This is a genomic window from Streptomyces sp. NBC_01750, from assembly GCF_035918095.1.
GTDB lineage: Bacteria > Actinomycetota > Actinomycetes > Streptomycetales > Streptomycetaceae > Streptomyces.
In genome coordinates this window covers 4,066,901-4,296,800 of record NZ_CP109137.1, presented here as the reverse complement: position 1 = coordinate 4,296,800, position 229,900 = coordinate 4,066,901, and the positions used below count along the sequence as shown (strand labels likewise).

Here is a 229,900-nt window from a genome sequence, read left to right as displayed (position 1 = left end):
GTCCGGAACTGTCGTCTCGCTGTCCCTGCCGCACCAGCGCCGCCAGATCTTCCGTCTGATGGAGGACGCGGGCGTCGACGCCTCGCGCCACATCGTGGCCGGAGCCGGCGTGTTCGACCCGGAGGTCGCCGAGATCACCGGCGCCCGTTCGCTGACCGAGGTCCAGGCCGACTCCGCGAACAACGCCGCCAAGCAGGCGGAGCGCGAGGTCGTCGACCTGACCAAGCAGCTGGAGCGCATCCAGCGCCGTGCTGTCGAACTCCGCGAGGAGGCCGACCGCCTGGTGGCGCGCGCGGCGCGCGAGCGGGGCGACGACCCGGAGACGGCGGTCGCCGAGGTGACCGAGGCCGCCGAGGCGGAGGTCGAGGCCGCGGTTGCGGCGGCGGCCGTGCCGGAGCCGGTGGAGCGTCGTGACGACCGGGGCAACTTCGACCGCCGTGGCGGCGACCGTGGCGGCTTCCGCCGTGACGACCGCCGGGACAACGACCGTCCGTCGGGTGGCTTCCGTTCCGGTGGCGGGGACCGTCGTGACGACCGTGGTGGCCGTTCGTTCGAACGTCGCGATGACCGTCCGTCGGGTGGTTTCCGCCGCGATGACCGTCCGTCCGGTGGTTTCCGCCGGGACAACGACCGTCCGTCGGGTGGCTTCCGTTCCGGTGGCGGGGACCGTCGTGACGACCGTGGTGGCCGTTCGTTCGAGCGTCGTGACGACCGTCCGTCGGGTGGTTTCCGCCGCGATGACCGTCCGTCCGGTGGTTTCCGCCGGGACAACGACCGTCCGTCGGGTGGCTTCCGCTCCGGTGGCGGCGAGCGCCGTGACGACCGTGGTGGCTTCAACCGTGACGACCGCCCCTCGGGTGGCTTCCGTCGCGATGACCGCCCCACCGGCGGCCACCGTGGCAGCGACCGCCCGTTCAACCGCGACCGCCGCGACGACCGCCCCTCGGGCGGCTTCCGTTCCGGTGGCAGCACCGACCGCCCGCAGGGCCGTCGTGACGACCACCGTGGCGGCACCACCGGCACCGGCACGAACACCGGCTCCTTCGGGCGCCGTGACGACAAGCCGCGCTGGAAGCGCAACGGCTGATCGCAGCTGACCGGCTGACGGCTCACTGAGCCCGACCCGCTGACAGGGCCCGCACGACACTTCGGTGTTGTGCGGGCCCTGTCGCTTTGAACCGGCCCGAGCCGGTGTCAACTCCCCTCCGCGGCGGGCCATCGCAACAGCGGAGACGGCAACCCCATCGACCCGAACGTGCCGCACCATCTGATGGGCAAGCGCTGGAACGGATTTGACGCCTTCGCCGCCTCCGGCTACCTCACCGGGGACGGCCGCCCCGATCTGCTCGTACGTCAGGCCTCCACGGGCTTCCTCTTCCTCTACCGGGGCAGTACGAACGCCGGCTTCGAGCCTGCCGTGAAGGTCGGTTCCGGCTGGAAGGGCTGGACGATCATCGGCGCGGAGGATCTGACCGGGGACGGGCACGGCGATCTGCTCGCGCGGGATCCGGGCGGTGAGGTGTGGCGCTACGACGGTACGGGGGCGGGCAGGTTCAAGCCGCGGAAGCTGGTCTTCAGTGACTGGAGTGCCGGCCGCAAGGAGATCATGGCCGTCGGTGATGTCACGGGCGACAGCCTCTGCGACCTCATCTCCCGTGACACGAACGGCAAGTTGCTGCGCAATCAGGGCGACGGAAAGGGTTCGTTCGGGGCCACGGTCACGATCGGCACGGGCTGGCAGAACTACCGGGCGCTGTTTCAGGCCACGGGTGGCGCATGTGGTGTCCCCGGCAAGGGAATTGCTGGGGGCATGACAGATAACCCCACTGTGGGGGATCCTCCCCCGCAACCAGCCTCCGTTCCCGACGCGGCACCCACGGCTGTCTCCGGCTCCCAGCCGGGCGCCGTACCGACCGTCATCCCCGACTCCGCACCGGCCTCCGCGGGCTCTTCCGCACCGGCTGCCGCGACCGTCATCCCCGACTCCGCACCGGCCTCCGCGGCTTCTTCCGCACCGGCCTCCTCACCGGTCTCCGTCGGTTCTTCCGCACCCGCCGTCGTCGCCGACCCCGCACCGCCCTCCGCGGGCTCCGACGAGGAGCGCCTGGCCCAGCTCGGCTACACCCAGGTCCTCGCCCGCCGGATGTCGGCGTTCTCCAACTACGCCGTCTCCTTCACCATCATCTCGGTCCTCTCCGGCTGTCTCACCCTCTACCTCTTCGGCATGAACACCGGCGGCCCGGCCGTGATCACCTGGGGCTGGGTCGCCGTCGGCCTGATGACCCTGTTCGTCGGCCTGGCGATGGCCGAGATCTGCTCGGCGTACCCGACCTCCGCGGGCCTGTACTTCTGGGCCCACCGACTGGCACCGCCGCGCAGCGCGGCCGCCTGGGCATGGTTCACGGGCTGGTTCAACGTCCTCGGCCAGGTCGCTGTCACGGCGGGCATCGACTTCGGCGCGGCGTCCTTCCTCGGCGCGTACCTCAATCTCCAGTTCGGCTTCGAGGTCACGCCGGGCCGGACGATCCTGCTGTTCGCCGCGATCCTGGTGCTGCACGGCCTCCTCAACACCTTCGGCGTACGCATCGTCGCGATCCTCAACAACGTCAGCGTCTGGTGGCATGTGCTGGGCGTCGCGGTGATCGTCGGCGCGCTCACCTTCGCACCCGACTCCCACCAGTCGGCGTCCTTCGTGTTCACGAAGTTCGTGAACAACACCGGCTGGGACAGCGGCCTCTATGTCGTCCTCATCGGACTGCTGATGGCCCAGTACACCTTCACCGGCTACGACGCCTCGGCCCATATGACCGAGGAGACCCACGACGCCGCGACCGCCGGCCCGCGCGGCATCGTCCAGTCCATCTGGACCTCGTGGATCGCGGGCTTTGTCCTGCTGCTCGGGTTCACCTTCGCCATCCAGTCGTACGAAGGAGCCCTGGCCTCGCCGACAGGAGCGCCGCCGGCCCAGATCCTGCTGGACGCGCTCGGTGCGACCGCCGGGAAGCTCCTGCTCCTGGTCGTCGTCGGCGCCCAGCTCTTCTGCGGTATGGCGTCGGTCACTGCGAACAGCCGCATGATCTACGCCTTCTCCAGGGACGGTGCCCTGCCGTTCTCGAGGGTCTGGCACACGGTCAGCCCCCGTACCCGTACGCCCGTCGCCGCGGTCTGGCTCGCGGCCCTCGGCGCGCTCGTCCTCGGTCTGCCGTATCTGATCAATGTCACCGCGTACGCCGCTGTGACCTCGATCGCGGTCATCGGCCTCTACATCGCGTACGTCATCCCCACCCTGCTGCGGCTGTTCCGCGGCGACAGCTTCGAACGCGGCCCCTGGCACCTGGGCCGCTGGTCCCGCCCGATCGGCATCGTGGCGGTGATCTGGGTCGCGGTGATCACCGTGCTCTTCATGCTTCCGCAGGTCTCCCCGGTCACCTGGGAGACGTTCAACTACGCCCCGGTCGCGGTCCTGGTCGTCCTGGGCTTCGCCGCGGCCTGGTGGCTGGCCTCGGCCCGCCACTGGTTCCTGAACCGCAATCACCCCCGGACGATCGCCCGCGAGACGTCGCGTCGGTGACCTGCGGCGGGGTCTCGACGGGGCCGGTGAACCGATACCCGATCGGCTCACCGGTCCTGTCCGGCTATGCTCGGGGATGCATTGCCGAGGGCCGTTAGCTCAATTGGCAGAGCAGCGGACTTTTAATCCGTTGGTTGTGGGTTCGAGTCCCACACGGCCTACCGCTAAGCCCCAGGTCAGAGCACATCTGATCTGGGGCTGACTGCGTTTCAGGGGCGGTTCGGGGGGCGGTTGCTCAGCCAACGGTCAGACGAAGCGCTAACGATCACGGCACGCAAGAGCCCCGGCCTGTCCGCGACGGGGGACGCGTACAGACCGGGGCGGCGGTGGGGCGGGACTACGCGGTGGCCGGCGCGCTCTGCTCGAGACGCCCCTTCCGGGTAGCGCCTCCGCACTTCTCGCAGGAGACGATGACCACGCCCTGACAGATCAGCGGGACGGTCTGCCGACTCCGGCATTCCCGACACGGGGTGTGGCGGAACTGCTCGATGCTTGCGAACGCCTGTCCTGCCTGCTTCGCGTCCATGGTCAGACGGCCGCGGCCGCGGCCTGCTCCATCTCCTCGTCGGTGGCCATGAGGTCGTCGAACTCGCCGTCCTTCGCGCCTTCGATGAACTTCCGGATCTCGGCGCGGCTGAAGTACAGGACGGGGCTGTCCGGGTCCTTGTCGTCGGAGAGGGCGACCATGCGGGTGCCGTCCGGGATGCTGTAGTGCGGATGGTCCTTGGCGTCCGGCGCCTCGGCGACGATGACGCAGTCCTTCAGGATCGGGTCAAGGTCGGTCCTGCTCGCCTTACGCCAGTCCAGCCCCGGGGCGTGCGAGTTCTCGAACGAGACCGTGCCGCGACCATTGCTGAGTGTGCCCATGAGTGGTGTCCTCTCTCTCGTGCATGTGCTCGGTCCTGCACTCCGCTCCGGCCGGGATTCCTGGCGAGGTGCTCCGGTCGGGGCGGGGATCACTGGGGTGTACGTAGTCGCCCGCGCGCCTTCTCAGCGGGGTTGTCGTTCTCACCCTCGGCCGTCACGCAGTAACCGCCGGCCTGCCCGACGCGGTACCGCATGACTGAGCTCTGCGAGGACGTCCCGGGTGAGCCGGTCCCCAGCCGCGGGACTCGGTAGGCGCGGTACCGGTCGAGGCGGGTGTCGAGGATGACGGTCGAAGTGGTGGCGTGCCGGTCGTAGATGATCGGGCGGCCGCTCCTCGGCCATGGCCTCCTCGCCGTCAGTCGAAGGGGCGGATCCTGTCGCGACACCTCAGACTGGGCGCGTGAGCCGCAACGACGCATTGAGAGCGGCCCTGTTACGGAAGGGCCGGCGCACCGTCGAGGCCGCCGCGGCCTACAGGAGCACGGACAACAACTCTTCGACAACTGCCGGTTCACCGTGTCCGCGCGGACGTGGCGCCGGTGGGAGGGCGGCCGCCCCGGCCGGCCGGCTGAGGAAACCGCGATTGTGCTGCACGACGCGCTCGGCGGCCGGCGACGCACCGTCAGCCGCGGATGTCAGGACCGGAACAGCTGCGGTTGGGGGCAGTTCTCCAGAGGGTCGTCCGGACGGTCCGCCCACTTCCACCAGACGTGTCGGCCGAGGCACCGCCACAGCATGCGGCAGGCTCGCGCACCATCGACTTCTCTGCTGGAGAGGACGAAGCCGCCGGACTTCAATGGCTGATCGCACTCGGGACACGCGGGCGGAGCATCGGGCATGGTGCGCAACATACCTTGGCGCCGGGTGGCAACAACATGAGCTGGGAATCACTGACCGTTTCGACGGCGAATCTAGCCTGACCTGGGCATACATCGATTGGCTGAGGATCAGAATCCGGACGGGCCCGGCCACTTATGACCGTGGTTTCGTCACTTCCTCCGGTGGAGTTCCTGAGGCGATGATCTGTCCGCCAGCATCGGCTTGCGCCTCCAGAACGACGAGGCTTTGGCGCCATCCAAGGAGACCGCGCCCGTTCAGGGCGTGGTTGAGCCCGGGCCCCGTCACACCCAGGTCGAGCAGCGTCACATCGTCGAGCAGCAGCACATCGTGGAGGTCCGCGCCTTCCCAGGTGCGGACCTCGCCGACCTTGCTGTGCCCCCACGAGCGGTACGCGACCTGCACCGCCTTGCCGTTCGGGGGGACGTGAACGGAAGCGCCGTCACCCCGTCATGTCGTCATGCCGGACCACGCACAGCGCCCAGATGATGAACGCGTACAGCGCGATCGCGATGATCGACCAGAACGGGTAGTACGGCAGGGACAGGAAGTTGGTGATGATGAGCAGTGCCGCAATGGCGATGCCGATGATCCGCGCCCAGAGCGGGGCCTTGAACAGGCTGATGCCCACGATGATGGCCACCACTCCGAGGATCAGATGGAGCCAGCCCCACCCGGTCAGATCGAATCTGAAGACGTAGCGCGGTGTCGTGACGAAGATGTCGTCGTTGGCGATGGCCATGATGCCTCGGAAGACGTCGAGGACACCGCCGATGATCAGCATTACTGCGGCGAACACCACGAGCCCGCCGGCAGTCGCCAGGGATGCCTCGGAGCGTTCGGGGGTTGACCGCGGATGAGTTGTCTGCGACATGGTGTTTCCTCTACTCCCTGTTGTTCTCCGTTCGAGCCATCGACGGCCGTTCTGGACGGGAACAGGCGGATGAGGATCGCGCAGGCGATGGCGTTGGCCGGCCGTCTGTGCGCATTCACCCACTCCCGCACCTCCCGGTGCGGCGGCTTCGGATTCCGGCGGGTCGGCCGTTTCACGTCCGACCCGGTTCTTCACGATCCCCGCGCTGCCGGCAGGGCGACCCGCCGGGAATCCCACGGCACCGAGTGCGGTGCCCGGGCTCAGTGCAGGAGCTTTTCCTTGGCCTGCTGGAATTCCGCCTCGGATATGTCGCCCTTGGCCTTGAGCTCGGAGAGTTTGGCCAGCTGGTCCACCCCGCTGCCGGCTCCGCCGGCCGTCTCCCGGATGTAGGAGTCCATGGCAGATCGCTGCTCCTGTGCGTGATGGAGTTCACGGGTGCCCATTTCCTTGCCCCGGACGATCACGTACACCAGGACCCCGAGGAAGGGGATGATGAGGACGAAGATCAGCCATGCCGTCTTCGCCCATCCACTCATCTCGTGGTCACGGAAGATGTCGATGATGATCCGGAAGAGCAGCATCAGCCACATGATCCAGAGGAAAATCCACATCACCGTCCAGAAGGCGCCCAGCACGGGATAGTCGTACGCCAGGACCAGATCGCCATCCATCGCTCTCCTCCTGCCACTCACCGTCGGACTCCGGGGTCCGCTCCCTTCCAGCCTCCTCGTTTCCCGGCAGGCGGCCTCACCCGTCACGGGTGAATCGTGTGATCGGCCCCCCCGGGTCGCCGTCAGACAGTCTCGGCAGTGACCCGTCCAGCGCGCGCGGCGTCGGTGAGGGCCTGGAAGTCGCGCTCGTTCTGGTCGGCGTAGAGCTCGGCGAACTCCGCGAGCGCCCGGTCGAAGCTGTCGTTGCTGCCGAGGTACGAGGCGATGGCGATCCGGTCGCCCGAGCGGGCGTGGGCGCGGGCCAGTGTGGTGCCGCACACACGGCCGAAGTACTCCAGCTGGTCCGGAGGCATGAGATGCGGTACCGCGATGCCCTTCCAGTCGCGCAGCTGGCGGACGTAGAAGTCGCGCTGCCGGCCGTCGATGCCCGTGACCCGCTCCCAGCCGAGGAAGATGTCACCGGCCGCCTGCATGAGCCGCTGCCCGGATACGACACGCTGCCCCTGGTTCTCGTACTCGCCGGCACCGGCGTACGGGGCGAGTACGGACTGGTCGGCTTCTTTGGCCTGCAGCAGCAGCGGGTCCTCGTCGTCCTTGCCGAGCATGAGCAGCACCCAGCAGCGGGTGCCGACGCTGCCGACGCCGACCACTTTGCGCGCGGCGTCGACCAGCCGGAACTGTTCCAGCAGATGACGCCGGTCGGACGGGAGGCTGCGGCCGTATCCCTTGATGAGTGTCCGGAGCTGCTGCTCGAGATCATGGCGCTCGACGTCGGGGAGCAGGTCGCCCAGCGGGACGATCAACGGAGGGTCGGCCGCGATCCGCCGTTCGCCGTGGATGACCTTCGTGAGCTTTTTGTACACCTGCAGGTTGTCGCGGGTGCGTGCGGCGGACAGCGCGTGGGAGACCCGTTCGCGGGCGCCCTTGCCCAGCTCCTTCGGCAGGAGTTCACGGATCTGGTCGGCGTCGGCCTGGGTGTACCAGACAGCCAGGTTGGTCATTCCGGCGAAGCCGCGCATCGCGTCCCGGTAGGCCCCGACGGCGCCCCGTACGACGGTTTCGCGCTGCTTCCGCGAGAAATCGTTTTCGCGGCCGGCGATCGCAAGGCTTGCCGAAAGCCTTTTGACGTCCCACTCCCACGGGCCGGGCAGGGTTTCGTCGAAGTCGTTGATGTCGAAGACCAGATTCCGTTCGGCGGAGGCCAGCAGCCGGAAGTTCAGCAGGTGGGCGTCTCCGCAGAGCTGCGCGACGATTCCGGTGTGAGGCGCGGCGCCCAGGTCGGAGGCCATGATCGCGGCCGCGCCCCGGTAGAACCGGAATGGTGATTCCAGCATCCGGCCGTACCGGATGGGTACGAGTTCCGGCACGCGAGCGGCGGACTGGCGCTCGACGATCTCGACAGGGCCGGTCCGGTTCGCGGGCGGTTCGAACAGGGCATGGCTGGAGCGTGGCACCCGGTCGCGGGCCGCCTTGCCGCGGGCAGCCCGCTCGTGCGGGGTCAGATGTGCGTCCGGGGTCGTCGCTCTCATCGAGGCCTCCTTGCCTCTCCGGACCGGTCAGTCCGGCAGCCGGCGCATCTCGACCACGCGCAGGCCCATGTCCTGGAAGCGCATGAGCAGTCCGTACAGATGCGCCTCGTCGGTGACGGGGCCGAAGAGCAGTGTCTGCTGTGGGGCGGGCACTTCCGCCAGCTCGGGGAAGGCCTCTGCGACCGGCGTGGACAGGCGGCCGGTGACGCGGAACTCGTAACGCATGGCCCGCACTTCCCATGGTCCTGGAGAATCGTCTCCTTTGCATGCTGGCCGATGTGCGGCCGGTGCGGCATCACCCGGATGAGGTGAGCCCGCGTCCCGGGCCTGCGCCCCGGGCCCGCATGCCGAGCATGCATCCCGACGCCGGGTGCCGCTGTCAGAGCAGGTGGAACTGCCTCGCCCGACGGACCGCATCGCTTCGCCGGGAAACGGCAAGCTTGCGGTAGATGCTCCTCAGATGCGTCTTCACCGTATTGACGGACACATACAGCTCCGCGGCGATCTCCTCGGTCGACATCATCTCCGCGGCAAGCCGCAGTACGTCGCGTTCGCGGTCGCTGAGCGACTCGACGAGAACGACGTCCGCCGGGCCGCCCTCCAGGGCCGGCGTGCTGTCGGCGGATGCCGCGCGCTCGGTGACCCACGGTTGGGCGCTGGTGAGTTCCGGCCGCTGTTCGAGCAGATGGCGCAGCCAGGGGGCGGCTCCCGGGAGGTCGGCCGGCATGCCGGCGAAGAGCCGCTCCAGCCGGTGTGTGTCCGGGCCGGTGAGTGAGCCGCCGAGGGCCAGGTGATCGACGATCAGGGCGGCGGCGTACTCCCAGTCCCCTGCCGCGGCCGCGTGTTCCATGGCTTCCGAGACCAGGCCGGCGTCGGCGAACCAGCGTGCCGCGCGGCGATGCAGCTGCGGTTCGAGGCCGGGCTGGTGGCTGCGCAGATAGGCGTGGAGAACCTCGGTGAACAGCGGGTGGAAGCGGCACCAGGGCGTGTCACCGATGGGTTCGACGAACGTGTTGTCGCGGGTGAGCCCGGCCAGGATCCCCTCGGCGTCCTCGCGTCCGGTCAGCAGATTCGCCAGCTGCGGGTGCACCCGGTTCAGGATGCTCGTACGCACCAGCAGGTCCCGGGTGTCAGCGGGCTGGGCCTCGACGACTTCGGCAAGCAGATAGTCGGCGACGGCACTCTGCGAAAGGGCGAACGACCGGGCGAAGCCGGTCGGGTCGTCGGTCCGCTGCATGGCCAGGGCACACAGTCGCAGTCCGGCGGCCCAGCCCTCGCTGCGCCGGGTGAGGGCCTCGACGGTCTCCGCCGGCGAGGCCAGGCCGTGCCGCCGCAGCAGCGTCGCGGTCTCGTGCCGGGTGAACGCCAGGTCGGCGCTGCGGATCTCACAGATGCTGTCCTCGGCGCGGTAGCGGTGCAGAGGGAGCAGCGGATCGACCCGGCTGATCAGCACCAGACGCAGCTGCGGTCCCGCGTGGCTCAGGATGAATGTCAGGCCAGAGGCCACCTCGCGGTCGGGCACCCGGTCGAGGCCGTCGAGTACGAGAACCACCGGTTGGTCCAGCCCGGCCAGCGCGGAAGCCAGCCTGACCAGCAGGGAACGGTCGACGGTGTCGGCGCGCGTGGGGGCGCCGACGGTGTCAGGCAGCGTCACGCGGTGGTGACGGAAGGCTTCGAGGACGTACGTCCAGAACACGCCCGGCGGGCTGTCGTCGTCCTCGAGAGTCAGCCACACGACCGGGTGGGGTGCCGTCGCACGGGCCGTCCACGAGGCGGCGAGAATGGTCTTTCCGGCGCCGGCCGGGCCCGTGATCAGAGTCAGTGGTCCCGCCGTTCCGTCGGCGAGGCGGTCCAGCAGGCGCCTGCGGCGCACGAAGGACTCCGGAACGGAGGGCACGGAGAACTTCGCGGCCAGCAGCGGGTCGCCGGTCGGATCCGGATGCGGCTCCGTGGTACGGAGTCCGGCCGTGTGTACTGCGGGTGTCCGGGCGATACGGGGGGCTCCGCCGCTGTCCGGCGCTGCGGAGGTTGTGCTCCGGGGCATGCGACCACCATCTGGCTGTCGGCTGCCTTGTCCTGCCAACCGTATGTACCGTGCCGACCTGTTCAGTCGCCACGTGTGCCGACGGCACTTGGACCGACCCGTCAATCTTCACCGCGCATGTTCATGATCGCCAGGCGGGCGGGCCGGGCGCCGGTGAGCGGAGTCGGGTCGGGCGATCGGTCAGCGGTCCCGTTCGGGTACTGGTGGTTCCCCCTGAGCGGGTGAGTGGACATCACCCGGAACGGGTGAGAAAGCCGCCTCCGGTGATCCGGCGTTCACCCGTCGAAGGCAATGCTCCGGCCGGCCCCACGTCACTCGCCGCGGGTGGCCGTGAGGGTTCCTGCCGCGGTAGCCGCGAGCTGTTCACGGGGCGGTTCCGACGGGCTGCTCATCCTGCGTCGGTGCGGCGGCGGCCCTGGGCTGCCGCCTTCTGATCCCTTTCCGCTCCCGGCCCCGGCGAGGGATACCTCCGGCCGGGCCGAATGGGCGGATCGCGGGATTTCTCCCACGGGCCGGACCACTGGGACACCCCGGAGGATGTTCCCGCTGAGTGGTCCTGACGGGTTGTTCCGGAAATTTTCTGCGCGAGGTGTCGAGAATCCGTCATCGGCCGCGACGTCCCCTGTGAGAGTTGCCCACAAGGGGCGGCAACGCATCCGAGGGAGTGAAACCATGAAGTATCTGGTGATGGTCCAGGGCTCGCAGGCCGACTACGAGGCCATGCGCGGCCAGGCTTCGGAGCACAGCCCGGCCTGGAGCGAGAAGGAACTGCAGGCGATGTTCGCCTTCATGGGCGAGGTCAACAACGACCTCTCCGAGTCCGGTGAGTTTGTCGACGGCCACGGCCTGGCCGAGCCCGCGCAGACCCGCTTCGTCAGTGCCGGCAAGGACGGGCGGCCCGTGATCACGGACGGTCCGTACGGGGAGACCAAGGAGCTGCTCGCCGGGTACTGGGTTCTCGACTGCGAGAGCCTGGAGCGGGTCACCGAGATCGCCGCGCGCATCGCGACCTGCCCGGGGCCCGAGGGGGCTCCCCCCTATCCGGTGGTCATCCGGCCCATCCAGGACGGCGGAGGCGATGTGTGAGACGTACGACCGGCATCGAGGACCTGCTGCGCCTGCACGCGCCGCAGGTTCTCGGTGCGCTGGTGCGCCGGTACGGGCATTTCGATCTGGCCGAGGAGTCCGTACAGGAGGCGCTGCTCGCGGCCGCGCAGCAGTGGCCCGCGGCCGGGCGGCCCGACAATCCGCGAGGCTGGCTGATCAAGGTCGCTTCGCGCCGGCTCACGGAAGCGCTGCGCAGCGACGAGGCGCGGCGCCGACGTGAGGAGACGGCCGCGGCGCTCACGCCACGAGACGCCTTCACGGCGCCCGCCCCCGGAGAGAGCCGCGCACCGTCCGACGACGACACCCTCACCCTGCTCTTCCTGTGCTGTCACCCCGAACTCACGCCGGCCGCGCAGGTCGCGCTCACCCTGCGTGCCGTCGGCGGTCTGACCACGGCCGAGATCGCCCGTGCGCATCTCGTCCCGGAGGAGACCATGGCGCAGCGCATCAGCCGGGCCAAGCAGAAGGTGAAGGGAGTGCCGTTTCGGCAGCCGGGGCCCGAGGACCGCGATCAGCGGCTCGAGGCTGTGCTGCAGGTGCTTTACCTGATCTTCAACGAGGGCTATACGGCGACCTCCGGCAGCGATCTGCACCGCGCCGATCTCGCCGCCGAAGCGATCCGGCTGACCCGGGCCGTACGCCGGCTCCTGCCGCAGGAGGGTGCGGTGACCGGGCTGCTGGCGCTGATGCTCCTCACCGACGCGCGCAGCGCGGCCCGCACCGGACCGCACGGCGAGCTCGTTCCGCTCGACGAGCAGGACCGCAGCCGCTGGGACCGGGAGGCGATCACCCAGGGCAGCGCACTGGTGGAGGAGGCCCTGTCCGAGGGGCCGGCCGGGGCCTACCAGCTGCAGGCGGCGATCGCGGCGCTGCACGACGAGGCCGCTCGTGCCGAGGACACCGACTGGCCGCAGATTCTCGCTCTGTACGACCTCCTCGTACTCCCCCATGGCCTTCGGCACGGGAGGTCCCACGCGCCCGCGCCCATGGCCGAGTTGGGCCGTGCCGTGGCCGTCGCCATGGTGCACGGACCCGAGGCCGGGCTGGCCGAAGTCGCCGAGCTGGAGGACCGGTTGGCGGGCCACCACCGGCTCGACGCCGTACGCGCGCACCTGCTGGAGAAGGCTGGGGACATCGAAGGCGCCCGAGCCGCCTACCAGCTGGCGGCCCAGCGCACGCTCAGCGTTCCGGAGACGCGCTACCTCCAGATGCGTGCGGCCCGGCTGCTGCCCCCCGCTTGACCGGACCCGACGACTGGATCACCACCCTTGTCCCGCTCGCCGCCGCCCACGCCACCCCGGTGGACTCAGGCAAGCCGCTCACCTTCGCGTCCGCGTCGGGCGTCCGTCGCGGGACGGCGAAGGCGCTGCGCAAGCCTGGGCCGCGGCCGTCCGGGGGCTCCGGAGAGGCTTCGGAGCAGGCGGACCCGGAAAATGGAGTTGATCTTGCTCCGGATGGCGTAAGGTTGTGTTCACCGACGCGGGGTGGAGCAGCTCGGTAGCTCGCTGGGCTCATAACCCAGAGGTCGCAGGTTCAAATCCTGTCCCCGCTACTGCAGCCAGTGGCCCGGCACTCGATCAGAGTGCCGGGCCACTGTCGTACCCGGCATCAGAGCGCCGGGCCACTTGTCTTCGTACCCGGCCGATCGCCGCCGCCGTCGCCCGGTTGGCGGACGGAGAGTCGCAGCACGGCGCGGCTGCGGCCAGCCTGGGAAGAGCGCGGTACCGTCCGCAGCCGTGGATGGACTGGTCAAGGAGATCACTGGTGGGGCAGCGAGAGCAGGACGGCGGCACCAGCGCTCATCGCCTTGTCCTCGCACTGCCCTCGCTGATGATCATCGGCGGTCTGGTCTTCGATCTCCTCACCCCGTCCGAGTTCACCGCATCCCCGCTCTTCGCCGCCGCTCCGCTGATCGCCGCACCGTTCTTCTCCTGGCTCGCCACTCTGCTGACCGGCATGGCCGCCGTCGCCGGTGTGGTGGGTCTGCACATCTACAACGGGACTCTGAGCCAGACCTCGGCGAACACCGAGCTGTTCACCGTGATCACCGTCGCCGGCCTGGCGCTCTTCATCAACCGGGTCGTACGGCTCAGCGGGCAGCGACTCGCCTCCGCCCGCGTCATCGCGGAAAACGCGCAGCGCGCCGTGCTGCCCACCCCACTCGACCGGATCGGCGGGCTGCGGATCGCCGCCCGGTACGAGGCGGCGCAGAAGGACGCGCTCGTCGGCGGCGACCTCTTCGCCGTACAGGACACTCCGCACGGTGTACGGCTGGTCGTGGGCGACGTCCGGGGCAAGGGGATGGAGGCGGTCGAGGCCGTGGCCGTGGTCATCGGGGCGTTCCGGGAGGCGGCCGAGCAGGAGAGATCACTCGAGGGTGTCGCCGCACGCCTGGAGCGGGCGCTCACTCGCGAGGGCACGCGGCGGGACAGTCTGGACGTGTTCGAGGGATTCACCACCGCCGTACTCGCCGAGGTTCCGCGCGGCGCGGCCGGGGTGCGGGTGGTCAACCGTGGCCATCCGGAGCCGCTGGTGCTGTACCCCGACGGCGATGTGGACAGGCTGCGCCCGACCGAGCACGCCCTGCCGCTGGGGATGGGCGATCTGGGGAGCTTGCCGGATCTGGCGGATGAGTATCCGTTCCCGGCCGGTGCCACGCTGCTCCTCTACACCGACGGGCTGTCCGAGGCGCGTAACGCGGACGATGTCTTCTACGACCCCGGCGAGCGGCTCGGCGGTCGGCATTTTCCCGGGCCCGAGGAGCTGCTGGACGCGCTCCTCGACGATGTACGCCGGTACACGGGCGGCGGCACCAACGACGACATGGCGCTGCTGGCGGTCGGCCGTCCGGCCAACGGGCGGCCGGAGCGTGGAGGGACCGTACCTGTGGTCAAGGAGGAGCGGGAGGAGTCGGGCCGCGACCGTGTGTAGTCGAAGGACACCCCTCCGCATAACATTTGAAGCACCGTCAGAAGTGCGGTGTGGTCCGCTCATCGGCCAAGTCGCCCGATTCCGGCCGCTTGTGTCCAGGTAAGTCCTGGCCGATGAAGTTAATGATCAGTCGGAACAGCTTGGAATCGGGCCCTGGTGTCTATTAACGTTCGATAACGCAGCGCGGTTGTCCCAGTCGTCGCAAGAGACGGCACCGTGCGCACGCGCCGAATCCCGCAAGGGAACCGGGGAACCACCAATTGGGGTGAATCGGGCACATTTTGCCGCTCTGTTCGCGGTCGAAGCGCTCGTAGGAGACCTTCCTGCTCCGAACCCGTCAGCTAACCCGGTAGGCGAGAAGGAAGGAAAGGAGCACGCCTCCGTGGCGTCCAACAAACCTGCCCCTGCCCCCGAAACCCCCTTTCAATCCGACTTCTTCGGCGAAGAGGTAGCGGAGCGGGCATGGGAGGAATGGAACCCCACCGAGGACTCCGTCCGTCCGGTGCGCGGCCGGCACCGTGTCATGAAGCAGCGCGGCGGACTCGCCCGCAGCTCCACGGTGCTCGGCGTCGGTGTGATCGCGGCGGTCGGCGCGGGCGGCATGGCCAGTGCGCAGGACAAGCCTCCGGTCTCCATATCGCTGCCGGACCTTCCCGACTCGATCGCGGACAAACTGCCCGACGCCAAGTCACTGCCGGGCGTGGGCTCCTTCATGTCCGACGACTCCGACGCGCAGTCGGGGAACGTGAACGCCTCGCCGCTCACGACGATGACCCTCGCCGCGGACGACGGCGCCGACGCGGAAACGGGCGTGGGGGGCGCGGGTGAGGCCCTGCGCGCCCGCATCCTCCAGCAGGCCGAGCAGCAGCAGGCCGACGCGGACGCCGAGGCGAAGTCGGCCGCGGAGAAGCTCGCCGCCGAGAAGGCCGCGACGGAGGCGACGCAGCAGCAGACGGCGGCGGAGGCGAAGGCCGAGGCCGCCAAGCGGAAGGCCGAGGAGGCCGCCAAGGCCAAGGCGGAGGAGGAGCGGCTCGCCAACCTGGCCAAGAGCTTCGCGCTGCCCACCTCCGCGTACACGATCACCTCCACCTTCGGCGAGGCCGGCTCCATGTGGTCCTCGGGCTACCACACCGGCCTGGACTTCGCCGCCCCTACGGGCACGCCGGTCAAGGCGGTGCACGGCGGCACCGTCAAGTCTGCGGGCTGGTCCGGCTCGTACGGCTACCGCACGGTCCTGGAGCTCGACGACGGTACGGAGGTCTGGTACTGCCACCAGTCGTCGATGTCCGTCAGCGCGGGCCAGAAGGTGACGACGGGCGAGACGATCGGCCGCGTGGGCGCGACCGGCAATGTCACGGGCCCGCATCTGCACCTCGAGGTCCACACCCCGGGCGGCTCGGGCATCGACCCGATGGCCTGGCTCCAGGGCAAGGGCCTCACCGTCTGATCCCGCGCCGCGGTTCCCGGCAGCCCTGGCACCCACCCCCCGGCGCCAGGGCTGCCGGTCCGTGCGGCCGCGTTTCCACGTAGCGGGGTTCCGGGGTCCGGTGTTCCGGGTTCCGGGTTTCGGTACCCCGGAATAGCGCGGCGCGGTCCGGCTGTTGATCAACGTATGACTTCTCTCCGTACCCTCGGCTCCTCGGGCCTGGCTGTCTTTCCGCTCTCCCTCGGCGGCAATGTCTTCGGCTGGACCGCCGACGAGACGCAGTCCTTCGCCGTGCTCGACGCGTACGCCGCCGCGGGCGGCAACTTCATCGACACCGCCGACTCCTACTCCGCATGGGTGCCGGGCAACGAGGGCGGCGAGTCCGAGACCGTCATCGGCAACTGGCTCGCCGCGCGCGGCAACCGCTCCGAGATCGTCGTCGCCACCAAGGTCGGCGCGCACCCCCGGTACAGGGGCCTCTCCGGCACCACGATCAAGGCCGCGGCCGAGGAGTCGCTGCGTCGGCTGCGCACCGACTACATCGACCTGTACTACACGCACTTCGACGACCCGGCCGTCCCCGTCGAGGAGATCATCACCGCCCTCGACGAGCTGGTGAAGGAGGGCAAGGTCCGCGCCATCGGCACCTCCAACCTCAGCGTCGAACGGCTCCAGGCGTCCCTGGACTTCTCGGAGCGCGAGGGCCTGTCCCGCTATTCCGTGCTGCAGCCGCACTACAACCTCGTCTCGCGTGAAACGTACGAGGGCGAGCGCCAGGAGACGGCCGCCCGCGCCGGTCTCGCCGCCGTCCCGTACTACGCGCTCGCGTCCGGCTTCCTCACCGGCAAGTACCGGCCGGATGCGACGGTGCTCAGCCCCAGGGCCGAGGGAGCGGCCAAGCATCTGAAGACCGACCGGGGTGTGGCCGTGCTCGCCGCGCTGGACAAGGTCGCCGAGGCGCGCGGCGCCGAGATCGCGACCGTCGCGCTCGCCTGGCTGGCCGCGCAGCCGACCGTCGCCGCGCCGATCGCGTCGGCCCGAACGGTCGAGCAGCTGCCCGCCCTGCTGGCGGTCGCCGACCTGGAGCTGACGGCCGAGGAGCTGGCCGAGCTGACGGCGGCGTCCGCCTAGGGCTGCCCTAGGAGCGGTACGGGTTGTAGCCGCCGTAGTCGCGGTACGGCGGCGGCACCCACGCCCGGCCCGTCGCCCGTGCCGCGTACGTCAGCGCGGGCGCGGCCAGATCCTTGCGCTGCCACAGGTGGTGCAGCAGCTCCTGCTCGCGCGCCACGAAGTCCGGGCCCACCGCGCCGCGGTGGGCCCGGTGGCGCAGAAAGGCCAGGGACGTCGCGAACGTCTCGTACTCGGATACGGCGTGCGCCGCGGCCGGTCCGTGCATCCGCCGCGCGACGTCGCGCGCCATCGTGCGTGCCCGCATCGAGGAGAGTGCGTGCGGTTCGTCCGCCGCCAGCCAGCCGGCCGCGGCGTACGCGGGCAGCTCGGCGGATATCGTGCGCAGCTCACGCTGCCGCGTCCAGATCGTCAGCCAGGTCAGCAGGCCGAAGGCGGGCACCATGAAGGCCCCGTACACGCCGTAGAAGCCCAGCGGGCCGAACAGTGACGACGAGCCGTTCCACAGGGCGTGCATGGCCATGGCGAGGACGAGACCGAGCAGCGGCAGCGCGACGCGGCGGATCCTCTGGCGCTGCGCCGCGAGCGCGGCGATCCCGAAGCCGATGCCGGTCAGCACGGTGAAGAGCGGATGCGCGAACGGCGACATCACGACGCGTACGAAGAAGGTCGCCGCGGTCATCGAGGAGAGGCCCGAGGTGCCTATCTCCTGGTCCTCGCCGAAGGCGCTGCCCAGATAGAGGATGTTCTCGGTGAAGGCGAAGCCGGTCGCGGTGAAGCCGGCCACGACGACGCCGTCGACTATTCCGGTGAAGTCCCGTCTGCGGAAGATGAAGATGAGCAGGACGGCGGCGGCTTTCGCGCTCTCCTCGACGATCGGGGCTATCACCGTCGCGCCGAGGGTGTCGGCGCTCGCCGGATCCGCGGTGGCGGTGGCTATCCAGCGGGTCGCGAAGGAGTTCGCGATGATCGCGACGAGGGCGGCCGCGAAGGCGCCCCAGGCGAAGGCGAAGAGCAGATTCTTCCAGGGGCCCGGTTCGACGCGGTCCAGCCAGCGGAAGGCCGCCATCAGGAGCGGGACGGGCAGGGTGGCGAGGCCCAGGCCGACGAGGAAGCCCTCGGTTCCGGTCTGTTCGCGTACGAGCGCGAGGATCACCAGGCCGGAGAGGGCGAGGAGCGTGATCAGCACTCCGGCCCTGACCGCCTTGCTGTGCCAGAGCCGGGAGACGCGGCGCGGCTTGTAGCGCCACCGGGAACGCTCCGGCACGGCGTCGAACAGCGGCTGCTGATCGAACGCCGGGACCGCCGGATGCGGTGGGAAGTGCTGCGGCGACGACTCGGACACCCATCGACCCTAACGAGAGAGACTGACACTCGCGATGGTGCCCGGGGTACTACTGAGGGTTACGCGTCCCGCAATGCGCTGCCCACGCGGCGGAACAGCAGGTCGTGCACCATGTGCCCCTTGTCCAGGCCCTGTCCCTCGAAGCGGGTCAGCGGGCGGAACGAGGGGCGGGGGGCGTAGCCGCCGTCCTTCTGGGTGTTCTCGAAGTCCGGGTGGGCGGAGAGCACCTCGAGCATCTGCTCGGCGTACGGCTCCCAGTCGGTCGCGCAGTGGAGAACCGCGCCGGGCTTCAGGCACCGCGCGGCGAGGGTGAGGAATTCGGGCTGGATCAGCCGCCGCTTGTGGTGGCGCTTCTTGGGCCAGGGGTCGGGGAAGTAGACGCGCAGCCCGTCGAGCGAGCGGGGCGCGAGCATCTCCCGGAGCAGGATGATCGCGTCACCGTTGGCGACCCGGATGTTGGACAGTCCGTGCCGCTCCGCGAGACCGAGCAGATTGCCCTGCCCGGGGGTGTGCACATCCACGGCGAGAATTCCGGTGCCGGGGTCCTCGGCGGCCATCAGCGCGGTGGCCTCGCCCATCCCGAACCCGATCTCGAGGACGACGGGCAGATGGCCGAACATGTCGTCGAGGTCGAGGACGCGCAGCCCGTCGATGTCCATGCCCCAGACCGGCCACAGCCTTTCCAGCGCATCGGCCTGCCCGACGGTGACGCGGCTGCGGCGCGGCTGGAAACTGCGAATGCGCCGCTCATGATGCGACCCGGCGGGATCGGCAGCGGGCCCACCGGGGAAGCGGGGCTCGCCCTTGGCACGGATGGGGGGCCGGGGGGCGTCGTCGGGAGCGCGGTTCGGGAACTCAGACACAATGGCCTGATTCTACGGCGGGGGTGGGGGTGACCTTCGCCGGGAGCCGAGCCCGGGCCCGAGCCCGGGGCTGGGCCCTGACGCGGGCCCTCCGTCCCGTGCGGGCGGGACCGGCGTCCCCGTCACCTCCCCGATCCGACCAGTCGGCCGTCCGCCAACGCCGTCAGGGCCCTGCGTGCCACCTCTCTGCCGATGGGCAGGGAGGCCGTCGCCGCCGGGGACGGCGCGTTCAGCACATGCACCGTCCGTGGTGCCTCGCGGATCAGGAAGTCGTCGGCCAGCGTCCCGTCCCGCAGGACCGCCTGCGCCCGTACGCCCGACGCGGCCGGACGCAGATCGTCCTCCGTCACCGCCGGCAGCAGCCGTCGTACCGCCGTCGCGAACGCGCGCTTCGACAGCGAGCGGTGCAGCTCACCCGCGCCGTACCGCCAGTGCCTGCGGGCTATCCGCCACGAACCGGGCCAGCCGAGCGTCCCCGCCAGTTCCAGCGGGCGTACCGCCGACCAGCTGTAGCCCTCGCGGGCCAGCGCCGGTACCGCGTTCGGTCCGACATGGACGCCGCCTTCGATGCCGCGGGTCAGATGGACCCCGAGGAAGGGGAACGCCGGGTCCGGCACCGGGTAGATCAGTCCGCGTACGAGATCGGGGCGGGCCAGCTCGTAGTACTCACCCCGGAAGGGGACGATCCGCATGCCCGGCTCGTCGCCCGCGAGCAGTGCGATCCGGTCGCAGTGCAGCCCCGCGCAGTTCACCAGCACCCTCGCCCGGACCACTGTCCCCGATGCCGTGCGCACCGCGACGCCCCAGGCGCGGCGGTCGACGGCGATGACCTGCTCGTCGTACCGGATGTCCGCGTTGGACGCCGCTGCGAGCTGCGCCGCCACCGCCCCGAAATCGCAGATCCCGGTCGTCCCGACATGGATCGCCGCGAGGCCGCGCGCCTCGGGCTCGTACTCCGTGATCTGCGCCGGGCCCAGCTCCCGTACCGGAATGCCGTTCTCGCGGCCGCGCTGGACCAGGGCGTGCAGCCGCGGCAGTTCGTCCCGCCCCGTCGCGACGATCAGCTTTCCGGTGACCTTGTGCTCGATGCCGTACTCCGCGCAGAACTTCACCATCTCCGCCGCGCCGCGCACCGCGAACCGCGCCTTCAGTGACCCCGGCCGGTAGTAGACCCCGCTGTGGATCACCCCGCTGTTCCGCCCGGTCTGGTGCCTGGCCGGGCCCGGTTCCTTCTCCAGGACCGTGACCCGGGTCCCGGGAGCCGCGCGCGTCAGCGCATACGCCGTCGACAGGCCGACGATCCCGCCGCCGATCACCAGCACGTCACAGTCGAAGCCCTGCCCGTGGACCTGTCCGTGATCATGCCCGAAGCCCTGCCCGGACGCCGTCACCGCGTCACCTCCCACCCCGATAGTGCACTGGCCCACTGACAGTCGCCTTAAACCAGCTGAACCCCGGGGTTTGTGCCCTACGCCGGAGCGACCAGCAGCGGCCTGGCCCGCTCCCGCAGCTCCACGACCCGCGGCTCGTCGCCGTACGGCTCGAGACGGTGCAGCAGATCGCGTACGTACTCCGTGGTCCGCGCCGAGGAGATCCGCCCCGCGACCTCCACCGCGCGCGTGCCCGCCGCACACGCCGCGTCCAGATTCCCGGACTCCAGCTCGGCCACCGCCGACACCACGAGCCGCAGCCCGTGGGACCGTACGAACTCCTCCGTCGGCCGCGACAGCGCCTGCTCGGTGAAGCGGCGCACCTGGCGCGGCGCCTTCAGATCGCGGTAGCACTCCGCGGCGTCCGCGGCGAACCGGTCGTACGAGTAGAAGCCCAGCCACGTCGGGTCGGCATCGCCCGCCCGTGAGCGCTCCAGCCAGCCTTCTGCCGCCTTCAGCGCACCTCCCGCCGCCACCGCGTCGCTCGCCTTCGCGTGCGCCCGCGCCTCCACCAGCCGGAAGAAGCTCATCGTGCGGGCGGTGGCGAGGCCGCGATTGCGCTCGAGCGCCGCCTGTGCGAGATCCACACCTTCGTCCGCGAATCCCCGGTACGTCGCCTGCAGAGACATCGAAGCCAGCACGTAGCCGCCCAACGGAACATCCGCGGCCGCGCGGGCCAGTCGCAGCGCCTGGATGTAGTACCGCTGCGCCGCCTCCTGCTGCCCGGTGTCGAAGGCCATCCACCCGGCCAGCCGGGTCAGCTCGGCGGCCGCGCCGAACAGCGCCCGGCCCACTTCGTCCGAATACGAGCCAAGGAGCAACGGAGCCGCGTCCACCCGCAGACACTCCGGCACCATCGACGAACGCCAGTCCCCGCCGCCGTACTTGGAGTCCCAGCGCCGCGCGTCCTCCGCCGCCTCCCGCAGCTTGGCCACATCGCTGTGACCCACGCGGGCGGGAGTGTCTTCGGCGGTGTCCACCGATACGGACCGTTCCACCGAGGAGTCCGCGGGCGTTATCAGCCAGCGGGACGCGGGCGTCGCGTAAGCGCTCACTGCGAAAGAACCGGCCAGCGACTGCCAGATGCCGCCGCTGCCTGCCCGCCGGCCCGCCAGATCGAGGCGGTAGAGCTCGGTGGCTGATTTCACCGCCTCGCCCACATCCCGCGGGAAGGCCAGCCCGACCTCGGGGGCCGGATCGGCGTCCGCCAGACCGATCTCGTGCAGCGGCACCGGACGCCCGAGCTTGGCGCCGATGGCGGCTGCGATGAGGTGGGGCGCGGCACCCTGCGGCACCATGCCCTTCGACACCCACCTCGCCACGGACGTCTTGTCGTAGCGAAGGGTCAGACCGCGCTGCGCGCCAAGGTCGTTGACCCGCCGGGCGAGGCCGGCGTTGCTGATTCCCGCGAGGGCGAGAACGGTGCCGAGTTTGTCGTTCGGCCCGCGTTGCTCCCTGGACATGCGCCACCCCTCGACACACAGACGGCCGCCGCGTCGCTGCCTGGGCGCACGGCATTCGTGCTGTGTCCTCCCCTGGTGAGCAGCTCCCGACAGCTCTGGGATACCGGCTGCAAAAGCTCCTGGCCGAACCCCTCGGAATATGCGCCCCTGGGGAGAACATCAGTAAACACAGCGTAGTTCGCCGCATCCCGACCGTTAAGGGGCGGTCTTCCGTATGGCGAGATTGTTGTGCGTTGGAGCAGACGATCGGCGGATGGCGCCTCGTCGTCGTGCTCCGGGCGTGTGGCTGTGCGCCCGTCCGTGCGCTCTGGCCCCGCTGGTGGGGGAGCGCTTCCATGAGTGCTGCGTGGGTCGGCCCACTGCGTATCGGAACCAGTGGGCTGGGGGACACCGCCGCCTCAATCCCCGCGGGCGGCGGACGGGTCCGGGGGGCGAACAGCGCCTCCCGGACTGTCGTATGCACGGGTGGGGCACACATGTGCGGCACGGAGAATGGCTGAATGCAGTCGGTCCCGCTTGCCTGTTTTGTCCCCATCTGAGCATTGGCCGCTCGCCCCTTCCCTTCCCGACCGTCGTCAAATCGCCAATGCCAGGGGCGCGTTCACTTTTTGCGCGCGCTACCCGGAGCCCCTCCTGTGCGCCGCCTTCGTGGCAGCATGTTCCCGAACGGCTGAGGCCCGAGCGGTTAAGGCCCGGTGGTCCGACGTCCGGTGGGTCTGGGTTTGTCCACAGCCTGTGGAGGCGGCATGCGGTGGTTGGTGGGCTGGAGCAGTATTGCCGCAAACTTCGGTACGGCCGGGGCCGTCGGCACGTCCGACGACAGCCGTACCGTCCACCCCGTCGGTGCCCAACTTCTGTGGGGAGACCCGGATCCGCTCTGGGCGGTCGGTGACTGGCGACCCGACGAGGTGCGCGTCGTCACCGTCGACTCCTTCACCAAGCTCGCCGTCCTCGGCTGCTGCGCGGCCAGTAACGAGGAGCTGAAGGTCGGTCTCTTCGCGGCGCGCGGCGGGGCACTGCGGCATCTGACCGCCTGGGCCGGCAGCTACACCGCCGTCGTACAGGTCGGCCGCCGGATCACGATCGCCGGAGACCTGGCCGGGGCGAGACCCGTCTTCTATACGCCGTGGGCGAGCGGCACCGCGTATGCCACCGCCGCGCTCCCGCTCGCCGATCTCATCGAAGCACAGCTGGACATCGGGCACTTGGCGGCGCTGCTCGCCTGTCCGGAGACACCGGAGGCGCTGCGCGACTCGACTCCGTACGACGGGGTGAAGCGCATCCCGCCGGGCCACGCGCTGATTCTGCGCGAGGGCTCGCGCGAGATCACCGGGTACGAGCCGGTGGCGTCCCTCGCCGTCGCCGGGCCGCAGATCGAGGCGGAGCGCGCCATCGACGGCGTACGCGAGGCACTGATCGAGGCGGTACGGGCCAGACTCACCGCGCCACGGCACGCGCCCGAGACGCTGCCGCCGGATCCCGGCCCGGTGCCGGGGATGGGCCCGGCGGAGCGGCGGGCCGCGCGGAGCGGCCGGTCCGGGCCGGCGCCGGGGATCGGCGCGGACCTGTCGGGCGGCAGCGCGTCCGGCACGCTGGCGCTGCTGGCCGCGGGGCTGCCCGGCGTACCGGGCACGGTCCTCGGCCATGGGACGGGCGCGGGCGAGCGGCTGCTGGCGGTCACCTTCAACGACCTGGCCACCGGCGGGCGCGAGGAAGAACTGGAACGGGCGCGGGCAATCGCCTCCAACCCACGGCTGCACCATGTGGTGGTCGCGGCGGAGGAGGAGGGGCTGCCGTACGCAGGCCTGGACGCCGGGCCCTTGACGGACGAGCCGGCTCCGTCGCTGATCACCGCGGAACGCCACCGCGGCCGGCTGTCCGCGGGCAGCGCGGACCACTTCACGGGGGCCGGCGCGCGGCAGGTGCTGGACGCTCATCCGGCGCGCCTCGCGGACCTGCTGCTGGACCGGCGGCGGCGTCATCTGGTGCGTCCGGTCACGGCGTTGGCGCGGGCCGAGGGGCCTTCGCCGCAGTCGCTGTTCATCCCGCTGACGGTGTACCGGGCGGCGCGGCGTCTCGCCCGTACGCCCTACCGCACGGGCCTGGAGACGGCGGCGGACCGGCTGCTGGAGGCGAACCGTGCCGGCCGCGCCCCCTCGAACGGTCCGCTGGGCGCGTCCCTCGCCGCCCTGACCTGGTCGAGGCCGGGTCCTGCGGCGCGCTGGCTGACGGGCGAGGCGCTTGCCGAAGTATCGGTTCGTCTGATGGAGGGGGCGACGCGGCCGACGTCCGTGCAGCGCCCCGGGGAGGCGCGGGCACGTGCGGCGCTGACCCGCCACGCGTCGGACCAGCGGATCCTGGAGCAGGCGGCGGAGATCCGCAGTCAGCGGCTGCACGCCCCGTTCCTCGACAATCAGGTCGTACGGGCCTGCCGTGACCTCCCGGAATCGCTGCGGGTCCGGCCGGGCGCCCGCGCGGCGATCCTCCGCGCGGTGCTGGCGGGCGCGGGCATCCACGAGCTGCCGGCGGGCTGGGGCGCGACGACACATGCCTCGTCGACGGCGGCGGCACGGAAGGGCCTGCGGGTGTCCCTCCCGCACCTGATCTCCCTGTTCGACGCGCCATTGCTGGCGGACGCGGGTCTGGTCGAGGCCCGGGTGGTCCGCAAGGCCCTGCGCGCGGCGTCGGAGGGCGAATCCGTGCCGCTGGACGGGCTGGCGGAGCTGATCTCGACGGAGCTGTGGCTGCGGAGGCTGCTCTCGCGGAGGGGCACGTGCTGGACAGGCGCCGCGGCGCCACGCCAGAGGGCGGTGGCGGGAGGGGTCCCGCCGAGGCCGACGCTGCGGTCGTAGAGGACGGGGCGCCGAGGCGGGCGGAGCGGATTCGGGGTGCCTGGTCTTGTGTTGGGTGGTCGCTTCGGATGAGCGTCTGGGAGTGGGTGTTTCGGCGTGCCCGGTCCTGTTCGGCCGGCGGCGCTCGGGGTCCTCGCCCGGGGGTCCGGTCGTGCCGGGGTGACCGTTCGGGGCCGGGGGAGCCTGAGGGAGCCGCACAGCGGGGGGAGCCGGAATCGGTCAGCGGCAGCTGATCTGCGCGCGGGCCCAGTCCCCGAGCGCCACAGAGTCCAACGGCGTGTGCGGATGCACGACCAGCCGGATCGTTCTCTGCCCGGTGATCGGCACATGCACCGGTACGGCCGCGTCTCCGCCGCGCATCACCGGGGACTGCCACAGCCGCCCGCCGTCGCCGTACACCGAGAAGCGCACCGCCCCCCGGCCCAGGGTCAGATCGTCGATGCCGACCATCGCGTCATAGACGCTGCACCGGCGGTTGAGGTCGATGGTGACCGAGGACTCGGCATGCACGGTCACCCCGTGTCCGTAACGCGTTCCGCCGATCGACATGCCCCACCGCTGCCAGAGCCAGCTGCTCTCGCCGAGCCGCACCTCGGGCGCGGCGTGGTCGCCGAATACGCCGTACTCCAGCTGATTGACCTGGTACACCCGCGGGGGCGGGGGCGGCGGAGTGGGCTTGGGCCTCGGTGCGGGCGTGGGAGCGGGCGGGTCCGGGTCCTTGGGCTCGGAAGGCATCGGCGGCAGCTTCGGGTTCGGCCTCGCCGTGGACTTCGTCGTGGGCAAGGGAGGTGCCGGGTTCGGGGACGGCCTGTCCGGCGGCGCGGACTCCTCGGCCACGGCCGGGGCCGGAGGTTTCCGCTTCGGTGACGGGGTGGGCTTCAGCGGTACGACGGGCTCCGCGGCCGGAGGCTTCGCCTCGGGCTTCGGACCACCGGCAAGGGCCAACACCAGTCCGGTGACCGCCGCTACGGCCACCGTCGCCGCGATACCCGCCTTCACCGGGGCGCCGAGCCCTTCCGACGCCGCGGCCCCACCACCCGCGCCCGCGGAGGCACCGGCACCGCTCGAGGCACCCGAGGCACCCGAGGCACCGGCACCGCTCGAGGCACCCGAGGCACCCGAGGCACCGGCACCGCTCGAGGCACCCGAGGCACCCGAGGCACCGGCACCGCTCGAGGCACCCGAGGCACCCGAGGCACCGGCACCGCTCGAGGCACCCGCACCGCCCGTGCCGGCGGTGGCAGCTCCCGCCCCCGCCGCGGCACCGCCGGCCACGATCCCGGCGGCCTTGAGCGAGTACCCGGCGGCGAACCAGCCGATGACCGCGACCGGAAGAAGCGCCGGAATACCGGCGTTGACATGCGCCAGCTCGCCCGCCGCGAGCCGGCATTTGGCGCACTCTTCCAAGTGCTTGCGCAGTCCGAGCTGGGCCCGAGTCCGCAGACCTCCGCGGGAGTACGCCCCCAGCCGGTCGGCGTACCGGGCGCAGTCGCCGCCCGAGGTGAGAGCGGAACTCACATGGGCCTGCAGATACGCCTGCTTGAGACCTTCGCGTGCCCGGCCTGCCAGTACCGCCGTGGCATTGGCGGTCAGCCCGAAGAGCGGCGCGACCGCACTCGGCGACTCCTCCTCGACGGTGGTGTGCCAGAGCACCGCCTGCCAGCGCTCGGGCAGCGAGCGGAAGGCCTGCAGGGCCAGCGACTGCTCGGCCTCGTGCATCGCCCGCACATCGGCGCCGGGATCGAGGGTGCCGTCGCTCAGCGCGGCGGAGCCGCTGGCAGCCTCCGAGGCGAACACCGCGAAGTCATCGACCAGTTGCTCCCGGCGTGCCGTTTTCGTCCAGGCCGCGGCCACCCGCCGGACCGTCGTGAGCAGATACGCCCGTACCGCCTGCTCGGGCCCCGCACCTGCGCGCACCGCCTGCAGCGTCCGCGCGAACACCTCGGCCGTCAGATCGTCGGCGGTGTGCGCGTCCCGGCAGCAGGTGCGCGCATACCGGCGGACGGCGGTGGAGTGGCGGTGGAACAGTTCCGCATAGGCGCTGTCGTCGCCCTCCCGCATGCGCCGGATCAACTCGGCGTCGGACGAAGGCAGTTCGCCGGGAGGCCGCAGTACGGATTCGAGCCCGGCGCCCTCGCGCTGCGCAGGTACGGTGCACTCCTGCGGGCCACCCGCGGCAACGCCGGGCGGTCCGGCGGAACCGGCAGGCCTTCCGGTCCCGGCAGGCCTGCCAGGACCGGGCGCCCCCGAAGAACCACCGGGCCCGGCCTGGCTCGGCACTTGTCGAGAGGGCAGACCGGTCGAATCCGAACCGCCCGTACCGCCGCGTGACTCGTCCCGACCGTCACCGCTCATCGCGGAAGCCCCCATAAGCACCCTCGGACCCCAAACACCGGGCAAGAGTGCCACAGGGCGGCCGTTCATCGAACCCTTATGTCCGGCAACCACTCATCCGGGGAACTTCCCGAATCCGGGCACCGTCCATCACTCGTTCGATGAAGGCTCAACCGACAGAACACGGGAGTCAGTTGATGACGTCGGCCGAAGCCGATCGGCGCCGATCAGACCGACCGCGACCGCAAGCCCTCCAGCAGAATGTCCAGCAGCCGGGCCGAGGCCGCCGCCTGCTGCGCCGCGTCCGGCAGCGCCGGAGCGGCCGTGGCTATCACGAGCAGGACGTCCGCCACGGTCACATCGCCGCGCAGCTCACCCGCCGCCCGCGCCCGGTCGACCAGTTGCCCCACGACATCCAGCAGTTCCGTGGCGGCCGTGTCGTCATGCTCCTCGGCCGGCACCGGAGGCGGCCCGACCACCCGCAGTTCGGCCTGTGCGCCGACCCGCTGGTGCGGTACCCGTGCCTCGCCCGTTGCGACGACCATCGGCTCCTCGGCGTCCACGCCCACCCGCAGCACCTGCGGCGGCAGCAGCCGGCCCGCACCTGATGCCACCGATGTACGCAGGAACCGGGAGAGCGCGGACCACGGCTCCTCCTCCTGTCCCAGAGCCGTACGCGCCTGCTCGGTCAGCCGGGAGGTCTCCTCCTCGGCTATCCGGCGCACCAGAACGTCCTTGCTCGGGAAGCGCCGGTACACAGTCCCGACTCCGACTCTGGCCCGGCGCGCCACGTCCTCCATCGGCGCCCCGTAGCCCAGCTCGCCGAACACCTCGCGAGCCGCCCGCAGTACATGCTCGAGATTGCGCTGTGCGTCCACACGAAGCGGCGCCGAGCGGCTGGCCCCGCCCGATCCCACTCGTGTCATACCGCCGTCGCCACTGTGCCCGTCAGCGACCGAAGCCGGTGAGACAGCAGCCTGCCAATGCGAATCTTGAATGGTCATACACGTTCCCCCGGTCATGGTGTCTCCCCCCGGAGACTTCCCCGCCCTGTCTGCCGGGCGTGCCACGACCGGACACCCCGACGAGGTATGAACATAGTTGAGCCAGGGTCAATTCAGAAGGGGGTAGTTCCGCACGGAGCGCCCCCCGATCGGAGCAAGGGCCGGAAGATTCCCTATTACGCCCCCCTGCGCCACCCCCCTTGCAGCCCCTGACCTGCGAACCTTCCCCAACATCCGGAGGTTGGCCCCCGCCGGGCCGCCGAAGGCTTCCGGTCACACAATCTGCCGGTGCTGTGGACAAACGCCTGAGGCCGTTGCGTCATGGGATGGTGAAGGCTGCTAATTTCCGGGGGACGACCCCCGGCCCCCCGCCGGGCACGCGCATTCTCGTCATCGGCGGCGGCTACGTCGGGTTGTACACAGCGCTGCGCCTCCAGAAGAAACTCAAGCAGGAGCTGGAGCGTGGCGAGGCGGAGATCGTGGTGGTCGCGCCCGACCCCTATATGACGTATCAGCCCTTCCTCCCGGAAGCGGCCGCCGGTTCCATCTCCCCACGCCATGTGGTGGTCCCTCTCCGCCTCGTGCTCGGCAGATGCAGGATCCTCATCGGTGAGGCCAAGGCCGTCGACCACGCCAAGCGCACCGCGACCGTCACCACTCTCGCCACCGCCGAAGAGGGCACGGGCCCCGTGCAGATCGCGTACGACGAACTCGTCCTCGCACCCGGCTCCATCTCCCGGACCCTCCCGATCCCCGGTCTCGCCGACTACGGCATCGGCTTCAAGACCGTCGAGGAAGCCATCGGCCTGCGCAACCACGTCATCGAGCAGATGGACATCGCCTCCTCCACCCGCGATCCGGCGATCCGCGATGCCGCCCTCACCTTTGTCTTCGTCGGCGGCGGCTATGCCGGCGTCGAAGCTCTCGGCGAGCTGGAGGACATGGCCCGGTACGCCACACGCTACTACCACAACGTCAAGCCCGAGGACCTGAGATGGATCCTCGTCGAGGCCAGCGACCGCATCCTCCCCGAGGTCGGCGAGGCGATGGGCAAGTACGCCATCCGCGAGCTGCGCGCCCGCAATATCGACGTACGCCTCGAGACCCGGCTGGACTCCTGCGAGGACCGCGTGGCCGTCCTCAGCGACGGCAGCCGTTTCCCGACGCGCACCGTGGTGTGGACAGCGGGCGTCAAGCCGGCGCCCGTCCTCGCCGCCACCGACCTGCCGCTCAATGAGCACGGCCGCCTCAACTGCACCGCCCGGCTCTCCGTCGCCGGTGTCGAGCACGCCTGGTCGGCCGGTGACGCCGCGGCCGTCCCCGACCTCACTTCCGACGAGCCCGGCAAGGAGTGCGCGCCCAACGCCCAGCACGCGGTGCGCCAGACCACGGTCCTCGCCGAGAACATCGTCGCGTCGCTGCGCGGCGAACCCCTCAAGGAATACGTACACAAGTACGTCGGATCCGTCGCCTCCCTCGGCCTCCACAGGGGCGTCGCCCATGTCTACGGCCGTAAGCTCAAGGGCTATCCCGCCTGGCTGATGCACCGCGCGTACCACCTCAGCCGGGTTCCCACCCTCAACCGCAAGGCTCGCGTGCTCGCCGAGTGGACCCTCTCCGGGCTCTTCAAGCGCGAGATCGTCTCCCTCGGCTCGCTGGAACACCCGCGTGCCGAATTCGAACTCGCCGCGGGCGGCAGACGCCCGGGGCACGGCCCCCATGGCGCACCGAAGAACGGGCCGCACAGCGGCCCCGGAGGGACCTAGCCGAGGCTGGGACAGCGACGGCTGTCAGTCCGGTCGGTCACACTGGACGTGTGACCATAGGTGGGCTCACACCTGCACAGAGTGACCCTTGGCGACAACCATTGAGGCTAGAAAGTCAGTGAACTTCACGCGTTGGAGCCAGCGGCTCCCCGGTACGCAGCGTCGCGCCGAAGCGCGGGGGACCGACCGTACGGTCTCCCCGGCACAGCGAGGGGAAGGCTCGGTTCCTGCGGCCCGCGGTGAGTACGAGCAGCAGCCGGAGCCCCTGCCCGACGTCCCCGCCCTCGAGGACTTCTCCGTCCAGGAGATCCTTGGCCGTCTTCCCGCCCTGGTCGTCCTCGTGTACGGACCCGAGCACCGCATCGCGTACGTCAACGACGCCTACGCCGCGGCCTTCGGCCCCCGCCCGGTCGGCGCGACCGCCGCCGACACCTGCCCCGAGCTCACCGAACTGGGCCTGCTCCCGCTCATGGACCAGGTGCTGCGCAGCGGCACGCCCCGTACGGTCAAGTCCCGCAAGGTCCGCGGCCAAGGCTCGTACACCGTCAGCTGCCTGCCCGCCGAGAACCTCAAGGACGGCGGGGGAGTTCTCGTCTTCGCCGCCGACGTCACCGACCACGCGGAAGCCGCCGAACGGCTGCGCGCCAGCGAGCGGCGCCACCGCGAGACCGCGGTCACCCTCCAGCGGTCCCTGCTCCCGCAGGAGCTGGAACAGCCCGACGATCTGTGCATCGCCGCCACATACCAGCCGGGCGGTACGGACGCCGCGGTCGGCGGCGACTGGTACGACGTGATCACCCTCGGGGCCGGCCGCACCGCGCTCGTCATCGGGGACGTCATGGGCCGCGGTGTGCGCGCGGCCGCCGTGATGGGCCAGCTCCGCACCGCCGTACGGGCGTACGCGCGCCTCGACCTGCCTCCGCACGAGGTGCTCCAGCTGCTCGACGGCCTCGCCGCCGAGATCGACGCCAGCCAGATCGCCACCTGCGTCTACGCCGTCCACGACCCCAACGAAGGACGGCTCGTCTATGCCTCGGCGGGCCACCTCCCGGTCATGGTCCGCGACGAGGACGGCACGGTGCGCCGCGCCGAGGATCCGACAGGCCCCCCGCTCGGCACCGGCGGCTGGCTGCACACCTCGGGCACCATCGCCCTCCCGCCCGGCTCCAGCGCTGTCCTCTATACGGACGGTCTGATCGAGCGGCGCGGCGAGGACATCGACGAGGGCGTCGCCGCGCTCGAGCGCGCACTCTCGGGGGCGACCGGCACTCCGCAGGTCGTCTGCGACCGGCTGATCCGCTCCCTGGGAGTCACCGCCGAACACGACGACGACGTGGCCGTACTGGTCGTCCAGCACCCCACGCGTACGGGCCCGGCTGCCGAGCTCTTCCACAACGCCGCCCTCGAACTGCTCGGCGGCGTCGAGGCGGCCCCGCGCGCCCGCGCCTTCGCCTCCGGAGTGCTGGCCTCCTGGCGTTTCTCGTCCGAGCTCCATGACCTGGGCGTACTGGCCGCCAGCGAACTGGTGGCCAACTCCCTCCAGCACGGCACCCCGCCCATGCGTCTCAGACTCCGCCGCACCGACCGCCGCCTGATCATCGAGGTGACGGACGGCGATGACCATCTGCCGCGCCGCCGCCGCGCGGAAACAGAGGACGAGGCGGGCCGCGGGATTTCCATCGTCGCGACGATCGCCTCGTCGTGGGGAAGCCGCCGCACTCCGGGCGGCGGCAAAGCGGTCTGGTGCGAGTTCGCCCTGCCCGCCTAGCCGGTGGACGGCGTGGGCGGACCCGGCCGGCTAGGCGGCCGCCTCCAGCTGCTCGGACGGCTTGTGCTGAGCCACCACACGCGACTTCGACCCGAGATGGGGCCGGTTCTGTACGGGCGTGAGCTGCTTGCCCAGCCGCAGTGCCAGCACGGTGATGCCGAGTGAGAAGAGCACGAAGGTCACGATGTACGGCCCGTGCAGCGCGGCTCCCATCGGCCCGCCCACGGCCGGACCCACCGCCAGCGCGAGCTGCTTGACCAGCGCGAAAGCGGCGTTGTACTGCCCGACCATCGACTCCGGCGCCAGATCGGCGACCAGCGGCGCGACCGTCGGCGACAGCATCGCCTCACCGAGCCCGAACAGGCCGTACGCGGAGATGAACGCGGCTGTCGCCACCGCCTGGCTGCTCTGGCCGAGCCCCGCGTATCCCGCCGCGATCCAGGCGATGGCCCAGATCAGTCCGACGGCAGCGATCACCAGGCTGCGCCTGCGCCGCTCAACGAACTTCAGCACCACGAACTGCGCGACCACGATCACCGCGGTGTTGGCGGCCAGCGCCGTACCGAGGGTCGCGGGCTCGATCCCGGCAGCCTCGGTGCCGTACGCGGCGAGGCCCGATTCGAACTGTCCGTAGCAGGCGAAGAAGAGGACAAACCCGAGCACGCACAGCTGCACCATGGCATGGTGACCGAGCAGCGCCCGTATCCCGCCCCTGGCCTTGGCCTCGGTGTTCTCGGGCCGCGGCTCCTGGATCGAGAACGAACGCGGCAGCCGCACACTGAGCACGATCCCCGCGAGCACCAGGAACATCACGGCCTCGATGCCGAACAGCAGGGTGAAGCTGCCCGGCCGGCTCTCGTCGACGATGTGTCCGCCGATCAGACCGCCGATGCCGAGCCCCAGGTTCTGCAGGAAGAACTGCATGGCGAAGGCGCGCGTACGGGTCGAGGGGTTCGAGCACCACACGATCATCGTCGCCAGCGCCGGCTGCATCACGGCCGTACCGGCGCCCAGCAGCGCGGCGGAGAGCACGACGGTCGGGGCGCTGTTCGCCAGCCCCATGCTCGCCGCGCCGGCGGAGGCGAGCAGCGCGGCCCCCATCAGTACGGGCAGTGGTCCGCGCCGGTCGATGATCCGCCCGGTGAAGGGCAGGGCGACGAGCGCGGCCATCGCGAAGACCGCGAGGACGGCACCGGCCGTCGCCGCGCCCAGATCCCGCACCTGAGCCACATAGACGTACAGATACGGAACCGTGAAGCCGAGTCCGAACGCGCTCAGCGCGTTCCCCGCCTGAATCCGGCGCATCGCTGCGCCCGCCGCCCTGGTCACACTCACCCACTCATGGTCTCGAAGGACTGAAGCCTGAAGACTTCAATACTAAAGTTAGAACGTCAACAATACACATTGAAGGACTTCAACGCCAACGGCCCCCATGCGATACTTCGGCCCATGCCTACCGCGACCCCTGAGGGCCCCGAGTCGTCCGGCTCCGATCTCCAGGAGCCCAGCCTCGACGAGCAGATCGCCGCCTACCAGCGAGAGTTCGGCGACCTGGATCCCCAGGTCGAGAAGGTCGTCTCGGCACTCGGCCGGCTCAACCGCCGGATGAACGTGGCGTACGGCCGCCAGGTCGCCACCCTCGGCATCAGCAACGCCGAGTGGGAGGTCCTGAAAACCCTGGTGCTCGCGGGCTCTCCGTACCGGATGGGCCCGGGCGAGCTCGCCAAGCGGCTCGGCCTCACTCCGGCCGCGATGACCCACCGCATCGACCGCATGGCGGCCGACGGCCTGGTCACGCGCGACCGCGACGAGAACAACCGGGTGCGGGTCATCGTGGAACTGACGGACGAGGGCCGTACGAAGTGGCTCGAGGCGATGCGCATGGCGACGCACTTCGAGGAGGACCTGCTCCAGGACCTCTCGGCGGACGAGCGGGGTGTGCTCGGCGAGCTCCTGATCCGTGTCCTGCGCCGCGTGGAGCATGCCCAGCCGGACGCCGGCGGCCGCCTCACCGACCTGGACTAGGACCGGGGGTGAACGGCGGGTGGGTCGGAGTTGACGCACCCTTCACCGGCGCGTAAAGTTCTTCGAGTTGTCACGGAGCCGGAACGGTTCTGCGGCAGCCACTCCCGCCGCGACTGCGGCAACCAAACTCAGCACGATCTCCCGCCGGGAATGGATTTTGGCATGCCGAAATTCATTTCGAAGACTCGATTATGAGTCGCCTGAGGAATCCGCTAGAGTTTGGGCGTCGGAACGGCCCAACAGCCGGAAAGACAAATCCCGCTGACTGGGAATCAGGTCCGAAAGGATCTGATAGAGTCGGAACCGCCGGAAAGCCGAAAGGCTGGAAAGCGAAACCTCGCTCCGACGGGGAATCGGACACGAAAGAGTCTGATAGAGTCGGAAACGCAAGACCGAAGGGAAGCGCCCGGAGGAAAGCCTCGGACAGTGTTCTGCGGGTGAGTACAAAGGAAGCGTCCGTTCCTTGAGAACTCAACAGCGTGCCAAAAGTCAACGCCAGATATGTTGATACCCCGGCCTGTTTCGGCAGGTTCGAGGTTCCTTTGAAAGTCCTGTCCCTGCTCATTGCAGCGGGGCAGGCAATGACACAGCGAGGACGCTGTGAACAGTCGGTCTTATTCCGACCGGCTGTTCCGCTCTTGTGGTGTTGATCCCGATTACGGGAGAACATTCATGGAGAGTTTGATCCTGGCTCAGGACGAACGCTGGCGGCGTGCTTAACACATGCAAGTCGAACGATGAAGCCCTTCGGGGTGGATTAGTGGCGAACGGGTGAGTAACACGTGGGCAATCTGCCCTTCACTCTGGGACAAGCCCTGGAAACGGGGTCTAATACCGGATAACACTCCTTCCTGCATGGGGAGGGGTTGAAAGCTCCGGCGGTGAAGGATGAGCCCGCGGCCTATCAGCTTGTTGGTGGGGTGATGGCCTACCAAGGCGACGACGGGTAGCCGGCCTGAGAGGGCGACCGGCCACACTGGGACTGAGACACGGCCCAGACTCCTACGGGAGGCAGCAGTGGGGAATATTGCACAATGGGCGAAAGCCTGATGCAGCGACGCCGCGTGAGGGATGACGGCCTTCGGGTTGTAAACCTCTTTCAGCAGGGAAGAAGCGAAAGTGACGGTACCTGCAGAAGAAGCGCCGGCTAACTACGTGCCAGCAGCCGCGGTAATACGTAGGGCGCAAGCGTTGTCCGGAATTATTGGGCGTAAAGAGCTCGTAGGCGGCTTGTCACGTCGGATGTGAAAGCCCGGGGCTTAACCCCGGGTCTGCATTCGATACGGGCTAGCTAGAGTGTGGTAGGGGAGATCGGAATTCCTGGTGTAGCGGTGAAATGCGCAGATATCAGGAGGAACACCGGTGGCGAAGGCGGATCTCTGGGCCATTACTGACGCTGAGGAGCGAAAGCGTGGGGAGCGAACAGGATTAGATACCCTGGTAGTCCACGCCGTAAACGTTGGGAACTAGGTGTTGGCGACATTCCACGTCGTCGGTGCCGCAGCTAACGCATTAAGTTCCCCGCCTGGGGAGTACGGCCGCAAGGCTAAAACTCAAAGGAATTGACGGGGGCCCGCACAAGCAGCGGAGCATGTGGCTTAATTCGACGCAACGCGAAGAACCTTACCAAGGCTTGACATATACCGGAAAGCATCAGAGATGGTGCCCCCCTTGTGGTCGGTATACAGGTGGTGCATGGCTGTCGTCAGCTCGTGTCGTGAGATGTTGGGTTAAGTCCCGCAACGAGCGCAACCCTTGTTCTGTGTTGCCAGCATGCCCTTCGGGGTGATGGGGACTCACAGGAGACTGCCGGGGTCAACTCGGAGGAAGGTGGGGACGACGTCAAGTCATCATGCCCCTTATGTCTTGGGCTGCACACGTGCTACAATGGCCGGTACAATGAGCTGCGATGCCGCGAGGCGGAGCGAATCTCAAAAAGCCGGTCTCAGTTCGGATTGGGGTCTGCAACTCGACCCCATGAAGTCGGAGTTGCTAGTAATCGCAGATCAGCATTGCTGCGGTGAATACGTTCCCGGGCCTTGTACACACCGCCCGTCACGTCACGAAAGTCGGTAACACCCGAAGCCGGTGGCCCAACCCCTTGTGGGAGGGAGCTGTCGAAGGTGGGACTGGCGATTGGGACGAAGTCGTAACAAGGTAGCCGTACCGGAAGGTGCGGCTGGATCACCTCCTTTCTAAGGAGCACTTCTTACCGGGCTTGCCCGGTCAGAGGCCAGAACACCGGCGAATGTCCGGTGCTGGTTGCTCATGGGTGGAACGTTGACTATTCGGCACGATCGGTTTGGGACTGTCAGTACTGCTTCGGCGTGGAACACAGGATCTGGACCGGACGTGCCGGGCGCGCTGTTGGGTATCTGAGGGTGCGAGCGTGAGCTCGCCCTTCGCGATGCCGGCCCCGGTGAACTCGCTCGTGAGAGCGGGGTGGTGGGTGGCTGGTCGTTGTTTGAGAACTGCACAGTGGACGCGAGCATCTGTGGCCAAGTTTTTAAGGGCGCACGGTGGATGCCTTGGCACCAGGAACCGATGAAGGACGTGGGAGGCCACGATAGTCCCCGGGGAGCCGTCAACCAGGCTTTGATCCGGGGGTTTCCGAATGGGGAAACCCGGCAGTCGTCATGGGCTGTCACCCGCTGCTGAACACATAGGCAGTGTGGAGGGAACGAGGGGAAGTGAAACATCTCAGTACCCTCAGGAAGAGAAAACAACCGTGATTCCGGGAGTAGTGGCGAGCGAAACCGGATGAGGCCAAACCGTATGCGTGTGATACCCGGCAGGGGTTGCGCATACGGGGTTGTGGGATCGCACTTCAACAGTCTGCCGGCTGTTGGGCGAGTCAGAAACCGTTGATGTAGGCGAAGGACATGCGAAAGGTCCGGCGTAGAGGGTAAGACCCCCGTAGCTGAAACATCAACGGCTTGCTTGTGCGACACCCAAGTAGCACGGGGCCCGAGAAATCCCGTGTGAATCTGGCGGGACCACCCGCTAAGCCTAAATATTCCCTGGTGACCGATAGCGGATAGTACCGTGAGGGAATGGTGAAAAGTACCGCGGGAGCGGAGTGAAATAGTACCTGAAACCGTGTGCCTACAAGCCGTGGGAGCGTCGCTGGCAGCACTTGTGCTGTCAGTCGTGACTGCGTGCCTTTTGAAGAATGAGCCTGCGAGTTTGCGGTGTGTTGCGAGGTTAACCCGTGTGGGGAAGCCGTAGCGAAAGCGAGTCCGAACAGGGCGATTCAGTAGCGCGCTCAAGACCCGAAGCGGAGTGATCTAGCCATGGGCAGGTTGAAGCGGAGGTAAGACTTCGTGGAGGACCGAACCCACCAGGGTTGAAAACCTGGGGGATGACCTGTGGTTAGGGGTGAAAGGCCAATCAAACTCCGTGATAGCTGGTTCTCCCCGAAATGCATTTAGGTGCAGCGTCGTGTGTTTCTTGCCGGAGGTAGAGCACTGGATAGGCGATGGGCCCTACCGGGTTACTGACCTTAGCCAAACTCCGAATGCCGGTAAGTGAGAGCGCGGCAGTGAGACTGTGGGGGATAAGCTCCATGGTCGAGAGGGAAACAGCCCAGAGCATCGACTAAGGCCCCTAAGCGTACGCTAAGTGGGAAAGGATGTGGAGTCGCAGAGACAACCAGGAGGTTGGCTTAGAAGCAGCCACCCTTGAAAGAGTGCGTAATAGCTCACTGGTCAAGTGATTCCGCGCCGACAATGTAGCGGGGCTCAAGCGTACCGCCGAAGTCGTGTCATTCGTACACATATCCCCAACGGGAGTACGGATGGGTAGGGGAGCGTCGTGTGCCGGGTGAAGCCGCCGCGGAAGCGAGTGGTGGACGGTTCACGAGTGAGAATGCAGGCATGAGTAGCGATACACACGTGAGAAACGTGTGCGCCGATTGACTAAGGGTTCCTGGGTCAAGCTGATCTGCCCAGGGTAAGTCGGGACCTAAGGCGAGGCCGACAGGCGTAGTCGATGGACAACCGGTTGATATTCCGGTACCCGCTTTGAAACGCCCAGTATCGAGCCCATTAATGCTAAGGCCGTGAAGCCGCCCTGATCTCTTCGGAGTTGAGGGGAGTGGTGGAGCCGCCGGCCCAAGATGGTAGTAGGTAAGCGATGGGGTGACGCAGGAAGGTAGTCCAGCCCGGGCGGTGGTTGTCCCGGGGTAAGGGTGTAGGCCGTGTGATAGGCAAATCCGTCACACATCAAGGCTGAGACCTGATGCCGAGCCGATTGTGGTGAAGTGGATGATCCTATGCTGTCGAGAAAAGCCTCTAGCGAGTTTCATGGCGGCCCGTACCCTAAACCGACTCAGGTGGTCAGGTAGAGAATACCGAGGCGTTCGGGTGAACTATGGTTAAGGAACTCGGCAAAATGCCCCCGTAACTTCGGGAGAAGGGGGGCCATCACCGGTGACGGCATTTACTGCCAGAGCTGGGGGTGGCCGCAGAGACCAGCGAGAAGCGACTGTTTACTAAAAACACAGGTCCGTGCGAAGCCGTAAGGCGATGTATACGGACTGACGCCTGCCCGGTGCTGGAACGTTAAGGGGACCGGTTAGTCACATTTCGGTGTGGCGAAGCTGAGAACTTAAGCGCCAGTAAACGGCGGTGGTAACTATAACCATCCTAAGGTAGCGAAATTCCTTGTCGGGTAAGTTCCGACCTGCACGAATGGCGTAACGACTTCTCGACTGTCTCAACCATAGGCCCGGTGAAATTGCACTACGAGTAAAGATGCTCGTTTCGCGCAGCAGGACGGAAAGACCCCGGGACCTTTACTACAGTTTGATATTGGTGTTCGGTTCGGCTTGTGTAGGATAGGTGGGAGACTTTGAAGCGGCCACGCCAGTGGTTGTGGAGTCGCCGTTGAAATACCACTCTGGTCGTGCTGGATGTCTAACCTGGGTCCGTGATCCGGATCAGGGACAGTGTCTGATGGGTAGTTTAACTGGGGCGGTTGCCTCCTAAAGAGTAACGGAGGCGCCCAAAGGTTCCCTCAGCCTGGTTGGCAATCAGGTGTTGAGTGTAAGTGCACAAGGGAGCTTGACTGTGAGACCGACGGGTCGAGCAGGGACGAAAGTCGGGACTAGTGATCCGGCGGTGGCTTGTGGAAGCGCCGTCGCTCAACGGATAAAAGGTACCCCGGGGATAACAGGCTGATCTTCCCCAAGAGTCCATATCGACGGGATGGTTTGGCACCTCGATGTCGGCTCGTCGCATCCTGGGGCTGGAGTCGGTCCCAAGGGTTGGGCTGTTCGCCCATTAAAGCGGTACGCGAGCTGGGTTTAGAACGTCGTGAGACAGTTCGGTCCCTATCCGCTGCGCGCGCAGGAGTCTTGAGAAGGGCTGTCCCTAGTACGAGAGGACCGGGACGGACGAACCTCTGGTGTGCCAGTTGTCCTGCCAAGGGCATGGCTGGTTGGCTACGTTCGGAAAGGATAACCGCTGAAAGCATCTAAGCGGGAAGCCTGCTTCGAGATGAGGACTCCCACCCCCTTGAGGGGTTAAGGCTCCCAGTAGACGACTGGGTTGATAGGCCAGATGTGGAAGCCGGGCAACCGGTGAAGCTGACTGGTACTAATAGGCCGAGGGCTTGTCCTCAGTTGCTCGCGTCCACTGTGTTAGTTCTGAAGCAACGAACTGTCGAGTCCCCCTGTGCGGGGATTCCGGGTCGTACATCTTCATAGAGTTTCGGTGGTCATAGCGTTAGGGAAACGCCCGGTTACATTCCGAACCCGGAAGCTAAGCCTTTCAGCGCCGATGGTACTGCAGGGGGGACCCTGTGGGAGAGTAGGACACCGCCGAACAATCATTGTGGGAAAGCCCCGCACCGTTATGGTGCGGGGCTTTTCTGCGTTCAGAACCTATGGCGCGACGCTACGGAGCGGGGGGCGGGGCCACGCGGTGCGGAGTACCGGAGTACGACGGTGAAACCCCGTTGCTCAGAGGCACAGGCCCGGTCAGTATCGGCAGATGGATCAGAACGACTATGTCATCCGCGCGGTGCGCGCCGAGGAGTGGGCGAAGGCCAGGGAGCTCCGGCTCGCCGCTCTGCAGGACCCCGCCGCACCCCTCGCCTTCCTGGAGACGTACGAGCAGGCCGTGGAGCGGCCGGACGGCTTCTGGCAGGACCGGGCCTCCGCAGCGGCGGAGGGGATCGTCGCACGCCAGTTCATCGCGGAGCACGCGGACGGGCGGTGGGTCGGCACACTCACGGTCCTCGTCGAGCGGCCGGCCGGAGAGGTGCGGTTCGGGGAGGCGGCAAAGACCGACCAGACGCATGTGGTCGGGGTGTTCGTGCGGCCCGAGGTGCGCGGTGCGGGTCTTGGGGAGGCGCTGTTCGAGGCGGCGGTGGAGTGGTCCTGGTCGCTGGCGGGGCCGCCTGTGGAGCGGGTGCGGCTGTATGTGGACGAGCGCAACGCGCGTGCCGAGGCGTTCTACCGGCGCATCGGGTTTGTGCCGAGCGGGGACTCCGTACCCGCGCCCGGGGATTCCACGGCACGCGAGGTGGAGCTCGAGGTCAAGCGGTAGCTCCCGCAGTCAGCAGTTCACTCCTTGGCCGGTGCTGGGCTATTGGGGGAGCGGCTCGGGCCAGCGGGCTCGCGCCTGTTCGACGGAACGGAGCAGGACCAGGGTCGGCAGGCCCTGGTCCTGACCGGTTGCCAGCAGCTCCGGAAGGCTGGGAAGGGGAGCCACGGCCGCGACGTCGTCCAGGACGAGCGTCATTGGTGGGTCGAGCCGACCGTCGGATGACCGTGCGGCCATGCGGCGGCCGTGCTCGACCACGTCTGCGGCGAGTGCGGTGAGCAGAGGCATCGCGCCGGGGTGGGTTCTGGGGTCCTCGATCTGTTCACCCACCACATAAAGGGTTCCCCCTTCGTTTATGAATGATTCCAAGGTGAGGGAATCCGTTCGGTTTGGGGTGCAAGCCTCACGAATGTGGATCGAGGAGAGCGCGGAGAGCGCGCGTACCACCAACTGCTGGGCGATCTCCCGGCGTTCGGGATGCCCGGTGAGGGCGGACTCGAGCAGCCCGGCGAGTCCGGCGGTGGCCTTGGGGTGCGTACGGAGGATGCGTACCGCGTCATGGGCGTTGCCGCCCTGTGCCCAGCGGTGGAGCTGCTTGAACGGGCGTCCGTCCACAGCGGCGGCATGCAGCCAGCAGCGCACGAGCGTTTCCGCGGTGTCGGCCATGGCCGCGTCGAGGAGAGCGCGGGGTCTTATGGGCGCGAGCAGTGCGGCGGCGCGTGCGGCGGCGGTGTCGGCGTTCTCGCAGTGCGCGGTGGGCGACCAGTGGAGGCGGGCGGGCGTGTCGCAGAGATGCCCGGGATCGTAGACGAGAACGGGACCGAGCTTGGCCCGCGCGTCCTTGGTCCCGGCCCACACGGTGGGATCGGAAGTGACGACGAGCGCCGGCCCTTCGGCGTCGAGGACGGCCTGAACGGTGACCGGGCGACGGGTGGCGGGGTTGCCGTAGAGGATCCGGGTGGTGCGGGGGACAGGGACGAGGTGCGTCTCCCGCCCGGCCGCGCCGTGCGCCGTGAAGGGGTTGGGGCCCGCGGGCCCGGTGTGCGGGCTCGCGGCTGCGCCGTCACCCGCCGTGGCATGGGCCGGGTGGGGGCTCGCCACTGCGCTGTCGCCGGGCGCGGATGGTGGGGTGCCGGGCTGGTGCCCGGTTCCCGGGTAGGCGTGCGCGTCTTGGCTCGCGACTGGGGCGTACGGGCCCGTGGACGCTTCCGGTGAGGGGGTGACGGGGCCGGAGCCGGAGCCGGCTCGGGGGTCCCAGCCGTTCCCTCCCTGGTCGGCAGCCCGCGGCTGCCCGCGGCGGCTGTCAGCCGGCTTCGCCGGGTCCGGGCCTCCCGTGGGCGCGTCCGCGGCCGAGGAGCCCGCCGGGTCCCAGCCCTCCGTCTTCGCGACGCCGGCGAACCGATGTGAGGGCGAACCGGAGACGCGGCCCGCGCGGACCGCGCGCCAGCGGGCGAGCGTGCCGAGGACGAACACCGTCAGTACCACCAGCACCATCAACTCACCTATGGCCAGGCCCCAGAACAGCCCGTACCCCGACAGCTCCGCCGGCGGAGTGTCCGGCCATGCGGCCGGGAGGTCGTGCGGCTTGGACGCCAGCGCCCGCATGGCCAGCGGCGTGCGGGTGAAGGTGACGCCCGCCGGCCACGAGCCGTGCGTCATCAGAGCCGCCAGCCCCGTGGCAGTCCAGACCAGCAGGGTCAGCCCGAGCAGGAAACCGAGCAGGCCCACCAGCAGGCCGTCGGGGATACCGCGCTCGTCCCGGTCCTCGGCGTGTTGGTAGTGACGGCGGTCGCGCATGTCATGCCACCGTTGACTCGGAGGACTCGTCCAGCTGCTGCCGCTCGACCAGGGCCGCGCGCTGCTCCGCCTCCCACTCCGCGGCGGCCACGTCCTCGGGCAGCGCAGGCCCCGAGGATTCCGTCATCGCCCGGTCCGTGAAGACCAGTGGTCTCTCCGCCTCCGTCACCAGGTGTTTGACCACCTGGACGTTGCCGTTGACGTCCCAGACCGCGATGCCGGGAGTGAGCGTCGGAATGATTTCCACCGCCCATCGCGGCAGGCCGAGCACACGGCCCGTCGCCCGTGCCTCGTCCGCCTTCTGTGCGTAGATCGTTCTCGTCGACGCCATCTTCAGGATCGCCGCCGCCTCCCGTGCCGCAGCCCCGTCGACCACGTCCGAGAGATGGTGGACGACGGCCACGAAGGACAGGCCCAGCCGGCGGCCGAACTTCAGCAGGCGCTGGAAGAGCTGCGCCACAAAGGGCGAGTTGATGATGTGCCACGCCTCCTCCACCAGGAAGATGCGTTTCTTGCGGTCCGGGCGGATCCAGGTGTGCTCCAGCCACACCCCCACGATCGCCATCAGGATCGGCATGGCGATCGAGTTCCGGTCGATGTGCGAGAGGTCGAAGACGATCAGCGGCGCGTCCAGGTCGATCCCCACCGTCGTGGGTCCGTCGAACATGCCGCGCAGGTCACCGTCGACCAGTCGGTCCAGGACGAGCGCGACATCCAGGCCCCACGCGCGTACGTCGTCTATGTCGACGTTCATGGACTCGGCGGACTCCGCCTCCGGGTGCCGCAGCTGGTCCACGATGTCGGTCAGCACCGGCTGCCGGTCGAGGATCGTCTCGTTGACGTACGCGTGCGCCACCTTCAGCGCGAAGCCCGAGCGCTCGTCGAGTCCGTGCCCCATGGCGACCTCGATGATCGTACGGAGCAGGGCGAGCTGTCCCGTCGTCGTGATCGCGGGGTCGAGCGGATTGAGCCGGATACCGCCGTCCAGTGCCGTCATCGGGTCCAGCCGGATGGGAGTTATCCCCAGCTCCTGGGCGACGAGGTTCCACTCGCCCACTCCGTCCTCGCCCTGCGCGTCCAGCACCACCACCTGGCGGTCGCGGAAGCGCAACTGCCGGAGTACGTAAGTCTTCTCGAGCGCGGACTTGCCGTTGCCGGACTCGCCGAGCACCAGCCAGTGGGGGGCCGGCAGCTGCTGGCCGTACAGCTGGAAGGGGTCGTAGATATAGCCCTTGCCGCTGTACACCTCGCGGCCGATGATCACGCCGGAGTCACCGAGGCCGGGCGCGGCGGTGGGGAGGTAGACGGCCTGCGCCTGCCCCGTCGACGTACGGACAGGCAGGCGGGTCGTCTCCACCTTCCCGAACAGGAAGGAGATGAAGGCATCCGTGAAGACGGACAGCGGATCTCGCATGGCGGACTGCCCTCTCGTTCAGCGTCGGATGCCGGTCGCGAACGGCAAGGTGTTCACAAAGGCCCGGTGGTGCTCGCGGTCGCACCACTCCAGCTTCAGGTACGACTTGCCGGCCGAGGCCCTGATCGTGCGTTTGTCCCGGGCCAGGGCCTCGGGCGAACGCGATGACACAGTGATGTACCCGACGAGGTTGACCCCGGCCGCACCGCTGGCCAGATCTTCACCCCGCTGGTCGAGCCGTCCGTGGGCGGCGATGTCGCGGGGGTCGACGGTCCGGTTCATCTTGGCGGCGCGGCTCGCGTCCGCCTCGTCGTTCGTCTTCTCGGTGAGCATCCGCTCGATGGCGACCTCGGTGGGCTCCAGGTCCATGCAGACCGCGACCGTGCGGATCACATCGGGCGTGTGGACGAGCAGCGGCGCCAGGAAGTTGACGCCGACCGGTGTCATCGGCCACTCCTTCACCCAGGCGGTGGAGTGACACCAGGGTGCGCGGGTGGACGACTCACGGGTCTTCGCCTGCAGATACGTCGGCTGCATGGCGTCCAGCTCGGCCGGCCAGGCGTTCCGTTTCGTCATCGCCTGGATGTGGTCGATGGGGTGGTCGGGGTCGTACATCGAGTGGACGAGAGAGGCAAGACGGCCCTGGCCGAGCGGCTGGCGGACCCGGATGTCCGCCTCGGCGAGACGGGCACAGATGTCGGTGAGCTCGCGGGCCATGACGACGGCGAGGCCCGCGTCCTTGTCGAGCTTGCGGCCGGACTGCGGACGGGCGGCACGGGCCATCGCGTGGGCCTCGGCGGCCAGTTCACGGGTGTAGTGCATGCACGCGACGAGGTACGCGCGGTGCTGCTCGCTGGAGGTGGAGACCATCGACTGGAGCTGGTCGTACGAGTCCCGCAGCCACATCGGCGTCTGCTGGTCGCCGCGCTGGGCAACGTCCTTGGCGTGCGCGTCGGGGTCGGCGGGGAGCGTACGGGCGAGCATCTGAAGGCGCGTCACAAAGCCGTCGCCGTTGGCCACATGCTTCAGCAGCGTGCCGAAGCGGTCGACGAGGGCTTCCTGGTCCTCGCTGTCGCGCAGTCCGACGCCGGGGCCCTCGATCTCGATGGCGGCGGTGACGGTACGGCGGTCGGCGTGCAGCAGTACGGCGATCTCGTCCGGACCGAAGGGTGCGGCGAGCCAGTTGATCCTGCCGATGCCCGGGGGCGGGCCGACCTCGATCTCACGGCCGTCGAGGTGGATACCGGCCTCGGCGGCTGAGGAGCGGTAGAGGGTGCCGCCGCGCAGGGTGCGCTTGTAACTGCGGTTGATCTCGAACCACTTGTAGAAGGTGCGGTGCTTGAACGGGACGTACACGGCGGCGAGAGCGAGGAGCGGGAAGCCCATCAGCAGCACGATCCGCAGGGACAGGACGGGGACCAGCAGCCCGCTCATCATGCCGAGGAACGCGCCGGCGATGATCAGCGCGATCTCGCCGGTCTCGCGGTTCTTGCCGACGATCGCGTTCGGCCGGGCACGGCCGATGAGATACGTACGGCGGGGCGTGATCGCTTGGGACTGGGTGGTCAACGCCCTCCACCTCCTGTGCTCTTGCGGTTGCTGTGCGGGGTGCTGGTGCCGGGACTGCTACGGGGCGGGGGCGCGGCGGGGGCGGATCCGCCTCCTCCGGCGCTGCCGCCGGGGTTGCGGCTGCTGTGCGCGGCGACGCCTCCGCTGATGGGGTTGGCGGGGCGCGGGGCGCTGCCGTTGTTGCTGTCGCCGCCGCCCTGGTTGCCGCGGCTGCTGTGGGTCTTGATGCCCTGCGAGACGAGGGCGGCGGGGGAGCTGATGACGGCGGCCGCGGCGTTCTCGGCGCCGTTCTGCAGGCGGTTGTTGCGGGAGGCGGCGATCTCGTCGCCGAAACCGGGGACGAAGCGGTAGATCATCGCTGAGGCGAAGATGGCGAGCAGGATGATCGCGAGGCCGGAGACGACGGCGGAGAAGGACTCGGGCCCCTTGTCGGCGGCGAGGGCGCCCGCGAGTCCGAGAACGATGGCGATCACGGGCTTGACCAAGATGATCGCGATCATGATGCCGGCCCAGCGGCGGACGTGCCCCCACATGTTCTTGTCGACTAGTCCGGCGTAGACGACGACGCCGAGAAGGGCACCGATGTAGAGCAGCACGGCGCGGATGAACAGCTCGAGATAGAGCACACCCGCGGCGAGAACGGTGACGAGCGAGACGACGATCAGCATGATCGGCCCGCCGCCGATGTCGGTGCCCTTCTTCAGGGCGCCGGCGAAGTTCCCGAAGAACTGGTCGGTCTGGCCGCTGGTGCCGCCGGCGATGACCTCGGTGACACCGTCGGTCGCGGAGACGAGGGTGTAGAGGATCAGCGGGGTGAAGGCGGACGCGAGGACGGTCAGCCAGAGGAAGCCGACGGCCTCGGAAATGGCGGTGGTGAGGGGGACGCCGCGGATGGCGCGCTTGGCGACGGCGAGGAGCCAGAGGACGAGCGTGAGGATGGTGGCGGCGGCGAAGACGACGGCGTACTGGGAGAGGAATGCGGTGTTGGTGAAGTCGACGGTGGCGGTGGACTTCACGGCTTTGGAGAGGGTGTCGACGGTCCACACGGCGGCGTCGGCGCAGCCGCGGGCGAGGGAGGAGAGGGGGTCGAGGGCGTCGGCGGGGTCGGGAGGGGTGGAGCGGGGGGCGCCGCCGGGGGCGCCGTTGTCGCAGTAGTCACGTGCGGGGCCCGCGATGAGCCCGCACGGGTTGTCGCTCTTGCTCGGCGTGGGCGTCGGCGTAGGGGCAGCGGTGGCTCGGGCCGCGAACAGGAACGCCGCCGTGTGGACGGCCGTCACGACGGTCAGGATGGAGCGCGTCCGAGGGTGAGGGTTAACGGGCATACGTGAACCCTCCGAATTCCTTGACCGCGCCGGCGATTTCGTCGGACCCGGACACGGGATTGTCACCGGTGACCGGTGTGGGTCCAGTCTTCTGGCTGGTCTCCAGGATCTTCCAGTCGGACCCGTTCCACTTCAGCTTGACGTTTACCGTGAACCAGCCGCTCGTCACCGGCTTGGTGGACTTCTCGCCCGTCAGCCCGAACAGGCCCATGCACCAGACGTCGACGGCAGCCGTCTCGCCCGCGAAGTCCAGGACTTTGGTGCCCGCGGGCAGTGTGCGATTGACGAACGTCGACCCCGCTGGGGCGGCGCCATCGGCACTCAGGCCGATCTGCGCGAGGAACGCAGTGGAGTAGTCGGCGTCGAACCCCGACTGGAGGTTGTTCAGCGTGCTGGCGTCGGCGACGGACTTTACGATGTCGTGACGACGCGGCTGGTTGAACATGCCGTCAGAACCCAGCGCCACCGCATAGTTCGCCGCCGCGCTCTGCGCCCCCTGCTCGTCCTTCGCGTACCCCGAAGGAATCCCCCCGGCCTTCTCCTCCACCGGCTTCACCCCTGTCGCCGCCGTCGGCTGTGCCGCCGCCTCCTTGCCCCTGCCTTCCGACGGGTCGGCCTCGCCCCCGCCGCCGCCCTGGTTCGCGAACGCGATAGCCGCGATCAGCAGCACCACCACGCCCACCACTGTGATGAGGGAGCGTGAGCTCCGTACGGGTCTGCGCGCGCCGCCGTAGACGTCGGTTTCGCCGCCGCCCGGCAGGCGCGTACGGGTCTGACCCGAGCCGCCGAACCCCTCCGCCGTACGGCCGCCCGACTCGCCGCCGTAGCCGTGCTCGTCACCGAGGCTCATCTCGGGTAGTCCCCCTCAACCGTTCGCAGTTCCGCGTAGTACGACGCGCATTCCGACACGTAGTACGACGGTAGTCGTGCTGCTTCCCTTGCGGGCGTGGTGTGGTGACTCGACATCAGGGAGACGCAACCTCAAAGGGTGGGCCGGGCACGCCCGGAGAGGACCGGCGGGGGATCAGACAGCCATCCCGTACACGATGGTGAACAGGGTCCCCAGCGACCCGATGATGAAGACGCCGGTCAGACCGGCGACGATCAGGCCCTTTCCCTGTTCGGCGCTGAAAGTGTCGCGCAGTGCCGTCGCTCCGATGCGCTGTTTGGCCGCGCCCCAGATCGCGATGCCGAGGCACAGGAGGATGGCCACGGCCATCACGACCTCGATCATCACTCTGGCCTCGTTCCCCAGGCTCCCGAAAGGCCCCCAGTTCGGAGCGATTCCGCCGATGATGGTGGTGATGTCGCCCTTTTCGGCTGCCAGGATCATGTAACTCACCGCCCCTGTTGGGTTGTTCAGTGCCCTTGCCGCTCGGCATGGGTCGTCGTTCTATCTTCGCTGATGAAACCGCCCCCGTAAGCCGACTTGGAGGGTCTCTTTACCCGATCTCCGCACGTTTGACCGATCCAGCCTCCCTGACCTGCGGTGGCATCGACCGGAGAAGGCGCGAGGAGTACGTATGGTAACTCTGTGTATCACGGAGGGTGACTCCGGGCAATTACTGTCGTTGTTACACGTTTGGGCGCTGCGGACGTCCATCGCCCGCGGTCGTCGATACGACGAGGCCCCCCGTATCTCGTAGGAGGACCGCGGTCCTCCCTCCTGCTCAGTCCTGCTCAGTCGCCGATCTTGTAGGCCGGGTCGACGTAGCAGGGGGAGGTGAGCGAGACCGAGAGGCTGTCGCGGGACTCCTTCTCCCACTTGGAGGCGTCTTTGTACGTCGAGGGGAGCAGCAGCTCGATCCTGGCGGTGTGGTGGTCCTTCTCGTGTTCGACGTCGAGCTGGAGCTGCTTGGCCTCGGACTTCGCGGGCTCGAAGCGGACGACCTTCCACCCCTTGGTGGGCAGGTCCGTGTGGAGCGTGTCCATCGCCCGCTTCAGGGTGCCGGCGTCGGGGGCGTACATCGACCAGAAGTGGCGGACCCGGAAGCCGTTGTCCACGCCGTCGCAGGGGGCGGCGTCGGGGGCTCCGTTGTTGGCCTCGCGCAGGCCGGACGCGTCGTAGATCGCGCTGGATCTGCTGCGGGTCAGGTCCTTGGCCGCGGCGACTTTCATCTGCTGCGGTTCGTAGCCCGGACCGCCTTCGTCTTTGGTCATGGTGGTGCATCCCGTCGCGAGGAGAAGGGCGGCGGCGAGGGCGCCGCCGAGTCGTGCGGTCGTACGGCGGCTCATTGCGAAGTCACTTCCTGGTACCGGCCCGTGACGACGCGGGCCTGGTTGTTGAGGCTTTCCGTGCCGTTGTCCCAGTAGCCACTGTGGCCGCGGGAGCCGTCCGTCGCCACGATGTGCGCACCGAAGTCCGGGTTGGTCGGGGTCAGCGGCTTGACGACGCTGGTGCCGTCCCCGTCCATCCACGAGGGAAGGATGTCGATGTCGAGCTTCTTCGGCGCGTGGCCCCAGCCGCCGAGATCGGGGACGGGGTCGCTCGTGACGAAGGGGATGTTGATGCCGCCGTGCTTGTCATCTCCGACGTACGGGATGGGAACGCCCTTGAGGAATGGGTCGCTGTCGGCCTCCGCGGCGTAGACATGCCCCTTGGGTACGTCCAGGTCCGCGGCGTTGCCGACCTGCATACCAGGGCTGCCGGCGACGAAGATGTCGTCGGCGTCCAGGTGGCCCTGGCGGGCGGCGGAGCCGACAACCGTACTGCCGTAGCTGTGACCGGTCACGGTCAGATGGTCCCGCTCGCCCTCGTGCGAGGCGCGCAGTCCGTCGACGAAGCTGTTCAGCTTGGGGGCACCGTCGTCTGCGTAGTGGCTGAAAGGCGCGTCCTTGACGATGTCCTGGGGCGCGTCGTAGCCGAGCCAGGTGATCGTGGACACGCTCTGCCCGTTCGCCAGGTTGTCGCTGGCGCGCCAGAGGGTCTCCATGCGCTTGATGTCGCCGCCGATGCCCTCCAGGTTCGACGTGGTGCCCGGCACGTACATCGCGGTGTGGGTCGCGGTGTCAGGGTTGCCGTTGGCGACGATCGCGTGGCCGTTGCCCTTGGTGTCGAAGCCGAGGAGGTAAGCCTCGGGCAGCGGGCGCTCGCCGGGCCGCTCGGCCCTGCCGGTGCGGTCGAAGCGGTCCTGGATGGCGTTCATGCCCTTCAGGTCCTTCTCCAGCTGCTCCTTGCGGTCCTCGTACTTCTTCTCCCACTCCCGGTAGGCCTCGTTCTTGATGACGGCCGGGTACTGCCCGTTGGGGTTGGGTACGTACTCCTGCGGCGCTTTGGGGATGGCGTTCAGATCCAGCTGGGCCTGGGCGCGTGTCTCGGCGAGGACCATGCGGTTGGCGTCGTCGCGCACGGCTGACGGAATGCCGTCCAGGGCGCCGACGGAGGCCGGGTAGAGCGTGGCGTACTCGTCACGCTTCTCCGGCTCCAGTTTGTTCCACCACGCGGCGTTCTCGGCGGCGGACATGCCCTTGGGGATCTTCGACTCGTCGGCGTACTTGCCGGCCGCTTTCTGCAGATCCCGGGTGTCGTTGGCGGCGTCGGCGAACATCGCGTCGGTGATGTCGAGTCCCTTGACGCCGTCCGGGATCTTGAGCTTGCGCAAGACGCCCGCGTAGCGGCCGTCGATCTCGTTGGCTTCCCGGAGCGCGGTGGCGATGTCCTCGGCGATCTGCTCGGCCAGGGCCTTGTTGGCGTCGCTGCCCCCTTCGGCCCTGCCCGGCAGAAGCGGGATCGGGGCACCGGGGGTTGCGGTGCCCGTCCCGGCGGCGGGCACGAGGGGCGAGGAGACGGGGTACTCGACAGAGCCGTCGGGCTTCACCGTGAACGTCTTGGGGGCATCCGCCAGGGCCCGCTTCAGCTTCCCCTGGGGCCCTGCCAGTTCGGCGGCCAGTCCGTTCAGTGCCGTGCGTATCAGTCCGCACTCGGTGTGTATGTACTGGTAGTTGCGGCTGAGCCGGGTCAGATCGCCGATGGCGGCGTCGGCCGTCCGGCCCTTCTGGGTCTCGCGGAGTCTGGCGAGCATCTCGTTGTCGACCCGGTCCTTGGCGGAGTTGGCGCGGCTGGAGACCTTGCCCCAGCCGACTGCGGCGTCCCGGTACTCGTCGAGATCGAGTTTCTCCAGCTGCTGCCAGGTGATCACTTCGGGCCACCGGCCTTGCCCTCGAACTTCTGCCTGGTCGCGATCTCTCGCTCGCCGAACTCCTTGCCCGCGGTCCTGAGATTGCCCTGGAGCCGGAGGCATTCGTCGCGGACGGCCGTGAGGCGCCCCTTCCAGGAGGTCAGGACCTCGCCCATCGCGGCGGTACTGTCGAGGCCTTCGGTGTTCTTCGCCTCGACCTTGGCAGCGGTCTCCAGATCGGTCAGCGCGGATGCTGAATCGGTGTGCAGAGCGTCCGCGACCCCGGACGCGGTGGTCCAGGGGCCCTGTCCGGCCTTGAGGTCGGTACTGCCGCTGTCGCCCCCGCCACCGGGCGCGTCGACCGAGGCCAGTTTCATCCCGGTGCCGGTGCCGGTGCCGGTGCCGGTGCTGTCGCTGCCGAACAGCTCGCCCCATTTCGCATTGAGCGCCATGCGCCCTCCCCCGTGTCGAGCGGACCAATTTTTTCCGTGAACCCAACGGAAGGTACCGCCTCCGTCGAAACACAACGGAGGCCACACCTGTGGCTGGTGGGGACGATGCGGTGGCGCGATCGGTTCCGGAGAGCGGAGAAATGGGGGAGCGCTCACCCGTCCGGCAGCAGCCGCGGCAGGGAGCCTCGCAGCGGGACAGCCGCGGCAGGACCGCCGGACTGAATGCCCTTCGCCTCAACATCGGTCTTGCCGCGCCGAGTTGGCTATCTTGGACCGTGTGACCGATAACGCGCACTTACTCGCAAGGATCGACACCACGCGCCCCCACACCGCCCGGATCTGGAACTACTGGACCGGTGGCAAGGACAACTACACCGTCGACCGAGAAGCCGGTGACCAGATCCGCGCGCTCCACCCCGGGATCGGCGACTACGCCCTCGCCGACCGGCTGTTCCTGGGGCGGGCCGTGCACCATCTCGCCGCCGAGGTGGGGATCCGGCAGTTCCTCGACATCGGGACCGGGTTGCCCAGCGCCGACAACACCCACGAGGTGGCCCAGCGCGCCGAGCCCGGGGCGCGCACCGTGTATGTGGACAACGATCCCCTCGTCCTCGCGCACGCCCGCGCCCTGCTCACCAGTACGCCCGAGGGCCGCACCGACTATCTCGACGCAGATCTGCGCGACGTCGACACGATTCTGGAGCGCGCCGGCCGGACGCTCGACCTCAGCCGGCCGGTCGCGCTGATGCTGCTCGGCGTCGTGATCTTCATCGAGGACGACGAGGAGTCGTACGACATCGTCCACCGCCTCATGGACGCGCTGCCCGCCGGAAGTCATCTTGTCCTGTCCCACACCATCACCAGCCCGGCGATGCCGGATGTGGATGCCGCCGTCGCGTTCTGGAACGAGCACGGCACGCCCCGGCTCACCCAGCGCACCCCGCGGCAGCTCACCCGGTACTTCGACGGCCTCGAAATGCTGGAGCCCGGCGTGGTTTCGTGTTCCCAATGGCGGCCCGAGGTGACTGCGGATGAGGTTGCCATGTTCGGTGGCGTGGGACGCAAACCCTAGGCGCGCGGGCGGAGACGGGCAGGAACGCGGCTTGGATGGGGGAGGGTTGAGGGCGTGCGAAAAGTCTGGATGGCCGGTGGAGTCGGGATCGGGCTGTGCCTGAGCTTCGTCGCGCTGCTCGTCGTCGGGACCTACTCCGCCGCTGCCGGGCTCATGGGCGGTGTGAACGGCGGCGGTCGTGCCGTCGGGCTGGCCAAGGGTGCAGTGCCCGCGCTCTATCAGCCGCTCGTACAGAAGTGGGGCAACCTCTGCCCGGCCATCAACCCCGCTCTGCTCGCCGCCCAGCTCTATCAGGAGAGCGGCTGGAACCCCAAGGCGCAGAGCCCCGCCGCGGCACAGGGCATCGCGCAGTTCATCCCCGGCACCTGGGCCGCGCACAGCGTCGACGGCGACAAGGACGGCGACCGGGACGTCTGGGATCCGGCCGACGCGATTCCGTCCGCCGCCTCGTACGACTGTGAACTGGCCGGATATGTAAAGAAAGTGCCCGGCAACGCGACCGACAACATGCTCGCCGCGTACAACGCCGGCGCCTACGCCGTCATCAAGTACCAAGGCGTACCGCCGTACCGCGAGACACAGAACTATGTGAAGGTCATCCGCACCCTGGAGAAGAGCTTCGCCAGGCCCGTCGGACGGGTCGAGCCGTCGCGGCAGGCGGCCGGGGCGATCTACTTCGCACAGCAGAAGCTCGGTACGAAGTATCTGTGGGGTGGCAACGGCACGCCCGAACAGGGCGGACGTTTCGACTGTTCCGGGCTGACCCAGGCCGCGTACCGGACCGTCGGGATCGAGCTGCCGCGCGTCGCGAACGACCAGTACAACGCCGGCGAGCATCCGTCACGGGACGAGTTGCTCCCCGGCGATCTGGTCTTCTTCTCCGACGACCTCACCAACTCGCGGGCGATCCGGCATGTCGGGCTCTATGTCGGCGGCGGGTACATGATCGACGCTCCGTACACCGGCGCCGTGATCCGCTTCGACAAGATCGACACTCCGGACTACTTCGGTGCGACCAGGGTCACCAAGGACGGTGCGAAGGCGCTGCCGACGCCGTTGCCGGAAGCCTGACGAGCCGTCCGGAGTGGCTGGAACTCTCTGCTGCGCCACGTCTCTGAGCTGCAACGATGTGTCACTCTTCGATAACGTCATGGTGATCGTTCGGTGGAGAGTGGAACGTATACAGGGAACGGGGCGTTCCCTGGACTGGGACAGCCGCACTGACCATGCAGCAGACACCGCACTGACCACGGGGGTTGGCACAGGCGACGCACTTGGAGGTGCGTCGCGGCAGGCGACAAGGCAAGGGGCCGCAGCAGATGGCTGGACTCGCATTGGGGTTCCCCCTGACGGAGTCAAGGGGCGGGTCCGATCCCGATCTCAGCCTGCTCTACGACATCAACGGCCTGGCCAAGGACGCCCCCTCGTGGCTCGATCGCACCATGGAATTCATCGGCGAGTACGGAATCATGCTCGCGATGGTGCTCGTGGTGCTCTGGTGCTGGTGGAGCGTGCGCCGGCGCGGTACCACCGAGGACTCGGTCTCCGCGGTCGCCGGGCTGGTCTGGGCGCCGCTCGCCGCCGGACTCGCGCTGCTGGTCAACATCCCCATCCGCGGGTTCGTCGAACGGCCGCGGCCGTTCCTGGACCACCAGGGCATTGAAGTCCTGGTGGCCGGAAAGACCGACTACTCCTTCGTGAGCGACCACGCGACGATGGCGATGGCCCTCGGCGCCGGACTCTTCCTCGCGCACCGGAAGTTCGGGCTCGCCGCGATCGGTCTCGCGCTGGCCGAAGGCTTCTGCCGCGTCTACATGGGTGTGCACTATCCGACCGATGTGGTCGGCGGATTCGCGCTCGGGACGGCGGTGACGCTGCTGCTCGCTCCGCTCGCGCTGGCGCTGCTGACACCGCTGATGTCGGCGGTCGCCGGGTCGGGGCGGGTGGCGTGGCTCGTACGGTCGAAGCGGGCGGGGTCGGCGGACCGGCCGGAGACGGTCGGCATTCCGGAGCCGAGGACCGAGGGGACCGGAGCCGGGGACAAAGACCTGGCGGCCTGACGCCCGGCGGCCCGTACCGGCGGGCTGAGGACCGGCCCGCACCTGGCGGGCTGACGCTGGGCCGCCCGCACCTGGCGCCCCTGGGCCGGGTCCGTACGTCGCGGCCTGCGCCCGGCCCCGTAGCCCGGCCGCCCGCCTCCCCGTACGTACTACAGCGCCTGCGGGAAATTGAAGACCCTGTCGGGGTCGTACTGCTTCTTCAGCCGGGTGAGGCGGTCCGCGGCAGGCCCGTAGTACGCCCGGCGCCAGTCGGTCAGCGTCGGATCTATGTAGTTCTGGTACGCGGCTCCCGACGCATACCGGCGCATCGACGCGTGGGCGTTTTTCAGCCAGGCCTGCTGGGCGGTGCCCGAGGTGCCAGGACGCCAGGAGCCGATGTACTGCGCGAGCATCCGGGACCGCCGGTGGACGAACGACGTCGCCAGCGGGTCCACACGGTTGACCGCTCCGCCGAGCGCGGTGAGTGCGATGGAGCCGCCGCCCCCGCCCTGGCCGGGCGTGATCCTCGTGAACGCCTCCGTCGCGGAGATCAGGGCGCGCACTCCGGCCGCGGAGAGGTTGCGGTCGAAGAAGTCGGAGGCCGCGGCGTAGGTCTCGCGCTGCAGCGCGCCCTGAGGCGTACGGCCCGGAGTGGTGCCCGGCAGATGGCACTGCGCCTGGGTGATCGTCGTGCAGTTCGCGTAGCCGAGCATCGCCTCCCGGTAGCTGCGGCGGCGCACCGAGACCGAGCGGGCGGGCGAGCCGGCCTTGTCGGCGAGGCGGTCGAGCGCGTTCTTGAGGTCTCCCTCGCTGCCGAGGGAGAACGCGGCGATGGAGAGGGTCGGCGTGCCGCCGGGCCCGGCGGCGAGATGCGCGGACGACCAGATCTCGTCCGGCTGGTCCGGTCCCCACTGCTGCCAGGCGCCGAGGACGGCCGCGGCTTTCGCCCAGGGCCAGGTGAGATAGGCGGTGACGGTGGGCGGCGTGGGACGTGTACGGAAGTGGAGCCGGGTCACGACGCCGAAGTTGCCGTTGCCGGCACCGCGCAGCGCCCAGAAGAGGTCCTTGTTCTCGGTGGCGCTCGCGGTCAGCTGCTTGCCGTCGGCCGTGACGATGGTCGCGGCGGTGAGGCTGTCGCAGGTCAGGCCGTAGGCGCGTGAGGTGACGCCATGCCCCCCGCCGAGAGTGAGACCGGACACACCGACGGAGGGGCACGAGCCCGCGGGGATGGTGCGGTTGTGGCGGGCGAGGCCGTCGTAGACGTCGATGAGCTTGGCCCCGGCGCCGACGGAGCCGTCCTGGCCGACGCGGTTCAGCGAGGACACATCGATGACGAGGCGGCCGTTGCCCGATGACCACCCGGCATAGGAATGGCCGCCGTTGCGGATGGAGACGGGGACGCGGTGGGCTCTGGCGTAGGCCAGGCACTCCTTGACGTCGTCCTCACCTGCGACATAGGCGACGGCGGCGGGCTTCAGCGAGTCGAAGCGGGTGTTGTAGAGCTGCCGGGCGGAGCGGTACGCGGCGTCGCCGGGGCGTACGAGTTTCCCGTCGAGGCCGCGCGCGAGCGCGGTCCAGTCGGCCGCGGCGGAGGTGGTGATGGTGCTGTCGGCCGCGGGTCTGCCCGGTGAGCGGCTGCCGCCGGGCGTGCCGGTGGGAGCTGCGGCAGCGCCGTTGCCGTTCTTGCCTGTGCAGGCGGCAGCGGTGATGACTACAGCGGTGGTGAGCAGTGCGCGCCGGTCCATGGGGCCTCCTGGGGAACGAGACGGTTCCGGCGGGTGCGGGGTTCCCCCGGGGCGGGTGGTTTTCCCTGTACCGCAGGGGCAAAGGGCCGCGTCAGCGCTCCGTCGCAGGCGTCGCCGTGTGCAACTCGGCGTCCGAACGTGCCCTTTCGCGGGAACGCCGGGCAGGCCCGATCCACCCACAGGTACAGCGGGCGATGGCGAATGAGCCGCGGTCGGCCGCGGTGGCTCGGTGCGGCGGGGTGTCGCCGGTGGGGTCTTGCGGAGGCACCGCTCCACGGTACTGGGGCAGCGCCGAGGACGGACCCCCGCGTGACGAGGGGCCAGGGCGGTCGTTATGCGGGACGGGTGGGGTCCAGTACAAGCAGCGGTCCCGTGTTGGGGGTTGGCAGGCGATGGTGGTGCAGCAGCACAGGCGCAGAGGCGGGGCGTTCGCCGTCGCGGCCGTCGTACTGGGGGCGGTGGCGACGAGCGGGTGTTCCGTCGGCGGCGGTGCCGCGGCGGACGACCGGTGGGGCGGCGGCGGTGCCGGCGACGTACGGAAGGCCGCCGACGTACTGGCAGGGGCCGGCAGCTCCAAGGCCCGTACATCCATGGAGATGGCGACCGGCGGGACCCGGGTGACCATCCGTGGCGAGGGCGGCTACGACTTCAGGCGGCGGACCGGTCGGCTCAGGATCGTACTGCCCAAGGATCCGGCGGGCGCCGACGAGCACCGTCCGATCACCGAGCTGCTGACGCCCGGGGCGCTGTACATGAAGAACCGGGGCGCCGGAGTGCCGGCCGACAAGTGGGTCCGGGTCGACACGACCACGCTCGAGGACGGCAACCTGGTCACCGGCGGCGCGACCGATCCGCTCGCCGCCGCCGAACTGCTGCGCAGCGCGCGGGACGTGACGTACGTCGGCGAGGAAGCGCTGGCCGGGACGAGGGTGCGTCACTACCGGGGTACCACCGACATCGCGCAGGCGGCGCGGGTGGCCGAACCTCATGCGCGGGCCTCGCTGGCCGCCGCGGCGAAAGGGTTCGCCAAGGACATCGTGCCTTTCGACGTGTACCTCGACGACGACGGCCGGCTGCGCAAGGTGCGCCACCGGTTCAGTTTCACCAATCACGGCCGCCCGGTCGCCGTCACCTCGACCACTCTGCTGTACGACTTCGGGGCGCCGGTTGCCGTACGTCTCCCAGACCAACGGGACATTTACGCCGGGAAGATCAGGGCCTAAATGGTCCGGACGTGCCATGCGCGGTCCGTGCATCACTCCCTACGCTAGGAAGTCGGCACCGGCAGGAAGAGGTGAATGCACGTGGCTCCGCCCAGTACTGCGACCGTCCAGGACCACGTGGCCCTCGCTGAGATCGAGCTGTGTGGCGAGTTGATCATCGCGGCGTCGGCCGCGGACGAGGAACGGCTCAGCCCGGACCGTATCGACGAGGTGCTGAAGGTGGTGGCCGAGCGGCCTGCGCTATCGGGCTCGTCGCGGCAGGAGTGACCAGAAACACCGGGCAACCGATCCGATCGAGCCACCGGCCGATTGATCGTCGGGCAGCCGGGGCGCGGCCGGGACGCCGCGGCCGCGCCCCGCTCATGTACTAGGTGCGCAGAAGACGCGCGATCGCCTTCGTGGCCTCCTCGACCTTCGCGTCGATCTCCTCCCCGCCCTTCACCGCGCCCTGAGCGGAGCTCTCGATGGCTGCGGTGGCGACGCAGTGCCGCAGATGCTCCTCCAGCAGCTGGAGCGCGAAGGACTGCAGGGCCTTGGTGGACGCGGAGACCTGGGTGAGTATGTCGATGCAGTAGACGTCCTCGTCGACCATCCGCTGCAGGCCGCGGATCTGGCCCTCGATCCGGCGCAGCCGCTTGAGGTGCTCGTCCTTCTGCTTGTGGTAGCCGTGCACACCGTGGTCGTGGTCGGTGACCGGGGGGCCGGCCGCCTCGGTGGTCGTCATCGCGTCCTCCCGTTGTCCGTCTGTCCTTGTCGCCTGTGCTCTCGGACTGTCCTGTCCGACTCCGCTGTGCGACTGTGCTGTGCGACGGTGCTTGTCCAGAAAGGGACTACATACCCCTCGTGGGTATATGGTAACGAATCGCGTGAGATCGGGGGCGGGGGGCCCGTGCGGACCACTGTGCCTGATGGGCGACACTGAACAACGCCGGTTAGCCGTGGCCGGATGATGCGCCTAGCATCAGCCTGGCCGAATCCAAAGCATCCCGAGGAACCCACGTGCGATTTCGTCTGACCCCCAGGGAGACGAGCTTCTACGACATGTTTGCCGCCTCCGCGGACAACATCGTCACGGGCTCGAAGCTCCTGATGGAACTGCTCGGTGCGGATGCCTCCGCCCGGGCCGAGATCGCGGAGCGCATGCGGGCAGCGGAGCACGCGGGGGACGACGCCACCCACGCGATCTTCCACCAGCTGAACTCCTCGTTCATCACGCCGTTCGATCGCGAGGACATCTACAAACTCGCCTCGTCGCTCGACGACATCATGGACTTCATGGAGGAGGCCGTCGACCTGGTCGTGCTCTACCAGGTCGAGGAGCTGCCCAAGGGTGTCGAGCAGCAGATCGAGGTACTGGCGCGAGCGGCGGAGCTGACCGCCGAGGCCATGCCGCATCTGCGGACCATGGAGAACCTCACCGAGTACTGGATCGAGGTCAACCGCCTCGAGAACCAGGCCGACCAGATCCACCGTAAGCTCCTTGCGACGCTCTTCAACGGTAAGTACGACGCCATCGAGGTGCTCAAGCTCAAGCAGATCGTGGATGTGCTGGAAGAGGCCGCGGACGCCTTCGAGCATGTCGCGAACACCGTGGAGACCATCGCGGTCAAGGAGTCCTGAACCTCGTGGACACCTTTGCGCTGATCGTGACCATTGGTGTCGCGCTCGGATTCACGTACACCAATGGCTTTCACGACTCGGCGAACGCGATCGCGACCTCGGTCTCCACGCGGGCGCTGACGCCGCGCGCGGCGCTGGCGATGGCCGCCGTGATGAACCTCGCCGGTGCGTTCCTCGGCCAGGGCGTCGCCAAGACCGTCAGCGAGGGGCTCATCGAGACGCCCCAGGGCTCGCGCGGCATGGGCATTCTGTTCGCGGCGCTGCTCGGCGCGATCGTCTGGAACCTGGTCACCTGGTACTTCGGTCTGCCGTCGTCCTCCTCCCATGCGCTGTTCGGCGGCATGGTGGGGGCGGCGCTGGCCGGCGGGACCGAGGTGATCTGGAGCGGCGTGCTCGAGAAGGTCGTCATCCCGATGCTCGTCTCGCCCGTCGTCGGTCTGGTCGTCGGCTATCTGGTGATGGTCGCGATCATGTGGATGTTCCGTAACTCCAACCCGCACAAGGCCAAGCGCGGTTTCCGGATAGCGCAGACGGTCTCGGCGGCCGGCATGGCCCTCGGCCACGGTCTGCAGGACGCACAGAAGACGATGGGCATCGTGGTGATGGCGCTGGTCATCGCCGACGTGGAGGACCAGGGCGACGCGATCCCGGTCTGGGTGAAGATCGCCTGCGCGATGATGCTGTCGCTCGGTACGTACGCGGGTGGCTGGCGCATCATGCGGACGCTCGGCCGCAAGATCATCGAGCTGGACCCGCCGCAGGGCTTCGCGGCCGAGACGACCGGTGCGTCGATCATGTTCGGCTCGGCATTCCTCTTCCAGGCACCGATCTCGACCACGCATGTGATCACCTCGGCGATCATGGGTGTGGGTGCGACAAAGCGGGTCAACGCGGTCCGCTGGGGGGTCGCCAAGAACATCGTTCTCGGCTGGTTCATCACGATGCCGGCGGCGGCGGCGGTTGCCGCGTTGAGCTACGGCGTCGTCTACCTGATCTTCGGCTGACCGCCGGCGGCCGTGCCGCCGCCGCGCTGGAACGCTTGTGGGCCCGCCCCCTGGGAGAGGGGGCGGGCCCTTCGCCTTGCGGTGGCACCGCCATGCAGCACCGCGAGACGTGTTAGGGGGTCATGACCGGGCGATCACCGGGGAGTCCCAGCGGTCTGCCCGCTTGCCCCTGTCCGGTACGCCGCAGGAGTACGGCGGTCCGCCCGCGAGCCCGTGGCCGGTACGCCGGAGGAGTGCGGCGGTCCGCCCGCGAGCCCGTGGCCGGTACGCCGGAGGAGTGCGGCGGTTAGCCGTTGGAAACCACCCACCGGAGAGCAACCACCAACGCCCCCGGCCCACGGCCACCACATGACCGGGTGACTGCGCCACCGGCCCACGCTCACCACATGACCGGGTGATCACCCGAAGCGGCCGGAGATGTAGTCCTCCGTGGCCTGCACGGACGGGTTCGCGAAGATCCGCTCGGTCTCGTCGATCTCTATGAGCTTGCCGGGCTGGCCGACCGCCGACAGGTTGAAGAACGCCGTACGGTCCGAGACCCGCGCCGCCTGCTGCATGTTGTGCGTCACGATGACGATCGTGAAGCGCTCCTTCAGCTCGCCGATCAGGTCCTCGATCGCCAGGGTCGATATCGGGTCGAGCGCCGAGCATGGCTCGTCCATCAGCAGCACATCCGGCTCGACCGCTATCGCGCGGGCGATGCACAGACGCTGCTGCTGGCCGCCGGAGAGGCCGGAGCCGGGCTTGTTCAGCCGGTCCTTGACCTCATTCCAGAGGTTCGCGGCCTTCAGGGACTTCTCGACGACGTCCGCCAGCTGGTTCTTCTTGTACGAACCGTTCAGGCGCAGGCCCGCCGCGACATTGTCGAAGATCGACATCGTCGGGAAGGGGTTCGGCCGCTGGAAGACCATGCCGACCGTGCGGCGCACGGCGACCGGGTCGACGCTCGAGCCGTACAGGTTCTCGTCGTCCAGCAGCACCTTCCCCTCGACGCGGCCACCGGGAGTGACCTCGTGCATGCGGTTCAGGGTGCGCAGGAAGGTGGACTTGCCGCAGCCGGACGGGCCGATGAAGGCCGTCACGGAGCGGGGCTCCACGGTCATCGAGATGTCCTCGATCGCCTTGTGGGAGCCGTAGAAGGCAGAGAGGCCGCTGACGTCGATGCGCTTGGCCATGTGAATCACTTCGCTTTCACGTGGTCGCGTCAGCGACCGGTCTTCGGGGCCTTCCAGCGGGCGATGCCGCGGGCCACCAGATTGAGGATCATGACGAAGGCGATCAGGACCAGGGCGGCGGCCCAGGCGCGGTCGTACGACGCCTCGCTGCCGACCCGGTACTGCTCCCAGACGTAGAAGGGGAGCGAGGACTGGGCGCCTTCGAACGGGTTCGTATTGATCAGCTGGCTGCCGAAGACCAGGAGCATGATCGGCGCGGTCTCACCGGCGATACGCGCGATGGCGAGCATCACACCCGTGGTGATACCGCCGAGCGCGGTCGGAATAACCACCTTGAGGATTGTGCGGTACTTCGGTACGCCCAGGGCCAGCGACGCTTCGCGCAGCTCGTTGGGCACGAGCTTGAGCATCTCCTCGGTGGAGCGCACCACGACCGGGATCATCAGGATCGCCAGTGCCAGCGCGCCCATCAGGCCGGACGGCTGCAGCTCGAGGATGAGCATGATCGAGAGGATGAACAGACCCGCGACGATCGAAGGGATACCCGTCATGACGTCGACGAAGAAGGTGACGGCCTTGGCCAGCGCGCCCTTGCCGTACTCGACCAGGTAGACCGCGGTCAGCAGACCGATCGGCACCGAGATCGCGGTGGCGAGGCCGACCTGCTCCAGCGTGCCGATGATGGCGTGGTAGACGCCGCCGCCCGGCTCGAAGCCGGGGACGCCGGCCATGGAGTGGCTGAGGAAGTAGCCGTTGAGCACCTTTATGCCGCGGCTGACGGTCACCCAGATCAGCGAGAACAGCGGGATCACGGCGAGGATGAAGCACACCCAGACCAGGCTGGTGGCGAGACGGTCCTTGGCCTGGCGCTTGTTCTCGACGGCGGTGGTCACCACGTAGGAGATGGTCACGAAGAGGAGGGCCGAGATCAGGCCCCACTGAACGCGGCTCTCCCAGCCGGCCGCCGAACCGATGCCGACGCCGAGCGCGATGGAGACGACCGCGAATCCTGCGGGTGCCCAGCGGGGGAGCGACCGGCCGCTGAGGCTTCCCCTGCGGGAGGGCGGCGTCGGCGTGGGCCTGTCCTTGATGGCTGCCTGGCTCATGCGTTGGCCCCCGAGTACTCCTTGCGGCGCGCGATGATCAGGCGGGCCGCGCCGTTGACCAGCAGTGTGAGGATGAAGAGGACCAGGCCGGAAGCGATCAGGGCGTCGCGCCCGAGCTCATTGGCCTCGTCGAACTTCGCTGCGATGTTCTGGGCGAAGGTTCCGCCGCCCGGATTGAGCAGATGGAGAGAGATCAGGAAGCTTGGGGAGAGGACCGTGGCGACGGCCATCGTCTCGCCGAGCGCGCGGCCCAGGCCCAGCATCGAGGCGGAGATCACGCCCGAGCGGCCGAAGGGAAGGACCGAAAGCCGGATGACCTCCCAGCGGGTGGCGCCGAGGGCCAGGGCTGCCTCTTCGTTCATCCGCGGGACCTGCAGGAAGACCTCGCGGCTGACGCTGGTCACGATCGGCAGGATCATGATCGCCAGCAGCACACCCACGGTGAACAGTGAGCGGGCGACACCGACCTCGGTCTTCTCGAAGATGTACGTCCAGCCGAAGAACTCGTCCAGCCAGAGGTTGAGGCCCTCCATGTACGGGACGAGGAAGAGGGCGCCCCAGATGCCGTAGATGATCGACGGCACGGCGGCCAGCAGATCCACGACGTAGGCGAGGGGGGCGGCGAGGCGCCGCGGCGCGTAGTGCGAGATGAACAGCGCGATGCCGACGGCGATCGGTACGGCGATGGCCATCGCGATGATCGAGCTGACGACCGTACCGAAGAGCAGCACCGCAATGCCGAAGACCGGCGGGTTGCCCGCCGGGTTCCAGTCGAAGGTGGTGAGGAAGTTGCCCTCGTCCTTCGAGAGGGCAAGCGTCGCGCGGTAGGTGAGGAACGCGGCGATCGACGCCATGATCACCAGGAGCAGGATGCCCGAGCCGCGGGACAGGCCGAGGAAGACCTTGTCGCCGGCGCGGCCGGTGGACTTTCCGCGCTTCCTGTGGACCGGCGGAGCCGGCGTTGGAGGAGGAGAATCTATCGGTGTTGTAGAAGCCATGATCTTTCCGGTCTGTGGTGGGGAGTGATCGGACTCCCCTGGCGGCGGTGCACCGGATGGGTGGCCGGCGGGGGCGCAGGGCCCCCGCCGGCCGGTTTCGTTACTTCAGACCCGCGATGGTTTCGCGGACCTTGGCGTTGATCTCGGCCGGGATCGGGGCGTAGCCGGCGCCGGAGAGGAGCTTCTGGCCCTCGTCGCTGGCGGTGTAGGTCAGGAAGGACTTGACCGTGCCCAGGGTGTCGGCCTTGTTGCCGTTGTCGCAGACGACCTCGTAGGTCACCAGGACGATCGGGTAGGCGCCGTCGGCCTTGGTGGTGTAGTCGAGACCGAGCGCCAGGTCCTTGCCGGTGCCCTTGATCTTGGCGGCGGCGATCGCCTTGGAGGCGTTCTCGGAGCTGGCCTCGACCGGGGCGGCAGCACCCGTGTTGATCTTGACGGTCGGGATGGACTGCGAGGTCGCGTACGAGAGCTCGAAGTAACCGATCGAGCCCTCGGCCTGCTTGACCTGCGCGGCGACACCGGCGGAGCCGGAGGCGGCCTGGCCACCCGGGGCCGGCCACTTCTTCTCGGCCTCGTAGGGCCAGTCGGCCTTGGCGGTGGCGCCGAGGTACTTGCCGAGGTTCGCCGTGGTGCCGGAGTCCTCGGAGCGGTGGAAGGCCTGGATCGCCTTGTCGGGGAGCTTGGCGCCCTTGTTCAGGGCGGCGATCGCCGGGTCGTTCCAGTTCTTGATCTTGCCGTTGAAGATCTTGGCGAGGGTTGGGGCGTCCAGGGTCAGGTTGTCGACGCCCGGCACGTTGTAGCCGATGGCGATCGGACCGCCGACCATGGGGAGGTTGATCCCCTGGCCGCCCTTGCAGATCTTCTTGGAGTCGGTGACCTCTTCGGGCTTGAGCGCCGAGTCGGAGCCGGCGAAGCCGACGGTGCCCTGGTTGAAGGCGATGATGCCCTCACCGGACGAGGAGGCCTTGTAGTTGATCTCCACGCCCTTGCAGCCGGCCATGTAGTTCTTGACCCACAGGTCCATGGCGTTCTTCTGCGCGCTGGAACCGGACGCAAGGAGCTTGCCCTTGGCGTCGTCGCACTTGATGTTCGACGCCGCGCTGGTCTGCTCGCCCGTGCCGCCGGTGCCGCCCGCATTGTCGTCCGAGCCACACGCCGTGAGAACCAGGGCGCCGGTCACGGCGAGGGCACCGAGCGCGGTGGCGCGAAGCCCGTTCGTGCGCTGAAGCTTCACTTGGGGTGTTTCCTTCCAGGAGCCGCCGGACGCTGACCGGGAGTCGTTGGCGTTCTGTGGCGGCGTGGTTCGGGGTGGGGGGACCGGCACGTGCCGGTCACCGTGTAAGGCCGAAATTAGGCAGATCAGGTGAAGCGGCCAACGGGAGAGAGTGAACGGAAGGTGAACCGTGTCGGGCGGCCTGGTGCCTGCCGCCGAGTCGCCGCGCGCCGTGCCCGTCCATATGCCCTTCACGCCGAGTGGAGGGCCGCGAGCAGCGCGTCCAGAAGGCTGCGATCGCGCGGCTGGGTGAGGCGGTTGCGGGCCGCCGTCGGGGAGAGCCAGAGGATGCGGTCGACCTCCTCGCTCGGGGTGAAGGTGCCCGTGGTCGCCTCGGCGGCCCAGTAGCTGACCTGCTTGGGGCGTCCATTCGCAATGTAGTGGGCGGTGGGCAGGCGGGCACCGGGGACGCACTGGTGCCCGGTCTCCTCGAGCACCTCGCGCAGCGCGCCGAAGAGCGGGTCCTCGCCGCGCTTCAGCTTGCCCTTCGGGTGCGACCAGTCGTCGTACTTGGGACGGTGTACGAGGCAGATCTCGATGCCGTCGTCCCCGTACGGGGAACGCCGCCACAGCACACAGCCTGCGGCCGGCACAACGTCGTCCCCCAGGCGACGATTCACGACGCCGCCCTCACGGTGCGGTCACCGCCGCGGCCCGCTGCCACACCTGCTGGAAGGCGAAACGGGCGGCTTCGACCTCGTGCCGCTGATCGGCGTGCAGCACACCCAGGGCGTACGCGGTGGCCGGGGCGATCCGTGGTGTGCGGGCCGCGGCGGCGGCCGCCGCCGCGGCTTCCGCCGCGTCGCGGTGGCGGTCGAGGACCAGCCCCGCACGGCACAGCACCGGGTCCGCCTTCGGGTGCCGCACCTCCTGTGCGTACCGGTGCAGTCTCAGCAGCAACCGCACCTGGTGCCAGGGGGCGTCCTGCGCCTCTCCGGCCGACGCGGCGGCGAGGCCGTGCACCAGGGCCTCCGCGTTGTACGGATGCGCCGCGCGGGTCAGCGGCAGCGCGGCCACCGCCTCCTGGAACCTTCGCTCGGCGAGCTCCGCGGGCAGCGCCAGGGCCTCGGCGGCCCGGGCGTCGGCCGCCGGGACGAGCGGCAGCTCGGAGGCGAGTACCGCGACGGCGTCGGCGACCGCGTGGAAGCGCGAGGAGCCGAGCGCCTGCAGCGCGGCGGAGTGGGCGCGGGTCCGGGCGAGGGTGAGCTGCCGCTCCAGCAGCGCCCCGGCCCGCGCGGCCCCGACCGTGAGGGTGCCGGTACTGCGGGGCGTCTCGGCGCCGGGCCCGGTCATGGCGGTCTCGAGCGCGCCGGGCTCCCCCCTCGCGGGCGGCAGCGGCGTGGCGCCCGAGAGCCGGGCCAGCGCCTCCAGCAGCCGGCCGAGCCGTGAGGTGCAGGCGTGCTCCTGGGCCAGCGTGGCGGACAGCCAGGCCAGTTCGGTGCGCAGACCGTCCGCCCAGGTGGGGTCGAGCAGCGGCCGGAAGGTGTGCAGCGTTCCGCTGATCCGCCGGGCCGCCTGGCGCAGCGCGCGGGCTGCCGCCGCCACGCCCGCCGTGTCCGCGCCGCTCTCGCTGTGCAGCCGCAGACTGCGCAGGAAGTCGCCCGCCTGCGCATGGAGATACCGGGCAAGGGCCTCGCCCGCCGTGACCGTGGCCGGGAGTCCGGCCGGGACGGCGGCAGTGTCCTGCCGGGAGATATCAGGGCTGTGCACGCCGGCGCCTCCGGGCGTCTATGAGCATCTCCTGTACATTCCGCAGCGGCTGGCCGTCCGAGTCCGTCGGATGCCGGATCCACGAGCCGTCCGGGCCGAGGTGCCAGGAGGACGTCTTGTCGGACATGCCGTTCTCCAGCAACCGGGTGAGGGCCGCGCGGTGGGCCGGGTCGGTGACCCGTACCAGTGCCTCGATACGGCGGTCGAGGTTGCGGTGCATCATGTCGGCGCTGCCGAACCACACCTCGGGCTCGCCGCCGTTGCCGAAGGCGAAGATCCGGGAGTGTTCCAGGAAGCGGCCGAGGATCGAGCGCACCCGGATGTTCTCCGAGAGGCCGGGGACGCCGGGGCGTATCGCGCAGATCCCGCGGACCCAGATGTCCACCGGCACGCCTGCCATCGCCGCCCGGTAGCAGGCGTCGATGATCGCCTCGTCCACCATCGAGTTGACCTTGATGCGTACGGAGGCGGGCCGCCCGGCGCGGTGGTGCGCGGCTTCCTTGTTTATTCGCGCGATCAAACCGTCGCGCAGGGACTTGGGCGCGACCAGCAGACGGCGGTACGTCTCGCGGCGCGAGTATCCGGAGAGCCGGTTGAAGAGGTCCGAGAGGTCCGCGCCGACCTGCGGGTCCGCGGTCAGCAGCCCCAGGTCCTCGTACAGCCGGGCCGTCTTGGGGTGGTAGTTGCCGGTACCCACGTGCGAGTAGCGGCGCAGCGTCTCGCCCTCCTGGCGGACCACCAGCGACAGCTTGCAGTGGGTCTTCAGGCCGACCAGTCCGTAGACGACATGGCAGCCGGCCTCCTCCAGCTTGCGCGCCCACTTGATGTTGGCCTGCTCGTCGAAGCGGGCCTTGATCTCCACGAGCACCAGGACCTGCTTGCCCGATTCGGCGGCGTCGATCAGCGCGTCGACGATCGGGGAGTCGCCGGAGGTGCGGTACAGCGTCTGCTTGATGGCGAGTACGTCCGGGTCGCCCGCGGCCTGCTCCAGGAAGGCCTGCACGGACGTCGAGAACGAGTCGTACGGGTGGTGCAGCAGTACGTCACGCTCGCGCAGCGCCATGAAGATGTCCGGCGCGGAGGCCGACTCGACCTCGGCGAGATCCCGGTGGGTGCCCGCGATGAACTTCGGGTACTTCAGCTCGGGCCGATCCAGCGCCGCGATGCCGAAGAGGCCCGTCAGGTCCAGCGGCCCCGGCAGCGGATAGACCTCGGCGTCGGACACCTTCAGTTCGCGGACCAGCAGATCGAGCACATACGGATCGATGGACTCCTCGACCTCGAGCCGCACCGGCGGGCCGAAGCGGCGCCGCATGAGCTCCTTCTCGAGAGCCTGCAGAAGGTTCTCCGCGTCGTCCTCCTCCACCTCCAGGTCCTCGTTCCTGGTCACCCGGAACATGTGGTGCGCGAGCACCTCCATACCGGGGAACAGCTCCTCCAGATGCGCGGCGATGACGTCCTCGAGGGGGACGTAGCGCTGCGGGGAGGCCTCCAGGAAGCGGGACAGCAGCGGCGGGACCTTCACCCGGGCGAAGTGGCGGTGGCCGCTGACGGGGTTCCGCACGACCACCGCGAGGTTCAGCGAGAGACCGGAGATGTACGGGAAGGGGTGCGCCGGGTCCACGGCCAGCGGGGTCAGGACCGGGAAGATCTGCTGCCGGAAGAGCGTGAAGAGGCGGGCCTGCTCCTTCTCGGTGAGGTCGGGCCAGCGGATGAGGTGGATGGACTCCTCGGCGAGCGCCGGGGCGACGTCCTGCTGGTAGCAGGCGGCGTGCCGGGCCATGAGCTCGCGGGAGCGGTTCCAGATCAGGTCCAGGACTTCGCGGGGCTGCAGACCGGACGCGGAGCGGGTGGCGACGCCGGTCGCGATACGGCGCTTCAGGCCGGCCACCCGGACCATGAAGAACTCGTCCAGGTTGGACGCGAAGATCGCGAGGAAGTTCGCCCTTTCGAGGAGCGGGGTGGCGGGATCCTCGGCGAGCTCCAGGACGCGCTCGTTGAACGCGAGCCAGCTGCGTTCGCGGTCCAGGAACCGGCCCTGGGGAAGTTCGGCGCCGTCGCCCTCGTAGCCCTCCTCGTACGCGTCGAGGTCGGCATCGATGTCAGGCTCGAGATCGGACACCGTGGCCGCGACGGTGTGCGGCCGGTGCGCGGCGATGGAACCGACGGACGGCTGGGGATGCTGGACCGGTACCTCGGCGGGCTGCTGGCTCATAAACCCATTGTTCCGCGTGGAGAGGGAAACGGGCGCGTCGGAGCCGGTCGGGGCGAGGGGGATATTGCCGTTGGGGGATGCGGGCACAGCGGGCTGCATTGAGAGAGGGTCGCAAGGGTGTCTGAATACGCGGTAACGACGACATGACATGCAGGCGCGGTCGTGGTGAGCGGCGGTCGGCCGGGGGATTTACGGGACCCCGGCCGGGGACCCTCCCATGCGTGGAGACCCCCGTCCACCACGCATGGGAGGACGGCTCAGGCGTGACGGCGGCGCAGGATGAGGAACGCCGCAGCCGTTGCCGCTGCCGTGAGGGCCAGGACGATGCCCGTCTCGACCAGTTGGAGCGGCCAGAAGTGCGAGGCCGGGTGGAAGACGGCGTACGCGTCGGTGATGGTGGCCCCGGACCGGCACTGTGCGAGCGCGGCGCCGTACTCGTCCCCGCACAGACGGTCCCGGATGAGCCTGCTGGTGCTGGTGATCACGCCGACGCGTTCGCCGGAGGCGGTCACCACGCCGTTGCCGAGTTGCCAGAAGCTGTCGGGCATTTCACCGGGGGTGGCGGTGACGCGGTCCACGGGCGGCCAGAGCCGGTCCCGGTAGCGTTCGGCGGCCATCATCAGGAACCCGGTGACGACGAGGGCGAGCCCGGCAGCGGGCAGGGCGCGACGGAGCAGCAGGCCGGACAGCGCGCCGATGGCAAGGCCGCAGAGCGCGTACGCGACGTCGACGGGACCCAGGGCGGCGAAGACGTCTTCGTAGTACCACTGGTCGCCGAGCGTAGATCCCGAGATGCCGACGACTCGCGCCCACCGGTACGTCAGCGACAGCACGGCGAAGCCCGCGGCGATCAGCAGGGCCGGGAGGGTCAGCTTGGCGGCGAGCCAGCGGGACGGCGTGACGGACTGGGTCCAGGACAGGGCGGCCGTGCCGCGCTCCAGCTCGCGGCCGGTCAGGACACCGCCGGCGTAGACGGCGACGGCGAGCGGCAGCCACGCGATCACGGTGGAGGCGAGGCTCATATTGCCGCTGTACTCGTGCGCCGGGGACGAGGTGAAGTCCTCGAGGCAGAGGGGCAGTCCCGAGTCGGGGGAGCCGCAGGGGCCGCTGCCCCGCGCAGCTTCGAGCCCGATCGTGCGGACCCAGGCCAGGGCTGCCACCGAGGCGGCGAGGAACGCGGCGGTGACCAACAGCGCGCTGCGGTGCAGCCGGAGGACCGACCAGGTCAGCCCCTTGGGGGCGAGTGCGCTCATGCCGCCGCCACCTCCGCGCTCGGCGTGAGCAGCGCCGGGGCGCCTGGGCTGCGGAGATGGGCCATGAGCAGTTCCTCCAGGGACGGTTCCGCCGTCTGCCAGGTGTTGTCGAGCGCGCCGTCCCGCCTTATCAGCGCGGTGAGCTGACGCCCCGTCGTACGGGACTCGACGACCGTGTGCGGCATGAGGTCCGCGACCGGGCCCGTCAGCAGGGTGTGCGCGGCGAGCAGGTCCTCTGTCTCGCCGCCGAGGCGGATCCGGCCGCCGTCGAGGAGCAGGACGTAGTCGCAGGTGGTCTCCAGCTCGGAGAGGATGTGCGAGGAGATCACGACGGTGGTGCCGTGTTCGGCGGCCTCGGCCATCACGGCGCCCATCAACTGATGGCGGGCGAGCGGGTCGAGGTCGGCCATCGGCTCGTCGAGAAGCAACAGCTCGGGGCGCTTGCCCAGCGCGAGGGCGAGGGCGACGCGGGTGCGCTGGCCGCCGGAGAGGGTGCGGACGCGGACGTGGGGGTCGAGGGCCCCGTCCCGTACGACCTGATCGGCGATCTTGGCGTCCCAGCGGCCCGGGTTCAGTTCGCGGCCGAGGCGCAGGGTGTCGCTAACGGTCAGTTGAGGGTAGAGGGGCTTGTCCTGGGCGACGTACGCGAATTTCTCGCGGGCTGACGCGGGGTCGGTGCCGAGGACGCGCAGGCTTCCCTCGCTGGGGCGCAGCAGTCCCGCCGCCTGGGCGAGCAGGGTCGACTTGCCGGAGCCGTTGGGCCCCACGAGCGCGCAGACGCGCCCGGTGGGCACCCGGAACGAGCAGCCGCGCAAGGCCCAGCCGCGCCGCCTCCCGTATGTCTTGCCCAGGCCGCCGGCCTCGAGCGCTGCCGCTGTCATGCGCCGTCCCCCTTGTTGTTCTGCGTGTCGTGCCTGCCCTGCTCGTCCAGTACGGAAGTGAAGAGCGCGGTCATGTCGTCCTTCTCCAGACCGGCTTTACGGGCGCGGGCCGCCCAGTCGGCGAGCTCGGCGCGCAGGGGCGTGTCGGCCGCCTGGCCGCCGAGCGTGCGCCGGACGAAGGTGCCGAGCCCGCGGCGCGCCTCGACCAGGCCTTCCCGCTCGAGTTCGCGGTACGCCTTGAGCACGGTGTTCGGGTTGATCGCCGTGGCCTCCACCACCTCGCGTGCGGTGGGCAGCCGGTCGCCGGGTTCCAGCAGACCGAGACGGAGCGCCTGTTTGGTCTGCTGGACGATCTGGAGATAGGTGGCGACGCCACTGCGCCGGTCGATACGGAACTCGACCACGTTTCCCTGCACCACCCTTTAACTAATTGAGTAGTGAAATGGTGCTGCAAGGAAAGGGCCGGCGTCAACTGCCACCGGCCCCTTGCCTTTGCGGTCGCTCAGGACTCCGCTGTCGGGACCGCGGTCAGGACTCGGTCCGGTACATGAGATCCACCTCGTGGGTGACGAAGCCGAGCCGCTCGTACACCGTCAGCGCCGCCGTGTTGTCCGCGTCGACGTAGAGCATCGCGGTCGGCAGCCCCTCGGCGGCGAGATGACGCAGTCCGATGGTGGTGAGGGCCTTGCCGAGGCCGCCGCCCTGTGCGTCGGGCCGGATGCCGACGACGTACACCTCGCCGAGGTGCTCCGCGGCGTGCACCTTCGTCCAGTGGAAGCCGATGAGCTGCCCGTCGCGTTCGGCGAGGAAGAAACCCTTGGGGTCGAACCACGGCTCGGCCTTGCGGTCGTCGAGGTCCCGCTGTGTCAGTGAACCCTGCTCGGGATGGTGGGCAAAGGCGGCGGCGTTCACGGCGAGCCAGGCGGCGTCGTCCTGCCCGGGCACAAAGGTGCGTACGGTCACGCCGGGCGGGAACACCGGCTCGGGGATGTTCAGCGGGCTCAACGGGCGCCGCAGCTGCCGCAGTTCACGGAAGAGGGTCAGCCCGAGGACCTGGGCCAGATGCCGCGCGGCGGACTTCCCGCCGTGCGCCCACACCCGCAGTCGCTTGCCGGAGGCTCCCAGCAACGCGGTCCCCAGCGCCCGCCCGTGACCGCGCCCACGGTGCGAGGGATGCACGACCAGCTCGGCGGCCGGGGCCTCGACAGGGTCCGTGTCCTCCAGCTGTGCGTACCCGACGAGCTGGTCGGCGACGGTGAGGAGGAGATGCCGAACGCCCTCCCGCTTCCCACCGCGCAGCTGCAGCCGCCCCTGCTCGGAGACGGCCTGCATCCCGTCGGACCGGGCGGCGTCACCGAGCATGCCGAGCACGGCCTGGGCCTGCTCGGGGCTGAGCTCCTCGAGGGTCTGAATCTGCCGGCCGGGCTCGAGTGCGGCTGCTGCGTCTGTCATGGGTCGAGGGTACGGCGGGGGGGCGGGGGGTGCGGGATCCGCGCGGCCCGGCATTTGTCCGCCGGCCCACCGCCGGAGGCTGTTCGGACACCCGAACCGGGACGGGGGCTTCGCCGCAACCACGTTCTCCATGCCGTACGCACGTGCGGCGCCCGCCCATGCGGTGGCGCTTCTGCTCGTAAATGCCCGCCGCGCGGGTGATACGCGAAGAAACACCCGTTGACGAACGATGGCAACCAGGTCGTAACCCGCTAGCCCCTGTCGTGCTACGCGCGTTGACTCTAGGCTGCCGCTCGCAGCCCTCACACCACGCTGAACTGACAAGGGGACAGATGTCAGCGACACAACAGAAGAACCGCGCGGCCCGGCGGACCCGGCGGATACTCGCCACCGCCGCGGGACTGGCCACCGTCGGCGCGCTCGTCGCCGCGATGCCGGCCGGTGCCACCACCAGCAGCGACCACCACGCCGACCGTCACCACAAGCCCGCGCGCACCGTCGATGTACAGCTGCTCTCTTTCAATGACCTGCACGGGAACCTGGAGCCGCCCGCCGGCTCGGCCGGGTCGGTCAGTGAGAAGCAGGCCGACGGCACCGTCAAGACGATCCCGGCCGGTGGCGCCGAGTATCTGGCGACCTCACTGCGCGGTGCGCGCAAGGGGCACCCGTACTCCATCACCGCCGCCGGCGGCGACATGGTCGGTGCAAGCCCGCTGCTCTCCGGGCTCTTCCACGACGAGCCGACCATCGAGGCGCTCAACAAGATCGATCTCGATGTGACGGCCGTGGGCAACCACGAGTTCGACGAGGGCGCGGTCGAGCTCGCCCGGCTCCAGAACGGCGGCTGTCACCCGGTCGAGGGCTGCTACGAGGCGGGGAAGAAGTTCAGGGGCGCGGACTTCCCCTACCTCGCGGCCAACGTCACCAAGGAGAAGACCGGCAGGCCGATCCTCAAGCCGTACACGGTCTGGAAGAAGAACGGCGTCAAGATCGGCTTCATCGGTGTGACCCTCGAGGGCACGCCGGACATCGTCAACGCCAATGGCATCAAGGGCCTCAAGTTCAACGACGAGGTCGAGACGATCAACAAGTACGCCCGTGAGCTCGACCGCCAGGGTGTGAAGTCGATCGTCGCGCTGATCCACGAGGGCGGCTCGCCGGCTTCCTCCTCGTACAACTACGACTGCGACTCGCCGGGCGCGGGGGACGGTATCTCCGGCCCGATCGTCGACATCGCCAAGAACATCACGCCCAAGGTGGACGCGCTGGTCACCGGCCACACCCACCAGGCGTACGTGTGCACGGTCCCGGACCCGGCCGGCAATCCGCGCATGGTCACTTCGGCGGCCTCGTACGGCAAGCTCTACACGGACACCACGCTCACGTACGACCGTCGCACCAAGGACATCGTCCGTACGTCGGTGACGTCGGCGAACCACATCGTCAGCCGTGACCAGGCCAAGGCCGAGGACATGACGGCGCTCATCGCGCGCTGGAACAAGATGGCCGCGCCGGTCGCGAACCGCCCGCAGGGCTGGATCTCGGCCGACATCAACGGCCGCGGCTCGACGGCGCCCGAGAAGCCGCTCGGCGACCTGATCGCGGACGCGCAGTTCGAGGGTCTGGCCCCGGCGGACAAGGGCGGGGCGCAGCTCGCGCTGATGAACCCGGGCGGGATCAGGTCCGACCTGGTCTTCAAGGCCTCGGGCAGCGAGGGCGACGGCGTGGTGACGTACGGCGAGTCGTTCACCGTGCAGCCGTTCACCAACATGATGAACGTCGTCGACCTGACCGGCGCCCAGCTGATCACCGCGCTCCAGCAGCAGGTCAGCGGCCCGAACGAGGCCTCTCCGAAGATCCTTCAGGTCTCGAAGGGCTTCACCTACACGCTGGACCTGAAGAAGACGGGTGCGGCCAGGATCGATGTGGCCTCGGTGAAGCTGAACGGCGTCGCGCTCGACCCGGCGAAGACCTACCGGGTCGCGCTGAACGAGTTCCTGGCGGGCGGCGGTGACGGCTTCCCGGTGCTGAAGGAGCACAAGAACAAGCTGGTGGGCGCGTCCGACCTGGATGTCTTCAACGCCTACCTGGCGGCGAACTCGACGGCGGCCAAGCCGATCACGCCGCCGGCCGCCGACCGGATCACGGTCGTGCAGTAACGGAACCGGTGGACCGACGGTGGGGCGGTGGGCCAAGTGCCTGCCGCCCCACCGGCGTTGTGGGGGCGGGGCGGGGCGGGACGCCACGAGCCCCCGCCCGCCGGCTCGACCTGAGGCACCGGCCGGCAGAGGCTGGATCCGGCCACTTCTGACTGGCGGGTAATGACCCTGTCCATTCTTGACGTGACCCCGCCATAATGCCGGACCATGGACCGACGGAGCTTTCTCGCGGGTGCGGCAGCAGTCTCCGCGACCGCCCTCATCGGCGCACCGGCGTTCGCCGCACCGCGACGCACCCTGTCCGCACAGGACTGGATGGCGGGTACCGGCGACTCGACCGCCCTGGCGCAGCTGACGATCCCCGGCACCCATGACTCGGGCGCGCGTTTCGGCGGCCTCTGGACGGAGTGCCAGAACACCACCATCGCAGACCAGTTGAACAGCGGCATCCGCTTCCTGGACGTACGGTGCCGCATCACGGGCGACTCCTACGCCATCCACCACGGGGCGTTCTACCAGAACCTGATGTTCGGTGATGTGCTCATCGCCTGCCGGGACTTCCTCGCCGCCCACCCTTCCGAGACGGTCCTGATGCGCGTCAAACAGGAGTACTCGCAGGAGAGCGACGCCGCTTTCCGCCGTGTCTTCGACATCTACCTCGACAACAAGGGCTGGCGCTCGCTGTTCCGCATCGGCGACGGGCTGCCGACACTGGGCCAGGCGCGCGGCAAGGTCGTGCTGCTCGGCGACAACGGCGGACTGCCCGGCGTCCGCTACGGCGACGGGAACCTCTTCGACATCCAGGACGACTGGAACGCCGCGCCGAACGCCAAGTACCCCAGGATCGAGTCCCACTTCCGCAAGGCGGCCCAGCAGCCCGGCAAGCTGTACATCAACTTTGTCAGCACATCTGCCTATCTGCCGCCGCGCTGGAACTCCGACAACCTCAATCCGCGGGTCCACTCGTTCATCGGCGGCTCCGAGGCGAGCGGGTGGAAGGGGCTCGGCATCGTGCCGCTCGATTTCCCCAACACCCGCTCGGGTCTGGTCGATTCACTCATCCGGCACAACTGACCGGACGGGCGGCGGGGTCGCCGCCCCCGGCAGCCGTATCACCGCGCGTGTGCCGCCGCCCGCCGCCGGAACGAGCACGATCTCGCCGCCCGACTGCTGGACCGTACGGGCCACGATCGACAGCCCGAGCCCCGACCCCGGCAGAGCGCGCGCGGACGGCGAGCGCCAGAACCGCTCGAAGACATGAGGGAGTTCATCGGCGGGGATACCGGGGCCGTGGTCCCGTACCGTCAGCTCGCCGCCTCTCAGAGCCACCTCGACCGTCCCGCCCGGCGGCGAGAACTTCACCGCGTTGTCCAGGACATTGACCACCGCCCGCTGCAGCGCGGCCGGCTCCGCGCGGACGTACCAGGGCGCCAGGTCCGCGGTGAAGGCCAGCTCGGGGCCGCGCAGCCGGGCCCGCTCCAGCGCGGCCTCGGCGATCTCGTGCATCGCGACGACCTTCAGGGGCTCGGGGTGGACGGCGTCAGGCCGGGACAGCTCCTGCAGGTCACCGATGAGCGCGGCCAGTTCGGTCATCTGCGCCGTGACAGAGGCCATCAGCGCCGTACGGTCCGCGGGCGGGATCGCCCGGCCGGTCTCCTCGCTGCGTGCCAGCAGCTCGATATTCGTACGCAGCGAGGTCAGTGGCGTACGCAGCTCGTGCCCGGCGTCCGCGATCAGCTGCGCCTGCCGGTCCCGCGAGGATGCGAGCGCGGCGGTCATGGAGTTGAACGACCGGGACAGCCGGGCGATCTCGTCCTCGCCCTCGACCGGAATGCGCACGGTCAGATCCTCGGTACGGGCGACATGCTCGACAGTCCCGGTGAGCTGGTCGACGGGCTTGAGACCGGTCCGCGCGACCCATAGACCGGCGGCGCCCGCGCCCAGCACGCCGATGCCCGCGAGGGCGGTGAGCAGCAGCGCGAGCCGGTTCAGCGACGCCTCGATCTCCGCCAGCGGACGCGAGACGGAGACGGCGACCGTGCCCCACTGCGGGCCGAGCGGGACCAGAGTGGTGCGGACGCGTACTGCCGCACCCTTGTCGGTGACGCTGTCGTGCAGTGTGTCGCGCCGGGTGGCCGCCGCCACGGCGACGTCCGACGCCTGGACCTTCACCGGCTGCGAGTCCGGCGCGACGCAGCGTTCCCCGCGCGCCCCGACGATCTGGATGTACGCGAACCCCGAGGCGGGCGCGTCGGCAGTCTCGCTCCGCGGGGCGCGACAGGCGATCAGGGCCTGCTGCACCGTGCCTTCCGGGGCACCGGTGTTCCGCAGGGAGGTGTCGAGTTCGCCGCGCAGCTGGGAGCCGGTCAGCAGCCAGCAGGCGACGGACACCGCCGCGACCGCCACCGCCACCGCCAGGGCCACCAGCAGCGCCAGCCGGGACCGCAGAGGCAGCGTACGGAACCTTCTGATCACTCCGCGCCGCCCGACCGCAGCGCGTAGCCGACGCCGCGCACCGTGTGGACGAGGCGCGGCTCGCCGGCCGCCTCCGTCTTGCGCCGCAGATACATCACGTACACGTCCAGCGAATTCGAACTGGGTTCGAAGTCGAAGCCCCACACGGCCTTGAGGATCTGTTCCCGGGTGAGCACCTGACGCGGGTGCGCGAGGAACATCTCCAGGAGCGTGAACTCCGTACGCGTCAGCTCCACCCGGCGCGTGCCACGCATGACCTCGCGGGTCACCAGGTCCATCCGCAGATCGGCGAAGGCCAGCACGTCGTCGTCGGTGGCGGCGCTCGCGGCCGTCGCGTACGAACTGCGCCGCAGCAGCGCCCGCACCCGGGCGAACAGCTCGTCCAGCTCGAACGGCTTGACCAGGTAGTCGTCCGCTCCCGCGTCGAGCCCCGTCACCCGGTCGCCGACCGTGTCCCGCGCGGTCAGCATCAGGATGGGCGTCGTCGATCCGGCGGCGCGCAGCCTGCGGGCCGCGGTCAGGCCGTCCATCCGGGGCATCTGGATGTCGAGCACGATCAGATCGGGCGAGTACGCCTCCGCCCGGGCGAGGGCGTCGACACCGTCGACGGCGACCTCGGTCCCGTACCCCTCGAAGGTGAGAGAGCGCTGGAGCGCCTCACGGACGGCGGGTTCGTCGTCGACGATGAGGATGCGGTCGCCTTCATCACGGGGGGTCGTCATGGCATCAGCCTCGCACGCACTCAGCTGCCGCCGCCGGAGCGCAGGTCGTCCAGGTCGGCCTTGACCGTGTCGACGGGGATGGCGAAGCCGAGGCCGACGCTGCCCGCGGTGGAGCCGGTGGCCGAACTGGGCGAGTACATCGCGGAGTTGATGCCGATGATCTCGCCGTTCATGTTGATGAGGGCGCCGCCTGAGTTGCCGGGGTTGAGGGAGGCGTCGGTCTGGAGGGCCTTGTACGTCGTCTTCGACGAGCCCGTTTCGCCGTTGAACTGCTGTCCGCCGAACTCGAAGGGCCAGCTGCCGCCCTGCTGTTGCTGCTGCTGCCCTTGGTCCTGCTCCTTCGCGACGGTGACATCGCGGTTCAGCGCGGAGACAATTCCGCTGGTCACGGTCCCGGTCAGGCCCTCGGGCGAGCCGATGGCGACGACCTCGTCACCGACCTTGACCTTGCTGGAGTCGCCGAGCGCCGCCGGCTTCAGACCTCCCCCGGAGCCTTCGGCCCGGGAGGTACCCCCAGCACCCTCCAGCTTGATCAGGGCCAGATCCTTGCCCGGGTCGGTGCCGACGACCTTGGCGGTGTACGTCTTGCCGTTGCTCAGCTTCACCTTGACGGAGTCGGCCCCGGAGACGACGTGGTTGTTGGTGATGATCTCGCCGTCCGAGGTGATGATCACGCCGGAACCGGTGGACTGCCCGGCGGAGGAGGTCGCACCGATCTCGACGATGCTCGGCGACACGGCCTGTGCGACGCCGGCGACGGTGCCGGTGCTGCTCCGCGACACATTGGTGCCGGCCACGCCATTTCCACTGCCGCTGGTGCCGGTGTCGGTGAGCCGCTGAGCCAGTACGGACGCGCCGCCGCCGACGACCGCGGCGACGATGGCGACCGCGGCGATGAGTGCGACGGGCCGCTTGGCCCTGGCCCGGTGCGCGGCCCCCCCGACGGGACCGGCCTGCACAACCCCGCCCGGCGGCTGATACCCGGCGCCGCCGTCTCCGGGCCATACGGTGACCGGCGGGGCGGGCCGATGCGGCGGGGGCGGGGGGTATCCGCCGGTGGTGTACGGCTGCTGCTGGTAGCCCTCGTCGCCGCTTCGGCGGTAGTAGTCCGTCATGGCAATGACTGTCGGGCGCTTGGATGAGAGCGGGCTGAGGAGGCCCTGAGAAGCGTGACAGAACCGGTTGCCCGGTCATGTGGTCGAGGTGGTCCGGGGCGGGCCACAAGACCCCGCAGCCCGCCGGAGGCTATCCGCAGCCGCAGGATCGGCGGATCACCAAGCCCGACGGGAACTGCTTCACCCGTTCCCGGCGTGAACCCGCCACCCGCAACCCGTCGTCCAGCACCAGATCCACCGCCGCCCGCGCCATCGCCGGGCGGTCCGAGGAGATCGTTGTCAGCGGCGGGTCCGTCAGCGCCGCCTCCTTGACGTCGTCGAAGCCCGCGACCGCCAGCTCGCCCGGCACATCTATCCGCAGCTCCCGTGCCGCCCGCAGTACACCGAACGCCTGGTCGTCCGTCGAGCAGAAGATCGCCGGCGGCCTCTCCGGGCCCGCGAGCAGCTTCAACGCCACCTGATACGCGTCGTAGCGGTTGTACGGCGCCTGGAACAGCCGTCCCTCCACCGAACGGCCCGACTCCAGCATGGCCCGGCGCCAGCCCTCGACATGGTCCGCAACAGGGTCGCCGACGGACGGGGTCGACTCGACGCCGCCGAGGCAGGCGACATACGGGTGCCCGTGCTCCAGCAGATGCCGCGTCGCCAGCTGCGCGCCGCCGACGTCGTCCGTGACGACGGCCACGTCGTCGATGGCCTCCGGGCGCTCGTGCAGCAGCACCACCCGCGCGTCCCACGCCTCGATCTCCGCGGCCGCCCGCTCGCTCGGGCCCTGGCTGACCAGGATCAGGCCGGAGACGCGCATCCCGAGGAAGGCCCGCAGATAGTGGACCTCGCGCTCGTCGCGGTAGTCGGAGTTCCCGACGAGAACCATTTTTCCGCGTTCCGCCGCGGCCTGTTCGACCGCGTGTGCCATCTCCGCGAAGAACGGCTGCCGTGCGTCCGGCACGATCATGCCTATGAGGTCGGTCCGCCGCGAGGCCATCGCCTGGGCAACCCGGTCGGGCCGGTACCCCAGCTCCTTGATCGCTGCGAGTACCCGCTCGCGCGTGGCCGGGGCGACCGGCCGGGGTCCGTTGTTGATGACGTAGCTGACGACCGCGGTCGAAGTCCCCGCCAGTCGTGCTACATCGTCCCGCGTCACCTTGGCCACGCGCGGCAGTCTACGCGGGGTGACCTACCTCTGGGCAGGGCGTACGCCCGCTTCCTGCGGCGTGGTCGTGTCCTCCGTACGAGGGACCGACTCGGCGACCCGGGCCGCGGACTCCGCGGCGGTCTTCGCCGCCGCCTTCGCCTTCGCCTCCTCGGCCGCGCGTTCGACCTTCTCCGGCGTGACGAAGCGGTAGCCGACGTTGCGCACGGTCCCGATCAGCGACTCGTGCTCCGGACCGAGCTTCGCGCGCAGCCGCCGTACGTGGACGTCGACCGTCCGCGTACCGCCGAAGTAGTCGTAGCCCCAGACCTCCTGGAGCAGCTGGGCCCGGGTGAAGACCCGGCCCGGGTGCTGCGCGAGGTACTTGAGCAGCTCGAACTCCTTGAAGGTCAGGTCCAGGACCCGCCCCTTCAGCTTCGCGCTGTACGTCGCCTCGTCGACCGACAGATCACCGTTGCGGATCTCCATCGGGCTGTCGTCCGTGGTGATCTGCTGACGGCCCATCGCCAGCCGCAGCCGGGCCTCGACCTCGGCCGGACCCGCCGTGTCCAGCAGTACGTCGTCGATGCCCCAGTCCGCGGTGACGGCCGCGAGACCGCCCTCCGTCACGACGAGGATCAGCGGGCAGCCGGGTCCGGTGGACCGCAGCAGCTGGCACAGCGACCGGACCTGCGGCAGGTCTCGGCGGCCGTCGACCAGGATGACGTCGGCACCCGGGGTGTCGACGAGGGCCGGGCCTTCGGCGGGGGCGACCCGCACGTTGTGCAGCAGAAGTCCGAGAGCGGGGAGCACCTCCGTCGACGGCTGGAGGGCATTGGTCAGGAGCAGCAGTGAGCTCATCGGGCCCCACCTGCCCTGATCGTCCTACGGTCGTGCACGGTTCGCTGGCCCATAACGTCGGTTCCTCCTCGGTCCCTGCGAGGACGTTGCGGCACTGTTTCGTACGTGGCGGTCCCGCGCCCTTGGGGCCGCCGTTCACCTGCCTGTAACAACGGGCAGGAAACACAAAAGGACCCGGGGGCTTCGTTGCCCGGATCCTCTTCCCAGCAGAATAGCCCACATGAGCTCCGAGTCAGAGGGTCCTTTCCGCAGATCAATTGTTTCCTCGCTCACGCACCCACCCCTCAGGACGATGCTCCGTACGGACGACGGGGTCCGTATCGAGGCGGTGTACGAGTCGTGTACGGCCGGTTCCGCCGGCACCGCGATTGTCATCGCACACGGCTTCACGGGGTCCGTGGACCGGCCCGCCGTGCGGCGCGCGGCGCGGGCGTTCGCGCAGCACGCGGCCGTGGTGACCTTCTCCTTTCGCGGGCACGGCGGCTCGGGCGGCCGCTCCACGGTCGGCGACCGCGAGGTGCTGGATCTCGCGGCGGCGGTCGAGTGGGCACGTTCTCTCGGCCACACCCGCGTGGTGACCGTCGGCTTCTCCATGGGCGGCTCGGTGGTGCTCCGGCACGCGGCGATGCACGGGGGGCGCAAAGAAGCTCACACCGACGCGGTCGCCGCCGTCAGCGCCCCCGCCCGCTGGTACTACCGCGGTACGGCCCCTATGCGGCGGCTGCACTGGGTGATCAGCCGTCCGCTGGGACGTGTCGTCGGCCGCTTCGGACTCGGCACCCGTATCCATCCCGAGGAGTGGAATCCCGTCCCGCTCTCGCCGGTCGAGTCCGTGCCGCTGATCGCCCCTACGCCGCTGCTGATCGTGCACGGCGACCGCGACCCCTACTTTCCGCTGGATCATCCGCGCATGCTCGCCGCCGCGGCCCGCGAAGGACAGGCCGAGCTGTGGCTGGAGCCGGGCATGGGCCACGCCGAGAACGCCGCGGACGACGTGCTGCTCGGCCGCCTCGCGGTCTGGCTGCTCGGCGAGTAGCCCATCATGGAAGCCGATGAAAGGAGTGCCGACATGGCAGCGGGAATCATCCGCTACTGGGCCGCGGCCAAGGCGGCGGCCGGCCTCGCGGAGGAGCCGTACGCGGCGGGAACGCTCGCGGAGGCGCTCGACGCGGTGCGCGAACGGCACCCCGGTGAGCTGACGCGTGTACTGCAACGGTGTTCGTTCCTCGTCGACGGTGCCCCCGTCGGGACCCGCGGCCATGAGACCGTACGGCTTGCCGAGGGCGGCACGGTCGAGGTGCTCCCGCCGTTCGCAGGAGGGTGAACCGCACAACATGAGCAGCGATCAGCAGTATCCGTACGAACCGCAGCAGCCGTACCAGGAGCCGTACCAGCAGTCCTATCAGCAGCCGCTGCACGACTCCGGCGCGACGCAGACGTGGGAGGCCGAGACCTGGGACACGCAGTACCAGCCGGTCGTGCGGCCCGCGCAGTCCGCCGCCGACTCCTCGTATCTGCCGCCGCAGGGCGCGTACCCGCTGCCGCCCGAGGCACCTGCCCCGGCCCCCGCCGCGCACGAGCCGCCGGCCGCGGCCGACGGTTCGGCCGCACCGGGAACCGCCGGGTACAGCGCCCCGACCACCGTCGGGAACGCCCGGATCACCGACGCCCAGCGCGCCCGCGCCGAGGGCCGCTCGCCGATCATCGCGCCGGGTATGCAGCCCGCCGGGCTGACCGCCGTCCTCGGACTGCTGCTGGCCGGCGGCGCGGCCATCGGCTCGTACGCCCTGCTCGTACCGCTCGTGCTGCTGCAGGCCGTCACCGCGGCCGGATGGTTCCGGCTCAACGGCATGTGGCCCGCCCGGCAGGGCATCGCGCTCGCCTTCGCGGGCGGCCTCGCCGCCGACGCCGTACTGCTCGGCATCGGCCGGGAGAACGCGCCCGCCGCGATCATCGGCACGCTCGGTGTCTGGGTGCTGCTCACCCTCGTGCTCCAGCTGCGCAGTCACGCGGATGCCGACGAGCGGATGTCCGGACTGATGGCGACCGTCGCATCCGCCGCGCTCACGATCCTCGCGGCCGGGCATCTCGCGGCCGCGGACGACGCCGTGGTGGTGGGCGGGATCGCGGTCGCCGTGGCCGTTCTGCTCCGCGCGCTGCCGCTGCCCGGCGTCGCCTCCGTCGTCCTGTCTATGCTGGCCGCGACCGGTGCGGGCATCACGGCGGGCGGTCCGACCGACATCGGCTCCAATGGTGCGCTGCTGGGTCTCGCCGCGGGTGTCTGCGCGCTGGTCGGCCTGCGGGTGGCGAGCTACGACTACCCGTCCCGCTTTGTCCACATGACGGCGGGCGTGGCCCTGCCGCTGACCGCCGCTGCCCCCGCGGTCTATCTGATCGGCCGCGCTCTCGGGTGATCGCGCAGGAACCAAAAACGGGCGTCAGTCGTCGATCAATGAACAGAGGTCGTCGTCCGGACTCGTTTAGGCTCGCGGGCGTCAGGGGGGCCGGACAGACCAGGGTGGGGGACACCGAGCAATGCGCGCACTGCGAATACTGTTGATCATCACTGTGATCCTCGGCGGCATCTTCGTCGCCGCGGACCGGATCGCGGTGAACCTGGCCGAGTCGGAGGCGGCCGACAAGATCAAGAGCAGCCAGGGGCTGAGCTCGACGCCGGAGATCTCCATCAAGGGTTTCCCTTTCCTCACTCAGGTGGTGGGCAAGGAACTCGAAGAGGTCGACGTCAGCCTCGCCGGTATCACCGCCACCGCGGGCGGCCACTCGGTCAACGTCACCGAGGTCAAGGCCGAGCTGCGCAACGTGAAGATCGACAGCACCTTCTCCTCCGCCGTCGCGGACCGGGCCGACGGTTCCGCCCGGATCTCCTACGCCGATCTGACGAAGGCCGCGCCGAAGGGCGCCACCGTCAGCTACGCGGGCGCCGAGCGGGCCGCAAAGGGCCAGGTCAAGGTCACGGGACCGCTCACCGACCTGCTCGACGGCGCGGGCATCCAGGTGCCGGGCGCTTTCAAGGGCCTGCTCGCGGGCCGCACGGTCAGCACGTACAGCACGGTCGCGCTCAAGGGCGGCAGCACGGTCCAGCTGCGGGCCGAGTCGCTGCCGACGCTGCCGGTGCCGGGCTTCGACGAGAAGCTGCGCAAGGTCATCGACTACGACCTGAAGATTGACGGGATGCCGTCGAGCATCAAGCTGGACAAGGTCCAGGCGGCGGACGGCGGACTGCGGTTCTCGGGCACGGGGACGAACGTCTCGCTGGCGGGCTGACGGGCCGGCCGGAACTGGCCGGCCGGACTGGCGGGCCGGACTGGCGGGCCGGCCCGACCGGCGGTCCTCGGGCGGCCAATGGTGCCAGGGCAAGGAGACGGTCCGGATGGCCTTGTGCCCGACTTCTTGCCGCCTCCGTGTCGCCTTCTTTGCCGCCCTCCGACCGCATGGTGAGTCGCTTCTTTGCCGCCTCTGGCCGCATGGTGAGACGGCCGTGTCCGCTGGGTAGAAGGCATAAAGCCGCGCAGGGCCATGAGGGCGGGCGCGGGGCGGGTCCGGGTGGCTCGCGTCCCGCATAGTGGATGATCGCGTCTCATCATCCGACACGCCGGTGACATGGCAGCCGAATCGTCCCTACGATCGGACACATGAAGCGACAGGCGGATCTCACGAAGCGGCGGGCAGTAGACCTGTGCCGCGTCGCCGCCATGCTCTGTCGCACTTTCTGAGCGGGAGCCCGACTCCCGTATCCCCCGGGCCCTTCGACCGTTGTCAGGGCCACCCACCGTGCCGGTAGGCCGCGCGCTGCGCGTACCCGCACACCCCTCTTCGTACCACCCGCCGCACACTGCCCCGGAGGAGAAAGAGCATGAGCCGCAGCGACGTCCTGGTAGACGCCGACTGGGTCGAGGCCCACATCGAGGACCCGAAGGTCGTCATCGTCGAGGTCGACGAGGACACTTCCGCGTACGACAAGAACCACATCAAGAACGCCGTCCGGATCGACTGGAAGAGCGACCTCCAGGACCCGGTCCGCCGTGACTTCGTCGACCAGGAGGGCTTCGAGAAGCTCCTCTCGGCGAAGGGCATCGCCAACGACGACACCGTCGTTCTCTACGGCGGCAACAACAACTGGTTCGCCTCGTACGCCTACTGGTACTTCAAGCTCTACGGCCACGACAGCGTCAAGCTCCTCGACGGTGGCCGCAAGAAGTGGGAGCTCGACTCCCGCGACCTGGTCGACGGCTCCGAGGTCCCGAACCGCCCGGCCACCGAGTACAAGGCCAAGCCCCAGGACACCTCGATCCGCGCCTTCCGCGACGAGGTCATCGCCTCGATCGGCAAGCTGAACCTGGTCGACGTCCGTTCGCCCGACGAGTTCTCGGGCAAGCTCCTCGCCCCGGCCCACCTCCCGCAGGAGCAGTCGCAGAAGGCGGGCCACATCCCGACCTCCCGCAACATTCCGTGGTCGAAGAACGCCAACGACGACGGCACCTTCAAGTCCGACGACGAGCTCAAGGCGCTCTACGAGGACGAGGACGTCGACCTCGCGAAGGACACCATCGCCCTGTGCCGCATCGGTGAGCGTTCCTCGCTCACCTGGTTCGTGCTGCACGAGCTGCTCGAGCAGCCCAACGTCAAGAACTACGACGGCTCGTGGACCGAGTACGGCTCCTTGGTCGGCGTGCCGATCGAGCTCGGCTCCGGCAAGTAAACCCCTCCTCCCGACCCCCGAAGGACGACCCTATGTGTGGAGCAAAGGCCGGCGGCCCCGACGCTTCGACGATCAAGCCCGGTGAGACGACCATCCAGGGCAGCGTGACCCGTGACGGCGAGCCCGTCACCGGCTATGTGCGCCTGCTGGACTCGACCGGCGAGTTCACCGCCGAGGTCCCGACCTCGGCGACCGGACAGTTCCGCTTCTACGCGGCCGAGGGCACGTGGACGGTGCGCGCGCTCGTTCCGGGTGGCACGGCGGACCGTACGGTCGTCGCGCAGACCGGTGGCCTCGCCGAGGTCGCGATCGCGGTCTGATTCATCACGTACTGGCCGAAGGGCCGCACCCCAGGGGGTTGGACGCTTCCTGATCGGGGTGCGGCCCTTCGGTCGTCCGCGTCGCCGGCCGTACGCTGGAGGTATGTACGCGCGACGCCGGCGTGGTTACTTCCTGCTGATGGGCGGATGCGTCTTCCTTTTCGTGTCCGCGTGGGCCGTCGTGCGCCTCTGGTCGATCCCCGTCGCCGTCGGCATGTGCGTCGTCGCCATGGTCATCCCGCCGGTCGCCGCGATGTTCGCCAACGCGCGCGGCCCCGAGGACCGCTGGTGGGACGACCCGTCGGGGGACCCGAAATCCGACGAGTGGTGGGACGAACTGGACGGCAAGAAGCGCCGGTCCCAGTAGCCCGATGGTGGACAAGCCGGTTTGGTGGTGGACGAACCGGTCCGGTGGCCGGCTGACGGACGAGTCCGCTAGTAGACGAGCGCCTGGACGCCGTCCGGCATGATCTCGCTGACGAAGACCTGCGCGCCCGCGATCCGTACGCCCTCGAGCACGTCCTTCTCCGTGATGTCCCGACGGACCGCGCACTGCGTGCAGAGCGTGATCTGCCCGGTCGCCTGGATCGTCTCGATGAGATCCGGCAGCGGCGCGGCATGCGGCAGTTCGAACTCGGCCGCGCGGCCCGGCAACGCGAACCACGCGGACTCACCGGTCAGCCACAGCGAGACCTCCACACCGCTGGCCGCGGCGACGGCCGCCACCGTGAAGGCCTGCGAGCAGCGCTCGGGCGCATCGGCCCCGGCGGTCACCTTGATCACGAGCTTCTTCGCCATGCTCCGAACTGTAATGCGCGGGGGACAGAGCCCCGTGCGCCGCCCGCGCGTCCGCTGCTCGCGGGTCCGCCGCATCGCCGCGGGCGACACCGAAGCGGCGAATCTTCCCGTCGAGTAAGGGCGGGACCCGGCCGTCCCCATCCAGTCGGATGGTGCCCCACGGGACCAACTGCCGGGGCAGACCCCGCGTGCCGCCACCTCGCGGAGATCTCCGTGGCCCCACCCATTAGGCTGGGACCCGGCCCTTACCGCCCACACCGCACATCCGAGGAGCACCCCGTGCTTGAGGCATTCTTCGAAGCCCTGCTGGTCCTGGTCTGCGTCGGCGTCGCCGCCTTCGCCGGTCTGACCGTGAAGAAGCTCTACCAGGGCCAGCGTTAGTCAGCGCCGCTCCGCGCTCGTCACCCCGTATCTCTACAGATCGCCAGAGCTCTCATGATCGAGATTCCGTCCGACCTGAACCCGGGCCTCGTCCCCCTCGCCTTCCTCCTCGGTACCTGGGAGGGTGTGGGCGTTTCCGACTTCCCCGGCGCCGAGAAGTGCAACTTCGGCCAGGAAGTCACCTTCAGCCACGACGGCCGGGACTTCGTCGAGTACGTCTCGCACACCTGGGTCCTCGACGCCGAGGGCAAGAAGGTCCGTCCGCTGGAGTCCGAGACCGGCTACTGGCGTATCGACCCCGACCGCAAGGTCGAGGTCGTCATGGCCCGTGACCAGGGCATCGTCGAGATCTGGTACGGCGACCTCGCCGACCAGAAGCCGCAGATCGACCTGGTGACGGACGCGGTCGCGCGCACCGGGGCCTCGGGGCCGTACAACGGTGGCAAGCGGCTCTACGGCTATGTGAAGGGCGACCTGATGTGGGTGGGCGAGAAGTCCACTCCGGAGGTCCCGCTGCGCCCGTACATGTCGGCGCATCTGAAGAAGGTCGTCTCGCCGGAGCAGGTCGAGGAGTGGGCCAAGGACCTCGGCGATCTCCCGGACGACGGCATCGCCTTCTTCAAGTAGCCCGCCGGGCCTGGTTCGAGACCATGTGCGGCCGCTGATCACCGGCGCCGCGGCGACGGGTCCGGTGCTCGCGGCGGCGGACCGCCGTTCGCCGCGCGCCGCCCCGCCGCGGGATCAAGGCCGACAACCGCTCCCCGCGGCCGAAGCGCCTGCCTACACTGGGTGCGTGGTGAGCACCGACTGGAAAAGCGATCTGCGGCAGCGCGGCTACCGGCTGACGCCGCAGCGCCAGCTTGTCCTCGAAGCCGTCGACACGCTCGAGCACGCGACGCCCGACGAGATCCTCTCCGAGGTGCGCAAGACCGCCTCAGGCGTGAACATCTCCACCGTCTACCGGACCCTGGAGCTCCTCGAGGAGCTCGGCCTGGTCTCCCACGCCCACCTCGGCCACGGTGCCCCGACGTACCACCTCGCCGACCGGCACCACCACATCCACCTGGTCTGCCGGGACTGTACGAATGTGATCGAGGCGGATGTCACCGTCGCCGCCGAGTTCACTTCCAAGCTTCGCGAGACCTTCGGTTTCGAGACGGATATGAAGCACTTCGCGATCTTCGGCCGCTGCAAGAAGTGCACTGCTGAGGCCTCGACCACCGAGTCGTAGGCTTAGCGCATGAAGAGCCCTCTGCTGTCCCTGCCCGGTGCGGTCGCCGCCGAAGGCCATGACGAAGGCGTCGCCGCGCACTACGGCGATCTGTTCCGCGAGCAGCGCGCCCTCGCGGGCGGCACCGGCCTCGTCGATCTCTCGCACCGCGGCGTCGTCACCGTCACCGGCGACGACCGCCTGAGCTGGCTGCATCTGCTGCTCACCCAGCATGTGAGCGAGCTCCCGGTCGGCCAGGCGACCGAGGCGCTGATCCTCTCCGCGCACGGCCATATCGAGCACGCCCTGTATCTCGTCGACGACGGCGAGACGGTCTGGGCGCATGTCGAGCCGGGCACGCAGCAGGAACTCATCGCGTACCTGGAGTCGATGAAGTTCTTCTACCGGGTCGAAGTCGCCGACCGCACCGAGGAGTTCGCGGTCGTCCACCTTCCCGCGGGCTCCATCGCCGAAGTGCCCGATGGCGTTGTCGTACGGGAGACCCCACACGGTCGCGACCTGTTCCTGCCGCGCTCCGGCCTCGAGGCGTACGCCGCCGCGAACGGCCCGGTCGCCGGGATCCTGGCGTACGAGGCACTGCGCGTCGAGACCCACCGCCCGCGCCTCGGCTTCGAGACCGACCACCGCACCATCCCGCACGAGCTGGGCTGGATCGGCAGCGCGGTCCACCTGGAGAAGGGCTGCTACCGCGGCCAGGAGACCGTCGCGCGTGTCCACAACCTGGGGAAGCCGCCGCGCAGGCTGGTCTTCCTGCACCTCGACGGCAGTGAGGTGCACCTGCCGGGCCACGGCACTCCGGTGCGGCTCGCTGCGGACGGGGAGGAGGGCCGCCAGCTGGGCTTCATCACCACGTCCGCCCGCCATCACGAGCTCGGTCCGATCGCGCTCGCTCTGGTCAAGCGCAATGTGCCGGTGGAAGCGGAGCTGCTGGCGGGCGACACGGCGGCCTCGCAGGAGCTCGTGGTCGAGCCGTAGCTCCGCGGGCTTCGGCGAGTACCCGGACCTCGGCGCGTGCCCGGACCTCGGCGAGTGCCGAGGCCTTGATCGGACCCGGACCGCGCTCCGTACTCAGACCTCGATCAGTACGGTGAACGGGCCGTGATTGGTGAGCGAGACGCGCATGTCCGCCCCGAACCGGCCCGTCTCCACCCGCGCCCCCAGCGCCCGCAGCTGCGCCACCACCTCGTCGACCAGCGGTTCGGCCACATCGCCGGGGGCAGCTGCGTTCCAGGTGGGGCGGCGGCCCTTGCGGGCGTCCCCGTAGAGAGTGAACTGCGAAATCACCAGCAAGGGCGCGTTCACGTCGGAGCAGGACTTCTCGGCCTCCAGAATCCGGACCGACCAGAGCTTGCGGGCCAGCTGCGCCGCCTTCTCCCCGGTGTCCTCGTGGGTCACTCCCACCAGCACACACAGCCCTTCGCCGACGATCTCGCCGACCGTCTCGCCCGCCACGACGACGCTCGCGCCGTCGACCCTCTGCACCACTGCACGCATACAGACCAACCTATCTGGGGCTGAACGGGTGCAGAGCACCTGCGTCGGGACCTTCCGGAGTGGCACCATGCACGGAGGCGGTGCAGCCGCACCGGTCGAGGGGACGGACATACGCACATGAGCACATCTGGCGCCGGACAGCCGTCCGGTCCCGTATCGCTTCCCACACCGCTGCCTGCAGCGCATCCACCGCCGCTTTCCGTTCCGACCTGTGCCGGCCGCTCACGTGCCGCGCGACCGCCCCAGCAGCGTTCCGGGGATGCCGTGCCTGAGTCCCAGCAGCGTTCCGGGGATGCCGTGCCTGAGTCCCAGCAGCGTTCCGGGGACGTCGTGCCTGAGCCCCCGCAGCACGATCTCGCGGCACTGCTCCTGCCTGAGCTGCGGATTCTCCGCCGCGACTCGCATCGCGACGAGGCGGACCTCAGCTATGTGCGGCGGCTGCTCCAGGGCCGCATCGACATCCTGCGGGCCGAGCTGGCGCGGCGTACGGACCCTCAGACGCCGGTCGTCCCGGAGACCACCGTCGTGGACCGGCTGTCGAAGATCCTGGCCGACGCCCCCTCGCGGCACCGCTCGTCGGCACGGCACGTGACGCTCTCCACACCGCACAGCGAGGAGTACCGTCGGCTGGCCGCCGACATGCTCTCCGAGGTCGAGCTCTCCGACCTCGACGCCCGTACGGACGAGGAGCTGCACGCGGCCATGGGCAGGCTGATCCGCTACGAGCAGCAGGTCTCACGCAGCCGTCAGCTGCTGCAGCGCACGGCGGACGATTGCAGTGCCGAGATCGCCCGCAGGTACCGTGAAGGCGAAGCACAAGTAGACGACCTGCTCACCTGAAGCGATCCTTCCGGGAGCGGGCTCACGCCCCGGAAGGCCCACGATGCGCACCTCCACCACTGCCATACCCCCGGTCCTCGCCGAAGTCGTTCGTTCCGGCTTTGTCGAGGGCCATCACAGGGGGTCGCTCGTCGTCCTGGCGGCGGACGGCAGTGTGGAATTCGCGCTCGGGGACCCGTCAGTACCGGTCTTCCCGCGCTCCAGCAACAAGCCGATGCAGGCCGCGGCGGTCCTGCGCGCCGGGCTCGACATCTCAGGGGAGCGGCTGGCGCTGGCTGCCGCGAGCCACTCGGGAGAGGGCTTTCACCTCGATCTCGTACGGAAGATGCTCGCCGAGCACACGCTGGCGGCCGATGAGCTGCAGACGCCGCCGGACCTGCCGCTGGACCCGGCCGAGGCCGAGGCGTATCTCGCGACGGGCCAGGTCCGTGACAAGGTCACGATGAACTGCTCCGGCAAGCACGCGGCGATGCTGGCGGCCTGCGCGCTGAACGGCTGGGACAGGACGAACTACCTGGACCCCGGGCATCCGCTGCAGCAGCTGGTCCACGACGTGGTCGAGGACGTGTCCGGTGAGCGGGTCACGGCGGTCGGCACGGACGGCTGCGGCGCTCCGCTGATGGCGATCAGCCTGACCGGACTGGCCCGCGCTTTCCGCCACTTCGTACTCGCCGAGCAGGGTTCGGCCGAGCGCCGGGTCGCGGACGCGATGCGCGCCCACCCCGAGTACGTCGCCGGTACGCGCCGCCCCGACACCTGGCTGATGCGCGAGGTGCCGGGCACGCTGTCGAAGATGGGCGCGGAGGCGGTCCAGGCGGTGGCGCTTGCGGACGGCCGCGCGCTGGCCTTCAAGGTGGACGACGGCTCGACGCGGGCGCTGGGCCCGGTGCTGGCCCGTGGCCTCGAGCTGCTGGGTGTGGACGCCGGAGTGGTGGCGCGGATCGGGCACACGCCGCTGCTGGGCGGCGGCATGGAGGTCGGCGAGATCCGGTCGGCGTTCTGAGTCGCCCGGGGCTGCCGGAAACCCGGATGCGAGCAGCTCGGCGTTCGGCCTAGCGTGAGACACATGAGTGTCGAAACCCGCACTGTCACCGAGTCAGAATTCGCCGACTGGCTACGGGCGTTGTCGACCGGATTCCTGAGGCCACCGGTGTTCTCCGAGGGGGAGATCGCCGAACGCCTGGCGCACACCGATCTCTCGCGGGTCCGCGGTGTCTTCGACAACGGCCGCTGCGTGGCGACGTTCCGCTCCTTCGCCCAGCAGCTCACCGCGGTGGGCGGCGCCGCCCTTCCGGCGAGCGCGGTCTCCAATGTCACCGTCTCGCCCACACACCGCCGGCGCGGCCTGCTCAGCGGGATGATGACCGCGGACCTGGCGGAGGCCAAGGAGCGGGGGGACGTCGTATCCACGCTGATCGCCGCGGAGTACCCGATCTACGGCCGGTACGGCTACGGTCCGGCCACCTGGATCACCGAGTGGGTGGTCGACGTCCCGCGCACCGGCCTGGACCCGCGCTGGTCGGGCCCGGACGACGGCGGCCGGATCGACCTGGTCGACGGTACGGACGTACGCAAGCTCGGCCCGGAACTGCACGCACGGCTCGCGGCCCGGCAGCCGGGCGCGGTGAACCGCGACGAGCGCTGGTGGCAGGTCAACACGGGCCAGGCGGCGCTGACGGGCGACCCCTGGACGGAGCGGTTCTACGCGGTCTACCGCTCGTCGGCCGGCGAGGTCGAGGGCCTGCTCGCTTACCGGGCGGACGACAAGTGGGGCGACGCCAAGCAGCCGCTGAACACGGCGACGGTCCGGGACATGATCGCGCTGACGCCGTCGGCGGAGCGTGCGCTGTGGCACTTCGTGTGCTCGGTGGACTGGATCACCACGGTCAAGTCGGGCTACCGCGCCCCGGACGACCTGCTCCCGCTGCTGCTCCCGGATCCGCGCGCGGCGAGGATCCTGACGCAGGCGGACTTCTTGTGGGTGCGGATCCTGGATGTCGTGCGGGCCCTGGAGGCGCGTACGTACGGGACGGCCGCGACCCTGGTCCTGGACATCCGCGACACGGCGGGCCTGGCGGCCGGCCGCTTCCGCCTGGACGCGTCGCCGGAGGGGGCAGTGTGTGTTCCGTCGAGGGAGTCGCCCGATCTGGCGCTGGATGTACGGGAGTTGGGCGCGCTGTACCTGGGTGACGAGTCGGCGGTACGGCTGGCGGCGCTGGGCCTGGTGGAGGAGGGGCCGCCGCGGGCGGCGGGGACGGTTGACGCGCTGTTCCGGACGTCGAGGCGGCCTTGGTGCCCGGACATCTTCTGACTCCTGCGCTGTGATGCCCGGGCGGGCGGCCGAGGCTCGGCGGCCTGTCAGGTGCCGGCGGTCATGGCCGGAGCCACCAGCAGGATGCCGCCGATGCCTGCGCAGGTGGGGTTCTCGGCTTTCACTCCGATGGTCAGGAGGGTGAGTCCCAGCGCGGCCATGAAGCCGAACCGCCACTGCACGTACTGCTCGAAGACAAGGGTGAAGAGGGGCATTGGTGGTCACTCCTTCAGGGGAGGGGCGCCGGTGCCCGCACACCGTTGTGCGGCTGGGACGAGATGCAGCCTTGTTCTGAGCTCCAACTGCCATACAAATTCAACCGGTTGACCTGATTGATTAATGCCCTCCTGGGGTATGTCCGCAAACTTGTATGGTCATTCGGTTGTCTCGCTGAGTCCGGGATCCTAGTTGTTCGGTTGTGTGGGGCATCTCTGCTTTGCCGTAGGGGAGTTGTAAGGTTGTGGGGTGACGAGCCATGGGTCTGCCCCGAGAGAGACCACGTACAGGTACAGGTGGGTCGCGGACGAGCTGCGCAAGGAGATCAACGACGGGACTCGTAGGCCGGGGGAGCGCCTGCCCACGCAGGGTGAACTGGCCACGCAGTACCAGGTCTCCCGTGCCACCGTGATTCAGGCGCTGGACCTGCTGCGGGAAATGGGGCTGATCGTCACCCGCCAGGGCAGTGGGACGTTTGTGAACGCCGAGCGGGGTGCGCCGGTGGTGACAGCCGACGGTGGCGGCCATATTGACGACGACGGTGAGGATGCCTGGCCCGTCGCCTCGGAGCGCGTGCCTCCGGCACGCGTTGCCGTGCCCTCGTCCGAAGCGGTTCCGGCCACCGGCGAGCCCCAGCAGACCGCCGCCACGCTCGGGACCCGCGTCATGGAGGCGTTCGAAGCGCCCCATGTCCGTATCGATGCGATCTGTCTGACGTCGGAGTCCCTCAACCTGGCACTCGCCGAGCCGTTGCAGGCCATTCGCTCGGATCAGATCAGGCCCGAGACGGTGAAGGTCCGGGTGATGGTGCCCTCCCGGGACCTGGAGCTCGCTTTTCCCCGGCCGACCGAGGAGGAATCCGGCGACGGGCGGCTGGTGCACGAGCACTGGCTGTCGTTGCGCAACAGCCACGGCGCCGTCCTGCGGCAGAGCCTGCGCGCCCTGCGCAGCACCCGCGGCATCGACGTCGAGGTGACGCTGAAGGCTTTGCCTTTCACTCCGCCCGTGAAGCTCTATCTGCTGAACGGATGCAAGGCATTCTTCGCGTTCTATCAGATCAAGAAGCGTGAAGAGCAGATCGACGACACACCCATGGAGATCTACGACGCGCTCGGCAGCGATTCGATGCTTTTCCCCTTCGAACGCGGCGAAGGGACGTGGGACGAGGCGTTTGTGACCCAGGCGCAGGAGTGGTTCGACGGTCTGTGGGGCACGCTCGCCAAGGGGATCACCCTCGGGAGCTGACCAGCCACCAGTTCCGGAGGAGGAGCACCAGGAGGATCGAGGCGCCGCACAGCGTGCCGGTCCGCCGAGGTTCCCGGCGGTCCGCCGCAAACGGAGCCAGGGTTCTCAGTCGCGCCGACATGGCCGCACCTCCCCAACCACGCAACCGGCCAAGGCTGTTGCGGGCAAGATGGCATGTGAAGGCACCGGAACCGTGTTCTCGGCCCCGATGGACGGAGCGATGTGACTGAACCGCGCGCGACCGATCTGCGCGACCTCCTCGCCGCCGTCAAGTGCGTGCTCCTCGACTTCGACGGCCCCGTGTGCCAGCTCTTCGCCAGGCACACGGCCCCTGCGGTGGCCGCCGAACTCAGGGACTGGATCCAGCAGCGCTTCCACGACGAGGTGCCGGTGCCCGAGGGTTCCGTCGACGATCCGCATGCCATCCTGAGCGCGGCCGACGACAGACACCGGGGCAGCGAACTGGTGGGGCACCTGGAGGAGCTGCTCACCGCCGAGGAGCTTCGTGCCTCGGTGACAGCGCACCCGACCAAGGATGCGAACAGGCTGATACGCCGGCTCAGCGCGGTGGGTTTCCGGCTGGCCATAACGACGAACAACTCTGCGAGGGCCGTACGGAGCTATCTCGACCGTGAGGGGCTCACGGACTTCTTCGGTGAGCATGTGCACGGCCGTATGCCCGACCCGCGACTGCTCAAGCCGAATCCGGACTGCCTGAGGCGGGCTCTGGAGACCACGGGCTCGACAGCGGAGGAATCCCTGATGATCGGGGATTCGCCCGCGGACTACGAGGCAGCCAAGGAGCTCGGGGTTCGCTTTCTCGGTTACGCGCGTAACCAGGCGAAGCGGCGACGGCTGGAGGCTGTCGGGGAAATGCTGAAAGTGTCCTCGCTCGGGCAGCTGCTCGACGCCGTCGAGCCGGGCCTCAGGGTGGAGTAACGGGCGAGGTGTGCCTGTCGCGTGGGAATCGGATCACCGGCGCGATGGACCTTGCTGGTGATCTTTCCCCGGAATCTCCCGCCTCCGCCCCGGCGGGAGCGGTAACTTCCTCAGTCAGTTGCTGATCCGGGCGGACTACCGAGGGCACGCGTACATGACAGTCGAGGCGGCATCCGAGGCTCGCCGGCAAGCAGCCGGGCTGAGCCGGGACGATCGGTTCGTGGAGGGGCCCCTCAAGGGCTACCACCATGAGACGTACGCCTTCCCGCTGCCCGCCGAGAATCCGCTGGCCACAAGGTTCGAGCGGGGCAAGCTGCGGTCGCCGCGCGAGGAACTGCTCTGGTTCGACCGTCGGTGTTTCGCCTCGGAGGACCGGCTCCTCATCGCGCTGCGCGGCCGGATCGCCCGTATTCCGGAGTGCTTCGAGGTCGCGGAGAACGTCTGTCTGCAGGGGTTCATCGAAGGGCGGACGCTTTCCAGAAGGCCGCTCTCGGACCGTCATCTCCATCAACTCGGCCGGCTGTTTGAAGAGCTGGTGGGGGTCAAGGCGGATGAACTCGACATACGACGGAACGCCGCCGTCGCCGATCGGCCGACCGACACCGACACCGATACCGAGACCGAGACGGACACCGACGCCGACTCGGGCGCTTTCCTGCGCGGGCTCATCCGCTTCACTGAAGAGCAGGTGTACGGCGAGAACGCCGGCCGGTTCGGGACGCTCTTCGATGAACTCGGCGTCCCTGAAAACCCGTTGGAGGAGCTGAAGAGAGCGACGGTGAGACTTGCATCGCGCCCCTTCGCTCTCATCCATGGCGACCTCCACCGGGAGAACTTCATCGTCGATCCCGCGGGCGACCTGTGGACGATCGACTGGGAGCTCGCCGCGATCGGTGATCCGCTCTACGACCTGGCGACGCACCTCCATCTGATGCGCTACTCGCAGAAGGAGGAAGAGCGGGTCAAGGAAGTGTGGCGGGCGGCTGTGGAGGGCGTGCGGCCCGGCAGTTCCGACGGATGGGAGCAGGACCTTCAGGTGCTGCTCTCCTACAAGCGGGCGCAGTCCGTCTACACGGATGTGATCCGTACGGCTGTGGCCCTGGGTTCCGGCCCGAAGCCGAACTGGCAGTTGCTGCCCCGGGCCGCCTGGCGGATCCATCTCGTTCTCAAGGCGGCTGCCGAGCCGCTGGGTCTGTCCGAAGTGCCGACACTCCGGCAGGTCATGGCCGCGTATATGCGGTGGCTCCGTGCGTACCCAGGCCGTACGGACCCTTGACAGCACCCCCGACAGCGCGAGCGCCACCGCCGGAATCCCCTCGCGCCACAACAGCGCCGTCCACGGCTCCGCCTCACCTCGCCCCCCGAGCCCACCGCGCTCACATCGTCAGCAGCACCTTCCCCCGCAGCGTCCGTGCCTCGATCGCCGCATGCGCCTCCGCCGCGCGCGTCAGCGGGAACGTGCCGCCGATCACCGGTCGCAGCCGGCCCGCGGCCGCCTCTTCCAGGGCCTTCGCCGCCAGGCGCACGTACTCCTCGTCCGAGAGCTGTACGTCCCCGATGCCGAGCAGCTTGATCGCACGGCGCTCCGCCTCCGCCGCATCCACCGGAGCGAAGCCGCCCGTCGGCGCCCCGTGCGCCGAGAAGATCCCGCCGTCCGCCGTCAGCGCGAAGGCAGCCAGGCCCGGAGCGCCGCCGACCCCGTCGAGCACCACGTCCGCGCCGGCCGGGCCCAGCGCCGCGCGGGTCTGTGCGACCCAGTCGTCCCGGGTCGCGTCCACGACCACGTTCGCACCCAACTCCCGCACCAGGGACGTCTTCCGCTCACCCCGGGCCACCCCGGTCACTTCCGCCCCGGCGGCCTTCGCCAGCTGTACAAGCAGAGTGCCCATGCCGCCCGATGCGCCCAGGATCAGCACCCGCTCGCCCGCGCCGAGGCCGGTGGACTCCAAAAGCGCGCAGGCCGTGACGCCGTCGTGGACCAGGGCGGCGGCCTCCTGCAGTCCGAGACCGTCTGGGACAGGGACCAGCTTGGCCACGGGGGCCACGGCCTGCTCGGCGTAGCCGCCGGTGAAGCCGAGGGCGGTGATGACCCGGCGGCCGATCCACGCCTTGTCCACCCCCTGGCCGACCGCGCGCACCGTACCCGCGATGCCGCCGCCCGGCACATACGGTGGTTGGACCGCGAAGTGCTCGCCGAACGCGCCGGACCGCACCTGCGTCTCCACGAAGATCGTGTCCACCGCGGAGACAGCCACGACCGCCTCGCCCGGACCCGCCAGTGGATCCGGGACCTCCGCCGTGACCAGAACCTCAGGGCCGCCGAATTCCTTCACCTGTGCTACGCGCATGCCGTCCACTCCCCAATTCGATAACTTGCGAGAAGTCTGGAACCTCAACTGCGATTGAGGTCAACTCCGACTTCGTACGCTGCGGAGTTGGCGGTGAGATGGGCCTGGGGAGTGCCGCCCCTCGTCCGCTGCCGCCGGAGCTCGAACGCGTCAGGACACCGTAGGAACTAGGCACCCACCGTGCCGTCGATCCCCTCGCGGAGGAAGTCGGCGTGGCCGTTGTGCCGGGCGTACTCATGGATCATGTGCAGCATCACCAGCCGGAGTGACACGTCCTCACCCCACTTGGTCTGGTAGCCGGTCACATCGAGGGACTCGGCCTGCTCCTCGATCCGGCGTGAGTGCTCGATCTCCGTCTGCCAGGCCTCGAAAGCCTCCGAGCGCGTGGACTCGCTCGCGTCGTACGCCTCCTGGAAGTCGCCCTTGTCCGACCAGACGTACGGGATGTCCTCCCCGTTGATCACCCGGCGGAACCAGGCGCGCTCCACCTCGGCCATGTGCCGTACCAGGCCGAGCAGGGAGAGCGTCGAGGGTGGCATGGACTGGCGGCGCAGGTCCTCGTCGGAGAGGCCGTCGGCCTTCATGGCGAGGGTGGCGCGGTGGTAGTCGAGGAAGGCGCGCAGCGTTTCGCGTTCGCCTCCGGTCAGGGGCGGGCCTATGCGTTCGACGGTCACTGTGCATTCCTCTCGGCGCTGCTGCGGTGCGATGGTGCTGCGGTCCTGCGGTGCTGCGGTGCTGCGGTGCTGCGGTGCTGCGGTGCTGCGGTGCTGCGGTGCTGCGGTGCTGCGGTCCTGATCTGATCCTCTCGCATACTCCGCGATCCGCACGACGGCCCTGCACGCCCTCGCCACCACCGCGACCACCGCGACCACCAAGTGATCGTCTACTCCGCTGGGTCGAGTGACTGCCCGTAGACGGCGGTGAGTTCGGCCGCCAGTTGCGCGAGCCGCTCCCTGGCCTCCGGTGGGTCCAGGACCTCGACGCGTGCTCCCAGCCCCGCCAGCTGCGCCGCCACGATCTCCGGTGACGGGCCGTCGATCTCGATCTCCAGCCGGCCGTCGGCAAGGGGCGACCCGGCGATCCGCAGCCGCCCGCCGAACAGCCCCTGCAGGACCGGCTCGGCGCCCCTCTCCGCCCGGGCGCGTACCGTCGCCGCGAGCATGCGGTCCTCCATTCCCGAGGCGAGGGAACGCCAGGCCGTTGGCAGGTCGAAGCCGTCCGGTCGGACGACCGGATCGCCGGTCGGGGTGACCGAGATGACGCGGCTGAGGCGGAAGGTCCGCAGGCCTTGGGCCGTGCCCGCGACGAGATAGCGGACGCCCGCCTTGGACGCGAGGCCGAGCGGATGGACCGTACGCTCGCCCGCGGGTCTGCCGGGGCGCGCGTATCCGAGGCGGATCTGCGTGCCTTCCACCACCGCCCTCTGGAGCGCGTCGAGATGGGGTGCCGAGGCGGTGACGGGGGAGCGCGACCAGTCCGTGTCGTCGGTGACACCGGCGTTCGCGGCGGCCTCCGCACCGGACCGCAGTGTCGACGGCAGCGCCCGTACCAGCTTGCGCAGAGCCGTCCGCAGTTCGGGCGTGGCGGACGACGGTCCCGCGAGCAGGAACAGTGCCCGGATCTCGTCGGCGGTCAGCCCGGTGAGGTCGGTCCGTGCCCCGCCGACCAGTGACCAGCCGCCGCCGCGGCCGCGCTGCGAGTACACGGGAATGCCGGAGGTCGCGAGCGCCTCAAGGTCGCGCCGGGCGGTGCGTTCGGACACTTCCAGCTCCGCGGCCACCTCGGCCACGGTCACCCGTCCCCGCGTCTGCAGGAACAGCAGGGTCGCCACCAGACGATCAGCTCTCACAGCAGATCATTCTTCCTCGGAAACCGGTCAGGATATGGCCAGTTCGGTCTCCGTGAATGTCGGACGGGCCGCTGGCGCAGGCAGGCCCTCGCCACCGCCCGCGAGCAGTTGACGGCCGTCTCACGGCGGCCTTCGGAGGCTGGAGCCGAGCCGTACCGAGGCGCGGGTGCAGATGGTGCGGATCGAGCCGGAAGCCCGTAGTGGACGGCGCCGTCACCATCCTGGGCGAGCCGACGGCTGCGTAGCGGCGGGGCTCCTACCGGCCGATGGAGTCGAGCTGCGCTACCGCATCGGCCGGGAGTTCGAGGCTCGCTGCGGCGATGTTCTCGCGAAGGTGGGCCACGGACGAAGTGCCCGGGATGAGGACAGTCGTCGCGGATCGCTGAAGCAGCCAGGCAAGAGCGACCTGCTGCGGCGAGGCTTCGAGGCGGGCGGCGACGCCGGTGAGGGTCTCGGACTGGAGCGGGCTGAAGCCGCCTAGCGGGAAGAACGCGGCGAAGGCGATGTTCTCCGCCTCGCACCGGTCGACGAGGTCGTCGTCCTTCCGTGCGGCGAGGTTGTAGAGGTTCTGCACGGTGACGACGGGCGCGATGGTCTGCGCCTCGGTCAGTTGCGCCGAGGAGATGCCGCTGAGCCCGAGATGACGGATGAGCCCTTGGTGCTGGAGCACTGCCAGAGCACCGAACTGCTCCGCGATGGACTCATCGGAGCCGCCCTCGAAGGAGCCGAGGCGGAGGTTGACGACGTCGAGAGCGTCGAGGCCGAGGTGCCGCAGGTTCTCGCGAACCTGGGCTTTGAGATCGTCGGGCTCCAGCGACGGGTTCCAGGAGCCGTCGTCGCCGCGGCGGGCGCCGACCTTGGTGACGATGCGGAGGTCCGCGGGGTAGGGGTGCAGGGCTTCTTTGATGATCTCGTTCACGACGACGGGGCCGTAGTAGTCGCTGGTGTCGATGTGGGTGACGCCGAGGTCGACCGCCTCGCGGAGCACCGCGACGGCCTGGTCACGGTCCTTGGGCGGACCGAGGACGCCGGGGCCGGCCAGCTGCATGGCGCCGTAGCCCATGCGGCTGATGGTGAGGTCGTCCGCGAGCGTGAGGGCGCCGCCGGGGGCAGAGCTGGTCATTTTCTCCCTTTCGTCACTGATCGGGCGCGTGACGTTGTCCCGGTCTGCCCGATGGGTAGTCGCAATGTTGCGTGGAACACTATTGCAAGCATGTGCTTGCAATAGTTAGCACCGACAGTGCAGTATCGGGGCATGGCATCACTCAACGTCGGCAATCTCGGTGAGTATCTGCGTGAGCAGCGGCGCACAGCGCAGCTCTCGCTGCGGCAGCTCGCCGACGCCGCCGGGGTGTCCAATCCGTATCTGAGTCAGATCGAGCGCGGCCTGCGCAAGCCGAGTGCGGAAGTTCTGCAGCAGGTTGCCAAGGCGCTGCGGATCTCCGCCGAGACGCTGTACGTGCGGGCCGGGATCCTTGACGAGCGGGAGCGGGAGGAGCTGGAGACGCGTGCCGTCATCCTCGCCGACCCCTCGATCAACGAGCGGCAGAAGCAGGTGCTGCTGCAGATCTACGAGTCCTTCCGCAAGGAGAACGGGTTCGAGAACACCGACTCCACGGACATCATGGACTCCACGGACACCATGGACACCGCCGCTGAAGGCCCCCGCACGGCCGACGGCAGTGATGCCGACCAACCCTCAAACTGATCTGCGATCCGGGAGGACCACAGTCATGGCCATCACCGATGACCTGCGTAAGACCCTCACCGACCCGACTCCCCTCTACTTCGCGGCCGGAACCGCCGACCTCGCCGTCCAGCAGGCGAAGAAGGTTCCCGCGCTGATCGAGCAGCTCAAGGCCGAGGCCCCGAGCCGTATCGATGCCGTGCGCAACGCCGACCCCAAGGCCGTTCAGGAGAAGGTGACCAGCCAGGCCAAGGAGGCCCAGGCCACCGTGCAGGCCAAGGTCACCGAGGTGCTCGAGAGCCTGGACACCGATCTGAAGAAGTTCGGCGAGACCGCTCAGGACCTGGCGCTGCGTGGTGTCGGTGTGGCTGCCGAGTACGCGGTCAAGGCCCGTGAGACGTACGAGAAGGTCGCCGAGCAGGGCGAGCAGGTCGTGAAGTCGTGGCGCGGCGAGGCGGCCGAGGAGATCGCCGAGATCGCCGTCGCCGTCGAGCCGAACGCCGACAAGCCCGCGGCCCAGGCCACCGGGAAGACCGAGGTGAAGGCCGAGGCCAAGAAGCCCGCTCCGGCGGCCGCCCGCAAGGTCCCGGCGCGCAAGACGACGGCGACGAAGAAGCCCTCGCCGCAGTCCGCCAAGTAACACCTGGTAAGGCGTACGAGAGGACGGGCCGGGCACCATTGGGGTGTCCGGCTCGTTCTCCCGGTACCTCGCTCCCGGTACCTCGCTCCCGGTACCTTGGCCGCGAGGCGCTACAAATCACTGATGAGGCGGTGCTCAGCATGTTGCGTGCGGGATTCGACTTCGGGCTCTGGCTCGTGCTCGACCTTGTCTTCCTCGGCACGTCGGTGACCGCGCTGATCATGGCGGCCATGGCCCGCGACGACGCCTACCGCGCCGCCGACAAGCAGAAGAAGTCCTTCTGGCTGATCATCCTCGGCATCACGGTCGCGGTGAACCTCTTCGTCTCCGTGCTGTTCCTGTCGATCGCCGGACTGATCGCTTCCATCGTCTTCTTCGTGGACGTGCGGCCCGCCCTCAAGCAGGTCTCCGGCAGGGGTGGCCGCCGCGGTGGCGGCTCCAGCAGCGACGGCCCGTACGGGCCGTACAACGGCGGACGGTAGACCCCGGTAGCCCGCCGGCCCGCCCGCGGGCTACCTGCGGGCCCCGTGCCTGCTCAGCAGCAGCACCGCCACATCGTCGGTCAGCTCCCCGCCGTTCAGATCGCGCACCTCCGAGACCGCCGCCTCGAGCAGCGACTCGCCCTCAAGGCCCGCCGCCAGCTGCCGGTTGATCATCTCGACCATCCCGTCCTGGCCCAGTCGCTGCTTCGCGTCCGGTCCCCGGCGGCCCTCGATCAGCCCGTCCGTGTACATCATCAGGCTCCACGCGGCGCCCAGCTCCACCTGGCGGCGCGGCCAGCGGGCGCGCGGCAGCAGGCCGAGCGCCGGGCCGTTGTCGTCGTACGGAAGCAGCTGCGCCGGCCGCCCGTGCCGGGCGATCAGCGGCGCCGGGTGGCCCGCCAGGCAGAGTCCGGCCCGCCGGCCGTCCGGCGCGATGTCGACCGTGCAGAGCGTCGCGAAGATCTCCTCGCTCTCCCGCTCGTGCTCCAGCACCTGCTGCAGCGTGGAGAGCAGCTCGTCCCCGCACAGGCCCGCGAAGGTCAGCGCCCGCCAGGCGATGCGCAGCTCGACGCCGAGCGCCGCCTCGTCCGGGCCGTGGCCGCAGACGTCACCGATCATCGCGTGGACCGTGCCGTCCGCGGTGCGGACCGTGTCGTAGAAGTCTCCACCGAGCAGCGCCCGCGAGCGTCCGGGCCGGTAGCGCGCGGCGAACCGCAGATCCGAGCCCTGGAGCAGGGGAGTGGGCAGCAGACCGCGCTCCAGCCGGGCGTTCTCCTGGGCGCGGAGCCTCGACTCGGCCAGCTTCACTTGGGCCGTGTCGGCGCGTTTGCGCTCGACGGCGTACCGGATGGCACGGCTCAGCAGCCGTCCGTCGAGCTCGTCGCGGAAGAGATGATCCTGTGCCCCCACCCGTACCGCCTCCGCCGCGCGCTCCGCGTCGCCCGAGGTGGTCAGGGCGAGGACGGCGTGGCGCGGCGCGAGGCGCAGGACGTGCTTGAGCGGGGCGAGCTCCTCCTCGCCGGGTCCGGGCAGGGCGAGGTCGACGAGGATGCAGTGGACGTCGTCCGTGAGCAGCCGCTCCGCCTCCGTCAGGTTGCGGGCGGTGCGGATCCGGACCCGGGTGCCGGCAGCGTCGAGCAGCTCGGGGACGGTGAAGGTACCCGCCGGGTCGTCCTCGATCACCAGAAGCGTGAGGTCGCCGCCGCTGGAGCTGCCGGCGGCGCAGGCGCTCCCACGGTCGGTCTCCGCGACGGGGACACCCCTCTGTCGCGGTACGGGTACGGGCATCGTTCCTGGTTTCCTTCCCTCCCCCCGAGGGCGCGGTGCAGCGACGATCGACGCCTCACCAGACCGGGACCATAGCGGTACCGGGTGTCGGAGCGGAATGGTGAAGTGTGAAGAGCCACTGTCATATGCCGCGCATGGGGAGGTACTTGCTCAAGAGGCCATGACGAACATCACGCGTTCGTCACCCCTCTGACGCATTTCTTCACGCGTCACTCATCCGAGTTACTCATGTGTGTCACTTGTCCGGGCGTACAACTCCGAGGATCACCATCGAACCAGCGCCCGTAATCGTCACATTCCTCCCGGGTCGCGGCGCATGTACGATCGCTCCGTCACCGATGTACATCCCCACATGGCTCGCGTCCGCGTGGTAGATGATCAGGTCGCCGGGCCGCAAGTCCTTGATCTCGATCCGCGGCAGCAGCCGCCACTGCTCCTGCGAGGTGCGCGGGATGCCCTTCCCCGCCGCCGACCACGCCTGTGACGTCAGCCCCGAGCAGTCGTACGACCCCGGGCCCTCCGCTCCCCACACATACGGCTTGCCGATCTGCGCCGTCGCGAACTGGACCGCCTTCTTGCCCTGCGGGCTCGCGCTGCGGCTGATCTCCTTCAGTACGCCCGAACTCAGCCAGGCCGTCTGTGCCTTGTACTCGGCGTTCCGCTCCAACTGGAGGAGCCGCTCCCGCTGCTCCTTCTCCAGCTTGTCCTCTATCTTCTTGGCCGCGGCGATCTGGGAGTTGATCTCCTTCTTGGCCTTGGCCTGCTTGACGCGGTTGGCCTCGAGCTTCCGCCACTGGGCGCTCGCGTCCTTGGTGTACGCCGCCAAGTCGGCCTGTGTCCTGGTCAGTTCGCCGAGGAGGTCCCTGGTGGCCTTCTGGCCCTGCTGGATCCGGCCCGCCCCGTCCAGGAACAGCTGCGGATCGTCGGTGAGCACCAGCCGCGCCTCGGGCGGCAGTCCGCCGTCGCGGTACTGGGCGCGGGCGGCGGCGCCCGCGCGGTTCTTGAGGTCGTCGATCCGGGCCTGTCCCTTGACGATCTCCCGCGCGAGTTTGACGATCTCGGCCGACTGCTTGTCGGCCTGCTCCTCGGCGAGGTTGTACGCGTCGGTCGCGGACGCGGCCTTGCGGTAGAGGGCTTCGATCTCCTGGCGCACTTCCTCCAGCGACTTCTTGGGTGCGTCCTCGGCGGCGCCCGCCCTGCTTGGCGGCGGCGGCTCGGGGGCCGCGAAAGCCTGGCCGGTTGACGCCAGCACGGTCAGTGCGCAGACCAGAGTGATCGCGGCAGTGGCACAGCGACGTCGGTTCACGACTCCCCCTTCAGACTCCGGGCGAACGTCAGTACACCTGAATATGATTTACCGTCAGTAACTTACGGGCGACGTCGCGATGGTGCCACGACGTCCGCAAAAGCGACAGGGACGACGGGTGCCGATCTGCCGACTGGTGGATCAATCCCACTCGTCAGGGACGAACAACGGGCCCTCCGCGTTCCCTCGTTCGCGCCTGTTCATACGGAATTGGGGGCGAGTGCCGCCCAGTTCACCGTGACTTCCCCTTGCCGCCACCGTCGCGGGCCGTCCGCCAGCGGCCAGTCGACCGCCATGTCCCGTACGGCTCTGATCCAGCGCTGCCGGGCGCCCAGCGAGGCGTACGGAGCGGCCGCCGCCCACGCCCGGTCGAAGTCCCGCAGGAAGGCGTGCACCGGCTCGCCCGGCACATTGCGGTGGATCAACGCCTTCGGCAGCCGTTCCGCCAGATCGGACGGACGCTGCAGGGAGCCGAGCCGGGTCGCGAAGGTGAGCGTGCGCGGGCCTTCCGGGCCGAGCGCGACCCAGACGTGCCGCCGCCCGATCTCGTCGCAGGTGCCCTCGACCAGCAGCCCGTCGGGCGCGAGGCGCGCGCGGAGCCGCGCCCAGACCGCGGCGACCTCGCCCTCGTCGTACTGGCGCAGCACATTCGCCGCCCGGATGAGCGCGGGCCGCCGCTCCAGCGGGACCTCGAAGCCGCCGTGCCGGAAGCTGAGTCCCTCGCGTTCGTACGGCTTCGCAGCGGCCACCCGTGCCGGGTCGATCTCGATCCCGACGACCTGGCAGCGGGGCTCGGCCTTGCGCAGCCGCTGCATCAGCTCCAGCGCGGTCCAGGGGGCGGCGCCGTACCCGAGATCGACGGCGACGGGCGCGTCGCCGCGGCGCAGCGCCGGTCCGTGCGTCGCGGCGATCCAGCGGTCCATACGCCGCAGCCGGTTGGGGTTGGTCGTCCCGCGGGTCGCGGTGCCGACGGGACGAGTCATGAAAGTGAGGGTATGCGGTCGTGACACGGCTTCCGGACGGTAATGATTTGGCAAAGCGAAGGGGGGCTGGAAATGGAAGACGGGAGTCCGCTGTTGTGAGGCTTTGGTGGCTGCTAACGCCCCGCAGCCTGCCGTGCCCGCAGCGAGGAGGAACGCCGACGTGAGCCAGTACGTCTCCCGCCTCGGCGGCAGCCTGGTGGCACCGCGGATCCGGTTCCCCGGCGGTCATCGCAAGCCGCGCAGGGTCGCCATGCTCAGCGTCCACACGTCCCCGCTGCACCAGCCGGGGACGGGCGACGCCGGCGGCATGAATGTGTACATCGTCGAACTCGCCAAACGGCTCGCCGCCATCAATATCGAGGTCGAGATCTTCACCCGGGCGACCGCGGGCGGGCTGCCTCCGGTCGTGGAACTGGCTCCCGGCGTGCTCGTACGGCATGTCGACGCAGGGCCCTACGAGGGCCTCGCCAAGGAAGACCTCCCGGCCCAGCTGTGTGCCTTCACGCACGGCGTGATGCAGGCCTGGGCCGGCCACCGCCCGGGCCACTACGACCTCGTCCACTCCCACTACTGGCTCTCCGGCCATGTCGGATGGCTCGCCGCCGAGCGGTGGGGCGTCCCGCTCGTCCACGCCATGCACACCATGGCCAAGGTCAAGAACGCCGCGCTCGCCGATGGCGACACCCCCGAGCCGCCGTCCCGAGTCATCGGGGAGACCCAGATAGTGCGCGCCGCGGACCGGCTGATCGCCAACACCGCGGAGGAGGCCGACGAACTCGTCCGCTTCTACGACGCCGATCCGGCGAAGGTCGCCGTCGTCCACCCCGGCGTGAACCTGGAACGCTTCCGGCCCGCGGACGGCCGCGCCGCCGCCCGGGCCCGCCTCGGGCTGCCGCAGCACGCGTTCATCCCGCTCTTCGCGGGCCGCATCCAGCCGCTGAAGGCCCCCGACATCCTGCTCCGCGCCGTGGCGCTGCTGCTCGACCGCGACCCCTCCCTGCGTTCCCGGCTCTTCGTGCCGATAGTCGGCGGCCCGAGCGGCAGCGGCCTCGCCAAGCCCGAAGGCCTGCAGAAACTGGTCGCCCGCCTCGGCATCGCGGATGTCGTCCACTTCCAGCCGCCCGTCGGCCAGGACCTCCTCGCGGACTGGTTCCGGGCCGCGTCCACGCTGGTCATGCCCTCGTACAGCGAATCCTTCGGCCTGGTCGCGATCGAGGCCCAGGCGACCGGGACGCCCGTGGTTGCGGCGGAGGTCGGCGGCCTCCCGGTGGCAGTCCGCGACGAGCTGACCGGCCTCCTGGTCCCGGGCCACGACCCACAGGACTACGCGGCCGCGCTGCACCGTCTGCTGGTCGATCCGGCCCTGTCCGCCCGGATGGGCGCGACGGCGGCCCGCCACGCGGAGTCCTTCGGCTGGGACACGGCGGCGTCGGCGACGGCGGATGTCTACACGGCGGCGATGTACGAACACCGCCGCCGGGTACGCTCGCACCATGGCTGACGTACGGCAGGCTGCCCAGGTCATCGAGCAGACGCTCAAGGACGCGGAACTCGAGTGGGAGAGCCCGGAGCCCGGCTCGTACGTGGTGAAACTCCCTGGCACGCGCAAGCTGTCGACGACGTGCTCGCTGCTCGTCGGCAAGCACTCGCTGTCGATCAACGCGTTTGTGGTCCGACACCCGGACGAGAACGACGCGGTGGTCCACCGCTGGCTGCTGGAGCGCAATCTGCGCCTGTACGGCGTGAGTTACGCGATCGACCGCCTCGGCGACATCTACCTGGTGGGCAGGCTCCCGCTCTCCGTGGTCACCCCGGAGGAACTGGACCGCCTCCTGGGCTCGGTCCTGGAGGCGGCGGACGGCGCTTTCAACACGCTGCTGGAGATGGGGTTCGCGAGCGCGATCCGCAAGGAGTACGCGTGGCGGGTGTCGCGGGGAGAGTCGACCCGGAATTTGGATGCGTTCACCAACCTGACCAAGTAGGGAGTTGCCCGGTCATGTGGTGAGGGTGGGCCCGGGAGCTTTGGTGGTTGCTGTCCGTGGGCGGTTTCCACCGGCGAATCCTGGGGGATCGGCGGCAGACTCCGGGAGTCCGCGCCCGGCAGGACTCCGCACCTCGGCCCCGGCGCAAGACCCCGCACGACCCCTTCCCGCGGGCCGCGGGCTCATGGCATGCTCACCGCAGACGCTCATATGAACGTCGTTCATATACGTGGAAGGGGTGGGCTCATGGAGACCGGTCGACGCGCCATCAGCAGACGGAGTCTGCTCGGCAGTGCCACAGCCGTCGCGACCGCCTGCGTCGTCGGCACGCGCACCGCCGTCGCCGCCACCGCGCCCCCCGCCCCCTCTCCCCTCTGGGCCGAGTTCCGCCGGAACCCCTACAGCCACCCGCAGATCCCCTTCGTAGGCCGGGCAGGTCAACGAGCCGGAGCCCACCGCTTTCCCCGACGCCCCGTCGTTGCCAACGTCCTTGCCTACGGCGCCGAACCGGACGGCTCCGCCGACTCCGCCCCCGCGATCAACCGTGCCGTTGCCGCCGTGGGCGAACGCGGCGGCGGCACGGTCCTCATCCCCGCCGGCACCTACCGCATCGACGACCTGATCCGCATCGGCCACGGCAACGTCGTACTCAAGGGCGCCGGCAGCACCCGCACCAAGCTCTACGCCACCAAGAACCTCACCGAACTCATCGGCGTGTACGGCAGCCGCTACGGCGGCGACAAGTCGTCCTGGTCCTGGGCCGGTGGTCTCATCTGGCTCTGCCCGAAGGGCCGTTGGGACAGCCTCACCACCGCCATCAAGGCCAAGGCGTGGCCCTTCGAAGGCTGGACCGGCAATAAGCGCGACGAGTGGCGCACCCTCGCCACCGTCAGGCCCGCCAGGCGCGGCGACCGGTCCGTCACCGTCCCCGACGCCTCCCGTCTCCGCCGCGGACAGCTCGTCCTGCTCCGCCTCGCGGACGACGCCGGCCACACCCTCCTGGAGCACATGGCCGGCGGCGGCGCGGGTCCCGAGGAGTACGTCTGGGACGACAAGACCAAGCTGACCAGTTACGTCCCCTACGAATGGCCCGTACGCCTCACGGCCGTCAAACGGAACAAGGTCACCTTCGAACGGCCGCTGCCTCTCGACGTACGCCCCGAATGGGACCCGAGGATCACCACTCTCGTCACTCCGCTCACCGGCTCCGGTGTTGAAGGGCTCACCCTCGAAGCCATGGAGACCCCGCAGTCCCAGCACCTCCTCGACAAGGGCTACAACGGCGTCACTTTCCAGTGCGCGTACGACTGCTGGGCCGACGACATCACCGTCCGCCATGTCGACAACGGCTTCGGCCTGGTAGCCGCCTCCGCCTGCACCCTGCGCCGCACCCGCGTCGAGGGCCGCGGCTCCCACCACCCGTACTTCTGCCGCGAGGGCTCGCACGACAACCTCATCGAGGACTTCGCCATCGCGCGGCGCACCGTCCCGGCCCCCGCCAACACCCAGCTCCATGGCATCAATGTGGAGGGCCTGTCCAGCTACAACGTCTGGTCGCGCGGGAACATGGAGACGGGCACCTTCGACACGCACCGCGGTATGCCGTTCGCCAACGTCCGCACCGAGATCACGGTGGACAACAACGGCCGCCACGGCGGCGACGCGAGCGCGGGACCGCTGTACGGAGCCCGGTTCACCCACTGGAACGTCACCGTCACCAACGAGCGCGCGGGCCTGATCAGGATCGACCAGATCGCCCCGTACAGCGCGACCGTCGCCATCAGCATGGTCCGTGAGTTCGACCAGATCGACGTACCGGACTTCAGCGGGCCCCTCGGCTCGCGCATCGAGGCGTACGGACAGCCGGGCGGGGTGTGTCCGGGCAATCTGTACGAGGCCCAGCGGGCGCTCCTCACCTGACCTCCCGCGCCTGACCTCCCGCGCCTGATCTCCCGCGCCTGATCTCCCGCGTCTGGTCGCCCGCGTCTGACCGCTGCTCAGCCGGACATGCGCGACGCACCCGCGCGGCCGAAGATCGCTGCATGAGCGACAACAGGGACCTCTCCGGTCCCGGTTCGCCCGCCGCCGTCACCAGGGGCGCGCCGAACCAGACGCCGGCTCTCGCGGCGATCCGTCACCGGCAATCCGGACGCCCAGGAACCCAGCGGCTCCTACGGGACGGACGCAGGCGGGCTGGCCACTCCGGCGGCGGGCACGGGCCCGGCGACATCCGCCGGGCCGTCCTCGATCCGCCGGGCCGGCGCGATCCGCTCGGCCGGCGCGTCTGCGCCCGCCGCGCCCGTCGCACTCTCCGCGGGCAGGTTCCGCATCAGCAGCCAGTACCCGAGCCCCGCCACCGTCCCCAGCACCGCGCACATCCCCCACAGCCAGTCCGCCCCGTACCGGTCGATGACGAAACCGGACATCAGCGGGGCGATGAGCGCCGCCACCGACCAGGACAGCGTGTGCATCCCCTGGTAGCGGCCACGTCCGTGCAGCGGCGAGAGCCGCACGACAAGCCCGGTCTGGGTCGGCGCGTTGATGATCTCGGCCAGCGTCCACACGCAGACGGTCAGCGCGTACACGGCGATCGACCCGGCGAAAGCGGTGAGTCCGAAGCCGTACCCCGCGAGCACCGCGGAAATGATCAGCAGCCGACGCGGATCGCGGTGCTCGATGAAGCGGGTGACCGGGATCTGCAGGGCCACGATCAGTACGCCGTTGACCGCGATCGCCATGCCGAAGTCGGAGCTGCTGAAGCCGTCCGCGCCCATCGCCAGCGGCAGTGCCACATGCCCCTGCATAAAGATCAGCGCGATCAGGAACGACAGCCCGACGACGCTCATGAACCGCCCGTCGCGCAGCACGGTCCCCATGCTCACGTCAGGCTCGGCGGGCTCGTCCGCGGTGGCCTTCGCCCGTTGTGGCCGTGACTCCGGCAGCTTGACGAAGACGACGACCGCGCAGATCAGTGTCATCACGGCCTCGCCGAGGAAGCCGGCGAGATAGCTGTACTCGGCGATGAAGCCCGCGCCCGCGGAGGAGACGGCGAATCCGAGGTTGATCGCCCAGTAGTTCAGCGAGAAGGCCCGCACCCGGTCCTCGGGACGGACGATGTCGGCCATCATCGCCTGCACGGCGGGCCGGGACGCGTTGGACGCCATACCCACCAGGAAGGCGACGGCCGCGATGGCCACCGGGTGCTGCACAAAGCCGAGCAGCGCCACGGACGCGGCGGTCGAGCTCTGTGCGATCAGCATGGTGGGCCGCCGGCCGAGCCGGTCGGCCATCACACCCGCGCCGAGCGAGGAGACGACACCGCCGAGGCCGTGCAGGGAGGCGACAAGTCCCGCGTACGAGGGTGAGTAGCCCCGTTCCAGGGTCAGGTACAGCGCCATGAACGTCGCGACGAAGGCCCCGAGCCGGTTGACCAGAGTGCTAGTCCACAGCCACCAGAACTCGCGGGGCAGCCCCGAGACGCTCTCGCTCGCGGCACGTCTCAGACCGGCGACGGACATGCGGATTCCCCCCGGGTGTAAGTGGCTTGGCAGGCATCCGCACATTACAAGCGCGACGCTCTGCGCCGCCAGTCAATTGACGCCGACCGTCAATCGAGTCCGCTCCGCGGGCAGCGGAGCAGCACGGGGGAGACGTCTATTAGGCTCGGACACATGGCCGACGCACCGTACAAGCTGATCCTCCTCCGCCACGGCGAGAGCGAATGGAACGCGAAGAACCTGTTCACCGGCTGGGTGGACGTCAATCTGACGGAGAAGGGCGAGAAGGAGGCAGTCCGCGGCGGTGAGCTGATCAAGGACGCCGGCCTGCTCCCCGACGTACTCCACACCTCCCTCCAGAAGCGCGCCATCCGCACCGCGCAGCTCGCGCTGGAGTCCGCGGACCGCCACTGGATCCCGGTCCACCGCTCCTGGCGGCTGAACGAGCGTCACTACGGCGCGCTGCAGGGCAAGGACAAGGCGCAGACGCTGGCCGAGTTCGGCGAGGAGCAGTTCATGCTCTGGCGCCGCTCGTACGACACCCCGCCGCCGGCCCTCGAGGACGGCACGGAGTTCTCGCAGAGCGGCGACCCGCGCTACGCCACGATCCCGAGCGAGCTGCGGCCGCGGACCGAGTGCCTCAAGGACGTCGTCGAGCGCATGCTGCCGTACTGGTACGACGGCATCATCCCGGACCTGCTGACCGGCCGTACGGTCCTGGTCGCCGCCCACGGCAACAGCCTGCGCGGCCTGGTCAAGCACCTCGACGGCATCTCCGACGCCGACATCACGGGCCTCAACATCCCGACCGGCATCCCGCTCTACTACGAGCTCGACGCCGATTTCCACCCGCTCAAGCCGGGCGGCACCTACCTCGACCCGGACGCAGCCGCGGCCGCGATCGAGGCGGTCAAGAATCAGGGCAAGAAGAAGTAGGAATGGCGATCATGCCCCTGACCTGCACATATGATGCAGATCAGGGGCTGTCGTTTGTTCTGGGCCCACTGTGGGCCCTCAGCGCGCGGACGCTGCGGACGCTGTTTTCCCTCAACTCTCTAGGACGGGCCTAGGACGGCTTTTCAGGTGGGGGCAGGGTGCGGGTGCGCACGGCCGTCTGCCCCCACTGAAAAGCCGTCCGGATGCCCTCACGGCCCGGAGCAGCCAGGCGGCGCTTGCCCGTCGCGGCCGTCTGCTCCTTGGAAGGCCCTCAGGACGGCATTCCAGGCGGGGTGGCATTAGACGTCATCTCATTTGGTTGCCTCCGTAGGCAGTCGGTCGTGGTGGGGATCGTTGAGCGGCTGGTGCCGGACGAGTTGTGGGAGTTGTTCCAGCGGGCGGTGCCTGAGGCACCGTCGCGGCCTCAGGGTGGTGGCCGCCGCCGCACGCAAGCCTGGTCCGCTGGGGAGAGCTCAGGCATCGCTTCTCACCTAGCCTATGTGCGCGAGTAGTTGGGCATCTCTTCACTCCGGGCGAGGTAGGTCCGGAGAAGTTGAGGGGGTGCGACTTGACCACCTACGGGAGGCGGGCTTGAGGCACATCGAGGCCTTGGTGCACGACCGGCTGCGCGACATCGACATCGCAGCCTGGCAGGACGTCCCAGCCGAGCAGTTCGCGGACCGGCCGGAACTGATCGCGAGGTACCTGGAGGACGCGCCTCATGAGGCCGCGGCGAGGGCCCTGAAGTACGCCAGGAGCGCGGGGTCGCTGTCCTACGACGACATCGGCTTCCGTTCGCTGAGCGTGACGCCGTTCCAGGGACAGGTACCGTTCAAGAGTTTCGCCCAGGCGCGGGCGGACGCCCAGCGGCAGCAGCGGTGGCGCACGCCCGAGCTGCTCGAGACGCTGTTGGAGCAGCAGCCGAAACTGAGACACCGCCCGTTGAGCGTGCCGGACGGGCGGTGGGCCCACGAGACCAGCGAGAACCTGTTCAACATGGTGCAGAAGGCCGAGCACGGCGAGCCGGAGGACGGCATCGTGTGGTCGTTTCCGTTGAGCGCACCGCCGAGGATGTTCCTGGACGGCGCGCAGGACCGTGAGCTGCCCCAGCTGCTGAGCCAGTACGCGCGGTACGACCTCGCCGACGGCCGGCGACCGAACTGGCTACCACTGCCCGCCCTGATCGGCGCCGGCCATTTCGTGCGGTGCCAGCAGTGGCGGGCGTCACTGGTCTCGGAAACCCTGCCCGGCCATTACTACCTCTTCCTCTCGCACCGCTGGCTCACGCCGACCGCACCGGACCCCGACGGCCTCCAGGCCCGGTTGGCGGCCTGGCAGCTGGTCTCGGCCATGTGCGAGGCGGTCTATGTGGCGAGAGAACGCGGCCTGCACACACCGAGGAAGTACAGCCAGATCGTCAGCGGCGCCGTCGGAGCCGCGGGATCCGACCTCGCCGAGTCCCTCCTCGTCAACGTTCTGCGCAAGGCACTGGATCCCTCCGCCCTGGGTGACGTGTACGAAGAGGTACTGCCGCTCCAGGAGGTCACCGCGGACAACGGCGTCCGGATGGCTCGTTCAGACATTGGCCTTGCCCGCCTGCGCGAGCTGGTCGGCGACCGCCCTCTGCTCGGAGGCCTGCTCGCTCGTGTCCACGTCTGGTACGACTACAGCTGCGTCCCTCAACCTCCGCGCACCGCTGAGGAACAGGAGGAGTTCGAGTTCGCGATGGGGCACTTCGGTCTGCTCCAGGCACTGGGCAGGACCGCCGTTCTGCTCGATGACGCGGACGACTATCTGAGCAGGGCGTGGTGCACGCTCGAAGTGCTGACGGCCGACGCGCTGCAGAACTTCGACGTGTTGGTGGGAGCCGACCGCCCGACCGTGGTGAATGGCCGAACGGAACATCACCTGAGCATGCTCCTGGAGGACCGGCCGCATGTCGTGTGGCGTGCGGTGCTGGACACTGAGGTGTTCCGGGTCCAGACACCGGCAGACTGTATGCGGAGACTGGAGCTGGCGGCGACCGACGAGGCCGACCTGCCGGCCATCTACCAGGGGCTGTGTCGGCTGGGCGCCCCGAGGAAGATCCACATCGACGGCAGCGAGGTGGTCACCGGCACGTTTCCGCTTCCCGTCGTCCAGCACGGGCGCACGATCGTCCTGCCCACCACCACCGAGCGGTTGGTGGGCGAGCCGCAGCCGACGCAGACCACGACGCTGGACTGGGCAAGCGCAACGTCGGTGGACTGGATTCCTGCCGCAGAGCCACTCACGACCGAGTCGCATGTCGTCCTGGAACGGAGGCGGTGGCGCAGCTCCTGCCACGTGGCGGTCGTCGGAGCGTGCGAGGGCGAAGCGGTGCTCCTTGCCAACTGGATCGTGTCCCGCAAGGACGAGCTGAAGCACGCGGTGGGGGTGCCGGTCGGATCACTGACCTGGCTGGCCACTGATGTGGCACCGGTCGGGCACTTCGCGGAGGGAACGCTGCGCACCGCCCACGTGGACGCGCCGTTGTGGGTGCTGGTCGCCAGTGACGTCCGCTTTCTGCAGTGCCAGGTGGTGAGGGGGCTGCTCACCGCGCTCCGTGCGGCGCGGATGCCGTTCGTGACACTGACGATCGACGTACCGGAGGACAATGTCATGCGCTTCGCTCCGACGGACGGCGGAAAGAACGGCGACGCCGATGCCGTAGTCCGGGTGGCGGCACGGCAGGCCCGGTCCGCTGCGTGGCGCGGAGGACTCTTCCGGGACCAACTGCTGGAAGAGTTGCGCTGGGCGACCAGCGGAGCACGCCGGTGAACGGCGACCGGATGACCCTCCGCGACGACGTGTTCGCCGCCGCCGTCCGTGGTGAGGAGCGCCTGCTCGTCGAGCTGTGTCGGACCTACGCCGGTGCCATTGTCGAGCAGTTCGACGAGTGGGCCAGGGTGCCGGAGGAGTGTCGAACGGACCAGCGGCTGGTTGCCCCCTGGGGCCAGGTCTTGGTCACGGTCGCCGAGGTCATGCAGATCCTCGGATATCCGCAGCCGATGGAGAGGCTCGCTCCACAGGGAACGGCCCATCCGCTCAGCAAGTTGAGGTACCTGATGCGCAGGGCTCAGCAGCAACACGAGGACGGTGAGTTCGCCGCCAGCTCAGCGGTACTACATGAGCTGCTGGCCGGGATAGACGGCTGGCAGGGCCCGTCCGTGGACGACCTGCGGGCCAAGGCCTACGGCATGCTCGGCGCCAACTCGGTGCGTCTTGACGCGATTCCGGAAGCCGTTCGGTACACCGAGCGGGCCCTCCAATGCTGCATCGAGACCGGCGACCGGGAAGGCCAGTGGATCTACGCTGAGAACTTCGAAGCCGTGTACGCGGCACAGGAGATCCGGCTCGGTACTCCCCTCGGCCGGCAACTGATGCGATACCGGGAGCGCATCTCGTACGCACAGGACCTCAGCGACACCAGACGGTACGTGGCAAGCAACGACGTGCTGTGTGAGCTGCTCGACGAGTCCGACGGGGCGGAGGCCGACGAGAAGGCCGGCAAGCGCTACCTGGGCAAGATCTACGGCTTGCTCGGCCTGAACCACTTCCGGCTCGACGCCCTTCCTGAGGCCCGGCGTTTCACCGAACGGGCGCTCGCGGAGTGCCGCCTCCGTGAGGACCTCGTGGGCGAGCGCATCTATGCGGCCAACCTGGAAACGATCGGGTGAAAGCAGCCCCCGGGTGGTGCTGCTCAAGCCGCTCGTGAAGTCCCCGCTGATCGAGGTCGGGGAGTACCCCGGCGGCGGAGGTTCACGGGCTGTTTTGTGCCGTGACGTGGCCATGAGCATCGGCAGACCGGCTCCGGCCTCACCGTGTAGTCCCCCGCCCTGGATTGCCGTCCTGAGGCACGTATGGGCTGCGGTGTAGGGGCGGGTGTCAGAGGTGTCGGAGCGCGGTGTCAGGGAGCGTGACACCGCGTGTGCCTAGGGGGTTGGGTGTGAGGACCGCCTGACTGTCAGATGTCAGGACGGAGCCGCCCGTCGGGGCTACTGGCTACCGGCTAGTGCCTAGTGGCGAGGCGAGGGGCCTTCCTCAGGGCCTGATACCGGCTGGGGAGCCCCTCTACTGGCTAGTGGCAAGGTTGCCAGTAGCCAGTAGCCAGTAGCCAGTAGCCAGTAGCCAGTAGCCCGATCCGGGAATCCGGCCGGCGGCCGGACGGGAGACGGCGAGTGGGCGCCCGACGAACGCCCGCCCGGAGGCGTCCTTACTGCTTTTCATCCCCGCGCGGGAGCTCCCGGCGATAGCAGCACGGGGCACCCTCTCAGGGCCGTCTGCGGGCCCTCAGTGCGGCGGCTCTTGCGACCTGAGTGCCCGACCGATGGCCTTCCTGCGCGGTCCCGACTGCTCGGCACCAGGTGGGCGGGCTTGGATGGCTTCGGCGCCGAAACCGCGCGACGATGGTGGGAGAGCGCTTTTGTGCAAGCGGACAACGAAGACGCGCTCCTTCCATGATGTGGATCTTCGCGTGGGGCGGCGTATGCATCTTCCCGCTCATCCGGAGCGGTTCCTGCTCTGAGCCGCCCCACCACCTCAAGGCCGGTACACCGGGCTCCCGACCCCGCGAAACGGGAGGGTCTCGTGAACACACCATCCGATTCCGCGACGACGCACGGGTCGGCCGACCCCAGTGACGTGTTGGCCGATGTGGGCGGCGCATGGACGTGGTTGCTCGGTGTCGCTCTGGTGACCCTGGCGGCAGGGATCATCGTGCTCGTCTGGCCGGACGAGACCTTGCACATTCTGGCGGTCATCATCGGCCTGTACCTGCTCATCTCGGGCGCGTTCCGCTTCGTGACGGCCTTCTCGCGGGACAGCGAGGGCGGCGGCAGGGTGGCAGCGGTGCTGGTGGCGGTGGTGGCCATCCTGGCCGGTGTGCTGTGCCTGCGGCACCCGCTGCAGACCACCGCGGTGCTGTCGCTCGTGGTCGGTGCCTACTGGCTGGTGTCGGGGCTGCTGGCGGCCTTCATCGTCGGCGGCGCACGCGATATGCCGCATCGGGGGTTGACGTTCGCCGTGGCCATCCTCGGGATCGTGGCGGGCATTGTGGTGCTTGCTTTCCCGGTGGAATCCGCTACCGCTCTGGCCAGACTGCTCGGGCTGTGGCTGGTCCTCATGAGCCTGGGCGAGGTCGCTGTGGCGCTCGCGCTCCGATCCGCAGCGAAGCGGCTTGAGCCCGCGCGGCGGCCCACGGTGTAGTTCGGCAATCGCTCGTCACAGGAGGTACCGACCATGAACAAGGTAGAGGCGAAGGCCACGGCGACGCGGATGAAGGGCCAGATCAAAGAGTCCGTTGGGCATGTCACGGGCGACAGGCGCATGCGGGCCGCAGGTCGTGCCCAGAAGGTGAAGGGCAAGATCCAGTTGGCTGTGGAGAGGACGAAGAAGACCCTCAGGCACTGACGGCGCTGCATCCGCCACCCGGAGTTCCAGATCCGCCACCCGGGTTCCAGCCGGTCAGCCCTCCCCGGACAGAAGGAGTAGTGCCGAGTACGCGGAAAGGGCCCCGTCCTTCGTGGACGGGGCCCTTTCCGCGTACGCGCGTGCGTACCGGGGGTCGGCTATCCGCTGCAGCCACCGCACTGGCACGGCCCACCCGACTGGCAGCCGCAGCCGCAGCCCGAGCCGCAGCCGCAGGCACCGAGGACGGGCAGAAACACCACTTCAACAGGCGTTTCCTGCTGAGAGTCGGTCATGGTGGATTCGGCCATGGGTCCCTCCTCATGGGCGTACCTGATGGTCGCCTCTGCCCATTGCATGCCCGCTGCGACGGGCGCATCAACAGCGCGCGGAGGCACACCACGGCCCCTTGTACACGCGGGCGCCCCCGGCCAGGGCACCTCCGCTAGACGCCCTCGACCTGCGTCGGCGGCTGGAGCTCGTCCGCGTGCTCGCCCGTGACCAGGTACACGACCCGCTTCGCCACCGACACCGCGTGGTCCGCGAAGCGCTCGTAGTAGCGGCCGAGCAGCGTCACATCCACCGCCGTCTCGATGCCGTGCTTCCAGCGGTCGTCCATCAAGTGCTGGAAGAGCGTCCGGTGCAGCAGATCCATCTCGTCGTCGTCCGTCTCCAGCTGCAGTGCCAGGTCGACGTCCTTGGTGATGATCACCTCCGCGGCTTTGGCCATCAGCCGCTGCGCCAGCTGCCCCATCTCCAGGATGGTGGCGTGCAGGTCGTGCGGCACCGCCGTGTCGGGGAAGCGGAGCCGGGCCAGCTTGGCCACATGCTGGGCGAGGTCGCCCGAGCGCTCCAGGTCCGCGCTCATCCGCAGCGAGGTCACCACGATCCGCAGATCTGTCGCGACCGGCTGCTGGCGCGCCAGCAGGGCGATGGCCCGTGCCTCCAGGTCGTGCTGCAGATCGTCGACCTTCTGGTCGCCGGCGATCACACTCTCGGCGAGCTTGAGATCGGAGTCGAGCATGGCCGTGGTGGCGCGCCCGATCGCCGACCCGACCAGTCTGGCCATCTCGACCAGGCCCTCGCCGATCGAGTCCAGTTCCTCGTGGTACGCGTCCCGCATGGGTGTGTCCCTCTCTTGATGACCGGGGTCCGGGTGGGCTCGGACCCCCACGCTCCCACGTTCTGTCCGGTACGAGTCCGGCTCCTCCACCCCAAGTGAACCGGCACTATCCCCTTGGTGAACTCTGGGCGACGACTGTTCGAGGTGCCACCCGTTTGGCTGGGAGCATCTCCACGACCACGCATAACCTGGAGGCATGGACGTGAACGCGGCGGTCGCCGCAGCTGCAGCGATCGCCGGGTTGTGCACCGGTGTCATCGCGATGCTGGCGTTCCGCTGGAGCGAACGCGAACAGAAGAGACCCACCCGCACCTCCCTGCACACCGACGCCGTGCTGCCGCCCGGCGTCGACACGGTGCTGTCCGTGCTCCGCTCCTCCGCGGTCGTCCTCGACGAGAGCGACTCCGTCGTCAAGGCCAGCTCCGCGGCGTACGCCCTCGGTCTGGTCCGCGGCGGAAAGCTCGCCGTCGAGCCGATGCTGCACATGGCCCGCGACACCCGCCGCGACGGCGAGATACGCCAGGTCGAACTGGACCTGCCCCGGCGCGGCACCGGCCGCGGCGAGGCCCTCGCCGTCTCCGCCCGGGTGGCTCCCCTCGGCTCCCGCCTCGTCCTGCTCCTGGTCGAGGACCTCACCGAGGCCCGCCGTATCGAAGCGGTACGGCGCGACTTCGTCGCGAACGTCAGCCATGAGCTCAAGACCCCGGTCGGCGCGCTCTCCCTGCTCTCCGAGGCGGTAATGGACGCCTCGGACGACCCCGAGGCGGTCACCCGCTTCGCCGGCCGCATGCAGATCGAGGCGACCCGGCTCACCAACCTCGTACAGGAACTCATCGACCTCTCCCGGGTCCAGAACGACAACCCGCTGGAGGACGCCGAACCCGTACGTGTGGACGAACTGGTCGCCGAGGCCATCGACAGGTCCCGGCAGCCGGCATCCACCAAACAGATCACCATGGCCGCGGGCGGCACCGCCGACCTGCGAATCTGGGGCAACCGCGGCCAGCTCGCCGCCGCACTCGGCAATCTCGTCGAGAACGCGGTCAACTACTCCCCGGCCCGCACCCGCGTCGGCGTATCCGCGCGCCGCGTCGCCGCGCCCGGCGGGGATCTCATCGAGATCGCCGTCACCGACCAGGGCATCGGCATCTCCGAGAAGGACCGCGAGCGGGTCTTCGAACGCTTCTACCGCGTCGACCCCGCCCGCTCCCGGGCCACCGGAGGCACGGGTCTGGGTCTGGCCATCGTCAAGCACGTGGCCGCCTCGCACGGCGGGGAGGTCACGGTGTGGAGCTCCGAGGGACAGGGCTCCACGTTCACCCTGCGGCTGCCCGAAGCGGGTGCCGTACGGGACCGCTCACTCACCGGACCGGATCGCGTCGACGAGGACGACGACCGGCCTTACGACACCGATCCGAATGCCGAAATCCCTGCCCCGGAGGTCCTTCCGTGACCCGAGTGCTTGTCGTCGAGGATGAGGAATCATTCAGCGACGCCCTCTCCTACATGCTCAGAAAAGAGGGCTTCGAGGTCGCCATCGCGACCACGGGGCCCGAGGGGCTCGACGAATTCGAGCGCAATGGCGCCGACCTCGTCCTCCTCGACCTGATGCTGCCCGGCCTGCCGGGCACCGAGGTCTGCCGACAGCTGCGCGGCCGTTCGAACGTCCCGGTGATCATGGTGACCGCCAAGGACAGCGAGATCGACAAGGTCGTCGGCCTGGAGATAGGAGCCGATGACTACGTCACCAAGCCCTTCTCCTCGCGGGAGCTGGTCGCCCGCATCCGCGCGGTCCTGCGCCGCCGCGGTGAACCGGAGGAGGTCACCCCGGCAGCCCTGGAGGCCGGCCCGGTGCGGATGGACGTGGACCGTCACGTCGTCACGGTCTCGGGCGGCAAGGTGGATCTCCCGCTGAAGGAGTTCGACCTGCTGGAGATGCTGCTGCGCAACGCGGGCCGGGTGCTCACCCGTATGCAGCTGATCGACCGCGTGTGGGGTGCGGACTACGTGGGCGACACGAAGACCCTCGACGTCCACGTCAAGCGCCTGCGCGCCAAGATCGAGCCGGACCCCGGTGCGCCGCGGTACCTGGTGACGGTGCGTGGCCTGGGGTACAAGTTCGAGCCGTAAACCGGCAGCGGTACGACGAGGGGCGCCCCGCCGGAATCCTTTCCGGCGGGGCGCCCCTCGTGTTCCTACGGCTGTTACGGCTTCCGGCGTGGCCGTCAGTGACCGGCTTCGCTCGACGCCGAGGAGGAGTCCGACGGCGTGCCGGGCTCGCCGGACCGGCCGTTGCCCGGTGCGCCCGTGGCTCCTCCCGAAGGAGTGCCCGACGGCGTCGACGAGGGGGTTCCGGAGGGCTTCTCCACAGGCGTCTCCGGCGGCTTAGGCAGGGAGCTCGGGCCGAAGCCCGTGAAGTAGCCCTCCGCCGGGACGACAAAGGCCTGCATCTTCACGTCGCCGGTCTCGCTGAAGCGGAAGACGACCTCCTGCACGTTACCGGCCTCGGCGGCCTCGCGGCCGTCCGCGATCACGGCGGACGGATTGCCCGCTCCGCCGATGACGACCGAGCCGTTGGCCGGCACCGTGACCGGGCCGGAGCCCTTGGCCGGGAAGAGCTTCACCTGGGCGCTCGTGCCGGGCAGCGTGATCGCCTCGATGGTCTGCGGCGTGGTGCTGTTGTTGAAGACCGTCGCGGAGACGACCGCGGGGCCCACCGCGTTCACGTCCGGCTGGGTGATCACCGTCGCGTTCTGGATCTTGATGCTGTCGACCGTCGTGGCGGCATTGTCCGGCTTGACGCCGAGGGTCTGCGCGTCGGTGCCCGCTGCGCAGGCGGAGAGCGAGGCGATCGAGAACACGATGGCAGTAGCGGCGAGGGCGCCGCGTCGAAGGCTGCGGCTCACGGCGGCGGCATCTCCTAGGACGTACGGACTGGCTACGGACGGGCGGTGAGCCGGCAGTTGAACCGGCGGTTTGAGCCGACAGTCGAGCCGGCAGCCGAGCCGGCGGTTGAACCGGCTCGAAGATCGGCTAAGGGGGTGTCAGCTCGCGCTTAGGTTACCGAGCCGCCCCACCCGCCCCGCACCCGACCCGCCCCTTCGCCCGACGAGCGGTCGAGGGCCGGTCGGGAAGCGGCCTGAGGGGCATCTCGAGAGGTACCTCGGGAGACGGTCCGGTCGTGCCGTTTCGTACGCCGTTCACATAAGCGCGTTGATCAATTCTCCGGGCCGCCACGGATTGCTTACCGAATACCCCTCGTAGATCAATTCCGGATTCGACGCACATCCGTCCGTACGGGTGACCGGTCACCGAACGGAGTACGGGAAGTTCACCGCTTGGAACCCGGCAAACCGGGACGTTCGTCCTCCGGAGAGGGGGTTCTGTTGCGTGTAACGTGCGCGTTTCTCTCCGCCCGCGCAGCCGCTCCGACCTGCGAATACCCCCCTCCGGAAGGCGTCCGCAGCACGTTCGTGTTGCTGTTGTCAAGCCCCGAGATATGCCCTGACCTGCGAAAACGCCATTCAGTAGAAGCCGTTCTCGTGTTACTCTGGATAGCCACGGAAGGGGTACCTGTCACATGACGTTCAAGGTTGGCGACACCGTGGTCTATCCCCATCACGGGGCCGCGCTGATCGAGGCCATCGAAACTCGCCAGATCAAAGGCGTGGACAAGACCTACTTGGTGCTCAAGGTCGCCCAGGGCGACCTGACAGTTCGCGTGCCGGCGGACAATGCGGAGTTTGTCGGCGTGCGCGATGTGGTCGGTCAGGACGGGCTCGACCGGGTCTTCGAGGTGCTGCGCGCACCATATGCCGAAGAGCCGACGAACTGGTCCCGTCGCTACAAGGCAAATCTCGAGAAGCTCGCCTCCGGCGATGTCATCAAGGTCGCCGAAGTAGTGCGTGACCTGTGGCGTCGTGAGCGCGAGCGTGGGCTTTCCGCAGGTGAGAAGCGGATGCTCGCCAAGGCGCGCCAGATCCTGGTGAGCGAGCTGGCCCTCGCGGAGAACACCAACGAAGACAAGGCCGAGGCTCTGCTCGACGAGGTCCTCGCGTCCTGACGCGTAACACGCGCCACAATGCCGCGGTGCCCGCTGACATGCTGTGAAAACAGTCCTGTCGCCGGGCGCTGCGGCATGTCCGTCGCGCCACGTACACCCCCGCTCAATGCGCCTGCTCACTGCCGCTGTGCTCACACTGTGCCTGTGCTCTCACTGTGGCTGTGCTCACAGCTCGATTGCGCTGAACCAGTGGTGCGCCGTACCACTGGGTGTGCCGGGCCCGGGCGGCCGGCGCAGACCGGTTGTCACGGAAGGGTCCGGTCAGGGCGTCGCGCCCGGCACGCTGTGGCCATACCCATGTCGGCCAAGGAAACAAACCTGCCGGAGTGCAACCGATGTCAGACGAATCGCGCCCGTACCGCACCGCCGCAGTGATCCCGGCGGCCGGCCGGGGCGTACGGCTCGGCCCCGGCGCCCCCAAGGCGCTCCGCGCGCTGAGCGGCACGCCCATGCTGATCCACGCCGTACGCGCCATGGCGGCCTCCCGGGCCGTCTCGCTCGTCGTCGTGGTGGCCCCGCCCGACGGCGCGCCCGAGGTGAAGAACCTCCTCGACGCGCACGCCCTGCCCGAGCGCACCGACTTCCTGGTGGTGGCCGGCGGCGACACCCGGCAGGAATCCGTACGCCTCGGCCTCGAGGCACTTCCGGACAACATCTCCGTCGTCCTCGTCCATGACGCGGCCCGCCCGCTCGTGCCCGTCGACACCGTCGACGCGGTCATCGAGGCGGTACGGGACGGGGCTCCGGCCGTCGTACCGGCACTGCCTCTCGCCGACACCGTCAAAGAGGTCGAGCCGAAGGAGAAGGGCGAACCCGAGCCGGTCGTCGCGACCCCCGAGCGGGCGCGGCTGCGTGCCGTACAGACCCCGCAGGGCTTCGACCGCGACACGCTGGTCCGAGCGCACGAGACGGTCGCCGTCAACGGCGAGGGCGCGACCGACGACGCCGGCATGGTCGAGCAGCTCGGCGTGCCCGTCGTGGTGGTACCTGGCCACGAGGAGGCGTTCAAGGTGACCCGGCCACTCGACCTCGTACTGGCCGAAGCGGTTCTTGCCCGGAGGAGGGCCAACGATGGCTTCTGAGGCGCGGATTCCGCTGGTCGGCATCGGCACGGACGTGCACGCCTTCGAGCCGGGGCGCGAGTTGTGGTGCGCCGGACTCCTGTGGGAGGGCGAGGACGGGCTCGCCGGGCACTCCGACGGCGACGTCGCCGCCCACGCCGCCTGCGACGCGCTCTTCTCGGCCGCCGGCGTCGGCGACCTCGGCGCCCACTTCGGCACCTCGAGGCCCGAGTGGTCCGGCGCCTCCGGAGTCACGCTGCTCGCCGAGGCGGCACGGATCGTACGGGCCGCGGGCTTCGAGATCGGCAATGTCTCCGTCCAGGTCATCGGCGTACGCCCGAAGATCGGCAAGCGGCGCGAGGAGGCCCAGAAGGTACTCGGCGCGGCGGTCGGCGCGCCGGTTTCCCTGTCCGGGACCACAACGGACGGGCTGGGTCTGACGGGCCGGGCCGAAGGGCTGGCCGCCATCGCCACCGCGCTGGTCGTCAGGAACTGACCCACCGGACAGCCGGGATCCGGCGCGCATCGCGCCCACGGCGTATCCGAGTCGTATTCGCGTTGTGTCGTATTCGCGTTGTCCCAGGGCCGTCCCAGGGCCGGACAACGTCACAAACGCGTCCCGCGCACCGGAAGGGTCGCGGGGCACTGGTAACGGGCCACTACCCTTGATGCGTGACTATTCGCCTGTACGACACCAGCGCCCGGCAGATCCGTGACTTCACCCCGCTAGTGCCGGGTTGCGTCTCGATCTACCTGTGTGGCGCCACGGTGCAGGCTGCCCCGCACATCGGGCACATCAGGTCCGGCCTGAACTTCGACATCATGCGCCGCTGGTTCGAGTACCGCGGCTATGACGTGACCTTCGTGCGGAACGTCACCGACATCGACGACAAGATCATCAGGAAGTCGGCGGAGCAGAACCGCCCCTGGTGGTCGATCGGCTACGAGAACGAGCGCGCCTTCAACGACGGCTACGACCGGCTCGGCTGCCTGCCGCCCACGTACGAACCGCGGGCCACCGGCCACATCACCGAGATGGTCGAGATGATGCGCGGCCTCATCGAGCGCGGGCATGCCTACGAGGCCGACGGCAACGTCTACTTCGACGTGCGTTCCTTCCCCGGCTATCTGGAGCTCTCCAACCAGGAGCTGGACGATCTGCGCCAGCCGTCCGGCGAAGGTGAGACCGGCAAGCGCGACCAGCGCGACTTCGCCATGTGGAAGGCGGCCAAGCCCGGCGAGCCGAGCTGGGAGACCCCTTGGGGCCGCGGCCGGCCCGGCTGGCACCTGGAGTGCTCGGCGATGGCGCACAAGTATCTGGGCGAGGTCTTCGACATCCACGGCGGCGGGATCGACCTGATCTTCCCGCACCACGAGAACGAGATCGCCCAGGCCAAGGCCTTCGGCGACGATTTCGCGAAGTACTGGGTGCACAACGCCTGGGTCACCATGAGCGGCGAGAAGATGTCCAAGTCGCTCGGCAACTCCGTGCTCGTCTCCGAGATGGTCAAGCACTGGCGGCCCATCGTGCTGCGCTACTACCTCGGCACCCCGCACTACCGGTCGATGATCGAGTACAGCGAGGAGGCCCTGCGCGAGGCCGAGTCCGCGTTCGCGCGGATCGAGGGCTTCATCCAGCGCGTGGTGGAAAAGGCCGGCGGGCCGGTCGAGCCCGCCACCGAAGTGCCGCCCGCCTTCGCCGAGGCGATGGACGACGACCTGGGAGTCCCGCAGGCGCTCGCCATCGTCCACACCACGGTCCGGCAGGGAAACTCCGCACTGGCCGCCGACGACAAGGAAGCAGCCGTCGCCCGGCTCGCCGAGGTACGGTCCATGCTCGGCGTCCTTGGCCTGGACCCACTCGACGAGCAGTGGGCGGCCGAGGGTGAGCGCGGCGACGATCTCCACGGAGTCGTCGACACACTGGTGCGGCTGGTGCTGCAGCAGCGCGAGGCCGCTCGCAGCCGCAAGGACTGGGCGACCGCCGACGCCATCCGCGACCAGCTTCTGCAGTCCGGTCTGGTCATCGAGGACGGGCCTGACGGCCCTCGGTGGACACTCGGCCCCCGCTGAACCCACCGGGCCCGCCCGACAAAGATGTGCCGCCCGGGCGCCCGGGCGGCACACTTCACTTACGTACACACTTTTGAGCGAGCTTTACAGAAACAGGTAGGTCATGGCCGGGAACAGCCAGCGCAGGAACCGCCGCACGTCCAACAAGAAGGGCGCGCAGGTCGGCAGCGGTGGCAAGCGACGCCGCGGGCTCGAGGGCAAGGGCCCGACGCCGCCCGCTTCCGAGCGCAAGGGGCACAAGAAGAACCGGGTGGCCAATGCCCAGGCCAGGCAGGCCGCCGCCCGGCGTCCGGCGCCGCGCCGCGGCGGCGCCAAGGGCACGTCCGAGATGGTCGTCGGCCGTAACCCGGTCTTCGAGGCGCTGCGCGACGGCGTCCCGGCGACCACGCTGTACGTCCAGCAGTACATCGACAACGACGAGCGGGTGCGCGAGGCGCTCCAGCTCGCGAGCGAGCGCGGCAACATCAACCTGATGGAAGCCCCCCGGCCCGAACTCGACCGGATGACGAACGGGCTCAACCACCAGGGTCTCGTCCTCCAGGTCCCGCCGTACGAGTACGCGCACCCCGAGGACCTCACGGCCGCCGCCCACGACAACGGCGAGGACCCGCTGATCGTCGCCCTCGACGGGGTGACCGACCCGCGGAACCTGGGTGCGATCGTCCGCTCCGTCTCCGCCTTCGGCGGCCACGGTGTGGTCGTGCCCGAGCGCCGCGCGGCAGGCATGACGGCAGGCGCCTGGAAGTCCTCGGCGGGCACGGCGGCCCGTACGCCGGTCTCCCGTGTGACCAATCTGACCCGCGCGCTGGAGGGCTACCAGAAGGCCGGCATCACGGTCGTGGGGCTCGCGGCGGACGGCGAGGCCTCGGTCGAGGACCTGGAAGCCCTGGGCGGCCCGGTGGTCATCGTCATCGGCAGCGAGGGCAAGGGCCTGGGCCGACTGGTCGGCGAGACCTGTGACTACCTGGTCAGGATCCCGATGCCGGGTGGCGCGGAGTCACTGAACGCGGGTGTCGCGGCGGGTGTGGTGCTGTACGAGGCGGCCAAGCGCCGTCGCTGATGGCCGAGCCGCGTCGCAGGACGCCGGAGAACGGGGCGGGACCGGGGCACTGCCCCGGTCCCGCCCTGTTTCTCATGTCTTCCCGGCGATGACCGGCTCCGTGGCGACGACGAACGACGAACGACGAACGAGGATGAGAGACGACGAAGGATGACGGTCAAATCGGGTTATTAGGAACGCTTGACGGGTCTCGGACAGATCGGGCCCGTCAGGGCAGTGTCCTAAACACAAGTCACTCGGTTAGATGAGTGTGGACACCAGAACGCCCCGGCCCGGGTTCGATGATCAGCCTGCGCTGAGCATGGTCAAGGTGGACTGCGATCCCGCGCAGGTCATCGTGAACCACGCCAGCTTCCGGGTGCAGCTCGCCCAGAGCCAGCGCCCCGCACGTGGCATGGCGGGCAACGCAAGGAACCCCGTCGTCGGCGGAGCCGGAACGGGTGTGCGCAGGCGGGCGCCCGTTGTGTGGAGCGGCAAGTCGGCGCCGGGGGACGCCGGGGCGACCGGTCTTCTCCAGGCCGTGCGCAACTCCACCATGGGGCGGGATCCCTACGAGCAGGATCCCTACGAGCGGGACGCTTACGACCGGGATCCCTACGACCGGGATCCCTACGAGCGGGATGCCTACGACCGGGACGCTTACGGCCGGGACACCTTCGACACGGGAGCCACCCAGGTCATCCCGCGGCTCGACGTCGCCGAGCACACCACACGGATGCCCGCAGCGGGCTCTCCCGGCGCGCCGCGCGACCCCGACAGGCCGCTGCTGCCGCCCATGCGTCAAGCGGTCGGCGCGTACGACTCGTACCACTCCTACGAGCCGGATCCCTACGAGGCGGAGCCCCACGAGCCCGAGTCCGAGCGCTACGGGCAGGAGCCCTACGGCCAGGAGCGCTACCAGCAGGAGGAGTTCGCCGACGCCGAAGTGCGCTCCCATCGGCACGGCGCCGACGCCGTCCGCCACGCCTACTACCCCGGGCGGCGCATGAACCTCGGAGTGGTGCTGTTGCCGCTGCGCGTGTTCCTCGGCTTCATTTCCATCTACGCCGGCATGGGCAAGCTCTGCGACCCGGTCTACTTCGACGGCGGCGAACGCGGCTCCATGGTCAAGTGGCTCAACTCGCTGCACCCCTGGGCGCTCGCCGAGCCGCTGCGCGACTTCGCGCTCTCCCACCCGGTAGGAGCGGGACTCACCGTCGCCTTCCTCCAGGTGGTCGTCGGCGTGCTCACCGTACTGGGGCTCTGGCAGCGGGTCGCGGCCGTCATCGGCGGACTGCTGTCGGCCATGCTCATCCTGACCGTGACCTGGAAGACCGTGCCGGCGTACGACGCGCCCGACATCATCTACCTGGCCGCCTGGTCCCCGCTCATCATCGCGGGCGCACCGGTCTACTCGGTCGACGGCCGGCTCGCGGGCGAGGCCTGGCGCAAGCTCGGACCGCGATCGGAGCTGTGGGAGCTGCGGCGGCGGGTACTGCGACGCGGCGGCGTCGTCGCCGCCGTGGTCGTCGGTCTCACCCTGTTGTTGGGCTCGATGCTCGGCGGAGCCGTACGCTCCACGGACATGGTGACCGTGCCGGAGCCCAACCAGGACCCGACCAACCACCTTCCCGGGTCCCCGCTTCCGCAGGAGCCCAGCGGCGCGCGCAGCTCCGCGGGCACGCTCGGCGAGGACGGCAAGCCGTCGCCGTCCGCGAGCAGCTCCGGCAGCCCCGATTCCGAGAGGCCCACGCCCTCCGAGGACACGGCCCGCGAGACCGGCCGGACCGGCGGACAGCCCAGCCAGACGCAGGGCACGGGACAGCAGCCGCCCAGCCAGTCGGTGCCGGCCCAGCCGCCGTCCAGCAGCGCCGGCCCCTCGTCGAGCGGCGGCACCGGCAGCGGTGGCGGCAGTGGCGGCGGCTCAGGCGGCTCCGGAGGCGGCAGTGGCGGCGGCTCCGGCGGGAGTGGCGGCGGCTCGGGCGGGGGCAGGGTGATCGGCGGCCTGCTGGGCTGAGATACGCAACGAGAGGGGCGGCCACCGGACTTCGGTGGCCGCCCCTCTCGTCGTATCTCCGGGTATCGGGCCTGGGGCGGTCAACGCGCCTGAGCGGCAAGCTCCTTGGCAGCCTCGGTGAGGTCCTTCGCGGTGTCGATCGCCCGCCAGTACGCGCCGTTCGGCAGCGGGAAGCCCGCCAGCCGCTGCTCGCGGGCGAGACGCGGGAAGGTGGTGCGCTCATGGTCGCCCCGGTCGGGGAGGAGCGCGGTGAAGGCCGCGGAGAAGACGTACACACCCGCGTTGATCAGATACGGCGACGGCGGGGACTCGATGAAGTCCGTGATGTGGCCGAAGGTGTCCGTCTCGACGGCTCCCCACGGGATCCGGGGGCGGGCGAGGGCGAGCGTGGCGATGGCGTCGCGCTCGGCGTGGAAGGCGGCCATGTCGCGCAGCGAGAAACGGGTCCAGATATCGCCGTTGGTGGCGTACCAGGGCTGGTCCGGGTGCGGAAGATGAGCGGCGGCGTACTTGAGGCCGCCGCCGCGGCCCAGCGGCTCCGTCTCGACGACGGTGGTGACACGCAGCGGCAGCTCCGCGGTCTCCAGCCACCTCTGCAGAACCTCGGCGAGATGACCGCAGGAAACCACCGCGTCCGTCACGCCCTCGGCGGCCAGCCAGGCAAGCTGATGGCCGATGATCGGGGTCCCGGTTCCCGGAATCTCGACCATCGGCTTGGGGCGGTCATCGGTGTACGGGCGCAGCCGCGAGCCCTGGCCGCCCGCCAGGACCACGGCCTGCGTCGGATACGTAGGCGTATGCATGCCGTGAACGATATGCGGCGCGGGCGGCGGCCCCGCGGTCAGCTCCCCTGGGTCTGCTGCGAGACGCCGGTGGCGAAGGAGGTGTCGCAGACGGGACGGGAGAACGTCTGGGCGCGGGTGGGGCCGTAGCGGTTCACGGCGGCGCGTCCGAGGGCGCGGGCGAGCGACATGCAGTGCCTGGCGAGCGACGGACGCTCCTCGACCTCGCGCTGGAGGTGGGTGAGCGCGATGCTCGGGTCCTTCTCCTGGAGTTCGGCGAGCAGCCGGTCGCGCAGAACGTCCTGCGGCGAGCGGGGCTCGGCACGCACGGAGACGTTCCGCGAGGACGCGGTGAGAATCTGCGACTCGGTGTTGTGCCCTGCCCACGGGACGCTGGTGACCGCGAGGGTTCCGGAGAGCACCAGGACGACGGGCAGAACGAGGGCGAGAGTGCGGCCGATTCGGCGGGCTGAGTGGGTCACGCGAGCGAGCGTAGCGGTCAGTGATGATTTGGCGACATTTAGTCACTCGGGCGGGGGATGGTTCGACGATGCTTTTCGAATCGGTGTTGACGTACAGGATCGAAATGGCGGATCTGCCGGGGTATTTGTCGACATGACCCATCTGGCAGCGGAACGGCCCCGCAGCGAACTGCGGGGCCGTTCCGGCACATTGACGGTGACGTCGCCCCGGTCAGCCGCTGAGGCGCTCGCCCGTCGACGTCGAGAAGACGTGAATCTCGCCCGGCCGCGGCACGACGTGCAGCTCAGCACCCTTGTCCGGCACGGAACGCCCGCCGACGCGGACCACGAGGTCCTTGTGCTCGCCGCCGACCTGAGCGGAACCGTAGACGTAACCGTCGGCGCCGAGCTCCTCGACGACATTGACGGAGACGGCGAGACCGGCCGGAGCGTCCTCGGTGTCCTTGGTGAGGGACTTGGCCGCGGAACCGTTCAGCTCGACGACGTCGAAGTGCTCGGGCCGGACACCGACCGTGACAGTGGTGTCGCCCTTGTCGGCGGCCGCGGACAGGGCCTCACGGGACACCGGCACGACGCTGTTGCCGAACTTCACGCCGCCGTCGGTGATCGGAACCTCGACGAGGTTCATGGCCGGCGAGCCGATGAACCCGGCGACAAAGAGGTTGGCCGGACGGTCGTACATGTTGCGCGGCGAGTCGACCTGCTGAAGCAGCCCGTCCTTGAGGACCGCCACCCGGTCACCCATGGTCATGGCCTCGACCTGGTCGTGCGTGACGTACACCGTGGTGATGCCGAGACGGCGCTGCAGGCTCGCGATCTGCGTACGGGTCGAGACACGGAGCTTGGCGTCGAGGTTCGACAGCGGCTCGTCCATGAGGAAGACCTGCGGCTCACGCACGATGGCACGGCCCATCGCGACACGCTGGCGCTGACCACCGGAGAGCGCCTTGGGCTTGCGGTCCAGGTACTCGGTGAGGTCGAGGATCTTCGCGGCCTCTTCGACCTTCTTGCGGATCTCGCTCTTGTTGACGCCGGCGATCTTGAGCGCGAAGCCCATGTTGTCGGCGACGGACATGTGCGGGTAGAGCGCGTAGTTCTGGAACACCATGGCGATGTCCCGGTCCTTGGGCGGCAGGTGCGTGACGTCGCGGTCACCGATGCGAATGGAGCCGGCGTTGACGTCCTCGAGACCGGCGAGCATGCGCAGGGAGGTCGACTTGCCGCAGCCGGAGGGTCCGACGAGAACGAGGAACTCGCCGTCCTCGGTCTCGATCTCGAGCTGGTCGACGGCGGGCTTGGTGGAGCCCGGGTAGACCCGGGTCGCCTTGTCGAATGTGACAGTGGCCATGGTGATGCGTCTCCTTCACCGGCAGGAACGTGCCGGACGATCCGAGTAAGGGAGTGGTCTGGTCCACACACGTGGACCCGCCGTGACGCTACCTGGCATGCCCCGTCATGTCAGCAGCTGAACGACGATGAAATTTTTCGACTCCGGCTCGGCCGGGTCAGAGCAACGCGCTTTTGACCTGGGCATGCACACGGGCAGAGCGGAATGCTTTTGACCTGCTACCGCTCGTGCGACGCTTCCTGCTTCAGCGCCCACTGCCGTGCTGGTATGACCTCAAGGACCACACCCGTACGGTCTTACAGGGGCTCCACAGGCATTCCGGCCGACGGCCCGTCGGTCCGGCTCCTCTCTGCAGCCAGCAGGACCTCCGGCAGCTCCGAGGCCTTGATCACCGGCGGCGGCATCCTCCCAGGCGGCAGCGCCGCAGCCACCAGCCAGTACAGCCGCATCCCCTCGTCCCGGAGATTCACCGCCGCGTTCTCATCCCGGTCGTGCGCCACACCGCACTCGGCACACGTCCACTCCCGTACGGACACATCCAGCCGAGGCCCCTTCGTATGGCAGGCGGAGCAGCGGCGGGTGGACGGAAAGAAGCGGTCCACGATCACCAAGGTCCGGCCGTACCACTGGCACTTGTAGCGCAGCTGCCTCAGCAGCTCACCCCAGGCGGCATCGATGATCGACTGATTCAGCCTGGCCTTCCGCCGTCGTCCCTTGCCGACCGTCGGCCGCATCAGATTGGCGATGTACAGGTCTTCCACCACGAGCACTTGGTTCTCGCGCACGAGGCGGGTGGTGAACCGGTCCAGCATGTCCCTGCGAACGTCGTTCATCAGCGCGTACAGCCGGGTGATCCTCTTCCTGGCCTTGTCGCGGTTCTTCGACCCCTTCTGCTTGCGGTGCAGCTCCCGCTGCCACCTGGCCAGTTCCTTCGCGTACTTCTTCAGCAGCCGGGGATGCTCCAGTTTCGAGCCGTCGTCGAGCGTCACGAGCGCTGCCAGACCGAGGTCGAGCCCGACAGCTTTCGGCTCACTCCCGCCGGGCAGGAATGCCGCGGGCAACGGCTCGATCCGCTCCTCGACCAGCACGGACAGGAAGTACCGGCCGGCGCGGTCGCGTGTCACCGTCAGCTTCACCGGCAGCTGCCCGCCCGGCAGCGGACGGGACCACCGCACATCCAGCGGGGTGGTGTGCTTCGCCAGGGTCACCAACCCCGTCCCGGGTCGCCCTGGATCCTCGACCCATCGGAAGCCGGTCCGCACATAGGTCGCCGAATCCTGCGAGCGGCGCTTCTTCTTCCGCTGCGGAAACTTCGCCGTCCCCTTGAAGAAGCGGGTGTACGCCCCGTCCAGATGCCGCAGAGCCTGCTGCAACACGGTCGATGACACGTCCCGCAGCCACGACGTCGCCTCGGCCCGCCGCCAGCCGGTCAGAGCTCGGCACGTCTCCGCGAAACCCACTGAAACGCGGTGCTGCTCCCAGGCGCCCGATCGCAGGGCCAGGCCTTCGTTGTAGACCCACCGACAGGCGCCGAAGGTCTGCTCCAGTTGCCCGGCCTGGACCGGAGTCGGATAGAAGCGGAAACGGTAGACCCGCTGCCAGGTGCCCGGCTCCTTGGCACGGTGCTTGATCGGGGCCGCGGGGCGGGTGTGGTGCTTGCTCCGGTCGGCGATGCCCAACGCCTCCCGCTTGACGCGCTTGGCCTCCGCGCCGACGACGCGTACGGGCCCCTCCGGTGGCTCGGTCATCCGCCCCCCCGCTGTCCGATCTTCAGAACGGCACACCAGTCCGTTCAACGAACTGGTGTGCCGAGAGGTCACGGGAGGCGGCAACTGCGTGGATCGGGGGATGAGGCCCTGTGTAGAGTGTGAAAGCCCTAGCGCACGGCTTCGAAGTGCGCTGTGCCGCCTTAGCTCAGTTGGCAGAGCTCTCCACTTGTAATGGAACGGTCGTCGGTTCGATTCCGACAGGCGGCTCCACCGAAACACCCTGTCCCGGACCCCTCAGGTCCGGGACACTTGTTTTTCCGGGGTGTGGGAAAGGGGGCGGTGGTGGCGTGAGAAGACGTTCCACCGGACTGGTCGGGGTCTGGGCCGAGACGCAGCGGCAGCAGCAGTCCTCGGGTCCTTCCGCCGCCGGGGAAGCGGTGACTGGGAGTTCGTCATCGGCGGCAGCGTCCGGCAGCACGTTCTAGTGACGGCCGGAGATCCGGTCCGCGATCTGTGCGACGGGGTCCGTTGCCGCGGTGCGGGCGACCGCCTCGCGGCGGTCCGCGCCGCGGTAGGCCGCGTACATGCCCTGTACGCCCAGCCAGCGCAGCGGCTCCGGTTCCCATTTGCGGACCTTGTGGTTCACCCAGGGGAGCGTGGTGAGTTCGGTGGGGCCCGCCTGGCCCGAGTCCTGTTGGATCAGGTCGCGCAGGGTGCGGGCGGCGAGGTTGGTGGTGGCGACGCCGGAGCCTACGTAGCCGCCGGCCCAGCCCAGGCCGGTGGAGCGGTCGAGGGTGACTGTGGCGCACCAGTCCCGGGGGACGCCGAGGACGCCGGACCAGGCGTGGTCGATGCGGGCGCCTGCCGTTGTGGGGAAGAAGCGGACCAGGATCTCGCGGAGCGCTTCGATGGTGGCGGGCTGGGTGCGGCCGTCGTTGTCGGTGCGGGAGCCGTAGCGGTAGGGGACACCGCGGCCGCCGAGTGCGATCCGGTCGTCGGCGGTGCGCTGGGCGTACATGTAGGCGTGCGCCATGTCGCCGAGCGCTTCGCGGCCGTCCCAGCCGATGGTGTCCCAGACGGACCGGGGGAGGGGTTCCGTGGCGATCATGGAGGAGTTCATGGGGAGCCAGGCGCGCTTCTGGCCCTTGAGGTTCGCCGTGAAGCCTTCGGTGCAGCGCAGGATGTACGGCGCGCGGACCGTGCCGTACGGGGTGATCGCGTGCTTCGGCTTGATCTCCGTGACGGGGGTCGACTCATGGATGGTGACCCCGAGCGCTTCGACGGCTGCCGCGAGTCCCTTGACCAGCTTCACGGGGTGCAGGCGGGCGCCGTGCGGGGTCCAGGTGGAGGCGACGGCGCCGGTGACGCGTACGCGCTCGGCGGTGTCGCGGGCGCCGAGCAGTACGCGGTCCTTCTCGCCGAAGGCGATTTCGACGGCGTGGAAGGCCTTGAGGCGGGTCAACTGGGCGGGAGTGTGGGCGACTTCGAGGACGCCGCCTTGGTGGATGTCGGCGTCGATCTCCTCTTCCGCGGCGACGCGTACGACCTCGTCGACGGTGTCGTTCATGGCCTGCTGGAGGCGGACGGCGGCGTCGTGGCCGTGGAGTTTGGCGTAGCGGTCGCGGCCGGCGATGCCGTTGTAGAGCCAGCCGCCGTTGCGGCCGGAGGCTCCGTAGCCGCAGAACTTGCCCTCGAGGACGGTGATGTTGAGGAAGGGGACGGCCTTTTTGAGGTAGTACGCCGTCCAGAGGCCGGTGTATCCGCCGCCGACGATGCAGACGTCCGCGGTGATGTCGCCGGGGAGGGGCTCCCTCGGGAGGGGGGTGCCCTCCTGCGCGTACCAGAACGATATGCCGCCGTTGACGGTGTTCGTGCTCATGATGCCCCTGCTGCTCAGCTTGAGTGCGTGTGGCGGGAGGGTACTCGCAGGCCGCGGTGGCTGATCGGGCGCCTGCCCGGTGGCTTCCATGGTCGTACGCGGAGGTGATCCTCGCCACGGTCATGGGATCCGGGATGTGATCGGACGCGGCTTCAGGCGGAGCAGGTGTCCACCGGTCGGAAACTCATGGCACGGCAGCCGGCTCGGCGGGCACTCTGACCTCATGATTCGTATCGCCACGCCTGCTGATGTCCCTGAGATCCACCGCATGGTCCGTGAGCTCGCCGAGTACGAGAAGGCCTTGGACGAGGCCCGGGCGAGTGAGGAGCAGCTGCACGAGGCGCTGTTCGGCGAGCGGCCTGCCGCCTTCGCGCACATGGCGGTGACCGCGGACGGGGAGGTGGCGGGCTTCGCGCTGTGGTTCCTGAACTTTTCGACGTGGCGCGGGGTGCACGGCATCTATCTGGAGGATCTGTATGTACGGCCCGGGCTGCGCGGTGGCGGTTACGGCAAGGCGCTGCTGACGGAGCTGGCGCGGATCTGTGTGGAGCGTGGCTATGAGCGCCTGGAGTGGTCCGTACTGAACTGGAACACCCCGTCGATCAACTTCTACCGGTCGCTGGGCGCGAAGCCGCAGGACGAGTGGACGGTGTACCGGCTGACCGACGAGGCGCTGACCTCTCTGGGGTCTTAGCCGACCTCTCCGGGGTCGCAGGTGATCAGGTCGGGATCTCAGGGGATCAGGACGACCTTGCCCATCGTGGCGCGCGTCTCCAGTGCGTGGTGGGCCGCCGCGGCCTCGGTGAGCGGGAAGCGCTGTATGGCGGGGCGCAGGCGGCCGGATGCGGCCTCGGCGAGGGAGCGTTCCTCGAGGACGCGTATGTCGCCGCCCGCCCTCTGGAGCATCACCGGGCCGAGTACGCCCTCGGAGGTGATGCCGCGCTCGGTCAGTTCCTCGGCGGTGAAGGTGAGCGGGGAGCCGTTGTGGAGGCCTTCGGCGGACCAGCCGAAGACGATGTGCTTGCCGCCTTTGCCGAGCAGGTCGACGGCGGCGCGCGCGGTGGCGCCGCCGACCGAGTCGAAGACGACGGTGGCGCGGCGGCCGCCGAGGTGGTCGCGGACCTGGGTGGCCCAGTTGTCCTGGTTGTAGTCGACGGCGATGTCGGCGCCGTTCGCGGCGACCCGCGCCACCTTCTCCGGGCCGCCCGCGAGGCCGACGACGTATCCGCCGGCGTTCTTCGTGTACTGCACGAGGAGGGTGCCGATACCGCCGGCCGCGGCGGGGACGATCGCGATGTCGTCGGGGCCGAGGTCGGTGAACTGCAGGATGCCCATGGCGGTGCGGCCCGTCCCGATCATCGCGACGGCCTCGGCCTCGTCGAGGCCTACCGGGATCGCGTGGAGTCTCGCGGCGTCGGCGACCGCGAGTTCGGCGTACCCGCCTGGCGCCGTGCCGAGGTGGACGACGACCTTCCTGCCGAGCCAGTCCGGGTCCGTGCCCTCGCCGAGCGCGTCGACGGTGCCGGCGACCTCGCGGCCGGGGATGGTCGGCAGTTCGGTGGGGGCGGGGAAGGGGCCCTGCATGCCCTCGCGCAGGACGGTGTCGAGCAGGTGCACGCCGGCCGCGGCCACGGCGATCCGCACCTGGCCGGGGCCGGGGGCGGGATCTTCGGTCCGCTCGTGGACGAGGTTCTCGGCGGGGCCGAAGGCGTGGAGGCGGATGGCGTGCATGGCTGGCTCCCCTGATGTGCGAAACGGGCTGATGAGGGACACCCTCCGACCTCAAGTTCGCTTGAGGTCAACAGGTCCTGTGGTGCGCTCGGACGCGAGCGCGGGGATCGGGGCCGCCTGCGGACTGCTGTTGAACGCCACCCCGGTGAGCAGTCCGGCCGCGGCGACCCGCTCGCCCGCGAGGCGGCCTGCCGTGTCCGCGGTCGATGGCGGGCCGGGCCCGCCGGGGCACCTGGTTTGTGACATCGGCCTTGTCAGTGGGAGCGGGCACCATGGGGCCATGGCACGGAAACCGGAAAGATCGCGGGCAGCGCAGCGGCCGGAGGTGCGGCTGCCGCCGCTCGCTCGGTACGACGGCGGCGGGCTGGAGTCGGACGGCGACTACGACGGCCTGGAGTTCCAGGACCTGGACCTCGCCGGGCAGTCGGGGCGTGGCGCGCGCTTCATCGACTGTGCGTTGCGCGGGTGCGGCCTGGACGAGACGGAGCTGCTCAAGGCCCGCTTCGTCGACTCCGTGCTCAGTGGCGTACGAGGAGTGGGCACCGATCTGGCGGGCGCGTCGCTGCGTGATGTGGAGGTGACGGACGCGCGGCTGGGCGGGGTGCAGCTGCACGGGGCCGTGCTTGAGCGGGTGCTGATCCGTGGCGGGAAGATCGACTACTTGAATCTGCGGAAGGGCAGGCTGAAGGACGTCGTCTTCGAGGGATGTGTGCTGTCGGAGCCGGACTTCGGGGGTGCGCAGCTGGAACGGGTGGAGTTCCGGGACTGTGTGCTGCGGCGGGCGGACTTCAGCGCGGCGCAGCTGAAGGACGTCGATCTGCGGACGGTGGCGGAGCTGGACATCGCGCGGGGCGTGGACCGGCTGGCCGGTGCGGTGATCAGCTCGGCCCAACTGCTGGATCTGGCACCGGCGTTCGCGGCGCAGATCGGGGTGCGGGTGGAGAGTTAGGGCGCGTCCTGGAGGCGGGGGAAGCGGGCCTGGAGGTCCCAGACGACCGGATTGTCGTCGAGACCCTCGTGCATGTCGGAGAGGTCGGCGATCAGGTCGTGCAGGAAGTCGCGGGCCTCGCGGCGCAGCTCGGTGTGGTTGAAGGTGAGGGGCGGTTCCTCGCCGGGCATCCAGTCGGCCTCGACGTCCACCCAGCCGAAGCGCCGCTCGAAGAGCATCCGGTCGGCCGACTCGGTGAAGTCCAGCTCGGCGTACTGGGGCTTCGCGGCGCGGCTGCCGAGCGGGTCGCGGTCGAGCTGCTCGACGATGTCGCACAGCGCCCAGGCGAAGTCCAGCACCGGGACCCATCCCCAGGCTGTGGACACCTCGCGGTCCTCCTTGGTGTCCGCGAGGTAGACGTCGCCGCAGAAGAGGTCGTGGCGCAGCGCCTGGACGTCCGCGCGCCGGTAGTCGGTCTGCGGGGGGTCGGGGAAGCGGCGGGAGAGGGAGTAGCCGATGTCGAGCACGTGCTCGATGGTGTCATGCCCGGTGCCGCTTCCCGTACGACCAGGTCACGGCCGGCTGCGGCGGGACGACGGCGATGAGCGGGGCGTAGCGGAAACCCGCCGCGGTGTTCGCCGTGCCGGGCAGGCGGGTCCGGCTCTCGACGGTGAACTCGACGGTTAAGGGGACGCCACCGGAGCACGGCCGGTGGCTTCGCGAAGGCCGGGCGGCAGCGGCCGCGGTCCTACGGGCCGGTGGCTGAAATCCGCCCCACATAGGATCATCCGCCCACATAGGATCAAGCGTGTGGACCAGCGAACTCTCGTACGCACTCTGACACCCGTCGTCGCCCTGCTCCTCCTCGCGGGCTGCACCGACGGCGGTGCGGGCGTGCACGGAGAGCCGGGCGCCGCGGGCGCGGGTGACCCGCTCTTCCACAGGCTCGGCAACGGCGGTTACGACGTCCAGCACTACGCCCTGACCCTGGGCTACGACCCGAGGACGGGCACCCTCGAGGGCACCGCCGAGATCACCGCCCGCGCCGCCCAGGATCTGAGCGCCTTCAACCTCGACCTCCATGGGATGAGCGTCACCGGTGCCACCGTCGACGGCAAGAAGGCTGCCGCCAACCGGGCGGGCGACGAGCTGACGCTGCGGCCGCACACCGACCTCGACAAGGGCAGGACCTTTCGTGCCGTGGTCCGTTACTCCGGTATCCCGAAGACGATCGTGGACGAGGACGCCGACAAGTCGCGGGAGGGCTGGCTGAAGACCCCGGACGGCGCGCTCGCGGTCGGCGAGCCCGTCGGGTCGATGGCCTGGTTCCCCAGTAACAACCATCCGGGCGACAAGGCCACCTACGACATCAAGGTCACCGTCCCCGAGAAGCTGCGGGCGATCTCCAACGGCGAGTTGAAGAACCGGAGCACCACCGGCGGGCGCACCACCTTCGGCTGGACATCGAAGGAGCCGATGGCGAGCTACCTCGTCACGCTCGCCATCGGTGACTACCGGCTGGCGGAGTCGCGTATGCCGTCCGGTCGGCGCGTACTCACCGCCGTCGACCAGGCCGTGTCCGAGGAAAGCGCCGAGCTCCTCGGCCGGATCCCCGAGATCATGGAGTGGGGGGAGGAGAAATTCGGCCCGTATCCCTTCTCCTCCACCGGCGCGATCGTCGTGCCGGCGGAGGCTGTCGGCTACGCCCTCGAGACGCAGACCAGACCGGTCATCCCCTTGGACCCGGACGAGAACACGCTCGATATCGACACACTCGTCCATGAGATGGCGCATCAGTGGTTCGGTAATTCCGTGACGCCCAAGTCCTGGAAGGACATGTGGCTCAACGAAGGCTTCGCCCAGTACGCGGAGTGGATATGGGCCGAGGACCACGAGGACACCCCGGCCCAGGAGAAGTTCGACCAGGCTTTCGCCCAGGAGACCAACTGGGCCTTCCCGCCGGCCGATCCGCCTTCCGCGGCGAAGGTCTCGGACGACCCGGTGTATGACCGCGGCGCGATGGTCCTGCACAAGATCCGCCAGGCGGTGGGCGAAAAGGTCTTCTTCGGCATCGTGCAGGGCTGGGCTGCGACGTACCGCCACTCCAACGCTTCCACCGCCGACTTCACGGCGTACGTCGAGAAGAAGTCCGGCAAGGACCTCGGCGCGCTGTGGGACACCTGGCTGTACGGGAAGGGCAAGCCCGCGACGCCGTGACAACGGCAGGAGCCCCGGGCCGGCGGCCAGGGGCTCCTGTGTGCGACGCGTACGTCAGAGGTTGACGCCGAAGTCGCGGGCGATGCCCTCGAGGCCAGAGGCGTAACCCTGGCCCACTGCGCGGAACTTCCACTCCGCGCCATTGCGGTACAGCTCGCCGAAGACCATCGCGGTCTCGGTGGCGGCGTCCTCGCTCAGGTCGTAGCGGGCGAGCTCGGCGCCGCCGGCCTGGTTGACGATACGGATGTAGGCGTTGCGCACCTGGCCGAAGTTCTGGCTGCGGCTGACGGCGTCGTAGATCGAGACCGGGAAGACGATCTTGTCGACGTCGGCGGGCAGACCCGCCAGGTTGACGTTGATCTGCTCGTCGTCGCCGCCGCCCTCGCCGGTGCGGTTGTCACCGGTGTGGACGATGGTCTGGTCCGGCGTGGCCTTGTTGTTGAAGAAGACGAAGTGCGCGTCGGAGGTCACCTTGCCGCCGGGGTTCACACCGATCGCCGAGGCGTCGAGGTCGAAGTCGGTGCCGGTGGTGGTGCGGACGTCCCAGCCGAGGCCGACCGTGACGGCGGTCAGGCCCGGTGCCTCCTTGGTGAGCGAGACGTTGCCGCCCTTGGACAGGCTTACTGCCATTGGGATGTCCCCTTCGTGGTCGAGTGTGCGGGCTTCGAGTGCTCCCGAAGCTACCGTCACACCTCATAACGCAGGCAGGGGACTGCCAGGTTCCACCCGCCTTTGCTTTCTTTGCCCGCGCTGTCCGGTGGAAAAGAGGGTGACGTGAAAGGCCGCGCACGCGACCATGGACGTATGTCCGGGACCCAGCCCCAGAGGGGGTCCGGGGGGCGTCCCCCGGGTAAACACAGCATCCGCGGTTCGGTCTTCCTGCCGGAGGCCGAGCTCATGTGGCGTTTCTCGAGATCGTCGGGGCCCGGCGGTCAGCACGTCAACACCAGCGACTCGCAGGTGGAGCTCCGTTTCGACCTCGCCAGGACCGAGGCACTGCCGCCGGTGTGGAAGGAGCGCGCGCTGGAGCGGCTCGCAGGCCGGCTGGTCGGCGGGGTGATCGCCGTACGTGCCTCGGAGCACCGCTCGCAGTGGCGCAACCGCGAGACGGCAGCGGTCCGCCTCGCGTCGCTGCTCGCGGAGGCGACTGCGCCTCCGCCGCGGCCTCGTCGCGCGACGAGGATTCCCCGCGGTATCAACGAGCGGCGGCTGCGGGAGAAGAAGCAGCGCGCGGAGACGAAGCGCGGGCGCACGGGCCGGGACTGGTAGCGCGCCCTCTTGCCGGGGCTCCGCCCCGGACCCGGCACCTCAATCGCCGGCGGGGCTTGTCGTCACGGCTCCGCGGCGGACCTGACGCCTCCATCGGGGTCGCTCAACCCAACTGGCGGTAGCGGCCCTTGAAGTACGTCAGCGGGCCGCCGTCCGCGCTCTCCAGGCCGGCCTTCAGTACCCGCCCGATCACCAGCGTGTGGTCGCCCGCCTCGATCCGCTGCTCCGTACGGCACTCCAGCGTCGCGAGCGCGCCCCGCACCAGCAGCGACCCGCACACCTCGCCCCTCGTGTAGGGGATGTCCTCGAACAGCAGCCGGTCGCTGACCCGCCCCTTCATCGCGAAGCGCCCGGCGATGTGCCGCTGGCTCTCCGAGAGCACCGAGACGCCCCACAGCGGCTGTTCCGCCAGCAGGTCGTCCATGCGGGAGCCGTTGCGCAGACTCACCATCACCAGCGGCGGGTCCAGGGACACCGACATGAAGGCCGTCGCGGTCATGCCGACGTCCTCTCCGTGCGGGCCGTAGTCGGCGTCGTGCGCGGTCACCAGCACCACGCCGGCGGCCAGCCGGGACATGGCTGCGCGGAACTCCTCGTTACTCACCCCCTCAGCATGGGGGATGGCAACAGCGGCGGTAGCGGGGGTCGTCTGCAACACAGGAGGAACGCTAGTGTCGGCCGTCCGCAAGCCGCATCGGGCCAGGGGACCAGCCGAGTCCTAGGACCAGTGCACCGGATTTGCGTTCAAGAAAGCGATGGAGCGCTCCCACTCGACGTGCGCAACCCTTCATCATCTGATGTGACTTGAGTCACAGAGTGCACTATTTGTTGACCCTGTGTACCGAGTGGACAGCTCGCTGTGATTCAGTGGCCGTGATACCCGCAACAAGAACGCTGATGAGAACCCTGGAGTTTGCTGTCGAGGTCTCGGGGAGAGCGAGCAATGGAGACCGAGTCGGAGCCCTACGTCCGTCTTGCGACCCTGCGGCAGCTGCATCAGGTGGTCGCGGACCTCAACACGGCCCGGAGCTTGGCCGACACTCTGCAGACCGTCGCCGACGGCATCGTCGCAGGACTCGGCTACGAGCTGGCCTGCGTCAATCTCGTACGTCCCGACGGTGATCTCGTCGTCGCCGCGTTCGCCGGCAGTGCCGCCGCGGAAGCCCTGATCACCGGTCGGGTCGGCTCCCGCCCCTCCTGGGAACGCCGGCTCTCCATGGGCGAGGCCTGGGGCGAGCTGCGTTTCATACCGCACACCGAGGGCTGGGTCCTCATCGAGGACGACGTACCGCAGTGGCACACCGAGGGCCCCGATCCCCGCTTCGAGGACGAGTGGCACCCGCAGGACCGTCTCTACGCCCCCATGTACGCGTCGGGCGGCGGCCGTGAACTCCTCGGCGTCATATCCGTCGACCGGCCGCGCAATGGCCGCAGGCCAGGACCCTGGGGCCAGGAAGCGCTCCAGATGTACGCCTCTCAGGCGGCTATTGCGATCAGCAACGCCCGGCTGCGAGCAAATATGCAGCGCGCCCTGGTCCGCCTCGAGCGCGAGCAGCAGGCCCTGCGCGCCAGCGAGGAGTCCTTCCGGCAGGCCTTCGAGTACGCGCCCAGTGGTATGGCCATAGCCGAGATGGGCGGCGACCAGCACGGCCGGCTGCTGCGCACCAACGACGCGCTGTGCCGACTGCTCGGCCGTCCCGCCTCCGCGATGCGCCGGTACTCCTTCGCCGATCTCGTCCACCCCGAGGACGTCGGCACTCTGCTGCGTACGTCCGCCGAGGGCGGCCGTGCCGAGCTGCGTCTCGGCAGACGGGACGGGACGTACGTCTGGGTCTCGCTGCGCAACTCCGTCGTCGCGGACACCGCCGACGGTCCGCGTTTTCTGCTGACGCATGTCGAGGACATCGAGGAGCGCAAGCGTCACGAGCTGCAGCTCGCCCACCGCGCCTCGCACGACTCGCTCACCGGTCTGCCCAACAGTGCCGAGCTGCGGGCCCGGCTCAGCTCCCGGCTGTGCGAGCGGCCGTACGCGGAGCGGGAGACGGCCATCGAGGCCCTGGACGCCGCGTACGACACCAGGGACGCCGGTGACGGGGAGCACCTTTTCCGCAGCGAGGGCTTCGACATCGAGTCGGTCGGCGGCCCGTACAACCACCATGTGCACTCCGTCGCACCCGACGGAGAGAGCGACGACGGGACGAAGGGGCTCGCGGTCCTCTTCTGCGACCTGGACGGTTTCAAGTCGATCAACGACCGCTTCGGGCACCAGACGGGCGACGCCGTGCTGGTCGAGGTGGCGCGCCGGCTGACCACGGGCGTACGGGACGGGGACACGGTGGCCCGGCTCGGCGGTGACGAGTTCGTCGTCCTCGCCGACGGCCTGGGCGCGGCCGATGCCGCCGACCTGGCCGTACGCCTGCGGAACGCGATCATCCTGCCGATCCGGGTCGGCGGCCGCGGGGTCCGCGTCGGGGCCAGCTTCGGCATCGGTTGGGCGAGCTGCGGGATGTCCGTCGAGGAGGTTCTGCGCTCCGCCGACCAGCGGATGTACATCGAGAAGCGATCGCGCGCGAAGGTGCACCGGCGGGCGGGCTGAGTCCGACGCCACCCTTTTGGTACCTCCGAACCGGGTAGGCTCGCCCGCGTCGGCGATGTGCTGACGACATGGTGAGGAGTGACTGGGAGATGACGGCCGCGAACAACGGCGCGAGCACGCCCGAGGACGACGATCCGTTCGGCTATCTGTACGAGGACGGACGGGCAGCAGGCGCGACACCGCCCGGCCAGGGCCGCGGCTACGGCTATCCGGGTCCCGCCGCGCAGCCCGGTGTCCCCAGAACCTCGTACAACCAGGTACGCACTGTCGGCGAGCGCCAGTACGGCCAGCAGGTCCCGCAGCAGCATGCGTACGGCCAGCAGCAGGGGTACGCCCAGGGCCAGCCGACCGCGCAGTACGCGGCGCCCGAGACCTACCCCGGCGGCGCTCCCACCCGACAGGTTCCGCCGCAGGGCAACGGCAGCGGCCACGGCGGCCATGGCGGCGGCCGTAGTGGCGGTCCCAACACCAAGGGCCTGCTGATCGGCGCGATCGCGGTGGTCGCGGTGGTCGTGATCGGCATCGGCGCGGCGCTCCTGACGGGAGGCGGCCAGGACGACAAGGCGGGTGGCTCGCAGGCCGGCAACGGCGGTGCGACGGCGGGCGAGTCCGTGAAGCCGAGCGACGAGCCGTCGGCGTCGGACAAGCCGGCGGAGCTGCCGAAGCAGGACGCGGCCACGCTGCAGCTCGGTGCACCGGCCGTGCTGGCGAAGGATGTCAAGGGCGCGCAGGGCGCCGACGGCGCGTACGTCACCGGCTTCAACGCGGTGGGCGCCTCGGTCACCTGGAAGGCGAGCGTCTCCGACACCAAGGAGTACCGCCTGTATGTGAGGTACGCCATCCCGGCACAGGACGCCAACGCCACCCTGACCGTCAACGGCAAGGCGAACAGCAACCCGTTGGGCCTGAAGAACTTCATCAAGTCCTCCGACCCGAACCCGGAGAAGAACTGGCAGACCACATGGGCGCCGGTCAATCTCCAGAAGGGCGAGAACGAGATCAAGATCTCATGTGAGGCGGGCAACCAGTGCAACGCCCTCCTCGACTGGCTCCAGGTCAGCGACGGGGAGCTCTGAGACCCGTACACCGGTCCCGGGACGTCAGATGAGCCCCAGGAAGCCCGCCACCGTCCCGGCCATCGCATCGCGAGCCGGGACGAGGTATTTCCGGGGGTCGACGGTCTTCGGGTTTGCCTCCAGGAACGTCCGTACCGCGCCCGTGAACGCAGTGTTCAGTGCCGTGCCGACGTTGATCTTGGTCATGCCGGAGGCGATCGCCTCGCGGATTTCCGCGTCGGGCACGCCGGACGAGCCGTGCAGGACCAGCGGCACCGGCACCGCGTCCCTCAGCCGGCCGATCAGGGCGTGGTCCAGGGCCGCCGTGCGCTCGGTCATCGCATGCGAGGAGCCGACCGCGACGGCCAGCGCGTCCACGCCCGTGCCGGCGATGTAGGCCGCCGCCTCGGCCGGGTCCGTGCGGACGCCCGGGGCATGGGCGTCGAGCGGGGTCTCGCCCTCCTTTCCGCCGACCTTGCCCAGTTCCGCCTCGATCCAGATGCCGCGCTCGTGGCCCCAGCACACCGCGTGCGCGGTGGCTTTGACGTTCTCGTCGTACGGCAGCTTCGAGGCGTCGAACATCACCGAGCCGAACCCCTCGTCATGGGCTGCGTACAGCAGCTCCACGGAGACCACATGGTCGAGGTGGAGGGCGAGCGGTGCCGAGGATGCGCGGGCGACGGCCGATGCGGAGGCGGCGATGGCGGAGAGCGACCCGCCGTGGAACTTCACGGCGTTCTCGGAAATCTGCAGGATCGCGGGCGCGCCGGCCTGCTCGGCGCCGGCGGCGATCGCCTCCGCGTGCTCCAGGGTGATGACGTTGAACGCGGCGACACCACGGCCCTCGGCCACCGCGGCCGAGACGAGGTCACCGGTGCTGACGAGTGGCATGGTGCCCTCCGATTCCTGGGCTGCTGGGCCCGTTTGTGCGGTTGCTCCGGGCCCTCACGCCGCGGCCGCGCGCTCGGTCACCGCTATGCGCGGCAGCAGATCCTCGTACGCCCCGGCGTCGAACTCACCCGCCGCCGGGGCCAGTACGGTCGCCGCCGACAGGGCCACGGCCCGGGACAGCCGGTCCGGCCAAGCGAGTTGTTCCACGAGACCGGAGAGCAGCCCGGCCACCGCCGAATCGCCCGCGCCCGTCGGGTTGCCCTTCAGGGGTGCCGGCGGGATCGCCTGCCAGACGCCGTCAGGAGTGGCCGCCAGCACGCCGTCCGCGCCGAGCGAGGCGACCACCGTGTGCGCGCCTCGGCGGCGGGCGTCGCGGGTGGCGCGCAGCGGCTCGCGGGATCCGGTGAGTTTCGCGAGCTCGTCCGCGTTGGGTTTGACGAGGTCGGGACGGGCGGCGATGCCGCGGCGCAGTGGCTCGCCGCTGGTGTCGAGGAGGACGGGGACGCCCGCGCCGCGGGCGCGGCGGATCAGTTCGGCGTATGCGCCGACGTGGATGCCGGGCGGCAGGCTGCCGCACAGTGCGACGGCTTCGGCGTCCCGCAGGTGGGAGGCGTAGGAGGAGAGAAACACGGCCCACTCCTCGGCGGTCACCGCCGGTCCCGGCTCGTTGAGCTGGGTCGTGTCGCCGGCGTCGTCCACGACGGCGATGGTGCGGCGCGTGGTTCCGGCGGTCGGGACGAGCGCGTCATGCGGTGCGAGTGGCGCCAGCAGCTCGCGCAGTACGGCTCCGGTGGGGCCACCCGCGAAGCCCGTGACCACCGTCTCGTGGCCCAGTGCGGCGAGCACGCGGGCGACGTTGAGCCCCTTGCCGCCCGGGCGTTCGCGGACCTCACTGACGGGGTGGCTGGCGTGCCGGGTCAGCGCGCCCACCCTGTAGGTGATGTCCAGAGCGGTGTTGAGTGTGACCGTCAGGATCACCCGTAACACCCCCCGGAGAATGCGCGTGCCATGCTCGTACGGGCCCTGATCATGCCAAACGGAAGACGGTTGGCCCAGACCCCCGAGCCAACCACCTTGCCGTAACTTGCGCAGAAATCACCCAACTTGGGGCTCAACCAGCCATTCGCCCCTGCGCATGACCCCCCTGAGTGTGAACTCCGCGTCGAGGACCACCAGGTCGGCGTCCTTGCCGGGCTCCAGCGAGCCGACCGTGTCGTACGCGCCGAGCAGCTTCGCGGGATTGGCCGAGATGGCTCGGACGATGTCCGGCACCGGCAGCCTGTCGATCGTGGCCGCGCGTTTGAAGGCGGTGTCCAGAGTGAGTGTGGAGCCGGCGATCGAGCCGCCATCGACCAGCCGGGCGACCCCGTCCAGGACGTCGACGGCGAGCGGGCCGAGCTGGTAGCGGCCGTCGCCGAAGCCCGCCGCGTCCATCGCGTCCGTGATGAAGGCGACCCGGTCCGCGCCGGCGCGGTGGAAGGCGAGCTCCAGAGCGGCGGGGTGCAGATGCGTGCCGTCGTTGATCAGCTCGATGGTGATCCGCTCGTCCTCGAGGAGCGCGGCGATGGGGCCCGGTGCGCGGTGGCCGAGCGGGGGCATGGCGTTGAAGAGGTGGGTTGCCACGGTCGCGCCCGCTTCGACGGCCTCGACGGTCTGCTCGTACGTCGCGTCCGTGTGCCCGATCGCGGCGATCACGCCGTGCTCGGCGAGCAGGCGTACGGAGTCGATACCGCCGGGCAGCTCGGTGGCGAGGGTGACCATCTTCGCCGTACCGCGCGCGGCGTCGATCAGCTTGCGCACCTCGGCCGGGTCGGGGTCGCGCAGCAGCGCCTCACTGTGCGCGCCCTTGCGGCACGGCGAGATGAACGGGCCCTCGAAGTGGATGCCGGCCAGGTCGCCCTGTTCGACGAGCTCGGAGAGGAAGCCGGCCCGGTGGGCGAGGAAGTCCATCTCGCCGGTGACAGTGGAGGCGACGAGTGTGGTCGTGCCGTGCTCGCGGTGGGTCCGTACGCCTTTCAGCACGTCCTCGGCGCTGCCGGAGGTGAACGAGGCTCCGCCGCCGCCGTGGTTGTGGATGTCGACGAATCCGGGGACGACCCAGTGGCCGGAGAGATCGCGGGTGTGCGCGTCCGCCGGCGCGGCGCCGGCGATCTTCGTGCCGGCGACGACGAGCCGTCCATTTTCGACGATCCCGGTCGGCAGCACCACCCGGGCGCCGGTGAGAACTGTGCTTTCGGCGCTTGCGGCCATTAGGCGGATACCTCCGAGTCGGTGGCGAGCAGATCCCAGGCGAGCAGTCCCGCGCCCAGGCATCCGGCGGTGTCCCCGAGGGCTGCCGGGACGATGGCGGGCAGCTTCTGGAACGTGACGCGCTCCTCGACCGCGGCCCGCAGTGGTGTGAACAAGGTTTCCCCCGCCTCGGCGAGACCGCCACCGATGATCAGCGTGCGGGGATCCAGCAGGGTGATCGCGGTGACAAGGCCGGCGGCGAGCGCGTCGACGGCGTCCCACCAGACCCGTGCGGCCCGTTCGTCGCCGGACTCGACGGCCTTCGCGCAGTCGGCGGCGTCCGCGTCCGGGTCGCCGGACGCGGCGGCCCAGGCCCTGGTCACCGCGGAGGCGGAGGCCAGCGTCTCGAGGCAGCCGCGCTGGCCGCAGCCGCAGTCGGGGCCTTCGGGGCGTACGACGATATGGCCGATCTCGCCCGCGTATCCGTGGGCGCCGGCCTCGATGGATCCCGCGATGCCGATCGCTCCGGCGATCCCGGTGCCGAGCGGCACGAACAGGAACCGGTCGGCGCCCTTGCCGGCCCCGATCCGGCCCTCGGCAAGGCCGCCGGTCCTGACGTCGTGGCCGAGCGCGACCGGTACGCCGCCAAGGCGGCCGGCGAGCAGGGCGCGCATGGGAACGTCGCGCCAGCCGAGGTTGGCGGCGTAGACGGCGATGCCGCGGCCGGCGTCGACGATGCCGGGCACGGCGACGCCGGCCGCGACGGCGCTCTCGCCGAGGTGCTCGGCGCCGTACGCGCGCAGTTCCTGGGCGAAGCCCAGGATGGTCTCGACGACCGCGTCGGGCCCGCGTTCGCGCCCGGTCGCGCGACGGGCCTCGTACAGCAGCGTCCCGTCCACCCCGACCAGGGCGGCCTTCATCCCGGTGCCGCCCACATCGAGGGCGATGACGTGTCTCACCCGGACAGTCTGTCGCGTACACCCAAGAAAGGTCTAGTCCACTACGCCAGATTGTTGCGCGGTCATACAAACGGCGGGAAAATCCAGCCCGTCCGGCGATTGAGGACATGCGGCCGAAGGTCGCATACGGGGTCTGGGGCGAAGCCCCCCACGCGGCGGAGCCGCACATCGGCACAGCAGGAAGGGGCGGGTAGGGGAACAGGTCCGCCGCAGGCCAGGCGCACCCGCACCACGCGGACCCGTCAGGCCAGAATCACGCTGCGCGACAGGTTCCGCGGGCGGTCCGGGTCGTAGCCCTTCGACTCGGCCAGCGTCACCGCGAGGCGCTGCGCACGGATCAGGTCCGCCAGCGGGTCCGCCTCCTGGCGGGCCACCAGCGTGCCGCCCACCCGGGCCACGTCCACCGACAGGCCCTCCGGCAGCGCGCCGAAGACCCATGCCACCCGGCCGGGGCCGGTGATCGCGATCGGACCGTGGCGATACTCCATCGCCGGGTACGACTCCGTCCACGCGCCCGCCGCCTCGCGCATCTTCAGGCCCGCCTCGAGCGCCAGCCCGTACGTCCAGCCACGGCCCAGGAATGTCCACTGCTCCGCGCCCACCACCACCTCCGCCAGCGGCTCGGTGATCGCGAGCTCCGCGTCGACCGCCGCCTCGGAGACCGGCTTCACGCCCGGGATGTCGCCGAGCCCCGCCCGCAGGAACGCCAGCGCGGTCGTGGCGAACCGGGTCTGGACGACCGATTCCTCGTCCGCCCAGTCCAGTACCGCCACCGCGTCCGCCGCCTCCATCACGGGCGTCTTCGGGTCCGCGGTCAGAGCCAGCGTCGGCACCGAGCCCTTCAGTGCGTGCAGCAGGTCGAGCACCTCGGTCGTGGTGCCGGAGCGGGTGATCGCGACGACACGGTCGTAGGACCGGCCGGCCGGGAACTCGGAGGAGGCGAACGCGTCCGTCTCGCCCTGTCCCGCCGCCTCCCGCAGTGCGGCGTAGGCGATCGCCATGAACCACGACGTCCCGCACCCGGTGACGGCGACACGTTCCCCCGGCGCCGGAAGGCCCTCGAAGGAGGCGGCGGCCTCGGCCGCTCGTCGCCAGCAGGCGGGCTGGGTGGCAATCTCTGCTGCGGTACGGGACATGCGGCAAGGCTCCTAGCGACGTACGCGTAACTCGGGACCGGCACCGACCATTTCGTGCCGTGACGTGCTTAGCAGGCCGTGGCGTACCCGGGCAATGCCCCTCAGCCATGAGCCAGACGTTGCAGAAGTGATATCCATTGGAGTAGACCTCATCCCCCGTATGGGGGAAAATCGCTGCTCATCTCAGAAGACGTCGCGGGGGAGCCGTCTGGGACAAGACGGGCAACCAACGGCAGAGGGTGGGGGAAGAGCTGTGCAGCAGCGCTTCTTGGGTCTGGCCGCGGCAGTCGCCGCACTGGGTATGACGGTGACGCTCGCGGGCTGTGGCAGCTCCAGCGGTTCCGGAGACGTGACGCTCAAGCTGGTCGCGGCTGACTACGACGTGGCCGGCGGCCAGAGCAGCAAGAAGTACTGGGCGGACCTCGCCGCCGCGTTCGAGTCCAAGAACCCCGGCATCAGGATCGACGTCCAGATCGAATCCTGGAACGACGTCGACCGCAAGGTCGCCGAGATGGTCAAGGCCGGAAAGGCCCCCGACGTCGCGCAGATCGGCGCGTACGCCGACTACGCCGCCGCCGACAAGCTCTACAGCGCCGACCAGTTGCTCTCCGTACCCGTGCAGTCCAACTTCCTCCGCCCGCTCGTCGACGCCGGTGAGCACAAGCATGTCCAGTACGGTCTGCCGTTCGTCGCCTCCACCCGGCTGCTCTTCTTCAACAAGAAGCTCTTCGAGGAGGCCGGCATCAGGGAGGACCCGAAGACCTGGGACGACCTCAGGGCCGACGCGGTCAAGCTGAAGGCCAACACGGACGCGAAGTACCCCTTCGCGCTGCCGCTCGGTCCGGAAGAGGCCCAGGCCGAGACCATGATGTGGCTGCTCAGCGGCGGCGACGGCTACACCGACACGGTCGGCAATTACGCGATCGACTCCCCGCAGAACGTCAGCACCTTCACCTGGCTGAAGGACAACCTGGTCGACAAGAAGCTCACCGGCCCGGTCGCGCCCTCCAAGCTGAACCGCAAGGAGGCGTTCGCCGCCTTCACCCGCGGTGAGGTCGGCATGCTCAACGGCCACCCCTCGCTGATGCAGGCCGCCGAGAAGGCGGGCATCGATGTCGGCAAGGTGGCGCTGCCCGGCAGGAACGGCAAGGCCAAATCGGCGATGGGCGTCGCCGACTGGATCATGGGCTTCAAGCAGAACGGCCACCGGGACGAGGTCGGCAAGTTCCTGGACTTCGTCTTCAGCGACAAGAACGTCCTCGACTTCGCCGGCCAGAACGGCCTGCTGCCCGCGACGGTCACCGCGTCCGAGGCTATGGAGAAGGACCCGAAGCACCTGGCGCTGAGGGAATTCCTCCAGGAGCTCCCCACCTCGGTGCTTCCGCCGGTCGGCAAGACGTCATGGGCCGCGGTCAGCGAGAACATCAAGGGGAACATCGGCAAGGCCGTCGAGCCGGGCGGCAGACCGGCGACCGTCCTCGGCCGGATAGGGCGCGCGGCCACCGCGGCGGAGAGGGCCGAGTAGCCGAAGGGTCCCGGCACCGACCACCGGCCACCCAGCCACTCGGCAATGCGCGGTAGCCGGGCAGCGGGCCTCGTCGCACGGATAGGTTGGATCGTATGACCGACGACGAGGCTCTCTCCGAGCGGGACCGTGCGGTACTGGCCATGGAGCACCAGTCCTGGCCGGGCCCCGGCGCGAAGGAGCGGGCGATCCGCGAGCGGCTCGGCATCTCCCCGGTCCGCTACTACCAGCTCCTCAACGCTCTTCTCGACGACGAGCGCGCCCTGGCACACGACCCCGTGACCGTGAACCGTTTGCGCCGCGTCAGAGACGCCCGGCGAAGTCGCCGATAGGGTCGGTGGCATGGGCGACACTCCGCACGCGCACCCCTTGCCGACGCCGTCGACGCCTGCCGGCCGGGAGGGTCTGGCCGCGATCCTGGCCAGGCCGGAGAGGGCCGTCATCGCTCTGGACTTCGACGGCACCCTCGCCGAGATCGTGCCCGACCCCGAGCAGGCCAGGGCGCACCCGGGCGCGGTCCCCGCGCTCGCCGCCCTCGCCCCGCGGGTGCTGTCCGTCGCCGTGATCACCGGCCGCCCCGCAGGTGTCGCCGTGCGGCACGGCGGCTTCGCCGGGGTTCCCGGCCTCGACCATCTCGTCGTCCTCGGTCACTACGGCGCCGAGCGCTGGGACGCCGTCAGCGGCACCGTCCGCACGCCCGCCCCGCACCCCGGCGTCGCGGCCGCCCGCGCCGAGCTCCCCGGGCTGCTCGAAAGTGTCGGCGCCTGGCAGGGCACCTGGATCGAGGAGAAGGGCCAGGCGGTCGCCGTGCACACCCGCCGTGCGACCGATCCGCAGGCGGCCTTCGAGGCACTGCGCGGACCGCTGACCCAGCTCGCCACCCGCCACGGTCTGATCGTGGAGCCGGGCCGTATGGTCCTGGAGCTGCGCCCGCCCGGCGTGGACAAGGGCGTGGCGCTTGCGGAGTACGTACGCGAAGTGGACGCCGGTTCCGTGCTCTACGCCGGCGACGACCTCGGCGATCTGCCGGCCTTCGCCGCGGTGGAGAAGCTCCGCTCGGACGGCGTCCCCGGGCTGCTGGTGTGCAGCGGCAGCACGGAGGTCACGGAGCTCGCGGAACGGGCCGATCTGCTGCTGCCGGGCCCGGCGGCGGTGGTCGGGTTCCTGTCAGACCTCGCGCAGTGCCTGTAGCTGGTCCAGGAACCACTTCTGCGGCGGCAGCGCGGTCGCCGCTGCGGCCAGCCGCTCGGTGCGCCGGAGCCGCTCGTCGTCCGGCATCGTCAGCGCCTCGTGGAGCGCGTCGGCGGTACCGGTCACGTCGTACGGGTTCACCACCACCGCGTCCTCACCCAGATCCTCGTACGCCCCCGCCTCCCGGGACAGCACCAGCGCGCAGCCGTTGTCCGAGACGACCGGGATCTCCTTGGCGACGAGGTTCATGCCGTCCCGGATCGGGTTGACCAGGGCCACATCGGCCAGCCGGTACGCGGCCAGGGAGCGTGCGAAGTCGTCTTTCACATGGAGGACGACCGGGGTCCATGTCGGCGTCCCGTAGTCGGAGTTGATCCCATCGGCGAGGCGCTGGACCTCCGCCGTGTAATCGCGGTACACCGCCAGGTCCTGCCGGGACGGGTAGGCGAAGGCGACATGGACGACCCGCTCACGCCACTCGGGCCGGGACGCCAGCAGCTGCCGGTAGGCGAGCAGGCCGCGCACGATGTTCTTGGACAACTCGGTGCGGTCCACCCGGACGATCGTCTTCCGGGGCGCCGACGGGGTGCCGCCGATCTCTTCGCGCAGCGCCACCAGCCGCTCCGCCACATCCGGCCGGTGCGCACGCTCCCGCAGGAAGTCCGCATCCGCGCCGAGCCCGTGCACCCCGATCCGGGTGCCCGCCAGGGAGTCAGGGCCCAGCAGCTCCGTACAGCACGCCGTGAACGCGTCCGCCCACCGCCGGGTCAGAAAACAGGTCCGGTCCGCGCCGAGCAGACCGCGCAACAGCTGCTCGCCGATGTCGTCGGGCAGCATCCGGAAGTAGTCGACGGGCGCCCACGGCGTGTGCGAGAAGTGCCCGATCCGCAGATCCGGCCGCAGCTCGCGGAGCATGCCGGGCACCAGCGCCAGGTGGTAGTCCTGCACCAGGACCGCCGCACCGGGAGCCGCGTGCGCGGCGAGCGCGTCCGCGAAGGCCCGGTTGTAGGTCTCGTACGAGGCCCACTGGCGGCGGAACTCGGCGTCGAAGACCGGTTCCACCGGCGTCTGGTACAGCAGATGGTGGACGAACCAGAGCACGGAGTTCGCGATGCCGTTGTACGCGTCGGAGTGGACGGCCGGGTCGATGTCGAGCATCAGCACCCCGGCCTCGCCGACCCCGCGCCGTACCGCCTCACGGTCGCCGTCGCCCAGTGCGGCGCACACCCACAGGGCGTCCGCCTCGGAGCCGATGGCGGAGAGACCGGAGACCAGCCCGCCGCCGCCGCGCTTGGCGTCGAGCGAGCCGTCCTCGCGCAGCGTGTACGAGACCGGGCCGCGGTTCGACGCGACGAGGACCTGGGCGGCAGCGTGCTCGGAGACCATGTGGCGAAACCTAGCCCGTCCCACAAACCCTCAAACGTGCGTACGGCCGAGCAGCAGGTCAGCGGGTCGGTGATTCACGTCAGCAGGTCAGTGATCGCGGCGTCCGCGGGTGGCGGCGACGGCGATCACACCGGCCGCGGTCAGGCTCAGCGCCAGACCGCCGAGGAGCCACAGCCGCTCGGAGTCGTGGTCGCCCCGGTGCGCCGGGGCGACGGTGTCGGCCACCGCCTGTCCCTGGAGGACCGCACCGGTCAGAACGGTGGCCATGACCGCCAGGACCCCGAGGAGCCGGGACAGCCTGGCACTGCGGCGCGGAGCGCCCGTACTGCGTCTGAAGCCCATAAGTGGGAAATTTAGACAAATTGTTTGGCCGGCGGTGGTTATGCCGCGCGACGCGCCGCGTACTCACCGATCTCGCGCATCGGCGGCCGCTCCTCCGTGTCCACCGGATACGTACGCGGTTCGAAGCCGTCCTCGCCGCGCTCGAACTGCGTGAGTGCCGGCCGCACCAAGTGGCCCCTGGACAAACGCAGTTGAGCCGTACGGTAGATCGCGGCGGCCATCCGGCCCAGCGCCTGCCCGTCCTGGTGCCGGTGTTTGCGCGAGCCGACGTCCACCTGCGCCAGCGCGTCGAGACCCACCGTGTGCAGCGCGTCCACGAGCAGACCCAGCTCCACTCCGTAACCGACGGGGAAGGGGAGTCGCTCGAGGAGCGAGCGCCGCGCCGCGTACTCACCGCCGAGCGGCTGGACGACCCCGGCCAGCTGCGGCCAGTGCAGATTGAGCAGCGGACGCGCCACCAGCTCGGTGACCCGGCCACCCTGACCTGCCGCATCGCCGAGCGGCCGGTCGTACATCGCCTTGACGAGCTGCACCTCGGGGTCGGTCAGCAGCGGCCCCACGATCCCGGAGACGAAGTCCGCCGAGAAGTCCTTGAGGTCCGCGTCGACGAAGCAGACGATGTCGCCGCTCGTCACCATCAGCGACCGCCACAGCACCTCACCCTTGCCGGGGACCGCCGGTATCCGCGGCAGGATCGCGTCGCGGTGCACCACCCGAGCGCCGGCCGCCGCGGCCACCTCCGCCGTCCGGTCGCCGGAGCCGGAGTCGATGACGACCAGCTCGTCGACGAGCGGCACCTTCTCCATCAGCTCGCGCCGGATCACGGTGACGATCTGGCCGACCGTCGCCTCCTCGTCGAGCGCGGGCAGGACGACACTGACCGTCGTACCGCGCTTGGCGGCCATCAGACGGCCGAGCGGGCGGTCGGCCGCCGACCAGGAGCGCCGGCTCAGCCAGCGCTCCACCTCTTCCAGCACGTTCGTTGCTCCCGGGTTGCCACGCCGCTGCAGCGGCAGGATCATGATCTTCATCTCGCGGTTCGGACGACTATCTCAACCGTCCGGGCCTTCGGTTACAGTCTTGAACAACGCGGATGACCGTCGCATGCCGGGGTCATCACGCTGACAATCGAATACCGCTCATCCAGAGGGGCAGAGGGAACGGCCCGTTGAAGCCCCGGCAACCCTCCCGCCGACCGCGAGGTCACGGTGGGGAAGGTGCCAATTCCGTCTCGTGGCGAAGTCCGTCACGGGGAAGATGAGGAGAAAGGGCCTCGCCACCATGGCTGTTCAGACTGTCGCAAGCACCACTCCCGTGAACCTCGGTCCCGCCGCGGCGCTCTCGTGCCGCGAGTGCGGAGAGCGTTTCGACCTCGGCCCGATCTTCGCCTGTGCGTTGTGTTTCGGGCCGCTCGAAGTCGCGTACGACCTGCCGAGCGGCGACCCGGACGCGCTGAAGAAGCGGATCGAGGCGGGTCCCGACAACATCTGGCGGTACGCCCCGCTGCTGCCCGTCCCCGCGGACGTGGCCGAGAAGCCGAATATCAACCCCGGCTTCACCAAGCTCGTCAAGGCCGACAATCTCGCCCGTGAGCTGGGCGTCACCGGTGGCCTGTTCATCAAGGACGACTCCGGCAACCCGACGCACTCCTTCAAGGACCGTGTCGTCGCGATCGCCGTCGAGGCCGCGCGCGCCTTCGGCTTCACGACTCTTTCCTGCTCCTCCACCGGCAACCTCGCGGGCGCCGTCGGTGCGGCCGCCGCCCGGGCCGGCTTCCGGTCCTGCGTGTTCATCCCGCACGACCTGGAGCAGGGCAAGGTCGTCATGGCCGCGGTGTACGGCGGCGAGCTGGTCGGCATCGAGGGCAACTACGACGACGTCAACCGCTTCTGCTCCGAGCTCATCGGCGATCCGCTGGGCGAGGGCTGGGGCTTTGTCAACGTCAACCTCCGCCCGTACTACGGCGAGGGCTCGAAGACGCTCGCGTACGAGATCTGCGAGCAGCTCGGCTGGCAGCTGCCCGACCAGATCGTGATCCCGATCGCCTCGGGCTCGCAGCTCACCAAGATCGACAAGGGTCTGCAGGAGCTGATCAAGCTCGGTCTGGTCGAGGACAAGCCGTACAAGATCTTCGGTGCCCAGGCGGAGGGCTGCTCACCGGTGTCGACTGCCTTCAAGGCCGGGCACGACGTCGTACGCCCGCAGAAGCCGGACACCATCGCCAAGTCGCTGGCCATCGGCAACCCGGCCGACGGCCCGTACGTGCTGGACATCGCGCGCCGCACGGGTGGCGCGGTGGAGGACGTGACCGACGAGCAGATCGTCGACGCGATCAAGCTGCTGGCCCGTACCGAGGGCATCTTCGCGGAGACCGCGGGTGGCGTGACGGTGGGTGTGACGCGGAAGCTGATCGAGGCGGGTGTGCTCGACCCGGCGCTCACCACGGTGGTCCTCAACACCGGCGACGGGCTCAAGACGCTGGACGCGGTGGCGCCGACCACCGGCCCGACCGCGACGATCCGCCCCAGCCTGGACGCGTTCCGCAACGCCGGCCTGGCCGGCTGACCACCCGGGCTTCCCGAACTCCCGAGACTCCAGGAAGGCACGCACCATGAGCGTCAACGTCCGCATCCCCACCATTCTCCGTACGTACACGGGCGGCCAGGCCGAGGTCCCGGCGGAGGGCGCGACCCTCTCCGAGGTCATCGCCGACCTGGAGAAGAACCACACGGGTATCGCCGCCCGCGTCCTGGACGACCAGGGCAAGCTGCGCCGGTTCGTGAACGTGTACGTGAATGACGACGACGTTCGTTTCGAGCAGGGGCTCGAGACCGTCACGCCGGACGGTGCCGGGGTTTCGATCATTCCCGCCGTCGCCGGCGGCTGAGCTTACCCAGCGTTACAGAATTGCCCCCTCCGCAAGAGAAGCGGAGGGGGCAATTCTCTATGGTTGAGCGCGGTACAGTTGGGGAAGGCCCCTCCGCTGCTTGTGCCGACCGCATATGAGAATGCGCCCGGGCGCGACAAGAAGCAGCCAATGTGTTCCCTCGAATTGCCGCATAGGCGTTATTTGCCGGGCCCGACTTGCCCCGGAATACTTTGAATTCTGGTCAATTATCCGTTCGGTCGTGCTCAGAATTCTCGTCCGACTGACCTGTTGCAGAGGGCAGTTGGGCAGATACATTCAGCCGCGGTCGACGCGTTCCGGCGCACACCCTCTCCTGTCGGAGGGTGGAGGTCTGACCCGGGTCCGCGAAGTGCGGTCCTGCGCAAGGGCCAGTAATAGGGGAGTTAGGCATGGCTCAGGGCACCGTCAAGTGGTTCAACGCGGAGAAGGGGTACGGCTTCATCGCGGTCGACGGTGGTGCGGATGTTTTCGTCCACTACAGCGCGATCCAGATGGACGGGTACCGCACCCTTGAAGAGGGTCAGCGAGTTGAATTCGAGATCTCGCAGGGCCAGAAGGGTCCGCAGGCGGACATGGTCAAGCTCGCCGTCTGATCTCGGCGCGATCGGCCACCGACGCACGCACTCACGCCGAGGGGCCCGCATCCCACCAGGGATGCGGGCCCCTCGTGCGTCTGCTCGCGGTTCGGCCTCGTGCTTCCGCGGGCCGGCCCCGTGCGTTCCCTCGTGCGTCTCCCGCCGTCGGTTCGCGGGCCGGTTCGGGGGGTTTCGATCCGCGAGAGTCGCTTGCACTCTCCTAGGGCGAGTGCTAATCATTGGCGTTAGCACTCTGACAGTGAGAGTGACAACGAGGACCGGGTTGGTGAGGTCCGCAGGCCGGGTGGGGCAAGGAACCACAAGGCAGGCAGACCGTCCGTCGCGGGCGCCAGCGCGGTCCGGAGAATCCACCCCAGTCCGGGAGGACCACTTCACATGGCCAAGATCATCGCGTTCGACGAGGAGGCACGGCGCGGTCTCGAGCGCGGGATGAACCAGCTCGCCGACGCCGTCAAGGTCACCCTTGGCCCCAAGGGCCGTAACGTCGTCCTCGAGAAGAAGTGGGGCGCCCCCACGATCACCAACGATGGTGTATCCATCGCCAAGGAGATCGAGCTCGAGGACCCGTACGAGAAGATCGGCGCCGAGCTGGTCAAGGAAGTCGCCAAGAAGACGGACGACGTCGCCGGTGACGGTACGACCACCGCGACCGTCCTCGCCCAGGCGCTGGTCCGCGAGGGCCTGCGCAACGTGGCCGCCGGCGCCAACCCGATGGCCCTCAAGCGCGGCATCGAGAAGGCCGTCGAGGCCGTCTCCGGTGCGCTGCTCGAGCAGGCCAAGGACGTGGAGACCAAGGAGCAGATCGCTTCTACGGCCTCCATCTCCGCCGCCGACACCCAGATCGGCGAGCTCATCGCCGAGGCTATGGACAAGGTCGGCAAGGAAGGCGTCATCACCGTCGAGGAGTCCCAGACCTTCGGTCTGGAGCTTGAGCTCACCGAAGGTATGCGCTTCGACAAGGGCTACATCTCGGCGTACTTCGCCACCGACATGGAGCGTATGGAGTCGTCGCTCGACGACCCGTACATCCTCATCGTCAACTCGAAGATCAGCTCGGTCAAGGACCTGCTGCCGCTCCTCGAGAAGGTCATGCAGTCCGGCAAGCCGCTGCTGATCATCGCCGAGGACGTCGAGGGCGAGGCCCTGTCGACCCTGGTCGTCAACAAGATCCGTGGCACCTTCAAGTCCGTTGCCGTCAAGGCCCCGGGCTTCGGTGACCGCCGCAAGGCGATGCTGAACGACATCGCCATCCTCACCGGCGGCACGGTCATCTCCGAGGAGGTCGGCCTCAAGCTCGAGAACGCGAGCCTGGACCTGCTCGGCCGCGCCCGCAAGGTCGTTGTCACCAAGGACGAGACGACGATCGTCGACGGTGCCGGTGAGAGCGAGCAGGTTGCCGGTCGCGTCAACCAGATCCGTGCCGAGATCGAGAACTCCGACTCGGACTACGACCGCGAGAAGCTCCAGGAGCGCCTCGCGAAGCTGGCCGGCGGCGTGGCCGTCATCAAGGCCGGCGCCGCGACCGAGGTCGAGCTCAAGGAGCGCAAGCACCGCATCGAGGACGCGGTGCGCAACGCCAAGGCCGCCGTCGAGGAGGGCATCGTCGCCGGTGGTGGCGTGGCTCTGCTCCAGGCGACTTCGGTCTTCGAGAAGCTCGACCTCGAGGGTGACGAGGCGACCGGCGCCAACGCCGTGAAGCTCGCGCTCGAGGCTCCGCTCAAGCAGATCGCCGTCAACGGTGGTCTCGAGGGTGGCGTCGTCGTCGAGAAGGTGCGCAACCTGGCCGTCGGCCACGGTCTGAACGCCGCGACCGGCGAGTACGTCGACATGATCGCCGAGGGCATCATCGACCCCGCGAAGGTGACCCGCTCTGCTCTGCAGAACGCGGCCTCCATCGCGGCGCTGTTCCTCACCACCGAGGCCGTCATCGCCGACAAGCCCGAGAAGGCCGGTGCCCCCGCGGGCGGCGGCATGCCGGGCGGTGACATGGACTTCTGAGCCTCGGCTCAGTAAGCCCGGTTACGACCGAAGGCGGCATCCCTGACAGGGGTGCCGCCTTCGGGCATTTCAGCGTGTGGTCACACGGCGACCTCTCGGCCGCTCAGGTCCCGCAGACGTCAGGCGACGCCGGAGCCCGAGATGGTGATCTTGGCCTTGGTGCGGCCGCTCTGCGATCCGTAGCTCTCGATCTTCTTGACCAGGGCCATGCTGTCCTCGTCGGCGACCTCGCCGAACACGACGTGCTTGCCGTCCAGCCACGGCGTCAGCACGGTGGTGATGAAGAACTGGGAGCCGTTGGTGTTCGGCCCGGCGTTGGCCATCGAGAGCAGGCCCGCCTTGTTGTGCGTGAGCTTGAAGTTCTCGTCGGCGAACTTCTCGCCGTAGATGCTCTTGCCGCCGGTGCCGTCACCGCGGGTGAAGTCGCCGCCCTGCAGCATGAAGTCGGGGATGACCCGGTGGAACGAGGACCCCTCGTACCCGAAGCCTTTCTCGCCGGTGACGAGCGCGCGGAAGTTCTCCGCCGTCTTGGGCACGACGTCGTCGTACAGGTTGAAGTTGATCCGCCCGGCGGGGGCGTCATTGATGGTGATGTCGAAGTAGACCTTGGTCGTCATAGGGCCATCCTGACATCCCCGGCAGGCGGGGGCACGACGGGCGCCCCGGTCCCCGCGTCGGTGGGCGAGCGATGGCATGGGTGTCCGAGTGCCCGAGGTGCCGAACCGGGGGGAGCGGCATGGGCATCTGCCCGGGGAGCTGTCCGGCGGGCAGCGGCAGCGCGAGGCGATCGTGCGTGCGCCCGGCCAAGCGGCCCGCGGTGCTGCTGGCCGACGAACCCACCAGGAATCTCGACGAGTCGATGCGCGACGAGATCATGGATCTGCTGGAGGGGCTGTGGGGGGAGCACACCCTGACGTTCGTGATGGTCACGCACGAGTCGGCGCCGGCGCGCAGGGCTCCTCGGCCGGCCGTCATCAGCAAGGGACGGGTGACGATCAAGGAGCAGGCGGCGGGGGCGGCGCAGGTCGTGCCGGGGCTCCGCCCCGGACCCCGCTCCTCAATCGCCGGAAGGGCGTGATTGTCCGGCGATTGAGGACACGCCCGAAGGGCGCACGGGCATCAGGGCGTGGCCGGCGCGGGTTCCTTCGGTGGGGCGGGGGAGCCCGCGGCCACTGGGGACACGGACTCCTCCGGAGCCACGTTCAGCTCCTCCAGCATCGCGCCGGTGAAGCCGAACCAGTACGTGGCCAGGAAGCCCACGACGTAACCCACCAGCAGGCCGGCCGCGTAGACCCCGATCGTCTCGCCCAGGCCCTTGTTGCCGGCGAGCAGCGGGAACAGCGCCCAGCCCGAGGGGCCGATCGCCGTGGAGCCGACCTTGTCGCCCAGCATGTTGAACAGTCCCACGAAGCCGCCGCCGAACGCGCCGCCGACGCAGGCCGTGACGAACGGGCGGCCCAGCGGGAGCGAGACGCCGTAGATCAGCGGCTCGCCGACGCCCAGAAAGCCCGCCGGGAGCGCGGACCTGATGGTGCTGCGGATCGAGGTGTTGCGGGGCAGCCGGAGGTAGACCGCGGCCGCCGCGCCGACCTGGCCGGCGCCCGCCATCGCGAGGATCGGGAGCAGGACCGTATATCTCTGCTGCTCGATGAGTGTGGTGTGGATCGGGATCAGCGCCTGGTGCAGGCCCAGCATCACCAGAGGCAGGAAGAGACCGCCGAGGACGAAGCCCGCGGCCGCGCCGCCGCCTGCCAGCAGCCAGTTCGCGAAGTCGCCGATCGCGGTGGAGATCTCACCGGCCACGAACATCACGCCGAACAGGGTCACCAGGCCGGCGACGAGGACGGTGAGGGTCGGGGTGACCAGGACGTCCAGGGCCTCCGGCACCCAGCGGCGGCACCACTTCTCCACGTACACCGCGAGCAGCGCCGCGCCGAGCGCGCCCAGGACGCCGCCCTGTCCCGGGGAGAGATGGACACCGAAGGCGGTGATCTTCGCGACGCCGGGGAAGACGATGATCGCGGCGACCGCGCCGCCCAGGATCGGCGTACCGCCGAACTCCTTCGCGGTGTTGTAGCCGACGAAGACCGCGATGAGCGACATGAAGCCGGAGGCCATCGCGGCGAGCGCGGGCACCACGGCCGGGGCCCAGCCGAGGTTGGTCAGCAGGCCGTTGAGTCCGGCGATGATTCCGCAGCCGATGAGGGCCGGGATCAGCGGGACGAAGATGTTCGCGATACGGCGCAGGAAGAGTTTGAAGGGCGTCGAATTCCGCGCCTTCCGGGCCGCCTTGATGGCGGCGCCCCGATCGGCGAGGTCACCGGCGGTCCTGGGGGCCGCTGCCACGAGCGCCTCGAACTCCGGGGTGACCCGGGCGACCGTGCCCGGCCCGAGCACGATCTGGTACGTGTCGTCCTCGACCACGCCCATGACCGCGGGAAGTGCCTTCAGGGCCTCTTCCTGTACGAGGGAGGGGTCGCGCAGACCGAGGCGGAGGCGGGTCATGCAGTGCGCGACGGTGGTGATGTTCCGGGCGCCGCCGACCAGGGGGAGGATGGCGGCGGCGATGGCGCTGTTCTTGTCCGGGGAGCCCGAGGCGTTGGGGGAGGCGGGGGAGTCCGGGGCGTCTGTTGCCATGGTGCGGAGTGCCTTGCTGTGGGGGACGTTCGGTGCCGTGGGGGATGTTCGGTCGGTGGTTACGGGCGGGCGGACTGCAGTGCCGCGCGCAGATGGCCCCTGCTCTCCGTCAGGAGACGCGCGGCGGTGGGGCCGTCGACCGATCCGAGGATGGTGAGGATGGCGTTCTTCACCTCGCCGTCGGTCGCGGCGAGGGCGGCCTCGATCTCCTCGTCCGACGCGCCGGTGGCGAGCGCGACGATCCGGCGCGAGCGGGCGCGCAGCTTCTCGTTGGAGGCGCGGACGTCCACCATCAGATTCCCGTACGTCTTGCCGAGCCGGATCATCGTGATCGTCGAGATCATGTTGAGGACCAGCTTCTGCGCCGTACCGGCCTTCAACCGGGTGGAGCCGGTGAGCAGTTCGGGGCCGACGACCACCTCGATGCCATGGTCGGCGGCCGCGCCGAGTGCGCTGTCCGCGTTGCAGGACAGGCCGATGGTGAGCGCTCCGAGGGATCGCGCGTGCTCGACCGCACCGATCGCGTACGGAGTACGGCCGGAGGCGGAGATCCCGACCACGGTGTCGTCGGCGGTCAGCTTCAGCGCGTCCAGGTCGGCGGCGGCCAGCTCCTTGCTGTCCTCGGCGCCCTCGACCGCCTTGACCATGGCTGACGGGCCGCCCGCGATCAGGCCCAGGACCTCGGCCGGGTCGGTGTTGAAGGTGGGCGGGCACTCGCTCGCGTCCAGTACGCCGAGGCGTCCCGCCGTGCCGGCGCCCGCGTAGACCAGCCGGCCGCCGCGGGACATCCGCCCGGCGGTGTCGTCGATTGCCGCGGCGATCCGCGGCAGCTGAGCGGCGACGGCGGCGGGGACGGTCTCGTCCTCGCCGTTCATGATCCTGGCGATCTCGAGGGTGGGGAGCTGGTCGATGTCGGCGAGCTCGGGCCGGAAAGCCTCGGTGGTGAGGGTGGCCAACTCGGCGCGGAGTTCACCGTAGGAGAAGGTCATGAAGAGCGGCTCTGCTTTCTCGGTCCGTGGGGGGCGGGTTCGGGCCTGCTCGGTGGGGACGAGGTGTTCGGCGGGGACGAGGTGCTCAGCGGGTGCGGGGGCTGTGCCGGTGGGCGAGCGCCTCGTACGAAGCGGCCAGGGCGGGGGCAGCCGTCTCGTACGTGCGCTGCGCCACGCCTATGAACAGGCAGTCCACGACGAGGAGTTGGCTGGTGCGGGACGACATGGCGGCCGGCCGCAGCTCGCTCTCGCGGGCGGTGGAGGTGGTCAGCACATGGTCGGCGTACTGCGATACGGGACCGTCCGGGCGGCCGGTGATCGCGACCGTCGTCGCACCGCGGTCGAAGGCGACGCGCAGCGGCTCGATGACGTCGCCGGTGGAGCCGGAGTGGGTGATGGCGATGGCGACATCGCCGGAGCGCAGCTGCACGGCGTTGGTGACGGCGAGGTGCGGATCGGTGTGGGCGTGCGCGATCAGGCCGATGCGCAGCAGCTTCTGGGCCAGGTCCATGCCGACGAGGGAGGACGCGCCGGCGCCGTAGATGTCTATGCGCCGGGCGGTCGCGGCGGCGGTCACGGCGGCGCCCAGCTGTACGGTGTCGAGCCCCGCGGCCGTGTCGGCGAGGGTCTGCTGCTCGTCGTACGCCAGCTTGGCGACGACATCCGCGATGGGGTCGTCGACGGCGATGTCGGCGGTGACGGCGGGCGCGCGGCCGGACTGCTGGTGGGCGGCGAGCCCGGCGAGGGCGAGCCGCAGGTCGCGGTAGCCGGGATAGCCGAGGAGCCGGGCGGTGCGGACCACAGTGGCCTCGCTGGTGCCCGTGAGCTCGGCGAGGCCGGTGACCGTGAGAGCCGCGCAGCCGGCGGGGTCGTCGGCCACGGCTTCGGCGACGCGCTGCATGGAGCGGGTCATGGACGGCGCGAGGGTCCGGACCTTGGCCGCGAGGGCGGCAGGGGCGGGCGGAGCTTCGACGCTGAAAATTTCCTTCACTGGATTGGTCACCCTTGAAAGATATTTTCGGTGTTTGTTCATCGTCAACCCCCCTTGGTCCGGCGGGGACCGGCGGCCGGGAGCGGACCGCCGGCCGTCAGTCGAACGGGTGGGGTGACAATGGCTTCATGGACGACGCGAACCCACTCGAGCAGGCACTGCACGCGGCACGGGCGCTGGTCCTCGCCGACCTGGCCGCGCGGGATGTGGCCGACGCCGGGGTCGTCTCGCTGGTCGAGGACGCGGTGACGCACCGCCGTTGGTGGGTCGAACAGTGGCCGGAGGGCGTCGAGTACATCGCGGGCCTGGTGGCTCAGGACGTCCAGGACGCGCTGCTCGAACGGTGCGGCAGATGGCCGCTCTGCCCGGTCTGCGACGCCGGCGACCCGCACGCGCTGGACGTCGAACCGGAGCTCGGCCCGGATCCGCACTGGGTCTGCGCCAAGGCGGGCGTCGTGGTGGCGCCGGTCGGTGGCCTCTCGTGACGGTGTACATCGACCCGCCGACCTGGCCGGGTCACGGCCGGCTGTGGTCGCACTTGGTCAGCGACGCGTCGTACGAGGAACTGCACGCGTTCGCGGCATCGGTCGGCTGCCCGCCGCGGGCCTTCGAGCGGGACCACTACGACGTGCCGTCGCACCGGTATGCCGATGCGGTGCGGGCGGGCGCGTTGGAGGTGTCCAGCCGCGAGGTGGTCGTGCTGCTGACGAAGGCGGGGCTGCGCAGACGCAAGGGTGCCCGGCCCCGGCAGGACTGATGACCGGCCGGGCATCCCCGGCCACCGTGCACTCCCGGCCATCGTGCGCCTGCGCCGCGCGGGTCAGGGCGCCAGCAGCTTGAGCTCTGTCGCCAGGTTGTGCCGCGCACGCGACTCCCACTCCCGCTCCCCGTACGGCGTGCGGAACAGTCGCGGCAGGCCGAGCAGCTGGCGCAGCACCGCCGCGCGGCCCTCGCGGAAGGGCTCGTCCGGGACAAAGGCGTACTCCTCCCGCACCGCCGCGCTGTACGCGGCGTACGGCTCCGGACCCGACGCCAGGATGGCCAGATCCGCGTCGCACAGGACCTGGCCGTTGGCGTCGGACTCCTCGGCGGCGTGGGTGACGGTGAGGCGGACCAGGCGGGCGACCTCGGCGGTGGCGGCGGGGGTCAACCCGGCCTCGGGTAGGGCGCGTTCCGCCAGGCGGGCGGAGCGTTCCTCGTTTTCGGAGCGGTCCGGGAGGTAGACCGCGTCGTGGAACCAGGCCGCGAGGCGGACCAGGTCCGGATCCGCGGCGTGCTCCTCCAGTACGTCGATATGGTTCAGCACCGCCGTCAGGTGATCGACCGTGTGGTAGCGGCGCTGCGGCTCCGACCAGCGGGTGAGCAGGTCGTCGGCGTACGGCAGCGGGTCCGGTGCGCTCGCGCCGTGGCGGGCGGCGATGAGGGTCTTGGTCCAGCGTGCGCGCAGGTCCACGGGGCTGTCGGTCATGGGGCGACTCTAGAACGCCCCGATCCGCTGCGGCGCGCCCGCCCCGACGAGGATTTCGCCCTCCTTGCCCGCTGTCCCGGCCGGACCGCGGGGACGGCACCGTCGCTCCTGGATCGAACGACGAGGAGCTGGTCTTCTCCGGCTGAAGTGGTGGTGAGGGGCGATAATGGAGGAAAGGGTATGCGTGCCATTCCGGTCCGCGGAGGCAGACACCATGAGCGCCTTGACGTTCGCCCAGAACAGCCCGGTTTCCGACATCGCGGTCGCTGAGCAGCTGAGGGGAGCCGCTCCCTTCATCTTCGGAATCTTCCTCATCGCGCTCCTGGCGGGCGCCATGTGGTGGGACGGCAGACGACGGGAGCAGCAGGTCCCGCCGCGCCCCGAGGAGCAGCCGAAGCGGCCCGATCACCCGGCGCACATCGAAGAGGTCCGCGAGCCGGACGAGGACGACTTTCCGCATGACGGCGGGCGGCTCCTCCCGTACAACCTGAAGACCCACAGCACGCACAGCCCGAGCAGTAAGCCCGAGGCCGCGCCTCCGCCCGGCGAGGACAGCGGCGGGGCGCCCGGAAGCGGCGGCCCGGGCGGAAGCGGCGGGGCGCCCGGAAGCGGCGGCCCGGGCGGAAGCGGCGGGGCGCCCGGAAGCGGCGGCCCGGGCGGAAGCGGCGGCGCGCCCGGAAGCGGCGGCGCGCCCGGAAGCGGCGGCGCGCCCGGAAGCGGCGGCCCGGGCGGCTGAGCCCTGAAGTACCTCCTGGCGGGTATCCGGTCCGGGGCCCTGTCTGTCCCCGGTCCGTGAGCGACGTACGTGGTGATCGTGTGCGAAAGCCCCGCGCGGAAGCCCGGTACGGCTGCGTTCGTCATACATGCGCATTAGGCTGCGTATTGGACTAGACCTGTATGGGCCGTAGCCGTCTGCCTGGAGGAATGGGGTTCCATGAGTAACCGTGCAGTTCTGGAGGTGATCGCTCTCGACGCCGAGGACGCGGTCGCCGCCCAGTCCGGAGGGGCCGACAGGCTCGAGCTCGTCACCGACATGGCGGCGGACGGGCTGACCCCGACCCGGGAGACATACGCCCGGATCCGCGAGGCTGTCGACATCCCGCTGCGCGTGATGCTGCGCCTCGCCGACGGGTTCGCGGCGGGTGACGTCGACGCGCTGGTACGTGCCGCACGGGAGCTGCGCGTCGAGGGCGCCGGCGAATTCGTGCTCGGGTTCCTGGAGGAGGACGGCACGCCCGACCTCGTCACGGTCGAGCGGCTCGTCGCCGAACTGGACGGCTGCCGGTGGACGTTCCACCGGGCGATCGACCGGTCGGCGGACCGCGACGCCCTGCGCAAGCAGCTCGCGGACCTGCCCGGCCTGGACACGTACTTGACGGCGGGGTCGGCTGCCGGAGTCGACGAAGGCCTGCCGATCCTGCTGGCGGAGGCGGCGCGGCGCGGGGAGCCGGCGTACGAACCGCAGATCCTGGTCGGCGGTGGACTGCGCCTGGACCATGTGCCGGTGCTGCGGTCGGCGGGCGTGGACGCGTTCCATATCGGCGGCGCCGCCCGGCCGGGCGGCTGGTCGGCCCCGGTGGCTGCGCCGGCGGTGCGGGAGTGGCGGGAGGCGCTGGACGCTTAGAGCGGGGCTCCCACCCGCTCCTCGAACGCCGGACGGGCGCCGAATATCACCCCGTCCGGCGGTCGAGGGCACGCCCGACGGGCGTCCGGGGGCGCGCCGGACAAGGCCGGGGCGGCCTCGCCCTAGCTGCCGAGCTGCGCGGGCAGCGGGGCGGCGTGCAGCACGGTCAGGCCCGACACGGCCCGGGTCAGGGCCACATACAGCCGGCGCAGGCCGGTCCGCTCGTCGGGCTCGCCGTCGACGACCGCGGCGGGCTCGTCCAGCACCACGTAGTCGTACTCCAGACCCTTGGCGAGCGACGCCGGGACCAGGGTGAGGCGGGACTCGGCGGTCGTCCCGTCGCCGGGTGACAGATACGCGTGGCCGGCCGCCGTCAGGGCCTCGGCCAGCGCCGGGATCCGGGCATCCGCGGCGATCAGGCCGATCGAGCCCTCCTGGCGCAGCGACTCGGTACAGGCCCTCACCACCGCCGCGTCCAGGCCGGCGACGTCCGTCACCTTCCGTACCTCCAGCGAGCCCGGCGACTCACGGACCGACCGGACCTCCGCCAGGCCCGGCGAGATGTGCGGCAGCAGCCGGGAGGCGTACGCGATCACCTCGCGCGGCACCCGGAAACCGGCTGTCAACTCCTCCACCACCGCGTCCGTCTTGCCCAGATGCCCGAGCGCGTCGGCCCAACTCGCCGTCGCCCAGGGAGTGGTGCCCTGGGCCAGATCGCCGAGCACCGTCGCCGAGCCCGTCGTGCAGCGCCGGCCCACCGCGCGGTACTGCATCGGGGACAGATCCTGCGCCTCGTCCAGCACGACATGGCCGAGCGAGTGCGTGCGCTGCACCAGATCGTTCGCCTCGTCGATCAGTACGGCATCCGCGGAAGACCATGCGGCGGCCCGCACGCTGCGCGCCGGCTTCGCCCACAGCACCGTCTTCTGCTCGTCGGCAGTCAGCAGCCCCTCCGCGTGCTCCGCCAGGAACTCCGCGTCGGACAGCAGCCGCAGCACCAGCTTCGCCGGGTCGACCGGCGGCCACGCCGCCTTCACCGCCGCCTTCACCGCGGGATTGCGCGCCACCGCGTCCTGTACCCGGTCGTCCGGGGCCTCGCCCGCCTGCTCCATACGGACCAGGACCGCATGCGCGAGCCGCTGCGGAAGAGCCTCGCGCGCCGCGCCGTAGCGGATGTCGCGATCGAGCAACTCCCCCACGATCTCCGCGAGTTCGTACGCGGGCACCCGCCACCGCCGCGAGCCGCGCACCACCATCAGCGGCTCGGCCGGCATGGTCACATGTGCGCGGACCGCCCGGCGCAGCACCTGAGCCATCCGGGCATCGCCCTTGATGACCGCCGCGTCCGCCGTATCCGCGCCGCGTACCTCCACATGGGCCACCAGGTCGTCGACCGTCGACTGTCTGACCTCCAACTCTCCCAGCGCGGGCAGCACTTGCTCGATGTAGTGGAGGAAGGAACGGTTCGGTCCGATGACCAGCGTCCCGGTCCGCGCCAGCCGCTCCCGGTGCGCGTACAGCAGATACGCCACCCGGTGCAGGCCCACCGCCGTCTTTCCGGTGCCGGGACCGCCCTGGACACACACCGTGCCGCCGAGCCCGGACCGTACGATCTCGTCCTGCTCCGGCTGGATCGTGGCGACGATGTCCCGCATCGGGCCGACGCGCGGGCGCTCGATCTCGGCCTGGAGCAGCTTGCTCGTCCCCTGCCCCCCGGCCGAGCCGGAAAACATCTCAGTGGCCGGGTCGGACAGATGCTCGTCCTCGTACGCCGTGAGGTCGCCGCCCGTGTAGCCGAAGCGCCGCCGCAGGCCGACGTCCAGCGGGTCCTTCATCGACGCCCGGTAGAACGGCTGTGAGACGGGCGCGCGCCAGTCGATGACCATCGGATCGCCGTCCGCGTCGTGGACATGGCGGCGGCCGATGTAGAAGCGCTCTCCCGCCGCGCCCTCCGCCTGTTCCGCGCCGACCGTATGCAGATAGTCCAGCCGGCCGAAGAAGAGCGGCGTGTGGGAGAAGTCGGCGAGCGCTTTGATGCGCTCCTCGATCTGCGCCTCCAGGACGGCGGCGTTGACCCAGTTCGCGGTGACATCGCGGATGTCGAGTGCCTGGACGTCCTCGCGCATCGCGCGCAGCGCGGCACGCGAATCGGCGAGATGGGCGCGTTCGCGCCCGAGCGGGTCGGCGGAGCTGGGGTCGGCGGGTTCAGGGACGTGCGCGGGCACGGGTTGCCTCCGGCGGCTACGGCGTGGATCAGGATCACGGCATGGATCCCGGCACGGGTCACGGCAGGGATCACGGCATGGCGGACCGGCCGGTTTCCGTCCGGGCGGCGGCGCTCCCCAGGGGAGGCGGGCAAGACGGGCGATTGTAGTCAGAGCGCGGATCGCGGGCGAATGGTTTTTCACGGGGAAGGAGCCGCCGCCGTCCTCCCCGTAGGAGATGACGTATGCCTGGAGTCGTACGCGAGCGGTCTCACGGTTCAGTCCGTGGTCCGATGCGAGGAGCGGGCCCGGAAACCATCATGGAGACATGAGTACTGCAACCTTTACCCCAGGCCACGTCCCCCACCCCGGTCGCGGCGCCACGGCCACCGGCGCCGCACCCCACTCCCCGCACCATGTCGGCAACGCGCTCCGCGCGGTCAAGGTCTTCGCCGGCGCCGTCTTCAGCGTCGCCGTCCTCGGTGAGTACGCCGAGGAGGCCGGAGTCCGCCCGCCGCTGAGGAGCTCCGACCGACCTGATCCACCTGTCCGGCCTGCTCAATCTGCTTGACCTGCCCGGCCCGCTCGGCCTGCTTCAGCTGATCCACTAGTAGGGTCGCGGCCGTGAAGTACCGGAACGTGACCCCTCGTTTACTCACCGCAGTATCCGTCGTCGCCCTCGCGCTCTCGCTCGCCGCGCTCATCGCGCTCTGCATCGCCCAGCGCATCCCCGTGGCCGACACCCTCGTGTACCGGGTCGAGGGGGCAGCCGTCGCCAACGGCGCCGATCCTTACGGATTCACCGTCACGGAGTGGCCACTGCCCGCCACCTCTCCGCCCTTCGCCGCGATCCTCTTCGTACCGACCACATGGCTGCCCGTCCCGGCGCTCAAAGTGGTCTTCGTCGCCGGGAACGCGATTCTGCTCGCCCTGCTTGTGCGCCTCTCCTGCCGATTCGCCGGGCTCCCGGCGCGCACCCCGCTGGTCATTTCCGCGATCGCCGCAGGCCTCTGGCTCGAACCGGTCTTCCAGACCCTCCTCGTCGGGCAGCTGAACCTCGCACTCGTCTGCCTGGTGCTGTGGGACCTGTCGCGGGACAAGGAAGCCATCGGCAAGGGCTTCGCGCTCGGCGTCGCGGCCGGAGTGAAGCCGACGGCCGCCGTGTTCATCGTCCATCTCCTGATCACCGGCCGGGTACGGGCCGGGCTCACCGCCCTGGCCTCCTTCACCGGCACGGTGCTGCTGGGCGCACTCGTACTCCCGCACGCCAGCGCCGAATTCTGGACCCGGCGCATCTTCCGGACCGGCCGGGCCGGCCACGCCTGGACGGTCGAGAACCAGTCGCTGCAAGGCCTGTTCGCCCGGGTGCTGCACACCTCGGAGCCGGGCACGGCCTGGGCGCTCGCCGTCGCGCTCACCGCCGTCGCAGGCCTGTGGACCGCACGCAGAGCCGCTGCGGAGTGGGGCGTCCTGGTCACCGCAACGACCGCGCTGCTCGTCTCGCCGGTCAGCCCGTCGCATCACTGGGTGTGGTGTGTACCGCTGCTGGCGGTACTGATCGCGGAGGGCCGGACCCGTACCGCGGCGGTGGTGGCCGCGGTCCTCGTGGTCCGCACGCTCCGGCTGGTCCCGCACCGCGACAGCCTGGACCTCCAACTGCCGTGGTGGCAGCAGCCGTTGGCGTCGCCCTATCCGCTCCTTGGGCTGGCTCTGCTGGCCTTCGCGGGCTGGCGGACCGCGCCCGCCCTCACACTCCCCGGGCCCCGCGGTGAGTACCCGCGCACGGACGATCTGAGTACGTCACCGGAGGTGCCGGCCGGACGCCCGGAGGTTCACTGTCGTCCATGACGAACCGCACCGGGACGACCCCCGGCCTCTGGCTCCCCGGCGCTCTGCCGCCGGCGCGCGACCCGCGCACACACGACGGCAAGGCCGTCGTGGTGCGGATCGTCGCGGGCGTCCTCCTCGTCCCACTGCTGATGATCGACATGTTCTTCGTCGGGCTCTCGCCGATGGCCACCGACAGCTGTGGCCCCGACAACTGCTCGGACGCGCTCAACCAGTCGCTCATCGCCGCACCCGTCTTCTGGCTCGCCGCTGTGGTCATGCTGCTGGTGACATGGGGACTGCCCGCCCGCCGCCGCTTCCGGGCGGCGCGCGGCTGGCTGGCGTTGGCCTCCGGAGTCAGCGGGCTTGCGACGATCGCCATCCTCGCGAACCTCCCGACCGGCTAGTCGTTCGCCAGCAGCTCGTCCGCGTCCACGATCCGGTACGCGTACCCCTGCTCCGCCAGGAACCGCTGCCGGTGCGCCGCGAAGTCCTGGTCGATCGTGTCCCGCGCCACCACCGAGTAGAAGTGGGCCTGGTGGCCGTCCGCCTTCGGGCGGAGTACCCGGCCGAGACGCTGGGCCTCCTCCTGCCGGGAGCCGAAGGTGCCCGACACCTGGATGGCGACGGTCGCCTCCGGCAGGTCGATCGAGAAGTTCGCGACCTTGGAGACGACCAGCACGGAGATCTCGCCCTGCCGGAACGCCTCGAAGAGCTTCTCGCGCTGGGCGTTGGACGTCTCGCCCTTGATGACCGGTGCGTCCAGATGCTCGCCCAGCTCGTCGAGCTGGTCGATGTACTGGCCGATGACAAGGATCTGCTGGCCCGCGAACTTCCGTACCAGCGCCTCGGTCACCTTGCGCTTGGTCTCGGTCGTCGCGCAGTAGCGGTACTTCTCCTCCGTCTCGGCGGTCGCGTACGCGAGCCGCTCGGCGTCGGTGAGATTGACCCTTACCTCCACACAGTCCGCAGGCGCGATGTAGCCCTGCGCCTCGATCTCCTTCCAGGGCGCGTCGAAACGCTTCGGCCCGATGAGCGAGAAGACGTCCGACTCGCGGCCGTCCTCGCGTACGAGCGTCGCCGTCAGCCCGAGCCGACGCCTGGCCTGCAGATCCGCCGTGAACTTGAAGACCGGCGCGGGCAGCAGATGCACCTCGTCGTAGATGACCAGGCCCCAGTCGCGGGAGTCGAAGAGCTCCAGATGGGGATAGATCCCCTTCCGCCTCGTCGTCAGCACCTGGTACGTGGCGATCGTGACCGGGCGGATCTCCTTGCGCGTACCGCTGTACTCGCCGATCTCGTCCTCGGTCAGCGAGGTGCGCTTCACCAGTTCGTGCTTCCACTGCCGAGCCGAGACGGTGTTCGTCACCAGGATCAGCGTCGTCGCCTTCGCCTGCGCCATCGCACCGGCTCCGACCAGAGTCTTTCCGGCGCCGCAGGGCAGCACGACGACACCCGAGCCGCCGTGCCAGAAGCCCTCGACGGCCTGCTTCTGGTACGGGCGCAGCCCCCAGCCCGTCTCGTCCAGATCGATACTGTGCGCCTCGCCGTCGACGTAACCGGCGAGGTCCTCGGCAGGCCAGCCCAGCTTCAGCAGCGTCTGTTTGATCTGGCCGCGCTCGGAGGGGTGGACGGCGACCGTTTCCGGGTCGATCCGGGCCCCGACCAGCGGCTGGACCTTCCTGGACCGCAGGATCTCTTCGAGCACCGGGCGGTCGGTGGTGGTCAGCACGAGTCCGTGGACGGGGTGCTTGGAGAGGGTGAGCCGGCCGTAGCGGGCCATCGTCTCGGCGACATCGACGAGGAGGGCGTGCGGGACGGGGTAGCGGGAGTACGCCACGAGAGCGTCGACGACCTGCTCGGCGTCGTGCCCGGCGGCGCGGGCGTTCCACAGGCCGAGCGGGGTGACCCGGTAGGTGTGGATGTGCTCGGGGGCACGCTCCAGTTCCGCGAAGGGCGCGATGGCGCGCCGACAGGCGTCCGCCTGCTCGTGGTCCACCTCGAGGAGGAGGGTTTTGTCGCTCTGGACGATGAGGGGTCCGTTCACACCTGCGCCTTTCGGTACGGCCAAACCTCCAGTGTGCCGTACGGAGGACCCGGACCGGAGGGGATGAGTGCGCGCATGTGCCGGTGGAGCTCTGCGGAGCGGTTGGGCGATGGCACGCGGTGGCCCTGCAGATGGGCCATGTGTCGTCGTAGCACTGCTGCGTGACCGCGGTGTCCGGGGGCATCCGGGGAGACATGACTGCAGAAACGGAAGACGCGGTGGGCGGCACAGCCCTGGCACGTGCCTCATGGGGCAGAACCGTCCTACGTGTGCTGATCATGGTGGTGGGGTTCGTCGCGCTCGTCGCCTTCTCCGCCGTCCTGGCCAAACTGACCCTCACGCCCTCGCCGGCGTCGGCGGATGTGGCGGGCTCCAACCTCCGGCCGGGGCACTCGCTCCGGCAGTACGCCGAGGACTACACCTTTCTCGCCGCGTGCAAGCAGGTCGGCGGCAATCTGGTGCTCGGAGCGCCGTTCGGGCTGATCCTGCCGGTGCTCGTGCCGCGCAGACTCCGGATGATCCGGGTCGTCGTGCTGGCCGCTCTGGTGATGATCCTCGTGGAGATGGCGCAGGGGGCGATCGTCGAGGGACGCGCCTTCGACGTGGACGACGTCATCCTGAACACCAGTGGCGCGCTGATCGCGTATGTCCTGCTGGGGCGAAGGATCGGACATCGCTTCCACACCCTTGCCGAGCCGGGCCGCCGGACGCTGGAGCGGCGGGAGCGCGCGGAGCTGGAGCGGGAGGAGCGGGAGCGGGAGAAGCGCAGGCGCGAGCGCAAGGCACGCCGGGCGCGGGGCGGTACGCGCCCATGGGCGAGATGGACGGCATCGCGGACGAAGCTCGCGGACCGGTTCAGGCGGGGTCGTCCGCGAGTTCCGCGACGCCGGTGATGCGGTGCAGCGGGTACGTACGGACCTCGTCCGCGGTGTGGTCGTACGCCGTCACAAAGCCGCCCTCGACGCGCACCGGCGCGATGACGCGCTGGCTGGCCGCGCCGTCCGCGTTGACGTAACCGATCCACAGGGCGGAGCCGGTCATCGCCGCGGCCTGCACGGTGGCGAGCGTCTCGGCGGAGGTCGTACGGGGGAGCTCGCCGTTCCTGGCCGGTTCCGGGACGGGCTTGCGTACGACGGTGGCCGCGAGGTCGCCCGCCCTGATCGCCTTCACCGCGGTGCCGAGCAGAGTGCCGTGGGGCAGGGGCGGTCCGTCCGGGACCGGGACGGGCGGGGTACGGGGCGGGGTGCGGCGGGCATGGGCGCGGGTGATCAGCACATCGCCCTCCGCGGACTCGGCGGCCGGCGCGTAGCCCATGGCGCGCAGCCCGTCGAGGAGTGTCGCGGGATCGGCCTGCGCCGCCAGCACGGTGGGAGCGAGCCGGCGCAGCCGCAGGCCCTGGGACCGCTTGTCGGCGAGGATCTCGCCGAGCAGCGCGTCGTCGTCGCAGCGTACGTAGGCGGAGGCGGAGCCGACCCGCAGATGGCCGTGCCGGCGGGCGACATCGTCGATGAGGTAGCTGAGCGGCTGCGGCACCGGGGTGCGGGAGTGGGTGGCGAGGAAGGTGTGCAGATCGGAGGCGGACCGTCCGGCGTCGAGTGCGCGGCGTACGGAGCCGGGCGTGAAGCGGTAGACCGTCGCGCCGCCCTTGGACTCGATGTCGGCGAGCACGGAGAGGGTCTCGGCGAGCGGCCGGTCGAGGGGCCCGGGGGCGACGGCCGTGAGGTCGGCCTGCAGGAGGACGTGATCGAGCGGTGCGGGGAGGAGCGGCGCGAGGGCGCGGGCGGCGGCGTGCACGTCGGGCTCGCCGGTGAAGCCGGGTGTGGCCGTGCCGTGAGCGCCGGCTCCGCCGGACGCGCTTTCGGCCGGGGAGGCGGGCCAGGCGGGCGAGGCCGGCGACGCGGGCGACACGACGTCGTACGGGGCGTTGTAGGGGGCTTGGCGGACGGACCCGGCGCCTGACGTGCCGCCTGTCCCCGTATCCGCCTCAGCGCTGGGTCCGACGCCCGCCGCGGCCGTTCCCGCGGGCGGCGAGGCCCCGGTCTGCCCGGCGCCGGTCTCCGCCTCGGCTCCGGCCGGTGCCCGGGCGCCGGCACCCGACCCCGCCGGGCCCGTGCCGCCCAGCAGGACCCGGCCGTGCGTCGACAGCGCCCCGCGTCCCGTGACGCCCAGCACCTCGGCCTCCATCAGCGTCCACGCCGCGATCCGCGAGCGCAGGTCGGTCGGGCCGCCGCTCACCGCGTTCCGGGCCGCGTTCGCATCCTGGCCCGCCGCGCCGCCGCCCCGCAGCGGGCGTTCCCAGCGCAGCCGGGCCAGCAGCGTCTCCGGGTCGGGTGCCGTGCCCTCCGGGAGTGCGGCCAGGAGATCGAGGACCCGGCGGCGGACCTCCAGTGCCGCCGAGCGGTCCAGATCCGGGCCGAGGGCGGAGAGCGTACGGCCCTTGGCGTCCTGGCCGCCGACCAGGCCCGGTGTGCGGGTCGCGGTGAGCCAGGCCGTGGCGAGGAGCGACCACCGTTCCGCCGACGGGAGGGTCAGCCACTCGTCGTACGCGGGCGTCGGCGCGTACCGCTCGTCCGCCTCGCCGTCGGACGCCAACAGCCCTGCCGCGTATGAGAGTTCGAGCCAGAACGCGGCCATCTGCTCGGTGGTGTCCAGCGCGGTGGCCGTGCGCTTGAGGTCACGTACCGACAGACCGCCGGACCTGAGCACCGCAGGACCGCCCTCGTGCCAGTCCTTCAGCAGGTCCTCGACCGTCGAGAGCGCGGTGTACGCCTGGCCCGCCGCCGCACTGTCCACAACCTGTGGACGGCCCGCGGTGATCGACGCGGTCGCGGCCGGCGCGACCGGCGGCGGCACCGGCTCCGGAGAGCGATGCGCGCGGCCGGCCCGCAGATGCAGAGCGGCCTCGCGCGGCAGCACGACCGTGCGCGGGGACGCGGGCAGCAGCAGCCCACGGTCGCGCAGCCACCGCACCGGCGGAGTGGGGTTGGCCGTCACCTCTCCGTACGGAGGGCCCCAGACCAGCCGGTCGAGGACGGTCAGCGCATCGGGCGGTGCGGTGTCCAGCAGCGCCTCCATCCGCGTTCGGTCCGTGAACAGCGAGGTCAGCGCGGCGACCGCGGAGACCGGGTCGTGCGACGACGGCAGCCCGGCGGCCGCCAGGATCTCCTGCAGCCGGGTCGGCGACATCCCGGCGGTGGCCTCGGCGACGGTCGGCCCCAGGCCGGTCGGCGAGGGACGGGTGGGAGACGGCGTGAGGAGCTCGCGCGCGGTGCGCACCAGCCGCAGCCGGTCGTCGCCGCCCCAGATCAGCGCCTGCGTGCGCAGCACGGCGACCGCGTGCGGCAGAGCCGCCTCGATCGCCGCGTCGCCCTCGTAGCCGGTCAGCAGCGCGCGCAGGGTGTCGTACGGCGCGGGGTCGGGGGCCACGGCCAGCGCCTCGGCGGTCTGCAGCGTGAACCGGTCGAGACGTTCCAGGGCGCGTACGACGGAGGCGCGGGTGCCGGCCCGGGTGGCGAGCTGCCCCAGGTCGTTCGGCACGGGGTTCAGCAGATCGGGGCGGGCGCGCAGCAGTGCGGCGAGCTCCTCGTCGCCGCGGCTGCGCAGGGCTTCGGCGAGCGTGCGCGGACTGCTCGGACTGCTTCCTTCGGGCATGGTCCCCATCCGCCCCACGGTAGTGCCTGGAGCGCTACCGTCGGGGACGGGGCGGGCCCGGGAAGACAGGGCGGCCCGGCAGGGAACGTCAGGGGAACGCCGGTGGGGATCGAGAGCGACCAGCTCGTCTACGACTATCTGAGCCGGGTCGGCGACCTGGCGCAGCGGTACCAGCTGCCGTCCGGCACCCGGATGCGGCTGGTGTCCACGCTGCGCAGCGAGATCGACCGGCAGCGGGCCGGGTTCGGCAGCGACAGCCCGGCTGCCGTACGCCGTATCCTCGGCCGGCTCGGTTCGCCGGACGAGGTGGTCGCGGCCGCGTCGGAGGACGGCGGCGGTTCGGTGCCGAAGCCGCAGCCGGCCGTGCCGCAGGCCGCCGTACCGGAGCAGCGCGTACGCCGCAAGATCCCGAGACCGCGCAAGTCGCCGCCGGCACCGGGACCGGCACCGGGACCCGGGGCTGTGGACGCCCCGCGGATGACGCCCGGCGCTTCGCCGCCCCATCTCGCAGGGATGGACGAGCTCGGCCCGTCCGGCAGCGAGCCCGACTGGTGGCGGATCGAGCCGGGGCCGTTCGGCGCGGGGGAGAGCGTCGCCGGGTTCGTCGGCGGTGTGGAAATTCCCGAAATACTCAAACCCCCGCCGTCCAAGGAGGAGTTGGCGCGTCGCGCGGAGGAACCCGAGGCCGGGGCCAGGGAGGTCGGGGAGGCCGGGGAGGACAGGTACGAGGAGGAGTACGAGGACGACGGCGCGGTGGAGGCGGTGGCCGAACCGCGCCGGTGGCTCCGGCGCCTCGGCCGCCGTACCGCGGATGCCGGTCCGCGGTCCGTACGGACGGGCCTCGCCAACCCCTTCCTGCTGCTCGCCGCCGCGCTCCTCGTCGCCGGCGCCGTCCTCGGTTCCTGGCTCGCGCTCGGCGGCGGCTGGCTCCTCGCGTACGCCTCGCGCAGGCTGTCCCGCGCCGAGGCGAAATGGGCGGTGGCCGGCCTGCCGGGAGCGGTCGCGGTGGGCGGGCTGGTCTGGCTGTGGGGCCGGGTGAACGGCCGCTGGGGCGAACCGATCCCGAAGGACGGGATGCGCGACGCGCTCACCGGGACCTGGCCGTGGGTGGTGAAGGGGGCGGCCGTCGCCTCCGCCCTCTACCTGGTGTGGCGGGCGCGCAGGAGGTAACTCAGAACGACGAAGCGCTTGGGCGCGTCGGGGCCCCTGGACGGGGCCATGCCCTCTTCACCGTGTGCGTTCCGCTCCAGGACGAGCCGGTCCCGGGGTTGGTGAGGCCGCCGGGTCCAGGCATCGGACCTGCTCGGCCGGATGGGCACAATGGCCCCTATGGCTACGCATCCGCTGACGGTCGGCTTCGACCTCGACATGACGCTGATCGACTCCCGGCCCGGTATCCATGCCGCCTACCGCGCGCTCTCGGCCGAGACCGGGGTGTGGATCGACGCCGACCTGGCCGTCACCCGGCTCGGGCCGCCCCTCGAACTGGAGCTGGCCCACTGGTACCCACAGGCGCGGATCCAGGAGATGGGCGACCGCTATCGCGAGATCTATCCCACCTACGCGATCGAGCCGACGCTCGCCCTGCCCGGCGCCCGCGAGGCCGTCGCCGCCGTCCAGGAGCTCGGCGGCCGCGCCATAGTCGTCACCGCCAAGCACGAGCCGAACGCCAGACTCCACCTGGCCCACCTGGGCATCGACCCGGACGAGGCCATCGGCTGGCTGTGGGCTGAGGCCAAGGCGGAGGCGCTGCGTGAGCACGGCGCCACCGTGTACGTCGGCGACCACACCGGAGACGTACGCGGCGCGCACTCGGCCGAGGCGCTCTCGGTCGCCGTGCCGACCGGCCCGTGCGACGCGGCGGAACTGCGCGAAGCCGGCGCGGACGTGATCCTGGACGACCTGACGGAGTTCCCGGACTGGCTGCGCGGCTACAGCCGGGACCAGGGCGTGTTCTAGAGCGCGGATCCGGCCTGCCGGCGCTGCGCGGCGATCGAGCGCAGCACACCCGCCGCGGCGATCAGGAACCCCACACCCATCAGCATGCAGACCGCGTACGCGATCGGGGGAAAGGGCTCGGTGCCCAGGAACAGCGGGGCCACGGTGACCAGAGTGGCCACAGCGCCGACGATGAAAACGATCGCGCCGACGCGCACCAGCCCGTCACCGGGTGCGGGAGGAGTAGCAGTCATCCGGCCAGGGTAGTTCCTTGCGCGGAGGAACCGTCCGGCGACGTCTTGTCACCAGCCCCTGGACCATTAGCCTTGGGGGTGGCGGGTCAGACGACCCGCTGTAGTGCTATCCAGAGCCGTTTTTCGGCACCCGGGTTCAGGTGCCGCCAGCGCCCCAACGAGTACGAGGACGAGGACAGACGTGCCTACCGGCAAGGTCAAGTGGTTCAACAGCGAGAAGGGCTTCGGCTTTCTCTCCCGCGACGACGGCGGCGACGTCTTCGTTCACTCGTCGGTGCTCCCCACGGGGGTCGACGCGCTCAAGCCCGGCCAGCGCGTCGAGTTCGGCGTCGTGGCAGGACAACGTGGTGACCAGGCGCTTTCCGTGACGGTTCTCGACCCGACCCCGTCCGTGGCAGCGGCTCAGCGTCGCAAGCCCGACGAGCTGGCGTCCATCGTGCAGGACCTGACGACCCTGCTGGAGAACATCACGCCGATGCTGGAGCGCGGCCGGTACCCCGACAAGGTGCACGGCAAGAAGATCGCGGGCCTGCTGCGGGCGGTGGCGGACCAGCTGGACGTCTAGACGGCCACCGGAGTGGCTATACGAAGCTGAGCGCATCGCGGCCGAGGGGCGGTACGAGTCCCTCGGCCGCGGCGCGCGTGAGCAGTCCGCGTACCGCCGCGTGCCCGTCGGCGCCGAGGTCTGCGGTGAACTCATTGACGTAGAGCCCGATGTGCTGGTCGGCCACGGCCGGGTCCATCTCCTGGGCGTGCTCGAGTACGTACGGCCGCGAGGCCTCCGGGTCGTCCCACGCCATCCGCACCGAGGCGCGGATGGAATCGGCCAGCCGCTTCAGGGTCTCGGTGCCCAGCGACCGCTTGGCGATGATCGCGCCCAGCGGGATGGGCAGGCCGGTCGTCGACTCCCAGTGCCCGCCCATGTCGGCGAGGCAGTGCAGTCCGTAGTTCTGGTAGGTGAACCGCGCCTCGTGGATGACGAGTCCGGCGTCCACCTTGCCGTCGCGCACGGCCGGCATGATCTCGTGGAACGGCATCACGACGACCTCGCCGACGCCGCCGGGGACGACGTCCGCGGCCCACAGCCGGAACAGTAGAAACGCGGTCGAGCGCTCGCTCGGCACGGCGACCGTCTTCCCGGTGAGATCGGTGCCGGGCTGCTTCGTGAGCACCAGCGGACCGCAGCCGCGGCCGAGCGCGCCGCCGCAGGGCAGCAGCGTGTACTCGTCGAGGACCCACGGCAGTACGGCGTACGAGACCTTCAGCACGTCCAACTCACCGCGCTCCGCCATGCTGTTGGTGATGTCGATGTCCGCGAAGGTCACGTCGAGGGCGGGCGCGCCGGGTACCCGGCCATGCGCCAGGGCGTCGAAGACGAAGGTGTCGTTCGGGCAGGGCGAGTACGCGATCTGCAGGGTCACGGCGACTCCTCGAGGAGTGGGTTGAGCAGCTGGAAGGCGTACCCCAGCGAGTCCAGTGCCTGGCCGATGCGCCAGCCGGCGCGGTCGCGGGGGCCGACGGCGTTGGAGACCGCGCGGATTTCGAGGACCGGTACAACGTGGGCGGCGGCGGCCTCCGCGACGCCGAAGCCCTCCATCGCCTCGGCGGCGGCGTGCGGGTGACGATTCCTCAGCTCGGCGGCGCGGGCGGCGGTTCCGGTCACGGTGGAGACGGTGAGGACGGGCGCGTACACGGCGTCGAGCGTCCGAGCCATCCGCTTGGACAGCGCGGCCGGCGGACGGTGAATGCTGCGGCCGAAGCCGAGTTCGTCCACGGGCAGATAGCCGTCGGGGGTCTCGGCACCGAGATCGGCGGCGACGATCGCGTCGGCGACGACGAGCGCGCCGATGGGGGCGTGAGGCTGGAAGCCGCCGCCGATTCCGGCGGAGACGACCAGGTCGTAGGTGCCCAGGGCGAGCGCGGTGGCGGTGCCGGCCGCGGCGGCGGCGGGTCCGACACCGGCGGCGAGCACGTCCACGGTGCCGTATCGGGACAGCGCGTACCCGCCGGGTAGCCGACGCGTGCCGAGTACGGGAGCGGTGAGCCCCGCGGCGACGGAGTCCGCCTCCGCCGCCACCGCGGTCACCACCAGTACGCGCACGGCACGGTCCTTTGGGTCAGGAGTCCTTTTCGAGCTGGAAGTGCCAGATGCCAACGAGCTTCTTGCCCTTGGTCCCGACAATGCTGACCTGCGCCTTGTTCGTGGTCTCACCGGTCTGCGAGGAGAAGAAGGCGTTGCCGGGGATGGTCCGGTACGACTTCTTGTACGGCTCCTGCTCGGCCTGCTGGCCGCCGATGAACAGCGTCCAGCCGTGGTCCGCGATCTCCGGGTCGACGCCGAAGCGGACCTTGTCGTCCATCGAGACCTTGACGACCTTGTCGGCCTTCTTGTTCAGGCAGGCCTGGATCAAGGACTCCTTGATGGCCTTGCCGTCGTTGTAGCAGGTCGCCTCGGTGTGCACCGAGTCCGTCCCGACCGTCACGGTCGCGAGCGGTGTCGGCTTGTCGCAGGCGGAGAGTACGAGGAGCCCGGCGGAGACGGCACCGAGAGCGGCAGCGGCCCGGCGGCGCTTGCCCGAGAAGAACGCAACGGTCATGGTCCGAAGGCTATCGGGCCCCTCGCGCCCCGCGACGCCCGGGTGCGGCGTGCCGCGAGGGATCGCCGGACGGGTCCCGGATTCAGCCCCTGACTGAGGACGGGCCCCGGATTCGGCCCCTGACCGAGGGAGGCGGGCCGAGGAGCGCGCGAACGGCAGAGGCGTACGGCCGCGGCACCGGCGCGTCGCCCCGGCGTAATGCTCACGCCACCCGGGCACGGGGCCTGCTGCCGTGGCGGGCCGCGGTCAGGAGGCCCCTCACCGATGTCAGCGCGCCGAGCGTGACGATTCCCGCCGCGACCGACATACCCAGCGTTCCGTTCAGCGGCAGCGAGATGCCGATCGCGCCGCCCGCCACCCAGGCCATCTGGAGCAGCGTCTCGGAACGGGCGAACGCGGACGTGCGCACCTGTTCCGGTACGTCCCGCTGGATCAGCGCGTCCAGGGACAGCTTCGCCAGCGCCTGGCACAGACCCGCGGTCGCGCCCAGTACCGCCACCATGCCCGCGCCGAAGAACGCCGCCGCGGCGATCGCCGCCGCCAGTACCACCGCCTGCACGGTGGCGATGATCATCTCCGGGCCACGGGCCTTCAGCCAGGCTCCGACCGTCGTGCCGAGCGCGTTGCCGACGCCGGCCGCCACACCCACTATCCCGAGCGACACGGCCGCGCTCTGCCCGGGCAGCGGATGCTCGCGCAGCAGGAACGCCAGGAAGAAGATCAGGAAGCCGGAGAGCGCGCGGAAGGCGGCGTTCGCCTGCAGCCCGTGCAGCACGGAGGGCCCGACCGTACGCAGGCTGGGCTTCTTCTCGCCATGCGTCAGCATGTGAGCCTTGCCCTCGCCCTTCGCCGAATCGACCTTGGGCGGCATCGTGAACGCCCAGTACCCGCCGAGCAGGAACAGCGCGCACGCCCCGTACAGCGGCCACTGCGGGCCGGCCTTCTGCAGCCCCACCCCGATCGGTGCCGCGATGCCCGTCGCCAGCAGCCCCGCCAGCGTCACCCGGGAGTTCGCTTTCACCAGGGAGAACTTCGGCGGCAGCAGCCGCGGCACGACCGCGCTGCGCACCACGCCGTACGCCTTCGACGCGACGAGCACCCCCAGCGCCGCCGGGTACAGCTCAAGGCCGCCCGTCGCCACCGCGCTCGACATGGTCACCGCCAGCACCGCACGCGTGAGCATCGCGCCCGCCATCGCCGCGCGGCGGCCGTGCGGGATGCGGTCCAGAAGCGGTCCGATGACGGGGGCCAGCAGGATGAAGGGCGCCATCGTGATGGCGAGGTAGAGCGCGACACGGCCGCGCGCCTCGTCCGTCGGTACGGAGAAGAAGACCGTGGACGCCAGCGCGACGGTGATCATGACGTCGCCGGCGCCGTTCACGGCATGCAGCTCGATCAGCTTGCCGAGCCCCGACTCGCCCGCGCCATGCGCATGGGTCGCTTTTCGGATACCGCGCGCCGTTCCGGTGAAGGGCAGATGCAGGGCACGGCCGACCGCCCGGCCTGCTCTTCTGAGCGCACCGACTCCTTCGGACGACCTGACGGCTGCCACCCCGTCATAGTGCCCCAAGCCCTGCCGGGGCGAACCGCGATGCGCCGTTGTTCGCCCCTTGTTGGGGCGGGCAGGTGGGCGTTGAGCGGCGGAGGGGGTAGCGTGCGTAGCGCGCCACCGGCGGTAGCTCTCGGCCGCGCGCCTCTTCGGCATCCCGCAGAATGGATGACGTTAGGTGTGCCCGAGACAGGTTGGTCTGGGCGCGGACGTCGATGCGGCCCCCTGGTCCGCTCCGCCTGCGGCCCGTACCTCGCGAATCGGCCGGCGCACCCGTGAGACGGCGTAGGAGAGAAGCGAGACCTGTGAGTGCAGTGACGACGCGAAGCCGAACCCCCGACCGCCTGTGCGCCGAGGCGGTGGATCTCGCCCGTTCGGCGGCCGAGGAGGCCGCGGCCCCTGGGGTGGTCGGCGAGCATGTATCCGTTGTCTCGGAGGGTGACCGCGTCGTCACACACTTCTTCGAGGCCAAGGAACCTGGATACCGAGGCTGGCGCTGGGCGGTGACCGTCACGCGGGCCTCCCGCGCCAAGATCGTCACGCTGGACGAGACCGTCCTGCTACCGGGCCCCGATTCGCTGCTCGCGCCCGAGTGGGTGCCGTGGAGCGAGCGGCTGCGGCCGGGCGACCTGGGCCCCGGAGATCTGCTGCCCACCGAGGCGGAGGATCTGCGGCTGGAGCCCGGCTTCACGGGCGAGGACGTGCCCCCGCCGAATTCCGTGATCGCCGAGACCGTGCCGCCGTCCCACGACCTGGCCGAGCGCGTCGAGGCGGAGGACGCGGAACTCACCGAGCGCAGGCCCATCGACGCGAGCATCGCCAACGGCCGCGGTGCGATCGCGTCGGTCGCGGAGGAACTCGGCATGCGCCGGGCCCGCGTGCTGTCCCGGTACGGGCTGCACGTCGCGGCGGACCGCTGGGACGAGTCCTTCGGCGCGAAGACCCCCATGGCGCAGGCGGCCCCCGCGACCTGTGCGAGCTGCGGTTTCCTCGTTCCGCTGGCGGGCTCCCTGCGGCAGGCCTTCGGTATCTGCGCGAACGAGTTCTCCCCGGCGGACGGGCGTGTCGTGTCCTTGTCGTACGGCTGCGGCGCGCACTCCGAGGCGGCTGTGATGCCGAAGCCGCCGAAGCCGGCGCCGCATGTCTTCGACTCGATGGGCACGGACGAGTTCCCGCTGCGTCCGGCCCGTGACAGCGGTTCGGTTTCCTCGGAGCCGGAGGGCGAGTCGGAGGATCTCGGCCACTCGTAGTCCGCTCCCGACGGCTCTCGTGTTCCCGCGCGGTGCTGAGCCCGCCGTTCGCGGTACCTTCGGCCGCATAAGCAGTGGATGGGTCGACAGTGGGCAGGCGGTACGTGGGTCGCGGACGGTGGCCCACGGTCCGCACGCAGACTGCGGGCCGACCGGAGAGAGCGGAGTCACAGCGTGAGCGTCAGGACGACCGAGTGGGCCGACCCGTTCGGGACGGCGCGGCTGCGGCGCGGGGTGCTCGACGCGTGGGGGGCCAGTCCCGCCCGCTTCCGTGAGGACGCCAACGCCGAGGAGGATCTGGCCCTCGGCGGCTACCGCGACCGCCTCGTCGTCGAACTCGCGCAGAACGCCGCGGACGCCGCGGCCCGCGCCGGCGTGCCGGGCCGCCTCCGGCTGACCCTGCGGCCCGGCACCGGTGACGAGCCCGCCGTCCTCGCCGCCGCGAACACCGGCGCGCCGCTCGACGCGACCGGTGTCGAATCGCTGAGCACGCTGCGGGCATCGGCCAAGCGCGAGGGCCACGAGACCGCCGTCGGCCGCTTCGGTGTCGGCTTCGCGGCCGTCCTCGCGGTGAGCGACGAGCCCGCCGTCATCGGCAGGCACGGAGGCGTGCGCTGGTCCCTGGCCGAGGCCGGGGGACTGGCCCGGCAGGCGGCCCAGGGGAGCCCCGGGCTCGGCGACGAGCTGCGCCGCCGCGACGGGCACGTACCGCTGCTGCGGCTGCCGCTGCCCGCCGAGGGCACGGCTCCCGAGGGGTACGACACGGTGGTCGTGCTGCCGCTGCGGGACGGGGCCGCGGTCGATCTGGTGGAGCGGCTGCTCGCCGGGATCGACGACGCGCTCCTGCTCACGCTGACCGGCCTGACCGAAATCGTCGTCGAAACCCCGGGCGGCGTAAGGGTGTTGAGGCGCTCAGTGCACGGGGCGTATGTCCATATCGAGGACAGCGAGCAGGGCGACCGGCGCTGGCGGGTGGTGAGCCACGGCGGCGCCGTCGAACCCGCGCTGCTCGCGGACCGGCCCGTCGAGGAGCGGCTGCGGCCGTACTGGACCGTCACCTGGGCCGTGCCCGTCGACGAGGAGGGCGCGCCGGCCCGGCCGCGTACCGCCCCTGTGGTGCACGCGCCCACGCCCACCGACGAACCTCTCGGTGTGCCCGCGCTGCTGATCGCCTCGCTGCCCCTGGACACCACCCGCCGCCACCCGGCGCCCGGGCCGCTCACCGACTTCCTGGTGCGCAAGGCGGCGCAGGCGTACGCCGAACTCCTGGGCAGCTGGCGGCCGGTGACCGTCGGCACCATCGACCTGGTGCCCGGGGCGCTGGGCAAGGGCGAGCTGGACGGCGCGCTGCGGGCGGCGATCCTTCAGCTGCTGCCGCGTACGGCGTTCCTTGAGGCGGCGGCGCCGCGCGATGTGTCCGGCGAGTGGTCCGGGGACACCGGGCTGCCGGACCGTGAGAATGTCTCCGCCGGGCTGCGGCCGATCGAGGCGGAGGTCCTGGAGGGTGCGGGCGTGGAGACCGTCCGCGTGCTGGCCGAGGTGCTGCCGAGCCTGCTGCCCGCGGGTCTCGAGCGCCGCGTGGAGCTGCGCACGCTCGGCGTGGCGCGGGTGCCGCTGACCGAGGCGATCGACCGGCTCGCGGGTCTTGAGCGTGAGCCCGCCTGGTGGCAGCGGCTGTACGACAGCCTCGCCGGGGTCGACCCGGACCGGCTGACCGGGCTTCCGGTGCCGCTCGCCGACGGGCGTACGACGATCGGGCCCCGGCAGACGCTGCTGCCGCTGGCCGAGACGCCGCCGCACCTGGCGCGGCTCGGGCTGAAGGTGGTCCATCCGGAGGCCGCGCACCCGCTGCTGGAGAAGCTGGGCGCGCTGCCGGCGACGCCGCGCGCCGTGCTGACGACGCCGCAGGTGCGGGCGGCGGTGGCCGGTTCGCTGGACACCGGTGAGGTTTGGTACGACGGCGTCGGGGACGGTGCCGCGCTGGACGCGGACGAACTCGCCGAGACGGTGCTGGCGCTGGTACGGGATGCGGGCATCGAGCCCGGGGACGAGCCGTGGCTGGGCGCGCTGGCGCTGCCGGACGATGAGGGCGAGCTCGCGCCGGCGGGCGAACTGGTGCTGCCGGGCAGCCCGTTCGCCTCGGTGATGCGCGAGGACGAGCTGGCGCTCTGCGACGGCGAGCTGGCCGGACGGTGGGGCGAGCAGCCGCTGGCCGCGTGCGGTGTGCTGGCGAACTTCTCTCTCGTACGGGCCACGGATGTGGTTCTCGACCCTGATGAACTGGAGCCCCGCGACGGGGATTACGCCGAGCCCGACGACGCGGGTCTGCTGGACGCGGTCGACGTGTGGTGCGAGGACGTGCTCGACCGGCTGCCGGAGACACCGGTGCCGCCGGTCGCCACGGAGATCGTCGCGGTACGGGATCTGGACCTGGTGGACGACGACTGCTGGCCCCGCGCCCTCGCGCTGCTGGCGCAGCCGCCGCTGCGGGACGCCCTGACCCAGTCCGTACGGATCCTGCTCCCGGACGGGACGACCGAGACGGTGCGCCCGTACACGGCGTGGTGGCTGCGGGACCATCCGGTGCTGGACGGGCGCCGCCCGGCCGGTCTGCGGTCCGCGGGCGGCGATCCGCTGCTGGCCGGTCTGTACGACACGGTGGACGCCTCGGGCTTCGAGGACGTCCAGGTGCTGCGGGCGCTGGGCGTGCGCACATCGCTGGCCGCGCTGCTGGAGGAGCCGGGCGGGGCGGCGGAGCTGCTCGGCCGGCTCGCCGATCCTTCCCGCGAGGTGTCCGGTGCGCAACTCCACGCCCTGTACACGGCGTTGGCGGACCTCGACCCGGACCAGGTCACGCTCCCGGACGAACTGCGGGCGGTCGTCGACGGCGAAGTACGGGTCGTCGACGCGTCGGACGCGGTGGTGGCGGACGCGCCGGACCTGCTCGCGCTGACGGCGGGCCTGCCGCTGCTGCCGGTGGCGCCGTCGCGGGCGGCGGATCTGGGGGAGCTGTTCCAGGTCCGCCGCCTGGGCGAGGCGGTCTCGGCGGAGGTGACCACGAAGGGCGAGGAACACGAGGTCCCGGAGTCGGTCCACGTCCTGCTCGGATCCGGCACGCCCGCGACGTACGTCGAGCACGAGGAGCTGGTGGCGGGCGGCGTCGAACTCGACTGGCGCCGCACCCCGGACGGCGTGATCCACGCCGCGACCCTGGAGGGCGTGGCGGCGGGCCTGGCCTGGGCGGCGGGCCAGTGGCCACGCCGCTTCGAGGTGGCGGCGCTGCTGGAGGATCCGTCCCGCACGGAGGAACTGGCGCGGGACCGCTGGTTCGACTGACCTCGAGGACACGGGAAGGGGGCGCCGGCCATCGCGGCCGGCGCCCCCTTCTTCGTACCCGTGTCTTCTCTGCCCGTGGCCGCTAGCGGACGTCCACGAAGACGACCGGCGAGGCGGCGGCCCCCACACCGGGCGTGCGGGGCAGCAGCCAGCGCCAGTTGGCGTCGTACGCGGCCTTGGGGGCCGACTTGACCGTGCCTGTCGTGTCGGCGGTCACCTTGGCGGCGACGGTGTACGCCGAGGTGCCGGGCTTGCGGAACTCCAGCTGCACCGTCTTGCCCGGGAGCGCGTTCCAGCGGCCGGTCGACCAGTCGGCGATCCCGGCGATGCCGGAGACGGCGAATGCCTTGCCCTTGGTCACCGGGACAGTCGGAGCATTGATCGTCACCCGGGTCTCGCGCAGGATCTGGGCCGTACCGAGATCTCCCTGATCGGTGAAACTCCGACCGTCGAGGGAGCGGGCCCAGATGGCCACCTTCCACTCACCGGCGAGATCGTTCCGGCCGAGCATGCTGCGTGCGTTGAGCTGGAAGGGCGCCTCGCACGTGGACGTGGTGGCGTCCACCTTGGTGCATTCCGAGGGCCAGGTGCGCAGCACCGCGTCCGGCCGGCCGGGGTCGCTCCGGTGGAGGAGCACGCCTGTGTCCGCCACGCCCGCCGGGTCGGTGACCGTGTACCGCACGGTGTACGGAGCCTTGTTCGGATCGTCGTACATGACCGGCGCGATCACCCTGCCGTTGTTGACGACGACGTTCGTGATCCTGGTGGATCCCACGGTCTCGTCGGCCGCGGGCGCCGGGCCGGCGAACGCGCGGACCACCGTCCTGCGCACGCTCGATCCCTCGGAGTCCTTGCCGCTCACGCGCAGAGAGATGTACCGCGCGCCCTGCGGGACGGACAGCGCGGCCGAGGCTCGCCCGCCCGAGTCCGCGACGGGCAGGGCGGTCCACGTCTCGCCGTCGTCGGCGGAGTACTCCAGGCCGGTCACGCTCGCCGTCGCCCCCTCCGTACGAGACGTGGCGACCGCGTCCACAGTGACGGGGGCGGCGCCCGCCGCATTGCGGACGTCGAGTCCGTCGACGCGCACGTCGACGTCGGCGAGGGGCAGATTCGTGTTGTAGCCGGAGTAACCGTCGGAGCTGAACGCCCATTCGGTCGTCTGCCGGGTGGAGAGCCGGGTGGGCCGTCCCTTGTGCCGCACTGTGTGGGTCAGCTCGTAAGGGGTCTGCGTCTTCGGGACGGTGGCGGACCACGCCGCGGGCATGTCGAGGTCCTTCACCTCGGCGAGCTTCGTGCCGCGCGAGGTGAGCAGGAAGTCCTGGACTGCCTCGTAGTCGCTGCCCTCGTGGCCGAGCGAGTCGGTGTAGGCCCACGGCTCGTACACCTCCAGCTTGGTACCCCGCTGGACGGCGCCGGACGGCGGGAAGGAGCGCAGAGCGAAGGGCGCGACACCGAACGTCTCCGCCGGCCCGGTTCCCGTGGGCAGGGTGCGGGGTGCCGCATCGAGCCGGGGTCCCCCGTCGTAGGAGACGCCGCGGCCGAAGGCCTGGCCCGGCGTCGCGTACTCCGTGACCGTGGAGGGGAACCGGACCGGGGTCGGGAGGTAGACGCCGGACGAGTCGCTGACGGAGGGATACGACGAGAACCAGCCGGTGGTGTCGTCGCCCGCCGAACGCAGCGTGGTGACCGTCCTCGCCAGGTCGGCCGTGCGCACCTGGACCTTGGGCAGCGCGGGCACCCCGCCCGGGAAGTTGTGGTAGAGGTCGTACCGGTACGGGCTGGGGCTGTTGGCCGCGGTCCCGTCCTTCACCAGCACCTCGTGGACGCGCAGCGAGGCGCCGGGCAGCGAGAAGGGCGTCACATAGACCTTGTTGCCCCAACCGCCCAGGAAACCGACGATGTCCCCGTTCGGCATGCGGAGCGACACGGCTGCGGCGTAGCGGCGCGCGGACGGTTCGTCCGCCGTGATGGCCGTCTCCTTGGCGAGACTCGGGTCGAATGTCACCGTCAGACCTCGGTCCTTCACCGTGAACGTCTTGGTGAGGATGTGGTCGGGCTGCTGCCAGTTGTTGTACATCCCGACGGTGATGTAGTCGCCGGGCGGCAGCGAGACCTTGCCGGAGCTGCCGAACTGCTCCTCTTCGACCTCGTAGGAGGTCCAGGTCTTGCGGTTCCACACCTGGATGATGGGTCCGAAGTGGTCGGTGCCGACGAGCTGGATCTTCACCGCGTACGCGGCGAGCGCGGCTCGCGGAGCCGTAGCGGACCTCGTCGGCGACCCGAGGCCGACCGTGGTGGCCTTCGCCGGCTTCTTCAGCCCGACGGGCCGCACCTGCAGCTTGCCGTCCAGGACGCTGTACGCATACCGGCCGATCTGTTCGCCCTGCCGCTTCGGCACGACACGGAAGCCGGGCGCCGACTTCCCCCGGCGCGGGACGACTTCCAGCCGCTCACCGGTGGCGAGCGTTGCCCCGGCCGACGGGACGGGAGCCGCCGCGGACGGGGCCGACGGCCCCCCGGCTGCCTCACCCGATCCCGGCGCGAGCACGACGGCACCGGCCGCCAGAGCCCCGACCAGCGCTCCGTATGCGGTTCTTCGACGTTTTCCGGTACGCCGCAGTATCAATGCGGATCTCCCCACCCCTTGTCATCTGGGCGTCTCCCACGCCTCGATGTCACAGCGATCACTGTGGTGGGCATAGCGTAATGGGGCACTGGGCAGGGGGCCGCCCGGGTCCCGCACGGGCGACACACGGAGATCCTCTGCAGTCCCGCCGACCGGCTGAGCTTCTCGGTGTGGCTCTCGTTCGGCCGGACGTCGACCAGGCTCTCGGCGTCCATTTCCAGCACCTCGTGCTCGTCCTGGTCGAAGGGGAGCACCTGCACGCTGATGCGAGGCTCGGCAGCGGCAGCCGGCAGTCGGGCCAACTGGCCCTGCATGACGGCCTGCCACCGACTGGCCGCCTCAGCACCGCCTCGTCGAGGAGGGGTGCGACGCCCCGCGTGCCCATCGGCAAGACCGTATGGGCGGAGGCGGCGATGGCTCTCCAGGCGTATCGGGACCGCCCGGCAGGCCAACGCCGCGTGGAAGCTTCTCTGCCCGGGCTGCCACTACCACCAGTACGAGATCGGGCCCACGGCAGAACAGTTGGGGCTCTGGTGAGCCGAAGTCGAGCTGGTCATCGTTCGATTGAGCAATTGATCACTCTTTGCCCACTGATTTCTGCTAATCCTATGACCGGGGTTCCGGGCGTCAGCCCGTCGCAGCGCCGGTGCGCTGTCTGGAGGGGATATACGTGAGCACGATTTCACGGGAGACGGTCGTCGCCGGCGAGCAGAAGGCCGTCGACCGCGCCTACGACTGCTACGAGGCGCGCCTCGCGGAGCTGACCGAACAGTCGCCCGCCTCGGCGGCGGCCAGTGGTAAGGACGCCATCGCCGCCCGCAAGGAGGCCGAGGCCAGGGCCGAGGCGTACGGCGGTCTCGGCGGGGAGGCCCTCGTCGTCAGCAGAGTTGACGTGCAGGAGCCGGGCGCGATGCTGCCCGAGACCTTCTATGTCGGACGCCGCAGCGTGTCCGACACCCGGACCCGGGACCAGGTGGTGGTCCTCTGGACAACCGAGCTGGCCAAGCGGTGGTACAACGCCCAGCCGGAGACACCGGGTGAGGTACTTCTGCGTCGGCAACTGCGTTGCGCGGAGCGCACGGTCGAGGACTACTTCGACGAGATCGCCACGGTTCAGGTGCCCGGTGATCAGGGTGCGGCAGCCCCCGGCACCCGCGACGACACAGTGGTTCTGCCGCGTACCGCCGACGACGGGATTCCGGAGACCGCCCCCGCCGGGGACCCCGCGCCCTCCGGAGTGCCGTCACCTCGCGAAGTCGTTCGCAGGCGGAGGAAGAAGCCGCTACAGGTGGACGAGTTCCTGCTCCGGGAGCTCCACCGGTCCCGCAGTGGACGGATGCGGGACATCGTCGAGACGATCCGGCGGGACCAGATGGCTCTGGTCACCGGTTCACCGGCGGACGTGCTCGTGATCCAGGGCGGCCCGGGCACAGGAAAGTCCGCGGTCGGCCTGCACCGTGTGACCTGGCTGGTCAACAACGACCACTTCCGCGCACAGGACATCCTGGTGGTGGGACCGCATCAGAACTTTCTGGAGTACGTCGGGCGGGTATTGCCCACCCTCGGCACCCGGAACGTCAACGCGGTTCAGCTGGCGCGCCTCTGGGAGGGGGAGGCCGTCGGTACGGACTCCTTCAGGACGAGGCTGGTCAAGTCCGACGACCGGATGGCGACCGTCCTACGGCGGCGCGTGGAGAGCGAGTGCAGACCGGAAGCGCTGGATGCCCTCACCACCGCCCCGTCGCACGACAAGGACGAGGCGGCCTTCACTGTCGCCATCGGCAGCACGTCGTTGCGCCTGCCTCGCTCAGAGGTGCTCGACCTTCTCCGCCAGGCGCGCGAGGGCACTGGGGCCTACCGCGCACGCCGGGACCGCTTCCGGACCTTATTGGTCGACCGCCTTCTGAGCGCACTGGTCCAGCTGGCGCCGCGGCGCAGCCGGGACACGACGGTGCGTCGGGATCTCGAGCGCAACCGGCAGGTCACGGCGCTTGTCGACCGGACCTGGCCGGCGTTGAGTCCGGAGGAAGCTCTGCGGAGTCTGCTCAACTCGCCCGACAAGCTGCGGGAGTGCGCGTCGCAGGTCCTCGGCGACAGTGAACAGGCCGCGTTGCAGAGGCCGAGGGCCGAAAGCGCGGCGGAGGAAGCCTGGACCCTCGACGATCTGGTGTGTCTGGAGGAGCTGCGCTTCCTCATCGCCGGTGAGTCCCCGCAGCGGTACCGTCACATCGTCGTCGACGAGGCGCAGGATCTGACGCCGATGCAGGCGAGGTCGTTGCAGAGGCGTTGCCCGACCGGATCGATGACCGTACTCGGCGACTTGGCACAGGCCACCGGTCCTCACACGTACGCAGCCTGGGGCCGGTTGGGCGGGCTCCTTTCAGGCCAGGGCGACTGGCATGTGGCGGAGCTGAACACCAGTTACCGGGTGCCCGCGCAGATCATGGAGTTCGTGGCTCCCCTGGCCCTGGCGGTCGCGCCGTCGCTTCCGTACCCGGTCGCTGTCCGTCGGGCCGACGGAGAAGCTGTACGGCTGGTTCCGACGACACCCTGGGAGCTGTTGGACGAGACGGTGACCCACACGGCCCAGCTCGTAGGTACTGACGACGGGCGGTCCCTGAGGTCGATCGCCGTCATTGTGCCCGACGACTCCGACTGGCTGGACGAGGTCCGCCTGCGCCTCGACCGGGCGGATGGCATGACCCCGGAAATGCGTAAGGCCGTGTCCGTACTGGCCGCCGCCCAGGCCAAAGGCATGGAATTCGACCATGTTCTCGTCCTGGACCCGACGACCATCGCGGACCGCGGCCCTGCTGGTCTGCGCCAGCTGTACGTGGCCCTGACCCGCAGTACCCAGACTCTGACCGTTCTCCACACTTCACCGCTGCCGGAGGCGCTCATGGGAGGCCGCGACAATGCGGCTGAAACCCCTTCCGTTCCCGAGGTGCCGGGGGAATCCCACGGGTCCGGAGGGGGCGGCACATCCGGCACGTCCCACCCGCAAGGGCTGGCGGTCGGCGACAACGTCCGGGTGCGGGTACTCGGCCCCGGCCCCGGCTCCCACTGGAGGGTCCAGGCCCTCTCGCCTCCTACGGAGCGCAGGCTTCTCCTCGTTCTTCGTCACGGCTCACCGGCCCCCTCCGTCGGATCGAAGCTGGACGCCTGGGTGATCCGCAACGAAGCACGGGTGAGCCTGATCTCGACCAGCGGCTTCGGCCGCAAGCCCATCTCGGCCGGCATGGCGGCACGTTACGAGGCGGCGCTCGACGTTCTGGGCTACATCGTTCGCGGCGACACGGTCCCGCCGGATGCCGCGGCCCGGCTCTCGGAGCTGAGAGGCATGGCGAATCGCTGCCTGCGCCGGGACCAGGCCGACTGGCTCAGTGTCTGGCACCTGCTCGGAACTCCGGACGCGGGTCGGCTGGGAGCTCTGCGCGACCTTGCGCAGAGCACTCGTGACGCGGTCGCGTCTGGTGACGTCACCCCGGGGACCGAAGTTCTGACGGACGCTGAGCGAAGCGGCTGGGCGGTCACTCTGTCCGAAGCCCGGGAGCGTCTGCGGGGACTCACCGGCACCACGCCAGCAACCGACGTCGTACCTGCCCCCGAGCCCGAGCCCGAGCCCGAGGTTGCACGCGATACGCCATCAGAGCCCGGCAGCCCGCCGGAAACAGGACCTGAGAAGGAGCCCGAAGTGCACGCCACCGCCCCCAGGAACGACGACGAAGCGACACCTGGCCGGCGGGCGGGCGAGGGGAGCCTTCAGCACGAGTTGACGGTTGCTTCGGAGGCCGACCGCAACTGCAACACCCATGAGGCGGTGCGCCATGAGTTGAAGGCCGCTCTGCTCAGGGCAGGGTTGAAACCGTCCGACTCGCCCTTCATCGACGTCAGCCGTGTCGGTCAGGACGGTCTCTTTCTCTACGAAGTCCTTGGTGCCGGACGCTCTGGCTACCCGGACCTCCGTGCCGGAGCCACGCGGCTGCTGGAGATCAACCACACTCTGCCGAAAACCGCCGATCGTCTGTACCTGGTGCTTTCCGAACCGCCCGCCGAAGGCTGGGCGGCCGACACCGTGAGAGGGGTATTCGGGGTCCACGTCGTGTGGAGTACTACGGACGGCTGGGGCGGAGAGGACAAGGAGATCGCGCTCGGCGCCGGCAACGGCCCGGTGGCGCCCGTGCTCTGAGGTGGCGCCGGCCGGATGCGAAAAGTCTGACCGCTCTTTGCGGCTGGTGTCCGAGCCAGGACTCCGGGGCCGTTTTACGGCGGCTGAAGACGCCCCGGCCACCCGTCCTTCTCATTATTATCCGACTGCCCTGTCGTTGAAATACCCGTCCGGTGGCGCAGTGAAACAGCGCAATGAAGCAGTGAGGGGATGTGTGAGTCGTAGCTGATTTCCCTTCAAAAATACTCTGCTTCCTTCGGGTTGTCCTCAGCTATGACCATCGAGGCCGAAGTGTGCCCATCATAAGAACAACCGCATGGGCCAATTGCAGCCCTGCAATGACGGGACGGGAGATCACACATGGCTGAAGAAGTCGTGGCCACATTCGCTGGTCCGCTGAACTCATTCTCCATCAACCTCAATCTCAGCAACGCGAGTGGCTCCGAAGTTCAATCGGTGGGCATCAGCGGCCGTACGGCCAAGTTCCCTGTCACCTGGGACAGTATGGGCAGCTTCGCAGGCCCCGCGACCCTCACGAGCACGGCCGGTGTGGACACCGAGGTTGTGGTGGCGAATTTCTCCGGTTTCTCACCCGGAGAGCAGGTGTCGTTCACCGGAATCGATCCAGATTTCACCGGCGCTCCGTCAGCCGGGGTGAGGGTCCTCGACATGTCCGGGGCCCGGGCTTTCGTACAGTTCGCGGACGGTACAACTGGCTTCGGTGAGTTCGAAGCGACCACCGCGGGAACACTCCGCGCGGTCATCTCGAAGTAGCCGAGCGGGCGAGTGGGCCGAGGGGGATCTCCCCCTCGGCCTTTTTGGTGAGCGGCAGTCGTCGGGTTCCGCGTCGCCCGGCTGGCCCCAGGAACATGAAGTGAATCCGGCGCGCGATCACTTTCGGGATCCCCGGCGGGACATTGCTGTCACGGACCGGCACGACGCCGGGCATGTCGCTGAGGCGGCGCTGCGTTATGGGCAAAAGGCCTTCCTACGCCGCGAACCTCCGGTCCACCACCCGCCACACCACCTCAAGCAGCACCGCCCCCGCCGCCGCGATGCCCACCGCCCCCCACGGCATCGTCGTGCCCACCAGCTTCAGGGCGAAGAATGCCTGCAGCCACGGCACCACCAGCACGATCAGGAAGGCGACCCCCATCGCAGCCACCAGGCACACCCGCCACAGGGTGTACGGGCGGGCGATGATCGCCAGGACCCACATCGAGACCAGGAACAGCGTCAGCGTCGCCGCGCTCGTCTCCGCGTCGAGTGCGCCCGGGCCGCTGTAGTAGTGGCGGGCCAGCAGGTACGTGGCGAACGTCGCCGCCCCCGCGATCACGCCCGCCGGGACCGCGTACCGCATCACCCTGCGTACGAAGTGCGGCTTCGCCCGCTCCTTGTTGGGGGCAAGTGCCAGGAAGAAGGCGGGCACACCGATCGTGAGCGTCGACAGCAGCGTCAAATGCCGCGGCAGGAAGGGGTATTCGACCTGGCTGCACACCACCAGGATCGCCAGCAGCACGGAGTACACCGTCTTCGTCAGGAACAGCGTCGCCACCCGGGTGATGTTGCCGATGACCCGCCGGCCCTCCGCCACCACCGACGGCAGTGTCGCAAAGCTGTTGTTGAGCAGCACGATCTGGGCGACAGCCCGGGTCGCCTCCGAGCCCGACCCCATCGAGACACCGATGTCCGCGTCCTTCAGCGCGAGGACATCGTTGACGCCGTCACCCGTCATCGCGACCGTGTGTCCGCGGGACTGGAGCGCGCCGACCATGTCGCGCTTCTGCTGCGGCGTGACCCGGCCGAAGACCGCGTTGGAGTCCAGGGCCACGGCCATCCGGGCCTGCTCCGTGGGGAGCCGGCGCGCGTCCACCGTGTTCTCCGCGCCCTGCAGGCCGAGCTTGCCCGCCACCGCGCTCACCGACACCGCGTTGTCGCCGGAGATGACCTTCGCGGAGACGTTCTGGTCGGCGAAGTACGCGAGCGTGTCGGACGCGTCGGGACGCAGCCGCTGCTCCAGCACCACCAGCGCCGTCGGCCTCGCCCGCGCGGCCACATCCGCCGCGTCGAGGTCGCCCGCCGCCCGCGCGAGCAGCAGGACCCGCAGTCCCTGTTCGTTGAGCTGCTCGATCTCGCCCAGCGCCGGGTCGGCCGCCGGGAGCAGCACATCGGGCGCGCCCAGCAGCCAGGTGGAGTTGTCGCCGTCGCCCTCGCTGAAGGCCGCGCCGCTGTACTTGCGTGCCGACGAGAAGGGCAGCGACTCCGTGCAGCGCCACTCCTCGCTGTCCGGATACGCGTCGATGATCGCCTGCAGCGAGGCGTTCGGCCGTGGGTCGGACTCGCCGAGCGCGCCCAGCACCTTCCGTACGTACGTTTCGTCCGCGCCGTCCAGCGGCCGCAGCTCCGCCACGTCCATACCGCCTTCGGTCAGCGTGCCCGTCTTGTCGAGGCAGACCACGTCCACCCGCGCGAGACCCTCGATGGCGGGCAGTTCCTGCACCAGGCACTGCTTGCGGCCGAGCCGGATGACGCCGATCGCGAAGGCGACCGACGTCAGCAGCACAAGGCCTTCGGGGATCATCGGGACGATGCCGCCGACGGTCCTGGCCACCGAGTCCTTGAAGTTGTTGTTCTTGACGACGAGCTGGCTGATGATGAGCCCGATCGAGGTCGGGATCATCATCCAGGTCACGTACTTGAGGATCGTGCTGATGCCGCTGCGCAGCTCGGAGTGGACGAGAGTGAAGCGGGATGCCTCCTCGGCGAGCTGCGCCGCGTACGCCTCGCGCCCCACCTTCGTCGCGGTGAACGCCCCGCCGCCCGCGACCACGAAGCTGCCCGACATCACCGGCTCCCCGCGCTGCTTGATGACATGGTCGGCCTCACCCGTCAGCAGCGACTCGTCGATCTCCAGACTGTCGGCCTCGGCCACCTCGCCGTCCACGACGACCTTGTCGCCGGGCCCGAGTTCGACGAGATCGCCGAGCACGATCTCGGACGTGGAGATCTCGGCTGCCTCGCCGTCCCGCCGTACCGTCGGCTTCGCCTCGCCGAGGACCGCGAGCCCGTCGAGGGTCTTCTTGGCGCGGAACTCCTGGATGATGCCGATACCGGTGTTGGCGATGATCACGAAGCCGAACAGGCTGTCCTGGATCGGCGCGACGCAGAGCATGATCGCCCACAGCACGCCGATGATCGCGTTGAAGCGGGTGAAGACGTTCGCGCGGACGATTTCGGTGGTGGAGCGGGAGCTGCGTACGGGAACGTCGTTGACCTCACCGCGGGCGACCCGTTCGGTGACCTCGGCAGTCGTCAGCCCGGTGGCCCGGACGGCGATCGCGGACCGCGGCAGCTTCATCGGGTGTACGGGGTCGAGCTCGGCGCCCGCGTCGATGGTGGGTCCGCCGGGCTCGGGGCCGTCCGCGTCGATTCTCGCCCGCTGCGTCATGGTTTCGACGGTACGGCCGCAGGGGCCGGTTCACCCGCCGAGTGCGCCGGAGATCAGACCCCGGTGGGACGTGAATGGTCCTTCGGCGGTACGGGGGCGGTGCGGATTACCTTTCGTCGCCCGAGCTCTCGTCGCCCGAGGCTGCGGCGGCGCCCGGTCCAGCCGCCCCGGCGGTCTTCGCGAGCTTGATCGCCGCTTCGCGCCTGCGTACGTACCAGATGCCGATCAGCCCGAGTCCGCCGCCGGCCAGGCACGTCCACACCCACCACATCAGGTCACGACCGTCGAACCAGCTGTAGAAGGGGATCTGGACGAGGAAGAGGACGAACCAGAGGATCGTGCCGCCGGTGATGGTGGCGACGACGGGCCCCTCCAGGGGCTCGGGTGCCTCGTGCTTGGGGGTCCACTTCGCCATGCGCACAGTGTAGGCGGCACGTAATCCGAGGCCGCGGGGCCGGTCGGCAACAGGTCATGGGCCGGGCGCCCCAAGGGTCTACGCGCGGAGATAGAAATCTTTGCCTTATGTATTCATACTGAAACTGCTTGCGGCTGACTCGTTTTGTTCGTTGGAACATACAAGTCTGGCCGGTTTTTACTGTCTCTGGCCTTTTCTCGCCCCCGCCCCTCCGTATGACTGAGGTTCCGTATGCCACCCTCGGCCACCCCCAAGGTCGACTCCGCAGACCGGCCCGCGGCTCCCCGCCGGCCGTCCGGCGCTCTGGACCGTTTCTTCAAGATCTCGGAGCGCGGCTCCTCGGTCGCCCGCGAGGTGCGCGGCGGATTCGCCACCTTCTTCGCGATGGCCTACATCATCGTGCTGAACCCGATCATCCTCGGCAGCGCGAAGGACATGTACGGACATCAGCTCGACAGTGGCCAGCTGGTCACTGCCACCGTGCTGACAGCGGCCTTCTCCACCCTGCTCATGGGGGTGATCGGCAACGTCCCGATCGCGCTCGCGGCCGGCCTCGGTGTGAACACGGTCGTCGCCCTCCAGCTCGCGCCGCGGATGTCCTGGCCGGACGCGATGGGCATGGTCGTCCTCGCCGGCTTCGTGGTGATGCTGCTGGTCGCCACCGGACTGCGTGAGCGCGTGATGAACGCCGTGCCGCGCAGCCTGCGCAAGGGCATCGCGATCGGCATCGGCCTCTTCATCATGCTGATCGGCCTGGTCGACTCCGGCTTCGTCTCCCGCATCCCGGACGTCGCCAAGACCACCGTGCCGCTGCAACTCGGCGTCGGCGGGCACCTCGTCGGCTGGCCGGTCCTCGTCTTCGCCCTCGGCACGCTGCTCACGCTCGCGCTGATCATCCGCAAGGTGCCGGGCGCGATCCTCATCTCCATCGTCGCGATGACGATCGTCGCGATGGTCATCGATGCCGTGGCGACAGTCCCGTCCTGGGGCCTGACCACGCCCCAGTGGCCCGGCAACCCGGTGGCGTCGCCCGACTTCGGCCTGGTCGGCAAGGTCAGCCTGTTCGGCGGCTTCGGGAAGGTCGGCTACCTCACCGGCATTCTCTTCGTTTTCACCGTGCTGCTGTCCTGCTTCTTCGACGCGATGGGCACGATTCTCGGCGTGGGAGACGAGGCCAGGCTGCTGGACAAGGACGGCAGGCTCCCCGGCATCAACAAGGTGCTCTTCGTCGACGGCATCGCCGTCGCCGCGGGCGGCGCGACCTCGTCCTCGGCCTCGACCTGCTTCGTGGAATCCACGGCGGGCGTCGGCGAGGGTGCCCGTACGGGCCTCGCGTCCGTCGTCACCGGTGCGTTGTTCTCGGTGGCGCTCTTCCTCACGCCGATTGCCACGATGGTCCCGTCACAGGCGGCGACGCCCGCGCTGCTGGCGGTCGGCTTCCTGATCCTGGCCGGTTCGGTCCGGGACATCGACTGGGACGACTTCACCGTCGCCGTGCCGGCCTTCCTGGCGATGGTGATGATGCCGTTCACCTACTCGATCACGAACGGCATCGGTATCGGATGCATCAGCTTCAGCCTGTTGCGGCTGGCGGCCGGACGGGGCCGTGAAGTGCCCGTGGCCATGTATGTGGTGTCCGCGGTGTTCGTCTTCTACTACGCGATGCCCGCGCTGGGTCTCGCATAAGACCGCTCGGGCGCGGCCTCTCGCGCAGGGCCTCTCAGGTGAGGCCGTAGAACTTCTCTGTCTCGTCGACGGCCGCGTGGAAGCGTTCGTCGAAGTCATCGCGGATGAGCGTCCGGACCACATAGTCCTGGACGCTCATTCCGCGTCTGGCGGCATGGTGCCTCAGCCGGTCGAGTAGCTCACCGTCTATCCGCAGGCTGAGCACTGTCGATCCCATGTCAGCCAGGGTCGCCGGACGAGCGCCGCCCGCGCGTCGCTTTCCGGATGCGACTCACTCGTATGAGTGACGCAATGATCTTCCGGTCGACATCCTTCGGCATCCTGGTCCGTGCGCGGAGACACGACTGGTCTTTAGGCTGGGTAATGAGTTATCCTAACGAACATGCCTGACCTGTCCCATGGTGGCGACGCCGACGTCGCCGCCGTGAACTCACTGCGCTCGGCCGTGATGCGGCTGGGCCGACGCCTGAAGCATCAGCGCGTCGACGAATCGCTGAGCCCCACCGAAATGTCGGTGCTCGGCACCCTTGCCCGCTGCGGCCAGGCCACCCCCGGTGAGCTGGCCCGCAAGGAGCATGTCCAGCCGCCGTCCATGACCCGGATCGTGGCGCTGCTCGAGGCCAAGGGACTGGTCCGGCTCGAGCCGCACCCCGACGACCGCCGGCAGAAGGTGGTCAGCCAGACCGAGACGGCGGAAGCCATGCTCGAGGAGAGCCGCCGCAAGCGGAATGCCTGGCTGGCCTCGCTCGCCGAAGGGCTGGACGATGACGAGTGGGCCAAGCTGCGCGCAGCCGCCCCCGTACTGGAGAAGCTCGCGCATCTTTGATCACCGCATCATCACCGCACGCCAGAGGAGGCGAACCCTTTTGAGTCCGGGACCCGGAGCAGACTCCGCACCCGCACCAGCTCCTACAACCATGTTCAGCTCGCTGAAGATCCGTAACTACCGGCTCTTCGCCACCGGGCAAGTCGTCTCCAACACCGGCACCTGGATGCAGCGCATCGCCCAGGACTGGCTGGTCCTGACCCTGACCGGCTCCGCGTCCGCGGTCGGTATCACCATCGCGCTGCAGTTCCTGCCCATGCTGCTTTTCGGTCTGTACGGCGGAGTGCTCGCCGACCGGCTGCCCAAGCGCCGGCTGCTGCTGGCCACCCAGATCGCGATGGGCCTGACCGGTCTGGTGCTCGCCGTGCTTACGCTCAGCGGCCATGTCCAGGTGTGGCACGTCTATCTCACGGCCTTCGTACTCGGACTGATCACTGTCGTCGACAATCCGGCCCGGCAGTCCTTCGTCGCCGAGATGGTCGGCCCGGAGCAGCTCGGGAACGCGGTCAGCCTGAACTCCGCGAACTTCCAGTCCGCACGTCTCGTCGGCCCCGCGGTCGCCGGTGTGCTGATCACGGCCGTCGGAAGCGGCTTCGCCTTCCTGCTCAACGGTCTGTCCTTCCTCGCGCCCATCGCGGGCCTTCTGCTCATGCGCAACAGCGAGCTGCACAAGGTCGAGCGCGCGCCGCGCGGCAAGGGCCAGCTGCGGGAAGGACTGAAGTACGTCGCGGGCCGGCCCGAGCTCATCTGGCCGATCGTCCTCGTCGGCTTCATCGGCACCTTCGGGTTCAACTTCCCGATCTGGCTGTCGGCCTTCGTCAACAACGTCTACCACTCGGGCGCGAGTACGTACGGTCTGCTCAACACCCTGATAGCGGCCGGGTCCCTGGCGGGCGCGCTGCTTGCCGCCCGGCGCGGCACCTCGCGGCTGCGGGTGCTGGTCGGCGCGGCCGTGCTCTTCGGGGCCCTCGAGATCGTGAGCGCCTTCGCGCCGCGGTTCTGGATCTTCGCGTTGCTGATGGTGCCGATCGGGATGTTCGGCCTCACCGTCAACGTCACGGCCAACTCCAGCATTCAGATGGCGACGGAACCGGCCATGCGAGGCCGGGTGATGAGCCTGTTCATGATGGTCTTCGTGGGCGGTACGCCACTGGGCGCGCCGCTCGTCGGCTGGGTCACCGACACGTACGGACCGCGGATCGGCCTCGCGGCGGGCGGCACGGTGGCGCTGGTCGCGGCGATCGGAGTCGGCGTCATGCTCGCCCGTGTGGGCGGGCTGCGCCTCAAAATAGATCTGAGGCCGGGGCGCCGGCATGTGGAGTTCGTACCGAGAGAGCAGCTGGCGACAGCGGCCTGACCGGGACCTGTCGGCCCCCCCTGCCCGGTACCTGTCGGACGCCCTGACCGGCGGCCTGACCGGGACCTGTCGGACGGCCTGCCCCCGATCCGTCAGGACTGACAGACTCGGATCATGAGACTCTTCGCCGCCGTACTGCCGCCGGCCCGGGCAGTCGACGAACTCGCTCTCGCCGTCGACCGGTTGAGGTCCCTGCCCGGCTCGGACGGGCTGCGCTGGACCGGCCGGGCCGGCTGGCACTTCACGCTCGCCTTCATGGGCGAGGTCGAGGACGGGCTGCTGCCCGAGCTGCACGAGCGGCTCGGGCGGGCCGCCCGCAGGACCCACCCCTTCGCCCTGCGCCTTCACGCCGGCGGGCGGTTCGGACAGCGGGCCCTGTGGGTAGGCGCCGCCGGCGGCCTGGAGGAGATGCGCCTCCTCGCGGAACGCACCGACGCCGCGGCGCGGCGGGCCGGGGTCAGCATGCAGGAACACCGCCGCTATCAGGCCCACCTCACGATCGCCCGCAGCCGCGACGAGGCCGATCTGCGCCCGTACGTCGAGGCTCTGGAGGCCTTCGAGGGCACGCCCTGGGAGGTGGCCGAGCTCTCACTCGTACGCAGCAATCTGCCGGTCAGCGGCGTACCGGGCGAGCAGCCTCGGTACGAGACGGTGGGCAGCTGGCCGCTGGGCGACGGGACGGGGTCAAGTCCACTCGAACGGGCGAGTTAACCTCGTTCCGTGAATCCCAAGACCAGAAATCAGATCATGGCCGGTGTGCTAGTGCTGATGTTCGCGATCATCGCAGTGTCGGCCCTGGTCGGTCAGTAGCCCCAAGCCCTGACCGACCAGGCCTGTGGCCCTCGGCCCTGACCGACCAGGCCTGTGCCCGTCACCAGGCGAAGGCCTCCGGTGAAGGACCCGGCCCCGGGAAGATCTCGTCCAGCGCGGACAGCACCTCTTCGCCGAGCTCCAGCTCTACGGCGCGCAGCGCGGAGGCCAGCTGGTCCGCCGTGCGCGGGCCGACGATGGGCCCGGTGATTCCCGGCCGGCTGAGCAGCCAGGCCAGCGCCACCTCGCCGGGTTCCAGTCCGTGCTTGTCGAGCAGGTCCTCGTACGCCTGGATCTGCGCACGCACCTCGGTGTTGGCGAGCGCGTCCGCCGAGCGCCCGGAGGCGCTGCGAGCCGCTCCGCCCTCACGCTCCTTCCGGATCACACCGCCGAGCAGCCCGCCGTGCAGCGGCGACCAGGGGATGACCCCGAGGCCGTACTCCTGCGCCGCCGGGATGACCTCCATCTCGGCGCGGCGCTCGGCGAGGTTGTACAGGCACTGCTCGCTGACCAGCCCGTACAGGCCGAGGCGGCGGGCCGTCTCATTGGCCTGGGCGATCTTCCAGCCGGGGAAGTTGGACGAGCCCGCGTAAAGGATTTTGCCCTGATGGACCAGGGTGTCGATCGCCTGCCAGATCTCCTCGACCGGCGTGTGGCGGTCGACGTGATGGAACTGGTAGAGGTCGATGTGGTCGGTCCGGAGCCGCTTGAGGCTCGCCTCGACCGCGCGGCGGATGTTGAGTGCGGAGAGCCGGTCGTGGTTGGGCCAGGCCTCGCCGTCGGAGCCCATGTTCGCGTAGACCTTGGTGGCGAGGACGACCTTGTCGCGACGGTCGCCGCCCTTGGCGAACCAGCTGCCGATGATCTCTTCGGTGCGGCCCTTGTTCTCGCCCCAGCCGTAGACATTGGCGGTGTCGAAGAGGTTGATGCCTGCGCCGAGCGCGGCGTCCATGATCGTGTGGCTGCCGGCCTCGTCGGTCTGAGGCCCGAAGTTCATCGTCCCGAGGACGAGTCGGCTGACCTTGAGTCCGGTGCGTCCGAGCTGCGTGTACTTCATGGTGCCAGCCAACGCCTTGGAGCGCGCTCGAATCAAGGGTATGAGCCGGTGCGTCGGGGTCAGTCGCGGGGGAACTCGCCGGTGGTGAGGGTGAGCCCGAGGGGTGTGCCGGTGAGGTCGACCGGCTGGCCGAAGGCGACCTTCGTCTCGGTCATGTAGTCCCCGTCCTTGGGCTGGGTGTGGAGGAGACACTTACCGGTGTACGGGTCGACGATCAAGAAGACTGGGACTTCGGCGAGGGCGTAGGCGATCTTCTTGGGCCCGTAGTCGTTGAGTGCGGTGCCCTTGGAAATCACCTCGGCGATGAACTCCACGTCCTCGAAGCGCCAGCGGCCTCGGCTGTCCTGTACCGCTCCGTCGCGGAGCTTTGCCACGTCAGGGCAGAAGCCGTTTTCCGGGCCGGGGAAATCGATGCGCACGTCCGACAGCACCTCGACATCCATGCCGAACTTGTCTTCCAGTGCTCGGACGATCCTGCGGATAATCTGCCAGTGGACGCTCCGCTGCGGCGACATGAAAACGACTCCCCCGACGATCTCAACCTTGATTCCTTCGGGGACGGGCATCCGCTCAAGCCTCTCGAACCACTCGTCCAAGCGCTCGGCGTTGTAGTCGGCCATGTCGATCCTGCCGCTCTCTACGACGGTCATCGTGGCACTCCTCCCCGCTGCAGCGGGGTCGCATGCAGCCGCGCAGTACAACGATACGCACGGTGACCGGGGCACGGCGGTGGCGAGAAGGCGTCACGCGCCGCCGAACCAGCCCGCCGCGTCGAGCCGGAACGCCTCCGCCGGGACCACCATGCGCAGCGATTCCTCCATATCGGCCACGCGCCGCGCGCCCAGCGTGCGGGCCCAGTCCGCGCGCAGTTCGTCGAAGACCGCGGCCGAACGGGTCAGCGCGTCGATGCCGTGCGGGGTGAGGCGCACGAGCTTGCGGCGGGCATCGGCGGGGTCGTCGGCGCGTACGGCATAGCCCAGGGCCACGAGCCGGTCGACCGTCTTGCCGGCCGCCTGCTTGGAGACGCCGAGCCGCCGTCCGATCTCGCTCGCGGTCGCGCCGCCCGCGCCGATCGCCTGCATCGCGAAGCCGTGCGCGGGCCGGACGTCCGGGTGACCCTGCTCGGCCAGCTCGGCGTGCAGCCGGTCGATGAGTGAACGGAACCCGGCGAAGAGGAGCAGGGGCAGCTCGTAACCCGGCGTGTCCTCAGGACCGTTGCGCATTTCGACAACCTGGTTTACCTTTTTATCGTCAACCATGTTGTCGATTATAGGAGCCATCGCATGTTTACCGAACACACTCTGGAATCGGCTCCGGCCGCGTCGCGCAACTCCATGGAGTCGACCATCAAGCACCTTGGCCACCTGCCGCCCGCGGTCGCCAAGCTCGCCGCGTCACCGCATCTGCTGGACGGCTTTCTGAAGCTCAGCGCCCTGTTCGAGCAGGCGACCCTGGAGCCGGTCGCGCGCGAGGTGGTCGTCATGACGGTCGCGACGCGCAATGAGTGTCATGTATGCGTCGCCATGCACACCGGCAAGCTGCGTTCGCTGGGAGCGGAGGGGGAGTTGATCGCCGCACTGCGGGAGCGGAAGCCGCTCGGCGACGAACGACTGGAAGCGGTACGGCAGTTCGCGTTGGAGGTGCTGCGTACGGCAGGTGGCGTAGGTGACGAGGAGCTGCGGGCGTTCCTCGCGCACGGCTATACGGAGCAGAACGCGCTGGAGGTCGTCATGGGCATCGGGACGTACACGATGTCGACGTTCGCGAACCGGCTGACGCGGGCGTAGTGCCGGGCCGCCGCGGGTCACCCGTTCGGCGGCCCCGGCCTGCGGGCGCCGGGGCCCGTGGCGCATGGTGAGGGAACGGTCCGGTCGATCGGCCGAGGGAGCCTCACGATGGTGGCAGCAGCATCACGGTCCGCGTACGGGCGGCGTGGCCGTGCGGCCGCGGCTCGCGCGACCGCACGGCTCGACTCGGAGCGTGGCCGGGGAGCGTCAGGACTTGGCGGTGATGGTCGAGCCGCAGTCGAAGCGGCTGGTGGAGCCGTTGACCGTGTTGCCGAGGCAGACGGTCAGCTTGACCGTGCGGTCCTCGACGAGGTCGCCGTGCTTGTAGGTGGAGCAGTTGCCGGCATTCGGAGTGAAGTACCTCTCGAAGCTGCCGGTGTACGGCACGTCGTTGGGGCCCGCGTACCAGGTGGCAGTGATCTTCAGCCAGACGCCCAGGCCGTCCGACTTGGTGTCGCAGGCTCTGAACGTGTCGCCGTCGTCCGTGAACGTGCCGTACGCGGTGCCGGAGGTGTGCGCGTAGGCGTACCAGGTGCTCGCCGCCTGGGCACTGGAGGCGTTGCCGAGGGCGATCGCGGTGGCGGCGCCGGCGACCGCGGCGATGCGGATGATCTTGCGCATGGTGTGGAGCCTTTCTGCAGGCGGTGTGATCGCGTCAGCGTAGTTCCGACGGCCGGTCTACAACAGGCCTTTTCTGTCAAGGCAGTTGGGGACCGAATGTCCGTACGGTGGGTGACGATGCCGCGGCCGGATTTGGCCGTTGCCGGTCAGGGTTCATGGGACCGGCCTTGCTTTCTTGAGGTGCACATGCCGCAATGACGACAGTCACTGACTGCCCATCAGGCCCGGGGCACACCCCGGCCCCAGGCGGCGCGTAACGGCAGCCGGCGACAGCATCCCGTACACCCCCACACGAAGGCGGGACCCCATGAAGCACGGCAGACTCGGATTCGGCGTATTAGTGAGCACCGGCGTACTGGCCGCAGGCGCGCTCGTGATGGCACCCGCCGCGAACGCGGTGACGCCGGACACGGCCACCATCTCCTTCGACTGCGGTTCCTTCGGCTCGGGCACGGCGACGCTCACGGCCACTCAGGACGGCACGGCCGCGACCATCAGCCTGTCCACCTCGGCCATCAAGTCCCCCCTCAACATCTCGGCGAATTCGGTCAAGTCGACCCTGAAGCTGACCAACAACGGCTCCGGCACCTCGACGTTCACCGGTAATTCCAACCCGGCGATCCCCGCCGGGGGCGACGTGTCCACCGGTCCCCTCAACGGGACGGTCGCCGCGGGCGACAGCCTGGAAGCGTCGTCACTGACGGTCGTGGTCTTCGGCATCACCGCGACCTGCAACGCCACGTCCGCGCAGACTCCCGGCCCGTTCGTGTTCTGACGGCCGGACGAGCGACCCCGGGCGGCGTCACGCGTGTGTGGCGCCGCCCTACTGCGCCGCGCGCGTCCGGTACCTGCCCGGTGTCGTGCCGAACAGACGACTGAAGGCATGGGAGAGGGCGTACTGCGAGCTGTAGCCGACCCGGCGGGCGATGGTGTCGAGCGGTTCCTGGGTGTCGCGCAGCAGTGCGGCCGCGCGGGTCAGCCGCCACCAGCCCAGATAGGCCATCGGCGGGCGGCCGACCAGGGCGGTGAATCTGCGCGCCAGTGTGGCCCGGGAGACGCCGACCCGGGCGGCGAGCCGTTCGTTGCTCCACGCCTCGGCGGGGTCCTCGTGCAGGACCCGCAGGGCGGCTGCCACCACCGGGTCGTTCAGCGCGGCGGGCCAGCCGGCGGCGCCGTCGGCTCTCGAGCCGGTGCACCGCTCCGGCCAGGCGGTGCTGTGGGAGGGCACCCACCGCATCGACGCCAACCTCACGCTCGAGTCCGCGCACGGCCATACGCCGGGCTCGGCAGTGCTGAGGCTGGCGTCCGGGAGCGACCGGGCGGTGTTCGTCGGCGATCTGCTGCACAGCCCGGTGCAGATCCTCGAACCCTCCTGCAACAGCTGCTTCGACGAGGACGCGGCGCGCGCGGCGGCGAGCAGGAGGAGCGTCCTCGAACGCGCTGCGGATGAAAGGGAGCTGGTGGTCCCGGCGCACTTCGGGGGAGCGGGCGCGGTGGAGGTCCGTCGCGACGGGTCCAGGTTCGCCATCACCCGGTGGGCGGCATTCGCCTGACGGTCCCGACGAGGGCGGCCCGGGCGGCGGAACCGAGTGGCGGCGGTTACGGGCCGGCCATGACCGCGCCGTCCGCAGCGTCGACGGCTCCCGCGTCGCGATCAAGGTAGTGACGGTGGGCGGTACGCCGGCCTGACGGCGCCGCCGTCGCCCCGTACCGCCCGCCGAGCCCCCACGCCTGGTGCATCGCCTCCGCGAAGGCCGCCGCCAGCTTGTGTTCGCCCGTCGGGCCCGGGTGCGTTCCGTCGTACGTGTCCGTGTCGATGGCGTACGAATCCGGCGGCGACGCCAGCAGGATCGGCGACGTCGGCGAGTCCAGGTCGGCGACCGCCTTTGCCAGGAGCTCGTTGAAGCGGTCGCACTCCGCCGCGAAGGGGGCGTCCGAGCGGGCCCGTATGTTGGGGATGACCGGCAACAGGATCATCCGGACACGGGGGTTGGCTGCGCGGGCCTCGGCGATGAACCGGCGGGCGTTCACGGCGGTTTGGGTGCTGTCCGTGTAGAAGCCGAGGTCTATCAGGCCGAGCGAGACCAGCAGGATGTCCGCCTGTTCCGCGGTCACCGTCCCGCGGATGACGGGGGCCATGTGGAGCCAGCCCTCGCCCCAGCCGGACAGGTGGCGGCGGGCCTCGGCGGGGAAGGCCGGGTCCGCATAGGTGTGCGACACCGGCGTGTTGGTCGCCGTGTCGTACAGCGCGGTCCGGGGGCCGACGATCTCGTACGGGCCCTCGAAGGACCTGGCAAGGTGCTGCCACAAGCGGTAGCGCCAGCTGTAGTCGCCGGCGCGTCCGATGGTCATGGAGTCGCCGACGAACATGAAACGCATGGGGGTCATCATGGCGGATCAAGCCACGCACCTGCGATGTGAGGCTGGCCACGGTGGCAGGGGCGGCCACGGCGGCACGGGCGACGTCGTCGGCGGCGCGGGCTGATCGCGGCGACGCGAGATGGCAGGCTGGGGGCATGCGTTCGCTTCCGTACGTCACCGGTTCCGCCGTCGCTGCCGCTGCCGCCGTCGTGCTGCTCGCCGCAGGCCCCGCCGCCTCCGACGACTCCGGCTTCACGATCAAGGACCCGAGGATCACGGAGTCCAGCGGGCTCGCGGCCAGTCACGCGTACCCCGGGATCTACTGGACGCACAACGACCAGGACGAGCCGCGCGTCTTCGCCGTCGACTCCAGGACCGGCGAGACCGTCGCGACGGTCACGCTGAAGGGGGTCGGCAAGCCCCGCGACATGGAGGCGATCTCGGTCGGGCCGGACGGGAACGTATACGTCGGCGACATCGGCGACAACCTCAACGGCAGCTGGGACCACGTGTGGATCTACCGCTTCCCGGAGCCGAAGGCCCTCAAGGACGTGACCGTCCGCGCGACACAGTTCACGGTGAAGTACGCGGACGGCGCGCGCAATGCCGAGGCGCTGATGGTCCACCCCAAGACCGGCCGGGTCTACATCGCGTCGAAGAACGAGGACGGCGGCGGACTGTACGAGGGCCCCGCCACGCTCACCGCCTCCGGGACCAATGTCTTCCGGCGGATCGGTGAGGTGCCGTGGGTGACGGACGGGGCCTTCTCGCCCGACGGCAAGGAGCTGGTGCTGCGCTCGTACTTCAGCGCGCGCGGATACGAGTGGAAGAACGGCAAGCTCGGCGCGGACCACCGGGTGAGCGCGCCGCTGCAGGGGCAGGCCGAGTCGGTCACGTACACGCTGGACGGGAAAGCGCTGCTGTTCGGCTCGGAGGGGGAGCAGAGCGGGGTGGAGCGGGTCGCGACCGGCAAGGAAGGCGACTCGGGCGGGGACAGCAAGTCACCGTCCAGGGGTGGGAGTCCGGCCGTCGGCGATGACGGCGACAAGAGCACCCTCACGTACGGACTGATCGGCGTCGTCGGCGCCGCCGCACTTGTCCTGGGCGTGAAGCGTCTGCTGCGGCGCGGCTGACGGCCCTGCCGCGCGGTGGGCGGTGCGCGGGGTCAGCCCTGCCGCGCGGCAGCCTTCAGAAGTGCCGCCACGTCGAGTTTGACCTCGGCGCCGATCGATGCGGGGAGGGCGATCAGCTCGCCCGGTGCGTGGACGCGGTGGTTGTCGTACCCGTTGGAGACGGGGTCCGTCAGGACATGGAGGCGGTCGTGCTTACGGTCGACGATCACGTAGACCGGGATCTTGGCCTCGGCGTAGGCGGCGACCTTGTTCCGAAGATCCTGCTGGTAGTTGGTGGAGGTGACTTCCAGAACCAGACGGAAGACGGCCGGGTCGTAGCAGTTGTTCTCGACAAGGTGCTCTTGGAAGTCGGCGTCGACGACGGCGAGGTCCGGGATGGCATAGTCTTCCGGACCTCCCGGCAGCCAGAGGCCGACCGCCTGGAGCACCTTTGACTCCTCGCCGTGCAGACCAGCGGAGAGGAAGGGGATCATGAGGTCGGTCAGGGCCCATGCATGGGCCCCGTCCGGCGGCGGCGTCACGGTGAGGGTGCCTCCGATGATCTCGACGCGGTAGCCGGGGTGCTGTTCCGCGAGACGGTGGGCCGCCTCGAGCAGCGTTTCCGGCTCGCCATCACAGGGGTGCTCAGCTGCTGCGGCAGACATGCGGGCCTCCTGGTGGCTGGTGTCGAGACCATCATCGTAGGCCGGTGGACCACCGTGTGTCCGGTGCGCCGCCCGTCACTCGCACGCGTGAGTGGCCGCCGTACGGGTGACACCGTGCCCGTCGCGCCGGCGCGCAGCAGCGAACGCCCCGCACGCACGAGGGGCCCGTGCGCGACACGCGCCCGGGCCCCTCGTCGTACAGGCTTCGGTTACAGCTTCTCGATCACGTAGTCGATGCACGCCGTCAGCGCCTCGACGTCCGCCGGGTCGATCGCCGGGAACATCGCCACGCGCAGCTGGTTGCGGCCCAGCTTGCGGTACGGCTCGGTGTCGACGATGCCGTTGGCGCGCAGCGTCTTGGCGACCGCCGCCGCGTCGATCTCGTCCGCGAAGTCGATCGTGCCGATGACCTGCGAGCGCTTCGCCGGGTCGACGACGAACGGCGTCGCGTACTTGGACGCCTCGGCCCAGCCGTACAGCGTCCGTGAGGACGTCGCCGTGCGCCGGACCGACCAGTCCAGGCCGCCCTGGCTGTTCATCCAGGTCAGCTGCTCGTTCAGCAGGAAGAGCGTGGCCAGCGCCGGAGTGTTGTACGTCTGGTTCTTCAGCGAGTTGTCGATCGCCGTCGGGAGGCTGAAGAACTCCGGGACGTGACGGCCCGAGCCGTGGACACGGGCGGCGCGCTCGAGTGCGGCCGGGGAGAAGACACCGATCCACAGGCCGCCCTCGGAGGCGAAGGACTTCTGCGGGGCGAAGTAGTAGACGTCCGTCTCGGCGATGTCGACCGGCAGGCCGCCCGCGCCGGAGGTCGCGTCGACCAGGACCAGCGAACCCTCGTCCGCGCCCGCGACGCGCTTGATCGGGGCCGCGACGCCGGTCGAGGTCTCGTTGTGCGTGAAGGCGTAGACGTCGACGCCGGCCTCGGCCTCCGGGTCCGGGTGCGTGCCAGGGTCGGAGGTGATCACGCTCGGCTCGGCCAGCCACGGCGCGAGCTTCGACGCCTTCGCGAACTTGGAGGAGAACTCGCCGAAGGACAGGTGCTGCGACTTGTTCTCGATCAGTCCGTGCGTCGCGATGTCCCAGAAGGCGGTGGAGCCGCCGTTGCCCAGGATCACCTCGTAGCCCTCGGGGAGCCGGAACAGGTCGCGTACGCCATCGCGCACCGCGCCGACCAGGTTCTTCACCGGGGCCTGGCGGTGGGACGTACCGAGGAGAGAGGTGCCGGTGGCGGCCAGGGCGTCCAGCGCCTCCGTACGCACCTTGGAGGGGCCCGCGCCGAAACGGCCGTCGGCGGGCTTGATGTCAGCGGGAATCTGGATCTCAGCCACGTTCGGGAGCGTATACCGGTCCGGCGGCAGGACGGATACGCGGTCCGGCGAATGAGACGGCCGTCTCGGCCGTACAGGGGCCGCTGAGCTGCGTGTCAGTCCTCGTCGGGCAGCGACAGCGCGTGCACGTGCTCGATCAGCGCGAGCAGGACGAACTTGCTGGAGGAGTGGTCCCGCGCGTCGAACTCCACCAGCGGTATCTCGGGCCCGAGCGCGAGCGCCTCGCGGATCTGGTCGTCGCTGTGGAGCGGGCCGCCGAGGTCGTTCACGGCGACGATGAAGGGCGTGCCGTTGTCCTCGAGACGGTCGATCGCGTACCCGGCGTCGTCGAGGGAGCGGGTGTCGACGAGGACGACCGCGCCGAGGGTGCCGGCGAAGACGCGGTCCCAGAGGAACCAGAAGCGTTCCTGGCCGGGTGCGCCGAAGAGGTACAGAACGCTGTTCTCGTCGATCGTGAACCGGCCGAAGTCGAGGGCGACGGTGGTGGCGGATTTTTTCCGCACGGGGGTGGTGTCGTCGGGGCTGGGGCCGTCGCGGCTCATCGCCTCCTCTGTGTGCAGCGGACGTATCTCGCTGACGGAGCGGACCATGGTCGTCTTGCCGACTCCGAAGCCGCCTACGACGACGATCTTCAGAGTGTTGACAGTCGTCCCGGCGAGCGTGGGGTGGGGCTGCGCCGGGGAGACCGCTCGCGTGACGCGGGTCATCGGATTTCGTCGGTGCCGGTCATCGAGTGTTGCCTTCCGGGGGTGGCGGTGGCAGTAACTGGAGCCGCTTGTTCCTGATCAAGTGGTCGTCACTATAGGAGAGTTGCCGATCGCATTGGGAATTTCCTGTGGGGTTTCCCTGCGGGCTGTGCGGTGCGGCGGGCACAGCTGGCACGTTTCCTTCGGGTGTGACGAGAGAGACAGGGGCATCCTGAGACACATGGCTGAACAGCGACAGGTACAGCGGGGCAGCCGGAGCGGTCAGAACCGCCGGGAGACGGGCGAACTGGCCCGCGCGCTCACCCGGGCGGTACGCGGCGAGGTGGACTTCACCCCGGCCGCCCGGGCGCTGATGACCATGGACGCGTCCAACTACCGGCGCGTGCCGGTCGGCGTCGTCGCGCCGCGCGACGCCGAGGACGTGGCCGCCGCCCTGGACGTGTGCCGGCGCGAGGGGGTGCCGGTGGTGCCGCGCGGCGCCGGGACCTCCATCGCAGGTCAGGCCACCGGCATCGGTGTCGTCCTGGACTTCACCCGCCATATGAACGCGGTGGTGGAGGTGGACGCGGCGGCGCGTACGGCGGTGGTGCAGCCCGGTGTCGTCCTGGACACCCTGCGGACCGCCGTACGGCCGCACGGGCTGACGTTCGGACCCGACCCGTCCACGCACAGCCGCTGCACGCTCGGCGGGATGATCGGCAACAATTCGTGCGGCTCGCACTCGGTGGCGTGGGGCACGACCGCCGACAACATCCGGAACCTGTCCGTGCTCACCTACGGCGGCACGGAACTGCGGCTCGGGCAGGGCTGGGAGGGCGGCGCGCCGACGGGGCTGCGGGAACTGGTCGACCGGAATCTGGCGCTGTTGCGGACCGGGTACCCGGACGGGCTGCCGAGGCGCATCTCCGGATACGCGCTGGACGCTCTGCTGCCCGAGAAGGGCGTCGATCTGGCGCGGGCCTTCTGCGGCAGCGAGGGCACCCTGGGCGTGCTGACCGGGGCGAGCGTACGGCTGGTCGATGCGCCGCGCGCACGGGCGCTCGCCGTGCTCGGCTACGCCGACGAGGGCACAGCGGCGGAAGCGGCCCCGGGCCTGCTGGCGCACCGCCCGCTGACCGTCGAGGGCATGGCCGAGGACCTGGTGCGGGACGCGCAGGGGCTGCCGCGCGGCGGTGCCTGGCTCTTCGTGGAGACGGGCGGCGACACGGCGGCCGAGGCGCGGGCGCGGGCGGACGGCATTGTGCGGGCGGCTGACGCGCTGGATGGCACGGTGGTGGACGACCCGGCCGGCATGCGGGCGCTGTGGCGGGTGCGCGAGGACGCGGCGGGGACGGCGACCAGGACCGCCGACGGCGGCGAGGCCTGGCCGGGGTGGGAGGACTGCGCGGTGCCGCCGGCCCGGCTGGGTGCGTATCTGCGGGACTTCCGCGCGCTGCTCACCGAGCACGGTCTGCGCGGTACGCCGTACGGGCACTTCGGGGACGGCTGCATTCATGTCCGTATCGACTTCGACCTGATGAGTGCGGAGGGGGTGCGGCGCTTCCGGCGGTTCTCCGAGGAGGTTGCGGAGCTGGTGGTCGCGCACGGCGGCTCGCTGTCTGGGGAGCACGGCGACGGTCAGGCCCGCGCGGAGCTGCTGCCGAAGATGTACGGCGACGAACTGGTCGGCCTCTTCGGCCGGTTCAAGGACCTGTGGGACCCGGCGGGCGGCATGAACCCGGGGATGCTGGTCCGCCCGGACCGCCTCGACGCCAATCTCCGCTTCTCCGTCCTGCCGACGAAGCCGGTGGAGGTCGCCTTCGGCTATCCGCACGACGGCGGGGACTTCTCGGTGGCGGTGCGGCGGTGCGTGGGTGTGGCCAAGTGCCGCGTATCCGGGCCCGGTTCAGGGACGGACGTCATGTGCCCGTCGTTCCGAGCCACGGGCGAGGAGGCCCACTCGACGCGCGGCCGGGCCAGGCTGCTGCACGAGATGCTCGCGGGCGAGGTCGTCCGCGACGGCTGGCGCTCGGAGGAGGTACGGGACGCGCTGGATCTGTGTCTCTCCTGCAAGGGCTGCCGGAGCGACTGCCCGGTGGGCGTCGACATGGCCACGTACAAGGCGGAGTTCCTGCACCACCACTACGCGGGCCGACGCCGGCCGGCCTCGCACTATGCGATGGGGTGGCTGCCGGTGTGGCTGCGGGCGGCGGCGCCGTTCGCACGGGTGGCCAACGCGGTGGCCCGGGTCCGGCCGCTGGCGGCGCTCGCCAAACGGCTGGGCGGGATCGCGCCGGAGCGCGAGCTGCCGAGGCTCGCACCGGTCACGTTCCGGCGCTGGCTGGGTGAGTACGTGGCCGACCGGACGGCGGTCCTCACGACCGGCCGTACGGCCGTGCTGTGGCCAGACACCTTCACCGACCATCTGTCGCCGTCCGTGGGCCGGGCGGCGGTGCAGGTCATGGAGTCGGCGGGCATCGGCATCGTGCAGCCGCCGGGGCGGGTCTGCTGCGGCCTGACGTACGTCTCGACCGGCCAGCTCGACCGGGCTCGTACGGTCATGCGCCACACACTGGACACGGTGGAGCCGCTGCTGGAGCTGGGCTACCCGGTCGTCGTACTGGAACCGAGCTGCGCGGCGGCCCTGAAGACGGACCTGCCGGAGCTCCTGTCCGACGACCCGCGGGCGGCCCGCCTGGCCTCGTCCGTCCGCACCTTCGCCGAGGCCCTGGAGGAATGCGCCCCGGACTGGATCCCGCCGAGGATCGACCGGGCGGTGGCGGGCCAGACGCACTGCCACCAGCACGCGGTCCTGGGCGACGCGGCGGACCGCCGACTTCGCGAACGCGCGGGTCTGAAGGGCGAGTTGAGCGGCGGCTGCTGCGGCCTCGCGGGCAACTTCGGCTTCGAGCGGGGCCACTACGCGGTGTCGGTGGCGTGCGCGGAGGACCAGCTGCTCCCGGCGGTCCGCGCGGCGGGCGAGTCCGCGGTGGTCCTGGCGGACGGCTTCTCCTGCCGTACGCAGCTGGAGCAGGTGGAGGGGCGACGGGCGCGGCATCTGGCGGAGGTACTGGCGGAGGGCCTGGGACTCACCCGGTCGTGAGCTGCTCGACCGTGAGCTCCTCGACCAGCTGCGGGTCCTGGGTGAAGTCGCTGTATCGCACCCAGGTCGGCCGCACCCTCACATGGGTGATGCCGGGCCAGGTGAGACGGTCCCGGCCGTCGGGATACGCGGCGAAGTAACACTGCTGAATGCGTTCGAGCTCGGGGCCGGTGGGGAAGTCCGCGACGCCCTCGAGCTGCACGGTGATCGCGTCGTCCCAGCCGATGACGAGTGCGACACGGGGGTCGGCGCGCAAGTTCAGGCACTTGCGCGTCGTCTCGACGGTGTCGAACACGATCTCGAGCTCGTCACTGACCGCGAATCCGACGACCGCGGCCTGGGGTGTTCCGTCCGGGGTCACTGTCGCCTGGACGGCGAGCTTGTACCGGCGAAGGAACCACATCAGCTCGTCGCGCTTCATGGGACCTGTCTATCAGGGCGGTGACGGGGCAGCCCGTCGGCTCACTCCGGTGGTACGCCGGTGAGGGGCAGCCCGGGTCGGGTGCGTCGCGGTTCGGTGAGCAGGCGACCAAGGCCAGGGATGGCCGCGGGCCCGCCGCCACATTGCCTCGATGATACAAACATGGTGTCATCGAGGCATGCTCTTTCAAAGCCCTGACCTCGACGCCGCGGATCTGCGTACCCTCGATGAGATCGAGGCGATGCGTCAGGAACTGCGTCACATGCTTCCCTCCAGTCGGCGGTGGACCAAGCAGCTCCGGCGCAACCTCACTGCTCGCGCCATCGCGGGGTCCAACACCATCGAGGGCTATGCCGCAACGGTCGATGACGTCGAGGCCCTGATGGCCGGCGAGGAGCCGCTGGACACAAGCGACGCGACCCGCAAGGAGCTGGAGGGCTACCAGCGGGCCATGACGTACATCCAGGCCCTCTCCGATGCGGGTGAGGAGTTCCGCTATGACGTCGGGCTCATCAACGGCCTCCACTGCATGATCCAGGAGCATCACCCTCTGAAGCGGCCGGGACGGCTGCGGAAGAAGTCGGTGTACGTCTCAAGCCCTGAAGACGAGATGGTTCCCGTCTATACGGCGCCGGACAGCGACAGAGTGCCGGCGCTCATGGAAGAACTGGCCGCTTGGCTCAACAGCGGTGATCTCGACGTGCCCGTGCACGTGCGAGCCTCCATGGCTCACCTGAACCTCGTGAAGATCCACCCGTGGGCGGACGGGAACGGCCGTATGTCGCGCGCGCTGTCGACGCTTGTCTTCTCGCGCGAAGCGCTGGTGCCGCCTGAGTTCTCCTCGATCGAGGAGTGGCTGGGGCAGGGCCAGAACACGTACGCCTACTACGCCGTGCTGAACGAGACGGGCGGCTCGGAATGGAGTCCGGGAGCCGACACTTCGGCCTGGGTGAAGTTCTGCCTCACCGGGCATCACGTCCAGGCGCAGCAGGCGCAGCGCCGCATCGACCTGTACTCCCGCGGGTGGATTGCCCTCGTCGAAGCCGCGGCGGCGACGGGCCTTGATGAACGTGTCGCAGCGGCACTGCTTCCTGCGTTCACCGGCGGTCGGGTCCGTCGGCCTGTCTACCAGATCGACGCGGAGCTGAGCGTCCAGCAGTCCACGCGCGACATCCGCCAGATGGTCCGGCTGGGATGGCTGCAGCAGCACGGAGAGGCCAGAGGACGGTTCTACACGGCCGGACCACGCACGGTCGCCGTTCGAGATGTCATCCGGCGATCGACGGAGCCGTTCATCTATCCCTACCGCCGCTGACGCCTGACGCACTTTGCGTGTTCCGGTCAGCCGGCTGAGCGGGCGCGCACGACCGGGGGTCAGCCGCCGGGGTAGTCGGTGAACGGCTCTGAATGAGCCAGTGCCGTCTCCCGATACTCGGCGAACTCGCGTGCTCGTCCTGACTCGAGGACCGCTGCGCCGAGAAACGCCCCGTCCTCGTCGTACTCAGTACCCCTGTGTCCGTCGAATCGAAAAGCCAGAAGTCGGGAACGTCTTCAAGAGGGTTCGGCTGCTTGAGATCGCACGTTGCTGACCAGCTTGGAGACCTTCATCGTATGAGTTCCCCTCTCGCCTGCCCTTGGTGCCGACCTCTCGATGTTCCCGAGGTGGGTACCCAAGGGTCAAGGGATCACAGTTGAGGGAACAGGAATCCGTGGCGCGTCACCCACGTGGCGGTGCAGCCCACTTCGGAGCAGCCACCTCCCGCGCCAGCGCCGCCAGTTGAGATACCGCCGGATGCGGCGCCGACTCGCGCCACGCCAGCAGGACCGGTGCCGGTGGCGCGTCCGACAGAGGGCGGTACGTCACGCCCGGGTGCGGGTGCATCTCCGCCGTCGAGGCCACCGACGCTCCCGTGCCCCGGCCGGCCGCGATCGCCGCGAGCCAGTCGTCCGTGTTGGCGACGGTGAGGGTCGTCGTCGGGCGGGAGTCCGCGGGCCACAGGTCCGGCGTCGTCAGACCGGAGACCGTGTTCAGGATGACCGGCCCGGCCGCCAGGTCCGCGAGGGTCAGGGAGGCGCGCGCCGCAAGGGGGCCGTCCGACGTCACAGCTGCCACCCGGGGCTCGGTGAAGAGCAGCTCGGTGACCAGGCCGGGCGTTTCCACCGGGCCGCGCAGCACTGCCGCGTCGACCTCGCCGCGGGTAAGGCCCGCCGTGCGGTCGTCGATACGGAGGAGTTCCAGCGGGGTGTCCGGGTGGTCCTGCTGCCAGCGGCGCAGCAAGGGGGTCGTGTACGGGCCGAGGGCGGACCAGGCGTGCCCGAGCCGCAGCGGCCACCTGCGCAGCCGGCCGGGATCCAGGGCATCGTCGAACGCGGCCACCGCGGCCGCCGCCTTGTCGCGAAAGGCCCGGCCCTCGGCGGTGAGGGCGAGATGGTGCGTGGAGCGGTCGACGAGCCGGATGCCGAGGTGGTTCTCCAGTGCCGCGAGAGCGCGCGAGACGGTGGGCTGGGCCACGTGCAGCCGGGCCGCGGCCCTGGTCACGCTGGACTCTTCCGCGATGGCCAGGAAGCAGCGGAGATGGCGCAGCTCGATGCTCATGTGTCTGGAGCATAACCGCAGCCCAATTGGCATTTCACGCAGCGCTTCCGCGCCCGTAGCGTGGAGGGGGTCGGCGGCCGGATCAGCCAGGGAGGTTTGCGGTGGACGAAGCGCGCACCACTGTCGTCGCGGGCGAGCTCGAGGCCGCCGCGGCCCTGGATGCCGCCGAAAGCCGGAGCCGGAACCGCGGCCGGGGCCGCAGCCTCCGCCCCGGTGTCGGCAAGGGATCCCGTCGCGCCGTCGGCCCCGTCGCGCTCGTCGTCGCCGGTGGACTCTCCGTGCAGTTCGGCGCCGCCATCGCCGTACTGCTCATGCCGCGCGCCGGAGCCCTTGGTGTGGTCACCCTGCGACTCGTCCTCGCCGCCGTCGTCCTGCTCATCGTCTGCCGGCCCCGACTGCGCGGGCACTCGCGCGCCGACTGGGGCACGGTCATCGCCTTCGGCACCGCCATGGCCGCCATGAACGTGCTGTTCTACCAGGCCGCTGACCGGATCCCGCTCGGATCGGCGGTCACCTTCGAGGTCCTCGGGCCGCTCGCGCTCTCCGTGATCGTCTCGCGGCGGCCGGTGAACCTTCTCTGGGCCGGGCTCGCGCTCGGCGGAGTCGTCCTGCTCAGCGGCGGCGGCTTCGACCGGCTCGATCCCGTGGGCGCGGTGTTCGCGCTCTCCGCCGGTGCCATGTGGGCGGCGTACATCGTCTTCAGCGCCCGGACGGGACGCAGATTCCCGCAGGCCGACGGACTCGCGCTGGCGATGGCGGTCGGCGCCGTGCTGAGTCTGCCGCTCGGGATCGCGGAGGCCGGATCCCAGCTGCTCGTGCCGTCCACGCTCGGTCTCGGGCTCGCCGTCGCACTGATGTCGTCCGTCCTCCCGTACACGCTGGAGCTGCTCGCGCTGCGCCGGCTGCCGGCCCCGACCTTCGCGGTGCTGATGAGCCTGGAGCCGGCGATCGCCGCCACGGCCGGGTTCCTCGTACTGCATCAGGACCTTTCCGTGATCGACGCACTGGCGATAGCGCTGGTCATCGCGGCGAGCATGGGAGCGGTACGTACGCAGGTGGCCAGAAAGGCACAGTAACCAAAGCAAGCATGCTTGCTTGTTTCTCCGGTCGCTGCCATGCTCCGGGACACACAACGTCGTGTCCCGAGGGAGCGCACCGTGTCCGACCCGGCCGTCGTACTTGACGACTTGCGCAGTGAAAGCGATGAACTCGACCTGATGGTGAGGGAGTTGACCCCCGCACAGTGGGCGGGGCCGACACCCGCGCCGCGCTGGAGCGTCGCCCATCAGATCGCCCACCTCGCCTGGACCGACGCCGCCGCGCTGCTCGCCGTCACCGATCCCGAGGCCTTCGCCGCCCAGATCGAGAAGGCGCTCGCCGCGCCGGACTCCTTCGTCGACGAGGGCGCCGAGGCGGGCGCCGCGCTGCCGCCCGGTGAGCTGCTGGCCCGCTGGCGCGACGGCCGCGAGCGGCTGCAACAGGCTCTGCGCCAGGCCCCGGCCGGAACCCGCTTCCCCTGGTACGGGCCGCCGATGAGCGCCGCCTCGATGGCGACCGGGCGGCTGATGGAGACCTGGGCGCACGGACAGGACATCGCCGACGCGCTCGGCGCCGTCCGCGAACCGACCGCACGGCTGCGGCACGTCGCCCACATCGGGATCCGGGCGCGCGACTTCGCCTTCGGAGTACGGGGGCTGACGCCGCCGGCCGATCCCTTCCGGGTGGAGCTGACCGCGCCCGGCGGCGAGCTCTGGGCGTACGGCCCCGAGGACGCCGCGCAGCGCGTCACCGGGCCCGCTCTCGACTTCTGTCTGCTGGTCACGCAGCGGGCCCACCGCGACGATCTCTCCGTACGGACCCAGGGCGCCGACGCGGACCGGTGGCTGGACATCGCGCAGGCCTTCGCGGGACCTGCCGGACCCGGCCGCGGCCCCAAGGCGGCGTGATGCTGCGGATCGGGAACGCCTCCGGCTTCTACGGCGACCGCTTCGACGCGATGAAGGAGATGCTCACCGGCGGGCCGCTGGACGTACTGACCGGCGACTATCTCGCCGAGCTCACCATGCTCATCCTCGGCCGCGACCGGCTGAAGGACCGCAGCCTCGGCTACGCCAAGACCTTCCTCAGGCAACTGGAGGAGAGCCTCGGGCTCGCCCACGAGCGCGGCGTGAAGATCGTCGCCAATGCGGGCGGGCTCAACCCGGCGGGCCTGGCGAACGCGGTACGCGAGCTCGCCGACCGGGTCGGCGTCCCGGTCTCGGTCGCGCACGTCGAGGGCGACGACCTCGCCGCCCGCTTCCCGGGCGCCCTCAGCGCCAACGCCTACCTCGGCGGCGCCGGTATCGCCGAATGTCTGCGCGCCGGGGCCGATGTCGTCGTCACCGGCCGGGTCACCGACGCCGCCCTGGTCACCGGGCCCGCGGCGGCGCACTTCGGCTGGGGGCCCGAGGACCACGACGCGCTCGCGGGCGCGGTCGTCGCGGGACACGTCCTCGAATGCGGCACCCAGGCCACCGGCGGCAATTACGCGTTCTTCAGCGGCCATGACGTACGCCGCCCCGGCTTCCCGCTCGCCGAGATCCACGCCGACGGCACCTGCGTCATCACCAAGCACGACGGCACGGGCGGCCTCGTGGACGTCGGCACGGTCACCGCTCAGCTGCTGTACGAGACCGGAGGCGCGAGATATGCAGGGCCGGACGTCACCGCCCGCCTCGACACCGTACGGCTGGCGCAGGACGGACCGGACCGGGTACGGATCTCCGGAGTACGCGGCGAGGCCCCGCCGCCCCGTCTGAAGGTCGGACTCAACCGGCTCGGCGGCTGGCGCAACGAGGTCGTGTTCGTACTCACCGGACTCGACATCGAGGCCAAAGCCCGGCTGGTCCAGGAGCAGTTGGAGGAAGCCTTCGGCAAGTCCCGTCCGGCGGAGGTGCGCTGGGAACTGGCCCGCACCGAGCGGCCCGACGGCGACACCGAGGAGCGGGCCAGCGCGTATCTGCGCCTCGTGGTGCGCGACAGCGACCCGGAGAAGGTCGGGCGCGCGGTGAGCGGCGCGGCGATCGAGCTGGCGCTCGGCAGCTACCCGGGCTTCCATGTGACGGCACCGCCCGGGAAGGGCGCGCCGTACGGGGTCTTCGAGGCCGAGTACGTGGACGCGGCCGAGGTCACGCACACGGCCGTCCTGCCGGACGGGCATCGGGTGGCGGTGCGGACTCCCGTACACACGAAGGAAGTCGGGCACCTGGAAGAGGCCGGCGCGCTGCCCGAGGCACTGGACACCGCCGGGCCCCACCGCGCCGCCCCGCTCGGGCTGATCGCCGGCGCCCGCAGCGGCGACAAGGGCGGTGACGCCAATGTCGGGGTGTGGGCGAGGACCGACGACGCCTGGCGCTGGCTCGCCCACGAACTGACCGTGGACCGCTTCCGCGCGCTGCTCCCCGAGACCACGGGGCTGTCGGTCGTACGCCATGTCCTGCCGAATCTGCGGGCCCTGAACTTCACGGTCGAGGGGATCCTCGGCGAAGGCGTCGCGGCGCAGGCGCGCTTCGACCCGCAGGCGAAGGCGCTCGGCGAGTGGCTCCGCTCGCGGTACGTCGACATCCCGGAGGAACTGCTGTGACCGTGCTCGCCTCGGCCCTCGACCCCGCGGGCCCCGAATACGCCGCCCACCGCGACACCATGCTCGGCAAGCTCGCCGCGCTGGACGCCGAGCACGCCAAGGCGCTCGCGGGCGGCGGGGAGAAGTACATCGCCCGGCACCGGGGGCGCGGCAAGCTGCTGGCGCGCGAGCGGATCGAGCTGCTCCTCGACCCCGACACGCCCTTCCTCGAGCTGTCCCCGCTCGCCGCCTGGGGCAGTGACTATCCGCTGGGCGCGTCGATGGTCACGGGCATCGGTGTGGTGTCGGGCGTCGAATGCCTGATCACCGCGAACGATCCGACCGTGCGCGGCGGGGCGTCCAACCCCTGGACGCTGAAGAAGGCCCTGCGCGCCAACGAGATCGCGTACGCCAACCGCCTGCCCTGCATCTCCCTCGTCGAGTCCGGCGGTGCGGATCTGCCCTCCCAGAAGGAGATCTTCATCCCGGGCGGGGCGCTCTTCAGGGACATCACCCGGCTGTCGGCGGCCGGTATTCCGACGATCGCGGTCGTCTTCGGGAACTCGACGGCGGGCGGGGCGTACGTCCCCGGTATGTCCGACCACACCATCATGATCAAGGAGCGGTCGAAGGTCTTCCTCGGCGGACCGCCGCTGGTGAAGATGGCGACGGGTGAGGAGAGCGACGACGAGTCGCTCGGCGGCGCGGAGATGCACGCCCGTACGTCGGGCCTCGCCGACTACTTCGCGATCGACGAGGCGGACGCGCTGCGGCAGGCGCGGCGGGTCGTTGCCCGTCTCAACTGGCGCAAGGCGCACGCCGATCCCGGTCCGGCTGCGGCGCCCAAGTACGACGAGGAAGAGCTCCTCGGCATCGTCCCCGGCGATCTGCGCACGCCCTTCGACCCGCGCGAGGTCATCGCGAGGATCGTCGACGGCTCGGACTTCGACGAGTTCAAGCCGCTGTACGGGCCGAGCCTGGTGACCGGATGGGCGTCGCTGCACGGCTATCCGGTGGGTGTGCTCGCCAATGCGCAGGGCGTGCTGTTCAGCGCGGAGTCGCAGAAGGCGGCGCAGTTCATCCAGCTCGCCAACCAGCGCGATGTGCCGCTGGTCTTCCTGCACAACACCACCGGCTACATGGTCGGCAAGGAGTACGAGCAGGGCGGCATCATCAAGCACGGCGCGATGATGATCAACGCGGTGTCGAACTCGCGCGTCCCGCATCTGTCGGTCCTGATGGGCGCGTCGTACGGGGCCGGGCACTACGGCATGTGCGGGCGGGCGTACGACCCGCGGTTCCTCTTCGCCTGGCCGAGCGCCAAGTCCGCTGTGATGGGGCCGCAGCAGCTGGCGGGCGTGCTGTCGATCGTGGCGCGGGCGTCGGCGGCGGCGAAGGGACAGCCGTACGACGACGAGGCGGACGCGGGCCTGCGCGCGATGGTGGAGCAGCAGATCGAGGCGGAGTCGCTGCCGATGTTCCTCTCCGGGCGGCTGTACGACGACGGGGTCATCGACCCGCGCGACACGCGGACGGTGCTGGGGCTCTGTCTGTCCGCGATCCACACGGCACCGGTCGAGGGCGCGCGCGGCGGCTTCGGCGTCTTCCGGATGTGAGGCAGTGATGATCTCTTCTGTTCTTGTCGCCAACCGGGGCGAGATCGCCTGCCGGGTGTTCCGTACGTGCCGTGAGCTGGGCATCGCGACGGTCGCGGTGTACTCCGACGCGGACGCGTCGGCGCTGCACGTCCGGGAGGCGGACGCGGCGGTACGGCTGCCCGGCGCGGCGCCCGCGGATACGTATCTGCGCGGCGACCTGATCGTGAAGGCGGCGCTGGCGGCGGGCGCGGACGCGGTGCACCCGGGGTACGGCTTCCTGTCCGAGAACGCGGAGTTCGCGCGGGCGGTGGCGGACGCGGGGCTGGTGTGGATCGGCCCGCCGCCTTCCGCCATCGAGGCGATGGCGTCCAAGACGCGGGCGAAGGAGCTGATGGGCGGCGCGCCGCTGGACCCGGCCTCGGTGACGGAGGCGGATCTGCCGCTGCTGGTGAAGGCCGCGGCGGGCGGTGGCGGGCGCGGTATGCGTATCGTCCGCGAACTGTCGTCGCTGGCCGGGGAGCTGGAGGCGGCCTCTTCGGAGGCGGCGTCCGCGTTCGGTGACGGCGAGGTGTTCCTGGAGCCGTACATCGAAGGCGGCCGCCATGTGGAAGTGCAGGTCCTGGCGGACGCGTACGGCACGGTGTGGGCGCTCGGCACGCGCGACTGCTCGCTCCAGCGCCGCCACCAGAAGGTCATCGAGGAGTCCCCGGCGCCGGGCCTGCCGGCCGCGCTGGTCGCGACGCTGCACGAATCGGCGGTTGCCGCGGCGAAGGCGGTGGGCTACCGGGGGGCGGGAACGGTGGAGTTCCTGGTCTCGCCTCAGGGCCGGTCCCACTTCCTGGAGATGAACACCCGCCTCCAGGTGGAACACCCGGTCACGGAGGCGGTGTTCGGCGTAGACCTGGTGGCGCTCCAGCTGCGCGTGGCGGAAGGCACGGCGCTGCCGGAGTCCGGGCCACCGGCGCACGGCCACGCGGTGGAGGCGCGGCTGTACGCGGAGGACCCGTCGAACGGGTGGACACCGCAGACGGGGGTGCTGCACGAGCTGTCGGTCCCCGGAGCCGCTTCCGGCCCGCGGGTCGACACCGGCCTGCGCGTCGACACCGGATACACCGCCGGCGACTCCATCGGCGTGCACTACGACCCCATGATCGCCAAGGTCATCGCCTGGGCGCCCACCCGCCACGAGGCCGTGCGGAAGCTCGCCCACGCCCTGCGGCGGACACGCCTGCACGGGCCCGTGACCAACCGGGGGCTGCTCGTACGGTCCCTGGAGCACACCGAGTTCACCGGCGCACAGCTGGACACCGGGTTCTACGAGCGCAACCTCGACGCGCTCACCGCGCCCGCCGAAGGAGAGCGCTACGCGGCCGTCGCCGCCGCCCTCGCGGATGCCGCGAGCCGTCCCGGCGCCTCGGTCGGCGCACGGCTCGGCGCATGGCGGAACCTTCCCTCGCAGGCCCAGCTCAAGGTCTACGGCGACCACGAGATCCGCTACCGCCCCACCCGCGGCGGGTTCGAACTCGTCGACGATCCCGGCGTCCGCGTCGTCACCGCCGACGCCCGCCGCGTACGGCTCGAGATCGACGGAGTCGTACGGCACTACGACGTCACCGATCACGGCGACGGACACGTCCACGTCGACAGTCCCACCGGCGCCCACTCCCTCGCCGTACAACCCCGGTTCGCCGACCCCCAGGACAGGACCCGGCCCGGGTCGCTGCTCGCCCCCATGCCCGGCACCGTCGTCCGGATCGGCGACGGGCTCGCCGAAGGCAGCCGGGTGAGCGAGGGGCAGCCGCTCGTCTGGCTGGAGGCCATGAAGATGGAGCACCGCATCGTCTCGCCCGCCTCCGGCATTCTCACCGCGCTCCACGCCGTACCCGGCCGTCAGGTCGAGGTCGGTGCCCTGCTCGCCGTCGTCAACGAAGCAATGGACGTAGCCACCCAGGAGGACACCGCGTCATGAACACAGAGAGCCAGGAGCACACCGCACTGCGTGCCGCCGTCGCCGCACTCGGGCAGCGGCACGGCCGGGGATACGTACGCGAAGAGCTGTGGGCCGAGGCCGCCAAGCTCGGCTATCTCGGCGTGAACCTCCCCGAGGCGTACGGCGGCGGAGGCGGCGGGATGCAGGAACTGTCCATCGTTCTGGAGGAGCTGGGCGCCGCAGGCTGTCCGCTCCTCATGATGGTCGTCTCACCCGCCATCTGCGGCACCGTCATCGCCCGCTTCGGCACCGACGAACAGAAGCGCACCTGGCTCCCCGGTCTCTCCGACGGCAGCCTCACCATGGCCTTCGGCATCACCGAGCCCGACGCCGGGTCGAACTCCCACCGGATCACCACCACCGCCCGCAGGACCGACGACGGCTGGATACTGAACGGGCGCAAGGTCTTCATCTCCGGCGTCGACATCGCCGACGCGACCCTCATCGTGGGCCGTACCGAGGACGCGCGCACGGGCAGTCTCAAGCCCTGTCTCTTCATTGTCCCCCGCGAGGCCCAGGGCTTCCGGCGCTCGCAGATCGACATGGAACTCCAGGCCCAGGAGAAGCAGTTCGAGCTCGTACTGGACGAGGTCCACCTCCCCGACGACGCCCTGGTGGGTGGGGGTACCTCCCACGCCGAAGGCTGTGGGGGAGAGAACGCCGGGCTTCTCCAGCTCTTCGCCGGCCTCAACCCCGAGCGCATCATGACCGCCGCCTTCGGCATCGGGATGGGCCGGTACGCGCTCACCAAAGCCATCGACTACGCGAAGACCCGGCAGGTCTGGAAGCAGCCCATCGGCGGCCACCAGGCCATCGCCCACCCCCTCGCCCAGGCCCACATCGAGCTCGAACTCGCCCGCCTGATGATGCAGAAGGCCGCCGCCCTCTACGACGCCGGCGACGACATCGGCGCCGGCGAGGCGGCGAACATGGCCAAGTACGCCGCCGGCGAGGCCTGCGTCAAGGCCGTCGACCAGGCCGTGCACACCCTCGGCGGGAACGGCCTCACCCGCGAGTACGGCCTCGCCTCCCTGATCACCGCCGCCCGCGTCGCCCGGATCGCCCCGGTCAGCCGCGAAATGATCCTCAACTACGTATCCCACCAGTCCCTGGGTCTCCCCAAGTCGTACTGAGACGGGAGATTCTGGCCGTCCACACAGCCGAGGGGGCCGCAATGGTGTTCCACAGCGAGTACGCAGACGTTCCCGCCGTCACCGAGCCGATCCACGACGCCGTACTCGGCCGGGCCGCCGCCGAGTACGGCGACACGATCGCCCTGGTCGACGGCGTGAACGGCACCACCCTCACGTACGCCCAGCTCGACACCTTCCACCGCCGCATCGCCGCCTCACTCGCCGGCGCGGGCCTGCGCAAGGGCGACGTCCTGGCCCTGCACAGCCCCAACACCGTCGCGTACCCCGCCGTCTTCTACGGGGCCACGCGCGCCGGTGCCACCGTCACCACCGTCCATCCGCTCGCCACGGCGGAGGAGTTCGCCAAACAGCTCCGCGACTCCTCCGCCCGCTGGATAGTCACCATCTCACCGCTCCTCGAGATCGCCCGCCGGGCCGCCGAACTCGTCGCCGGAATCGAGGAGATATTCGTCTGCGACCGCGCCGACGGGCATGTGAGCATCCTCGACATGCTCGGCTCGACCGCACCCGAGCCGGACGTCACCATCGACCCCTCCGAGGACATCGCGGTCCTGCCGTACTCCTCGGGCACCACCGGCGTCCCCAAGGGCGTCATGCTCACCCACCGCTCCATCGCCACCAACCTCGCGCAGCTCTATCCGATGGTCCCGATGGGCCCCGGTGACCGCATCCTCGCGGTGCTGCCCTTCTTCCACATCTACGGCCTCACCGCTCTGATGAACGCCCCGCTCCGCCACGGCGCCACCGTCGTCGTACTGCCCCGCTTCGAGCTCGACACCTTCCTCGCGGCGATCGAGAAGCACCGCATCAACGGCCTGTACGTCGCCCCGCCGATCGTCCTCGCCCTCGCCAAGCACCCGGCCGTCGCGCAGTACGACCTGTCGTCGCTCGAGTACATCGTCAGCGCCGCAGCCCCGCTCGACGCCCGCCTCGGCCAGGCCTGCTCGGCGCGGCTCGGACTGCCGCCGGTGCGGCAGGCGTACGGCATGACCGAGCTCTCGCCCGGCACACATGCCGTACCGCTGTCCGCCGCCGCCCCGCCGCCCGGGGCCGTAGGACAGCTCGTGCCCAACACCGAGATGCGCATCCTCTCCCTCGACGACCCCGGCAAGGACGTCGGCGTCGGCGAGGAGGGCGAGATCGCGATCCGCGGACCGCAGGTGATGAAGGGCTACCTCGGCCGCCCCGACGCCACCGCGGACATGATCGACTCCGACGGCTGGGTCCACACCGGCGATGTCGGACGCGTGGACGCCGACGGCTGGCTCTTCGTCGTCGACCGGGTCAAGGAACTCATCAAGTACAAGGGCTTCCAGGTCGCACCCGCCGAGCTGGAGGCGCTGCTGCTCACCCACGAAGGCATAGCGGACGCCGCGGTGATAGGGGTGTACGACGCGGACGGGAACGAGATCCCGAAGGCGTACGTCGTACGGCAGCGTGCCGCGGAGGACCTGACCGAGGACGATGTCCTCGGCTACGTTGCCGAGCGCGTGGCGCCGTACAAGAAGGTCCGCCGCGTCGAGTTCATCGGCGGCGTCCCGCGCGCCGCCTCGGGAAAGATCCTCAGGCGTGAACTGAGGGACCGGGAGAGGGAAAACACGTGACGCTGGTCGCCACCGCCCACGAGCGAGGCATCACCACCCTGACGCTGGACTCGCCGGCGAACCGCAACGCCCTGTCGGCGCGGCTCGTCGGCGAGCTGGCGCAGGCACTGACCGACTGCGGCAAGGACGAGACCGTACGGGCCGTCGTCCTCACCCACACCGGTTCCACATTCAGCGCGGGCGCCGATCTGAAAGCCCCGCCCAACCCGTACACCTTCGTCGGTCTGCTGCGGCAGATCGTCACGCTGCCGAAGCCCGTGGTGGCCCGTGTCACCGGCCATGTACGGGCCGGCGGACTCGGTCTGCTCGGCGCCTGCGACATCGCCGCCGGCACGAGCGCCGCGGACTTCGCCTTCACCGAGGTACGCATCGGGGTCGCGCCCGCCGTGATCTCACTGCCGCTGCTGCCGCGCCTGGACGCGCGCGCGGCAGAGCGCTACTACCTCACCGGCGAACGCTTCGGCGCGGCGGAAGCGGCGCGCATCGGACTGCTCACACTCGCCGCCGACGATGTGGACGCCGCGCTCGGCCCCGTCGTCGACGGGTTGCGCAGAGCCTCCCCGCAGGGCCTCGCCGCATCGAAACAGCTGCTCGCGGCCAGGGTGCTGGAGACTTTCGACCGGGATGCCGAAGACCTGGTCCAGCGCTCGGCCTCGCTCTTCGCGTCGGCGGAAGCACGCGAGGGCATGACGGCCTTCCTCGAACGACGGGACCCCGCATGGGTGTTGTGACACCTCCCAAGCAGGACCGCAGCAGGGCCACCCGGCAGCGGCTGCTCGAG

202 protein-coding genes, 3 tRNA genes, 3 rRNA genes, 5 pseudogenes and 2 riboswitches (2 of these 215 cut by a window edge) are annotated in these 229,900 nt (G+C 69.8%); of the genes and pseudogenes, 112 read left to right on the top strand and 101 right to left on the bottom strand.

All coding sequences use genetic code 11. The annotated features are described in order from the left end of the window. From OG966_RS19170 to OG966_RS19155, 4 genes and pseudogenes are all read left to right on the top strand, one after another. Positions 1-1,087, top strand: partial view of a DEAD/DEAH box helicase gene (locus tag OG966_RS19170; protein WP_326650930.1) — the 3' end only. It extends 1,178 nt beyond the left edge of the window; 1,087 of the gene's 2,265 nt are visible here — the last part of the coding sequence; its start codon lies off the left edge, out of view; it ends in the stop codon at positions 1,085-1,087. A 183-nt stretch (positions 1,088-1,270) separates the two neighbouring features. Next, positions 1,271-1,486: pseudogene (locus tag OG966_RS19165) on the top strand (FG-GAP-like repeat-containing protein); the annotation flags it as partial. Positions 1,487-2,104: 618 nt separating this feature from the next. Beyond that, positions 2,105-3,571 (top strand): amino acid permease, encoded by a 1,467-nt coding sequence (locus OG966_RS19160; protein WP_326655283.1) that lies wholly within the window; start codon positions 2,105-2,107, stop codon positions 3,569-3,571. An 88-nt stretch (positions 3,572-3,659) separates the two neighbouring features. Then, a tRNA-Lys gene (locus OG966_RS19155) sits at positions 3,660-3,732 on the top strand. A 367-nt stretch (positions 3,733-4,099) separates the two neighbouring features. Here OG966_RS19155 and OG966_RS19150 read toward each other — a convergent pair. From OG966_RS19150 to OG966_RS19120, 7 genes are all read right to left on the bottom strand, one after another. Continuing rightward, on the bottom strand, positions 4,100-4,438 hold the full coding sequence (locus OG966_RS19150) for a DUF397 domain-containing protein (RefSeq protein ID WP_326650929.1): 339 nt from the start codon (positions 4,436-4,438) through the stop codon (positions 4,100-4,102). A gap of 972 nt (positions 4,439-5,410) precedes the next feature. Beyond that, positions 5,411-5,680 carry a hypothetical protein gene (locus OG966_RS19145; protein ID WP_326650928.1) on the bottom strand — a complete coding sequence of 90 codons (270 nt, stop codon included), beginning with the start codon at positions 5,678-5,680 and terminating at the stop codon, positions 5,411-5,413. 37 nt (positions 5,681-5,717) lie between these two features. Then, positions 5,718-6,149, bottom strand: a complete 432-nt coding sequence (locus OG966_RS19140; protein WP_326650927.1) for a DUF7144 family membrane protein — start codon at positions 6,147-6,149, stop codon at positions 5,718-5,720. A 260-nt stretch (positions 6,150-6,409) separates the two neighbouring features. Further along, positions 6,410-6,820, bottom strand: a complete 411-nt coding sequence (locus OG966_RS19135; RefSeq protein WP_326650926.1) for an SHOCT domain-containing protein — start codon at positions 6,818-6,820, stop codon at positions 6,410-6,412. A 122-nt stretch (positions 6,821-6,942) separates the two neighbouring features. Beyond that, a complete protein-coding gene (locus tag OG966_RS19130; protein ID WP_326650925.1) occupies positions 6,943-8,349 on the bottom strand; it encodes a DUF2252 domain-containing protein in 1,407 nt (468 codons plus the stop codon). A gap of 27 nt (positions 8,350-8,376) precedes the next feature. Next, positions 8,377-8,574 (bottom strand): hypothetical protein, encoded by a 198-nt coding sequence (locus OG966_RS19125; RefSeq protein WP_326650924.1) that lies wholly within the window; start codon positions 8,572-8,574, stop codon positions 8,377-8,379. Between the two features lie 154 nt (positions 8,575-8,728). Beyond that, entirely contained in the window at positions 8,729-10,393 is a 1,665-nt protein-coding gene (locus OG966_RS19120; protein WP_326650923.1) for a helix-turn-helix transcriptional regulator, read from the bottom strand. Positions 10,394-11,065: 672 nt separating this feature from the next. Here OG966_RS19120 and OG966_RS19115 point away from each other — a divergent pair. The 6 genes from OG966_RS19115 (at position 11,066) to OG966_RS19090 (ending at position 16,988) form a co-directional block, all read left to right on the top strand. Continuing rightward, the gene (locus OG966_RS19115; protein ID WP_326650922.1) at positions 11,066-11,479 is read left to right on the top strand and encodes a YciI family protein; all 414 of its coding nucleotides are present in this window, start codon (positions 11,066-11,068) and stop codon (positions 11,477-11,479) included. Then, positions 11,476-12,741 (top strand): RNA polymerase sigma factor, encoded by a 1,266-nt coding sequence (locus OG966_RS19110; RefSeq protein ID WP_326650921.1) that lies wholly within the window; start codon positions 11,476-11,478, stop codon positions 12,739-12,741. Before OG966_RS19115 ends, OG966_RS19110 begins: the two co-directional genes overlap by 4 nt. A 237-nt stretch (positions 12,742-12,978) precedes the next feature. Further along, positions 12,979-13,052, top strand: a tRNA-Met gene (locus OG966_RS19105). A 212-nt stretch (positions 13,053-13,264) separates the two neighbouring features. After that, positions 13,265-14,431, top strand: a complete 1,167-nt coding sequence (locus OG966_RS19100) for a PP2C family protein-serine/threonine phosphatase (RefSeq protein ID WP_326650920.1) — start codon at positions 13,265-13,267, stop codon at positions 14,429-14,431. A 215-nt stretch (positions 14,432-14,646) separates the two neighbouring features. After that, positions 14,647-14,802: riboswitch (cyclic di-AMP (ydaO/yuaA leader) on the top strand. 11 nt (positions 14,803-14,813) lie between these two features. Then, the gene (locus tag OG966_RS19095) at positions 14,814-15,878 is read left to right on the top strand and encodes a M23 family metallopeptidase (RefSeq protein ID WP_326650919.1); all 1,065 of its coding nucleotides are present in this window, start codon (positions 14,814-14,816) and stop codon (positions 15,876-15,878) included. Positions 15,879-16,043: 165 nt separating this feature from the next. Further along, positions 16,044-16,988, top strand: a complete 945-nt coding sequence (locus tag OG966_RS19090) for an aldo/keto reductase (RefSeq protein ID WP_326650918.1) — start codon at positions 16,044-16,046, stop codon at positions 16,986-16,988. A 7-nt stretch (positions 16,989-16,995) separates the two neighbouring features. Here the strand turns inward: OG966_RS19090 and OG966_RS19085 are convergent, their stop codons facing one another. From OG966_RS19085 to OG966_RS19070, 4 genes are all read right to left on the bottom strand, one after another. Further along, positions 16,996-18,330, bottom strand: a complete 1,335-nt coding sequence (locus OG966_RS19085) for a PrsW family intramembrane metalloprotease (RefSeq protein WP_326650917.1) — start codon at positions 18,328-18,330, stop codon at positions 16,996-16,998. A 59-nt stretch (positions 18,331-18,389) separates the two neighbouring features. Continuing rightward, complete coding sequence (trmB, locus tag OG966_RS19080; RefSeq protein ID WP_406731535.1) at positions 18,390-19,193, bottom strand: tRNA (guanosine(46)-N7)-methyltransferase TrmB; 804 nt, start codon at positions 19,191-19,193, stop codon at positions 18,390-18,392. Positions 19,194-19,315: 122 nt separating this feature from the next. After that, positions 19,316-20,584, bottom strand: a complete 1,269-nt coding sequence (lhgO, locus tag OG966_RS19075; RefSeq protein ID WP_326650916.1) for an L-2-hydroxyglutarate oxidase — start codon at positions 20,582-20,584, stop codon at positions 19,316-19,318. 77 nt (positions 20,585-20,661) lie between these two features. After that, the gene (locus OG966_RS19070; protein WP_326650915.1) at positions 20,662-22,086 is read right to left on the bottom strand and encodes an MFS transporter; all 1,425 of its coding nucleotides are present in this window, start codon (positions 22,084-22,086) and stop codon (positions 20,662-20,664) included. Between the two features lie 746 nt (positions 22,087-22,832). On the opposite strand from OG966_RS19070, the gene OG966_RS19065 reads away from it, so the two are divergent. Further along, positions 22,833-24,938, top strand: a complete 2,106-nt coding sequence (locus OG966_RS19065) for an asparagine synthase-related protein (protein WP_326650914.1) — start codon at positions 22,833-22,835, stop codon at positions 24,936-24,938. Positions 24,939-25,157: 219 nt separating this feature from the next. Here the strand turns inward: OG966_RS19065 and OG966_RS19060 are convergent, their stop codons facing one another. Both OG966_RS19060 and OG966_RS19055 read right to left on the bottom strand, forming a co-directional pair. Continuing rightward, a complete protein-coding gene (locus OG966_RS19060; RefSeq protein ID WP_326650913.1) occupies positions 25,158-27,293 on the bottom strand; it encodes a sigma-70 family RNA polymerase sigma factor in 2,136 nt (711 codons plus the stop codon). Positions 27,294-27,499: 206 nt separating this feature from the next. Continuing rightward, the gene (locus tag OG966_RS19055) at positions 27,500-28,276 is read right to left on the bottom strand and encodes a TetR/AcrR family transcriptional regulator (protein WP_326650912.1); all 777 of its coding nucleotides are present in this window, start codon (positions 28,274-28,276) and stop codon (positions 27,500-27,502) included. A gap of 326 nt (positions 28,277-28,602) precedes the next feature. Here OG966_RS19055 and OG966_RS19050 point away from each other — a divergent pair, with 326 nt between their 5' ends. Next, complete coding sequence (locus OG966_RS19050; RefSeq protein WP_326650911.1) at positions 28,603-30,042, top strand: NAD(P)/FAD-dependent oxidoreductase; 1,440 nt, start codon at positions 28,603-28,605, stop codon at positions 30,040-30,042. 118 nt (positions 30,043-30,160) lie between these two features. Next, positions 30,161-31,810 (top strand): ATP-binding SpoIIE family protein phosphatase, encoded by a 1,650-nt coding sequence (locus OG966_RS19045; RefSeq protein ID WP_326650910.1) that lies wholly within the window; start codon positions 30,161-30,163, stop codon positions 31,808-31,810. Between the two features lie 30 nt (positions 31,811-31,840). On the opposite strand, the gene OG966_RS19040 is transcribed toward OG966_RS19045, so the two are convergent. Next, the gene (locus OG966_RS19040) at positions 31,841-33,115 is read right to left on the bottom strand and encodes an MFS transporter (RefSeq protein ID WP_326655281.1); all 1,275 of its coding nucleotides are present in this window, start codon (positions 33,113-33,115) and stop codon (positions 31,841-31,843) included. A 144-nt stretch (positions 33,116-33,259) separates the two neighbouring features. Here OG966_RS19040 and OG966_RS19035 point away from each other — a divergent pair, with 144 nt between their 5' ends. The 5 genes from OG966_RS19035 (at position 33,260) to OG966_RS19015 (ending at position 40,386) form a co-directional block, all read left to right on the top strand. Further along, complete coding sequence (locus OG966_RS19035; RefSeq protein ID WP_326650909.1) at positions 33,260-33,835, top strand: MarR family winged helix-turn-helix transcriptional regulator; 576 nt, start codon at positions 33,260-33,262, stop codon at positions 33,833-33,835. A gap of 669 nt (positions 33,836-34,504) precedes the next feature. Beyond that, positions 34,505-36,030, top strand: a 16S ribosomal RNA gene (locus OG966_RS19030). Positions 36,031-36,331: 301 nt separating this feature from the next. After that, positions 36,332-39,456: ribosomal RNA gene (locus OG966_RS19025) — 23S ribosomal RNA — on the top strand. 89 nt (positions 39,457-39,545) lie between these two features. Then, a 5S ribosomal RNA gene (gene rrf / locus OG966_RS19020) occupies positions 39,546-39,662 on the top strand. The 16S, 23S and 5S rRNA genes sit together here, the layout of an rRNA operon. Positions 39,663-39,828: 166 nt before the next feature. Further along, the gene (locus OG966_RS19015; RefSeq protein ID WP_326650908.1) at positions 39,829-40,386 is read left to right on the top strand and encodes a GNAT family N-acetyltransferase; all 558 of its coding nucleotides are present in this window, start codon (positions 39,829-39,831) and stop codon (positions 40,384-40,386) included. 39 nt (positions 40,387-40,425) lie between these two features. Here OG966_RS19015 and OG966_RS19010 read toward each other — a convergent pair whose 3' ends face one another. The 9 genes from OG966_RS19010 to OG966_RS18970 form a co-directional block, all read right to left on the bottom strand. After that, positions 40,426-42,180, bottom strand: a complete 1,755-nt coding sequence (locus OG966_RS19010; RefSeq protein ID WP_326650907.1) for a type IV secretory system conjugative DNA transfer family protein — start codon at positions 42,178-42,180, stop codon at positions 40,426-40,428. Position 42,181: 1 nt separating this feature from the next. After that, positions 42,182-43,594, bottom strand: a complete 1,413-nt coding sequence (locus OG966_RS19005; protein WP_326650906.1) for an ATP-binding protein — start codon at positions 43,592-43,594, stop codon at positions 42,182-42,184. Positions 43,595-43,612: 18 nt separating this feature from the next. Next, entirely contained in the window at positions 43,613-45,163 is a 1,551-nt protein-coding gene (locus OG966_RS19000; protein ID WP_326650905.1) for an SCO6880 family protein, read from the bottom strand. After that, on the bottom strand, positions 45,160-46,485 hold the full coding sequence (locus OG966_RS18995; RefSeq protein WP_326650903.1) for a hypothetical protein: 1,326 nt from the start codon (positions 46,483-46,485) through the stop codon (positions 45,160-45,162). The genes OG966_RS19000 and OG966_RS18995 overlap by 4 nt, the downstream gene beginning before the upstream one ends. Further along, positions 46,475-47,335, bottom strand: a complete 861-nt coding sequence (locus OG966_RS18990) for a hypothetical protein (RefSeq protein WP_326650902.1) — start codon at positions 47,333-47,335, stop codon at positions 46,475-46,477. Before OG966_RS18990 ends, OG966_RS18995 begins: the two co-directional genes overlap by 11 nt. Before the next feature lie 174 nt (positions 47,336-47,509). Then, a complete protein-coding gene (locus OG966_RS18985) occupies positions 47,510-47,818 on the bottom strand; it encodes a hypothetical protein (protein WP_142217964.1) in 309 nt (102 codons plus the stop codon). 347 nt (positions 47,819-48,165) lie between these two features. After that, complete coding sequence (locus OG966_RS18980) at positions 48,166-48,720, bottom strand: hypothetical protein (protein WP_326650901.1); 555 nt, start codon at positions 48,718-48,720, stop codon at positions 48,166-48,168. After that, positions 48,717-50,624, bottom strand: coding sequence for an alpha/beta hydrolase (locus tag OG966_RS18975; protein WP_326650899.1), 1,908 nt, complete (start codon positions 50,622-50,624; stop codon positions 48,717-48,719). Before OG966_RS18975 ends, OG966_RS18980 begins: the two co-directional genes overlap by 4 nt. Continuing rightward, positions 50,621-51,055, bottom strand: a complete 435-nt coding sequence (locus tag OG966_RS18970; RefSeq protein WP_326650897.1) for a hypothetical protein — start codon at positions 51,053-51,055, stop codon at positions 50,621-50,623. Before OG966_RS18970 ends, OG966_RS18975 begins: the two co-directional genes overlap by 4 nt. 268 nt (positions 51,056-51,323) lie before the next feature. Here OG966_RS18970 and OG966_RS18965 point away from each other — a divergent pair, with 268 nt between their 5' ends. The 3 genes from OG966_RS18965 to OG966_RS18955 all read left to right on the top strand — a co-directional run bounded on the left by OG966_RS18965 (position 51,324) and on the right by OG966_RS18955 (position 54,187). After that, positions 51,324-52,127, top strand: a complete 804-nt coding sequence (locus OG966_RS18965; protein ID WP_406731539.1) for an SAM-dependent methyltransferase — start codon at positions 51,324-51,326, stop codon at positions 52,125-52,127. Positions 52,128-52,196: 69 nt separating this feature from the next. Beyond that, complete coding sequence (locus OG966_RS18960) at positions 52,197-53,198, top strand: C40 family peptidase (protein ID WP_326655280.1); 1,002 nt, start codon at positions 52,197-52,199, stop codon at positions 53,196-53,198. 248 nt (positions 53,199-53,446) lie between these two features. Beyond that, positions 53,447-54,187, top strand: a complete 741-nt coding sequence (locus OG966_RS18955; RefSeq protein ID WP_326650895.1) for a phosphatase PAP2 family protein — start codon at positions 53,447-53,449, stop codon at positions 54,185-54,187. Positions 54,188-54,336: 149 nt separating this feature from the next. Here OG966_RS18955 and OG966_RS18950 read toward each other — a convergent pair whose 3' ends face one another. Beyond that, positions 54,337-55,911 (bottom strand): FAD-binding oxidoreductase, encoded by a 1,575-nt coding sequence (locus tag OG966_RS18950; protein WP_326650894.1) that lies wholly within the window; start codon positions 55,909-55,911, stop codon positions 54,337-54,339. A 392-nt stretch (positions 55,912-56,303) separates the two neighbouring features. On the opposite strand from OG966_RS18950, the gene OG966_RS18945 reads away from it, so the two are divergent. Together OG966_RS18945 and OG966_RS18940 are read left to right on the top strand one after the other, a co-directional pair. Further along, entirely contained in the window at positions 56,304-57,134 is an 831-nt protein-coding gene (locus OG966_RS18945; protein ID WP_326650893.1) for a hypothetical protein, read from the top strand. 75 nt (positions 57,135-57,209) lie between these two features. After that, positions 57,210-57,401 (top strand): hypothetical protein, encoded by a 192-nt coding sequence (locus OG966_RS18940; RefSeq protein ID WP_326650892.1) that lies wholly within the window; start codon positions 57,210-57,212, stop codon positions 57,399-57,401. Positions 57,402-57,501: 100 nt separating this feature from the next. Here the strand turns inward: OG966_RS18940 and OG966_RS18935 are convergent, their stop codons facing one another. Next, positions 57,502-57,858: a metal-sensitive transcriptional regulator gene (locus tag OG966_RS18935; protein ID WP_326650891.1), complete on the bottom strand. Its 357-nt coding sequence runs from the start codon at positions 57,856-57,858 to the stop codon at positions 57,502-57,504. 275 nt (positions 57,859-58,133) lie between these two features. Between OG966_RS18935 and OG966_RS18930 the strand changes: the two genes are divergently transcribed. Together OG966_RS18930 and OG966_RS18925 are read left to right on the top strand one after the other, a co-directional pair. Continuing rightward, the gene (locus OG966_RS18930; protein WP_326650890.1) at positions 58,134-58,754 is read left to right on the top strand and encodes a DUF47 domain-containing protein; all 621 of its coding nucleotides are present in this window, start codon (positions 58,134-58,136) and stop codon (positions 58,752-58,754) included. 5 nt (positions 58,755-58,759) lie between these two features. Beyond that, entirely contained in the window at positions 58,760-59,758 is a 999-nt protein-coding gene (locus OG966_RS18925) for an inorganic phosphate transporter (RefSeq protein WP_326650889.1), read from the top strand. 398 nt (positions 59,759-60,156) lie between these two features. Here the strand turns inward: OG966_RS18925 and pstB are convergent, their stop codons facing one another. From pstB to mshD, 11 genes are all read right to left on the bottom strand, one after another. Then, a complete protein-coding gene (pstB, locus tag OG966_RS18920) occupies positions 60,157-60,933 on the bottom strand; it encodes a phosphate ABC transporter ATP-binding protein PstB (protein ID WP_326650888.1) in 777 nt (258 codons plus the stop codon). A gap of 29 nt (positions 60,934-60,962) precedes the next feature. Further along, on the bottom strand, positions 60,963-62,039 hold the full coding sequence (gene pstA, locus OG966_RS18915; RefSeq protein WP_326650887.1) for a phosphate ABC transporter permease PstA: 1,077 nt from the start codon (positions 62,037-62,039) through the stop codon (positions 60,963-60,965). Next, positions 62,036-63,037: a phosphate ABC transporter permease subunit PstC gene (pstC, locus tag OG966_RS18910; RefSeq protein WP_326650886.1), complete on the bottom strand. Its 1,002-nt coding sequence runs from the start codon at positions 63,035-63,037 to the stop codon at positions 62,036-62,038. The genes pstA and pstC overlap by 4 nt, the downstream gene beginning before the upstream one ends. A 100-nt stretch (positions 63,038-63,137) precedes the next feature. After that, positions 63,138-64,271 (bottom strand): phosphate ABC transporter substrate-binding protein PstS, encoded by a 1,134-nt coding sequence (gene pstS / locus OG966_RS18905; RefSeq protein WP_326650885.1) that lies wholly within the window; start codon positions 64,269-64,271, stop codon positions 63,138-63,140. Between the two features lie 230 nt (positions 64,272-64,501). Beyond that, positions 64,502-64,930 carry an NUDIX hydrolase gene (locus OG966_RS18900; protein WP_406731541.1) on the bottom strand — a complete coding sequence of 143 codons (429 nt, stop codon included), beginning with the start codon at positions 64,928-64,930 and terminating at the stop codon, positions 64,502-64,504. A 10-nt stretch (positions 64,931-64,940) separates the two neighbouring features. Beyond that, positions 64,941-66,020, bottom strand: coding sequence for a CHAD domain-containing protein (locus OG966_RS18895; protein ID WP_406731542.1), 1,080 nt, complete (start codon positions 66,018-66,020; stop codon positions 64,941-64,943). Then, positions 66,007-68,235: an RNA degradosome polyphosphate kinase gene (locus OG966_RS18890; protein ID WP_326650884.1), complete on the bottom strand. Its 2,229-nt coding sequence runs from the start codon at positions 68,233-68,235 to the stop codon at positions 66,007-66,009. Before OG966_RS18890 ends, OG966_RS18895 begins: the two co-directional genes overlap by 14 nt. A gap of 257 nt (positions 68,236-68,492) precedes the next feature. Continuing rightward, the gene (locus tag OG966_RS18885; protein ID WP_326650883.1) at positions 68,493-69,488 is read right to left on the bottom strand and encodes a hypothetical protein; all 996 of its coding nucleotides are present in this window, start codon (positions 69,486-69,488) and stop codon (positions 68,493-68,495) included. Beyond that, positions 69,485-70,369 (bottom strand): ABC transporter ATP-binding protein, encoded by an 885-nt coding sequence (locus tag OG966_RS18880; protein WP_326650882.1) that lies wholly within the window; start codon positions 70,367-70,369, stop codon positions 69,485-69,487. Before OG966_RS18880 ends, OG966_RS18885 begins: the two co-directional genes overlap by 4 nt. After that, the gene (locus OG966_RS18875) at positions 70,366-70,773 is read right to left on the bottom strand and encodes a GntR family transcriptional regulator (RefSeq protein WP_326655277.1); all 408 of its coding nucleotides are present in this window, start codon (positions 70,771-70,773) and stop codon (positions 70,366-70,368) included. The genes OG966_RS18880 and OG966_RS18875 overlap by 4 nt, the downstream gene beginning before the upstream one ends. Before the next feature lie 124 nt (positions 70,774-70,897). Beyond that, entirely contained in the window at positions 70,898-71,821 is a 924-nt protein-coding gene (gene mshD, locus OG966_RS18870; RefSeq protein ID WP_326650881.1) for a mycothiol synthase, read from the bottom strand. Between the two features lie 332 nt (positions 71,822-72,153). Between mshD and OG966_RS18865 the strand changes: the two genes are divergently transcribed. Continuing rightward, positions 72,154-73,980 carry a bifunctional metallophosphatase/5'-nucleotidase gene (locus OG966_RS18865; protein WP_326650880.1) on the top strand — a complete coding sequence of 609 codons (1,827 nt, stop codon included), beginning with the start codon at positions 72,154-72,156 and terminating at the stop codon, positions 73,978-73,980. A gap of 207 nt (positions 73,981-74,187) precedes the next feature. Next, on the top strand, positions 74,188-75,054 hold the full coding sequence (locus OG966_RS18860) for a phosphatidylinositol-specific phospholipase C (protein ID WP_326650879.1): 867 nt from the start codon (positions 74,188-74,190) through the stop codon (positions 75,052-75,054). Here the strand turns inward: OG966_RS18860 and OG966_RS18855 are convergent. From OG966_RS18855 to OG966_RS18835, 5 genes are all read right to left on the bottom strand, one after another. Then, the gene (locus OG966_RS18855) at positions 75,034-76,455 is read right to left on the bottom strand and encodes a sensor histidine kinase (protein WP_326650877.1); all 1,422 of its coding nucleotides are present in this window, start codon (positions 76,453-76,455) and stop codon (positions 75,034-75,036) included. The two genes, OG966_RS18860 and OG966_RS18855, sit on opposite strands and share 21 nt — an antisense overlap. Then, positions 76,452-77,177 (bottom strand): response regulator transcription factor, encoded by a 726-nt coding sequence (locus tag OG966_RS18850; RefSeq protein ID WP_326650876.1) that lies wholly within the window; start codon positions 77,175-77,177, stop codon positions 76,452-76,454. The genes OG966_RS18855 and OG966_RS18850 overlap by 4 nt, the downstream gene beginning before the upstream one ends. Before the next feature lie 20 nt (positions 77,178-77,197). Continuing rightward, positions 77,198-78,292 (bottom strand): S1C family serine protease, encoded by a 1,095-nt coding sequence (locus OG966_RS18845; RefSeq protein ID WP_326650875.1) that lies wholly within the window; start codon positions 78,290-78,292, stop codon positions 77,198-77,200. A 130-nt stretch (positions 78,293-78,422) separates the two neighbouring features. Beyond that, entirely contained in the window at positions 78,423-79,445 is a 1,023-nt protein-coding gene (locus OG966_RS18840; protein ID WP_326650874.1) for a LacI family DNA-binding transcriptional regulator, read from the bottom strand. A 24-nt stretch (positions 79,446-79,469) separates the two neighbouring features. After that, on the bottom strand, positions 79,470-80,285 hold the full coding sequence (locus tag OG966_RS18835; RefSeq protein WP_326650873.1) for a response regulator transcription factor: 816 nt from the start codon (positions 80,283-80,285) through the stop codon (positions 79,470-79,472). 220 nt (positions 80,286-80,505) lie between these two features. On the opposite strand from OG966_RS18835, the gene OG966_RS18830 reads away from it, so the two are divergent. From OG966_RS18830 to OG966_RS18800, 8 genes are all read left to right on the top strand, one after another. After that, the gene (locus tag OG966_RS18830; protein ID WP_326650871.1) at positions 80,506-81,321 is read left to right on the top strand and encodes an alpha/beta hydrolase family protein; all 816 of its coding nucleotides are present in this window, start codon (positions 80,506-80,508) and stop codon (positions 81,319-81,321) included. Between the two features lie 33 nt (positions 81,322-81,354). Beyond that, positions 81,355-81,609 carry a MoaD/ThiS family protein gene (locus tag OG966_RS18825; protein ID WP_326650870.1) on the top strand — a complete coding sequence of 85 codons (255 nt, stop codon included), beginning with the start codon at positions 81,355-81,357 and terminating at the stop codon, positions 81,607-81,609. Beyond that, complete coding sequence (locus OG966_RS18820) at positions 81,545-82,699, top strand: hypothetical protein (protein ID WP_442806723.1); 1,155 nt, start codon at positions 81,545-81,547, stop codon at positions 82,697-82,699. Before OG966_RS18825 ends, OG966_RS18820 begins: the two co-directional genes overlap by 65 nt. Positions 82,700-82,820: 121 nt before the next feature. Further along, positions 82,821-83,570: an LmeA family phospholipid-binding protein gene (locus tag OG966_RS18815; protein WP_326650868.1), complete on the top strand. Its 750-nt coding sequence runs from the start codon at positions 82,821-82,823 to the stop codon at positions 83,568-83,570. A 368-nt stretch (positions 83,571-83,938) separates the two neighbouring features. Beyond that, positions 83,939-84,019, top strand: coding sequence for a putative leader peptide (locus OG966_RS40840; RefSeq protein ID WP_350310325.1), 81 nt, complete (start codon positions 83,939-83,941; stop codon positions 84,017-84,019). 140 nt (positions 84,020-84,159) lie between these two features. After that, positions 84,160-85,005, top strand: a complete 846-nt coding sequence (locus OG966_RS18810) for a sulfurtransferase (protein ID WP_326650867.1) — start codon at positions 84,160-84,162, stop codon at positions 85,003-85,005. 32 nt (positions 85,006-85,037) lie between these two features. Beyond that, positions 85,038-85,325, top strand: a complete 288-nt coding sequence (locus tag OG966_RS18805; RefSeq protein ID WP_018101653.1) for a DUF1416 domain-containing protein — start codon at positions 85,038-85,040, stop codon at positions 85,323-85,325. A 103-nt stretch (positions 85,326-85,428) separates the two neighbouring features. Beyond that, positions 85,429-85,692, top strand: a complete 264-nt coding sequence (locus tag OG966_RS18800; protein ID WP_326650864.1) for a DUF3099 domain-containing protein — start codon at positions 85,429-85,431, stop codon at positions 85,690-85,692. Positions 85,693-85,760: 68 nt separating this feature from the next. Here OG966_RS18800 and OG966_RS18795 read toward each other — a convergent pair whose 3' ends face one another. Further along, positions 85,761-86,123 carry a DsrE family protein gene (locus tag OG966_RS18795; protein ID WP_326650863.1) on the bottom strand — a complete coding sequence of 121 codons (363 nt, stop codon included), beginning with the start codon at positions 86,121-86,123 and terminating at the stop codon, positions 85,761-85,763. 435 nt (positions 86,124-86,558) lie between these two features. On the opposite strand from OG966_RS18795, the gene OG966_RS18790 reads away from it, so the two are divergent. The 3 genes from OG966_RS18790 to ygfZ all read left to right on the top strand — a co-directional run bounded on the left by OG966_RS18790 (position 86,559) and on the right by ygfZ (position 88,710). Then, complete coding sequence (locus tag OG966_RS18790) at positions 86,559-87,131, top strand: FABP family protein (RefSeq protein ID WP_326650861.1); 573 nt, start codon at positions 86,559-86,561, stop codon at positions 87,129-87,131. Between the two features lie 166 nt (positions 87,132-87,297). Then, complete coding sequence (locus OG966_RS18785) at positions 87,298-87,735, top strand: Fur family transcriptional regulator (RefSeq protein ID WP_326650860.1); 438 nt, start codon at positions 87,298-87,300, stop codon at positions 87,733-87,735. Between the two features lie 9 nt (positions 87,736-87,744). After that, positions 87,745-88,710 (top strand): CAF17-like 4Fe-4S cluster assembly/insertion protein YgfZ, encoded by a 966-nt coding sequence (ygfZ, locus tag OG966_RS18780; protein ID WP_326650859.1) that lies wholly within the window; start codon positions 87,745-87,747, stop codon positions 88,708-88,710. A gap of 93 nt (positions 88,711-88,803) precedes the next feature. Here the strand turns inward: ygfZ and dtd are convergent, their stop codons facing one another. Beyond that, a complete protein-coding gene (gene dtd, locus OG966_RS18775) occupies positions 88,804-89,229 on the bottom strand; it encodes a D-aminoacyl-tRNA deacylase (RefSeq protein WP_326650858.1) in 426 nt (141 codons plus the stop codon). Between the two features lie 117 nt (positions 89,230-89,346). Here dtd and OG966_RS18770 point away from each other — a divergent pair, with 117 nt between their 5' ends. From OG966_RS18770 to OG966_RS18760, 3 genes are all read left to right on the top strand, one after another. Next, positions 89,347-90,069: an RsiG family protein gene (locus tag OG966_RS18770; RefSeq protein WP_326650857.1), complete on the top strand. Its 723-nt coding sequence runs from the start codon at positions 89,347-89,349 to the stop codon at positions 90,067-90,069. A gap of 43 nt (positions 90,070-90,112) precedes the next feature. Next, positions 90,113-91,072 (top strand): asparaginase, encoded by a 960-nt coding sequence (locus tag OG966_RS18765; protein WP_326650856.1) that lies wholly within the window; start codon positions 90,113-90,115, stop codon positions 91,070-91,072. Positions 91,073-91,135: 63 nt separating this feature from the next. Continuing rightward, positions 91,136-92,380, top strand: a complete 1,245-nt coding sequence (locus OG966_RS18760) for a GNAT family N-acetyltransferase (protein ID WP_326650854.1) — start codon at positions 91,136-91,138, stop codon at positions 92,378-92,380. A gap of 47 nt (positions 92,381-92,427) precedes the next feature. Here OG966_RS18760 and OG966_RS18755 read toward each other — a convergent pair whose 3' ends face one another. Beyond that, positions 92,428-92,595: a hypothetical protein gene (locus tag OG966_RS18755; protein WP_326650853.1), complete on the bottom strand. Its 168-nt coding sequence runs from the start codon at positions 92,593-92,595 to the stop codon at positions 92,428-92,430. A 250-nt stretch (positions 92,596-92,845) separates the two neighbouring features. Here OG966_RS18755 and OG966_RS18750 point away from each other — a divergent pair, with 250 nt between their 5' ends. The 3 genes from OG966_RS18750 to OG966_RS18740 all read left to right on the top strand — a co-directional run bounded on the left by OG966_RS18750 (position 92,846) and on the right by OG966_RS18740 (position 96,056). Further along, on the top strand, positions 92,846-93,841 hold the full coding sequence (locus OG966_RS18750; RefSeq protein WP_326650852.1) for a winged helix-turn-helix domain-containing protein: 996 nt from the start codon (positions 92,846-92,848) through the stop codon (positions 93,839-93,841). Between the two features lie 222 nt (positions 93,842-94,063). Beyond that, a complete protein-coding gene (locus OG966_RS18745) occupies positions 94,064-94,780 on the top strand; it encodes an HAD family hydrolase (RefSeq protein WP_326650851.1) in 717 nt (238 codons plus the stop codon). Positions 94,781-95,000: 220 nt separating this feature from the next. Next, positions 95,001-96,056, top strand: coding sequence for a phosphotransferase (locus OG966_RS18740; RefSeq protein WP_326650850.1), 1,056 nt, complete (start codon positions 95,001-95,003; stop codon positions 96,054-96,056). 100 nt (positions 96,057-96,156) lie between these two features. On the opposite strand, the gene OG966_RS18735 is transcribed toward OG966_RS18740, so the two are convergent. The 4 genes from OG966_RS18735 to OG966_RS18720 all read right to left on the bottom strand — a co-directional run bounded on the left by OG966_RS18735 (position 96,157) and on the right by OG966_RS18720 (position 100,100). Next, on the bottom strand, positions 96,157-97,128 hold the full coding sequence (locus OG966_RS18735; RefSeq protein ID WP_326650848.1) for a zinc-binding dehydrogenase: 972 nt from the start codon (positions 97,126-97,128) through the stop codon (positions 96,157-96,159). A gap of 167 nt (positions 97,129-97,295) precedes the next feature. Then, on the bottom strand, positions 97,296-97,802 hold the full coding sequence (locus OG966_RS18730) for a DinB family protein (protein ID WP_326650847.1): 507 nt from the start codon (positions 97,800-97,802) through the stop codon (positions 97,296-97,298). 209 nt (positions 97,803-98,011) lie between these two features. Beyond that, positions 98,012-98,977: a helix-turn-helix transcriptional regulator gene (locus OG966_RS18725; protein WP_326650845.1), complete on the bottom strand. Its 966-nt coding sequence runs from the start codon at positions 98,975-98,977 to the stop codon at positions 98,012-98,014. A gap of 256 nt (positions 98,978-99,233) precedes the next feature. After that, on the bottom strand, positions 99,234-100,100 hold the full coding sequence (locus OG966_RS18720) for an oxidoreductase (RefSeq protein ID WP_326650843.1): 867 nt from the start codon (positions 100,098-100,100) through the stop codon (positions 99,234-99,236). A 132-nt stretch (positions 100,101-100,232) separates the two neighbouring features. Between OG966_RS18720 and OG966_RS18715 the strand changes: the two genes are divergently transcribed. From OG966_RS18715 to OG966_RS18705, 3 genes are all read left to right on the top strand, one after another. Next, entirely contained in the window at positions 100,233-100,685 is a 453-nt protein-coding gene (locus OG966_RS18715) for a helix-turn-helix domain-containing protein (protein WP_326650842.1), read from the top strand. A 25-nt stretch (positions 100,686-100,710) separates the two neighbouring features. Then, positions 100,711-101,304, top strand: coding sequence for a hypothetical protein (locus OG966_RS18710; RefSeq protein ID WP_326650841.1), 594 nt, complete (start codon positions 100,711-100,713; stop codon positions 101,302-101,304). A 140-nt stretch (positions 101,305-101,444) separates the two neighbouring features. Further along, a complete protein-coding gene (locus OG966_RS18705) occupies positions 101,445-101,786 on the top strand; it encodes a DUF2516 family protein (RefSeq protein WP_326650840.1) in 342 nt (113 codons plus the stop codon). 30 nt (positions 101,787-101,816) lie between these two features. Here the strand turns inward: OG966_RS18705 and OG966_RS18700 are convergent, their stop codons facing one another. The 3 genes from OG966_RS18700 to OG966_RS18690 form a co-directional block, all read right to left on the bottom strand. Next, positions 101,817-103,073: a PP2C family protein-serine/threonine phosphatase gene (locus OG966_RS18700; protein WP_326650839.1), complete on the bottom strand. Its 1,257-nt coding sequence runs from the start codon at positions 103,071-103,073 to the stop codon at positions 101,817-101,819. Positions 103,074-103,308: 235 nt separating this feature from the next. After that, positions 103,309-104,379, bottom strand: a complete 1,071-nt coding sequence (locus tag OG966_RS18695) for a C40 family peptidase (RefSeq protein WP_326650838.1) — start codon at positions 104,377-104,379, stop codon at positions 103,309-103,311. Positions 104,380-104,579: 200 nt separating this feature from the next. Then, positions 104,580-105,362 carry a class I SAM-dependent methyltransferase gene (locus OG966_RS18690; protein WP_326650837.1) on the bottom strand — a complete coding sequence of 261 codons (783 nt, stop codon included), beginning with the start codon at positions 105,360-105,362 and terminating at the stop codon, positions 104,580-104,582. A 160-nt stretch (positions 105,363-105,522) separates the two neighbouring features. On the opposite strand from OG966_RS18690, the gene mshA reads away from it, so the two are divergent. The 3 genes from mshA to OG966_RS18675 all read left to right on the top strand — a co-directional run bounded on the left by mshA (position 105,523) and on the right by OG966_RS18675 (position 109,264). Continuing rightward, positions 105,523-106,863: a D-inositol-3-phosphate glycosyltransferase gene (gene mshA / locus OG966_RS18685; RefSeq protein WP_326650836.1), complete on the top strand. Its 1,341-nt coding sequence runs from the start codon at positions 105,523-105,525 to the stop codon at positions 106,861-106,863. Then, a complete protein-coding gene (locus OG966_RS18680) occupies positions 106,856-107,344 on the top strand; it encodes a YbjN domain-containing protein (RefSeq protein WP_326650835.1) in 489 nt (162 codons plus the stop codon). Before mshA ends, OG966_RS18680 begins: the two co-directional genes overlap by 8 nt. 246 nt (positions 107,345-107,590) lie before the next feature. Continuing rightward, on the top strand, positions 107,591-109,264 hold the full coding sequence (locus OG966_RS18675) for a glycosyl hydrolase family 28-related protein (RefSeq protein ID WP_326650834.1): 1,674 nt from the start codon (positions 107,591-107,593) through the stop codon (positions 109,262-109,264). A 251-nt stretch (positions 109,265-109,515) separates the two neighbouring features. Here OG966_RS18675 and OG966_RS18670 read toward each other — a convergent pair whose 3' ends face one another. Continuing rightward, positions 109,516-110,862 (bottom strand): MDR family MFS transporter, encoded by a 1,347-nt coding sequence (locus tag OG966_RS18670; RefSeq protein WP_326650833.1) that lies wholly within the window; start codon positions 110,860-110,862, stop codon positions 109,516-109,518. 153 nt (positions 110,863-111,015) lie between these two features. Here OG966_RS18670 and OG966_RS18665 point away from each other — a divergent pair, with 153 nt between their 5' ends. The 5 genes from OG966_RS18665 (at position 111,016) to OG966_RS18645 (ending at position 117,207) form a co-directional block, all read left to right on the top strand. After that, positions 111,016-111,777, top strand: a complete 762-nt coding sequence (locus OG966_RS18665; RefSeq protein WP_326650832.1) for a phosphoglyceromutase — start codon at positions 111,016-111,018, stop codon at positions 111,775-111,777. Between the two features lie 591 nt (positions 111,778-112,368). Next, positions 112,369-114,576: a hypothetical protein gene (locus tag OG966_RS18660; RefSeq protein ID WP_326650831.1), complete on the top strand. Its 2,208-nt coding sequence runs from the start codon at positions 112,369-112,371 to the stop codon at positions 114,574-114,576. After that, positions 114,573-115,475: a hypothetical protein gene (locus tag OG966_RS18655; protein ID WP_326650830.1), complete on the top strand. Its 903-nt coding sequence runs from the start codon at positions 114,573-114,575 to the stop codon at positions 115,473-115,475. Before OG966_RS18660 ends, OG966_RS18655 begins: the two co-directional genes overlap by 4 nt. 910 nt (positions 115,476-116,385) lie before the next feature. Next, positions 116,386-117,003: an HdeD family acid-resistance protein gene (locus OG966_RS18650; protein WP_326650829.1), complete on the top strand. Its 618-nt coding sequence runs from the start codon at positions 116,386-116,388 to the stop codon at positions 117,001-117,003. A gap of 33 nt (positions 117,004-117,036) precedes the next feature. Next, positions 117,037-117,207, top strand: a complete 171-nt coding sequence (locus OG966_RS18645; RefSeq protein WP_326650828.1) for a CsbD family protein — start codon at positions 117,037-117,039, stop codon at positions 117,205-117,207. A gap of 442 nt (positions 117,208-117,649) precedes the next feature. Here OG966_RS18645 and phoU read toward each other — a convergent pair whose 3' ends face one another. After that, complete coding sequence (gene phoU, locus OG966_RS18640) at positions 117,650-118,327, bottom strand: phosphate signaling complex protein PhoU (RefSeq protein ID WP_326650827.1); 678 nt, start codon at positions 118,325-118,327, stop codon at positions 117,650-117,652. A 196-nt stretch (positions 118,328-118,523) separates the two neighbouring features. Here phoU and OG966_RS18635 point away from each other — a divergent pair, with 196 nt between their 5' ends. Beyond that, the gene (locus OG966_RS18635) at positions 118,524-119,780 is read left to right on the top strand and encodes a sensor histidine kinase (RefSeq protein WP_326650826.1); all 1,257 of its coding nucleotides are present in this window, start codon (positions 118,524-118,526) and stop codon (positions 119,778-119,780) included. Beyond that, on the top strand, positions 119,777-120,457 hold the full coding sequence (locus OG966_RS18630) for a response regulator transcription factor (RefSeq protein ID WP_142217884.1): 681 nt from the start codon (positions 119,777-119,779) through the stop codon (positions 120,455-120,457). The genes OG966_RS18635 and OG966_RS18630 overlap by 4 nt, the downstream gene beginning before the upstream one ends. A gap of 95 nt (positions 120,458-120,552) precedes the next feature. Here OG966_RS18630 and OG966_RS18625 read toward each other — a convergent pair whose 3' ends face one another. Next, positions 120,553-121,233 carry a DUF461 domain-containing protein gene (locus OG966_RS18625; protein WP_326650825.1) on the bottom strand — a complete coding sequence of 227 codons (681 nt, stop codon included), beginning with the start codon at positions 121,231-121,233 and terminating at the stop codon, positions 120,553-120,555. Between the two features lie 674 nt (positions 121,234-121,907). Between OG966_RS18625 and OG966_RS18620 the strand changes: the two genes are divergently transcribed. The 6 genes from OG966_RS18620 (at position 121,908) to OG966_RS18595 (ending at position 128,580) form a co-directional block, all read left to right on the top strand. Further along, a complete protein-coding gene (locus OG966_RS18620) occupies positions 121,908-122,390 on the top strand; it encodes a CarD family transcriptional regulator (RefSeq protein WP_003953493.1) in 483 nt (160 codons plus the stop codon). A 335-nt stretch (positions 122,391-122,725) separates the two neighbouring features. After that, positions 122,726-123,472 carry a 2-C-methyl-D-erythritol 4-phosphate cytidylyltransferase gene (gene ispD, locus OG966_RS18615; RefSeq protein WP_326650824.1) on the top strand — a complete coding sequence of 249 codons (747 nt, stop codon included), beginning with the start codon at positions 122,726-122,728 and terminating at the stop codon, positions 123,470-123,472. Further along, positions 123,462-123,947, top strand: coding sequence for a 2-C-methyl-D-erythritol 2,4-cyclodiphosphate synthase (gene ispF, locus OG966_RS18610; protein WP_326650823.1), 486 nt, complete (start codon positions 123,462-123,464; stop codon positions 123,945-123,947). Before ispD ends, ispF begins: the two co-directional genes overlap by 11 nt. A 176-nt stretch (positions 123,948-124,123) precedes the next feature. Then, complete coding sequence (gene cysS, locus OG966_RS18605; RefSeq protein ID WP_326650822.1) at positions 124,124-125,524, top strand: cysteine--tRNA ligase; 1,401 nt, start codon at positions 124,124-124,126, stop codon at positions 125,522-125,524. A 103-nt stretch (positions 125,525-125,627) separates the two neighbouring features. Continuing rightward, positions 125,628-126,584, top strand: a complete 957-nt coding sequence (rlmB, locus tag OG966_RS18600; protein ID WP_326650820.1) for a 23S rRNA (guanosine(2251)-2'-O)-methyltransferase RlmB — start codon at positions 125,628-125,630, stop codon at positions 126,582-126,584. 244 nt (positions 126,585-126,828) lie between these two features. Further along, positions 126,829-128,580 (top strand): DoxX family protein, encoded by a 1,752-nt coding sequence (locus tag OG966_RS18595; protein ID WP_326650819.1) that lies wholly within the window; start codon positions 126,829-126,831, stop codon positions 128,578-128,580. Positions 128,581-128,660: 80 nt separating this feature from the next. Here OG966_RS18595 and OG966_RS18590 read toward each other — a convergent pair whose 3' ends face one another. The 4 genes from OG966_RS18590 to OG966_RS18575 all read right to left on the bottom strand — a co-directional run bounded on the left by OG966_RS18590 (position 128,661) and on the right by OG966_RS18575 (position 132,940). Beyond that, positions 128,661-129,383 (bottom strand): nucleotidyltransferase family protein, encoded by a 723-nt coding sequence (locus OG966_RS18590; RefSeq protein ID WP_326650818.1) that lies wholly within the window; start codon positions 129,381-129,383, stop codon positions 128,661-128,663. Positions 129,384-129,421: 38 nt separating this feature from the next. Beyond that, positions 129,422-129,844 carry a hypothetical protein gene (locus tag OG966_RS18585; RefSeq protein ID WP_326650816.1) on the bottom strand — a complete coding sequence of 141 codons (423 nt, stop codon included), beginning with the start codon at positions 129,842-129,844 and terminating at the stop codon, positions 129,422-129,424. A gap of 211 nt (positions 129,845-130,055) precedes the next feature. Then, entirely contained in the window at positions 130,056-131,192 is a 1,137-nt protein-coding gene (locus OG966_RS18580) for an ABC transporter ATP-binding protein (RefSeq protein WP_326650814.1), read from the bottom strand. Between the two features lie 296 nt (positions 131,193-131,488). Beyond that, positions 131,489-132,940, bottom strand: a complete 1,452-nt coding sequence (locus tag OG966_RS18575) for an RNA-guided endonuclease InsQ/TnpB family protein (RefSeq protein WP_326650812.1) — start codon at positions 132,938-132,940, stop codon at positions 131,489-131,491. 155 nt (positions 132,941-133,095) lie between these two features. Here OG966_RS18575 and OG966_RS18570 point away from each other — a divergent pair. Further along, positions 133,096-133,171 (top strand) — tRNA-Thr (locus OG966_RS18570). Positions 133,172-133,382: 211 nt separating this feature from the next. On the opposite strand, the gene OG966_RS18565 is transcribed toward OG966_RS18570, so the two are convergent. After that, positions 133,383-134,780, bottom strand: a complete 1,398-nt coding sequence (locus OG966_RS18565; RefSeq protein WP_326650811.1) for an NAD(P)/FAD-dependent oxidoreductase — start codon at positions 134,778-134,780, stop codon at positions 133,383-133,385. A 223-nt stretch (positions 134,781-135,003) separates the two neighbouring features. Here OG966_RS18565 and OG966_RS18560 point away from each other — a divergent pair, with 223 nt between their 5' ends. Beyond that, positions 135,004-135,474: a GNAT family N-acetyltransferase gene (locus OG966_RS18560; protein ID WP_326650810.1), complete on the top strand. Its 471-nt coding sequence runs from the start codon at positions 135,004-135,006 to the stop codon at positions 135,472-135,474. A gap of 38 nt (positions 135,475-135,512) precedes the next feature. Here the strand turns inward: OG966_RS18560 and OG966_RS18555 are convergent, their stop codons facing one another. Both OG966_RS18555 and OG966_RS18550 read right to left on the bottom strand, forming a co-directional pair. Continuing rightward, complete coding sequence (locus OG966_RS18555; protein ID WP_326650809.1) at positions 135,513-136,511, bottom strand: zinc-binding dehydrogenase; 999 nt, start codon at positions 136,509-136,511, stop codon at positions 135,513-135,515. 51 nt (positions 136,512-136,562) lie between these two features. Then, positions 136,563-136,757, bottom strand: a complete 195-nt coding sequence (locus OG966_RS18550; RefSeq protein ID WP_326650808.1) for a hypothetical protein — start codon at positions 136,755-136,757, stop codon at positions 136,563-136,565. A gap of 34 nt (positions 136,758-136,791) precedes the next feature. Here OG966_RS18550 and OG966_RS18545 point away from each other — a divergent pair, with 34 nt between their 5' ends. Next, the gene (locus OG966_RS18545; protein WP_326650807.1) at positions 136,792-137,460 is read left to right on the top strand and encodes a pentapeptide repeat-containing protein; all 669 of its coding nucleotides are present in this window, start codon (positions 136,792-136,794) and stop codon (positions 137,458-137,460) included. Here the strand turns inward: OG966_RS18545 and OG966_RS18540 are convergent. After that, positions 137,457-137,966 (bottom strand): hypothetical protein, encoded by a 510-nt coding sequence (locus OG966_RS18540; RefSeq protein ID WP_326650806.1) that lies wholly within the window; start codon positions 137,964-137,966, stop codon positions 137,457-137,459. The two genes, OG966_RS18545 and OG966_RS18540, sit on opposite strands and share 4 nt — an antisense overlap. A 283-nt stretch (positions 137,967-138,249) precedes the next feature. Here OG966_RS18540 and OG966_RS18535 point away from each other — a divergent pair, with 283 nt between their 5' ends. After that, positions 138,250-139,656: a M1 family metallopeptidase gene (locus tag OG966_RS18535; RefSeq protein WP_326650805.1), complete on the top strand. Its 1,407-nt coding sequence runs from the start codon at positions 138,250-138,252 to the stop codon at positions 139,654-139,656. A 54-nt stretch (positions 139,657-139,710) separates the two neighbouring features. Here OG966_RS18535 and OG966_RS18530 read toward each other — a convergent pair whose 3' ends face one another. Next, complete coding sequence (locus OG966_RS18530; protein ID WP_326650804.1) at positions 139,711-140,286, bottom strand: TerD family protein; 576 nt, start codon at positions 140,284-140,286, stop codon at positions 139,711-139,713. Positions 140,287-140,460: 174 nt separating this feature from the next. Between OG966_RS18530 and arfB the strand changes: the two genes are divergently transcribed. Next, positions 140,461-140,925, top strand: a complete 465-nt coding sequence (arfB, locus tag OG966_RS18525) for an alternative ribosome rescue aminoacyl-tRNA hydrolase ArfB (protein WP_326650803.1) — start codon at positions 140,461-140,463, stop codon at positions 140,923-140,925. Positions 140,926-141,028: 103 nt separating this feature from the next. On the opposite strand, the gene OG966_RS18520 is transcribed toward arfB, so the two are convergent. Next, positions 141,029-141,529 carry a flavin reductase family protein gene (locus tag OG966_RS18520; protein WP_389181582.1) on the bottom strand — a complete coding sequence of 167 codons (501 nt, stop codon included), beginning with the start codon at positions 141,527-141,529 and terminating at the stop codon, positions 141,029-141,031. A 339-nt stretch (positions 141,530-141,868) separates the two neighbouring features. Between OG966_RS18520 and cdgB the strand changes: the two genes are divergently transcribed. Together cdgB and OG966_RS18510 are read left to right on the top strand one after the other, a co-directional pair. After that, on the top strand, positions 141,869-143,521 hold the full coding sequence (gene cdgB, locus OG966_RS18515; protein WP_326650802.1) for a diguanylate cyclase CdgB: 1,653 nt from the start codon (positions 141,869-141,871) through the stop codon (positions 143,519-143,521). 89 nt (positions 143,522-143,610) lie between these two features. After that, positions 143,611-144,597: a CBM35 domain-containing protein gene (locus OG966_RS18510; RefSeq protein WP_326650801.1), complete on the top strand. Its 987-nt coding sequence runs from the start codon at positions 143,611-143,613 to the stop codon at positions 144,595-144,597. Positions 144,598-144,621: 24 nt separating this feature from the next. On the opposite strand, the gene OG966_RS18505 is transcribed toward OG966_RS18510, so the two are convergent. The 5 genes from OG966_RS18505 to OG966_RS18485 form a co-directional block, all read right to left on the bottom strand. Beyond that, positions 144,622-145,467, bottom strand: a complete 846-nt coding sequence (locus tag OG966_RS18505) for a class II fructose-bisphosphate aldolase (RefSeq protein ID WP_326650800.1) — start codon at positions 145,465-145,467, stop codon at positions 144,622-144,624. A gap of 54 nt (positions 145,468-145,521) precedes the next feature. Beyond that, positions 145,522-146,445: a 1-phosphofructokinase family hexose kinase gene (locus OG966_RS18500; RefSeq protein WP_326655275.1), complete on the bottom strand. Its 924-nt coding sequence runs from the start codon at positions 146,443-146,445 to the stop codon at positions 145,522-145,524. Positions 146,446-146,562: 117 nt separating this feature from the next. Further along, positions 146,563-147,717: an N-acetylglucosamine-6-phosphate deacetylase gene (gene nagA / locus OG966_RS18495; protein WP_326650799.1), complete on the bottom strand. Its 1,155-nt coding sequence runs from the start codon at positions 147,715-147,717 to the stop codon at positions 146,563-146,565. Further along, positions 147,717-148,616, bottom strand: coding sequence for an ROK family protein (locus tag OG966_RS18490; RefSeq protein WP_406733835.1), 900 nt, complete (start codon positions 148,614-148,616; stop codon positions 147,717-147,719). Before OG966_RS18490 ends, nagA begins: the two co-directional genes overlap by 1 nt. 281 nt (positions 148,617-148,897) lie before the next feature. Further along, complete coding sequence (locus tag OG966_RS18485; protein WP_326650796.1) at positions 148,898-149,791, bottom strand: SIS domain-containing protein; 894 nt, start codon at positions 149,789-149,791, stop codon at positions 148,898-148,900. 301 nt (positions 149,792-150,092) lie between these two features. On the opposite strand from OG966_RS18485, the gene OG966_RS18480 reads away from it, so the two are divergent. The 3 genes from OG966_RS18480 to otsB all read left to right on the top strand — a co-directional run bounded on the left by OG966_RS18480 (position 150,093) and on the right by otsB (position 152,507). After that, on the top strand, positions 150,093-151,316 hold the full coding sequence (locus OG966_RS18480; RefSeq protein ID WP_326655274.1) for an extracellular solute-binding protein: 1,224 nt from the start codon (positions 150,093-150,095) through the stop codon (positions 151,314-151,316). A gap of 95 nt (positions 151,317-151,411) precedes the next feature. Beyond that, positions 151,412-151,648 (top strand): DUF3263 domain-containing protein, encoded by a 237-nt coding sequence (locus OG966_RS18475; protein ID WP_326650794.1) that lies wholly within the window; start codon positions 151,412-151,414, stop codon positions 151,646-151,648. A gap of 10 nt (positions 151,649-151,658) precedes the next feature. Next, on the top strand, positions 151,659-152,507 hold the full coding sequence (otsB, locus tag OG966_RS18470; protein WP_326650793.1) for a trehalose-phosphatase: 849 nt from the start codon (positions 151,659-151,661) through the stop codon (positions 152,505-152,507). Here the strand turns inward: otsB and OG966_RS18465 are convergent. From OG966_RS18465 to OG966_RS18455, 3 genes are all read right to left on the bottom strand, one after another. Further along, positions 152,484-153,893 carry an alpha,alpha-trehalose-phosphate synthase (UDP-forming) gene (locus OG966_RS18465; protein ID WP_326650792.1) on the bottom strand — a complete coding sequence of 470 codons (1,410 nt, stop codon included), beginning with the start codon at positions 153,891-153,893 and terminating at the stop codon, positions 152,484-152,486. The genes otsB and OG966_RS18465 overlap by 24 nt on opposite strands. 87 nt (positions 153,894-153,980) lie before the next feature. Continuing rightward, positions 153,981-154,235 carry a hypothetical protein gene (locus tag OG966_RS18460; protein WP_326650790.1) on the bottom strand — a complete coding sequence of 85 codons (255 nt, stop codon included), beginning with the start codon at positions 154,233-154,235 and terminating at the stop codon, positions 153,981-153,983. A 38-nt stretch (positions 154,236-154,273) separates the two neighbouring features. Next, positions 154,274-155,212, bottom strand: a complete 939-nt coding sequence (locus OG966_RS18455) for a glucosyl-3-phosphoglycerate synthase (protein ID WP_326655273.1) — start codon at positions 155,210-155,212, stop codon at positions 154,274-154,276. 159 nt (positions 155,213-155,371) lie between these two features. Further along, positions 155,372-155,499, top strand: a riboswitch (SAM riboswitch). A gap of 17 nt (positions 155,500-155,516) precedes the next feature. Here OG966_RS18455 and thrC point away from each other — a divergent pair. The 4 genes from thrC (at position 155,517) to groL (ending at position 159,737) form a co-directional block, all read left to right on the top strand. Beyond that, positions 155,517-156,800, top strand: coding sequence for a threonine synthase (thrC, locus tag OG966_RS18450; protein ID WP_326650789.1), 1,284 nt, complete (start codon positions 155,517-155,519; stop codon positions 156,798-156,800). A 46-nt stretch (positions 156,801-156,846) separates the two neighbouring features. Continuing rightward, the gene (locus tag OG966_RS18445) at positions 156,847-157,122 is read left to right on the top strand and encodes a MoaD/ThiS family protein (protein WP_326650788.1); all 276 of its coding nucleotides are present in this window, start codon (positions 156,847-156,849) and stop codon (positions 157,120-157,122) included. Positions 157,123-157,532: 410 nt separating this feature from the next. Then, on the top strand, positions 157,533-157,736 hold the full coding sequence (locus OG966_RS18440; RefSeq protein ID WP_005315736.1) for a cold-shock protein: 204 nt from the start codon (positions 157,533-157,535) through the stop codon (positions 157,734-157,736). A 378-nt stretch (positions 157,737-158,114) separates the two neighbouring features. Next, positions 158,115-159,737: a chaperonin GroEL gene (groL, locus tag OG966_RS18435; protein ID WP_326650787.1), complete on the top strand. Its 1,623-nt coding sequence runs from the start codon at positions 158,115-158,117 to the stop codon at positions 159,735-159,737. Positions 159,738-159,856: 119 nt separating this feature from the next. Here the strand turns inward: groL and OG966_RS18430 are convergent, their stop codons facing one another. Next, on the bottom strand, positions 159,857-160,354 hold the full coding sequence (locus tag OG966_RS18430) for a peptidylprolyl isomerase (RefSeq protein WP_326650786.1): 498 nt from the start codon (positions 160,352-160,354) through the stop codon (positions 159,857-159,859). Positions 160,355-160,463: 109 nt separating this feature from the next. Here OG966_RS18430 and OG966_RS18425 point away from each other — a divergent pair. Then, positions 160,464-160,815 (top strand): annotated as a pseudogene (locus OG966_RS18425) (ATP-binding cassette domain-containing protein); the annotation flags it as partial. A gap of 41 nt (positions 160,816-160,856) precedes the next feature. On the opposite strand, the gene OG966_RS18420 reads toward OG966_RS18425, so the two are convergent. The 3 genes from OG966_RS18420 to OG966_RS18410 form a co-directional block, all read right to left on the bottom strand. Next, positions 160,857-162,374 (bottom strand): PTS transporter subunit EIIC, encoded by a 1,518-nt coding sequence (locus tag OG966_RS18420; RefSeq protein WP_326650785.1) that lies wholly within the window; start codon positions 162,372-162,374, stop codon positions 160,857-160,859. Positions 162,375-162,433: 59 nt separating this feature from the next. Then, complete coding sequence (murQ, locus tag OG966_RS18415; RefSeq protein WP_326650784.1) at positions 162,434-163,363, bottom strand: N-acetylmuramic acid 6-phosphate etherase; 930 nt, start codon at positions 163,361-163,363, stop codon at positions 162,434-162,436. Positions 163,364-163,448: 85 nt separating this feature from the next. Further along, a complete protein-coding gene (locus OG966_RS18410; protein WP_326650782.1) occupies positions 163,449-164,366 on the bottom strand; it encodes a MurR/RpiR family transcriptional regulator in 918 nt (305 codons plus the stop codon). Positions 164,367-164,482: 116 nt separating this feature from the next. Between OG966_RS18410 and OG966_RS18405 the strand changes: the two genes are divergently transcribed. After that, positions 164,483-164,839, top strand: a complete 357-nt coding sequence (locus OG966_RS18405; RefSeq protein WP_326650781.1) for a hypothetical protein — start codon at positions 164,483-164,485, stop codon at positions 164,837-164,839. Continuing rightward, a complete protein-coding gene (locus tag OG966_RS18400) occupies positions 164,836-165,111 on the top strand; it encodes a DUF4031 domain-containing protein (protein WP_326650780.1) in 276 nt (91 codons plus the stop codon). The genes OG966_RS18405 and OG966_RS18400 overlap by 4 nt, the downstream gene beginning before the upstream one ends. A gap of 63 nt (positions 165,112-165,174) precedes the next feature. Here OG966_RS18400 and OG966_RS18395 read toward each other — a convergent pair whose 3' ends face one another. Continuing rightward, positions 165,175-165,822, bottom strand: coding sequence for an HD domain-containing protein (locus OG966_RS18395; protein WP_326650779.1), 648 nt, complete (start codon positions 165,820-165,822; stop codon positions 165,175-165,177). Positions 165,823-166,036: 214 nt separating this feature from the next. On the opposite strand from OG966_RS18395, the gene OG966_RS18390 reads away from it, so the two are divergent. Both OG966_RS18390 and OG966_RS18385 read left to right on the top strand, forming a co-directional pair. Then, positions 166,037-166,558 (top strand): DUF6479 family protein, encoded by a 522-nt coding sequence (locus OG966_RS18390; RefSeq protein ID WP_326650778.1) that lies wholly within the window; start codon positions 166,037-166,039, stop codon positions 166,556-166,558. 198 nt (positions 166,559-166,756) lie between these two features. Next, complete coding sequence (locus OG966_RS18385; protein ID WP_326650777.1) at positions 166,757-167,446, top strand: copper homeostasis protein CutC; 690 nt, start codon at positions 166,757-166,759, stop codon at positions 167,444-167,446. Positions 167,447-167,568: 122 nt separating this feature from the next. Here the strand turns inward: OG966_RS18385 and OG966_RS18380 are convergent, their stop codons facing one another. Further along, a complete protein-coding gene (locus OG966_RS18380; protein ID WP_326650776.1) occupies positions 167,569-169,671 on the bottom strand; it encodes a HelD family protein in 2,103 nt (700 codons plus the stop codon). A 307-nt stretch (positions 169,672-169,978) separates the two neighbouring features. Here OG966_RS18380 and OG966_RS18375 point away from each other — a divergent pair, with 307 nt between their 5' ends. Genes OG966_RS18375 through OG966_RS18365 form a run of 3 tightly spaced genes read left to right on the top strand, consistent with a single transcriptional unit; the run spans position 169,979 to position 171,884 of the window. After that, positions 169,979-170,221: a hypothetical protein gene (locus tag OG966_RS18375; RefSeq protein WP_326650775.1), complete on the top strand. Its 243-nt coding sequence runs from the start codon at positions 169,979-169,981 to the stop codon at positions 170,219-170,221. A 53-nt stretch (positions 170,222-170,274) separates the two neighbouring features. Next, the gene (locus tag OG966_RS18370; protein WP_326650773.1) at positions 170,275-171,498 is read left to right on the top strand and encodes a glycosyltransferase 87 family protein; all 1,224 of its coding nucleotides are present in this window, start codon (positions 170,275-170,277) and stop codon (positions 171,496-171,498) included. After that, positions 171,495-171,884 carry a hypothetical protein gene (locus tag OG966_RS18365; protein WP_326650772.1) on the top strand — a complete coding sequence of 130 codons (390 nt, stop codon included), beginning with the start codon at positions 171,495-171,497 and terminating at the stop codon, positions 171,882-171,884. Before OG966_RS18370 ends, OG966_RS18365 begins: the two co-directional genes overlap by 4 nt. On the opposite strand, the gene OG966_RS18360 is transcribed toward OG966_RS18365, so the two are convergent. Further along, positions 171,881-173,524: a DNA repair helicase XPB gene (locus OG966_RS18360; RefSeq protein ID WP_326650771.1), complete on the bottom strand. Its 1,644-nt coding sequence runs from the start codon at positions 173,522-173,524 to the stop codon at positions 171,881-171,883. The two genes, OG966_RS18365 and OG966_RS18360, sit on opposite strands and share 4 nt — an antisense overlap. Positions 173,525-173,802: 278 nt before the next feature. Here OG966_RS18360 and OG966_RS18355 point away from each other — a divergent pair, with 278 nt between their 5' ends. Continuing rightward, entirely contained in the window at positions 173,803-174,417 is a 615-nt protein-coding gene (locus tag OG966_RS18355) for a VanZ family protein (RefSeq protein WP_326655272.1), read from the top strand. On the opposite strand, the gene OG966_RS18350 is transcribed toward OG966_RS18355, so the two are convergent. After that, positions 174,380-177,184 (bottom strand): helicase C-terminal domain-containing protein, encoded by a 2,805-nt coding sequence (locus OG966_RS18350; RefSeq protein ID WP_326650770.1) that lies wholly within the window; start codon positions 177,182-177,184, stop codon positions 174,380-174,382. The two genes, OG966_RS18355 and OG966_RS18350, sit on opposite strands and share 38 nt — an antisense overlap. Positions 177,185-177,277: 93 nt before the next feature. On the opposite strand from OG966_RS18350, the gene OG966_RS18345 reads away from it, so the two are divergent. Beyond that, positions 177,278-178,345: a hypothetical protein gene (locus OG966_RS18345; RefSeq protein ID WP_326650769.1), complete on the top strand. Its 1,068-nt coding sequence runs from the start codon at positions 177,278-177,280 to the stop codon at positions 178,343-178,345. Between the two features lie 150 nt (positions 178,346-178,495). Then, positions 178,496-179,134, top strand: a complete 639-nt coding sequence (locus OG966_RS18340) for an HAD family hydrolase (protein WP_326650768.1) — start codon at positions 178,496-178,498, stop codon at positions 179,132-179,134. Here the strand turns inward: OG966_RS18340 and OG966_RS18335 are convergent. After that, positions 179,131-179,367 carry a hypothetical protein gene (locus OG966_RS18335; protein ID WP_326650767.1) on the bottom strand — a complete coding sequence of 79 codons (237 nt, stop codon included), beginning with the start codon at positions 179,365-179,367 and terminating at the stop codon, positions 179,131-179,133. The two genes, OG966_RS18340 and OG966_RS18335, sit on opposite strands and share 4 nt — an antisense overlap. A 181-nt stretch (positions 179,368-179,548) precedes the next feature. Here OG966_RS18335 and OG966_RS18330 point away from each other — a divergent pair, with 181 nt between their 5' ends. After that, the gene (locus tag OG966_RS18330; RefSeq protein ID WP_326650766.1) at positions 179,549-179,932 is read left to right on the top strand and encodes a cold-shock protein; all 384 of its coding nucleotides are present in this window, start codon (positions 179,549-179,551) and stop codon (positions 179,930-179,932) included. 16 nt (positions 179,933-179,948) lie between these two features. On the opposite strand, the gene OG966_RS18325 is transcribed toward OG966_RS18330, so the two are convergent. The 4 genes from OG966_RS18325 to OG966_RS18310 form a co-directional block, all read right to left on the bottom strand. After that, a complete protein-coding gene (locus OG966_RS18325) occupies positions 179,949-180,788 on the bottom strand; it encodes a 1,4-dihydroxy-6-naphthoate synthase (RefSeq protein WP_326650765.1) in 840 nt (279 codons plus the stop codon). After that, entirely contained in the window at positions 180,785-181,468 is a 684-nt protein-coding gene (locus OG966_RS18320; RefSeq protein WP_326650763.1) for a futalosine hydrolase, read from the bottom strand. The genes OG966_RS18325 and OG966_RS18320 overlap by 4 nt, the downstream gene beginning before the upstream one ends. 16 nt (positions 181,469-181,484) lie before the next feature. Further along, positions 181,485-181,964: a DUF2771 domain-containing protein gene (locus tag OG966_RS18315; RefSeq protein ID WP_326650762.1), complete on the bottom strand. Its 480-nt coding sequence runs from the start codon at positions 181,962-181,964 to the stop codon at positions 181,485-181,487. Between the two features lie 202 nt (positions 181,965-182,166). After that, positions 182,167-183,516, bottom strand: coding sequence for an MFS transporter (locus OG966_RS18310; protein WP_326650761.1), 1,350 nt, complete (start codon positions 183,514-183,516; stop codon positions 182,167-182,169). A gap of 302 nt (positions 183,517-183,818) precedes the next feature. On the opposite strand from OG966_RS18310, the gene OG966_RS18305 reads away from it, so the two are divergent. Both OG966_RS18305 and OG966_RS18300 read left to right on the top strand, forming a co-directional pair. Further along, entirely contained in the window at positions 183,819-184,763 is a 945-nt protein-coding gene (locus OG966_RS18305; RefSeq protein ID WP_326650760.1) for a DUF3027 domain-containing protein, read from the top strand. A 174-nt stretch (positions 184,764-184,937) separates the two neighbouring features. Beyond that, positions 184,938-188,099 carry a sacsin N-terminal ATP-binding-like domain-containing protein gene (locus tag OG966_RS18300; protein WP_326650759.1) on the top strand — a complete coding sequence of 1,054 codons (3,162 nt, stop codon included), beginning with the start codon at positions 184,938-184,940 and terminating at the stop codon, positions 188,097-188,099. An 82-nt stretch (positions 188,100-188,181) separates the two neighbouring features. On the opposite strand, the gene OG966_RS18295 is transcribed toward OG966_RS18300, so the two are convergent. Beyond that, on the bottom strand, positions 188,182-190,725 hold the full coding sequence (locus tag OG966_RS18295; protein ID WP_326650758.1) for a hypothetical protein: 2,544 nt from the start codon (positions 190,723-190,725) through the stop codon (positions 188,182-188,184). Then, positions 190,722-191,086, bottom strand: a pseudogene (locus OG966_RS18290) (Scr1 family TA system antitoxin-like transcriptional regulator); the annotation flags it as partial. The pseudogene OG966_RS18290 and the gene OG966_RS18295, both read right to left, overlap by 4 nt. Positions 191,087-191,395: 309 nt before the next feature. On the opposite strand from OG966_RS18290, the gene OG966_RS18285 reads away from it, so the two are divergent. Both OG966_RS18285 and OG966_RS18280 read left to right on the top strand, forming a co-directional pair. Beyond that, entirely contained in the window at positions 191,396-194,914 is a 3,519-nt protein-coding gene (locus OG966_RS18285; RefSeq protein ID WP_326650757.1) for an ATP-binding domain-containing protein, read from the top strand. A gap of 339 nt (positions 194,915-195,253) precedes the next feature. Beyond that, on the top strand, positions 195,254-195,667 hold the full coding sequence (locus OG966_RS18280; RefSeq protein ID WP_326650756.1) for a hypothetical protein: 414 nt from the start codon (positions 195,254-195,256) through the stop codon (positions 195,665-195,667). A gap of 214 nt (positions 195,668-195,881) precedes the next feature. Here OG966_RS18280 and OG966_RS18275 read toward each other — a convergent pair whose 3' ends face one another. Beyond that, a complete protein-coding gene (locus OG966_RS18275) occupies positions 195,882-198,341 on the bottom strand; it encodes an HAD-IC family P-type ATPase (protein WP_326650755.1) in 2,460 nt (819 codons plus the stop codon). Between the two features lie 106 nt (positions 198,342-198,447). Next, positions 198,448-198,756 carry a DUF2530 domain-containing protein gene (locus OG966_RS18270; protein ID WP_326650754.1) on the bottom strand — a complete coding sequence of 103 codons (309 nt, stop codon included), beginning with the start codon at positions 198,754-198,756 and terminating at the stop codon, positions 198,448-198,450. Between the two features lie 231 nt (positions 198,757-198,987). Between OG966_RS18270 and OG966_RS18265 the strand changes: the two genes are divergently transcribed. Beyond that, a complete protein-coding gene (locus OG966_RS18265; protein WP_326650752.1) occupies positions 198,988-200,442 on the top strand; it encodes an NCS2 family permease in 1,455 nt (484 codons plus the stop codon). Between the two features lie 34 nt (positions 200,443-200,476). Here the strand turns inward: OG966_RS18265 and OG966_RS18260 are convergent, their stop codons facing one another. Then, positions 200,477-200,659, bottom strand: a complete 183-nt coding sequence (locus OG966_RS18260; protein WP_326650751.1) for a ribbon-helix-helix protein, CopG family — start codon at positions 200,657-200,659, stop codon at positions 200,477-200,479. A 165-nt stretch (positions 200,660-200,824) separates the two neighbouring features. Between OG966_RS18260 and OG966_RS18255 the strand changes: the two genes are divergently transcribed. The 3 genes from OG966_RS18255 to thpR all read left to right on the top strand — a co-directional run bounded on the left by OG966_RS18255 (position 200,825) and on the right by thpR (position 203,336). Continuing rightward, positions 200,825-201,268: a MarR family winged helix-turn-helix transcriptional regulator gene (locus tag OG966_RS18255; protein ID WP_326650750.1), complete on the top strand. Its 444-nt coding sequence runs from the start codon at positions 200,825-200,827 to the stop codon at positions 201,266-201,268. A 40-nt stretch (positions 201,269-201,308) separates the two neighbouring features. Then, on the top strand, positions 201,309-202,625 hold the full coding sequence (locus OG966_RS18250) for an MFS transporter (RefSeq protein WP_326650749.1): 1,317 nt from the start codon (positions 201,309-201,311) through the stop codon (positions 202,623-202,625). A gap of 114 nt (positions 202,626-202,739) precedes the next feature. Beyond that, positions 202,740-203,336, top strand: coding sequence for an RNA 2',3'-cyclic phosphodiesterase (gene thpR, locus OG966_RS18245; protein ID WP_326650748.1), 597 nt, complete (start codon positions 202,740-202,742; stop codon positions 203,334-203,336). Between the two features lie 160 nt (positions 203,337-203,496). On the opposite strand, the gene OG966_RS18240 is transcribed toward thpR, so the two are convergent. The 3 genes from OG966_RS18240 to OG966_RS18230 form a co-directional block, all read right to left on the bottom strand. Then, the gene (locus OG966_RS18240) at positions 203,497-204,492 is read right to left on the bottom strand and encodes an aldo/keto reductase (protein WP_326650747.1); all 996 of its coding nucleotides are present in this window, start codon (positions 204,490-204,492) and stop codon (positions 203,497-203,499) included. A gap of 59 nt (positions 204,493-204,551) precedes the next feature. Continuing rightward, positions 204,552-205,142 (bottom strand): Uma2 family endonuclease, encoded by a 591-nt coding sequence (locus OG966_RS18235; RefSeq protein WP_326650746.1) that lies wholly within the window; start codon positions 205,140-205,142, stop codon positions 204,552-204,554. A gap of 93 nt (positions 205,143-205,235) precedes the next feature. Further along, positions 205,236-205,751 carry a MarR family winged helix-turn-helix transcriptional regulator gene (locus OG966_RS18230; RefSeq protein ID WP_326650745.1) on the bottom strand — a complete coding sequence of 172 codons (516 nt, stop codon included), beginning with the start codon at positions 205,749-205,751 and terminating at the stop codon, positions 205,236-205,238. 24 nt (positions 205,752-205,775) lie between these two features. Here OG966_RS18230 and OG966_RS18225 point away from each other — a divergent pair, with 24 nt between their 5' ends. Further along, positions 205,776-206,279: a carboxymuconolactone decarboxylase family protein gene (locus tag OG966_RS18225; RefSeq protein WP_326650744.1), complete on the top strand. Its 504-nt coding sequence runs from the start codon at positions 205,776-205,778 to the stop codon at positions 206,277-206,279. Positions 206,280-206,486: 207 nt separating this feature from the next. Here the strand turns inward: OG966_RS18225 and OG966_RS18220 are convergent, their stop codons facing one another. Beyond that, positions 206,487-206,900: a hypothetical protein gene (locus tag OG966_RS18220; protein WP_326650742.1), complete on the bottom strand. Its 414-nt coding sequence runs from the start codon at positions 206,898-206,900 to the stop codon at positions 206,487-206,489. A gap of 307 nt (positions 206,901-207,207) precedes the next feature. On the opposite strand from OG966_RS18220, the gene OG966_RS18215 reads away from it, so the two are divergent. After that, positions 207,208-207,675 (top strand): hypothetical protein, encoded by a 468-nt coding sequence (locus tag OG966_RS18215; RefSeq protein WP_326650741.1) that lies wholly within the window; start codon positions 207,208-207,210, stop codon positions 207,673-207,675. A gap of 48 nt (positions 207,676-207,723) precedes the next feature. Here the strand turns inward: OG966_RS18215 and OG966_RS18210 are convergent. After that, positions 207,724-208,065: pseudogene (locus OG966_RS18210) on the bottom strand (helix-turn-helix transcriptional regulator); the annotation flags it as partial. A 13-nt stretch (positions 208,066-208,078) separates the two neighbouring features. Between OG966_RS18210 and OG966_RS18205 the strand changes: the two are divergent. Continuing rightward, positions 208,079-208,453 (top strand): annotated as a pseudogene (locus OG966_RS18205) (MBL fold metallo-hydrolase); the annotation flags it as partial. A 46-nt stretch (positions 208,454-208,499) separates the two neighbouring features. Here OG966_RS18205 and OG966_RS18200 read toward each other — a convergent pair. Then, a complete protein-coding gene (locus OG966_RS18200) occupies positions 208,500-209,279 on the bottom strand; it encodes a GDSL-type esterase/lipase family protein (RefSeq protein WP_326650740.1) in 780 nt (259 codons plus the stop codon). A gap of 137 nt (positions 209,280-209,416) precedes the next feature. On the opposite strand from OG966_RS18200, the gene OG966_RS18195 reads away from it, so the two are divergent. Then, complete coding sequence (locus OG966_RS18195; RefSeq protein WP_326650739.1) at positions 209,417-210,394, top strand: WD40 repeat domain-containing protein; 978 nt, start codon at positions 209,417-209,419, stop codon at positions 210,392-210,394. A gap of 32 nt (positions 210,395-210,426) precedes the next feature. Here OG966_RS18195 and OG966_RS18190 read toward each other — a convergent pair whose 3' ends face one another. The 3 genes from OG966_RS18190 to OG966_RS18180 all read right to left on the bottom strand — a co-directional run bounded on the left by OG966_RS18190 (position 210,427) and on the right by OG966_RS18180 (position 213,073). After that, positions 210,427-211,038: a Uma2 family endonuclease gene (locus tag OG966_RS18190; RefSeq protein ID WP_326650738.1), complete on the bottom strand. Its 612-nt coding sequence runs from the start codon at positions 211,036-211,038 to the stop codon at positions 210,427-210,429. Positions 211,039-211,247: 209 nt separating this feature from the next. Beyond that, positions 211,248-212,366 carry a phosphoserine transaminase gene (gene serC, locus OG966_RS18185; RefSeq protein ID WP_326650737.1) on the bottom strand — a complete coding sequence of 373 codons (1,119 nt, stop codon included), beginning with the start codon at positions 212,364-212,366 and terminating at the stop codon, positions 211,248-211,250. Between the two features lie 95 nt (positions 212,367-212,461). After that, positions 212,462-213,073: a GTP-binding protein gene (locus OG966_RS18180; protein WP_326650736.1), complete on the bottom strand. Its 612-nt coding sequence runs from the start codon at positions 213,071-213,073 to the stop codon at positions 212,462-212,464. A gap of 220 nt (positions 213,074-213,293) precedes the next feature. Here OG966_RS18180 and OG966_RS18175 point away from each other — a divergent pair, with 220 nt between their 5' ends. After that, the gene (locus OG966_RS18175) at positions 213,294-216,155 is read left to right on the top strand and encodes an FAD-binding and (Fe-S)-binding domain-containing protein (protein ID WP_326650735.1); all 2,862 of its coding nucleotides are present in this window, start codon (positions 213,294-213,296) and stop codon (positions 216,153-216,155) included. Here OG966_RS18175 and OG966_RS18170 read toward each other — a convergent pair. Next, positions 216,142-216,576 carry a pyridoxamine 5'-phosphate oxidase family protein gene (locus OG966_RS18170; protein ID WP_326650734.1) on the bottom strand — a complete coding sequence of 145 codons (435 nt, stop codon included), beginning with the start codon at positions 216,574-216,576 and terminating at the stop codon, positions 216,142-216,144. The two genes, OG966_RS18175 and OG966_RS18170, sit on opposite strands and share 14 nt — an antisense overlap. Positions 216,577-216,754: 178 nt before the next feature. Between OG966_RS18170 and OG966_RS18165 the strand changes: the two genes are divergently transcribed. Next, complete coding sequence (locus tag OG966_RS18165) at positions 216,755-217,891, top strand: Fic family protein (protein WP_326650733.1); 1,137 nt, start codon at positions 216,755-216,757, stop codon at positions 217,889-217,891. A 402-nt stretch (positions 217,892-218,293) separates the two neighbouring features. Here OG966_RS18165 and OG966_RS18160 read toward each other — a convergent pair whose 3' ends face one another. After that, positions 218,294-219,172 carry a LysR family transcriptional regulator gene (locus tag OG966_RS18160; RefSeq protein ID WP_326650732.1) on the bottom strand — a complete coding sequence of 293 codons (879 nt, stop codon included), beginning with the start codon at positions 219,170-219,172 and terminating at the stop codon, positions 218,294-218,296. A 155-nt stretch (positions 219,173-219,327) separates the two neighbouring features. Between OG966_RS18160 and OG966_RS18155 the strand changes: the two genes are divergently transcribed. From OG966_RS18155 to OG966_RS18115, 9 genes are all read left to right on the top strand, one after another. Beyond that, entirely contained in the window at positions 219,328-220,248 is a 921-nt protein-coding gene (locus OG966_RS18155) for an EamA family transporter (RefSeq protein WP_326655271.1), read from the top strand. A gap of 81 nt (positions 220,249-220,329) precedes the next feature. Beyond that, positions 220,330-221,118 carry a TIGR03084 family metal-binding protein gene (locus tag OG966_RS18150; RefSeq protein ID WP_326650731.1) on the top strand — a complete coding sequence of 263 codons (789 nt, stop codon included), beginning with the start codon at positions 220,330-220,332 and terminating at the stop codon, positions 221,116-221,118. Next, on the top strand, positions 221,118-222,794 hold the full coding sequence (locus tag OG966_RS18145) for an acyclic terpene utilization AtuA family protein (RefSeq protein ID WP_326650730.1): 1,677 nt from the start codon (positions 221,118-221,120) through the stop codon (positions 222,792-222,794). Before OG966_RS18150 ends, OG966_RS18145 begins: the two co-directional genes overlap by 1 nt. Beyond that, positions 222,791-224,389 (top strand): acyl-CoA carboxylase subunit beta, encoded by a 1,599-nt coding sequence (locus tag OG966_RS18140; RefSeq protein ID WP_326650729.1) that lies wholly within the window; start codon positions 222,791-222,793, stop codon positions 224,387-224,389. Before OG966_RS18145 ends, OG966_RS18140 begins: the two co-directional genes overlap by 4 nt. A 7-nt stretch (positions 224,390-224,396) precedes the next feature. Further along, on the top strand, positions 224,397-226,340 hold the full coding sequence (locus tag OG966_RS18135; protein ID WP_326650728.1) for an ATP-binding protein: 1,944 nt from the start codon (positions 224,397-224,399) through the stop codon (positions 226,338-226,340). After that, positions 226,337-227,494, top strand: a complete 1,158-nt coding sequence (locus OG966_RS18130; protein WP_326650727.1) for an acyl-CoA dehydrogenase family protein — start codon at positions 226,337-226,339, stop codon at positions 227,492-227,494. Before OG966_RS18135 ends, OG966_RS18130 begins: the two co-directional genes overlap by 4 nt. Before the next feature lie 41 nt (positions 227,495-227,535). Then, positions 227,536-229,119, top strand: coding sequence for a 4-coumarate--CoA ligase family protein (locus OG966_RS18125; RefSeq protein WP_326650726.1), 1,584 nt, complete (start codon positions 227,536-227,538; stop codon positions 229,117-229,119). Next, complete coding sequence (locus OG966_RS18120) at positions 229,116-229,850, top strand: enoyl-CoA hydratase family protein (protein ID WP_326650725.1); 735 nt, start codon at positions 229,116-229,118, stop codon at positions 229,848-229,850. Before OG966_RS18125 ends, OG966_RS18120 begins: the two co-directional genes overlap by 4 nt. Beyond that, positions 229,838-229,900, top strand: partial view of a TetR/AcrR family transcriptional regulator gene (locus tag OG966_RS18115; RefSeq protein WP_326650724.1) — the 5' portion only. 516 nt of this gene lie beyond the right edge of the window; only the first 63 of its 579 coding nucleotides appear in the window; the start codon lies at positions 229,838-229,840; its stop codon lies off the right edge, out of view. Before OG966_RS18120 ends, OG966_RS18115 begins: the two co-directional genes overlap by 13 nt.

Coding starts and splice junctions, on each gene's coding strand:
- OG966_RS19150 (WP_326650929.1), bottom strand. CDS start 4,438: ATGGGCACACTCAGCAATGGTCGCGGCACGGTCTCGTTCGAGAACTCG.
- OG966_RS19140 (WP_326650927.1), bottom strand. CDS start 6,149: ATGTCGCAGACAACTCATCCGCGGTCAACCCCCGAACGCTCCGAGGCA.
- OG966_RS19135 (WP_326650926.1), bottom strand. CDS start 6,820: ATGGATGGCGATCTGGTCCTGGCGTACGACTATCCCGTGCTGGGCGCC.
- OG966_RS19130 (WP_326650925.1), bottom strand. CDS start 8,349: ATGAGAGCGACGACCCCGGACGCACATCTGACCCCGCACGAGCGGGCT.
- OG966_RS19125 (WP_326650924.1), bottom strand. CDS start 8,574: ATGCGTTACGAGTTCCGCGTCACCGGCCGCCTGTCCACGCCGGTCGCA.
- OG966_RS19120 (WP_326650923.1), bottom strand. CDS start 10,393: ATGCCCCGGAGCACAACCTCCGCAGCGCCGGACAGCGGCGGAGCCCCC.
- OG966_RS19115 (WP_326650922.1), top strand. CDS start 11,066: ATGAAGTATCTGGTGATGGTCCAGGGCTCGCAGGCCGACTACGAGGCC.
- OG966_RS19090 (WP_326650918.1), top strand. CDS start 16,044: ATGACTTCTCTCCGTACCCTCGGCTCCTCGGGCCTGGCTGTCTTTCCG.
- OG966_RS19070 (WP_326650915.1), bottom strand. CDS start 22,086: ATGTCCAGGGAGCAACGCGGGCCGAACGACAAACTCGGCACCGTTCTC.
- OG966_RS19065 (WP_326650914.1), top strand. CDS start 22,833: ATGCGGTGGTTGGTGGGCTGGAGCAGTATTGCCGCAAACTTCGGTACG.
- OG966_RS19060 (WP_326650913.1), bottom strand. CDS start 27,293: ATGAGCGGTGACGGTCGGGACGAGTCACGCGGCGGTACGGGCGGTTCG.
- OG966_RS19055 (WP_326650912.1), bottom strand. CDS start 28,276: ATGACCATTCAAGATTCGCATTGGCAGGCTGCTGTCTCACCGGCTTCG.
- OG966_RS19050 (WP_326650911.1), top strand. CDS start 28,603: ATGGTGAAGGCTGCTAATTTCCGGGGGACGACCCCCGGCCCCCCGCCG.
- OG966_RS19040 (WP_326655281.1), bottom strand. CDS start 33,115: ATGCGCCGGATTCAGGCGGGGAACGCGCTGAGCGCGTTCGGACTCGGC.
- OG966_RS19035 (WP_326650909.1), top strand. CDS start 33,260: ATGCCTACCGCGACCCCTGAGGGCCCCGAGTCGTCCGGCTCCGATCTC.
- OG966_RS19015 (WP_326650908.1), top strand. CDS start 39,829: ATGGATCAGAACGACTATGTCATCCGCGCGGTGCGCGCCGAGGAGTGG.
- OG966_RS19010 (WP_326650907.1), bottom strand. CDS start 42,180: ATGCGCGACCGCCGTCACTACCAACACGCCGAGGACCGGGACGAGCGC.
- OG966_RS19005 (WP_326650906.1), bottom strand. CDS start 43,594: ATGCGAGATCCGCTGTCCGTCTTCACGGATGCCTTCATCTCCTTCCTG.
- OG966_RS18995 (WP_326650903.1), bottom strand. CDS start 46,485: ATGCCCGTTAACCCTCACCCTCGGACGCGCTCCATCCTGACCGTCGTG.
- OG966_RS18990 (WP_326650902.1), bottom strand. CDS start 47,335: ATGAGCCTCGGTGACGAGCACGGCTACGGCGGCGAGTCGGGCGGCCGT.
- OG966_RS18985 (WP_142217964.1), bottom strand. CDS start 47,818: ATGATCCTGGCAGCCGAAAAGGGCGACATCACCACCATCATCGGCGGA.
- OG966_RS18980 (WP_326650901.1), bottom strand. CDS start 48,720: ATGAGCCGCCGTACGACCGCACGACTCGGCGGCGCCCTCGCCGCCGCC.
- OG966_RS18970 (WP_326650897.1), bottom strand. CDS start 51,055: ATGGCGCTCAATGCGAAATGGGGCGAGCTGTTCGGCAGCGACAGCACC.
- OG966_RS18960 (WP_326655280.1), top strand. CDS start 52,197: ATGGCCGGTGGAGTCGGGATCGGGCTGTGCCTGAGCTTCGTCGCGCTG.
- OG966_RS18955 (WP_326650895.1), top strand. CDS start 53,447: ATGGCTGGACTCGCATTGGGGTTCCCCCTGACGGAGTCAAGGGGCGGG.
- OG966_RS18950 (WP_326650894.1), bottom strand. CDS start 55,911: ATGGACCGGCGCGCACTGCTCACCACCGCTGTAGTCATCACCGCTGCC.
- OG966_RS18945 (WP_326650893.1), top strand. CDS start 56,304: ATGGTGGTGCAGCAGCACAGGCGCAGAGGCGGGGCGTTCGCCGTCGCG.
- OG966_RS18940 (WP_326650892.1), top strand. CDS start 57,210: ATGCACGTGGCTCCGCCCAGTACTGCGACCGTCCAGGACCACGTGGCC.
- OG966_RS18935 (WP_326650891.1), bottom strand. CDS start 57,858: ATGACGACCACCGAGGCGGCCGGCCCCCCGGTCACCGACCACGACCAC.
- pstB (WP_326650888.1), bottom strand. CDS start 60,933: ATGGCCAAGCGCATCGACGTCAGCGGCCTCTCTGCCTTCTACGGCTCC.
- pstA (WP_326650887.1), bottom strand. CDS start 62,039: ATGAGCCAGGCAGCCATCAAGGACAGGCCCACGCCGACGCCGCCCTCC.
- pstC (WP_326650886.1), bottom strand. CDS start 63,037: ATGGCTTCTACAACACCGATAGATTCTCCTCCTCCAACGCCGGCTCCG.
- OG966_RS18890 (WP_326650884.1), bottom strand. CDS start 68,235: ATGAGCCAGCAGCCCGCCGAGGTACCGGTCCAGCATCCCCAGCCGTCC.
- OG966_RS18885 (WP_326650883.1), bottom strand. CDS start 69,488: ATGAGCGCACTCGCCCCCAAGGGGCTGACCTGGTCGGTCCTCCGGCTG.
- OG966_RS18880 (WP_326650882.1), bottom strand. CDS start 70,369: ATGACAGCGGCAGCGCTCGAGGCCGGCGGCCTGGGCAAGACATACGGG.
- mshD (WP_326650881.1), bottom strand. CDS start 71,821: ATGACAGACGCAGCAGCCGCACTCGAGCCCGGCCGGCAGATTCAGACC.
- OG966_RS18865 (WP_326650880.1), top strand. CDS start 72,154: ATGTCAGCGACACAACAGAAGAACCGCGCGGCCCGGCGGACCCGGCGG.
- OG966_RS18860 (WP_326650879.1), top strand. CDS start 74,188: ATGGACCGACGGAGCTTTCTCGCGGGTGCGGCAGCAGTCTCCGCGACC.
- OG966_RS18850 (WP_326650876.1), bottom strand. CDS start 77,177: ATGACGACCCCCCGTGATGAAGGCGACCGCATCCTCATCGTCGACGAC.
- OG966_RS18845 (WP_326650875.1), bottom strand. CDS start 78,292: ATGACGGACTACTACCGCCGAAGCGGCGACGAGGGCTACCAGCAGCAG.
- OG966_RS18835 (WP_326650873.1), bottom strand. CDS start 80,285: ATGAGCTCACTGCTGCTCCTGACCAATGCCCTCCAGCCGTCGACGGAG.
- OG966_RS18830 (WP_326650871.1), top strand. CDS start 80,506: ATGAGCTCCGAGTCAGAGGGTCCTTTCCGCAGATCAATTGTTTCCTCG.
- OG966_RS18825 (WP_326650870.1), top strand. CDS start 81,355: ATGGCAGCGGGAATCATCCGCTACTGGGCCGCGGCCAAGGCGGCGGCC.
- OG966_RS18820 (WP_442806723.1), top strand. CDS start 81,545: ATGAGACCGTACGGCTTGCCGAGGGCGGCACGGTCGAGGTGCTCCCGC.
- OG966_RS18815 (WP_326650868.1), top strand. CDS start 82,821: ATGCGCGCACTGCGAATACTGTTGATCATCACTGTGATCCTCGGCGGC.
- OG966_RS40840 (WP_350310325.1), top strand. CDS start 83,939: ATGAAGCGACAGGCGGATCTCACGAAGCGGCGGGCAGTAGACCTGTGC.
- OG966_RS18810 (WP_326650867.1), top strand. CDS start 84,160: ATGAGCCGCAGCGACGTCCTGGTAGACGCCGACTGGGTCGAGGCCCAC.
- OG966_RS18805 (WP_018101653.1), top strand. CDS start 85,038: ATGTGTGGAGCAAAGGCCGGCGGCCCCGACGCTTCGACGATCAAGCCC.
- OG966_RS18800 (WP_326650864.1), top strand. CDS start 85,429: ATGTACGCGCGACGCCGGCGTGGTTACTTCCTGCTGATGGGCGGATGC.
- OG966_RS18795 (WP_326650863.1), bottom strand. CDS start 86,123: ATGGCGAAGAAGCTCGTGATCAAGGTGACCGCCGGGGCCGATGCGCCC.
- OG966_RS18790 (WP_326650861.1), top strand. CDS start 86,559: ATGATCGAGATTCCGTCCGACCTGAACCCGGGCCTCGTCCCCCTCGCC.
- ygfZ (WP_326650859.1), top strand. CDS start 87,745: ATGAAGAGCCCTCTGCTGTCCCTGCCCGGTGCGGTCGCCGCCGAAGGC.
- dtd (WP_326650858.1), bottom strand. CDS start 89,229: ATGCGTGCAGTGGTGCAGAGGGTCGACGGCGCGAGCGTCGTCGTGGCG.
- OG966_RS18770 (WP_326650857.1), top strand. CDS start 89,347: ATGAGCACATCTGGCGCCGGACAGCCGTCCGGTCCCGTATCGCTTCCC.
- OG966_RS18765 (WP_326650856.1), top strand. CDS start 90,113: ATGCGCACCTCCACCACTGCCATACCCCCGGTCCTCGCCGAAGTCGTT.
- OG966_RS18760 (WP_326650854.1), top strand. CDS start 91,136: ATGAGTGTCGAAACCCGCACTGTCACCGAGTCAGAATTCGCCGACTGG.
- OG966_RS18755 (WP_326650853.1), bottom strand. CDS start 92,595: ATGCCCCTCTTCACCCTTGTCTTCGAGCAGTACGTGCAGTGGCGGTTC.
- OG966_RS18735 (WP_326650848.1), bottom strand. CDS start 97,128: ATGCGCGTAGCACAGGTGAAGGAATTCGGCGGCCCTGAGGTTCTGGTC.
- OG966_RS18720 (WP_326650843.1), bottom strand. CDS start 100,100: ATGACCAGCTCTGCCCCCGGCGGCGCCCTCACGCTCGCGGACGACCTC.
- OG966_RS18715 (WP_326650842.1), top strand. CDS start 100,233: ATGGCATCACTCAACGTCGGCAATCTCGGTGAGTATCTGCGTGAGCAG.
- OG966_RS18710 (WP_326650841.1), top strand. CDS start 100,711: ATGGCCATCACCGATGACCTGCGTAAGACCCTCACCGACCCGACTCCC.
- OG966_RS18705 (WP_326650840.1), top strand. CDS start 101,445: ATGTTGCGTGCGGGATTCGACTTCGGGCTCTGGCTCGTGCTCGACCTT.
- OG966_RS18700 (WP_326650839.1), bottom strand. CDS start 103,073: ATGCCCGTACCCGTACCGCGACAGAGGGGTGTCCCCGTCGCGGAGACC.
- OG966_RS18690 (WP_326650837.1), bottom strand. CDS start 105,362: ATGACTCGTCCCGTCGGCACCGCGACCCGCGGGACGACCAACCCCAAC.
- OG966_RS18680 (WP_326650835.1), top strand. CDS start 106,856: ATGGCTGACGTACGGCAGGCTGCCCAGGTCATCGAGCAGACGCTCAAG.
- OG966_RS18675 (WP_326650834.1), top strand. CDS start 107,591: ATGGAGACCGGTCGACGCGCCATCAGCAGACGGAGTCTGCTCGGCAGT.
- OG966_RS18670 (WP_326650833.1), bottom strand. CDS start 110,862: ATGTCCGTCGCCGGTCTGAGACGTGCCGCGAGCGAGAGCGTCTCGGGG.
- OG966_RS18665 (WP_326650832.1), top strand. CDS start 111,016: ATGGCCGACGCACCGTACAAGCTGATCCTCCTCCGCCACGGCGAGAGC.
- OG966_RS18645 (WP_326650828.1), top strand. CDS start 117,037: ATGAACAAGGTAGAGGCGAAGGCCACGGCGACGCGGATGAAGGGCCAG.
- phoU (WP_326650827.1), bottom strand. CDS start 118,327: ATGCGGGACGCGTACCACGAGGAACTGGACTCGATCGGCGAGGGCCTG.
- OG966_RS18635 (WP_326650826.1), top strand. CDS start 118,524: ATGGACGTGAACGCGGCGGTCGCCGCAGCTGCAGCGATCGCCGGGTTG.
- OG966_RS18620 (WP_003953493.1), top strand. CDS start 121,908: ATGACGTTCAAGGTTGGCGACACCGTGGTCTATCCCCATCACGGGGCC.
- ispD (WP_326650824.1), top strand. CDS start 122,726: ATGTCAGACGAATCGCGCCCGTACCGCACCGCCGCAGTGATCCCGGCG.
- ispF (WP_326650823.1), top strand. CDS start 123,462: ATGGCTTCTGAGGCGCGGATTCCGCTGGTCGGCATCGGCACGGACGTG.
- rlmB (WP_326650820.1), top strand. CDS start 125,628: ATGGCCGGGAACAGCCAGCGCAGGAACCGCCGCACGTCCAACAAGAAG.
- OG966_RS18595 (WP_326650819.1), top strand. CDS start 126,829: ATGAGTGTGGACACCAGAACGCCCCGGCCCGGGTTCGATGATCAGCCT.
- OG966_RS18590 (WP_326650818.1), bottom strand. CDS start 129,383: ATGCATACGCCTACGTATCCGACGCAGGCCGTGGTCCTGGCGGGCGGC.
- OG966_RS18580 (WP_326650814.1), bottom strand. CDS start 131,192: ATGGCCACTGTCACATTCGACAAGGCGACCCGGGTCTACCCGGGCTCC.
- OG966_RS18575 (WP_326650812.1), bottom strand. CDS start 132,940: ATGACCGAGCCACCGGAGGGGCCCGTACGCGTCGTCGGCGCGGAGGCC.
- OG966_RS18565 (WP_326650811.1), bottom strand. CDS start 134,780: ATGAGCACGAACACCGTCAACGGCGGCATATCGTTCTGGTACGCGCAG.
- OG966_RS18560 (WP_326650810.1), top strand. CDS start 135,004: ATGATTCGTATCGCCACGCCTGCTGATGTCCCTGAGATCCACCGCATG.
- OG966_RS18555 (WP_326650809.1), bottom strand. CDS start 136,511: ATGCACGCCATCCGCCTCCACGCCTTCGGCCCCGCCGAGAACCTCGTC.
- OG966_RS18550 (WP_326650808.1), bottom strand. CDS start 136,757: ATGTCACAAACCAGGTGCCCCGGCGGGCCCGGCCCGCCATCGACCGCG.
- OG966_RS18545 (WP_326650807.1), top strand. CDS start 136,792: ATGGCACGGAAACCGGAAAGATCGCGGGCAGCGCAGCGGCCGGAGGTG.
- OG966_RS18530 (WP_326650804.1), bottom strand. CDS start 140,286: ATGGCAGTAAGCCTGTCCAAGGGCGGCAACGTCTCGCTCACCAAGGAG.
- arfB (WP_326650803.1), top strand. CDS start 140,461: ATGTCCGGGACCCAGCCCCAGAGGGGGTCCGGGGGGCGTCCCCCGGGT.
- cdgB (WP_326650802.1), top strand. CDS start 141,869: ATGGAGACCGAGTCGGAGCCCTACGTCCGTCTTGCGACCCTGCGGCAG.
- OG966_RS18510 (WP_326650801.1), top strand. CDS start 143,611: ATGACGGCCGCGAACAACGGCGCGAGCACGCCCGAGGACGACGATCCG.
- OG966_RS18505 (WP_326650800.1), bottom strand. CDS start 145,467: ATGCCACTCGTCAGCACCGGTGACCTCGTCTCGGCCGCGGTGGCCGAG.
- nagA (WP_326650799.1), bottom strand. CDS start 147,717: ATGGCCGCAAGCGCCGAAAGCACAGTTCTCACCGGCGCCCGGGTGGTG.
- OG966_RS18490 (WP_406733835.1), bottom strand. CDS start 148,616: ATGAAGGCCGCCCTGGTCGGGGTGGACGGGACGCTGCTGTACGAGGCC.
- OG966_RS18485 (WP_326650796.1), bottom strand. CDS start 149,791: ATGTCCCGTACCGCAGCAGAGATTGCCACCCAGCCCGCCTGCTGGCGA.
- OG966_RS18480 (WP_326655274.1), top strand. CDS start 150,093: ATGACGGTGACGCTCGCGGGCTGTGGCAGCTCCAGCGGTTCCGGAGAC.
- OG966_RS18475 (WP_326650794.1), top strand. CDS start 151,412: ATGACCGACGACGAGGCTCTCTCCGAGCGGGACCGTGCGGTACTGGCC.
- otsB (WP_326650793.1), top strand. CDS start 151,659: ATGGGCGACACTCCGCACGCGCACCCCTTGCCGACGCCGTCGACGCCT.
- OG966_RS18465 (WP_326650792.1), bottom strand. CDS start 153,893: ATGGTCTCCGAGCACGCTGCCGCCCAGGTCCTCGTCGCGTCGAACCGC.
- OG966_RS18460 (WP_326650790.1), bottom strand. CDS start 154,235: ATGGGCTTCAGACGCAGTACGGGCGCTCCGCGCCGCAGTGCCAGGCTG.
- thrC (WP_326650789.1), top strand. CDS start 155,517: ATGGCTGTTCAGACTGTCGCAAGCACCACTCCCGTGAACCTCGGTCCC.
- OG966_RS18445 (WP_326650788.1), top strand. CDS start 156,847: ATGAGCGTCAACGTCCGCATCCCCACCATTCTCCGTACGTACACGGGC.
- OG966_RS18440 (WP_005315736.1), top strand. CDS start 157,533: ATGGCTCAGGGCACCGTCAAGTGGTTCAACGCGGAGAAGGGGTACGGC.
- groL (WP_326650787.1), top strand. CDS start 158,115: ATGGCCAAGATCATCGCGTTCGACGAGGAGGCACGGCGCGGTCTCGAG.
- OG966_RS18430 (WP_326650786.1), bottom strand. CDS start 160,354: ATGACGACCAAGGTCTACTTCGACATCACCATCAATGACGCCCCCGCC.
- OG966_RS18420 (WP_326650785.1), bottom strand. CDS start 162,374: ATGGCAACAGACGCCCCGGACTCCCCCGCCTCCCCCAACGCCTCGGGC.
- murQ (WP_326650784.1), bottom strand. CDS start 163,363: ATGACCTTCTCCTACGGTGAACTCCGCGCCGAGTTGGCCACCCTCACC.
- OG966_RS18405 (WP_326650781.1), top strand. CDS start 164,483: ATGGACGACGCGAACCCACTCGAGCAGGCACTGCACGCGGCACGGGCG.
- OG966_RS18395 (WP_326650779.1), bottom strand. CDS start 165,822: ATGACCGACAGCCCCGTGGACCTGCGCGCACGCTGGACCAAGACCCTC.
- OG966_RS18390 (WP_326650778.1), top strand. CDS start 166,037: ATGAGCGCCTTGACGTTCGCCCAGAACAGCCCGGTTTCCGACATCGCG.
- OG966_RS18385 (WP_326650777.1), top strand. CDS start 166,757: ATGAGTAACCGTGCAGTTCTGGAGGTGATCGCTCTCGACGCCGAGGAC.
- OG966_RS18375 (WP_326650775.1), top strand. CDS start 169,979: ATGAGTACTGCAACCTTTACCCCAGGCCACGTCCCCCACCCCGGTCGC.
- OG966_RS18365 (WP_326650772.1), top strand. CDS start 171,495: ATGACGAACCGCACCGGGACGACCCCCGGCCTCTGGCTCCCCGGCGCT.
- OG966_RS18355 (WP_326655272.1), top strand. CDS start 173,803: ATGGTGGTGGGGTTCGTCGCGCTCGTCGCCTTCTCCGCCGTCCTGGCC.
- OG966_RS18350 (WP_326650770.1), bottom strand. CDS start 177,184: ATGGGGACCATGCCCGAAGGAAGCAGTCCGAGCAGTCCGCGCACGCTC.
- OG966_RS18340 (WP_326650768.1), top strand. CDS start 178,496: ATGGCCCCTATGGCTACGCATCCGCTGACGGTCGGCTTCGACCTCGAC.
- OG966_RS18335 (WP_326650767.1), bottom strand. CDS start 179,367: ATGACTGCTACTCCTCCCGCACCCGGTGACGGGCTGGTGCGCGTCGGC.
- OG966_RS18315 (WP_326650762.1), bottom strand. CDS start 181,964: ATGACCGTTGCGTTCTTCTCGGGCAAGCGCCGCCGGGCCGCTGCCGCT.
- OG966_RS18280 (WP_326650756.1), top strand. CDS start 195,254: ATGGCTGAAGAAGTCGTGGCCACATTCGCTGGTCCGCTGAACTCATTC.
- OG966_RS18275 (WP_326650755.1), bottom strand. CDS start 198,341: ATGACGCAGCGGGCGAGAATCGACGCGGACGGCCCCGAGCCCGGCGGA.
- OG966_RS18270 (WP_326650754.1), bottom strand. CDS start 198,756: ATGGCGAAGTGGACCCCCAAGCACGAGGCACCCGAGCCCCTGGAGGGG.
- OG966_RS18265 (WP_326650752.1), top strand. CDS start 198,988: ATGCCACCCTCGGCCACCCCCAAGGTCGACTCCGCAGACCGGCCCGCG.
- OG966_RS18260 (WP_326650751.1), bottom strand. CDS start 200,659: ATGGGATCGACAGTGCTCAGCCTGCGGATAGACGGTGAGCTACTCGAC.
- OG966_RS18255 (WP_326650750.1), top strand. CDS start 200,825: ATGCCTGACCTGTCCCATGGTGGCGACGCCGACGTCGCCGCCGTGAAC.
- thpR (WP_326650748.1), top strand. CDS start 202,740: ATGAGACTCTTCGCCGCCGTACTGCCGCCGGCCCGGGCAGTCGACGAA.
- OG966_RS18240 (WP_326650747.1), bottom strand. CDS start 204,492: ATGAAGTACACGCAGCTCGGACGCACCGGACTCAAGGTCAGCCGACTC.
- OG966_RS18235 (WP_326650746.1), bottom strand. CDS start 205,142: ATGACCGTCGTAGAGAGCGGCAGGATCGACATGGCCGACTACAACGCC.
- OG966_RS18230 (WP_326650745.1), bottom strand. CDS start 205,751: ATGGTTGACGATAAAAAGGTAAACCAGGTTGTCGAAATGCGCAACGGT.
- OG966_RS18225 (WP_326650744.1), top strand. CDS start 205,776: ATGTTTACCGAACACACTCTGGAATCGGCTCCGGCCGCGTCGCGCAAC.
- OG966_RS18220 (WP_326650742.1), bottom strand. CDS start 206,900: ATGCGCAAGATCATCCGCATCGCCGCGGTCGCCGGCGCCGCCACCGCG.
- OG966_RS18215 (WP_326650741.1), top strand. CDS start 207,208: ATGAAGCACGGCAGACTCGGATTCGGCGTATTAGTGAGCACCGGCGTA.
- OG966_RS18200 (WP_326650740.1), bottom strand. CDS start 209,279: ATGCGTTTCATGTTCGTCGGCGACTCCATGACCATCGGACGCGCCGGC.
- OG966_RS18195 (WP_326650739.1), top strand. CDS start 209,417: ATGCGTTCGCTTCCGTACGTCACCGGTTCCGCCGTCGCTGCCGCTGCC.
- OG966_RS18190 (WP_326650738.1), bottom strand. CDS start 211,038: ATGTCTGCCGCAGCAGCTGAGCACCCCTGTGATGGCGAGCCGGAAACG.
- OG966_RS18180 (WP_326650736.1), bottom strand. CDS start 213,073: ATGACCCGCGTCACGCGAGCGGTCTCCCCGGCGCAGCCCCACCCCACG.
- OG966_RS18175 (WP_326650735.1), top strand. CDS start 213,294: ATGGCTGAACAGCGACAGGTACAGCGGGGCAGCCGGAGCGGTCAGAAC.
- OG966_RS18170 (WP_326650734.1), bottom strand. CDS start 216,576: ATGAAGCGCGACGAGCTGATGTGGTTCCTTCGCCGGTACAAGCTCGCC.
- OG966_RS18165 (WP_326650733.1), top strand. CDS start 216,755: ATGCTCTTTCAAAGCCCTGACCTCGACGCCGCGGATCTGCGTACCCTC.
- OG966_RS18160 (WP_326650732.1), bottom strand. CDS start 219,172: ATGAGCATCGAGCTGCGCCATCTCCGCTGCTTCCTGGCCATCGCGGAA.
- OG966_RS18145 (WP_326650730.1), top strand. CDS start 221,118: ATGCTGCGGATCGGGAACGCCTCCGGCTTCTACGGCGACCGCTTCGAC.
- OG966_RS18135 (WP_326650728.1), top strand. CDS start 224,397: ATGATCTCTTCTGTTCTTGTCGCCAACCGGGGCGAGATCGCCTGCCGG.
- OG966_RS18130 (WP_326650727.1), top strand. CDS start 226,337: ATGAACACAGAGAGCCAGGAGCACACCGCACTGCGTGCCGCCGTCGCC.
- OG966_RS18125 (WP_326650726.1), top strand. CDS start 227,536: ATGGTGTTCCACAGCGAGTACGCAGACGTTCCCGCCGTCACCGAGCCG.